205 protein-coding genes, 3 tRNA genes and 3 pseudogenes (2 of these 211 running past the window's edge) are annotated in these 227,743 nt (G+C 70.8%); 115 read left to right on the top strand and 96 right to left on the bottom strand.

All coding sequences use genetic code 11. The annotated features are described in order from the left end of the window. Positions 1–1,787, top strand: partial view of a copper-translocating P-type ATPase gene (locus tag ACZ6NZ_RS01840; protein WP_465854937.1) — the 3' portion only. It extends 298 nt beyond the left edge of the window; 1,787 of the gene's 2,085 nt are visible here — the last part of the coding sequence; its start codon lies beyond the left edge, outside the window; it ends in the stop codon at positions 1,785–1,787. A gap of 6 nt (positions 1,788–1,793) precedes the next feature. On the opposite strand, the gene ACZ6NZ_RS01835 is transcribed toward ACZ6NZ_RS01840, so the two are convergent. Next, positions 1,794–2,090, bottom strand: coding sequence for a metal-sensitive transcriptional regulator (locus ACZ6NZ_RS01835; protein WP_030329541.1), 297 nt, complete (start codon positions 2,088–2,090; stop codon positions 1,794–1,796). A 94-nt stretch (positions 2,091–2,184) separates the two neighbouring features. Here ACZ6NZ_RS01835 and ACZ6NZ_RS01830 point away from each other — a divergent pair, with 94 nt between their 5' ends. From ACZ6NZ_RS01830 to ACZ6NZ_RS01800, 7 genes are all read left to right on the top strand, one after another. Then, positions 2,185–2,394, top strand: a complete 210-nt coding sequence (locus tag ACZ6NZ_RS01830; protein ID WP_366605607.1) for a heavy-metal-associated domain-containing protein — start codon at positions 2,185–2,187, stop codon at positions 2,392–2,394. Positions 2,395–2,407: 13 nt separating this feature from the next. Next, positions 2,408–3,358: a hypothetical protein gene (locus tag ACZ6NZ_RS01825; protein WP_465854934.1), complete on the top strand. Its 951-nt coding sequence runs from the start codon at positions 2,408–2,410 to the stop codon at positions 3,356–3,358. Positions 3,359–3,370: 12 nt separating this feature from the next. Then, positions 3,371–5,617, top strand: coding sequence for a heavy metal translocating P-type ATPase (locus tag ACZ6NZ_RS01820; protein WP_465854932.1), 2,247 nt, complete (start codon positions 3,371–3,373; stop codon positions 5,615–5,617). Positions 5,618–5,691: 74 nt separating this feature from the next. Then, positions 5,692–5,865 (top strand): CsbD family protein, encoded by a 174-nt coding sequence (locus ACZ6NZ_RS01815; protein WP_036410891.1) that lies wholly within the window; start codon positions 5,692–5,694, stop codon positions 5,863–5,865. A 163-nt stretch (positions 5,866–6,028) separates the two neighbouring features. Beyond that, positions 6,029–6,376 (top strand): ArsR/SmtB family transcription factor, encoded by a 348-nt coding sequence (locus ACZ6NZ_RS01810; RefSeq protein ID WP_285792822.1) that lies wholly within the window; start codon positions 6,029–6,031, stop codon positions 6,374–6,376. After that, positions 6,373–6,642: a hypothetical protein gene (locus tag ACZ6NZ_RS01805; RefSeq protein ID WP_112581781.1), complete on the top strand. Its 270-nt coding sequence runs from the start codon at positions 6,373–6,375 to the stop codon at positions 6,640–6,642. The genes ACZ6NZ_RS01810 and ACZ6NZ_RS01805 overlap by 4 nt, the downstream gene beginning before the upstream one ends. A 123-nt stretch (positions 6,643–6,765) precedes the next feature. Beyond that, positions 6,766–8,226 (top strand): alpha/beta hydrolase, encoded by a 1,461-nt coding sequence (locus ACZ6NZ_RS01800; protein ID WP_465854928.1) that lies wholly within the window; start codon positions 6,766–6,768, stop codon positions 8,224–8,226. A gap of 46 nt (positions 8,227–8,272) precedes the next feature. Here the strand turns inward: ACZ6NZ_RS01800 and ACZ6NZ_RS01795 are convergent, their stop codons facing one another. The 4 genes from ACZ6NZ_RS01795 to ACZ6NZ_RS01780 form a co-directional block, all read right to left on the bottom strand. Further along, a complete protein-coding gene (locus tag ACZ6NZ_RS01795; RefSeq protein ID WP_465854926.1) occupies positions 8,273–8,941 on the bottom strand; it encodes a class I SAM-dependent methyltransferase in 669 nt (222 codons plus the stop codon). A gap of 89 nt (positions 8,942–9,030) precedes the next feature. Next, complete coding sequence (locus ACZ6NZ_RS01790; RefSeq protein WP_465854924.1) at positions 9,031–10,284, bottom strand: RNA polymerase sigma factor; 1,254 nt, start codon at positions 10,282–10,284, stop codon at positions 9,031–9,033. Beyond that, a complete protein-coding gene (locus ACZ6NZ_RS01785) occupies positions 10,281–10,637 on the bottom strand; it encodes a YciI family protein (RefSeq protein ID WP_465855900.1) in 357 nt (118 codons plus the stop codon). Before ACZ6NZ_RS01785 ends, ACZ6NZ_RS01790 begins: the two co-directional genes overlap by 4 nt. 148 nt (positions 10,638–10,785) lie before the next feature. Continuing rightward, positions 10,786–12,048, bottom strand: a complete 1,263-nt coding sequence (locus ACZ6NZ_RS01780) for a DUF2786 domain-containing protein (RefSeq protein ID WP_465854922.1) — start codon at positions 12,046–12,048, stop codon at positions 10,786–10,788. A 279-nt stretch (positions 12,049–12,327) separates the two neighbouring features. Between ACZ6NZ_RS01780 and ACZ6NZ_RS01775 the strand changes: the two genes are divergently transcribed. Together ACZ6NZ_RS01775 and ACZ6NZ_RS01770 are read left to right on the top strand one after the other, a co-directional pair. Next, positions 12,328–12,810, top strand: a complete 483-nt coding sequence (locus ACZ6NZ_RS01775) for a DUF2243 domain-containing protein (protein WP_366605595.1) — start codon at positions 12,328–12,330, stop codon at positions 12,808–12,810. Further along, positions 12,807–13,652 carry a cytochrome c oxidase assembly protein gene (locus tag ACZ6NZ_RS01770; RefSeq protein WP_465854920.1) on the top strand — a complete coding sequence of 282 codons (846 nt, stop codon included), beginning with the start codon at positions 12,807–12,809 and terminating at the stop codon, positions 13,650–13,652. Before ACZ6NZ_RS01775 ends, ACZ6NZ_RS01770 begins: the two co-directional genes overlap by 4 nt. On the opposite strand, the gene ACZ6NZ_RS01765 is transcribed toward ACZ6NZ_RS01770, so the two are convergent. The 8 genes from ACZ6NZ_RS01765 to ACZ6NZ_RS01730 form a co-directional block, all read right to left on the bottom strand. Continuing rightward, the gene (locus tag ACZ6NZ_RS01765) at positions 13,653–13,928 is read right to left on the bottom strand and encodes a hypothetical protein (protein WP_465854918.1); all 276 of its coding nucleotides are present in this window, start codon (positions 13,926–13,928) and stop codon (positions 13,653–13,655) included. A gap of 14 nt (positions 13,929–13,942) precedes the next feature. Next, positions 13,943–15,022 carry a WXG100-like domain-containing protein gene (locus tag ACZ6NZ_RS01760; protein ID WP_465854916.1) on the bottom strand — a complete coding sequence of 360 codons (1,080 nt, stop codon included), beginning with the start codon at positions 15,020–15,022 and terminating at the stop codon, positions 13,943–13,945. Next, the gene (locus ACZ6NZ_RS01755) at positions 15,006–15,347 is read right to left on the bottom strand and encodes a hypothetical protein (protein WP_465854914.1); all 342 of its coding nucleotides are present in this window, start codon (positions 15,345–15,347) and stop codon (positions 15,006–15,008) included. The genes ACZ6NZ_RS01760 and ACZ6NZ_RS01755 overlap by 17 nt, the downstream gene beginning before the upstream one ends. Positions 15,348–15,350: 3 nt before the next feature. Next, complete coding sequence (locus ACZ6NZ_RS01750; RefSeq protein WP_465854913.1) at positions 15,351–15,809, bottom strand: YbaB/EbfC family nucleoid-associated protein; 459 nt, start codon at positions 15,807–15,809, stop codon at positions 15,351–15,353. A 113-nt stretch (positions 15,810–15,922) separates the two neighbouring features. Beyond that, complete coding sequence (locus ACZ6NZ_RS01745; protein WP_465854911.1) at positions 15,923–17,041, bottom strand: CaiB/BaiF CoA transferase family protein; 1,119 nt, start codon at positions 17,039–17,041, stop codon at positions 15,923–15,925. Further along, entirely contained in the window at positions 17,041–19,197 is a 2,157-nt protein-coding gene (locus ACZ6NZ_RS01740; protein ID WP_465854909.1) for a 3-hydroxyacyl-CoA dehydrogenase NAD-binding domain-containing protein, read from the bottom strand. Before ACZ6NZ_RS01740 ends, ACZ6NZ_RS01745 begins: the two co-directional genes overlap by 1 nt. A gap of 14 nt (positions 19,198–19,211) precedes the next feature. Continuing rightward, entirely contained in the window at positions 19,212–20,426 is a 1,215-nt protein-coding gene (locus ACZ6NZ_RS01735) for an acetyl-CoA C-acetyltransferase (RefSeq protein ID WP_465854907.1), read from the bottom strand. Next, the gene (locus ACZ6NZ_RS01730; RefSeq protein WP_465854905.1) at positions 20,416–21,576 is read right to left on the bottom strand and encodes an acyl-CoA dehydrogenase family protein; all 1,161 of its coding nucleotides are present in this window, start codon (positions 21,574–21,576) and stop codon (positions 20,416–20,418) included. Before ACZ6NZ_RS01730 ends, ACZ6NZ_RS01735 begins: the two co-directional genes overlap by 11 nt. Before the next feature lie 986 nt (positions 21,577–22,562). Between ACZ6NZ_RS01730 and ACZ6NZ_RS01725 the strand changes: the two genes are divergently transcribed. Continuing rightward, a complete protein-coding gene (locus tag ACZ6NZ_RS01725; RefSeq protein WP_465854903.1) occupies positions 22,563–23,210 on the top strand; it encodes a TetR/AcrR family transcriptional regulator in 648 nt (215 codons plus the stop codon). A gap of 16 nt (positions 23,211–23,226) precedes the next feature. Here the strand turns inward: ACZ6NZ_RS01725 and ACZ6NZ_RS01720 are convergent, their stop codons facing one another. Beyond that, positions 23,227–24,291, bottom strand: a complete 1,065-nt coding sequence (locus ACZ6NZ_RS01720; protein WP_465854901.1) for a zf-HC2 domain-containing protein — start codon at positions 24,289–24,291, stop codon at positions 23,227–23,229. A gap of 72 nt (positions 24,292–24,363) precedes the next feature. Here ACZ6NZ_RS01720 and ACZ6NZ_RS01715 point away from each other — a divergent pair, with 72 nt between their 5' ends. From ACZ6NZ_RS01715 to ACZ6NZ_RS01680, 8 genes are all read left to right on the top strand, one after another. Then, complete coding sequence (locus tag ACZ6NZ_RS01715; protein WP_465854899.1) at positions 24,364–25,404, top strand: TRM11 family SAM-dependent methyltransferase; 1,041 nt, start codon at positions 24,364–24,366, stop codon at positions 25,402–25,404. A 553-nt stretch (positions 25,405–25,957) separates the two neighbouring features. Beyond that, positions 25,958–26,047 (top strand): K(+)-transporting ATPase subunit F, encoded by a 90-nt coding sequence (kdpF, locus tag ACZ6NZ_RS01710; protein WP_036410889.1) that lies wholly within the window; start codon positions 25,958–25,960, stop codon positions 26,045–26,047. Next, a complete protein-coding gene (gene kdpA, locus ACZ6NZ_RS01705; protein ID WP_465854896.1) occupies positions 26,047–27,702 on the top strand; it encodes a potassium-transporting ATPase subunit KdpA in 1,656 nt (551 codons plus the stop codon). Before kdpF ends, kdpA begins: the two co-directional genes overlap by 1 nt. A gap of 20 nt (positions 27,703–27,722) precedes the next feature. After that, complete coding sequence (gene kdpB, locus ACZ6NZ_RS01700; protein WP_465854894.1) at positions 27,723–29,918, top strand: potassium-transporting ATPase subunit KdpB; 2,196 nt, start codon at positions 27,723–27,725, stop codon at positions 29,916–29,918. Then, positions 29,918–30,799, top strand: coding sequence for a potassium-transporting ATPase subunit C (locus tag ACZ6NZ_RS01695; protein ID WP_465854892.1), 882 nt, complete (start codon positions 29,918–29,920; stop codon positions 30,797–30,799). Before kdpB ends, ACZ6NZ_RS01695 begins: the two co-directional genes overlap by 1 nt. Before the next feature lie 71 nt (positions 30,800–30,870). Further along, positions 30,871–33,420, top strand: a complete 2,550-nt coding sequence (locus tag ACZ6NZ_RS01690; protein WP_465854890.1) for a sensor histidine kinase — start codon at positions 30,871–30,873, stop codon at positions 33,418–33,420. Continuing rightward, positions 33,417–34,097 (top strand): response regulator, encoded by a 681-nt coding sequence (locus ACZ6NZ_RS01685; RefSeq protein WP_465854888.1) that lies wholly within the window; start codon positions 33,417–33,419, stop codon positions 34,095–34,097. The genes ACZ6NZ_RS01690 and ACZ6NZ_RS01685 overlap by 4 nt, the downstream gene beginning before the upstream one ends. A gap of 102 nt (positions 34,098–34,199) precedes the next feature. Further along, positions 34,200–36,215 (top strand): FAD-dependent oxidoreductase, encoded by a 2,016-nt coding sequence (locus ACZ6NZ_RS01680; RefSeq protein WP_465854886.1) that lies wholly within the window; start codon positions 34,200–34,202, stop codon positions 36,213–36,215. Here the strand turns inward: ACZ6NZ_RS01680 and ACZ6NZ_RS01675 are convergent. From ACZ6NZ_RS01675 to ACZ6NZ_RS01665, 3 genes are all read right to left on the bottom strand, one after another. After that, positions 36,116–36,502, bottom strand: coding sequence for an SAV_915 family protein (locus ACZ6NZ_RS01675; RefSeq protein WP_465854884.1), 387 nt, complete (start codon positions 36,500–36,502; stop codon positions 36,116–36,118). The genes ACZ6NZ_RS01680 and ACZ6NZ_RS01675 overlap by 100 nt on opposite strands. Before the next feature lie 155 nt (positions 36,503–36,657). Then, a complete protein-coding gene (locus ACZ6NZ_RS01670) occupies positions 36,658–37,158 on the bottom strand; it encodes a universal stress protein (protein ID WP_465854882.1) in 501 nt (166 codons plus the stop codon). After that, complete coding sequence (locus ACZ6NZ_RS01665; RefSeq protein ID WP_465854880.1) at positions 37,155–37,559, bottom strand: hypothetical protein; 405 nt, start codon at positions 37,557–37,559, stop codon at positions 37,155–37,157. Before ACZ6NZ_RS01665 ends, ACZ6NZ_RS01670 begins: the two co-directional genes overlap by 4 nt. Before the next feature lie 163 nt (positions 37,560–37,722). Here ACZ6NZ_RS01665 and ACZ6NZ_RS01660 point away from each other — a divergent pair, with 163 nt between their 5' ends. After that, entirely contained in the window at positions 37,723–38,478 is a 756-nt protein-coding gene (locus tag ACZ6NZ_RS01660) for a dienelactone hydrolase family protein (protein WP_465854878.1), read from the top strand. A 134-nt stretch (positions 38,479–38,612) separates the two neighbouring features. Here ACZ6NZ_RS01660 and ACZ6NZ_RS01655 read toward each other — a convergent pair whose 3' ends face one another. The 8 genes from ACZ6NZ_RS01655 to ACZ6NZ_RS01620 all read right to left on the bottom strand — a co-directional run bounded on the left by ACZ6NZ_RS01655 (position 38,613) and on the right by ACZ6NZ_RS01620 (position 51,150). Continuing rightward, entirely contained in the window at positions 38,613–39,716 is a 1,104-nt protein-coding gene (locus ACZ6NZ_RS01655) for an L-dopachrome tautomerase-related protein (protein ID WP_465854876.1), read from the bottom strand. Positions 39,717–39,908: 192 nt separating this feature from the next. Continuing rightward, positions 39,909–40,790 (bottom strand): SMP-30/gluconolactonase/LRE family protein, encoded by an 882-nt coding sequence (locus ACZ6NZ_RS01650; RefSeq protein WP_465854874.1) that lies wholly within the window; start codon positions 40,788–40,790, stop codon positions 39,909–39,911. Between the two features lie 73 nt (positions 40,791–40,863). Then, the gene (locus ACZ6NZ_RS01645; RefSeq protein WP_465854872.1) at positions 40,864–41,805 is read right to left on the bottom strand and encodes a sugar kinase; all 942 of its coding nucleotides are present in this window, start codon (positions 41,803–41,805) and stop codon (positions 40,864–40,866) included. Then, positions 41,802–42,041: a hypothetical protein gene (locus tag ACZ6NZ_RS01640; protein WP_465854870.1), complete on the bottom strand. Its 240-nt coding sequence runs from the start codon at positions 42,039–42,041 to the stop codon at positions 41,802–41,804. Before ACZ6NZ_RS01640 ends, ACZ6NZ_RS01645 begins: the two co-directional genes overlap by 4 nt. A 40-nt stretch (positions 42,042–42,081) precedes the next feature. Beyond that, complete coding sequence (locus tag ACZ6NZ_RS01635; RefSeq protein ID WP_465854868.1) at positions 42,082–44,640, bottom strand: ATP-binding protein; 2,559 nt, start codon at positions 44,638–44,640, stop codon at positions 42,082–42,084. A 97-nt stretch (positions 44,641–44,737) separates the two neighbouring features. After that, a complete protein-coding gene (locus tag ACZ6NZ_RS01630; protein WP_465854866.1) occupies positions 44,738–47,764 on the bottom strand; it encodes a S8 family serine peptidase in 3,027 nt (1,008 codons plus the stop codon). Between the two features lie 909 nt (positions 47,765–48,673). Then, a complete protein-coding gene (locus ACZ6NZ_RS01625; RefSeq protein ID WP_465854864.1) occupies positions 48,674–49,924 on the bottom strand; it encodes an HNH endonuclease signature motif containing protein in 1,251 nt (416 codons plus the stop codon). A 746-nt stretch (positions 49,925–50,670) separates the two neighbouring features. Beyond that, the gene (locus tag ACZ6NZ_RS01620; protein ID WP_465854862.1) at positions 50,671–51,150 is read right to left on the bottom strand and encodes a winged helix-turn-helix transcriptional regulator; all 480 of its coding nucleotides are present in this window, start codon (positions 51,148–51,150) and stop codon (positions 50,671–50,673) included. Positions 51,151–51,375: 225 nt separating this feature from the next. Here ACZ6NZ_RS01620 and ACZ6NZ_RS01615 point away from each other — a divergent pair, with 225 nt between their 5' ends. Continuing rightward, a complete protein-coding gene (locus tag ACZ6NZ_RS01615) occupies positions 51,376–52,845 on the top strand; it encodes an MFS transporter (RefSeq protein ID WP_465854861.1) in 1,470 nt (489 codons plus the stop codon). A 12-nt stretch (positions 52,846–52,857) separates the two neighbouring features. Here ACZ6NZ_RS01615 and ACZ6NZ_RS01610 read toward each other — a convergent pair whose 3' ends face one another. Then, positions 52,858–53,724 (bottom strand): oxidoreductase, encoded by an 867-nt coding sequence (locus ACZ6NZ_RS01610; protein WP_465854860.1) that lies wholly within the window; start codon positions 53,722–53,724, stop codon positions 52,858–52,860. A 158-nt stretch (positions 53,725–53,882) separates the two neighbouring features. Between ACZ6NZ_RS01610 and ACZ6NZ_RS01605 the strand changes: the two genes are divergently transcribed. From ACZ6NZ_RS01605 to ACZ6NZ_RS01585, 5 genes are all read left to right on the top strand, one after another. Next, the gene (locus tag ACZ6NZ_RS01605) at positions 53,883–54,764 is read left to right on the top strand and encodes a helix-turn-helix domain-containing protein (protein WP_396795318.1); all 882 of its coding nucleotides are present in this window, start codon (positions 53,883–53,885) and stop codon (positions 54,762–54,764) included. Positions 54,765–54,858: 94 nt separating this feature from the next. Next, on the top strand, positions 54,859–55,401 hold the full coding sequence (locus tag ACZ6NZ_RS01600) for a TetR/AcrR family transcriptional regulator (RefSeq protein WP_465854858.1): 543 nt from the start codon (positions 54,859–54,861) through the stop codon (positions 55,399–55,401). An 87-nt stretch (positions 55,402–55,488) separates the two neighbouring features. Then, positions 55,489–56,520 carry a medium chain dehydrogenase/reductase family protein gene (locus ACZ6NZ_RS01595; protein ID WP_465854856.1) on the top strand — a complete coding sequence of 344 codons (1,032 nt, stop codon included), beginning with the start codon at positions 55,489–55,491 and terminating at the stop codon, positions 56,518–56,520. A gap of 169 nt (positions 56,521–56,689) precedes the next feature. Then, a complete protein-coding gene (locus ACZ6NZ_RS01590; protein ID WP_465854854.1) occupies positions 56,690–57,904 on the top strand; it encodes a PP2C family protein-serine/threonine phosphatase in 1,215 nt (404 codons plus the stop codon). 73 nt (positions 57,905–57,977) lie between these two features. Next, on the top strand, positions 57,978–59,045 hold the full coding sequence (locus ACZ6NZ_RS01585; RefSeq protein WP_465854852.1) for a DUF2855 family protein: 1,068 nt from the start codon (positions 57,978–57,980) through the stop codon (positions 59,043–59,045). Positions 59,046–59,051: 6 nt separating this feature from the next. On the opposite strand, the gene ACZ6NZ_RS01580 is transcribed toward ACZ6NZ_RS01585, so the two are convergent. Together ACZ6NZ_RS01580 and ACZ6NZ_RS01575 are read right to left on the bottom strand one after the other, a co-directional pair. Then, positions 59,052–59,882 (bottom strand): RNA polymerase sigma factor SigF, encoded by an 831-nt coding sequence (locus ACZ6NZ_RS01580; protein ID WP_465854850.1) that lies wholly within the window; start codon positions 59,880–59,882, stop codon positions 59,052–59,054. A 244-nt stretch (positions 59,883–60,126) separates the two neighbouring features. Next, complete coding sequence (locus ACZ6NZ_RS01575; protein WP_465854848.1) at positions 60,127–60,312, bottom strand: hypothetical protein; 186 nt, start codon at positions 60,310–60,312, stop codon at positions 60,127–60,129. A gap of 324 nt (positions 60,313–60,636) precedes the next feature. Here ACZ6NZ_RS01575 and ACZ6NZ_RS01570 point away from each other — a divergent pair, with 324 nt between their 5' ends. The 3 genes from ACZ6NZ_RS01570 to ACZ6NZ_RS01560 are packed head-to-tail and all read left to right on the top strand — an operon-like array spanning position 60,637 to position 63,923. Next, complete coding sequence (locus ACZ6NZ_RS01570) at positions 60,637–62,520, top strand: sigma-70 family RNA polymerase sigma factor (RefSeq protein WP_465854847.1); 1,884 nt, start codon at positions 60,637–60,639, stop codon at positions 62,518–62,520. Further along, positions 62,517–63,197, top strand: a complete 681-nt coding sequence (locus ACZ6NZ_RS01565) for a DUF305 domain-containing protein (RefSeq protein WP_465854846.1) — start codon at positions 62,517–62,519, stop codon at positions 63,195–63,197. The genes ACZ6NZ_RS01570 and ACZ6NZ_RS01565 overlap by 4 nt, the downstream gene beginning before the upstream one ends. A gap of 24 nt (positions 63,198–63,221) precedes the next feature. Further along, positions 63,222–63,923: a hypothetical protein gene (locus tag ACZ6NZ_RS01560; RefSeq protein WP_465854844.1), complete on the top strand. Its 702-nt coding sequence runs from the start codon at positions 63,222–63,224 to the stop codon at positions 63,921–63,923. 10 nt (positions 63,924–63,933) lie between these two features. On the opposite strand, the gene ACZ6NZ_RS01555 is transcribed toward ACZ6NZ_RS01560, so the two are convergent. Further along, a complete protein-coding gene (locus ACZ6NZ_RS01555) occupies positions 63,934–64,494 on the bottom strand; it encodes a GNAT family N-acetyltransferase (RefSeq protein WP_465854842.1) in 561 nt (186 codons plus the stop codon). Positions 64,495–64,575: 81 nt separating this feature from the next. Between ACZ6NZ_RS01555 and ACZ6NZ_RS01550 the strand changes: the two genes are divergently transcribed. From ACZ6NZ_RS01550 to ACZ6NZ_RS01495, 12 genes are all read left to right on the top strand, one after another. After that, entirely contained in the window at positions 64,576–65,286 is a 711-nt protein-coding gene (locus tag ACZ6NZ_RS01550; RefSeq protein ID WP_366605524.1) for a siderophore-interacting protein, read from the top strand. Next, complete coding sequence (locus tag ACZ6NZ_RS01545; RefSeq protein WP_465854840.1) at positions 65,283–66,551, top strand: MFS transporter; 1,269 nt, start codon at positions 65,283–65,285, stop codon at positions 66,549–66,551. Before ACZ6NZ_RS01550 ends, ACZ6NZ_RS01545 begins: the two co-directional genes overlap by 4 nt. Beyond that, on the top strand, positions 66,548–68,047 hold the full coding sequence (locus ACZ6NZ_RS01540; protein ID WP_465854838.1) for an MFS transporter: 1,500 nt from the start codon (positions 66,548–66,550) through the stop codon (positions 68,045–68,047). The genes ACZ6NZ_RS01545 and ACZ6NZ_RS01540 overlap by 4 nt, the downstream gene beginning before the upstream one ends. Positions 68,048–68,097: 50 nt before the next feature. Beyond that, complete coding sequence (locus ACZ6NZ_RS01535) at positions 68,098–69,267, top strand: ATP-grasp domain-containing protein (RefSeq protein WP_465854836.1); 1,170 nt, start codon at positions 68,098–68,100, stop codon at positions 69,265–69,267. Continuing rightward, a complete protein-coding gene (locus ACZ6NZ_RS01530; RefSeq protein ID WP_465854834.1) occupies positions 69,264–70,892 on the top strand; it encodes an IucA/IucC family protein in 1,629 nt (542 codons plus the stop codon). The genes ACZ6NZ_RS01535 and ACZ6NZ_RS01530 overlap by 4 nt, the downstream gene beginning before the upstream one ends. Beyond that, complete coding sequence (locus ACZ6NZ_RS01525; RefSeq protein WP_465854832.1) at positions 70,889–72,487, top strand: IucA/IucC family protein; 1,599 nt, start codon at positions 70,889–70,891, stop codon at positions 72,485–72,487. The genes ACZ6NZ_RS01530 and ACZ6NZ_RS01525 overlap by 4 nt, the downstream gene beginning before the upstream one ends. Next, positions 72,484–73,629, top strand: a complete 1,146-nt coding sequence (locus ACZ6NZ_RS01520) for an alanine racemase (RefSeq protein ID WP_465854830.1) — start codon at positions 72,484–72,486, stop codon at positions 73,627–73,629. Before ACZ6NZ_RS01525 ends, ACZ6NZ_RS01520 begins: the two co-directional genes overlap by 4 nt. A gap of 213 nt (positions 73,630–73,842) precedes the next feature. After that, positions 73,843–75,120, top strand: a complete 1,278-nt coding sequence (locus ACZ6NZ_RS01515; RefSeq protein ID WP_465854828.1) for a CE1 family esterase — start codon at positions 73,843–73,845, stop codon at positions 75,118–75,120. A 143-nt stretch (positions 75,121–75,263) separates the two neighbouring features. Next, positions 75,264–76,709 carry an adenosylhomocysteinase gene (ahcY, locus tag ACZ6NZ_RS01510; protein WP_465854826.1) on the top strand — a complete coding sequence of 482 codons (1,446 nt, stop codon included), beginning with the start codon at positions 75,264–75,266 and terminating at the stop codon, positions 76,707–76,709. Positions 76,710–76,723: 14 nt separating this feature from the next. Beyond that, entirely contained in the window at positions 76,724–77,701 is a 978-nt protein-coding gene (locus tag ACZ6NZ_RS01505) for a carbohydrate kinase family protein (RefSeq protein WP_465854824.1), read from the top strand. 147 nt (positions 77,702–77,848) lie between these two features. Then, on the top strand, positions 77,849–80,686 hold the full coding sequence (locus ACZ6NZ_RS01500; protein WP_465854822.1) for an AfsR/SARP family transcriptional regulator: 2,838 nt from the start codon (positions 77,849–77,851) through the stop codon (positions 80,684–80,686). Between the two features lie 160 nt (positions 80,687–80,846). Beyond that, positions 80,847–82,205: a glycoside hydrolase family 6 protein gene (locus ACZ6NZ_RS01495; RefSeq protein ID WP_465854820.1), complete on the top strand. Its 1,359-nt coding sequence runs from the start codon at positions 80,847–80,849 to the stop codon at positions 82,203–82,205. A 105-nt stretch (positions 82,206–82,310) separates the two neighbouring features. On the opposite strand, the gene ACZ6NZ_RS01490 is transcribed toward ACZ6NZ_RS01495, so the two are convergent. Next, the gene (locus ACZ6NZ_RS01490; RefSeq protein ID WP_465854818.1) at positions 82,311–83,543 is read right to left on the bottom strand and encodes an MFS transporter; all 1,233 of its coding nucleotides are present in this window, start codon (positions 83,541–83,543) and stop codon (positions 82,311–82,313) included. 203 nt (positions 83,544–83,746) lie between these two features. Between ACZ6NZ_RS01490 and ACZ6NZ_RS01485 the strand changes: the two genes are divergently transcribed. After that, positions 83,747–84,397 (top strand): CGNR zinc finger domain-containing protein, encoded by a 651-nt coding sequence (locus ACZ6NZ_RS01485; RefSeq protein ID WP_465854816.1) that lies wholly within the window; start codon positions 83,747–83,749, stop codon positions 84,395–84,397. A 155-nt stretch (positions 84,398–84,552) separates the two neighbouring features. On the opposite strand, the gene ACZ6NZ_RS01480 is transcribed toward ACZ6NZ_RS01485, so the two are convergent. Together ACZ6NZ_RS01480 and ACZ6NZ_RS01475 are read right to left on the bottom strand one after the other, a co-directional pair. Further along, positions 84,553–85,119, bottom strand: coding sequence for a hypothetical protein (locus tag ACZ6NZ_RS01480; protein WP_465854814.1), 567 nt, complete (start codon positions 85,117–85,119; stop codon positions 84,553–84,555). 167 nt (positions 85,120–85,286) lie between these two features. Next, positions 85,287–85,820: a hypothetical protein gene (locus tag ACZ6NZ_RS01475; RefSeq protein WP_465854812.1), complete on the bottom strand. Its 534-nt coding sequence runs from the start codon at positions 85,818–85,820 to the stop codon at positions 85,287–85,289. Positions 85,821–86,777: 957 nt separating this feature from the next. On the opposite strand from ACZ6NZ_RS01475, the gene ACZ6NZ_RS01470 reads away from it, so the two are divergent. Beyond that, positions 86,778–87,476, top strand: a complete 699-nt coding sequence (locus tag ACZ6NZ_RS01470) for a hypothetical protein (protein ID WP_465854810.1) — start codon at positions 86,778–86,780, stop codon at positions 87,474–87,476. Between the two features lie 79 nt (positions 87,477–87,555). Here ACZ6NZ_RS01470 and ACZ6NZ_RS01465 read toward each other — a convergent pair whose 3' ends face one another. From ACZ6NZ_RS01465 to ACZ6NZ_RS01445, 5 genes are all read right to left on the bottom strand, one after another. Then, a complete protein-coding gene (locus ACZ6NZ_RS01465) occupies positions 87,556–88,026 on the bottom strand; it encodes a hypothetical protein (RefSeq protein ID WP_465854808.1) in 471 nt (156 codons plus the stop codon). Positions 88,027–88,115: 89 nt separating this feature from the next. Continuing rightward, on the bottom strand, positions 88,116–88,685 hold the full coding sequence (locus ACZ6NZ_RS01460; RefSeq protein ID WP_465854807.1) for an RNA polymerase sigma factor: 570 nt from the start codon (positions 88,683–88,685) through the stop codon (positions 88,116–88,118). 523 nt (positions 88,686–89,208) lie between these two features. Then, complete coding sequence (locus ACZ6NZ_RS01455) at positions 89,209–89,856, bottom strand: nucleotidyl transferase AbiEii/AbiGii toxin family protein (protein WP_465854805.1); 648 nt, start codon at positions 89,854–89,856, stop codon at positions 89,209–89,211. Between the two features lie 2 nt (positions 89,857–89,858). Continuing rightward, the gene (locus ACZ6NZ_RS01450; protein WP_465854803.1) at positions 89,859–90,425 is read right to left on the bottom strand and encodes a hypothetical protein; all 567 of its coding nucleotides are present in this window, start codon (positions 90,423–90,425) and stop codon (positions 89,859–89,861) included. Positions 90,426–90,518: 93 nt separating this feature from the next. Continuing rightward, positions 90,519–92,867, bottom strand: coding sequence for a TOTE conflict system archaeo-eukaryotic primase domain-containing protein (locus ACZ6NZ_RS01445; protein WP_465854801.1), 2,349 nt, complete (start codon positions 92,865–92,867; stop codon positions 90,519–90,521). A 61-nt stretch (positions 92,868–92,928) separates the two neighbouring features. On the opposite strand from ACZ6NZ_RS01445, the gene ACZ6NZ_RS01440 reads away from it, so the two are divergent. The 3 genes and pseudogenes from ACZ6NZ_RS01440 to ACZ6NZ_RS01430 all read left to right on the top strand — a co-directional run bounded on the left by ACZ6NZ_RS01440 (position 92,929) and on the right by ACZ6NZ_RS01430 (position 95,959). Further along, entirely contained in the window at positions 92,929–93,240 is a 312-nt protein-coding gene (locus tag ACZ6NZ_RS01440) for a hypothetical protein (RefSeq protein ID WP_465854799.1), read from the top strand. 5 nt (positions 93,241–93,245) lie between these two features. Continuing rightward, the gene (locus tag ACZ6NZ_RS01435) at positions 93,246–94,397 is read left to right on the top strand and encodes a hypothetical protein (RefSeq protein WP_465854797.1); all 1,152 of its coding nucleotides are present in this window, start codon (positions 93,246–93,248) and stop codon (positions 94,395–94,397) included. Between the two features lie 357 nt (positions 94,398–94,754). Continuing rightward, a pseudogene (locus ACZ6NZ_RS01430) lies at positions 94,755–95,959 on the top strand (IS110 family RNA-guided transposase). A 342-nt stretch (positions 95,960–96,301) separates the two neighbouring features. Here the strand turns inward: ACZ6NZ_RS01430 and ACZ6NZ_RS01425 are convergent. Further along, on the bottom strand, positions 96,302–97,237 hold the full coding sequence (locus ACZ6NZ_RS01425) for a hypothetical protein (RefSeq protein ID WP_465854795.1): 936 nt from the start codon (positions 97,235–97,237) through the stop codon (positions 96,302–96,304). A gap of 1,036 nt (positions 97,238–98,273) precedes the next feature. On the opposite strand from ACZ6NZ_RS01425, the gene ACZ6NZ_RS01420 reads away from it, so the two are divergent. After that, entirely contained in the window at positions 98,274–98,543 is a 270-nt protein-coding gene (locus ACZ6NZ_RS01420; protein ID WP_465854793.1) for a type II toxin-antitoxin system TacA family antitoxin, read from the top strand. Continuing rightward, positions 98,540–99,271 carry a GNAT family N-acetyltransferase gene (locus ACZ6NZ_RS01415; protein WP_465854791.1) on the top strand — a complete coding sequence of 244 codons (732 nt, stop codon included), beginning with the start codon at positions 98,540–98,542 and terminating at the stop codon, positions 99,269–99,271. Before ACZ6NZ_RS01420 ends, ACZ6NZ_RS01415 begins: the two co-directional genes overlap by 4 nt. Before the next feature lie 166 nt (positions 99,272–99,437). Here ACZ6NZ_RS01415 and ACZ6NZ_RS01410 read toward each other — a convergent pair whose 3' ends face one another. The 4 genes from ACZ6NZ_RS01410 to ACZ6NZ_RS01395 are packed head-to-tail and all read right to left on the bottom strand — an operon-like array spanning position 99,438 to position 101,958. After that, positions 99,438–100,907, bottom strand: a complete 1,470-nt coding sequence (locus ACZ6NZ_RS01410) for a HesA/MoeB/ThiF family protein (protein WP_465854789.1) — start codon at positions 100,905–100,907, stop codon at positions 99,438–99,440. 41 nt (positions 100,908–100,948) lie between these two features. Beyond that, the gene (locus ACZ6NZ_RS01405; protein ID WP_119577975.1) at positions 100,949–101,308 is read right to left on the bottom strand and encodes a hypothetical protein; all 360 of its coding nucleotides are present in this window, start codon (positions 101,306–101,308) and stop codon (positions 100,949–100,951) included. After that, on the bottom strand, positions 101,305–101,580 hold the full coding sequence (locus ACZ6NZ_RS01400; protein WP_366605479.1) for a hypothetical protein: 276 nt from the start codon (positions 101,578–101,580) through the stop codon (positions 101,305–101,307). Before ACZ6NZ_RS01400 ends, ACZ6NZ_RS01405 begins: the two co-directional genes overlap by 4 nt. A 54-nt stretch (positions 101,581–101,634) precedes the next feature. Then, a complete protein-coding gene (locus ACZ6NZ_RS01395; protein WP_465854786.1) occupies positions 101,635–101,958 on the bottom strand; it encodes a DUF3892 domain-containing protein in 324 nt (107 codons plus the stop codon). A gap of 122 nt (positions 101,959–102,080) precedes the next feature. On the opposite strand from ACZ6NZ_RS01395, the gene ACZ6NZ_RS01390 reads away from it, so the two are divergent. Continuing rightward, positions 102,081–102,578, top strand: a complete 498-nt coding sequence (locus ACZ6NZ_RS01390) for a helix-turn-helix domain-containing protein (RefSeq protein WP_366605477.1) — start codon at positions 102,081–102,083, stop codon at positions 102,576–102,578. Next, on the top strand, positions 102,575–103,132 hold the full coding sequence (locus ACZ6NZ_RS01385) for an ImmA/IrrE family metallo-endopeptidase (RefSeq protein ID WP_465854784.1): 558 nt from the start codon (positions 102,575–102,577) through the stop codon (positions 103,130–103,132). Before ACZ6NZ_RS01390 ends, ACZ6NZ_RS01385 begins: the two co-directional genes overlap by 4 nt. Positions 103,133–103,170: 38 nt before the next feature. Here ACZ6NZ_RS01385 and ACZ6NZ_RS01380 read toward each other — a convergent pair whose 3' ends face one another. Then, positions 103,171–104,595 carry a DUF2971 domain-containing protein gene (locus ACZ6NZ_RS01380; RefSeq protein ID WP_465854782.1) on the bottom strand — a complete coding sequence of 475 codons (1,425 nt, stop codon included), beginning with the start codon at positions 104,593–104,595 and terminating at the stop codon, positions 103,171–103,173. A gap of 325 nt (positions 104,596–104,920) precedes the next feature. On the opposite strand from ACZ6NZ_RS01380, the gene ACZ6NZ_RS01375 reads away from it, so the two are divergent. After that, on the top strand, positions 104,921–106,012 hold the full coding sequence (locus ACZ6NZ_RS01375; RefSeq protein WP_465854780.1) for a hypothetical protein: 1,092 nt from the start codon (positions 104,921–104,923) through the stop codon (positions 106,010–106,012). On the opposite strand, the gene ACZ6NZ_RS01370 is transcribed toward ACZ6NZ_RS01375, so the two are convergent. After that, positions 106,009–106,641 carry a hypothetical protein gene (locus ACZ6NZ_RS01370; protein ID WP_465854778.1) on the bottom strand — a complete coding sequence of 211 codons (633 nt, stop codon included), beginning with the start codon at positions 106,639–106,641 and terminating at the stop codon, positions 106,009–106,011. The two genes, ACZ6NZ_RS01375 and ACZ6NZ_RS01370, sit on opposite strands and share 4 nt — an antisense overlap. A gap of 859 nt (positions 106,642–107,500) precedes the next feature. Between ACZ6NZ_RS01370 and ACZ6NZ_RS01365 the strand changes: the two genes are divergently transcribed. Further along, complete coding sequence (locus tag ACZ6NZ_RS01365; protein ID WP_465854776.1) at positions 107,501–108,217, top strand: zinc finger domain-containing protein; 717 nt, start codon at positions 107,501–107,503, stop codon at positions 108,215–108,217. Positions 108,218–108,511: 294 nt separating this feature from the next. Here ACZ6NZ_RS01365 and ACZ6NZ_RS01360 read toward each other — a convergent pair whose 3' ends face one another. After that, entirely contained in the window at positions 108,512–109,438 is a 927-nt protein-coding gene (locus ACZ6NZ_RS01360) for a hypothetical protein (RefSeq protein ID WP_465854774.1), read from the bottom strand. A 142-nt stretch (positions 109,439–109,580) separates the two neighbouring features. On the opposite strand from ACZ6NZ_RS01360, the gene ACZ6NZ_RS01355 reads away from it, so the two are divergent. Then, a complete protein-coding gene (locus ACZ6NZ_RS01355) occupies positions 109,581–111,050 on the top strand; it encodes a hypothetical protein (RefSeq protein ID WP_465854773.1) in 1,470 nt (489 codons plus the stop codon). 492 nt (positions 111,051–111,542) lie between these two features. On the opposite strand, the gene ACZ6NZ_RS01350 is transcribed toward ACZ6NZ_RS01355, so the two are convergent. The 4 genes from ACZ6NZ_RS01350 to ACZ6NZ_RS01335 all read right to left on the bottom strand — a co-directional run bounded on the left by ACZ6NZ_RS01350 (position 111,543) and on the right by ACZ6NZ_RS01335 (position 119,613). Then, positions 111,543–114,119, bottom strand: coding sequence for an RNaseH domain-containing protein (locus tag ACZ6NZ_RS01350; protein ID WP_465854771.1), 2,577 nt, complete (start codon positions 114,117–114,119; stop codon positions 111,543–111,545). Between the two features lie 12 nt (positions 114,120–114,131). Continuing rightward, positions 114,132–117,380 carry a hypothetical protein gene (locus ACZ6NZ_RS01345; RefSeq protein WP_465854769.1) on the bottom strand — a complete coding sequence of 1,083 codons (3,249 nt, stop codon included), beginning with the start codon at positions 117,378–117,380 and terminating at the stop codon, positions 114,132–114,134. A 23-nt stretch (positions 117,381–117,403) separates the two neighbouring features. Beyond that, a complete protein-coding gene (locus ACZ6NZ_RS01340; protein WP_465854767.1) occupies positions 117,404–118,564 on the bottom strand; it encodes a restriction endonuclease-related protein in 1,161 nt (386 codons plus the stop codon). 83 nt (positions 118,565–118,647) lie between these two features. Continuing rightward, positions 118,648–119,613 (bottom strand): hypothetical protein, encoded by a 966-nt coding sequence (locus ACZ6NZ_RS01335; RefSeq protein WP_465854765.1) that lies wholly within the window; start codon positions 119,611–119,613, stop codon positions 118,648–118,650. Positions 119,614–120,082: 469 nt separating this feature from the next. Here ACZ6NZ_RS01335 and ACZ6NZ_RS01330 point away from each other — a divergent pair. Both ACZ6NZ_RS01330 and ACZ6NZ_RS01325 read left to right on the top strand, forming a co-directional pair. Then, a pseudogene (locus ACZ6NZ_RS01330) lies at positions 120,083–120,346 on the top strand (PPC domain-containing DNA-binding protein); the annotation flags it as partial. A 403-nt stretch (positions 120,347–120,749) separates the two neighbouring features. Then, a complete protein-coding gene (locus tag ACZ6NZ_RS01325) occupies positions 120,750–121,235 on the top strand; it encodes a hypothetical protein (RefSeq protein WP_465854763.1) in 486 nt (161 codons plus the stop codon). A 231-nt stretch (positions 121,236–121,466) separates the two neighbouring features. On the opposite strand, the gene ACZ6NZ_RS01320 is transcribed toward ACZ6NZ_RS01325, so the two are convergent. Together ACZ6NZ_RS01320 and ACZ6NZ_RS01315 are read right to left on the bottom strand one after the other, a co-directional pair. Continuing rightward, positions 121,467–123,632, bottom strand: a complete 2,166-nt coding sequence (locus ACZ6NZ_RS01320) for a GmrSD restriction endonuclease domain-containing protein (protein WP_465854761.1) — start codon at positions 123,630–123,632, stop codon at positions 121,467–121,469. 11 nt (positions 123,633–123,643) lie between these two features. After that, entirely contained in the window at positions 123,644–124,306 is a 663-nt protein-coding gene (locus ACZ6NZ_RS01315; protein WP_465854759.1) for a hypothetical protein, read from the bottom strand. An 882-nt stretch (positions 124,307–125,188) separates the two neighbouring features. Here ACZ6NZ_RS01315 and ACZ6NZ_RS01310 point away from each other — a divergent pair. From ACZ6NZ_RS01310 to ACZ6NZ_RS01285, 6 genes are all read left to right on the top strand, one after another. Further along, positions 125,189–125,264: transfer RNA gene (locus ACZ6NZ_RS01310), tRNA-Arg, on the top strand. A gap of 373 nt (positions 125,265–125,637) precedes the next feature. Beyond that, positions 125,638–126,825, top strand: coding sequence for an MFS transporter (locus ACZ6NZ_RS01305; RefSeq protein WP_465854757.1), 1,188 nt, complete (start codon positions 125,638–125,640; stop codon positions 126,823–126,825). 218 nt (positions 126,826–127,043) lie between these two features. Continuing rightward, positions 127,044–130,478 (top strand): RHS repeat-associated core domain-containing protein, encoded by a 3,435-nt coding sequence (locus ACZ6NZ_RS01300; RefSeq protein ID WP_465854755.1) that lies wholly within the window; start codon positions 127,044–127,046, stop codon positions 130,476–130,478. Between the two features lie 31 nt (positions 130,479–130,509). Next, positions 130,510–130,638, top strand: coding sequence for a hypothetical protein (locus ACZ6NZ_RS01295; RefSeq protein ID WP_465854753.1), 129 nt, complete (start codon positions 130,510–130,512; stop codon positions 130,636–130,638). Positions 130,639–130,702: 64 nt separating this feature from the next. Beyond that, positions 130,703–131,404 carry a hypothetical protein gene (locus ACZ6NZ_RS01290; RefSeq protein ID WP_465854751.1) on the top strand — a complete coding sequence of 234 codons (702 nt, stop codon included), beginning with the start codon at positions 130,703–130,705 and terminating at the stop codon, positions 131,402–131,404. Between the two features lie 11 nt (positions 131,405–131,415). Further along, positions 131,416–132,642, top strand: coding sequence for a copper amine oxidase (locus ACZ6NZ_RS01285; protein ID WP_465854749.1), 1,227 nt, complete (start codon positions 131,416–131,418; stop codon positions 132,640–132,642). Positions 132,643–132,734: 92 nt separating this feature from the next. Here ACZ6NZ_RS01285 and ACZ6NZ_RS01280 read toward each other — a convergent pair whose 3' ends face one another. The 4 genes from ACZ6NZ_RS01280 to ACZ6NZ_RS01265 form a co-directional block, all read right to left on the bottom strand. Then, positions 132,735–133,334 carry a ClpP family protease gene (locus ACZ6NZ_RS01280; protein ID WP_465854747.1) on the bottom strand — a complete coding sequence of 200 codons (600 nt, stop codon included), beginning with the start codon at positions 133,332–133,334 and terminating at the stop codon, positions 132,735–132,737. A 135-nt stretch (positions 133,335–133,469) separates the two neighbouring features. Continuing rightward, a complete protein-coding gene (locus tag ACZ6NZ_RS01275; RefSeq protein ID WP_366605375.1) occupies positions 133,470–133,967 on the bottom strand; it encodes a helix-turn-helix domain-containing protein in 498 nt (165 codons plus the stop codon). Positions 133,968–134,080: 113 nt separating this feature from the next. Further along, entirely contained in the window at positions 134,081–135,199 is a 1,119-nt protein-coding gene (locus ACZ6NZ_RS01270; RefSeq protein WP_465854745.1) for a hypothetical protein, read from the bottom strand. Between the two features lie 11 nt (positions 135,200–135,210). Continuing rightward, positions 135,211–135,723, bottom strand: coding sequence for a SigE family RNA polymerase sigma factor (locus ACZ6NZ_RS01265; protein WP_465854743.1), 513 nt, complete (start codon positions 135,721–135,723; stop codon positions 135,211–135,213). Positions 135,724–135,891: 168 nt separating this feature from the next. Here ACZ6NZ_RS01265 and ACZ6NZ_RS01260 point away from each other — a divergent pair, with 168 nt between their 5' ends. Next, positions 135,892–136,905, top strand: a complete 1,014-nt coding sequence (locus tag ACZ6NZ_RS01260; RefSeq protein WP_124777438.1) for a potassium channel family protein — start codon at positions 135,892–135,894, stop codon at positions 136,903–136,905. A 124-nt stretch (positions 136,906–137,029) separates the two neighbouring features. On the opposite strand, the gene ACZ6NZ_RS01255 is transcribed toward ACZ6NZ_RS01260, so the two are convergent. After that, positions 137,030–137,509: a MarR family winged helix-turn-helix transcriptional regulator gene (locus ACZ6NZ_RS01255; RefSeq protein ID WP_465854740.1), complete on the bottom strand. Its 480-nt coding sequence runs from the start codon at positions 137,507–137,509 to the stop codon at positions 137,030–137,032. Between the two features lie 82 nt (positions 137,510–137,591). Between ACZ6NZ_RS01255 and ACZ6NZ_RS01250 the strand changes: the two genes are divergently transcribed. Further along, positions 137,592–138,236 carry an FMN-dependent NADH-azoreductase gene (locus ACZ6NZ_RS01250; RefSeq protein ID WP_465854738.1) on the top strand — a complete coding sequence of 215 codons (645 nt, stop codon included), beginning with the start codon at positions 137,592–137,594 and terminating at the stop codon, positions 138,234–138,236. 72 nt (positions 138,237–138,308) lie between these two features. On the opposite strand, the gene ACZ6NZ_RS01245 is transcribed toward ACZ6NZ_RS01250, so the two are convergent. The 3 genes from ACZ6NZ_RS01245 to ACZ6NZ_RS01235 form a co-directional block, all read right to left on the bottom strand. Further along, positions 138,309–139,376, bottom strand: coding sequence for a 2-oxoacid:ferredoxin oxidoreductase subunit beta (locus tag ACZ6NZ_RS01245; RefSeq protein ID WP_465854736.1), 1,068 nt, complete (start codon positions 139,374–139,376; stop codon positions 138,309–138,311). Next, complete coding sequence (locus tag ACZ6NZ_RS01240; RefSeq protein WP_465854734.1) at positions 139,369–141,216, bottom strand: 2-oxoacid:acceptor oxidoreductase subunit alpha; 1,848 nt, start codon at positions 141,214–141,216, stop codon at positions 139,369–139,371. The genes ACZ6NZ_RS01245 and ACZ6NZ_RS01240 overlap by 8 nt, the downstream gene beginning before the upstream one ends. Before the next feature lie 190 nt (positions 141,217–141,406). Beyond that, the gene (locus ACZ6NZ_RS01235) at positions 141,407–142,975 is read right to left on the bottom strand and encodes a hypothetical protein (protein WP_465854732.1); all 1,569 of its coding nucleotides are present in this window, start codon (positions 142,973–142,975) and stop codon (positions 141,407–141,409) included. Positions 142,976–143,104: 129 nt separating this feature from the next. On the opposite strand from ACZ6NZ_RS01235, the gene ndhC reads away from it, so the two are divergent. Beyond that, positions 143,105–143,482, top strand: coding sequence for an NADH-quinone oxidoreductase subunit A (gene ndhC, locus ACZ6NZ_RS01230; protein WP_465854730.1), 378 nt, complete (start codon positions 143,105–143,107; stop codon positions 143,480–143,482). 67 nt (positions 143,483–143,549) lie between these two features. Here ndhC and folP read toward each other — a convergent pair whose 3' ends face one another. Continuing rightward, on the bottom strand, positions 143,550–144,419 hold the full coding sequence (gene folP / locus ACZ6NZ_RS01225) for a dihydropteroate synthase (RefSeq protein WP_465854728.1): 870 nt from the start codon (positions 144,417–144,419) through the stop codon (positions 143,550–143,552). A gap of 156 nt (positions 144,420–144,575) precedes the next feature. Here folP and ACZ6NZ_RS01220 point away from each other — a divergent pair, with 156 nt between their 5' ends. Together ACZ6NZ_RS01220 and ACZ6NZ_RS01215 are read left to right on the top strand one after the other, a co-directional pair. Further along, the gene (locus ACZ6NZ_RS01220; protein WP_465854726.1) at positions 144,576–145,190 is read left to right on the top strand and encodes a DivIVA domain-containing protein; all 615 of its coding nucleotides are present in this window, start codon (positions 144,576–144,578) and stop codon (positions 145,188–145,190) included. Beyond that, positions 145,187–145,684, top strand: a complete 498-nt coding sequence (locus ACZ6NZ_RS01215; RefSeq protein WP_366605359.1) for an SRPBCC family protein — start codon at positions 145,187–145,189, stop codon at positions 145,682–145,684. Before ACZ6NZ_RS01220 ends, ACZ6NZ_RS01215 begins: the two co-directional genes overlap by 4 nt. Here the strand turns inward: ACZ6NZ_RS01215 and ACZ6NZ_RS01210 are convergent. Then, the gene (locus ACZ6NZ_RS01210; protein ID WP_355005088.1) at positions 145,629–146,549 is read right to left on the bottom strand and encodes a sterol desaturase family protein; all 921 of its coding nucleotides are present in this window, start codon (positions 146,547–146,549) and stop codon (positions 145,629–145,631) included. The genes ACZ6NZ_RS01215 and ACZ6NZ_RS01210 overlap by 56 nt on opposite strands. Positions 146,550–146,662: 113 nt before the next feature. Between ACZ6NZ_RS01210 and ACZ6NZ_RS01205 the strand changes: the two genes are divergently transcribed. Next, positions 146,663–147,244, top strand: coding sequence for a DNA-3-methyladenine glycosylase I (locus ACZ6NZ_RS01205; RefSeq protein WP_465854724.1), 582 nt, complete (start codon positions 146,663–146,665; stop codon positions 147,242–147,244). A 13-nt stretch (positions 147,245–147,257) separates the two neighbouring features. After that, positions 147,258–147,881, top strand: a complete 624-nt coding sequence (locus ACZ6NZ_RS01200) for a hypothetical protein (RefSeq protein WP_465854722.1) — start codon at positions 147,258–147,260, stop codon at positions 147,879–147,881. On the opposite strand, the gene ACZ6NZ_RS01195 is transcribed toward ACZ6NZ_RS01200, so the two are convergent. From ACZ6NZ_RS01195 to ACZ6NZ_RS01180, 4 genes are read right to left on the bottom strand one after another with little or no spacing between them, the layout of a single operon-like run. Next, complete coding sequence (locus ACZ6NZ_RS01195) at positions 147,878–149,119, bottom strand: DUF1501 domain-containing protein (RefSeq protein WP_465854720.1); 1,242 nt, start codon at positions 149,117–149,119, stop codon at positions 147,878–147,880. The genes ACZ6NZ_RS01200 and ACZ6NZ_RS01195 overlap by 4 nt on opposite strands. A 14-nt stretch (positions 149,120–149,133) precedes the next feature. Further along, complete coding sequence (locus ACZ6NZ_RS01190) at positions 149,134–150,432, bottom strand: DUF1800 domain-containing protein (RefSeq protein WP_465854718.1); 1,299 nt, start codon at positions 150,430–150,432, stop codon at positions 149,134–149,136. 59 nt (positions 150,433–150,491) lie between these two features. Beyond that, positions 150,492–151,283: an enoyl-CoA hydratase-related protein gene (locus ACZ6NZ_RS01185; protein WP_366605348.1), complete on the bottom strand. Its 792-nt coding sequence runs from the start codon at positions 151,281–151,283 to the stop codon at positions 150,492–150,494. Between the two features lie 4 nt (positions 151,284–151,287). Then, positions 151,288–152,106, bottom strand: coding sequence for a PaaX family transcriptional regulator (locus tag ACZ6NZ_RS01180; protein ID WP_091394799.1), 819 nt, complete (start codon positions 152,104–152,106; stop codon positions 151,288–151,290). 190 nt (positions 152,107–152,296) lie between these two features. On the opposite strand from ACZ6NZ_RS01180, the gene ACZ6NZ_RS01175 reads away from it, so the two are divergent. Beyond that, positions 152,297–152,464 carry a DUF3117 domain-containing protein gene (locus ACZ6NZ_RS01175; protein ID WP_007455245.1) on the top strand — a complete coding sequence of 56 codons (168 nt, stop codon included), beginning with the start codon at positions 152,297–152,299 and terminating at the stop codon, positions 152,462–152,464. A 147-nt stretch (positions 152,465–152,611) separates the two neighbouring features. Continuing rightward, on the top strand, positions 152,612–154,087 hold the full coding sequence (locus ACZ6NZ_RS01170) for a leucyl aminopeptidase family protein (protein WP_465854715.1): 1,476 nt from the start codon (positions 152,612–152,614) through the stop codon (positions 154,085–154,087). 82 nt (positions 154,088–154,169) lie between these two features. On the opposite strand, the gene ACZ6NZ_RS01165 is transcribed toward ACZ6NZ_RS01170, so the two are convergent. Further along, positions 154,170–154,739: an O-methyltransferase gene (locus tag ACZ6NZ_RS01165; protein ID WP_465855898.1), complete on the bottom strand. Its 570-nt coding sequence runs from the start codon at positions 154,737–154,739 to the stop codon at positions 154,170–154,172. Positions 154,740–155,040: 301 nt separating this feature from the next. Here ACZ6NZ_RS01165 and ACZ6NZ_RS01160 point away from each other — a divergent pair, with 301 nt between their 5' ends. Continuing rightward, positions 155,041–156,477, top strand: coding sequence for a S1C family serine protease (locus tag ACZ6NZ_RS01160; protein WP_465855896.1), 1,437 nt, complete (start codon positions 155,041–155,043; stop codon positions 156,475–156,477). Between the two features lie 97 nt (positions 156,478–156,574). Beyond that, positions 156,575–157,006 (top strand): twin-arginine translocase TatA/TatE family subunit, encoded by a 432-nt coding sequence (locus ACZ6NZ_RS01155; RefSeq protein ID WP_465854713.1) that lies wholly within the window; start codon positions 156,575–156,577, stop codon positions 157,004–157,006. 206 nt (positions 157,007–157,212) lie between these two features. On the opposite strand, the gene ACZ6NZ_RS01150 is transcribed toward ACZ6NZ_RS01155, so the two are convergent. The 3 genes from ACZ6NZ_RS01150 to ACZ6NZ_RS01140 all read right to left on the bottom strand — a co-directional run bounded on the left by ACZ6NZ_RS01150 (position 157,213) and on the right by ACZ6NZ_RS01140 (position 160,367). Further along, on the bottom strand, positions 157,213–158,361 hold the full coding sequence (locus ACZ6NZ_RS01150) for an Mrp/NBP35 family ATP-binding protein (protein WP_465854711.1): 1,149 nt from the start codon (positions 158,359–158,361) through the stop codon (positions 157,213–157,215). A 76-nt stretch (positions 158,362–158,437) separates the two neighbouring features. Next, a complete protein-coding gene (locus ACZ6NZ_RS01145) occupies positions 158,438–159,088 on the bottom strand; it encodes a DUF1003 domain-containing protein (RefSeq protein WP_465854709.1) in 651 nt (216 codons plus the stop codon). After that, positions 159,081–160,367 carry a magnesium transporter MgtE N-terminal domain-containing protein gene (locus tag ACZ6NZ_RS01140; RefSeq protein ID WP_366605342.1) on the bottom strand — a complete coding sequence of 429 codons (1,287 nt, stop codon included), beginning with the start codon at positions 160,365–160,367 and terminating at the stop codon, positions 159,081–159,083. Before ACZ6NZ_RS01140 ends, ACZ6NZ_RS01145 begins: the two co-directional genes overlap by 8 nt. A 33-nt stretch (positions 160,368–160,400) precedes the next feature. Here ACZ6NZ_RS01140 and ACZ6NZ_RS01135 point away from each other — a divergent pair, with 33 nt between their 5' ends. Then, positions 160,401–161,270 carry a PhzF family phenazine biosynthesis protein gene (locus tag ACZ6NZ_RS01135; protein ID WP_465854706.1) on the top strand — a complete coding sequence of 290 codons (870 nt, stop codon included), beginning with the start codon at positions 160,401–160,403 and terminating at the stop codon, positions 161,268–161,270. Positions 161,271–161,282: 12 nt separating this feature from the next. Continuing rightward, on the top strand, positions 161,283–161,813 hold the full coding sequence (locus tag ACZ6NZ_RS01130) for a hypothetical protein (protein WP_465854704.1): 531 nt from the start codon (positions 161,283–161,285) through the stop codon (positions 161,811–161,813). Positions 161,814–161,821: 8 nt separating this feature from the next. On the opposite strand, the gene ACZ6NZ_RS01125 is transcribed toward ACZ6NZ_RS01130, so the two are convergent. Then, positions 161,822–162,541 carry an HAD family hydrolase gene (locus ACZ6NZ_RS01125; protein WP_366605337.1) on the bottom strand — a complete coding sequence of 240 codons (720 nt, stop codon included), beginning with the start codon at positions 162,539–162,541 and terminating at the stop codon, positions 161,822–161,824. A 106-nt stretch (positions 162,542–162,647) separates the two neighbouring features. On the opposite strand from ACZ6NZ_RS01125, the gene ACZ6NZ_RS01120 reads away from it, so the two are divergent. From ACZ6NZ_RS01120 to ACZ6NZ_RS01110, 3 genes are all read left to right on the top strand, one after another. Then, positions 162,648–163,622, top strand: coding sequence for a DMT family transporter (locus tag ACZ6NZ_RS01120; protein WP_465854701.1), 975 nt, complete (start codon positions 162,648–162,650; stop codon positions 163,620–163,622). Between the two features lie 69 nt (positions 163,623–163,691). After that, complete coding sequence (locus ACZ6NZ_RS01115; RefSeq protein ID WP_279515046.1) at positions 163,692–164,216, top strand: SigE family RNA polymerase sigma factor; 525 nt, start codon at positions 163,692–163,694, stop codon at positions 164,214–164,216. Continuing rightward, on the top strand, positions 164,213–165,601 hold the full coding sequence (locus ACZ6NZ_RS01110; protein WP_465854699.1) for a WD40 repeat domain-containing protein: 1,389 nt from the start codon (positions 164,213–164,215) through the stop codon (positions 165,599–165,601). Before ACZ6NZ_RS01115 ends, ACZ6NZ_RS01110 begins: the two co-directional genes overlap by 4 nt. Here the strand turns inward: ACZ6NZ_RS01110 and ACZ6NZ_RS01105 are convergent. Together ACZ6NZ_RS01105 and ACZ6NZ_RS01100 are read right to left on the bottom strand one after the other, a co-directional pair. Beyond that, complete coding sequence (locus ACZ6NZ_RS01105; protein ID WP_465854697.1) at positions 165,598–165,891, bottom strand: hypothetical protein; 294 nt, start codon at positions 165,889–165,891, stop codon at positions 165,598–165,600. The genes ACZ6NZ_RS01110 and ACZ6NZ_RS01105 overlap by 4 nt on opposite strands. Beyond that, positions 165,884–166,708, bottom strand: coding sequence for an SDR family NAD(P)-dependent oxidoreductase (locus tag ACZ6NZ_RS01100; RefSeq protein ID WP_465855894.1), 825 nt, complete (start codon positions 166,706–166,708; stop codon positions 165,884–165,886). Before ACZ6NZ_RS01100 ends, ACZ6NZ_RS01105 begins: the two co-directional genes overlap by 8 nt. A 128-nt stretch (positions 166,709–166,836) precedes the next feature. On the opposite strand from ACZ6NZ_RS01100, the gene ACZ6NZ_RS01095 reads away from it, so the two are divergent. Beyond that, positions 166,837–167,793 (top strand): HpcH/HpaI aldolase/citrate lyase family protein, encoded by a 957-nt coding sequence (locus ACZ6NZ_RS01095; protein WP_465854695.1) that lies wholly within the window; start codon positions 166,837–166,839, stop codon positions 167,791–167,793. Between the two features lie 79 nt (positions 167,794–167,872). Here ACZ6NZ_RS01095 and ACZ6NZ_RS01090 read toward each other — a convergent pair whose 3' ends face one another. After that, complete coding sequence (locus ACZ6NZ_RS01090; RefSeq protein WP_465854693.1) at positions 167,873–168,427, bottom strand: DUF4190 domain-containing protein; 555 nt, start codon at positions 168,425–168,427, stop codon at positions 167,873–167,875. Positions 168,428–168,545: 118 nt separating this feature from the next. On the opposite strand from ACZ6NZ_RS01090, the gene ACZ6NZ_RS01085 reads away from it, so the two are divergent. Beyond that, entirely contained in the window at positions 168,546–169,451 is a 906-nt protein-coding gene (locus ACZ6NZ_RS01085) for an SDR family NAD(P)-dependent oxidoreductase (protein ID WP_366605329.1), read from the top strand. A gap of 11 nt (positions 169,452–169,462) precedes the next feature. Here the strand turns inward: ACZ6NZ_RS01085 and ACZ6NZ_RS01080 are convergent, their stop codons facing one another. Further along, positions 169,463–170,002, bottom strand: coding sequence for a DUF4190 domain-containing protein (locus tag ACZ6NZ_RS01080; RefSeq protein WP_465854691.1), 540 nt, complete (start codon positions 170,000–170,002; stop codon positions 169,463–169,465). A 177-nt stretch (positions 170,003–170,179) separates the two neighbouring features. Here ACZ6NZ_RS01080 and ACZ6NZ_RS01075 point away from each other — a divergent pair, with 177 nt between their 5' ends. Further along, the gene (locus tag ACZ6NZ_RS01075) at positions 170,180–171,376 is read left to right on the top strand and encodes an acyl-CoA dehydrogenase family protein (RefSeq protein WP_465854689.1); all 1,197 of its coding nucleotides are present in this window, start codon (positions 170,180–170,182) and stop codon (positions 171,374–171,376) included. Positions 171,377–171,807: 431 nt separating this feature from the next. Here ACZ6NZ_RS01075 and ACZ6NZ_RS01070 read toward each other — a convergent pair whose 3' ends face one another. Both ACZ6NZ_RS01070 and ACZ6NZ_RS01065 read right to left on the bottom strand, forming a co-directional pair. Next, a complete protein-coding gene (locus ACZ6NZ_RS01070) occupies positions 171,808–172,215 on the bottom strand; it encodes a CoA-binding protein (protein WP_357195475.1) in 408 nt (135 codons plus the stop codon). A gap of 19 nt (positions 172,216–172,234) precedes the next feature. Next, positions 172,235–174,298 (bottom strand): intein-containing Rv2578c family radical SAM protein, encoded by a 2,064-nt coding sequence (locus ACZ6NZ_RS01065; protein ID WP_465854686.1) that lies wholly within the window; start codon positions 174,296–174,298, stop codon positions 172,235–172,237. Between the two features lie 93 nt (positions 174,299–174,391). Between ACZ6NZ_RS01065 and ACZ6NZ_RS01060 the strand changes: the two genes are divergently transcribed. Next, entirely contained in the window at positions 174,392–174,811 is a 420-nt protein-coding gene (locus ACZ6NZ_RS01060) for a thiol-disulfide oxidoreductase DCC family protein (RefSeq protein WP_465854684.1), read from the top strand. On the opposite strand, the gene ACZ6NZ_RS01055 is transcribed toward ACZ6NZ_RS01060, so the two are convergent. The 3 genes from ACZ6NZ_RS01055 to trxA form a co-directional block, all read right to left on the bottom strand. Then, positions 174,775–175,749, bottom strand: coding sequence for an MFS transporter permease (locus ACZ6NZ_RS01055; RefSeq protein WP_465854682.1), 975 nt, complete (start codon positions 175,747–175,749; stop codon positions 174,775–174,777). The genes ACZ6NZ_RS01060 and ACZ6NZ_RS01055 overlap by 37 nt on opposite strands. Continuing rightward, positions 175,746–176,186: a hypothetical protein gene (locus tag ACZ6NZ_RS01050; protein WP_112673919.1), complete on the bottom strand. Its 441-nt coding sequence runs from the start codon at positions 176,184–176,186 to the stop codon at positions 175,746–175,748. The genes ACZ6NZ_RS01055 and ACZ6NZ_RS01050 overlap by 4 nt, the downstream gene beginning before the upstream one ends. A 143-nt stretch (positions 176,187–176,329) precedes the next feature. Further along, on the bottom strand, positions 176,330–176,692 hold the full coding sequence (trxA, locus tag ACZ6NZ_RS01045) for a thioredoxin (protein WP_030329190.1): 363 nt from the start codon (positions 176,690–176,692) through the stop codon (positions 176,330–176,332). Between the two features lie 548 nt (positions 176,693–177,240). Here trxA and ACZ6NZ_RS01040 point away from each other — a divergent pair. From ACZ6NZ_RS01040 to ACZ6NZ_RS00990, 11 genes are all read left to right on the top strand, one after another. Continuing rightward, the gene (locus ACZ6NZ_RS01040) at positions 177,241–177,756 is read left to right on the top strand and encodes a MaoC family dehydratase (RefSeq protein WP_030486570.1); all 516 of its coding nucleotides are present in this window, start codon (positions 177,241–177,243) and stop codon (positions 177,754–177,756) included. 114 nt (positions 177,757–177,870) lie between these two features. Next, positions 177,871–178,386, top strand: coding sequence for a hypothetical protein (locus ACZ6NZ_RS01035; RefSeq protein ID WP_465854679.1), 516 nt, complete (start codon positions 177,871–177,873; stop codon positions 178,384–178,386). A 51-nt stretch (positions 178,387–178,437) separates the two neighbouring features. Further along, complete coding sequence (locus ACZ6NZ_RS01030) at positions 178,438–179,061, top strand: TrmH family RNA methyltransferase (protein WP_465854677.1); 624 nt, start codon at positions 178,438–178,440, stop codon at positions 179,059–179,061. 10 nt (positions 179,062–179,071) lie between these two features. After that, entirely contained in the window at positions 179,072–179,818 is a 747-nt protein-coding gene (locus ACZ6NZ_RS01025) for a DUF6758 family protein (protein ID WP_465854675.1), read from the top strand. Positions 179,819–179,934: 116 nt separating this feature from the next. Next, positions 179,935–180,093 carry a hypothetical protein gene (locus ACZ6NZ_RS01020; protein ID WP_007455302.1) on the top strand — a complete coding sequence of 53 codons (159 nt, stop codon included), beginning with the start codon at positions 179,935–179,937 and terminating at the stop codon, positions 180,091–180,093. Positions 180,094–180,099: 6 nt separating this feature from the next. After that, a complete protein-coding gene (locus ACZ6NZ_RS01015) occupies positions 180,100–180,975 on the top strand; it encodes a PH domain-containing protein (protein WP_366605313.1) in 876 nt (291 codons plus the stop codon). A 103-nt stretch (positions 180,976–181,078) separates the two neighbouring features. Further along, on the top strand, positions 181,079–181,849 hold the full coding sequence (locus ACZ6NZ_RS01010; protein ID WP_465854673.1) for a SigE family RNA polymerase sigma factor: 771 nt from the start codon (positions 181,079–181,081) through the stop codon (positions 181,847–181,849). Further along, positions 181,846–183,108 carry a hypothetical protein gene (locus ACZ6NZ_RS01005; protein ID WP_465854671.1) on the top strand — a complete coding sequence of 421 codons (1,263 nt, stop codon included), beginning with the start codon at positions 181,846–181,848 and terminating at the stop codon, positions 183,106–183,108. Before ACZ6NZ_RS01010 ends, ACZ6NZ_RS01005 begins: the two co-directional genes overlap by 4 nt. Positions 183,109–183,160: 52 nt before the next feature. After that, a complete protein-coding gene (locus tag ACZ6NZ_RS01000; protein ID WP_465854669.1) occupies positions 183,161–184,033 on the top strand; it encodes a PHP domain-containing protein in 873 nt (290 codons plus the stop codon). 41 nt (positions 184,034–184,074) lie between these two features. Beyond that, positions 184,075–184,689 (top strand): MarC family protein, encoded by a 615-nt coding sequence (locus tag ACZ6NZ_RS00995; protein ID WP_238646462.1) that lies wholly within the window; start codon positions 184,075–184,077, stop codon positions 184,687–184,689. 13 nt (positions 184,690–184,702) lie between these two features. Further along, the gene (locus tag ACZ6NZ_RS00990; protein WP_465854667.1) at positions 184,703–185,653 is read left to right on the top strand and encodes a RecB family exonuclease; all 951 of its coding nucleotides are present in this window, start codon (positions 184,703–184,705) and stop codon (positions 185,651–185,653) included. 19 nt (positions 185,654–185,672) lie between these two features. Here ACZ6NZ_RS00990 and ACZ6NZ_RS00985 read toward each other — a convergent pair whose 3' ends face one another. Next, complete coding sequence (locus ACZ6NZ_RS00985) at positions 185,673–186,536, bottom strand: oxygenase MpaB family protein (RefSeq protein ID WP_465854665.1); 864 nt, start codon at positions 186,534–186,536, stop codon at positions 185,673–185,675. Between the two features lie 59 nt (positions 186,537–186,595). Continuing rightward, positions 186,596–187,024, bottom strand: coding sequence for a Fur family transcriptional regulator (locus ACZ6NZ_RS00980; protein ID WP_238671193.1), 429 nt, complete (start codon positions 187,022–187,024; stop codon positions 186,596–186,598). Positions 187,025–187,227: 203 nt separating this feature from the next. Between ACZ6NZ_RS00980 and ACZ6NZ_RS00975 the strand changes: the two genes are divergently transcribed. Beyond that, entirely contained in the window at positions 187,228–187,710 is a 483-nt protein-coding gene (locus ACZ6NZ_RS00975) for a DUF2231 domain-containing protein (RefSeq protein ID WP_366606142.1), read from the top strand. Positions 187,711–187,739: 29 nt separating this feature from the next. On the opposite strand, the gene ACZ6NZ_RS00970 is transcribed toward ACZ6NZ_RS00975, so the two are convergent. Then, entirely contained in the window at positions 187,740–188,249 is a 510-nt protein-coding gene (locus tag ACZ6NZ_RS00970; RefSeq protein ID WP_465854663.1) for a hypothetical protein, read from the bottom strand. Between the two features lie 219 nt (positions 188,250–188,468). On the opposite strand from ACZ6NZ_RS00970, the gene ACZ6NZ_RS00965 reads away from it, so the two are divergent. Continuing rightward, positions 188,469–188,651 carry a hypothetical protein gene (locus ACZ6NZ_RS00965; RefSeq protein ID WP_465854661.1) on the top strand — a complete coding sequence of 61 codons (183 nt, stop codon included), beginning with the start codon at positions 188,469–188,471 and terminating at the stop codon, positions 188,649–188,651. A 129-nt stretch (positions 188,652–188,780) separates the two neighbouring features. On the opposite strand, the gene ACZ6NZ_RS00960 is transcribed toward ACZ6NZ_RS00965, so the two are convergent. Further along, positions 188,781–188,978 carry a hypothetical protein gene (locus ACZ6NZ_RS00960; protein WP_465854659.1) on the bottom strand — a complete coding sequence of 66 codons (198 nt, stop codon included), beginning with the start codon at positions 188,976–188,978 and terminating at the stop codon, positions 188,781–188,783. Between the two features lie 281 nt (positions 188,979–189,259). Between ACZ6NZ_RS00960 and ACZ6NZ_RS00955 the strand changes: the two genes are divergently transcribed. Then, the gene (locus tag ACZ6NZ_RS00955; protein WP_366606205.1) at positions 189,260–189,487 is read left to right on the top strand and encodes a hypothetical protein; all 228 of its coding nucleotides are present in this window, start codon (positions 189,260–189,262) and stop codon (positions 189,485–189,487) included. A gap of 14 nt (positions 189,488–189,501) precedes the next feature. Here ACZ6NZ_RS00955 and ACZ6NZ_RS00950 read toward each other — a convergent pair. Continuing rightward, positions 189,502–189,708, bottom strand: a pseudogene (locus ACZ6NZ_RS00950) (FmdB family zinc ribbon protein); the annotation flags it as partial. Continuing rightward, positions 189,705–190,382 (bottom strand): 5-formyltetrahydrofolate cyclo-ligase, encoded by a 678-nt coding sequence (locus ACZ6NZ_RS00945; RefSeq protein WP_465854657.1) that lies wholly within the window; start codon positions 190,380–190,382, stop codon positions 189,705–189,707. The pseudogene ACZ6NZ_RS00950 and the gene ACZ6NZ_RS00945, both read right to left, overlap by 4 nt. A gap of 84 nt (positions 190,383–190,466) precedes the next feature. Between ACZ6NZ_RS00945 and ACZ6NZ_RS00940 the strand changes: the two genes are divergently transcribed. The 7 genes from ACZ6NZ_RS00940 (at position 190,467) to ACZ6NZ_RS00910 (ending at position 200,783) form a co-directional block, all read left to right on the top strand. After that, positions 190,467–192,821: a diguanylate cyclase gene (locus ACZ6NZ_RS00940; RefSeq protein ID WP_465854655.1), complete on the top strand. Its 2,355-nt coding sequence runs from the start codon at positions 190,467–190,469 to the stop codon at positions 192,819–192,821. Positions 192,822–192,830: 9 nt separating this feature from the next. Then, entirely contained in the window at positions 192,831–193,793 is a 963-nt protein-coding gene (locus ACZ6NZ_RS00935) for a UTP--glucose-1-phosphate uridylyltransferase (RefSeq protein WP_366605295.1), read from the top strand. Further along, complete coding sequence (locus tag ACZ6NZ_RS00930) at positions 193,790–195,103, top strand: molybdopterin molybdotransferase MoeA (RefSeq protein ID WP_366605293.1); 1,314 nt, start codon at positions 193,790–193,792, stop codon at positions 195,101–195,103. The genes ACZ6NZ_RS00935 and ACZ6NZ_RS00930 overlap by 4 nt, the downstream gene beginning before the upstream one ends. Positions 195,104–195,214: 111 nt before the next feature. Beyond that, positions 195,215–195,865: a GNAT family N-acetyltransferase gene (locus ACZ6NZ_RS00925; RefSeq protein ID WP_366605291.1), complete on the top strand. Its 651-nt coding sequence runs from the start codon at positions 195,215–195,217 to the stop codon at positions 195,863–195,865. Positions 195,866–196,065: 200 nt separating this feature from the next. Continuing rightward, complete coding sequence (sepX, locus tag ACZ6NZ_RS00920) at positions 196,066–196,848, top strand: divisome protein SepX/GlpR (RefSeq protein WP_181549198.1); 783 nt, start codon at positions 196,066–196,068, stop codon at positions 196,846–196,848. A 241-nt stretch (positions 196,849–197,089) separates the two neighbouring features. Then, a tRNA-Ala gene (locus ACZ6NZ_RS00915) sits at positions 197,090–197,163 on the top strand. Positions 197,164–197,552: 389 nt separating this feature from the next. Continuing rightward, a complete protein-coding gene (locus ACZ6NZ_RS00910) occupies positions 197,553–200,783 on the top strand; it encodes an RHS repeat-associated core domain-containing protein (RefSeq protein ID WP_465854652.1) in 3,231 nt (1,076 codons plus the stop codon). Positions 200,784–200,916: 133 nt separating this feature from the next. Here the strand turns inward: ACZ6NZ_RS00910 and ACZ6NZ_RS00905 are convergent, their stop codons facing one another. Next, the gene (locus tag ACZ6NZ_RS00905) at positions 200,917–201,642 is read right to left on the bottom strand and encodes a hypothetical protein (protein WP_465854650.1); all 726 of its coding nucleotides are present in this window, start codon (positions 201,640–201,642) and stop codon (positions 200,917–200,919) included. A 59-nt stretch (positions 201,643–201,701) separates the two neighbouring features. On the opposite strand from ACZ6NZ_RS00905, the gene ACZ6NZ_RS00900 reads away from it, so the two are divergent. Both ACZ6NZ_RS00900 and ACZ6NZ_RS00895 read left to right on the top strand, forming a co-directional pair. Beyond that, entirely contained in the window at positions 201,702–202,790 is a 1,089-nt protein-coding gene (locus ACZ6NZ_RS00900; protein ID WP_465854648.1) for a Gfo/Idh/MocA family protein, read from the top strand. Between the two features lie 121 nt (positions 202,791–202,911). Next, complete coding sequence (locus ACZ6NZ_RS00895) at positions 202,912–203,928, top strand: hypothetical protein (RefSeq protein ID WP_465854646.1); 1,017 nt, start codon at positions 202,912–202,914, stop codon at positions 203,926–203,928. A gap of 64 nt (positions 203,929–203,992) precedes the next feature. On the opposite strand, the gene ACZ6NZ_RS00890 is transcribed toward ACZ6NZ_RS00895, so the two are convergent. Both ACZ6NZ_RS00890 and ACZ6NZ_RS00885 read right to left on the bottom strand, forming a co-directional pair. Beyond that, the gene (locus ACZ6NZ_RS00890; RefSeq protein WP_465854644.1) at positions 203,993–204,760 is read right to left on the bottom strand and encodes a DUF4352 domain-containing protein; all 768 of its coding nucleotides are present in this window, start codon (positions 204,758–204,760) and stop codon (positions 203,993–203,995) included. A 202-nt stretch (positions 204,761–204,962) separates the two neighbouring features. Then, complete coding sequence (locus tag ACZ6NZ_RS00885; protein WP_465854642.1) at positions 204,963–205,619, bottom strand: 4'-phosphopantetheinyl transferase family protein; 657 nt, start codon at positions 205,617–205,619, stop codon at positions 204,963–204,965. 198 nt (positions 205,620–205,817) lie between these two features. On the opposite strand from ACZ6NZ_RS00885, the gene ACZ6NZ_RS00880 reads away from it, so the two are divergent. Continuing rightward, positions 205,818–206,087: a hypothetical protein gene (locus tag ACZ6NZ_RS00880; protein WP_203122828.1), complete on the top strand. Its 270-nt coding sequence runs from the start codon at positions 205,818–205,820 to the stop codon at positions 206,085–206,087. Between the two features lie 45 nt (positions 206,088–206,132). Here the strand turns inward: ACZ6NZ_RS00880 and ACZ6NZ_RS00875 are convergent, their stop codons facing one another. From ACZ6NZ_RS00875 to ACZ6NZ_RS00865, 3 genes are all read right to left on the bottom strand, one after another. Next, positions 206,133–206,915 carry a peptidase gene (locus ACZ6NZ_RS00875; RefSeq protein ID WP_465854640.1) on the bottom strand — a complete coding sequence of 261 codons (783 nt, stop codon included), beginning with the start codon at positions 206,913–206,915 and terminating at the stop codon, positions 206,133–206,135. Continuing rightward, entirely contained in the window at positions 206,915–208,192 is a 1,278-nt protein-coding gene (locus ACZ6NZ_RS00870; protein ID WP_465854638.1) for a VWA domain-containing protein, read from the bottom strand. Before ACZ6NZ_RS00870 ends, ACZ6NZ_RS00875 begins: the two co-directional genes overlap by 1 nt. A gap of 364 nt (positions 208,193–208,556) precedes the next feature. Continuing rightward, positions 208,557–210,224: a dolichyl-phosphate-mannose--protein mannosyltransferase gene (locus ACZ6NZ_RS00865; protein ID WP_465855892.1), complete on the bottom strand. Its 1,668-nt coding sequence runs from the start codon at positions 210,222–210,224 to the stop codon at positions 208,557–208,559. A gap of 140 nt (positions 210,225–210,364) precedes the next feature. Between ACZ6NZ_RS00865 and rsmI the strand changes: the two genes are divergently transcribed. Continuing rightward, entirely contained in the window at positions 210,365–211,204 is an 840-nt protein-coding gene (gene rsmI, locus ACZ6NZ_RS00860; RefSeq protein ID WP_465855890.1) for a 16S rRNA (cytidine(1402)-2'-O)-methyltransferase, read from the top strand. 31 nt (positions 211,205–211,235) lie between these two features. On the opposite strand, the gene ACZ6NZ_RS00855 is transcribed toward rsmI, so the two are convergent. Continuing rightward, the gene (locus tag ACZ6NZ_RS00855; protein WP_465854636.1) at positions 211,236–212,297 is read right to left on the bottom strand and encodes a hypothetical protein; all 1,062 of its coding nucleotides are present in this window, start codon (positions 212,295–212,297) and stop codon (positions 211,236–211,238) included. A gap of 149 nt (positions 212,298–212,446) precedes the next feature. Between ACZ6NZ_RS00855 and metG the strand changes: the two genes are divergently transcribed. Continuing rightward, positions 212,447–214,249, top strand: coding sequence for a methionine--tRNA ligase (gene metG, locus ACZ6NZ_RS00850; RefSeq protein ID WP_366605270.1), 1,803 nt, complete (start codon positions 212,447–212,449; stop codon positions 214,247–214,249). A gap of 70 nt (positions 214,250–214,319) precedes the next feature. On the opposite strand, the gene ACZ6NZ_RS00845 is transcribed toward metG, so the two are convergent. Both ACZ6NZ_RS00845 and ACZ6NZ_RS00840 read right to left on the bottom strand, forming a co-directional pair. Then, a complete protein-coding gene (locus ACZ6NZ_RS00845; RefSeq protein WP_465854633.1) occupies positions 214,320–217,223 on the bottom strand; it encodes an RHS repeat domain-containing protein in 2,904 nt (967 codons plus the stop codon). Positions 217,224–217,353: 130 nt separating this feature from the next. Further along, positions 217,354–218,601 carry a hypothetical protein gene (locus ACZ6NZ_RS00840; protein WP_465854631.1) on the bottom strand — a complete coding sequence of 416 codons (1,248 nt, stop codon included), beginning with the start codon at positions 218,599–218,601 and terminating at the stop codon, positions 217,354–217,356. A 129-nt stretch (positions 218,602–218,730) separates the two neighbouring features. Here ACZ6NZ_RS00840 and ACZ6NZ_RS00835 point away from each other — a divergent pair, with 129 nt between their 5' ends. The 6 genes from ACZ6NZ_RS00835 (at position 218,731) to ACZ6NZ_RS00810 (ending at position 224,691) form a co-directional block, all read left to right on the top strand. Then, the gene (locus ACZ6NZ_RS00835; RefSeq protein WP_465854629.1) at positions 218,731–219,630 is read left to right on the top strand and encodes a TatD family hydrolase; all 900 of its coding nucleotides are present in this window, start codon (positions 218,731–218,733) and stop codon (positions 219,628–219,630) included. Further along, positions 219,624–220,493 (top strand): 16S rRNA (adenine(1518)-N(6)/adenine(1519)-N(6))-dimethyltransferase RsmA, encoded by an 870-nt coding sequence (gene rsmA / locus ACZ6NZ_RS00830; RefSeq protein ID WP_366605263.1) that lies wholly within the window; start codon positions 219,624–219,626, stop codon positions 220,491–220,493. Before ACZ6NZ_RS00835 ends, rsmA begins: the two co-directional genes overlap by 7 nt. 86 nt (positions 220,494–220,579) lie before the next feature. After that, positions 220,580–221,527, top strand: coding sequence for a 4-(cytidine 5'-diphospho)-2-C-methyl-D-erythritol kinase (locus tag ACZ6NZ_RS00825; RefSeq protein ID WP_465854627.1), 948 nt, complete (start codon positions 220,580–220,582; stop codon positions 221,525–221,527). Between the two features lie 120 nt (positions 221,528–221,647). Then, on the top strand, positions 221,648–223,453 hold the full coding sequence (locus tag ACZ6NZ_RS00820) for an ABC-F family ATP-binding cassette domain-containing protein (protein ID WP_465854625.1): 1,806 nt from the start codon (positions 221,648–221,650) through the stop codon (positions 223,451–223,453). Between the two features lie 100 nt (positions 223,454–223,553). Then, positions 223,554–224,009 carry a DUF4383 domain-containing protein gene (locus ACZ6NZ_RS00815; RefSeq protein ID WP_465854623.1) on the top strand — a complete coding sequence of 152 codons (456 nt, stop codon included), beginning with the start codon at positions 223,554–223,556 and terminating at the stop codon, positions 224,007–224,009. 205 nt (positions 224,010–224,214) lie between these two features. After that, positions 224,215–224,691 (top strand): DUF4383 domain-containing protein, encoded by a 477-nt coding sequence (locus tag ACZ6NZ_RS00810; protein WP_366605256.1) that lies wholly within the window; start codon positions 224,215–224,217, stop codon positions 224,689–224,691. 6 nt (positions 224,692–224,697) lie between these two features. On the opposite strand, the gene ACZ6NZ_RS00805 is transcribed toward ACZ6NZ_RS00810, so the two are convergent. Next, a complete protein-coding gene (locus ACZ6NZ_RS00805) occupies positions 224,698–225,396 on the bottom strand; it encodes a TetR/AcrR family transcriptional regulator (RefSeq protein WP_366605255.1) in 699 nt (232 codons plus the stop codon). A gap of 224 nt (positions 225,397–225,620) precedes the next feature. Beyond that, positions 225,621–226,586, bottom strand: coding sequence for an acyl-CoA desaturase (locus ACZ6NZ_RS00800; protein ID WP_366605253.1), 966 nt, complete (start codon positions 226,584–226,586; stop codon positions 225,621–225,623). Between the two features lie 314 nt (positions 226,587–226,900). Between ACZ6NZ_RS00800 and ACZ6NZ_RS00795 the strand changes: the two genes are divergently transcribed. Both ACZ6NZ_RS00795 and glmU read left to right on the top strand, forming a co-directional pair. Beyond that, positions 226,901–226,972, top strand: a tRNA-Gln gene (locus ACZ6NZ_RS00795). A gap of 110 nt (positions 226,973–227,082) precedes the next feature. After that, positions 227,083–227,743, top strand: partial view of a bifunctional UDP-N-acetylglucosamine diphosphorylase/glucosamine-1-phosphate N-acetyltransferase GlmU gene (gene glmU / locus ACZ6NZ_RS00790; protein WP_465854620.1) — the beginning only. The gene runs 872 nt beyond the window's last position; only the first 661 of its 1,533 coding nucleotides appear in the window; it begins with the start codon at positions 227,083–227,085; the stop codon falls past the right edge of the window.

The following is a 227,743-nucleotide window of genomic DNA, read 5'->3' as shown; positions in this document are numbered from 1 at the left end:
CGGTTCGCGAGGTCCGGGACCGGGCGCCCGGGATGATGCTGCTGGTCGCGATGGCGATCACCGTCGCGTACGCCGCGTCCCTGGCGACCAGCGTCGGCGTCTTCGACCTGGACTTCTGGTGGGAGTTGGCCGCGCTGGTCACCATCATGCTGCTCGGGCACTGGCAGGAGATGAAGGCCATCGGGCAGGCTCGGGGAGCGCTGGCGGCGCTGGCCGCGCTGTTGCCGGACGAGGCCGAACGGGTGACGGCGGACGGCCGGGTCGAGGCCGTGCCGGTGACCGGACTGCGGATCGGCGACATGGTGCTGGTCCGGCCGGGGGGTCGGGTGCCGGCGGACGGCCGGGTCGTCGAGGGCGACGCCGAGCTGGACGAGTCGATGATCACCGGGGAGTCGCGGCCGGTCGCCCGGTCGACCGGCGACCGGGTGGTGGCCGGCACCGTCGCCACCGACTCGCCGATCCGGGTGCGCGTCGAGGCGGTGGGTGAGCAGACCGCCCTCGCCGGCATCCAGCGGATGGTCGCCCAGGCCCAGGCCTCCGGTGGACGGGCCGAACTGTTGGCCGACCGGTTCGCCGCCGCGCTGTTCTACCTGGCCACCGGCACCGCCGTGCTGACCGTGCTGGCCTGGACCGCGCTCGGTCAGCCCGACGAGGCGGTGGTCCGCGCGGTCACCGTCCTGGTGATCGCCTGCCCGCACGCGCTGGGGCTCGCCATCCCGCTGGTCGTCGCGCTCTCCACCGCGCTCGCCGCACGGTCCGGGATCCTGGTCAAGGACCGGTTGGCCCTGGAACGGATGCGGACCGTCGGCGCGGTGCTCTTCGACAAGACCGGCACCCTGACCCGGGGCGAGCACGGGGTGACCGACCTGGCGACGGCGTACGGCGTCGAGCGCGACGAGGTGCTGCGCATCGCGGCCGGTGTCGAGTCGGAGAGCGAACATCCGTTGGCCCGGGCGATAGTGGCGGCGGCCGGCCGCGCCGGCCCGGCCCGGGCAGCCGGCTTCCGGTCGCTGCCGGGCCGCGGTGTGAAGGCGGCAATCGACGGTACGGAGTACGCGGTGGGCGGGCCGGCGTTGCTGCGTGAGCTGGGCCTTTCGCTCCCGGCGGAGCTGGAGGCCGCGACCGGGCGGTGGTCGGCGCGGGGTGCCGCGGTGTTGCACCTGGTGCGGCTGCCCGACGCCGTGCTCGGCGCGTTCGCGCTGACCGACGAGGTGCGTCCGGAGGCCCGGCGCGCTGTCGACGAGTTGCGTGCCGAGGGTGTCCGGACCATCGCCATGATCACCGGTGACGCCCGGCCGGTGGCCGAGGCGGTCGCCGCCGACCTCGGCTTCCGGCCCGGCGTCGACGAGGTCTTCGCCGAGGTGCTGCCGGCTGAGAAGGACGATCGGGTGGCCGAGCTCCAGCGGCGGGGATTGGTGGTGGTGATGGTCGGTGACGGGGTGAACGACGCGCCGGCGCTGGCCCGGGCGGACGTGGGCATCGCGATCGGCGCGGGCACCGATGTGGCCATCGAGTCCGCCGGGGTGGTGCTGGCATCCTCGGACCCGCGTGGGGTGGGGGCCGTGGTCCGGCTGTCGCGGGCGTCGTACCGGAAGATGCGGCAGAACCTGGCCTGGGCGGCCGGCTACAACGTGGTGGCGCTGCCGCTGGCCGCCGGGGCGCTGGCCTGGGCGGGTGTGACGCTGAGCCCGGCGGTGGCCGCGGTGCTGATGTCGGCGTCGACGATCGTGGTGGCGCTCAACGCGCAGTTGCTGCGCCGGGTCCGTCTCGATCCCGCGCCGGACTGAGCGCGGTCAGCCGCGCTTCATGAGCCGGCCGACCGCCGCCATCATCTCGGTGGCCATCTCGTCGGCCCGACCCTCGGCGGCGCCCTCGTGCATGCAGTGCCGGGCGTGCCCGTCGAGCAGCCCGAGGGCCACCTTGTCGAGGGCGGCCTGGATGGCGGAGATCTGGGTCAGCACGTCGATGCAGTAGCGGTCGTCGTCGACCATCTTCTCGATGCCGCGGACCTGCCCCTCGACGCGGCGGAGCCGCGCGAGCAGCTGGTCCTTGCTGGCGGTGTATCCGCGGATCGGGGTGGGTGCGGTCATGCCGACCAGGATAGCGTACCCCCAGGGGGTATGGTACGGTCGATTCTGTTGACATACCCCCACCGGGTACCGGTACCACGAAGGGAACGATCCAATGGTCGACACGACGTACCAGGTGCAGGGCATGACCTGCGGGCACTGCGTCAGCGCGGTGAGCGCCGAGGTCGGTGCCATCGAGGGTGTGCGGGACGTGCAGGTCGACCTCGCCGCTGGCCGGGTCACCGTCAGCAGCGACCAGCCGCTGGACACCGCCGTCGTCCGGGCCGCCGTCGACGAGGCCGGTTACGACCTCGTCGACGCGTGATCGGCGGGCCGGCGTGCGTACCGTGACGAAACTGGCCGGGTTCGCCGTCGGCCTGGCGGCGGTCTTCGGCGCCGCCTACGGGGTCGGCCGGGTCGTCGACCCCGCCCCGGTCGCCGAGAGCCGGCACGACGAGGTCGCCACCACCCCGACGGCAGGCGAGCGGGGCGGGTCGGGCGATCGGCTGCCCGGCGGGTTGCTCGTCTCCGACCGTGGCTACACCCTCGAACCGGTGGACGCCCCGGCCGGCGAGTTCGCCTTCCGGATCGCCGGCCCGGACGGCCGCCCGGTCACCCGGTACGACGTGGCGCACGACAAGCAGATGCACCTGATCGTCGCCCGTCGGGACCTCTCCGGCTTCCGCCACGTCCACCCCGAGTTGGCCCCGGACGGCACCTGGCGGGTCGACACCCCGCTGGCCGGCCCCGGGCAGTGGCGGGCGTTCGCCGACTTCACCCCGACCGGGGGCGAGCCGCTGACCCTGGGCGTGGACGTGACAGTCCCCGGCGAGCTGACCGAGCGGCCGTTGCCCGCCCCGACGACCAGCACCACGGTCGACGGCTACACCGTCACCCTCACCGGTGCGCCGCAGCCCGGCCGGACGTCGTCGCTGACCCTGACCGTCAGCCGGGACGGGCAGCCGGTCACCGGCCTGGAGCCCTACCTGGGCGCGTACGGGCACCTGGTGGCACTGCGGCGGGGTGATCTCGCCTACCTGCACGTGCACCCGGACGGCACACCCGGCGACGGGCGCACCCGGCCCGGTCCGGCCGTCACCTTCCTCGCCGAGGTGCCCTCGGCCGGCAGCTACCGGCTCTACCTCGACTTCCGGCACGGCGGGAAGGTGCACACCGCCGAGTTCACAGTGATCGCCGGCGCCGCCCCGACCGGAGACACCCCCACCCCGAGCGGGCCCGCGCCGACCGGCGGGGCCGACCACGGCACCCCCGGGCACGGACACGACTGACGGGACCAGACGATGACCACCACCAGCAGACCGCTGCCCGAGGCGCCGAACCGGATCGAACTGGCAATCGGCGGGATGACCTGCGCCGCGTGCGCCGCCCGCATCGAGAAGAAGCTCAACCGGATGGACGGGGTGAGCGCCACCGTCAACTACGCCACCGAGAAGGCGACGGTCCGGTACGCCGACGGCGTCACGCCGGACGACCTGATCGGGACCGTGCAGAAGACCGGTTACACTGCGGCGTTGCCGGCCCCGCCCAGCGCGGAACCCCCGGTGGACCCGCTGCGGGGTCCGCGTACCCGGCTCTGGGTGTCGGTGGCCCTGAGCGTGCCGGTGGTCCTGCTGGCGATGGTCCCGGCCTGGCAGTTCGACTACTGGCAGTGGCTGTCGCTGACCCTGGCCGCCCCGGTGGTGGTCTGGGGCGGGCTGCCGTTCCACCGGGCCGCCTGGACCAACCTGCGGCACGGCGCGGCCACCATGGACACACTGGTCTCGCTCGGCACGGTGGCCGCGTTCGGCTGGTCGCTCTGGGCGCTCTTCCTCGGTGACGCGGGGATGCCCGGAATGACGCACCCGTTCCGCTTCGACATCGCCCGCAGCGACGGCGCCGGCAACATCTACCTGGAGGCGGCCGCCGGGGTCACCGTGTTCATCCTGGCCGGTCGCTACTTCGAGGCCCGGTCCAAGCGCACCGCCGGTGCCGCCCTCCGCGCCCTGCTCGATCTCGGCGCCAAGGACGTGACGGTGCTGCGTGACGGCGTGGAGACCCTGATCCCGGTGGACCGGCTCGCCGTCGGTGACCGGTTCGTGGTCCGCCCCGGGGAGAAGATCGCCACCGACGGGGTGGTCGACGAGGGCACCTCCGCCGTCGACGCCAGCATGCTCACCGGTGAGTCGGTGCCGGTCGAGGTCGCCCCGGGTGACGGCGTGGTCGGCGCGACGATCAACGCGGGCGGGCGGCTGATCGTCACCGCCACCCGGGTCGGCGCGGACACCCAGCTCGCCCGGATGGCCGACCTGGTGGAACAGGCGCAGAGCGGCAAGGCGGCGGTGCAGCGGCTGGCGGACCGGATCTCCGGGGTCTTCGTGCCGATCGTCATCACCCTCGCCGTCGGCACGCTCGGCTGGTGGCTCGGCACCGGGGCCGGCCCGACCGCGGCGTTCACCGCCGCCGTGGCCGTGCTGATCATCGCCTGTCCGTGCGCGCTCGGCCTGGCCACCCCGACCGCGCTGCTGGTCGGCACCGGTCGGGGGGCCCAGCTCGGCGTGCTGATCAAGGGCCCGGAGGTGCTGGAGTCGACCCGTCGGGTGGACACCGTGGTGCTCGACAAGACCGGCACCGTGACGACCGGCCGGATGACAGTGCTGGACGTGGTGCCGGCGAGCGGCGTGGACCGGGCCGAACTGCTCCGGCTCGCCGGGGCGGTGGAGGCCGCCTCCGAGCACCCGATCGCCCGTGCGGTCGCGGCCGCTGCCACCGAGGCGGGCGCGTTGCCCCCGGTGACCGCCTTCGGCAACCTCGAAGGGCTGGGGGTGAGCGGCACCGTCGACGGGCGGGCCGTGCTGGTCGGCCGGGTCCGGCTGCTGCGCGAGCGTGAGATCGACGTACCCCCGGAGGTCGAGTGGGCGGTGCGCGACGCCGAGGCCGCCGGCCGTACGCCGATCGTCGCCGGCTGGGACGGCCGGGCCCGGGGCGTGCTCACCGTCGCCGACGTGGTCCGGCCGACCAGCCGGGCGGCGGTGGCCCGGCTGCGCGGGCTGGGGTTGACTCCGATCCTGTTGACCGGGGACAACGCCACTGTGGCTCGCGCGGTCGCCACCGAGGTGGGCATCGACGAGGTGATCTCCGAGGTGCTGCCGGCCGGAAAGATCGACGTGGTCAAGCGGCTCCAGGCCGAGGGGCGGTCGGTGGCGATGGTCGGTGACGGGGTCAACGACGCCCCGGCGCTGGCCCAGGCCGACCTGGGGCTGGCCATGGGCACCGGCGCCGACGTGGCGATCGAGGCGGCCGACCTCACCCTCGTCCGGGGCGACCTGGACGCCGCGGTGGACGCCATCCGGCTGTCCCGCCGCACGCTCGGCATCATCCGGGGCAACCTGTTCTGGGCGTTCGGCTACAACGTGGCGGCCCTGCCGTTGGCCGCCGCCGGGCTGCTCAACCCGATGATCGCCGGTGCCACGATGGCGCTGTCCTCGGTCTTCGTGGTGGCCAACAGCCTGCGCCTGCGTGGCTTCCGGTCGGCCGCCGCCGATCTGTGACGACGGTAATGGTTGGACCGGGGATGGCGGGGGTACCTCTGTTGTCGTAGCGACGCTTGCAATGGAGGTTGGCAATGGGATTCGACGACAAGATCAACAACGCCACCGAGGACGCGACCGGCAAGCTGAAGGAAGGCGCCGGTCGGGCCACCGACAACGAGCAGCTGGAGGCGGAGGGCCGCGCTGACCAGTCCACCGCCAAGCTCAAGCAGGCGGGCGAGAAGATCAAGGACGCCTTCAAGAGCTGACGTACGACGTAACCCGCAGGCCGGGCCGGTGATCATCACCGGCCCGGCGTGCTGTGTCTCCGGCCTCTCTCGCCGACCCTGAGATCCCCCTGATTCCGCTTTCCGTCCGCACCGCAGTGCGGCGACACCTGCTAACTTTCCTTGGCATGTGCAAGGGCTGGTTATGAGCACCGCCTCACCGCCGACCGGCGACGACCTGGTCCGGGTGCTGGCCACCCTGGCCAACCCGCACCGGCTGCGGGTCGTCGCCGCGCTGGCCCGCGAGCGTGCGTACGTCAGCGGGCTGGCCCGGCAACTGGGCATCAGCCGGGCGCTGTTGCAGGTCCACCTACGGAAGCTGGCGGCGGCCGGGCTGGTCACCGCCCGCCTGGAGTTGTCGGAGGACGGGAAGGCCATGAACTACTACGAGGTGGAGCCGTTCGTGCTCACACTCACCCCCGCGGTCATCGCGGCGGCGGTCGAGACGTTGACCGTGCCCGACTCGGGCGAGCAACCGGGAGCGCAGCGATGAGCGAACACGACTGGACCGAGGTGGTCGGCGCGATCGGCATCTTCGCCTTCCTGATCAGCGTGGTCACGGTGACCGTCGTGCAACTCGCCAAGACCCGTCGGGCCCGGTACGAGGCGGACCGGGCGGACGACTACCGCCAACTCGCCGAGACGGCCGCCCAGGCCCAGGCGGAGAACGCCCGACTGCTCGCGGCGATGGACGGCCGGCTGGGTGGGATGGAGACCCGGATGACCACGCTCGAACGCGTCCTGCGCGAGGTCGACTGACCCGGCGGACGAGAGGCCCCGGGCCGTCGAGCGGCTACTCGACGGCCCGGGTGGAAGCAGCATCACCTCGCCCAGTGGGCGAGTTTCACCGGCAACGCCCCTTCGAGGAGAGGACAGCACCTCATGCTGCGCGTACGCAAATCCGCGGTCGGCTGGGCCGTCGCCCTGGCCCTGACTGCCGCCGGCCTGACCACGCCGAGCCCGGCCGCCGCCCGACCACAGCCCGCCCCGGCGATCGACTGGCGGCCCTGCGCCACCGACACCAGCGCCGAGTGCGGCACCCTGTCGCTGCCGGTGGACTGGAACCGACCCGGGGGTGAGCGCTTCGACCTGTCGCTGGCCCGCCGGGTCGCCGACCCGGCGACTCGGAAAGGCGCGCTGGTCTTCGGCCCCGGCGGGCCGGGCGACAGTGGGGTCGACCGGGTGGTGAACGGCAGCTCCCGGTTCAGCGCCGACCTGCGGGCCCGGTTCGACATCGTCAGCTTCGACCCGCGCGGCACCGGCGGCAGTCACCCGGTGGTCTGTGCCCGGGACCTGCTCGCCCGGCAACCGCAACTGATCGCCGACCAGGCACAGTTCGACGCCACACTCGCCAACAACGCGCTGCTGCGCGCCGACTGCCGGGCCCGCACCGGGACGCTCTACGACCACGTCGACACCACCAGCGCCGCCCGCGACCTGGACGCGGTCCGCGCCGCGCTCGGTGAGAAGCAGTTGACCTTCCACGGCAGCTCGTACGGCACCCTGCTCGGGCAGCGGTACGCCGAGCTGTACCCCGATCGGGTTCGGGCCATGGTGCTGGAGGCCACGATGGACCACAGCCTCGGCACCCGCGCCTTCCTGGACACCCAGGCCGCCACCGCGGAGGGGGCGTTCGACGAGTTCGCCGCCTGGTGTGAACGGTCCACGACCTGCGCCCTGCACGGCCGGGACCTCCGGTCGATCTGGGCCGGGCTGCACGTGCGGGCCGAGCGCGGCCTGCTGACCGACCCGAAGCGCCCCGGGGTGGTGCTGACCCCGTTCGAATTGAGCCGGCTCACCCACAGGGAGTTCTACGACACCTGGCGGTGGCCGGGCCTGGCCGAGTGGCTGGGCACGATGGACGCCGCCGCCGCCCGGCGAAGCACCGGCCCGTCGACCGGCGACGCCGTGGCTCCGTACCCCTTCGCGGTCTTCTGTCAGGACTGGAGCCTGCCGGTCCGCGACTACCGGGAGTACGCCGGACATCTGCGCCGCGCGGCCCGGCTCGCGCCGGACCTGCGCTACCCGCCGGCGCTCTTTGCCCTGGTCACCTGCCTGGGCACCCCGACGCCGGTGGCCAACCCGCAGCATCGGCTACGGGTTCACACCGACGTGCCACTGCTGCTCGCCGCCACAGTCCACGACCCGGCCACGGGCTACGACTGGGCGCGCAACGTGGCGCGACAGTTGGGCCGGCACGGTGCGGTGCTCACCTACCAGGGGTGGGGGCACGGCAGCTACAGCAGCAGCCCGTGCGTGCAACGAGCCGTCGACTCGTACCTGACCGATCGGGTGGTGCCCGCCCGGGGTGCCAGCTGCCCGGCCGTCGAACCCGAGGTGTGACCGCTGCTGCCGGCCGCCGGCCGCCCGGCGGCCGGCAGCGCTGCGCTCACCGGCGTCGGGTGGCGCGGACGACCACGTCGTACAGCGGGGCCTCCCGGCCCGGCACCGTGCGGCGGTGCTCCTCGGCGGTGACGATCTCCCAGGTGCTGCCGTCCAGGCCGGCGGTGATGTCGGCGAGGGTGACCGACGCCTCGTCCGGCGGGTGGTGCCCCGGCCCGTGCCCGTGCTCCGGCCCGTGCCCGTGCTCCGGCGCGGCGGCTTCCGAGGTGTGCAGGTGCCCGACGATCAGCAGGGTCCCGCCGGGTGCCACCCATCCGGCGATGCGGTCGTAGAAGGCCAACTGCGGCATCGCGGGGTGCGCGTAGTGCGTCGTGACCAGGTCGAACCGCGCCTCCGGAGCCCAGGCCGTCAGGTCCGCCTCCACCCACCGCACGCGCTCGGACACCCCGCTCTCCGTTGCGCGTTCGGCGGCTCGGGCGAGCGCGAGGGGTGCGATGTCGACGGCGGTGACCTGCCAGCCGTGGGCGGCGAGCGAGATCGCCTCGGCGCCCGCGCCGCACCCGGCGTCCAGCGCCGAGCCCGGCACCAGAGCGCCGAGCTCCCGGGCCAGGTACGGGTGCGCGGGACTCGTGCTCATCGCGCCGGGGCGGTCGTGGTGCGCCTGGCGCCAGTGCCGTTCCCAGTAGTCCTTGTCGAACTCGTGCTGCTCGGTCATCTGTGCCTGCTCCTTCGCGCGTCGCAACGACTGTGACCGGCGACCGGCCGATGCGCAAAGATTGTTGCCAGAACGGCAAGATGTGTGGCTCAGCCCTGCCCGGTCAGGCGGGCCGCCCGCACCTCCAGGTAGCGCTGCTCGGGCCGGCTCGTGGTGCCCCGCGCCGCCACCAGGTACGCCTCCCGCGCCGCACCGACCTCCCCGGCCAGCTCCAACAGGTGAGCCCGGACGGCGGCCAGCCGGTGGTGCCCGGCCGTGCGTTCGTCGGCGTCCAGCGGCGTGAGCAGGGCGAGCCCGGCCCGGGGCCCGTCGACCATGGCCACCGCCACCGCCTGGTTGAGGGTGACCATCGGGTTCGGCGCGACCCGGGCCAGCAGTCGGTAGAGCGCGACGATCTGCCGCCAGTCCGTCTCCGCCGCCGTCGACGCCTCGGCGTGCACAGCGGCGATGGCCGCCTGGAGTTGGTACGGGCCGGGCGGTGACCAGGTCAGCGCCTCGGTGATCAGCGCCACCCCCTCCGCGATGGCGGCGGCGTCCCACCGGGAACGGTCCTGCTCCGCCAGCGGCACCAACTCCCCGTCCGGCCCCACCCGGGCCGCCCGGTGCGCGTCGGTCAGCAGCATCAGCGCCAGCAGCCCGGTCACCTCGCCGTCGTCGGGCAGCAGCCCGCGCAGGATGCGAGTCAGCCGGATCGCCTCGCCGGTCAGCTCGGCCCGGCGCAGGTCCGGGCCGCTGGACGCGGTGTAGCCCTCGTTGAAGATCAGATAGAGCACCCGCAGCACCGTGCCCAGCCGCTCGCCCCGCTCGGCCGGACCGGGCATCGTGAACCGCGCCCCGGCAGCCTCGATCCGCTGCTTGGCCCGTCGAATCCGTTGACTCATCGTCGCCTCGGGCACCAGGTGCGCCCGGGCGATCTGGGCGGTGCTGAGACCGCCGACCGCGCGCAGGGTGAGCGCCACCTGCGCCGAGCCGGGCAGCGCCGGGTGGCAGCACAGGAACAGCAGCGTGAGGGTGTCGTCGTCGGCCGAAACGGTGGGCTCCGCGTCCGCAGCGGGCACCACCCCGGCGTACGCCGGCTCACGCCGCGCCACCGCCACCTCGCGGTCCCGGCGCGCGCTCTCGCTGCGCCACTCGTCGGTGAGCCGGCGGGTGGCGACGGTGAGCAGCCAGGCGCGCGGGTTGTCCGGTACGCCCTGCCCGGGCCACTGCGTCGCGGCGGCCAGCAGCGCCTCCTGGACCGCGTCCTCGCACCTGTCGAACTGTCCGTGCCGACGGACCAGCAGGCCGAGGACCTGCGGCGCGAACGTGCGCAGCAGATCCTCGACCGTCCGGTCCCCGGTCACATCTCCGTCCCGGCCTCATCCATGATCGGGCGGACCTCCATCGCGCCGCCGTACCGGACGTCCGGCCAGCGGGCCGCGATCTCGGCCGCCCGTTGCGGGCTGTCGCAGTCCACGGCCAGGTAGCCGGCGAACTGCTCCTTGCTCTCCATGAACGGGCCGTCGAGCACCTCGGGGCTGCCGTCCACGAGCCGGACCGTCAACGTCTGCGACGGATTGGCCAACGCCTGGCCGCCAATCAGCTCGCCGGTCTCGGTCAGCTCCTTCATGATCTCATCGACCTCGCCGAAGAGGGCGGTGCGCTCCTGCTCGCTCAGATCCTCGGTGAAGCCGGGCCGGTTCCAGATCAGCAGCATGTACTTCACGGCGATTGCTCCTCAGGCTCTGGTCGCACCCCGATCGGGGCGCGACTCACCGGAGGGTCGGAGCCGATCCCCCGATCCCTACCGCGTACCGAAGAAAATCGCAGAAACATCCTCCGGGGGCGTTCCCACGCCGGACGGCTCAGCGCGGATCGGGTCGGCCGGGCACCTGCCGGGGTTTCCGGGCGCCGCCCACGTCCAGCGAGGCCCGGTCGGCGGCCGAGGTGCCGGACGACCAGCCCTCGGCGTCGCGCACGCTGAGCCGGTGCCGGGTGACGCCGGGAAAGAGCGCGTCCAACCGCTCCCGGACCGCCTCGCCCCGCGCCGCGAGCACCGGCAACAGCCGTTCCGCCCCGGCCGTCTCGGCCGCCGCCTGATCCGCCGCGGTGGTCGCCGCCTCGGTGGCCGTGCGCAGCCGCTCGCCGATCCGCAGCGCGAACGCGTTGAGGAAGGACTCGTCCCAGACCTTCGTCCGCCGCCCCGACCCCGACCGGCGCTCGGCACGGCCACGCAGCATCGCCGCCGTGGCCTGGACCAGCAGCGACGTGTAGAGCAACTCGACCGCCACCAGATCGGCGGGCCAGCCCAGCACCGTGGCGAAGCCCAGATCGTCGGACCAGACCGCCTCGCACCGGTTCGCCGCCGCCACCTCCTGCACCAGCAGCGCCTTCGCGCCCGCGTACGGGGTGTCGGTGCTCAGCCGTACCCCGCCGGGCAGGTCCCCGCGCTCGGTCCCGGCCGCCAGCAGCGCCTCGTCGATGCTGTGTCGGGCGATCAGCTCCTGGGCCTTTGCCGTCAGCGCCTCCGCCTCCGCCGGGAAGGTCGTCGACTCGGCCTTCGCCAGCAGCGCCCGTACCCGATCCAGCATCGGCGAACCGCTGCGAGCCGTGCCCGCCGTGCGGGTCGGTGCCGCGCCGTCCGTGCCCGGCGGCGGACGCAGCACCGCGATCGGCGGCAGACTCTCCACCAGCGCGAGAGCGTCCACTGCCGTGCGGAGCGCGTCGGCCCGGTCCAGCCCCTCCCGGCTGGCCCAACCGGCCACCACGCTGCCGTCGGCACCGCCCTCGGCGGCCCCCAGCTCGCGCAACTGGTCGTCCCACCAGGCCGGGACCGGCTCGGCCTGGTCGCGCCGCTGCGCGGCCATGGCGGCACGGACCAGCCGCGCCGCGCGGCCGTCGAGCCGTCGACCGGTGATCCGGTCCACGTCGACCGGTTGCCAACCGCGCGGCCAGAGCCGACCCAGTCCGCGGACCAGGCGACGCAGCAGAGCGGCGTCCACCGCCGTGCTGCCGTCCGCGGCGCCGGTGCCGACCATCAGGTGGTCCAGCTGCCGTTCGGCCTGCCGTACGTCGGTGCCGCGCACCGCCGCGAGCGCGTTGGCGACGAGGTCGTCCGCGTCCGGCACGGGCACCTCCCTCTCAGGATCTGGCTGTCGTTGCCCCTCCAGGCTGCATGATCATGCCGCGCGGGGTCCGGGAGTCGCGAAACGGGGACATCGCCGGCCGCTCGGCTTTGATCAACACGGCTTCCCGGAAGTCGTGGCATCCCCCGTGCCCGGACACCCCGGTTTCCCGAAACTCGTGTCGATCACGTCCCGCGTGGGCGTGCCTCGTCGGCTTCGGTGACGTGGTTCGTCCGTTCCGGAGTAATTTAAGGCCAGCCGAACGCGGAAGTGAGGTGTGTGGTGACCGATCTGCGGCTGCCAGGTCCACGCGCCGCCGACGTTCGTTCCTCGACCCTCGTCGGCGTCCTGATCGGCATCGCGATCATGGCCGCGGTGGACGAGATCGTCTTTCACCAACTCCTCGCCTGGCACCACTTCTACGACCGCTCCACCCCATCGGTGGCGCTGCTCTCGGACGGGCTGCTGCACGCCGCCGAGGTGATCGCCCTGGTCGGCGGGTTCTTCTGGTTCGCCGACCTGCGTCGACGGCGTGCCCTGTCGAGCCGGCTCGCCTGGGGTGGCTTCCTGCTCGGCGCCGGAGGATTCCAGCTCTTCGACGGGCTCGTCGACCACAAGGTGCTGCGGCTGCACCAGATCCGCTACGGCGTACACCTCGTGCCGTACGACGTGGTCTGGAACGTGGCCGGCGCGGTGCTGCTGCTGGCCGGCGTGGCCGTCCTGTGGCGAGCCCGTTCCCGCCGGCCCGACGCCGGCCCCCGATGACGGCGGTCGGGCCGCTGGCGCACGCCGGACACGGTGCGGCCGGGCCGACCTGGTTCCCGCTGGCCCCGGTCGCGTTGTTGGCGGTCGGTTACGTGCTGGCCGCCATCCGGGACCCTCGGGGCTGGGACCACCGGCGCACCGCCTCCTGGCTGGTCGGCTGCACCCTGCTGGCGGTCGCCGTCGGGCCGCTCGCCGAACTTGCCGACAACCCGAGCGGGCACATGGCGCAGCACCTGTTGCTCGGCATGCTGGCCCCGCTGGGGCTGGCGCTCGCCGCCCCGGTGACGCTGCTGCTGCGGGTCGCGCCGCCGCCGGTACGCCGAGCGGTCGGCCGGCTGCTGCGCGCCCGCCTGCTACATCTGCTCGCCCACCCGGCCACCGCCGCGCTGCTGACCACCGGCGGGTTGGCGTTGGTGCTGCTCACCCCGCTGTACGCGGCGGCCGAACGGCAACCGGCCCTGCACCACGCCGTGCACCTGCACTACCTGGCCGCCGGGTACCTCCTCGCCTGGTCGTTGGCCGGACCGGACCCGGCGCCGCGTCGCCCCGGGCTGGTGGTTCGGGTCGTCGCGTTGCTGGTCGCGTCGGCCGGCCACGCCGTGCTGGCCAAGTACCTGTACGCCCAGGCCGAAACCCTCCCGCCCGGCCTCACCGACCGCGACCCGGAAGCGTTCCGCTCGGCCGCCCAACTCATGTACTACGGCGGCGACCTGGCCGAGCTGCTCCTGGCCGTGGCCCTCTTCGCCACCTGGTACCACGCCCGCCGCCCCCACCTGTCCCCACCTCCGTTGATCAAGAAGTTTGCGTCACCGGGAGGCGATTCCCTGACGCAAACCTCTTGATCAGCTCGAAGGCGGGGTTGCCAGTGCGGCGGAGAGCCGGCGGAGGAACGAGCGGATCTCGTCCTCACCGTGGTGCGTCTCCGCCTGGTCGTTCAGCGGGCCCGAGTAGCGCAGCGCCTGGTCCAGCGCGTCACGCGTCTCCACCCGGTCACCCGGGTAGAGCCCGGTGGTCACCCCGTCGACGACCCGGGTCACCACCGAGTCGTCGAGCACCCGATCGAACTGGACCCCGTAGAGGATCCCGTTCACGTGACCCTTCCAACTGTCCGTACCCATGCTCGTCGACTCCCCTAGAAGATCTGGCTGCCGTCCCAGGCAAGGATCGGAACCCCGCCCACGCCGTTTCGCTTGAACTCGGCGTCGAGATTGGCCATGTGGCTCACGTCGGGCTGGTAATGACCGCTGCGCGCCGTGGCGTACTGGACCCTACCGTCCTTGACGACCAGCTCGCCCGCTGCGGCGACCGGCTGCCCGTTGCCCAGTGTGGAGTGGTGGAAATCGCCGACCTTCTGGTAGTTGGACGCGTAGAGGTTGCCGTTCCGGTCCATCACGAAGATCGCCTGACCGTTTCCGCTGAACACGGTCTGGGCGCTCGACGTGTCGAACGGTTCGCCACTTCTGGCGCTGCGCAACATGCCGTTGCTGTCGAAGAAGACCCGGTGCTGTTCGAGCTCCTCTGGACTGAGCCGGCGCACCGCCGTCGAAAAGTGCCCCCCGGGCAGGTGCTCGTTGCGGTACTTGTCGAGCATCGGCTTCGTGTTGTGGTAGCGCGGGGAGGTGTGCGGGCCGGGTACAGCGGGTCGTCCCGGGCCACCCGGCTTCGCGCCCTTGCGGTTGAAACGGCGTAGCAGCGTCTTCGCACGCTTCAACAACCGCGGAACGATCTCCTTGACGACCCGCTCGACGATCTCCTTGATGATCCGCTGGATCGCCATCCGGGCAAGGCCGATCGATACGGGGATCGAGGCCAACGAGGAGCCGAGGCTGGGTGCCGCCGCTGCCAACGCGATCGCTACCTGAACCACCAGAATCGTCAGCTGGACGATGACGAGGATCTTCTGGGTCAGGGTGATGATGGCCATCACCAGCAACGCCATGCCGATCAGCTCGGCAGCCTGCGCGCCGTCCTCCATCCGGCGCGGTGCACCCTCCTCGTCCTGCCACGCCTGCTCGAACGCGCGGACGTCGTCCCCGCTGTTCGTCATCCCGACCTTCGCCGCGCCCGCCTCGGCCTCCCCGACCGCTGTGCGGAGCCGGCCGGCGAACGCGAACCACAGTTGGGACGCCTGGAAAAGCAACTCCTCGTCGGCGGCCGGCCAGGTGAACCCGACCCATCCCAGGGCCTCGGCGAGTTCAGGAGGAAGCTGCATACCCACTGGGCAGCTCCATCCTCGTGAAGAGTTCGGTGTTCGCGATTTCGGTCGCCTCGTGGGCGTCGGCACCGGCGTCGAGGTTCCCGGCGGCCTCCAACAACTGGTCGGCCATCGATCGGTAGACGTCGAGCGCGTGGGTCAGGACTTCCACGTACGCGGCGCCGAAGAGCGAACCCGCCTCGTCGTCGCCCCACGGGTTACCCGCCCCGTTGACAGTCGACTCGAGGCTGGCGATCTCCGCGCCGAGTTGCTGGCCGGTTGTCGCGAGCGCCGCCGCCGCGCCGTGGAGAGCGTCGAGGTCGACCTCGATCCCGTCGGACATGACTCAGCGCTGGCCGGTCCGGCGGGTGACGGCGTCCAGGTCGCCGATCATCTGCTGAAAACCCCGGAACGCGTCTTCCGAGACACGTTCGAGCTGCTTGCCGAGGGCCACGGTGTCGACGTGAGCGGCCGCCGTCAGCTGGGCTCTGCGGGCCCGCTCGTCGGCCTGCGCTGCCTGGACCGCCTCCAGGACGTACTCGGCGATGGCACCGGTGCCACCCCGGGACAGGCTCGGGTCGATCACCAGGGCCTGCAGCGCGCCGAAGGCGGAGACTTCCGCCTCGACGAGACCATTCCCGCCGGTGCCCCGCCCCGTGATCTGGTCGACGGCGGCTGCGGCACTGTCATCCTGCGCGTCGGCGTCGTCCGGCTGCGCCGTGGCTGAACCCGGAACCTGGCTCAGCAGGCGCATGGCCTCTTCGAGTGAGCGGCTGAGGCCGGCCGGGTCGATTCCGCTCGCCATGCTCGTCCCCTTTGGTCTGCCAGTTCACGATCAGGACGACGGTATCAACGTGACACCCGTGGAGGTGCCCCGAGGATTCCTCTGTAGACCGACCCTGCCGCCGACCGCCGGGCTCAGCGCCAGGCGGTGAGGATCTCCTGGATGGGAAGGACGTCCTGCTCCGGATTGGGTGCCGGGGTCGGCCGCGCCGTCGGGGTGCGGTCGAAGCGGGGCGCGGGGGCCGGCTGGATCTCGCCGCCCACCTCGACGAACGTGCCCCGGGCCGCGTTGTGCGGGTGCCGGTGCGCCTCGCCCGGGGCGAGCACCGGGGCGACGCAGGCGTCCAGGTCGGCGAAGATCGCCGTCCACTCGTCCCGGGTGCGCTCGGCGAACCGTTCGGTGAACCGGCGGCGCAGGTCGTCCCAGCCGCTCGGGTCGTACTGGGCGGGCAGGTCCGGGTCGTCGGCGAGGCCGAGGCCGGTGAGCAGTACGGCGTAGAAGGCCGGCTCCATCGCGCCGACCGCCATGAATCCACCGTCGGCGGTGGCGTACGTGTCGTAGAACGGGGCCCCGCCGTCGAACATGTTGCCCCCGCGCGGGGCGGCCCACAGGCCGGCGCCGAGCAGCCCGTGCAGGAACGAGGTGAGCAGCGCCGAGCCGTCCACCATCGCCGCGTCGACCACCTGGCCGAAGCCGGAGCGTTCCCGCTCCAGCAGCGCGGCCAGCACCCCGACGGCGAGCAGCATTCCGCCGCCGCCGAAGTCGCCGAGCAGGTTCATCGGCGCGTACGGGCGTTCGCCGGCCCGCCCGAGCGGCTCCAACGCCCCGGCCACCGCGATGTAGTCGATGTCGTGCCCGGCTCGGGCTGCCAGCGGGCCGTCCTGACCCCAGCCGGTCATCCGCGCGTACACCAGTCGGGGGTTGCGGGCCTGGCACACCTCCGGCCCGATGCCGAGCCGCTCGGCCACCCCCGGCCGGTACGCCTCGACCAGCACGTCCGCGCGATCGGTGAGGCGCAGCAGGTCCGCCACCCCGGCCGGGGACTTCAGGTCCAGCGTGGTGACCCGCCGGCCGCGTTGCAACGGCCCGCTGGTCGGTGCGGCCAGCCGGCCCGCTCCCGGTGCGCCCGGCCGGTCCACCCGCACCACGTCCGCGCCGAGGTCGGCGAGCACCATGCAGCCGAACGGCGCCGGGGCGAGGCTGGCCAGCTCGACCACGCGTACCCCGGCCAGCGGCCCGCCGCGCGCCGCCATCACGCGACGTCAGCCGGTTCGGCCCGCAGGGCGGCGAGCCGGTCGACGAGGTCGGCGGGGGGCGTGAACCGGTCGCCGTAGCTGCCGGCCAGCTCGGTGGCACGGGCCGCGAAGCCGGCCGGACCGCCCGCGTACTGCCGGACGTAGCGGATCACCCCGCCCGTCCACGCCGGGAAGCCGATGCCGAAGATCGAGCCGATGTTGGCGTCCGTCTCGGTGCGCAGCACCCCCTCGTCGAGGCAGCGCAGCGCGTCCAGCGCCTCGGCGAAGAGCATCCGCTCCTGAAGGTCGGTGAACGGCACCGCCCGACCCGCGTCGGTGATCAGGTCGGCCAGCCCGGACCACAGCCGGCCCCGGGCGCCCTCGTCGTAGGAGTAGAAGCCGCGTCCGGCGGCGCGCCCCGGCCGGTCGTACGCGTCGACCAGCTCGTCCACCAGGCGGTGCGCGGGCAGCGGGCGGAACTCCTCGCTGGCCGCCTCGAACTGGCGGCGGATCCGTTGGATCAGCGTGAGACTGACCTCGTCGGCCAGCGCCAGCGGCCCGGTCGGGTAGCCGGCCTGGAGGGCGGCCTGCTCCACCGATGCGGCGGGGACACCCTCGGCGACCATGCCGACCGCCTCGTCGATGAACCTGCCGATCACCCGGCTGGTGAAGAAGCCCCGACCGTCGTTGACCACGATCGGGGTCTTGCCGATCCGCCGGCCTAGGTCGAATGCCCGCGCCAGCGCCACGTCCCCGGTCTGCTCGCCCACCACGATCTCCAGCAGCGGCATCCGGTCCACCGGCGAGAAGAAGTGCATGCCGATGAAGTCCGCCGGCCGGTCCACGCCGCCGGCCAGGCCGGTGATCGGCAGGGTCGAGGTGTTGGAGGCGAGCAACGCGTCGGGTGCCAGGACGGGCAGCACCTCGGCGAAGACCTGCTGCTTCAGCGCCGGGTCCTCGAAGACCGCCTCGATGACCGCATCGCAGCCGGCGAGGGCGTCGACCTGGTCGGTCGTGCTGATCCGGTCCAGGACGGCGCGAGCGTCCGCCTCGGTCGTGCGGCCCTTGCGTACGGCGTGGGCCAGTAGGCGCTCGGCGTGCTGCCGGGCGCGGCCGGCGGCCTCCGGCGTGACGTCCTTGACCACGACGTCCAGCCCGGCGCTGGCGCAGGCGTACGCGATGCCCGCGCCCATCATGCCGGCCCCGAGCACCCCCACCCGGCGTACCGGTGGGGCGTCCACACCGGTCGGTCGGGCCGCGCCACCGTTGACGGCCTTCAGGTCGAAGAAGAACGCACCGATCATGTTCTTGGCGACCTGCCCGGTGAGCAGCCCGATCAGGTGGCGGGTCTCCACGGTCAGGGCGGTCTCCAGGTCGACCTGTGCGCCCTCGACGGCGGCGGCGAGGATCGCCTCGGGCGCGGGTAGCCGGGCACCCTTGAGCTGCTTGCGCAGCGTCGCCGGGAAGGCGGGCAGTTGTGCGGCCAGCGAGCGGCTGGCCGGGGTGCCGCCGGGCATCCGGTAGTCCGGCCGGTCCCACGGCTGCGCCGGGCGCGGGTTCGCCGCGATCCAGGCCCGTGCCCGGTCCAGCAGTTCGGTGGGCGTGGCGACCACCTCGTCGACCAGCCCGACCGACAGCGCCTCGGTCGGGCGCATCCGCCGGCCGGTGAGCAGCACGGTGGTCAGCGCGCCGGCCAGGCCGAGCATCCGCACGGTCCGGGTGACGCCGCCCGCCCCGGGCAGCAGGCCCAGTGTCACCTCGGGCAGCCCGAGCCGGCTGCCAGGCGTGTCCAGCGCGATCCGGTGATGGCAGGCGAGCGCGATCTCCAGGCCACCGCCGAGCGCGGAGCCGTTGACCGCGGCGACCACCGGTCGTCCCAGCGTCTCCAGCCGGCGCAGGTCCCGTTTGATGGTGCCGAGCAGGTCGGCCAGGTCGGGCGCGTCGGCACGGGTCGCCCGGATCATCTCGGGCAGGTCGCCGCCGGCGAAGAAGGTCGACTTCGCGCTGGTCACGATGACGCCGACGAGATCGGGCTCGGCCTCCAGCCGGTCCAGCACCGCGCTCATCGAGGCGGCGTACGCCCGGTTCATGGTGTTGGCGGACTGGGTGGGGTCGTCCAGGGTGAGCGTGACGATGCCGTCGGCGCCGCGGTCGTACCGGATGGTGTGGGTCATTGTCGTCCTCCGGGTCAGCAGCGCTCGAGAACGGTGGCGACGCCCATGCCGCCGCCGATGCACAGGGTCACCACGGCCCGGCGCAGGTCGCGGCGCTCCAGCTCGTCCAACGCCGTACCGAGCAGCATCGCTCCGGTCGCGCCGAGCGGATGGCCGAGCGCGATCGCGCCACCGTTGACGTTCACCCGGTCCGGGTCCAAGCCCAGGTCACGGACGTACTTGAGCACCACGGCGGCGAACGCCTCGTTGATCTCGAACAGGTCGATGTCGTCGAGGGTCAGCCCGGCCACGGCGAGAGCCTTCCGGGTCGCCGGGATCGGGCCGGTCAACATCAGCGTCGGGTCCGCGCCGGTGACCGCCGCGCCGACGATCCGGGCGCGCGGGGTGAGACCGAGATCCCGACCAACCTGCTCCGAACCGATCAGCGCCAGCGCCGCGCCGTCCACGATGCCGGACGAGTTGCCCGCGTGGTGGACGTGCTCGATGGCCTCCAGCCAGTGGAACTTCTGCAACGCGACCGCGTCGAAACCGGCCGCCTCACCCATCGTGGCGAACGACGGGGTGAGCTTGGCCAGCGCCTCCCGGGTGGTCTCCGGGCGCGGGTGCTCGTCGACGGTGAGGATGTCCAGCCCGTTGCCGTCGCGGACCGGCACCACCGAGCGGGCGAAGTATCCGCCGGCCCACGCCTTGGCGGCCCGCTCCTGCGACCGCAGCGCGTAGCCGTCCACGTCGTCGCGGGTGAAGCCCTCCAGGGTGGCGATCAGGTCCGCGCTGACGCCCTGCGGCACGAACGACGTGGCCAGCGCGGTCTGCGGATCGGTGGCCCAGGCCGCCCCGTCGGAGCCCATCGGCACCCGGGACATCGACTCGACCCCGCCGGCGAGCAGCAGATGCTCCCAACCGGAGCGGATTCGCGCGGCTGCGGAGTTGACCGCCTCCAACCCGGAGGCGCAGAACCTGTTGAGCTGCACCCCGCCGACCTGGTCCGGCAAGCCGGCCAGCAGCGCGGCCGCCCGGGCCAGGTCGCCGCCCTGCTCGCCGACCGGGGTCACGATGCCGAGCAGCAGATCCTCCAGCCGGCCCACGTCCAGGCCGGGGTTGCGCTCCCGCAACGCGTCGATCAGGCCGACCACCAGGGAGATCGGCTTGACCCCGTGCAGCGCGCCGCTGTCCCGGCCGCGTCCGCGCGGGGTGCGGACCGCGTCATAGACGTACGCCTCAGAGAGCACGAGCGATCAACTCCTTCATGATCTCGTTGGTGCCGCCGTAGATCTTCTGGACGCGGGCGTCGGCGTACATCCGGGCGATCGGGTACTCCGTCGTGTAGCCGTAGCCGCCGAAGAGCTGGAGGCACCTGTCGACGACCTCGCACTGCCCGTCGGTGAGCCATGACTTCGCCATCGCCGCGGTGGCCACGTCCAGGTCGCCGCGGGTGTGTCGGACGATGCAGTCGTCCAGGAAGACGCGGCTGACCCGGGCCCGGGTGGCGCACTCGGCGAGCACCATCCGGGTGTTCTGGTGACCCATCAGCGGCTTGCCGAAGGCGGTGCGCTCCTTGGCGTACGCGATGGTCAGCGCGACCGCCCGTTCCATGGCGGCGACCGCGCCCACGCCGATGACCAGCCGTTCCTGCGGAAGCTGCTGCATGAGCTGGACGAAGCCCAGCCCTTCGGCACCGCCGAGCAGGTTTTCCGTCGGCACCCGGAACTCGTCGAAGAACAGCTCGGCCGTGTCGTTGGCGTGCAGGCCGATCTTGGACAGCAGCCGGCCTCGCCGGAAGCCCTCCGGGTCGCCGCCCACCTCGCAGACCAGCAGCGAGACGCCGGCCGCCCGCTGCTCGGGGTCGGTCTTCACGGCCATGATGACCAGGTCGGCCAGGCCGCCGTTGGTGATGAACGTCTTCGCACCGGTCACCAGGTAGTCGTCGCCGTCGCGGACCGCCCGGGTGCGCATCGCCTGAAGATCGGAGCCGCCGTCCGGCTCGGTCATCGCGATGGCACCGACCAGTTCGCCGCTGCACAGGCCGGGCAGCCAGCGCCGCTTCTGCTCCTCGCTGCCGTACGCCGCCAGGTAGCCGGTGACGATGCCACTGTGGACGGCCAGGCCGAGACTGCTCTCCCCGGCGTACGCCTGCTCGTGCAGCAGCACCGCCTCGTGGGTGAACCCGCCGCCTCCACCGCCGTACTCCTCCGGGACCGACAGGCCGAGCAGCCCCAGCTCACCGGCGCGCCGGTAGTGCTCGCGGTCCGGGTGGCCCTGCGCGAGGAGGCGCTCGGCGTGCGGCAGCACCTCCCTGGTGAAGAAGGTGCGTGCCAGCTCGGCCAGGTCGTCGTGCTCCGGTTCGCGCCAGGGCGAGGGGGGATGGTCGGGCGTCGACATGTGCACCACCCTCGCGCCCTGTTGGCAGCATGTCAATAAGTCGAGATCAACTGCTGAACCACTGTCGCCACGGCGCGTTCCACGCCGCGCGCCTCAGCCGAGCCCGCCGCCCGCCGCCCGCCGCCCGCCGCCCGCCGCGCGCCGCGCCGCCCGCTGCGCCGCCCGCCGCCCGCCGCCCGCCGCCCGCCGCGCGCCGCGCCGCCCGCTGCGCCGCCCGCCGCCCGCCGCCCGCCGCGCCGCCCGCTGCGCCGCCCGCCGCGCGCCTCAGTCGACCCTGCGGCCCGAGATCCCCAACCGCCCGCCCTCTAGTTCTAGATCTTGGACAGTTTCCGTTAGCCCCTAACAGTTAGCCCCTAACGGAAACTGTCCAAGATCTCCCTGCAGCGACTGAGGCTCCGAAGATCAAGTGATGAAAAGTAGGTCAACACGGTCTTCCGGACCTACTTTTCATCACTTGATCTAGGTGTGAGCGCGTGTGGGCGAGGCGTCGGGCGGATGGCTCCGTCGACTTCGAGAGCCCGTCGACGGTCAGTGGCTGAGGGTGGCTACTCGGCTTCGTCGCCATCGGTGGGACGCGGCGGGCGGTGCTCGGCGATCCACGCCTCCACGTCAGCACGCAGCCATACCGTCGTGCCGTGCAGTCGCTGGAACGGTGCGGGGAAGGTGGATAGCGGATGAGCTGACGCATGCGGGTGCGGCTCACGCCGAGCAGGTCTTGCACCTCGTGCGGACCGACCAGTGGACCCGGGACTTCACCCATCACTCGACGGTAGGGCGATCAGGCATGCCTGATTGCGTCTACCTACTTGCACAGCCCCTTCGAATGGGCGCCCGGGGTGGCCCTCGGGGCGATCAATGCGGCGCTCTACTCCGAGGCGTCCAATCTGCGTCACCTCGGACGACACGTGGTGCGGCGGCGCCGGGGCGTGCGGTGATCAGGGCGAGGATCGGCGGCTGACCACCGCGCTGCCGATAGGGTCGGGCAGATGAGTGTCGAGACGGCTCCGCGCCGACGCCGTCTGGAGCCGGATGCGCGGCGCGGCCAGATCCTGGCCTGTGCGGTCCGGCTGTTCGGCGAGCGCCCGTACGCGGACGTGTCGACAACCGACGTCGCCCGCGAGGCGGGTGTCGCCCGCGGCCTGGTCAACCATTATTTCGGTGCGAAGAAGGACCTCTACCTGGAGGTCGTCCGGGTCATGGTGACCATCCCCGAGGTTGCCCTGGAGCGGCTGCCCAAGGGTGATCTCCGGACCCGGGTCGACGCCAGCGTCACCTGGTTCCTCGACGTGGTGTCCCGGCACAGCACCTCGTGGTTGGCGGCGGTCACCGCCCGGGGGATGGGCGGCGACGCCGACGTGGAGCGGGTGCTCGCCGAGGCCGAGGAGGTCGCCGCGGACCGGATGCTGGTCGCCGTCGGGCTGGCCGGCGAGGCGGAGCACCGCGAGGAGTTGCGCGGGATGGTCCGGGCGTACGGCGGGCTGGCGACCTCGACCGCCCGCGAGTGGCTTCAGCGCGGCGCGCTGACCCGAGCCCAGGTGCACCTGCTGCTCACCACCACCCTGCTGACCATCGTCGAGCAGGTCATCCCGCAGGCCCTCGCCGACAGGGGACCGGCCCGCCCCACAGAGGGCTGAGAGCAGCAGGTCTCGCTCAGGCCGCGCGACGGCCGGTCCGACTCGTCCGTGATGCCGCAGCGGCGTGCCCCGCCCGCGATGCCGGGGCGGCCTGACCGCCCGAAGCGGCCTGATCAACCCGCGCCGCCGGGGCGACTGCACCGAACTGCGCCGCCGGGGCGACTGCACCGAACTGCGCCGCCGGGGCGACTGCACCGAACTGCGCCGCCGGGGCGACTGCACCGATCTGCGCCGCCGGGGCGACTGCACCGATCTGCGCCGCCGGGGCGGCGAACCGGTCGGCCGCCTGCGCCGGATAGGAGCCGGGGGGCACCACCCGCAGCGGCCGGTCCATCTCGTCGGCCCCGAAGCGCCAGCGCGACGGCGTCGGCTGCCGCTGTGGTGCCGGGCCACCGGGGCGCAGCCCGGGCCGGGACAGCAGCACGGTGATCAGGTAGCCGACCACCAGGAAGCCGTGGCTGATCAGCCGTTCCCCGCCCACCGAGCCGGTGGCCAGGTCGTTCACCGACAACAGCAGCAGCGTGCCGACGAACGCGCTGAGCATCGGCAGCAGCCCGGCGGGCGGGCTGCGGCGCAACGCCACGAAGAGGAAGCCCGCGCCAACCGCCACGTTCCACGCCGCCGACTCGTGCCACAGGTGCTGGCCGGTGGGGTGCAGGTGGTCGGCGGTCGCGCCCCGGCCCACCTGGGCCAGGCCGAGCACCAGCTGCACCGCGCCGAGCAACCCGAGCGCCACCCGGAGGCCGGCGACGAGCGGGCCGCGTCCGAACGCCGCTCGCAACCCGGCGGCCAGTTGACCCCGTCCGGGCACCTTTCGCAGGCCGGTGACCAGCGGGCCACGCCGCCACCGTGACCGGCGGGCCGGGTCCGCGCCGGCGGCGGCAAGGATCGCCGCCGTCCGGTCGGGCACATCGACCACCAATCGGGTACGAACCCGACGGGTCACCGCGGCCGCCGCCGTGAACCAGGCCCGGCAATCGGCACACCCGTCGAGGTGCCCCTGCACCGCCGCCAGTTCGGCGGCGGTCTCCTCCCCGTCCAACTGCGCGGACAGGACCTCCCGCCACTGCTCACACCCCATGTACCGGTAGTCGCTCCGGCGGCCGCTCCGGTTCCCGGCGACCGTGACCCGTTGTGGAATACTCGCCGGATCATGACGCGTTACGGCCTGCTGATCCTGCCCGCCACCAACCGGGTGTACGCCCGCGCCGCAGTCGACCTCACCCGGGCCGAGCTGGAGATCTTCGGCCGCTCGGCGCTGGACGGCCGGATCGGCGAGTTGGACACCGAGGTCGTCGGAGGGGCGTCCTACATCACGTTCACCGGTGACGGGCTGACCGAGCGTGACCTGGCCGTCCTGGGCAACCTCTCCGCCGGGTACGCGTTGTTCGAGATCGTCGGTGAGCTGCTGCGGCCGATCGAGTGGAGCCGTCTGGACCGCTACGACGACGATCTGCTCACCATCCAGAAGTACCCGGGCAAGACCAACGAGCAGTTCACCAAGCTGCTGCTCAACGTCACACTGCTCGCCTCGGACTGGGCCGCCGAGATGACCAGCCGCCGGTTCCGGGTGCTCGACCCGCTCTGTGGTCGGGGCACCACTCTCAACCAGGCGCTGATGTACGGCTTCGACGCCGCCGGTATCGAGCGTGACCAGAAGGATGTCGAGGCGTACCGGGCGTTCGTCACCACCTGGCTGAAGCAGAAGCGCGTCAAGCACCGGGTGCTGGAGTCGGGGCCGGTGCGACGGGAGCGCAAGGTGGTCGGCCGGCGGGTACGGATCGAGTTGGCGCCGACCCGTGAGGAGCACAAGGCCGGCCAGACGCAACTGCTGGACGTGGTCAACGCCGACACCGCCCGCTCCGCGGAGTTCTTCCGCCCGGAGACCGTGGACCTGGTCGTCGCCGACGCGCCGTACGGCGTGCAGCACGGCAGCCGTACCGCTGGGCAGGGGTTGACCCGCGACCCGCTGGCGTTGCTGGCGGACGCCGCGCCGGTCTGGGCCCGGTTGTTGCGTCCCGGCGGTGCGCTCGGGATCTCCTGGAACACCCACGTCGCCAGTCGGGACGACGCGGCGGCGGCGTTGGCCGACGCCGGCCTGACCGTGGTCGACGACGAGCCCTACCGCGCGCTGCGGCACCGGGTGGACCAGTCGATCATGCGCGACGTGCTGGTGGCGCGCCGCCCGGCCTGAAGGGCCCCGCACCTGCGCCGCTGCACGCCATGAGCGGTCCCATCCGGGCCACGCTTGGCCCCTCTCCCGCGCGCATTTCTCCCTTTGCTCTGCACCCGCGGAGGCGCCGCCTTTGCTCTGCACCCGCAGGGCACCGCCTTTGCTCTGCACCCGCAGGGGCACCGCCTTTGCTCTGCACCCGCAGGGGCGCCGGCTTTGCTCTGCACCCGCGGAGGCACCGGCTACCGACCGTGAGTGTCGCCTCCGCGGGTGCAGAGCAAAGGGGGGCGACCGGTCGTGAACCTGGCGGACCACCGAGAGGTCTGTGCCGCATTTCACCTGCTCAGTGGGCGGGCGTGAAAACCACGTCAAGAAAAGGTTCGCCCCCGTCATGGTCGCGTTATGACCCCTGCCGTTCGGCGGGTGGTGGGGCTTTGATTGCCCGGCGCGACCGGAAGGCGGTCGCGACGAACCTTTCCGGCTGAGGAGTCAGCGTGTCTGACGTGGTGTTCGTGATCTTGACGGTGGTGCTGTTCGCAGTGCTCGCCCTGGTGGTCCGGGCGGTGGAGAAGCTGTGAACGCGGTCAACGCCGTCGGTCTGGTGCTCGCGGTCGTCCTGGGCGCGTTCCTGGTGTTCGCCCTGCTGTTTCCGGAGCGCTTCTGATGACCATGACAACAGCGGGCGTCATCTTCGTGTTGACGCTGGTGGCGGCCCTGGTCGCCGTCTACAAGCCGTTCGGCGACTACATGTTCCGGGCGGTCTCCGGCACCAAGCAGTCCCGCGTCGAGCGGGGCATCTTCCGACTGGTCGGGGTCAATCCGGCCGCCGAGCAGACTTGGGGCGTGTACGCCCGCAGCGTGCTGGCGTTCTCCGCGGTCTCGATCCTGTTCCTGTACCTGTTCCAGCGGGTGCAGAACCACCTGTGGCTGTCGCTCGGGTTCGACCCGGTGGTGCCGCACGGCGCGTGGAACACGGCCGTGTCGTTCGTGACGAACACGAACTGGCAGTCGTACTCGGGTGAGTCGACGATGGGCCACCTGGTGCAGATGGCCGGCCTGGCCGTGCAGAACTTCGTGTCGGCGGCGGTCGGCATCGCGGTGGCTGTCGCGTTGGTACGCGGCTTCGCCCGCAGCCGCACCGGGCAGCTCGGCAACTTCTGGGTCGACCTGACCCGGATCACACTGCGGATCCTGCTGCCGATCGCGGTGCTCGGCGCCGTCGCGCTGATGATCGGCGGGGTGGTGCAGAACCTGTCCGCCGGCACCGACGTGAGCACGCTGACCGGCGGCACCCAGACCATCACCGGTGGCCCGGTCGCCAGCCAGGAAGTGATCAAGGAGCTGGGCACCAATGGTGGCGGCTTCTACAACGTCAACAGCGCGCACCCGTTCGAGAACCCGACCACCTGGACGAACTGGCTGGAGATCTTCCTGATCTTCCTGATCCCGTTCAGCCTGCCCCGGGTCTTCGGCCGGATGGTCGGGCAGAACCGGCAGGGCTACGCCATCGCCGCGGTGATGGGCATCCTCGCGTTCCTCAGCGTCGCCATCACCAACATCTTCGAGCTGGCCGGCCACGGCACGGTGCCGCAGGCGATCGGCGCGGCGATGGAGGGCAAGGAGGTGCGGTTCGACGTGTCGAACTCGGCAACCTTCGCCGCCGCCACCACGCTCACCTCGACCGGTGCGGTGAACTCGTTCCACGACTCGTTCACCTCCCTCGGCGGCATGATGACGATGGTCAACATGATGCTCGGCGAGGTCGCGCCGGGCGGCACCGGTTCGGGGCTCTACGGCCTGCTCATCCTCGCGGTGATCACGGTCTTCGTGGCCGGGCTGATGGTGGGCCGCACTCCCGAGTACCTGGGTAAGAAGATCGGATCCCGCGAGATCAAGTTCGCCTCGCTCTACTTTCTGATCACGCCGATCCTGGTGCTCGTCGGTACGGCGGCGGCGTTCGGCACCGGCAACAACTCGACGGCGCTCAACGTCGGCCCGCACGGCCTCTCCGAGGTGCTGTACGCGTTCACCTCGGCCAGCAACAACAACGGCTCGGCGTTCGGCGGCATCACGGTCAACACGACCTGGTGGGACACCGCGCTCGGGTTGTGCATGCTGCTGGGCAGGTTCCTGCCGCTCATCTTCGTGCTCGCGTTGGCCGGCTCGCTGGCCCGCCAGGCACCCACCCCCGCGTCCGAGGGCACCCTGCCGACCCACCGACCGCTGTTCATCGGCATGGTCGTCGGCGTCACCGTGGTCCTCGTCGCGCTGACCTTCCTGCCCGCGCTCGCGCTCGGTCCGCTGGCAGAGGGGCTCTGACCATCATGAGGAACGAGGACATGTCCGTCACGTCCGCCCCAACAGAGCAACTCCCCGGTACGCCCGCCACCCAGGGCAACCGGATCGGTGGGGGGCTGCTCGACCCCAAGCAGTTGATCCGGTCCCTGCCGGACGCGGTACGCAAGCTCAACCCCGCCACCATGTGGCGCAACCCGGTGATGTTGATCGTGGAGGTCGGTGCGGCCTTCACCACCGTCCTGGCGGTGGCCGACCCGTCGGTGTTCGCCTGGGCGATCACCATCTGGCTCTGGCTGACTGTCGTCTTCGCCAACCTGGCCGAGGCGGTCGCCGAGGGTCGGGGCAAGGCCCAGGCCGCGACCCTGCGGCAGGCGAAGAAGGACACCATCGCCACCCGGCTGATCGACTGGAAGCCGGGCGCGCGGGCCAACACCTACCGCGACGAGGCGGTGCCGGCGCCGGACCTGCGTCAGGGCGACGTGGTGCTCGTCGAGGCGGGCGGCATCATCCCCGGTGACGGTGACATCGTCGAGGGCATCGCCAGCGTCGACGAGTCGGCCATCACCGGCGAGTCGGCCCCGGTCATCCGGGAGTCCGGTGGGGACCGCAGCGCGGTCACCGGAGGCACCAAGGTGCTCTCCGACCGGATCATCGTGAAGATCACCCAGAAGCCCGGAGAGAGTTTCATCGACCGGATGATCGCCCTGGTGGAAGGGGCCAACCGGCAGAAGACGCCGAACGAGATCGCGCTGAACATCCTGCTCGCCGCGCTCACCGTCATCTTCCTGCTGGCCGTCGTCACCCTCCAGCCGCTGGCCATCTTCTCCAAGGCGTACCAGGCGGCCGCACCGGACAGCGGGGCGATCACCGACTCCGGTGTCACCGGCGTGGTGCTGATCTCGCTGCTGGTCTGCCTGATCCCCACCACCATCGGGGCGCTGCTCTCCGCCATCGGCATCGCCGGCATGGACCGCCTCGTGCAGCGCAACGTCCTGGCCATGAGCGGCCGGGCCGTCGAGGCGGCCGGCGACGTCAACACCCTGTTGCTGGACAAGACCGGCACCATCACGCTGGGCAACCGGCAGGCCGCCGAGTTCGTCCCGGTAGAGGGGGTCGACGCCGCGACGGTGGCCGACGCCGCGCAGATATCCAGCCTGGCCGACGAGACCCCGGAGGGGCGCTCGGTGGTGGTCCTGGCGAAGAACGAGTTCGGGCTGCGCGAGCGCGAGCCCGGCGTGATGCCGCACGCCACCTTCGTACCGTTCACCGCGCAGACCCGGATGAGCGGCGTCGACCTGAGCCCGGACGCCAGCGTCGACGGCGGCGCGTCGGGCACGGCCCGCCGGGTCCGCAAGGGCGCCGCGGCAGCGGTCATGAAGTGGGTACGGGAGAACGGCGGCCACCCGACCGAGCAGGTCGGCGAGATCGTGGACGCGATCAGCGGCACCGGCGGCACCCCGCTCGTCGTCGCCGAGCACGTCGACGGTGCGCCCGCCCGCGCCCTGGGCGTCATCCACCTCAAGGACGTGGTCAAGTCCGGGATGCGGGAGCGGTTCGACGAGATGCGCCGGATGGGCATCCGGACCGTGATGATCACCGGCGACAACCCGCGTACCGCGAAGGCGATCGCCGACGAGGCCGGGGTGGACGACTTCCTGGCCGAGGCGACGCCGGAGGACAAGCTCGCGCTGATCAAGCGGGAGCAGGAGGGCGGTCGGCTGGTCGCGATGACCGGTGACGGCACCAACGACGCGCCGGCGCTCGCCCAGGCCGACGTCGGGGTGGCCATGAACACCGGCACGTCGGCCGCCAAGGAGGCCGGCAACATGGTCGACCTCGACTCCGACCCGACCAAGCTGATCGAGATCGTGGAGATCGGCAAGCAGTTGCTGATCACCCGTGGCGCGCTGACCACGTTCAGCATCTCGAACGACATCGCGAAGTACTTCGCGATCATCCCGGCCATGTTCGCCGGCCTCTACCCGAGCCTGGACGCGCTGAACATCATGCGGCTGGCCAGCCCGGAGTCGGCGATCCTCTCCGCTGTCATCTTCAACGCCCTGGTGATCATCGCGTTGATCCCGCTCGCCCTGCGGGGCGTGCGGTACCGGCCGGCCGCCGCGTCGAAGCTGCTCAGCCGCAACCTGCTGGTCTACGGACTGGGCGGCATCATCGTGCCGTTCATCGGGATCAAGATCATCGACCTGCTCATCCAGTTCTTCCCGGGGATTTCGTGATGCGCCTACCCACCTGGATCGCCCAACACCTCGCCGCGCTGCGCGCCGTACTCGTCTTCACGGTGCTGCTCGGCCTGGTCTACCCGCTGGCCCTGGTAGCGCTCGGTCAGCTACCCGGCCTCAACCACAAGACCGACGGTTCGCTGATCTCCTCGGGCGGGACGATCGTCGGCAGCGCGCTGATCGGCCAGTCCTTCACCGACGCGGACGGCAACCCGATCGCCCGGTACTTCCAGTCCCGCCCCTCCGCCGCCGGCGACGGCTACGACCCGACCTCCACCTCGGCCAGCAACCTGGGCCCGGAGAGCGTCGTCGACACCATCGCCACCGACCCGGAGGAATCCAGCGAGAGCCTGCTCACCCAGGTCTGCGCACGCAGCAAGGCCGTCGGGGAGCTGGACGGCGTCGACGGTCGGCGCCCGTACTGCACCGACGGTGGGGTGGGCGCCGTGCTCGCGGTGTTCCACGCCGACGGCCTGACCGGCCCGGTCACCCGAGTGGTCAGCGTCAACCAGGCCGCCCCGGCCACGCCGTTCGTCAGCGAGTACCAGGGGGTGACGGTGGAGCCGGCGCAGCCCGGCGAGGACTACGTGGCCGCCGGCGGGGTGGTCACCCCGATCCGGGGCGACGCGCCCGCCGACCCGGCGGTGCCCGCCGACGCGGTCACCGCCAGTGCCAGCGGCCTCGACCCGCAGATCAGCCCGGCGTACGCCGAACTGCAGGTGAACCGGGTCGCGCGTGAGCGTGGCGCGGACCCGGCGGCGGTCCGCAAGCTGGTCAAGGAGCACACCGGCGGGCGGGCGTTCGGCTTCATGGGTGAGCCCGGCGTGAACGTGCTGGAGCTCAACCTCGCCCTCGACAAGCAGTTCACCGCTCGCTGAGCACACCGCAGGCGGGGTCGTGTCCACCGGGCACGGCCCCGCCGGCCGATCTGAGCAGGGAGGATGTCCCCGTGCCACGCGGAGAACTGCGCATCTACCTCGGAGCCGCCCCAGGCGTCGGCAAGACGTACGCCATGTTGGAGGAGGCCCGGCGGCGGGCCGCGCGCGGCACCGACGTGGTGATCGGTTTCGTGGAGACCCACGGCCGCCAACACACCGCCGCGATGCTCGGTGACCTGGAACAGGTGCCCCGCCGGACCATCGACTACCGCGGCGCGGAGTTCACCGAGATGGACCTGGACGCGGTGCTGGCCCGCCGGCCGGAGATCGCCGTCGTCGACGAGCTGGCGCACAGCAACGTTCCCGGTTCCCGGCACGACAAGCGCTGGCAGGACGTCCAGGAGCTGCTCGACGCGGGGATCGACGTGCTGTCCACCGTCAACGTGCAGCACCTGGAGTCGGTGAACGACGTCGTCGCGCAGATCACCGGCACCACCCAGCGGGAGACCGTGCCGGACGAGATCGTCCGCGCCGCCGAGCAGGTCGAGCTTGTCGACATGACCCCGGAGGCGCTGCGCCGGCGGATGGCGCACGGCAACATCTACCGACCCGACAAGATCGACGCCGCGTTGGGCAACTACTTCCGGGTCGGCAACCTCACCGCGCTGCGCGAGCTGGCGCTGCTCTGGCTGGCCGACAAGGTCGACGAGCAGCTCGACCGCTACCGCAGCCAGCAGGGCATCGCGGCCACCTGGGAGGCCCGGGAACGGGTGGTGGTGGCGCTGACCGGCGGCCCGGAGGGCGAGACGCTGATCCGCCGCGCCGCCCGGGTCGCGGCCCGCAGCAAGGGTGCCGACCTGCTGGCCGTGCACGTGGCCCGCAGCGACGGCCTGGCCGGGGCCGACCCGGCCCAGTTGGCCCGCCAGCGGGTGCTGGTAGAGAGCCTGGGCGGCACGTACCACCAGGTGCTCGGCACCGACGTGCCGGCCGCGCTGCTCGACTTCGCCCAGGGCGTGAACGCGACCCAGCTGGTGCTGGGGGCCAGCCGGCGGGGTCGCCTCGCGCAGATCTTCGCGAGGGGCGTCGGGGTGACCACCACGGCGCTCTCCGGCTCGATCGACGTGCACCTGGTCACCCACAAACAGGCTGGCAAGGGCCGGAGGGCGGCGGCCGTACCGGCGGCACTGTCCCGACGTCGCCGGCTGCTCGGCTTCGGCCTGGCGGCGCTGGGCATGCCGCTGCTCACGGTGCTGCTGAGGACCCTGCCCGACCTGACGTTGACCAACGACATCCTGCTGTTCCTCGCCGGGGTGGTCGGGGTCGCGCTGGTCGGCGGGGTGTGGCCGGCCCTGGTCGCCGCGCTCGGCGGCTCGCTGCTGCTCAACTGGTTCTTCACCCCGCCCTTCCGCACGCTCACCATCGCCGAGGCGGACAACCTGCTCGCCCTGGCCGTCTTCGTCGGGATGGCCCTGGCCGTGAGCTGGATCGTCGACGTGGCCGCCCGGCGTACCCGGGAGGCCGCGCGGGCCGCCGCCGACGCGCAGACCCTGGCCGCCGTGGCCGGTGGTGTGCTGCGCGGCGAACGTCCGCTGCCCGCCCTGCTCGACCAGCTCCGGGAGACCTTCGGGCTGCGCGCGGTGAGCGTGCTGGAGTTGGCCGAGGAGGCCAGCGGGCGACCGGAGCGGGCCCGCGAGGAGCACGCCTGGTGTGTGGTGGCGAGCGTCGGCGAGCAGCCGGCGTGCACACCGGACGCCGGCGAGACGGCGGTACCGGTCGACGAGCGGATCACGGTCGTGCTCAGCGGTCGGCGGTTGGAGGCGGCCGACCGGCGCATCGTCGAGGCGTTCGCCGCCCAGGCCGCCGTCGCGCTGCGCCAGGAACGGCTCGCCGAGGAGGCCGCCACCGCCCGGCCCCTCGCCGCCGCCGACCGGATGCGCACCGCGCTGCTCGCGGCGGTCAGCCACGATCTGCGTACCCCGTTGGCGTCCGCGAAGGCGGCCGTGACCAGCCTGCGTAGCCACGACATCGAGTTCGACGAGTCCGACCGCGAGGAGTTGCTGGAGACCGCCGAGGAGTCACTGGACCGGCTCGCCCGGCTGGTCGGCAACCTGCTGGACATGAGCCGGCTCCAGGCGGGCGTGCTGGGCATCTCGGCGACCGCGATCGGCCTGGAAGACGCCGTACCCCTGGCGCTCGACGAACTTGGCCCGGTGGCCGCGACGGTCGGCACGGACATCCCGGCCGACCTGCCGGCCGCCACCGCCGATCCGGGCCTGCTGGAACGGGTGCTGGTCAACATCGTCGCGAACGCGCTGCGGTACAGCCCACCCGGTCAGCCGCCCACGATCACCGCGAGCGCCCACGCCGGTCAGGTCGAGCTGCGGGTCATCGACCGCGGGCCGGGCATCCCGGAGGACCAGTGGGAGCACGTCTTCCTGCCGTTCCAACGTCTCGGCGACCGGGACAACCAGACGGGTGTCGGTCTCGGTCTCGCCCTGTCCCGAGGGTTGGCCGAGGCGATGGGTGGCAGCATCACCCCGGAGACCACGCCCGGCGGTGGGCTCACCATGGTGCTGCGGCTGCCGGCCGCGCAGACCAGCTCGGAGGGGCCGCAGGAATGACGCGCATCCTGGTCGTCGACGACGAACCGCAGATCCTGCGTGCCCTGCGCATCAACCTGCGCGCCCGCCGGTACGACGTGGACGTGGCCGGCACCGGGGCCGCCGCGTTGAAGGCCGCCGCCAGCCACCCGCCCGACCTGGTGGTGCTGGACCTCGGCCTGCCCGACATCGACGGCGTGGAGGTGATCCGGGGCCTGCGCGGGTGGACCGCGGTGCCGATCATCGTGCTCTCCGGTCGGGCCGGCAGCGAGGACAAGGTCGCGGCGCTGGACGCGGGCGCGGACGACTACGTCACCAAGCCGTTCGGCGTCGAGGAGCTGCTGGCCCGCATCCGCGCGGTGACCCGCCGCCTCGGCACGCCCAGCGAGGCGGTGCCGGCCCTGCGGATCGGCCAGCACACCGTCGACCTGGCCGACCACAGCGTGCGGCGCGACGACGGCACCGAGGTCAAGCTGACCCCCACCCAGTGGAGCGTGCTGGAGAAGCTGCTGCGTCACCCCGGCAAGCTGGTCAGCCAACGTCAGCTCCTCCAGGACGTGTGGGGGCCGGAGTACCAGAACGAGACCAACTACCTGCGGCAGTACCTGGCCCAGCTGCGGCGCAAGCTGGAGGACGACCCGGCCCGCCCCCGCCACCTCATCACCGAGCCGGGAATGGGTTACCGCTACCGCCCGTGAACCGTTGACACCCGCCGGAAGAGATTGAAGAATTTCGCTCGCAGCGGCAGCGGCGTGCTTCTGTAACCGTCCCCTCCACCGGTTACCCCTCGGGAGCCCGCCGTGTCCGTGCCTCTGCCCCTGTCCCGTCGTCGGCTGCTGGTCGCCGGCGGTGCCGGCCTCGTCCTGGCCGGGTTCACCGACCCGTTCCGGGCCGCCCCCGCCCGAGCCGCCGTCACCACCGCCGACCTTGTCGTCTACGGCGCCACCTCCGGCGGGCTGGCCGCCGCGATCACCATGCGCCGGCTCGGCCGTACCGCGGTGGTGGTGGAGCCCACCGGCCACGTCGGCGGGTTGAGCACCGCCGGGCTGGGCGCGACCGACACCGGCGTCCAGGCGTCCATCGGCGGGCTCGCGGCCGAGTTCTACCGCCGGGTGTACGTGAAGTACCACGGCGGAAGCCTCACGCCGACGTCGCCGCTGCGGATGACCTTCGAACCGCACGTCGCCACCGCCGTCTTCGCCGAGATGCTGGCCGAGGCGGGCGTACCGGTGGTCGTCGACGCCCGGCTGGCCAGCCTGGGTCGCAGCGGGAACCGGATCACCGAGCTGCGCACCGAGGACGGCTCGATCTACCGGGGCGCGATGTTCGTCGACGCCACCTACGAGGGTGATCTGCTGGCCATGGCCGGCGTCGGGTTCACCGTCGGGCGGGAGTCCAACGACACCTACGGCGAGACGATCAACGGGGTGCAGTCGCGCAACACCCACCAGTTCGCCTACCCCGTCGACCCGTACGTGACGGCCGGCTCGCCCGCCAGTGGACTGCTGCCCGGCATCTCCGCCACCCCACTCGCCCCGCAGGGCAGCGGCGACGACAGGATCCAGGCGTACTGCTTCCGGATGTGCCTCACCCAGGCGGCCAACCGGATCCCGTTCGGCAAGCCGTCCGGCTACGACCCGATCCGGTACGAGCTGCTGCTGCGCCACATCCAGGCCGGCTACGCGGGACCGTACTTCACCACCCACTCGATCGGTGGCGGGAAGACCGACTCCAACAACAACGGTGCCGTGTCGACCGACAACATCGGCTTCAACCACGCGTACCCGACGGCGAGCTGGGCGACGCGCGAGAGCATCATCGCCGAGCACCGCACGTACCAGCAGGGGTTGATGTGGTTCCTGGCCAACGACAGCCGACTGCCGGCGTCGGTCCGCGACTCGACGGCCCGGTGGGGGCTGCCGGTGGACGAGTTCACCGGCACGGGCGGCTGGCCGCCGCTGCTCTACATCCGCGAGGCCCGCCGGATGATCTCCGCGTACGTGATGACCGAGGCCGACTGTCGGGGCCGGGTACGCGTCGCCGACTCGGTGGGCCTGGCCAGCTACACGATGGACTCGCACAACTGTCAGCGGGTGGTGGTCAACGGCACGGTGCGCAACGAGGGGGATGTGCAGATCGGCGTGCCGGCGCCGTACCCGGTGAGCTACCGCGCGATCGTGCCGCACCAGGCGCAGTGCGCCAACCTGCTGGTGCCGGTCTGCCTCTCGGCGAGTCACATCGCCTACGGCTCGATCCGGATGGAACCCGTGTTCATGATCCTCGGGCAGGCGGCGGCCACCGCGGCGTCCCTGGCCCTCGCCGGGAACCTCGCCGTGCAGGCCGTTTCCCTGCCGGCCCTGCAGAGCCGGCTGCGCCAGGACGGCGCGGTGCTGGAGTGGGGCTCCACCAGCGAGGTGATCCTGGACAACGCGTCGACCAGCGGGATCACCCGGGCCGGAACGTGGCTGCGCAGCACCAGCATCGGCGGTTACTACGGCGCGGACTACGAGCACGACGGCAACACCGCCAAGGGCGTCAACCGGCTGCGGTTCCGCCCGACGCTACCGGTCTCCGGGTCGTGGACGGTGCAGTTGCGCTGGACCGCCGACCCCAACCGGGCGAGCAACGTGCCGGTGGACATCGCGTACTCCGGGGGGTTGACCACCCGGACCGTCGACCAGCGGCAGTCCGGGGGTCAGTGGGTACCGCTGGGCACCTATCCGTTCACGGCGGGCACCGAGGGGAGCGTGTTGATCCGCACCGAGGACACCGACGGCCACGTGATCGCCGACGCGGTGCGCTTCGTCCGGGCCTGACCGCTCGCGACGGCGGCGGCCTCCGGGCGGCCGACAGCCTCCGGGCGGGCGGCGGTCCTCGGATCCAGCGGCGGTGCCACCAGCAGCGGGTCGACCTGGATCACCTCGATCCCGAGCGGGCGCAGCATGCCCCGCAGTGCCGACTCGCACAGCTCCTCCCAGGGCTGCTCCGGGCCCATGGCGGCGACCAGCAGCTCGGGGCGGGTGAAGGCGATGCCCACCCGATGCCCCTGTGGGGAGCGGCCGGTCCGCACCGTCCGTACCAGCCGTCCCGGCAGGTCACGCACCGGAACGGCGTAGGTTATCGGGCCCTCGTCCATCGTCGGGTTGGTCCTTCCCGTTCGTGCCGCGGTTGCGGCGGTTGCAGCCTGTACCGCGGTTGCGGCGGTTGTTGGCTGTGCCGCGGTTGCGGCGGTTGGAGCCTGTGCCGCGGTTGCGGCGGTCATCGGCTGAATCGTTCGAGGTCGTGGGCGAAGCGGCGGATCGTCGCGGCCCGTGCCCAGGACGGCGCGGGGACCGCCACGACCGGCACGGACGCGCGCGTCACGCAGTACCGGGTGACGTTCCCGCGCGACCTACCGAACCGGCCACGATCCGGGCTGCCGACGACGAGCAGGTCGGACTCCCGATCTGCGTGGTCGACGAGCACCTGCCCGGCGTACCCCTGGGTCGTCACCAGCCGCACCCGCACGTCCCGGGGCAGGCCACCGAGCGCCGCGTCGAAGACGGCGCGCAGGTAGACGACCGCCGCCCGGTCGCACTCGTCCTGCCAACGCCAGGCGAGCGTGCCAGGCCGCCAGGTCGGGGCGAAGACCCACGCGCGGACCGCGTCCATTTGGGCGCCCTCGTGGCGGGCCAGCGAGACGGCGCGGCGTAGCGCCTGCATCCCGGCGAACGAGCGGTCGACCCCCACCACGATCCGTGTTGCGGCGGTGCGGCTCATGCGGCGGACACCGCCCAGGTCGGGACGCCCTGTTCCGCACCTGGGCCCGCAGGCGCGCCCAGGTCGAGCGCGCGCAGGATGTAGTTGGCCTCCGCCACCTCCACCCCGGCGCGAAGGCGCAGGTCGGCCACGGCGCGGTGCAGCACCGTGATGCTCTCGGCGGAGAGGCGGATCACGGCGTCGACGTCGGCGGCGATCCACCACGCGTCGACCGCGCAGGGCTCGTGCCGGAGGTACTCCACCAGATGGCTGCCCGGCGCGGAAGGGCCGAGCCGGACGCTCACCAGCGCCTCGTGCCGCCGCTGCGGCCCGCTCGCCCTGGTCACGGTCTCACCGGGGTCGCCGTCGCTGCCGGGTGGCGGTCCTCCGCGTTCCCAGCGTGTCATCCGCCAAGGACTCATGGACCCATCGTCACCAGCGGACGGCGAACGAGCACCCTTCGATACGGCATTTCGACGGGTCACCGCCATTTCTTGACGCGGCGTTCACGCGGCTGCCGACCGGGCCCGCCGATACGGGGAGTAGCGTTCCCACCGAACCAAGATCGGCGTACGAGGAGGCACAGTGCAGACGACGACGGTGGACATTTCGACCGGTGACGGAGTCGCGGACGCATCCCTGAGCCGGCCCGACGGAGACGGCCCGTTCCCCGCCGTGCTGCTCTTCATGGACGCCTTCGGACCCCGTCCGCGCCTGGTCGAGATGGCCGAGCGGATCGCCGCCCGGGGATACCTGGTGCTGACGCCCCACCTGTTCTACCGGGCCGGCCGGGCACCGATCTTCGACCTGTCCCGGCTCGCCGAGCCGGATCAGCGCGGCGCGCTCTTCGCGCAGATCGTGCCGCTCATCGAGGCGCTGACCCCCGACGTGGTCAGCCGGGACACCGCCGCCTACCTCGACTTCCTGGCCGCCCGCGACGACGTCCGGCCCGGCCCGGTCGCCATCACCGGCTACTGCATGGGCGGCACGAACGCGCTACGGGCCGTCGAGGCGCACCCGGACCGCATCGCCGCTGTCGCCAGCTTCCACGGCGGGCGGATCGTCACCGATGCGCCGGACAGCCCGCACCGGGGCGTCGGCTCGATCACCGGCGAGCTGTACTTCGGTCACGCCGACGCCGACCAGTCGATGACGCCCGAGCAGATCGCCACGCTGGAGAAGGCGCTGGACAGCGCCGGGGTGCGCTACCGCTCCGAGGTGTACGAGGGCGCGCACCACGGCTTCACCATGGCCGACACCCCGATGTACGACGAGCAGGCCACCGAGCGTCACTGGGCCGCGCTGTTCGACCTCCTGGACCGCACCCTGCCCGTCGACTGACGACTGCGGTGCAGTGATCAGGTGATGAAAAGTAGGCCTCCGGATCGTTTCCGACCTACTTTTCATCACCTGATCATGGTGGGAGGGATCGCCAGGGTGGGCACCGTGGGCGCGGTGGGCCGGTCGGCGGGTACTCAGCGGCGCAGCAGCACCGGCCCGGCGTCGATGCGGGTGCGGAACAGCGCGTACGGCTTGCGCCGCAGGTCCTTGCCCCGCTGGTACTGCGCCTGCCGGTGCAGTTGGTTGGCGGTGACGTAGAGGTACCCGTCGGTGGCCACCGACATGGTGTCCGGCCAGAGCAGCCGTGGGTCGTGCACCAGGGTCTCGTACTCGCCGTCGGGCAGTCGACGCAGCACCGCGTTGTGCTCGTACGCGGTGAGGTAGAGCCGCCCCGCGTCGTCGCTCTCCAACCCGTCCGAGGCGGTGCCCCGGTCGCCCTCGTCGACCACTGTGTCGGCGACCGCCTCCTGGGTGACGCCCGGGTCGGCCAACGCCTCGGTGGACACGCTGTGCAGGCGTCGGGACGCCAACGGGCAGTAGTAGAGCCGTTCGCCGTCGGCGGAGATGGCGATGCCGTCGGAACCCATGCTCACCGGCTTCGGCGGGCCGTCGGCCGGCCGTTCGAGGAACGGCCGGCCCTCCACCACCGGCCGGAACGACGTCAGCGGCTCCGCCTTTGTGGACGGGTGGTCGTGCAGCCGCCGCCAGGAGGCCCCGCTGGCCAGGTCCACCACGATGATCCCGTTCGGCCCGGAGTCGGCCGAGTCGGTGATGTACGCGACCCCCGCCTCGCCCCGCTGCAGGTCGAAGCGGACGTCGTTGAGGTACGTCGTCGGCAGCGCCACGTCCGCCGGGAAGGTGATCACTTGGGCGACGGTGTCCGTGTCCAGGTCGATCCGGACCAGCTTGGGGCCGCCCGGCTTGGTGGGCTGGAACATCGGGCTGCCGGTGTCCAGCACCCAGAGCCGGTCGGCCGGGTCCACCACGATGCTCTGCACCGAAACGAACGCGCCCGCGTCGTCGTCGCCGGACGGGTCGTTCCAGGCCTGGTCGGGGTACGGCACCTCCTGACCGTCGCGCAGCTCGACCACGGTGGCCGACACCTCGTCGCCCCACTTCGGGAAGTTGACGAAGATCCGGCCGGAGTGCGAGACGCTCACCCCGGTCGGCATCGGGCCGGTGAAGGTGTGCACCAACTCCAGTTCGCCCACCGGCTCGTCGCCGACCGGCCCGTTCATGACGTCCGCCCCACGGTGCTCATCGCCCGCCCCTTCCGACCCGCCGGATGTCCCGCTCCACCGCTGCTATTCCCGCCCGGACGTCCGGTATGCGTCGCCGGCCAGCGGAGCCGGAAGAGACGGCGGGGCAGTAAGGGACGGCGGGGCAGTAAGGGACGGCGGGGCCGGAAGGCGGGCCGGTCCGGGTTCCGGTCAGGCCACCGGCGCGGCGGCCCGGGCGGCGGGCAGCCCGGGGACGGGAACGTCCACCGCGAGTAGCGCTCCGTCCTCCGGGCCGGGCGTGTCCAGCCCCACCCGGGCGGTGCCGATGAAGAGTCGCCTCAGGTCGGGGCCGCCCAGGCAGATCCCGGCCGGCTGTTTCGCCGGCAGCCGGATCTCCTGCTCCAGGGTCCCGTCCGGCCGGTAGCGGCGGACCGCCGAACCGCCCCACAGCGCTATCCAGAGGTGACCGGCGGCGTCGACGGTCATGCCGTCCGGTCCGCCGTCGCCGGAGGGCAACCGGAGGAACGGCTCCCGCCCGCTCAGGGCCCCGGTCGCGGGGTCGACGATGAACCGGTCGATCTCGCCGCGCGGCGTGTCGGCGAGGTACATGGTGGTGCCGGAGGCGTCGAACGCCGGTCCGTTCGGGATGGTCAGTCCGGTGACCGCGGGCACCGGTGCCGCGCCGGGGGTGAGCCGGAACAGCGTGCCCCCGCCGGGCGTCATCGCGTACGTCATGCTGCCGGCCCAGAAGTGGCCGTGCGGGTCGGCGACCGCGTCGTTCATCCGGGTGGGAACGGGTGCGTCGGCGACCAGGTCGGCGACCGGTCGGGGGTCGCCGGTGGCGGGCAGCACTGTGAGACCGGTTCCGGCGGCGGCCAGCCAGTCACCGGGCCGGCCGGCCACCGGGGCTACCGCGCCGAGCGGGACGTCGAGACGGCGCACCTCCCGTAGCTCTGCGGGGGCGTCGCCGTCGGTCTTCAGCAGCCGTCCGGCCAGCAGATCGACGAGGATCAGGCGGTCGTCGACCCAGCGCAGCCCTTCGCCCAACTCCAACCGGTCGGTGCTCCAGACGGTCGGCTCGGTCAGCTCCATCTCGCTCCTCCAAACGATCTGCGCGGAGGCGGCGGGCGGTCCTGTCGATCCGTGGTGACCGCCCACCACCCGGTCAGCGGACCGTACCGCCCGGCTCGTGGTCCAGCAGCGCCAGCTCCGCCCGGTCGGGCAGGCCCTCCCAGTCCCCCCGGGTGGCGACAGCGAACGCGCCGGTGGTGACGGCCCGGTCCAGTCGGGCCGACGCGTCGACGCCGTCGAGCCAGCCGGAGAGCAGCCCCGCGACGAAGGCGTCGCCCGCGCCGACGGTGTCCACCACCGGCACCGTCCGGGCCGGACGGTGCAGTGTGCCGGTCGCGCGGTGGCTCGTCGCTCCATCGGCACCGTGCTTGACCACGACCTCGGTGACGCCGGCCGTGAGCAGCGCCGAGGCCGGGTCGGTCGCGTCGGTGAGCACCGCCAACTCATCGTCGGAGGCGATCACCAGGTCGATCGAGGCCAGCAGCGGACGCAGCGCGGCGGCGGCGTCGGCCACCGACCAGAGCCGGTTGCGGTGGTTGACGTCCAGGCAAATCGTGCTGCCGGCGGCGTGGGCGCGCCGCACGGCCTCCACCACCGCCTGGTACGGCTCGACGCCGAGCGCGCAGGTGATGCCGGTGACGTGCAGCAGCCGGGGTGGCGACCCCGGCACGTCGAAGGGCCGGGCCACGTCGGCCGGGCCCAGCCGCGACCCGGCCGACCCGGCCCGGTGGTAGGTGACCCGGAAGATGTCGGCGACACGGTTCTCGAAGAGGATCAGGCCGGTGGGGGCGGTCGTGTCGATCCGGGACCAGGTCAGGTCGACACCCTCGGCACGCAGCGTACGGCGGACCAGCTCGCCGGGCTCGTCGGCACCGGTGACACCGATCCAGGCCGCCCGGTGGCCGAGCCGGGCCACGCCGATCGCCACGTTCGACTCCGACCCCGCGACGGAGATGCCGGCGGTGCCGCCGAGTCGCAGCGGACCGGTGGTGCGGAACGCCGCCATCGTCTCGCCGAGCGTGAGCAGGTCGGTCATGGCCGGACCGCTGCGAGGAAGGCGGCGGCGCGCTCGCGCAGCGCCGTCGCGTCGCCGCCTCGGACGGCGTCGCCGAGCAGCGAGGAACCAACACCGACGGCTGTCGCGCCCCGGTCGAGGTAGCGCCGAGCACCGTCCGCGTCGACACCACCGACCGGCACGAACGCGGCGGCCGGGTCCGGGCCGCGCAGGATGGCCAACAGCCGGTGGGTCCGCAGCTCGTCGAGCAGGTTCATCATGGTGTCCTCAGTGGTTGCGGTAGGTCGAGATGGTGAGTCACCAGGGGAGTTTGCCGGTGGCGGGCATGAACTCCCGGCATCGGCGTAGTGCGGCGAGGGCGAGTGGAGCCTCGCGGCCGGCGATCCCGGCTTCCAACTCGGCCACCGCGCTCGCCGCCCGCGCCGGTTCACCGGTCGCGGCTGCCGCTTCGGCCAACACCAGCACAGCCTCGGCTGCCCAGGCCAGGACGCCCTTCCCGCGCACCAGCGACAGCGCCTCGGACGCGTGCCCGACCGCCTCGTCCGGCCTGTCGACCAGCAGCAGCCGGGCCAGCGCCGAGAGTGCCTGCACCAGCGGCCAGATCGCGCCGACCCGCCGAGCGTCGGCCACCACATCCCGCAGCGCCCGTTCGGCGGCCCGCACGTCATCGCGGCGTTCGGCGATGCTGCGCAGATCGTTGCGTTCCTCTGCGGTGCTGCCGGCTCCGTTGCGGCCCTCGGTGGTGCCGCCGGGTCCGGTGCGGCCCTCGGTGGTGCCGCCGGGTCCGGTGCCGGCAACCAGCGCCAGCACCGTGGCCAGTTCGGCCCGCGCGTCCAGCAGGGTGACCGGCATCCGCTCGGCGTTGGCCACCAATTCGCGGAGCCGTTCGGCGAGCCCGTCCAGCCGGCCGGCGGCCCGGTCCAGTGACAGCTCGGTCGCCTCGACCAGGGACGCCAGCCGCTCGTACCCGGTCTCGTCGACAAGCGTCCGACCGGCCGCCAGCAGCGCTTCGGCCTGCTCCGGGTGACCGGCGTGCAGCGCGCCCTGCGCCCAGTTCAGGCAGGCTCGCGCGTGCTCGCGGGGCCGGTCGGCCAAGTCGGCGGACGCGCGCAGCTCGGAGATGATCGCCCACGCCGCCGGATCGCCCAGCTCCAGCAGCAACGAGGCCCGGGCGATACGGACCGCGAGGTGTGCCGCCGGATCCCCGCTGGCCGCGGCGGCGGTCTCCGCCTCCGCGCAGCGGGCCAGGTGGTCGTCGACGTGCCGGCCGACGACGGTGTCGGGGGCCGCCAGCACCGCGAGCGCCGGGGCCTTGCGGCGCGGCGCGCGCAGGTACGGCACGGCACGCTCGATCTCGGTGTACCCGCGCAGCGCCTCGCCCTGCTGTCGCAGCATCCGCCCGAGCACCAGACCCAGCTCACCTCGGGCGCCCGGCGGCAGCCGTCGGTCGGCGAGCAGCCGTTCCAGCACCGGGATGGCCTCGGCCTGGCTCAGTCCGTCGATGGCCGACCGGCCCAGCTTGGCGGCGAGCCGAACCCGTACCGGTCGGGGCAGCTCGGCGATGTCCATCGTCTGGAGCAGGAAACTGGCCGCTGTCGCGTCGTCGCCACGCTCGGTGGCGAGGTCGGCGGCCGCCTCGGCGTTGCGGACGAAGTCGGCCCCGCTGCCGGCTCGACGGTAGTGGTGCGCCAGTTGGGCCACCGGCCTCGGCAGCTCCTGTTCCAACACCCGCGCCACCCGCAGGTGCAGCCACTCCCGGCTCTCCCGGGGCACCAGGTCGTACACCACCTGTCGGGCCAGGTCGTGCCGGAACCGCAGGCCGTCCCCGGCGTCGTGCAGCAGGCCCGCCCGGTGCGCGGCGGTCAACGCGGCTCCGATCGCCACCCGGTCCAGGCTGAGCACCGAGGCGAGGATGCGCTGGTCAGGCGTCATCCCCAGTACGGCCGCCGCGCCGAGCACCTCCCGGGTGGCCTCGTCGAGCGGACGCATCCGCCAGAGCAGCACGTCACGCAGGACGAACGGGACACTGTCGTCGGCCAGCGGGTCGCCGCCCCGCTCGGCGAGCGTGCGCAGCACCTCCTCGACCACGAACGGGATGCCGGCCGTGCGGTCGAGCAGGGTGGTGGTCAGCTGCTGCGGCGGATCGTCGAGGCGCAGGGTGCGGGCCGCCAACCGGTGTACGTCGGCGGCGTCCAGCGGGCCGAGCGCAACGCGCGTGACGCTCCACGGAGGAGTGCGCGCCAGGGCGTCGTGGATCGGCGTGCTGCTCCCCGGCGTCGCCGTACGCGCGGTCAGCACCACTGCCAGCCCCTCCACCGGACGGGTGCTCAGATAGGCGAGGAGCTCGCAGGTCGCCGGGTCCGCCCAGTGCAGATCCTCCAGCAACAGCGTGGCCGGACTGAGCGCGGCGAGCACCGCCGCGACGGCGCGGAGCAGGCGATGCCGCTCGGCCGCCGGGTCGGTCAACGGGGGCGGGGCGTTCGGCAGTACGTCGGCCAGTTCGGGTAGCAGCGGCGCGAGAGCCCCGGCCACCGGGTTGAGCGGACCGAGTCGGTCGGCGCCGCCCCGGATCGCATCCAGCAGCACGCCGAGCGGAAAGGGCTCGGGCACGTCGTCGCACTCGCCGACGAGGTGTCGTCCGGGGAGTTCGGCCAGCAGTTCGGCGACGAGTCGGCTCTTGCCGATTCCAGGCTCGCCCTCGAGCAGGATCAGGCAGGGCGGGGTGGCGACGAGCCGGCGTAACTGCGCCAGCTCCGTCGCGCGGCCGACGAACTCGACGGGCCCGCGCAGACGTTCGGGGCGGACGGGAGTCGGGCTCCCGCCGCCCCGTGTCTTTTCCTCGCCACTGTCGATCACCGTGGGCCGAGCAGATCACCTCTGTCCGGCGCGACAGTGGGCCGGCGGACCGGCGGTGACCTGGGTCACACGCCGATCCGCCGGGTGGGGGGTGCAGTCAGGACTGGATGGTGACGGGCACGGTCTTCAGCGAGCCGTCACCGTTGCGGAACTCCACCACGCCGACGTAGCGCTGACCCGGAGCGAGACCGAACCAGCGCAGAGTCAGGTTCGCCGTCGCGCCCGGCTGCACGCTGCGCTGCTTCGGGTCGATGGTGAACCGGCCGGTCGAGGTGCCCGGCGCGCCCGGCAGGTAGCTGGTGACGGTGTACGCGTTCGCGCCGTCCTTGATGTTCTCGGTGAACTCCTGCTCGACGACCACGATGTAGTCACCGGCACCGTCCGGCAGGGTGACCTTGGCGCCGATCCGGGTGCTGGCCGTGGCGGTGACGAACTTCCCGGACTTGTCGTAGACGTTGAGGCTGAACTCGGTGCACTCCATCACGCCCTCCTCGTCGTCCCAGTCGATGTGGGAGCAGGTGGGCCGCGCCGACGTGACGTGGATCTCCGGACTGCGGGTGCCGGCCGGGACGTGCAGGGTGGTCCTGCTGATCGACGCGGGCAGCGGCACCGGCAGGTTGTTCGACGTGCTCCAGTCCCAACTCGGTCCATCGCCCTTCAGGGTGACCGCGGTGCTGGTACCGGAGGTGAGGCCGGAGAGCTGGGAGACCAGCTGACCCTTGTAGCCCACCTCGGCGGCGATCCGGACGCTGCCGAAGGTGCCCTTGCCGGTAATGGCGTCGGGGGCGACCAGACCGGAATTGTGGACGACGAGCGGGCTGCGTACCGCGTGCTTGAACTGGTCGCGCCAGGTCAGCGAACCGTCGGCCCAGGTGTCGAACGCGCCACCGGTGTTGGTGACCTCGACCGTGAAGCGGGCGCTGTGGCCCGGACGGATCTGCAGCTTCTTCGGGGTGACCTTGACCTTGTACCCCGGCGGGGCCTGCACCGAGGAGGTGTAGGTGCTGGTTTTGTCGCTGACGTTGGTGACAGTCCGGGTCACGGTCTGCTTGCCCACCATCCGGCCCAGCGAGATGGACGGGTAGTTGAGCTGTGCCGTGTCGATCGCGTCGACGGTGTCGCAGCCGTCCAGGTCGCCGAGCCCGTAGTCACCGCCACGGTCGGCGGAAACCCCGCACAGGTACTGGATCCAGTCCTGCTGGTTGGAGTCGTAGACCAGGCCCGGGTCGAAGGCGCTGCCCGGCTCGACCTGGCCGGCGCCGTAGTTCAGCGGAGTCGCGTCGTACGTGCCGATCTTGATGGGGTTGCCCTTGTCGGTCTTGTCCACGGCGCTGGTCATCAGCGCCGAGCGGACCGCCGCCGGCGACCAGCCGGGGTGCTTGGCCAGCAGCAGGGCGGCGATACCGGCGATGTGCGGCGCCGCCATCGAGGTGCCCGACTCCAGGGCGAAGTCGTTGCCGCCGATGGACGGCGAGAACGCGGCGACGATGTCCTGACCGGGCGCGCTGATGTCCGGCTTGAGCAGCTCGCCGGCGTTCAGGTTGGACGGGCCCGCCGAGGAGAACGCGGCGACAGCGGGCGCCTCCACCGTCTCCAGCCGGCTCGGCGAGATGGTCGCCGTGGCGTTGCCCTTGGCGACGTACGCCGTGACGGTGGCCAGGTCGACCTCGTTGATGTGCACCGTCGGCACGGCCTGCACGTCGGCGTTGAGGGAGTTCAGCTCGTCGTTGTAGAGCACCATGCCGACGCCGCCGGCCCGTGCCACCTCGATGCTCTTGTCGGTACGCGGGATCTCACCGCGCAGGCAGAGCACGATCGCGCCCCTGACCTTGGCCGGATCCAACGTGTCGTCGGCGCAAAGACCGGCACCGTAGGCGCCGTCCGGATCGATCGCGCTGTCCTTCGCGAAGACCAGTCGGGCCGGCCCGACGCCGGTCTCGCCCATGCCCACGCCGGCGATCGTGGTGCCGTTGCCGAGGGTGAGCTTCCGGGTGTTCTGCCGGTCGGTCGTGCTCGCGGCCACCGTGGTCAGCCACGGCGTCGAGTTGTCGACCGTGTTGGCGAACGGGCCGGAGTTGCCGGCGGCGGCGGCGACGAACACCCCGGCGGCGGCCGCGTTGAAGAACGTCGCGTCGACCGCCCCGAACTGCTCGGTGTCGTCACCGATCGAGTAGTTGATCACGTCGACGCCGTCCGCGACCGCGTCGTCGATGGCGTGCACGATGTCGATGTCGGTGCCGGTCGCGCCGCCCGCACCGTTGTCGTACAGAGCCTTGTAGATCGCCAACCGTGCGGCCGGCGCCATGCCGGAGATCATGCCCAGGTCCTGGGTGCCCGACGTGGCCCGCACGCCGTGGATGCCGGCCGCGGTGCTGGCGGTGTGGGTGCCGTGGCCGTTGCGGTCGCGCGGCGAGGAGTAGTCGTCCGGAAAGGCATCGGCGATGCCGCTGTCGTTGTACCAGCGTGCCCCGATCACCTTGTTGTTGCAGCTGACCGGCGCTTCGACGCCGACGTCACAGGTGCCCTTCCACTTGGCGTCGATGACGGCCTGGTCGGGGCGGGGGTTGGGCAGCGGCGCGAAGCTCGCGCTCTCCGGCCAGTAACCGCTGTCGATGACCCCGATGATGACGCCCTCACCAGCGCGGGAGTCTCCGCCGAACTCCTTCTTCCACACCCCGCCCTTGCCGGTCAGGCCCAGGTAGTCGGGGGTGTGCGAGGTGACGGCGTGCACCTTCTGGCTCTTGTACACCGCGCGGACACCGGTTGTGGCGCGCAGCCGGGCGGCCTGCGGCCCGGTGAGGTCGGCGGCGAAGCCGTTGAACGCGGTTTCCATGGTGACGCGGGTGCGATCGGCTGGCACGCCGACGTGGTCCAGCACCGACTTACGCTGCCGACGCAGGTGATCCCGGTACGCATTGGCGTTCCCGGAGGTGCGGTTCAGCTTGGCCCCGTCCGCCGGCTTGGTCGCCGCGATCCCGGGAACCCCGCCGGTGTACGTGGCCAGCGGCTCCTCGGTGAGCTGGACGAGGTAACGGGCGGTCGGCCCACTGTCGGCCGGCGCGGCGGTGGCGCTGGCGGGCAGGCTGGTCAGGCCGGCCGCGGTCAGCGCAACGGCGGCCAGCATGCTGACCCCGTACCTGGCCCGTCCGGTCCGATGTGCGTTCGGTTGTGGCACGTCGTTGCCTCCACGTTCGGTGCCGGCCGCCACGACTGATGACGGTGGCCGAAACCTAGGATCGGTACCGATCATCGAGAAGCACCCGTAACCTGCCCGTCATCTTGGAAACAAGCTCGTAACACAACGGGTACTTTGCGCGTCATTTGGAAGCGTCGACCTGAGAGATCTGTGCCATGTGTTCCGGCGCGACGCCGTCGACCGCCCGGCTTCGTTGTCCTGTCCGGATGGTCGGCGACGTGGCTTGTCTGACGCTCGTCCACCTGGTGCGACGGCAGCATCCTGAACCACGCAACGACGTACGCGCGGACCGCAGCGGACTCTCCCGGTTCCAGGACCTGCCGGTCCCGTCGGTCGAGGTCGCACACGATGCGATCCTCGACGCCCACCTCGCCGTCAGCACGGCCGGCCTGGTCCCCGTCGGCCTGGCCCCGGCCGGCCTGGCCCCCGGTCGGTCTGGGCTCTGTCGGTCTGGTCCCGGTCGGTCTGGCCGCGGTCGTTCTCGGGGCAGTTGCTCCTGTACGACTTCGTCGCCAGCCTCGGCCCGCCGACCAACAGGCGGAGCAAACGACAGGGTCGGTGGTTCGGTGGCCGGGCCGCTTTCGTCCGCGCTGTCGAGCAGGCGGAGCCGCGCCCGCGTTCCGTCGAGCAGGCGGGGCCTGGCCTCTGTCTTGTTCAGGCGGAATCGCGCCCGCGTTCCGTCGAGCAAGCGGAGCGGGCCGCTGATCCAGAATCCAGCCACCGGCGGTTGCGCCTTGCCCGAGAGCGCAGGCGGATTGGTGGCCCAGCTTCAGGGGTCGGGCTGATCGAGCAGGTCGGCCGTGCGCCCGCCGGCTGGTCGGCGTTGGCTGGCTGCTCCTATGTGCGTCGGTGGTAGTGGTTGCGGCGGGGGAGTTGTTCGGGGTCGAGCCAGGCGGGTGGGATGAATTCGGGGTGCCCGTCGTTGCCGAGCCGGACGGCCCAGTCGCTGTGGTGCAGGTGTCGGTGGTGGTGGCCGCAGAGTAGTACGGCGTTGGTCAGGCTGGTGGGGCCGCCGTTGGTCCAGTGGTGGATGTGGTGGGCGTCGCACCAGCGGGGTGGTCGGTCGCAGCCGGGGAAGGTGCAGCCGCGGTCGCGCAGGACGAGGGCGCGGCGGAGGGGGCCGGTGATGAGTCGGCGTTGTCGGCCGACGTCGAGGACTTGGCCGGTGCCATTGAGGACGGCGGGCAGGATGGTGGCGTCGCAGGCGAGTCGGCGTACGGCCTCGGGGGTGAGGGTGAGGCCGGTGTCGAGGGTGCCGCTGCTCAGTTGCCGGGTGAGCGCGTCGTAGGTGGTGGTGACGACGATTTGGGCGGGGTCGCCGCCGCTGTCGGGTAGTTCGCCGGTGCGGAGGGTGAGTCGGCAGACGTCGGCGAGGGCGTCGTGGCGTCGTTGACCGGGGGACCGGGAGTCGTCCGGTCCGGATGGGGCGGTCAGTGGGTCGATGGCGGCGCGGAGCAGGCCGGCGGTTTCGGCGTCGAGGGTGCCGGTGAGCCGAAGTCGGCCGTCGGTCTGTTCGGAGAGGGTGAGGTGGCGGTCGCGGGCGGCGCGGGCGGCTTCGGCGTCCAGGGCGGCGCGGGCGGCGGCGTCGGCGAGGTCGGGGGCGACGTGGTCGAGGATGCGGGTGCCGAGCTTGCGCAGGTGGGTGGGGTCGAACTGCCCGGCCCAGTCGGTGAGCAGGCTGACGGCCTTGTCGGCGACGTCGGTGCCGGCGGTGGTGTGCACGGTGGTGGCGGTGTCGGCGATGACCCGGGCCTGGTCGAGGGTGATGGTGCCGTCGGCCAGGGCTTGTCGGATGCCAGGGTTGCTGGTGTCCAAGGCGGTGGCGAGGTCGACGAGGCGGCGGGCAGCGGGGATGGTCAGTCGTAGCCGTTCGCGGAGCCAGACCGCGGTGGAGGAGGCTCCTTGGGTGCGGGCGGTGCCGCGGCCGTCGATCTCGCGGATCAGGGCGAGAGTGACGGCGGCGAGACGTTGTTGAAGGCGGTGTGCGGCGTCGAGCGCGGTGATCAGGTCGGGTTCCGCAAGGGCCCAGGCAGCGGCGTCGACGCAGGCGGCGACCGCGTCGTCTGCCTGCGCCAACTCCTCGACCATGACCCGACACTAGAACAGGTGTACGACACTTTCAGTCGACCATGATCGATCCGTTGTCGGGGCTCGATGCTGATCATGGCAGCTCCGCCACCGAGGCCGACAAGGCTTGATCAGTTGAGAAAGCCGTGCCCGTGCAGTGCCGTGCCGCCTCATGCCCATGCCGCCTCGTGCCCGTGTAGTGCCACGCCGTGCCCATACCCGCGCCCTCCGCCCCTCCGCGCCGCCCGCGCCGCGTCGTGCCGCGCTGCGCCGCGCCGTGCGCCGCGCCGCGCCGTGAGCCGCGCCGCGCCGTGAGCCGCGCCGCGCCGTGCGCCGCGCCGTGTCGCGCCGCGCCGTGTCGCGCCGCGCCGTGTCGCGCCGCGCCGCGCGCCGCGCCGCGCCGTGTCGCGCCGTGCCGTGTCGCGCCGCGCCGCGCGCCGCGCCGCGCCGTGTCGCGCCGCGCCGTGCCGTGTCGCGCCGTGCCGTGTCGCGCCGTGCCGTGTCGCGCCGCGCCGCGCCGTGCCGTGTCGCGCCGCGCCGTGTCGCGCCGCGCCGCGCCGTGTCGCGCCGCGCCGTGTCGCGCCGCGCCGTGTCGCGCCGCGCCGCGCCGCGCCGTGTCGCGCCGCGCCGTGTCGCGCTGCGCCCTGCGCCGTTCCGTCCCAGATCGCGGCTGTCGGCCGGGCCTAGGTGCCGCGACGGGCGCTGGCAAGCGCGGCCAGCGAAAGGAGGATCCCCTAACCGGTTGGCCCAGGCTCGTGGCGCCGTGGTCAGTCGCGCCGGACGAGGCCTGGGCCGGCGATGATGTCGATGTCGCCGTCGGTGATCTCGTGGCCGGCGGCGCAGCGGAGCACCGCGCGGATCGGTTCGCCGCAGTCGTGGTGGGTGGCGACGACGGACGGCCCGGTGTCGGTGGCGGCCCAGGTGTCGCCCCAGTTGCGCAGTGCGGTGATGACGGGCAGGAGGTCGCGGCCCTTGCGGGTGAGTTGGTACTCGTGGCGGGTGCGCTGCCCTGGCTCCCGGTAGGGGATTCGTTCGAGCAGTTCGGCGGCGACCATGTCCTTGAGGCGGGCGGCCATTGCCGGCTCGCCGACGCCGACCCGGCGGACGAAGTCGTCGAAGCGGCGTGTGCCGAGCAGGGCCTCGCGCATGATCAGGACCGTTGATCTGCTGCCCACGATGTCCATCGCCCGGGCTACCGAGCAGTTCTCGCTCGTCCAGGAATCGCGATCGTCTCGTAGGTCCTCCATGCCGACCAGCCTACCTGACTTGCATGAATGCTAGCCAGGTGCTTCACTGGATCGCGCTGACTTCAGCATACGCAAGTCAGACCATCAGCCTGAAGGATCCCAGTGACCACCAGCGCCACGGCCCCGACCCCGCCCGGAGCGACCCCGCGCGGAGCGACCCCGCACGGGAAGATCCCACCTGCATCAGCCACCCCTGCCCGCTCATCCCTGCGTGGCTCCCGCCCGGTGACCCTGATCGCCATGTGCCTGGGCGCGATGATCACGTTCCTGCAGATCACCGCGACCGTCTCCGCGTTGACCACCATCCAGCGGGACCTGCGGGTCGACCCCACCACTCTGGTCTGGATCCCCAGCGCGTACACCTTGATGGTGGCGAGCGTCGTGCTGTCCGCGGCCACCTTGGGCAGCCGCTTTGGCCGTAAGCGCATGTTCGGTGCCGGGGTCGTCGCGATGATCGTCGGCGCAGCGGTCGTGGCTGAGGCTCCGACCGTCGGGTGGGTGATCGTCGGGCAGTTGGTCGCCGGCCTCGGCGGGGCGCTGATCCTGCCGAACAGCCTGGCGATCCTCGGCGCGACGTTCACCGATCCGCACCGACGGACCGAGGTCATCACCGCCTGGTCGGCGGCGTCCGGCATCGGCCTCGCGATCGGCCCACTCATCGCCGGCTTCCTGCTGCGGCACTACCAGTGGCACAGCGTCTACCTGTCGACGATCGTGCTGGGTCTGGTCACCCTCGTCGTCGCCATCGTCGGGGTGGTCGAGTCCCGGCCGAGCGCTGCCCGACTCGACGTGCCCGGCCTGCTGCTGGGTACCGTCGCCATCGCAGCCGCCGTCTACGCGCTGATCCAGGGGGGCAAGGTCGGCTACACCGACCCGGTGGTGTCGACGGCCTGGGTCGTCGCGGTCGTCGCGCTTGTCGCGTTCGTGCTGGTCGAGCTGCGGACCAGCGCGCCGATGCTCGACGTGCGGCTGTTCCGGTCCGCCTCGTTCAGCGCCGTCATGGTCGTCGGCGCGGTGTCGCTGTTCGGCTTCACCGGCGTGGCGATCCTGCTGGTCCTCTTCCACGAACGTGCCCAGGCGCTCAGCCCGCTGGACACCGGTTGGCGAATGCTGGTGCTCTTCGGCGCGTACGTGCTGGTCGCCTTCGGCGCCGGGCGCGCGATCCGCCGTACCGGATTCAAGGCGCCGTTGACCCTCGGTCTGGTCCTCGGTGCGGTGGCCAGTTTCGCGCTGGCCAACCAGGGGCCGACCACGTCGTTCGGTGACCGATGGGCGCTGTTCGCGTTGTTCGGCGCGGCCACCGGACTGGTGGTGGCGCCGGCGACGGCGGCGGCGTTGGCCAGCGTCGCGCCCGCCCAGGCCGGTATGGCCTCCGGTGCGGTGAACGCCGCCCGCCAGGTCGGCTCGGTACTCGGCTCGTCCCTGCTCGGCACGCTCCTGACGACCACGATGGTGGCCGACCTGCCGGACCGGCTCGCCGCGCACCAGATCGACGAACCCACCCGGACCGCCGTGCGAGCGGCGGTGGCCTCCGGCGCCAACGGCAGCCAACCCCTGCCCGACCCGGTCCGGGCGGCGATCGCGGAGGCACTGACCTCCGGTGTCCAGGCCGGGCTGCGGGTCACCGGCATCGTCTTCCTCGTCACCGCGGTGCTGGCGCTCACCCTGATCCGCAACCGGCCGCACCAGCACTGAGCCGCACGAACGCTAGGAGCCGAGCGCGTCCAGTTCCTCGATGACGTCGGTCGGCAGTTTCAGGTCGGCCGCCGCCATGTTCTCCCGCAGGTGCGCCAGGCTGGAGGTGCCGGGGATCAGCACGGTGGTGGGAGAACGCTGAAGCAGCCAGGCGAGGGCGACCTGCTGCGGTGAGGCACCCAGTCGGGCGGCCACGTCGTCGAGCGTGTCGGACTGCAACGGCGTGAACCCGCCGAGCGGGAAGAACGCCGCGAACGCGATGTTCTCCGCCGCGCACCTGTCGACCAGGGCGTCATCCCGGCGGTTGGCGAGGTTGTAGAGGTTCTGCACGGTGACCACCGGCGCGATGGCCTGGGCCTCGTCGAGCTGGTCGAGCGTCACGTTGCTGAGCCCGAGGTGCCGGATCAGGCCCTCCTGCCGCAGCTCCGCCAGGGCGGAGAACTGCGCACCGAGCGGCGCGTCGCCGGTGCCCTCCGCCACGCCCACCCGCAGGTTGACCACGTCGAGGACGTCCAGGCCGAGGTGCTGGAGGTTCTCCCGGACCTGGGCCTTGAGGTCGTCCGGCTCCTGAGCCGGGATCCACGAGCGGTCGGCGCCGCGGCGCGCGCCGACCTTGGTGACCAGATGCAGACCCTGGGGGTACGGGTGGAGCGCCTCGCGGATCAGCTCGTTGACCACGACGGGCCCGTAGAAGTCGCTCGTGTCGATGTGTCGGACGCCCAGGTCGACGGCCTCGCGGAGTACGGCGAGCGCCTGCTCGCGGTCGCGGGGCGGGCCGAAGACACCCGGGCCGGCCAACTGCATCGCCCCGTAGCCCATCCGGCTCAGGGTGAGGCCGTCAGCGGGGGTGAGGGCACCGCCGGGAAGGTTCTCGCTCATCTCGTCCTCTTGTCTCGGTAGTCGTGGTGACATCCGGGGCCGAACGGATCCGACCCCTCAACGACTGTCCGCCGCGAGTGACCTGGGCGGCAGGGCGAGCTGTTCCTGGTAGTGACACAGCCAGTCACCGGGCCGCCCGGCGATCTACCGTCGGTGGCATGGACGCAACGAACCCGCTCGGCGACTTCCTGCGTGCCCGCCGGGAGCAGACCCGGCCCGAGGATGTCGGACTCGGCCCGGGGGTGGGCCTGCGCAGGGTGCCGGGGCTGCGGCGCGAGGAGGTGGCGATGCTGGCCGGCATCAGCGCCGACTACTACCTCCGACTGGAGCAGGGTCGCGAGCGGCATCCCTCGGTGCAGGTCCTCGATGCCCTCGCCGGGGTGTTGCGACTGGATCCGGAAGCCACCGCGTACATGATCGGGTTGAGCCGGGCGCGGTCGCGGCGGGCGGCCCGACCGGCCGCCGAGCGAGTGCCGGCCAGCATCCTGCACCTGCTGCGGCAGCTCTCCATGCCGGCCTTCGTGCAGAATCGCTACCTGGACATCCTGGCCTCCAACCCGATGGCGAGGGCGCTGTCGCCGAATCTCGCCCCGGGTGCCAACCGACTCCGCGCGGTGTTCCTGGACGAGGCCGAGCGGGAGCTGTTCCGCGACTGGCGGCAGGCGATGCAGAGCGTGGTGGGGCAGATGCGTGCCGACTCGGGCGGGGCCACGGACGACCCGCGGTTGACGGCGCTGGTGGGGGAGTTGTCCCTCAAGAGTGACTGTTTTCGGCAGTTGTGGGCGCGCCACGAGGTGCGTCGGCGGGAGGGCATCGTCAGTCGGCTGCACCACCCCGAGGTGGGCGACCTGGACCTCTACTGCGACAAGCTCGCCGTGGCGGGCGCCGACGGGCAGCTGCTGGTGATCTACCACGCCGAGCCCGGTACCGAGTCCGCCCGCTCGTTGGCGCTGCTCGGCTCGATCGCCGCCAGCAGTGCGGACGACGTGCCGGACAGCCTTCGACCCGGCGACCCGGCCCGTCTCTATCCGCTGGAGTGAGCCGGCGGTCCTGGCCGCTGCGGGCCGCCTGGGTAGGCATGTGCGCGTAGAGACAGGCTTGACGACGGTTGTTTGTGAGTGCACACTTACAAACATGCGATCCACCGCCGAGGCCCGCCGGGTCACCGTCCTGAACACCGCGGTGTCGGTGTTCGCGCGCGCCGGCTTCCACGCCACCCCGGTCACCGCCGTGGCCGCCGCCGCCGGCATCTCCGAGGCGTACGTCTTCCGACTCTTCTCCGGCAAGCTCGGCTTGTTCGTGGCGGCGGCCGGGGCGTGTTTCGACCGGATCGCCGAAGCGATCGAGGCGGGCGCGGAGCGCGCCGGGGGTGGCAGCCCGGAGGAGGTCCTCGACGCCATGGGTGGCGCCTACGCGGAGCTGATCGCCGATCGCGACCTGCTGCTCTTCCAGGTGCAGGCGCAGGCCGTCACGGACATCCCGGAGGTCGCCGAGGCGGTGCGGGCCGGCTACCGGCGGGTCGCGACCTTCGTGCAGAGTCGGGCCCGGGCCAGCGACGCGCAGGTGCAGCAGTTCTTCGCGTACGGCCAGTTGTGCCACCTGATCGTGACGGCCGGCCTGGAGCAGGTCCCGGAGCCCTGGGCCCGCGCCCTGACCGCCGGCATCCGCCACCCCTGACCGACCCCGATGCTGGGCCGCCTCGGCGGCCCAATCTTTTGACCAGCTAAGTGTGTGAGTGCGCACTTACAAACAAAGGAGAACCGGATGACCACCGACATGACGATCACCGAAGTGGTACTGCCCGGCGTGGTGGAGCCTGACGGCCTCCTGCTGCACCGACGCGCGATGCCCGTCCCCGCCCGGGGGCAGGCGCTCGTCCAGGTCGAAGCCACCGGCATCTCGTTCGCCGAGCAGCAGATGCGCCACGCGCTCTATCCCGGCCAGCCGAAGTTTCCGTTCGTGCCCGGCTACGACCTGGTCGGCACGGTGCGGGCGGTCGGCCCCGGCGGGGACGACGCGCTTGTCGGCACCCGGGTGGCGGCGGTCACCAAGACCGGCGCCTGGGCCACGCACGCGCTTGTCGACATCGACGCCCTGGCCCCGGTGCCCGCCGGTCTGGACCCTGCTGCGGCCGAGACCGTCGTCGTCAACGGGGTGACCGCCTGGCAGATGCTGCGGAACGCCGACCTGACGGCCGGACAGACGATCCTCGTGCACGGCGCGAACGGCGGCGTCGGGAGTGTGCTCGTCCAACTCGGCCGACACCTCGGCCTGCGGGTCATCGGCACCGCCGCCGAACGGCACCACGCCGGGCTGCGCGAACTCGGTGTCGAACCGCTCGACTACCGCGACCCGGACATGGCCGCGCGGGTCCGCGAGCTGTCGCCGGGCGGGGTCGACGCCGTCTTCGACCCGGTCGCCGGCCCGGGCGTACGCACGTCGTACGCCCTGCTCGCCCCCGGCGGCACGTTGGTCGTCTACGGCAACGCCGCCGCCGTCGGCACCGGGCAGTCGGTCGCGTGGGTCTTCGTGAAGCTGCTGGCCCGCCTCTACACCTGGAACGCGCTGCCCAACGGCCACCGCGCCGGCTTCTACAACTTCTGGGCCGGCCAGCTCACCCGGCGCGCCGCGTTCCGCCGTCGCCTGCGTACCGACCTCGGCATCGTGCTCGACCTGCTGCGCCAGGGCGTGATCGTGCCGCAGATCGCCGCCCGCTACCCGCTCAGCGAGGTCTCCGCGGCGCTGGTGTTCGCCGAGAACCGCAGCCGGGCCGGCAAGGTGGTGCTGGAGCCCTGACCTCCGGCCCCGCCCGGGGCGCTGCCGTCTCGGGCCGGAGGCGGCCCGGTCGTCACGACGCGCCCTGGGGCGTAGGCCACTCGTGGACGCCGGGCGCCCGGCGGGCGAGGTAGCCTCACGCTCGCACTACGTGCTCCTGCTACCGGGGGAGGACAGGGGGAGGTGGAGCGTGGCCGACATCGGCGAGGTGGTCCGTTGGCTGCAGCTCAACGCGCCCCGGGGCGGCCCGGACGAGGTGTCGCAGTTGGTTGCCCGGGCGGCGCCCCAGATCGATGCCAGCGAGATCGTCATCTATCTGGCCGACTACACGCAGACCCTCCTCGTGCCGCTGCTCGGCGCGGGTGCCGACCGGGATCAGTTGTCCATCGAGACGACGCTCGCCGGCCGGGCCTTCACCACCCTCGACATCCAGCGCGCGCCCGACAATCCGGACCGGCTGTGGGTGCCCCTGCTGCTCGGGTGCGAGCGGATGGGCGTACTGGAAGTCGTCTCGCCGGCCGCCGCCGACGAGGCGATGGACGCCCCGGCCTGGGAGGTGGCGGTCAACGTCGCCCAGATCCTGGTGAACCGCCGGCTCTACGGTGACGTGGTCGAGCGGATGCGGCGGCGGATGCCGATGCAGGTCGCTGCCGAGATCGTGTGGGGCCTGCTTCCGCCGCTGACCTTCGCCACCGACGACCTGGTGGTCACCGCCATCCTCGAACCGTGCTACGACGTCGGCGGCGACATCTTCGACTACGCGTTGAACGACGACGTGCTCAGCGTCGGGCTCTTCGATACCTGCGGGCACGGCATCAAGGCGAGCACCCTGGCCTCGCTGGTGGTCAGCGCGTACCGCAATGCCCGTCGGTGTGGCCTCGACCTGGTCGACACGGCGATCAGCATCGACCGGTGGGTACGTGCCGAGCACCCGAACTTCTTCGCGACCGGGTTGCTCATCGAGCTGGACCGCCGGACCGGCCGGCTCAGCATGATCAACGCGGGGCATCCCGGTGCGATGTTGCTGCGCGACGGCAAGGCCGTTCGGGAACTGCCCGGGCCGACCGCGTTGCCGCTCGGCCTGGGCCACATGTCACCCCGTCGACCGCGGGTGCACGTGGAGGATCTGCACCCGGGCGACCGCATCCTCGCCTACACCGACGGCATCACCGACGCCCGGAGCGAGCAGGGGGAGCAGTTCGGGCTGGACCGGCTCGTCGACTTCGTCAACCGCGCCCTGAACGACGGGCTGCCCAGCCCGGAGACGATGCGTCGCCTGGTCCGCGCGGTCGTCGGCTACCAGGACGACCAGCTCGAGGACGACGCCACGGCCCTCTTCGTGGAGTGGCGGCCACCGCACCTGCCGCTCGCGCACCTCCGCGACCTCGCCGCGCTCCGACCCTGACCTCTCGCGCGCAGTGGGATTTTGCACTCGCAGTGCACTTGTCTCCGATTGCGGGGCTGTCTAGCGTCACCTCATGGCTGACTCATGGACCTTCGCCGTGGCGCGTGACGACCTCGGGCAGACCACGCTCGTCGATGGCTCCATCCCCGTCCTGTCCGACGGCGAGGCGCTGCTGCGCGTGGACCGCGTCGGCCTCACCGCCAACAACGTGACCTACGCGGTGCTCGGCGACTCGATGCGGTACTGGCAGTTCTTCCCACCGGCGGCCCACGGTCTCGGGCCGCAGTGGGGTCTGCCGCCGCTCTGGGGCTTCGCCGAGGTGGTCGCCTCGGCGGTGGCCGGTGTCGAGGTGGGGCAACGGGTCTACGGCTACCTCCCGCCCGCCGGTCACCTCGTCGTGCGGCCGGACCGGGTGGACGCGTCCGGGTTCCGCGAGGCGAGCCCGCACCGGGCCGAGCTGCCGTCGCCGTACAACGCGTACCGGTCGACCACCGGCGACCCGGCGTACCGGCGCGACCAGGAGGACCTGCTGATCCTGTTCCGGCCGCTGTTCTTCACCTCGTTCATGCTGGCCGACCAGGTCGCCGACAACGACTTCTACGGTGCCGAGGCGCTGCTGGTGTCGTCGGCGTCGAGCAAGACCGCGTACGCCGCCGCATTCGAGCTGCACCGGCGCGGACCGCGCCTGGTCGGTCTCACCTCACCGGGCAACCTGGCGTTCACCCGGTCGCTCGGCTGCTACGACGAGGTCGTGTCGTACGACGACATCGACGCCCTCGACGTGGTCCCGAGCGGCTACCTCGACCTGTCCGGCGCGCCCTCGACCCGCGCCGCCCTGCGTCGACGTCTCGGCGACCGGCTCGTCCGGGACATCGCGGTCGGGCTCACCAACCAGACGCCGAACGCCGACGCCGCCGAGGAGGTGTTCTTCGCGCCGGTGCAGATGCGTAAGCGCAGCCACGACTGGGGCCGCGACGGGCTCGACCAGCGGTTCACCGAGGCGTGGCAACGGTTCGCCGCCGTCGTGAGCCGGTGGCTCGACGTTCGGGTGGGTGCCGGGCCGGCGGCCCTCCAGCACGCGTGGCTCGACGTCCTCGCCGGTCGTACGCCGCCCCGGGTGGGCCACGTCGTCCAACTGTGAGCCGGCTCAGGTGGTGGTGGTGTCGTCGGCGAGCTTCTGACGGAGCGTGGCCAGTGCGCGGGTGATCAGTCGGGACACGTGCATCTGCGACACGCCGATCCGGTCGGCGATCTCAGCCTGGGTCAGGTTGCCGTGGAAGCGCAGGCTGAGGATCTGGCGCTCGCGTTCCGGCAGCGTCGCGAGAGCCGGGCCGAGGGCGACGCGGATCTCGACGAGATCGATCTCGTGGTCGTCGTCGCCGAGGGTGTCGCCGAGTTCCCGGTTGCCGTCGCTCCCGATCGGGGTGGACAGCGACGTGGCCCGGTAGGCGCGTGCGCCCTCCAGCCCTTCCAGGACGGTCTCCTCGGACACGTCGAGGTAGGAGGCGATGTCGGCCACCGTGGGCAGGCGACCGAGGGTCTGGGTCAGGACGCCGTTGGCGGCGCTGATCGACAGGCGTAGCTCCTGCAGGCGGCGGGGCACCCGCACCGCCCAGGTGCGATCCCGGAAGTATCGCTTGATCTCGCCGATGATGGTGGGGATGGCGTACCCGCTGAAGTCGATCCCCCGGCTGTGGTCGAAGTTGTCGACGGCCTTGATGAGCCCCACCGAGGCGGTCTGGGCCAGGTCGTCGTCGGGGGCGCCGCGTCCGCTGTAGCGGCGCGCCAGGTGCCGGGCGAGCGGCAGCCACGCCTCGATGGTGCGCTCCCGCAGCGCCGGGCGCTGAGGGTCGTGCGGCGAGGTCGCCGCCAGGGCGGCGAGGAGGTCCTCCGGGCTTCGGTCGCTGTCGCGCCGGCCGACCCGGATGCTGGTGGCGTTGGCGGCGGTGCGTGTGGCGTTCTCGACCATGGTGGACATGGGTGGTCCCCCTCCGGCGTTCGCCCGTCGAACGGATCGACCGGAAGGATCTCCGAACCGGCTTGTCGCCGGGGCGCACCTGCGGGCAGGAGCGCGCTGTCGCAAGGCCACGATCACGGGCCTGGCCACCGCGTCATGTCGTTCACGTGCTGAGGTGACCCTACCCGAACGTCCGACTATTTACTAGCCGAAAGTATGACCCGGGGCAGGTCTAGGCCGTTCGGAGAAGGGGTTGCGCTCCAGCTCAGCCGCGCTGGGCGGGGGCGTCGACAGCAGCCGAGGCCGGCTGGGCGGGCTCCACCGCGAACGGGTGGCGCAGTCGCCGCATGGCCTCCTCGCTGCTGTCGAAGGTCACCGCCGGTCCGTCCAGCACGTCACCGTGCGACGTGGCGAGGAACAGTGCGCGGCGAGGGTTGTCGTTCGATGTCATGCAGGAATCCTGTCTGAGCGAAAGGGGTGCGCCGGGGCCTCGGCAACGTCGGCCGTGCGACCTGGTGGCGCTTCGGCGCACACGCTGGCGCCCGAAGTCTGGTGCCCTGTTGCGCGGGCGAGCGAGCGCCCGGCGACACCGACACCCCGCACCATACCCGCCGCCGCCGACACATATGCGCCGCCGACGGAACCGCCTCGCTTGTGGCGAACCGGCCGCCCGGGAATTCTGTAATCCCACCCGCTGCCGCGAGTCTCCGATCTTGAGGGCGGTCAGCACACCAGCGTGGGCGCCGCGCGGATGAGCACCAGAGGAGTGAGACCCATGTCGTCAGCCGGTCGAGCACTGCCCGAAGTCGGGTTGGTCGTCGCGGCCCGGCAGGGCGACCAGCGCGCGCTCGACGACGTCGTCGCGGCCTCGCTCCCGCTGGTCTACAACATCGTCGGGCGTGCGCTGCGCGGCCACGCCGACGTCGACGACGTGGTCCAGGAGACGTTGGTACGGGTGATCCGGTACCTGCCGGCGCTCAACGACCCGGCGGCATACCGGTCCTGGCTGGTGGCGATCACCATCCGCCAGGTGCGGGACTGGGAGACGCGCCGCCGTGTCGCGCTCAACCGCGATGCCGGGCTGGACGCGATCCACAACGTGCCCGACCCCGCCTCCGACTTCGCGGGGATGACCATCCTCCGGCTCGGCCTGACCGACCAACGACGCGAGGTCGCCGAGGCGACCCGCTGGCTCGACCCGGACGACCAGGAACTGCTCTCGCTGTGGTGGCTGGAGGAGACCGGCGAGATCGACCGGAACGAGGTCGCCGACGCGCTCGGGTTGTCGCCCGGGCACGTCGCGGTGCGGATCCACCGGATGAAGGAGCAGATCCAGAGCGCCCGGGGCGTCGTACGCGCGCTCCGCGCCCGCCCCGGCTGCCCAGACCTGGGCGCCGTGACCGCCGAGTGGGACGGCACGCCCAGCTCGCTGTGGCGCAAGCGACTGGCCCGACACGTCCGTGACTGCGCGTTCTGCGGACGGCTGGGAACCACCCTCCTGCCGATCGACCGACTGCTCGCCGGCATGCCGTTGCTGCCGCTGCCGGCGGATCTCGGCGTCCACCTGCCGAGCGCTGCCGCCCCGGCAGCCGCCGCGCAGGCCGTCCCGCCGCCCGGCCCGACCGCCGCGCCCGCCGCGGCACCGACGGCACCCGGCTCGGTGCCCACCGACGCGGGCGGCGGCCCGAGCGTCGTCGACCTCGCGGTGAACCGGCCCCGTGGCCTCGTGCCGTCCCTCGCCGCCGGGGTGGCCGCCGCCGTCCTGGCCATCACCATGGCGGTGGTGATCCAGCCGGACGACCCGTCCGCGCCCTCGTGGGCTGCGCCGCCGTCTGCCGCGCCCACCGCCGTCGACACCCCGAGCGTCGCGCCCTCGCCGAGCGCACGCCCCTCGTCGAAGGCTCCGGTAGCGCCGGCGGTCAGCTCGGCCCGTAAGGGCGTCGGGGTGTGGAACTTCGCCGGGGCGAGTCAGGCGTTGGCGAACTCCAAGGCCGGTTGGTACTACACCTGGGGCACCCAGCACCCGGGGATCAGCACGCCGCGCGGTGCGACGTTCGTGCCGATGATCCGCAGCGCGGAGAACGTCACCGCCGCAGAACTCGCGCGGGCCAGGGCCGCCGGGCCGTACCTGCTCACCTTCAACGAGCCGGACCTGCCCGAGCAGGCGAACATGACCGTCGAGCAGGCGTTGGACCTGTGGCCGCAGCTGATGGCGACGGGCAGCAAACTGGGCAGCCCGGCGGTCGCCTGGGGTGCGCCGGACCCGCAGGGTTGGCTGGACAGGTTCATGACCGGCGCTCAGGCCCGCGGCCACCGGGTGGACTTCATCACGCTGCACTGGTTCGGCGCCGACTTCACGACCGCCGCCGCGGTGGCCCAACTCCGGCAGTATCTCCAGGCCGTCTACCAGCGCTACCGGAAGCCGATCTGGCTGACCGAGTTCGCGCTGATCCGCTTCGCCGGGGGCGGTTCGCAGTTCCCCAGCCAGCAGCAGCAGGCCGCCTTCCTCACCGCCGCCACCGCCATGCTCGGTCAACTCCCCTACCTACAGCGCTACGCCTGGTTCGGGCTGCCCGCCACGGACAAGGATCGGTCCGGGCTGTTCAGCGACGGGGCCCAGGCGACAGTGGTCGGCCGCGCGTTCCAAGCCGCCCGTTGAGCGCCGACGATCGGATGGACGAGCAGAGCATGGCGCAGCGCCGAGGTCTTCGCGTACGGGCCGGGCGGCTGGTCGGCGTCGCCGCGACCCTGGTCGCCACGGCGGTGGCCGTCGGGCTCAGCCAGGGCTGGGGCCGCACCAACCCGGCACCGGAAACGTCGACGGTGGCGGCGTCGTCGGCCACCGCGGTGCCGACCGCCCCGGTGGTGCTCAACGGCACCGACGACGCCTTCATCCAACTGCTGATCCCGATGAACGAGGGCGCGCTCGCGCTGATCGACCAGCTCGACACCCGCCCGGCGGATCCGTCCCTGCGGGCCCTGCTCGGCGAGGTCCGGAAGGCCCATCAGGCGGAGTTGCGGGACCTGCGGGGGCTCCTGGCCGCGGGCAACGTGCCCGAGCTGAACATTCACGAGGGGCATCAGATGCCCGGCATGGTCACCCAGGCCAGCCTCGCCGAGCTGCGTGCCGCGTCCGACACCGAGGTGTCGTCCCGGGCGGCCGGCCTGATCCGGGCGCACCTCGCGCAGACCGTGGTGCTGTGCCGGGGCGAGCAGACCGCCGGGGGCAGCCCGGAGCTGAGGGCGCTCGCCGGCCGGATCCAGCAGGCGCGGGCCGCCGAGCTGAACGCGTTGGACAACCGGCCCGGCGCGCCCACCGCCGCATCGGGCGGCTGAGCATGCGGCCCGGAGGTCCGGCCGATGCGAACGTCTGATCTGCACGTCGACGTCCACCCACAGTTTCGGTCGTCCCGTCCCGCCGCCCACCGTGCCGTCGCGTCGGACGCCGTCCGCCCGGTGCGGCGCGCGACGCACCGGACCCGCAACGCGCCCCTGCCCGAGGCGGTCGCGCCGGCACCGGTTGCCGGCTGGCGCGGTGGTCACCGGCGCGCCGCAGGCCGGGCCACCATCGTCGCCTCGGTCCTGACGGTCGGCCTCGGGTGGCTGATCGCGATCCTGGTCGCGCCGCACGTCACTCTCTCTCCGGGTGCGCGGATGGTCGCCCTCTTCTGCCACCTGACCTGCCTGGTGGTGGGCTTCGGCGCGGTGCTGACGGTGGACTGGTTCAGCCTGCGCTGGCTGCTGCGCCGGGAACCGCTCGGCACCGTGCTGACCGCCGCCCGCGGCGCGCACCTGCTCATCTGGCTGGGTCTGGTGGGTCTGCTCGCCAGCGGGGCCGCCCTCGGACCGGACACGTCGTCCGGGCTGGTCTGGGTCAAGTTGCTGGCGGTGCTGGTGGTCGGCGTCAACGGGCTGTTCCTCGGCCGGGTCCGGGACCGGCTCGTGGCGGTGCAGGGCCGCCCACCCTGGTCCGCCCTGCTACCCGGTGTCGCCGCCGCCACGATCTCGCAGCTCGCCTGGTGGACAGCGACCCTCGTCGGCTTCTGGAACGCCAACGGCTGACGGTCGGTGCTCAGGCCGGCGTCGGGTGCCTCTGCGCGAACCGGGCGCGGGTCAGGAACGCGAGTTGAGCCCGCTTGTCCGGCATGTCGATCTCGGAGTCGAAGGTGAAGCCCTCGATCTCCAGCCGGCGCAGGGCGAGGTGGTTGCGGACGTCCGGCTCCACCACGATGCGCTGCGCGGCCGGGTCGCGGAACAGGAAGCGGGCGATGGCCGGGCCCGCCGCGTTGGTGAGGCTGCGGGCGAGGCGTCGGTCGGGGCTGAGCAGCAGGTGCATCCCCACGTCACCGGGCTGGACGGGGTAGCGCTCGCCGACCGGGTCCGCCTCGGGCTGATAGCTCTGGAAGAGGCCGACCGGCTCCCCGTCGACCGTGATCAGGTACGCGTGGTGCGTCGGCAGACTGTCCACAAAGGCATAGATCTCGCGGACCTCGTCGAGGGTGTGCGAACCCATGCCCCAGAAGGAGTTGCGGGGCATGGTCACCCAACCGTGCAGGAGTGCGGCGTCCCGGTCCGGGTCGACGGTCACCAACGACAGCTCACCGAGACCGGCGATCTTCTCCTGGTACGTCATCGGGCGCTGTCCTCTGTTCCATCCGGGGCGCAACTTAGGTTAACCTCCCCTAACCAAGGATGACCTTACCTGGAGGGGTGCGTGAAACGGAACTGGGAGGCCCTGGTCCTCAAGGCCATGGGCGGGCGGGACTTTCAGTTGACCGTCCTGGGCACCGAGTCAGTCGACGGGCACTACCAGCGACTCCTCCTGGACGGGGGTGGCCTGCTGGAGGCGTGCGGGGTGCACCCCACGATGTGGATCCGGCTGTGGTTCGACAACGACGGGCGAGCCCACCAACGCGCGTACACGCTGGTCGACCCCGACCCGGCCACCGGTCGATTCACCCTCGAATTCGCTCTCCACGACGGCTGCGCGGCCCGCTGGGCCACCACGGCCACCATCGGCGACACCATCAGCGCGACCGTGCAGGGCAGCGCCTTCGAGCTGCCCGACCCCGCGCCCGAGCACCTCTACCTGGTCGGTGACGCGGCCTCGCTGCCCGCGGTGAACAGCCTGCTCGACGCCGGTGCCGACATCCCGGCGACGGTGTGGCTGGAGTACGCCCACGAGGGTGAGAAGGCACTCGCCCTGCGGGCGCGGACGCACCACGACGTCACCTGGGTGCCGCGGCGCGACGCGGGTCAGCACCTCGTCGACACCGTCTGCGCGGCCCTGCCGACCAGCGGTGCGGGCCACTACTGGGTGGCCTGCGAGGCGGCCACCACCCGGGGCATCACCCGACACCTCCGCAAGACGCTGGGCGTCGACAAGGACCGGTTGACCTCCCTCGGTTACTGGAAAGCGGCATGAAGGGCCGACTCGGCACCCTGACCGCGCTGTACGTCACCCAGTACCTCGGCGTCGGCTTCATCACCGTCGGGCTCACCGCCATCCTGCGCGACGGCGGCACCTCGCTGGACACGTTGGCGCTGTTGCAGATCGTCGGTCTGATCTGGCCCATCAAGTTCCTCTGGGCGCCGATCCTCGACCGGTACGGCTCACGGCACCGCGGCCACTACCGCTCCTGGCTGCTCGTGCTCCAGACCGCTCTGGTGCTCGCGCTGCTGGCGTTGCTGCCCTTCGCCAGTCCGGCCGACGCGCTCGGCCCGATCGTCGCGATCTGCGCCGCGTACGTGTTCTTCTCGGCCACCCAGGACATCGCCGTGGACGCCGTCGCGGTCCGGATGCTGGCCGACTCGGCGCGGGGGACGGGTAACGGCATCCAGGTGGCGGCGAGCTACCTCGGCAACCTGCTCGGCGGCGGCGCCTGCGTCCTGGTCTACGACCAGTTCGGCTGGGCGCCGGCGATCGGCCTGCTGGTCGCGATGACGGCGGTCGGCCTGGTGGTGGTGTGGCGGTTCCGGGAGCCACCCCGTACCGATCGGGTGGAACGGGTCGGCGCGGCCTACCGGGCGTTGCTGTCGGTGTTCGGCCAGCCGGGCTGCCGGTGGTGGACCTTCGGCGTGGTGCCACTGGTCTACGTCGGCGCGGGTATGGCGTACGCCCTGGTCACCCCGGCGCTGGTCGACGCCGGGTGGTCGTTGGGTCGGATCGGCGTCGTCACCGGTGTGGTGACCAGCGTCCCGGCCATCGTGGCGGGCCTGGTCGCGGGGCTCGGGATCGGGCGGTTCGGGCGCGGTGGTGTGCTCGTGATCGGCGGCGTGGCGCTGACGGTGTCGACGTTGCTGCTCCTGCCGCTGATGAACGGCCGCGCGCCGCTGGGCGGAACGGTCGCCGCGCTCTGCTGCTTCATGGTCGCCTACACCATCGCCAACGTCGTGCTCTACACGGTCAACATGGACTACTCCCGACCCGACACCGGTGGCACCGACTTCACGGTGCTGTCGTCGTTCGGCCTGGTCTGCTCGTTCGTGGCGGCGTCCATCGGTCTCGCGGCGGCCGACCGGGTCGGCTATCCGGCGGTCGCGGTCGCGGCCATCGTGCTGGTGGCCGCCGGCGTCGCCCTCGGCCTCGTCCACCAGCGGCGGTTCCCGCACCGGCCCGGCCCCGTCGGCCCGGCGGCCGAGCAGCCCTCCGAGCAGCCCGCAGTGGACGGCGTCAAGGCGGTGGCGTGACCACGGTCCAGCCGGCCACCGACACCGCGACATCGGCGCGACTGCCACAGCGATGGCTCATCCTGGCCGTGCTGTGCGTCGCGCAACTGGTCGTGGTGTTGGACAACACCGTGCTGACCGTGGCGGTGCCGGCGCTCACGACCGAGTTGCGCGCCAGCACCGCCGAGGTGCAGTGGATGATCAACGCGTACGCGTTGGTGCTGTCCGGGTTGCTGCTCACCGCCGGTAGCGCCGCCGACCGGTACGGCCGCCGTCGAATGCTGCTCGTCGGGCTGGTCCTGTTCGGGGTCGGCTCGCTGGCCGCCGGTCTGGCCAGCACCAGCGGGCAGTTGATCGCCGCGCGAGCCGGGATGGGCGTCGGTGGCGCGCTGCTGGTCACCGCGACGCTCGCGGTGGCGATGCAGGTCTTCGACGCCACCGAGCGGTCCCGGGCGATCGGCATCTGGGCCGCCACCAGCGCGTTGGGCTTCGCCGTCGGGCCACCGATCGGCGGCACCATCCTCGCGCATCTGCCGTGGGGCGCGATCTTCCTGATGAACGTGCCGATCGTGCTGGTCTGCCTGCTCGTCGCTCGCGCGCTGGTCCCGGAGTCCCGCGGGCCGGCCGGCGGCCGACTCGACGTGCTCGGCGCCGTGCTCTCCACCGCCGGTCTGACCGCTGTCGTCTGGTCCATCATCTCCGGGCCGGAGCGCGGCTGGGCGTCGACCGAGGTGATCGGCGCGGCGGTCGTCGGCGTACTCCTGCTCGGGATCTTCGTGCGGTGGGAGCGGCGGATCGCGCACCCGATGCTGGACATGCGCTTCTTCCGGGACCGGCGCTTCGTCGGTGCGATCTCCGGCGTCGTGCTGATCACGTTCGGCGCCACCGGCGCGCTGTTCCTGCTCACCCAGCACCTCCAGTTCGTCCGGGGTTACCCCGCCTGGGAGGCCGGTCTGCGGATGGCGCCCTTCGCGCTGTCCATCGTGCTGCTCAACGTCAGTGGTGTCGTCGCGAGCGTGATCCGTCGGCTCGGCCTCGCGCTCGCCATCGCCGTCGGCATGACGCTGCTGGCGGCCGGTCTGGCGCTGGTCACCGTCTTTCCGTCCGATGGTTACGGGGTGCTGCTGGTCGGGTTGCTCGTCATGGGTGTCGGCTGCGCACTGGCCAATCCGGCCATCGTCGAGGCGGTGATGAGCGCGATCCCGGCGGCGAAGGCCGGCGCGGGCGCGGGAGTCGACGGCACCATGACCGAGGTCGGCAGCAGCCTCGGCGTCGCGGTGCTGGGTGCCGTGCTGAACGCCCGGTTCGCGGCGCTGCTGCCGGCGGCCCTGGCCGGCGCCGGGTCGTTTCCCGCGGCCCTCGCCGCGGCCCGTGGGGGAGCCGAGCGGGAGGTGGTGACCGTCGCCTTCGCCTCGGCACTGAAGACGGGGCAGTTGGTGGGCGCGGCTGCGGTGTTGATCGGTGGTCTGGTGGCCGCCGGGTTGCTAGACCGGGCAGACCGCAACAAATCCGTCTAATAAGGGTAGGCTACCCTAATAGCGACATCGTGGTAGTCGACGGAGGCGGTATGCAGCTGTACCTGACCGCGCTCAACCCCACCGACGCGCTCCTGGACGGGCTGCTCCCGGCGGCGGCGTCGCTCGGGCTGTCGGCGACCGTACTGACCGACCGGCCCGCCGAATGGCCGTCCGACGTGCGGGTGGCGCGCTGCGCGGTCCGCGACCCGGCCGCTGTGGTAGCGGCGGCGGCACCCGCCCGGCCGGTGGCGCTACTGTCCAACAGCGACCATCTCCAGGAGGCCACCGCGATCGCCGCCCGAAAGCTCGGTCTGCCCGGCAAGGACCCGGACGCCGCCCGTCTCTGCAAGGACAAGGCCGCGGCCCGCCGGGCGATCGCCGCTGCGGGCCTCGATCTGGTACGCACCGTCACCGTCGACCCCGGCACCACGCCGGACGTGCCGACCCTGATGTTCCCGGCGGTGGTCAAACCCCGCGAGGGGGTGGCCAGTGAGGACGCCTACCTGGTGACCGACCACGCCGAGCTGGTCGCCCGGGTCGCCGAGATCCGTGGCCGGCGGCCGGACGTGGCACTGGTGGTCGAGGAGTACCTCGCCGGCGAGCTGCGGACCTTCGAGACCCTCGGCGACGGCACCGAGCTGGCCTCGATCGGCGGATGGCGCACCGGTCTCGGCCCGCCGCCGACCTTCACCGAGCAGAACCTCGCCTGGTCGCCCCCGACCGAGCAGGCACGCACCCGGTTACGGGAGCGGCTCGACGCCCTCGGGGTCGGCTTCGGCGCCTGCCACACCGAGTACGTCGTCTCCGACGGCCGGGTCCGGCTCATCGAGGTGAACTACCGTCTCATCGGTGACCGGATGGACCTGATCCTCGCCGACCTGCTCGGTGTGCCGTTGTTCGAGTACGTCATCCGGCTGCACCTCGGCGAACCGCTGGCCGCCCTCGGTCTCCCCGGCACCGTCGACCGCCACGCCCGGGTCGAGTACGTCTGCGCGGACCGGTCCGGCCGTCTCGTCGCCGCACCGGGCCCCCTCGACACCGTCCACGGCGACGTCCGGCTGGGCTGCCGTCCGCTGCGCGAGGTGGGCCGCACCGCCGAACACACCGGCACGAACCGCGACTACCTCGCCGTGCTGCACGGCATCGGTCCCGACGAGGCCACCGTCCGGCAGTCGCTGACCGCCCTCCGCGAGCGCCTCCAGTGGACCATCGTCGAGTGAGCGACGACTGTGAGCGGGAGGTGATCGCCCGGGTGCTCGACGCCCTGCTGCGCGAGGATCACCTCGGTCTGAGCAGCGCCGGCCGAGCGCACGGCCCCGGCTGGTGGCAGGTGCCGCACTCCGACGGCCTGCTGCGTATTCCGGTCCGGGCGGACGGTTTTCAGCAGGCCCTGCGCAGTGCCGCGCCGACGGTGCTGCTGGTGACCCGCGCCGGCGAGACGCAGCGCACCGAGACGCTGGACGGACTGTTGGCGCTGCTCGCCCCGTACGACAACGCCGAGGCCGAGGCCGGCTGGCGGGACTTCGGCGTCGAGTGCCGCGCCGACCTGCGGGCCCGACGCCTCGCCGCCGGCAACCGCGCGCGGGTGCTCACCGCAGTGGCCGCCGCGCGGGCCACCACCCCGACCGGCCTGCCGGCGGCGCTCCTGGACGACGTGCTCGCCGCCCACCACGGCCATCCCGTCTACCCCACCGACCGGTGCCGGCACGGTCTCAACGACGACGAACTGATCCGGTACGCCCCGGAGCACGCCCCACGGTTCGCCCTGCGCTGGTACGCCGCCCCGGCCGACGACGTCCGACTCGCGGGCGAGCTGCCAACGTGGTGGCCGAGCGCGCCGCGACCGGATCAGCTGCTGCTGCCAGCGCATCCGATCACTGTGACCCGCGACGCGCTCCCGGTGGTCGACCTGCCGGTGACCCCGGTGCGACCCACCCTCTCCATGCGGACGGTGGCGCTCGACCAGGACCCGTACCTGCATCTGAAACTGCCGCTGCCGACCGCGAGTCTCGGCGCGCGTAACCGACGTACGCTGCAACCGGGCTCGCTCGCCGACGGCGCGGCCGTCGCCGGGCTGCTCGACCGGATCGCCACCGCCGAACCCGGCTTCGCCGGCCGGATCCGGCACGCCGACGAGAGCACCTGGGCGCACGTCGACGGCGACGAGCGCCGAGGTTTCCTGCTGCGCCGATTTCCCCGCGACCTGGCCGGCGTCCAGGTGGTGCCGGTCGCCGCCCTCGCCGCCGCCGACCCGGTGGCGGGCACGGTCCTTGAACGGATCAGCCCGCACCAGCCTGTCGCGCTGCTGGAGTCCTACCTGGACCTGCTGCTCGACTGGCACGTCTTTCTCTGGCTGCGCCACGGCATCGCGTTGGAGGCGCACCCGCAGAACATCCACCTGCTGGTGCATCCGGACGGGGCTGTCGGCCTGCTCTACAAGGACAACGACGGCGCCCGGCTCGACCCCCGACACGGCGGCGCGAACGGGCTCGCCCTGCGCGACGACCGGATGTGGGCGCGCGACCCGCACGAGTTGGCCGACGTGTTCGTCACCATCACCCTGCACCTGGCCGCCGCCGCGCCCCTGGTCGCCCTGGCCGCCCGAGGACTGCCGGTGCCGACACCCGCCGAGGCGCTGGTGCCCCGGCTCGCCGCCGCCCGTGACCGGTGGGGCGACGGACCGGCGGTACGGACCTTCACCGAGCGGGTCCTGCACGCCGCCCGGCTGCCCATCAAGGCGATGCTCACCGCCGGCACCCTGCTGCCCAAACAGCGGCTCGGCTGCGCCGACATCAACAAGTACTACCTGCGCACCGGCCCGAACTACCTCCGGGAGACACGATGACGAGCGCCCAGCTGCGCTCCCGGCCGGCCAGCGACACCGGTCGGCGCGCCGACCTGGCCGCCGCCCACGCCCTCTTCGGCTGCCTGCTGCGCGAGCTGGCCCCGCCGGACGGCACCCCGACCGTTGTCGACGGCGTAGTACGGCTGCACCTGCGGCACCTCGACACCACAGTGCGCTGCGAGGTCGCGCGAACCTCGCCGCTCGGCGCGCACCGCTACAGCGGCCCGGTTCAACGCGGCACCGGCGGCGGACGGTGGGAAGACCTGGACGCGGACGGGTTCGCCGCCCTGGTCGCGGCGGAACTCACCACCCGTACCGGCCTGGTCAACGAGGAGTTCGCCGAGCAGGTCAGGGCCAGTCGGGAGACCGTGGCCCGGCTGCTGGCCGACCGACCGGCGAAGGATCCGACCCCCACCGGTGAGGCCGCCATCGACGCGTACGTCGACTCCGAGCAGTCGCTGGTCTTCGGCCACCCGCACCACCCCACCCCGAAGTGGCGCAGCGGTGACCCGGACAGCTGGCGGGCGTACGCGCCGGAGCTGCGCACCGCGTTCCGGCTGCACTGGCTGGCCGTACCGGACGACCTGACCGCCGACGCGGGGCCGTTCGATCCGCTGGTGACCGCGCTCGACCCGCCACGTCCCCCGCGCGGTTACCGCGTCCTACCGGTGCACCCCTGGCAACTGTCGCTGATCCCACCCACCCACCCAGGGCTGCGCGACCTGGGGGCGGCCGGTGTGCCGGTACGACCCACGGCGAGCGTCCGGACCCTCTACGCCCCCGGGGCCGACCTGTTCGTGAAGACCAGCCTGCACGTGCGGATCACCAACTGTCTGCGCAAGAACGCCCGATACGAGCTGACCGGAGCGGTGGCGCTGACCGATCTGCTGGCCCGGGTGCCGCTGCCGGACGGGGTGCGGCTGCTGGCCGAGCCCGCCTACCGCACTGTCGACGTTGCCGGCCCGGACGAGGCGTACGGGACGATCCTGCGCGCCGGTCTGCGTCCGCACCTGCGTCCCGGCGACACCCCGGTGCTGGCCGCGGCTCTGGCCGCGACGCCGCTGGTGACATCGGATCCGGTGGCGTGGTGGCGCGCGTACGTCGGCCTGCTGGTGCCGGCGGTGCTGCGCAGCTGGCTCAGCCACGGCGTCGTGCACGAGGCGCACCTGCAGAACGTGGTCGTCGTGCTCGACCGGGATCACCATCCGGTACGGATGCTGCTGCGCGACCTGGAGGGGGTGAAGCTGGACGCCGACCGGTGGAACACCTGGCCGCACGGCGTCCCGGCGCAGGTCCGCTCCAGTCCCCGGGCCGCTCACCGCCGGATCGTCTACTGCCTGTTCGTCAACCACCTCGGGGGGATCAGCGGGGCCCTCGCCGACGCGCGGCCGGGAATCGAACGGCGGCTGTGGCAGGAGCTGCGCGCCGTCGTCGAGGCGGTGACCGCCGACCTCGGTGAGCCGGCCGAGTTGCGCGCGCTGCTGACCGGGGAACCGTTGCTGGCCAAGGCGAACCTGCTGGTCCGGTGGCGGCGTGACGCCGACCGGGCCGCGCCGTTCGTGCCGGTGCCGAACCCGATGGGTGGGCCACGATGAGCCGGCCGGTCTACGTCCACGACCTCGACGCGCTGGCCGGGGAGGCCCGCGCCATCCGGGCGGCGCTGCCCCGGCCGGTCGAGCTGCTCTACGCGGTCAAGGCCAATCCGGATGCCGGTGTGCTGCGCACCCTCGCGCCGATCGTCGACGGATTCGAGGCCGCCAGCCGGGGCGAGCTGCGCAGGCTGGCGGAGGTGCTGCCCGGACGGGCGCCCGCCGCGTACGCCGGACCGGGCAAGACCGACGCGGACCTCGCCGCCGCTCTCGCCGCCGGGGTGCACCGCATCCACGTCGAGTCTCCCAGCGAGCTGGCGCGACTCGGCGCGCTGGCCACCGCGGCGGGCCGGTCGGCCCAGGTGCTGCTGCGGGTGAACCTGCCGGTCGAAGCGCCGGGCGCGAGCCTGGTGATGGGCGGTGGACCCAGCCCGTTCGGCATGGACCCGGCCGACGCGGTGGCGTGCGCCCGCCGCCCGCCCGCCGGCATCGACGTACGCGGAATCCACGCCCACCTGGCCAGCGGAGTGGACGCACCGCTCGCCGCGACGGTCGCCGCCGCCGTGGTCGACTGGGCGGTGACCGAGGTCGATGCCGCCGAGGTCGACGTCGGCGGCGGCATGACCGTCGACTACACCGACCCGGACGCGCGGTTCGACTGGGCGGGCTACGGCCAGGCCCTGGCCGACGTCCTCGACCGGCACCCGGGCGTGCGGCTGCGCATCGAGCCGGGCCGGTCGGTCACCGCATACTGCGGGGCGTACCTCACCGAGGTCGTCGACGTGAAGCGTTCCTACGGCGAGTGGTTCGTGGTGGTGGCCGGTGGGACGCACCACCTACGGACTCCGGCGGCGAAGGGACACGCGCAGCCGTTCACCGTGCACCCACGGCCGGGTGCCGGTGGCCCCCGCACCGACGGCGGGCCGGTGACCGTGGTCGGGCAGCTCTGCACCCCGAAGGACGTGCTGTCCTTCTCGGCCACCGCGGGGCCGATCGGCGTGGGCGACGTGCTGGCCTTCGCCATGGCCGGGGCGTACGCCTGGAACATCAGCCACCGTGACTTCCTGCTGCACGAACCCCCGCTCTTTCGCACCGGTGACCTGCGTGAAGTGGCTGACGAGTGGGCGGCCCGGCCGCTCGGGACGTGAGCCCGGCAGGCTCGATCGGATCGGTGTGTTATCGATAACATGCTATCTTTCATCCCGGGAGTGAAGGGCACGCTCCCGGTCACCCGAGCCAGCGGCGAAGACGCGCCGAGGGGCCCCGCCCCCTCCCGCCGCCTTCCCGGTCGGTGACCAGTCCGGGCCCCCGTCGATGCCAGACGACCCCGGTTGGTCGTCGAACGGCAAGGAGCCCCAGCAATGCTGAGACGTAGGTTCTTCCTCCCATCCATCGCGGCCGCGGCGCTCGTGCTCGCGGCCACCGGCGGCGCGTTGAGCGGCGGCTTCGGTGCGACGGCCGTGGCCGCCACCAACGGCACCCTCGCGGCGACCGCCGGCTGCGGCAAGGCCCCCACACTCACCAGCGGGACGCGGACGATTCAGAGCAGCGGACAGAGTCGTACGTACAACCTGCGGATCCCGGACGGTTACGACCGCAACCGCCCCTACCGGCTGATCTTCGGCTTCCACTGGTTGAACGGCTCGGCCAACAACGTCACCTCGGCCGGTTACTACGGGCTCCAACCGCTGTCGAACAACAGCGCGATCTTCGTCGCCCCGCAGGGTCTCAACGCCGGCTGGGCCAACACCAACGGTCGGGACCTGACCCTCTTCGACGACATCTCCCGGCAGATCGAGAACGATCTGTGCGTGGACACCAGCCAGCGATTCGCCCTGGGCTGGAGCTACGGCGGAGCGATGAGTTACGCGGTGGCGTGCGCCCGGCCCACGATCATCCGCGCGGTCACCGTCATCTCCGGGGCGAACCTCAGCGGGTGCAACGGGGGCACCCAGCCGGTCGCCTACTTCGGCATCCACGGCATCTACGACAGCGTGCTGAACATCTCCCAGGGTCGGCAACTGCGCGACACGTTCGTCCGAAACAACGGCTGCACCGCGCAGAGCCCACGGGAGCCGAGCCGTGGCAGCCTCACCCACATCACCACGGCGTACGCGGGTTGCCGGGCCGGCTACCCGGTGCAGTGGGCGGCGTTCGACGGGGACCACACCCCGAGCCCGGTGGACGGGTCGGGCAGCCCCAACGACTCGCGGACCTGGACCTCGGGGGAGATCTGGAGGTTCTTCAGCCAGTTCGCGTCGACCACCCCGCCGACGACCGACCCGCCGACGGACCCGCCGACCGATCCGCCGACCGACCCGCCCACCGGGGGGCCCGGCACCTGCGCCGCCACCTACCGGACGACAAACACCTGGCCCGGCGGCTTCCAGGTGGAGGTAACAGTGGCCAACAACTCCACCACGCCCCTGAACGGCTGGACGGTGGGCATGACCCTGGCCAGCGGGCAGGCCATCAGCAGTCTGTGGAGTGGCGTCAACACGGGCACCTCCGGCAGTGTCACCGTCAGGAACGCCGCCTACAACGGCACAGTCGGCCCGAACGCATCGACCACCTTCGGCTTCACCGCCACGGGCAACGGTGCCACCGCGGCCAGCAACGTCACCTGCACCAGCCCCTGAGTTCGGCAGAGGCAGGGCCCGGAGCCAACTGGCTCCGGGCCCCGCTGCTGAGCTGACGGGCCTGTCGAGTCTCCCCCCACCGAGCAAGTGCGCGGTTGAACCGAACTCGATCGGTTCTTGACACTGGTGGGGGAGGTGCGGAAATGACTTTCGACTTCAGCGATTTCAAGGTGGCGGATCTGTCCTTGGCGGCCTTCGGGCGTAAGGAGATCGAGCTGGCCGAGCACGAGATGCCCGGTCTGATGTCGATCCGGAGGGAGTTCGCCTCGCGGCAGCCGTTGACGGGTGCCCGGATCACCGGCTCGCTGCACATGACGATCCAGACGGCCGTGTTGATCGAGACGTTGGTGGCGCTCGGCGCACGGGTCAGGTGGGCGTCCTGCAACATCTTCTCCACCCAGGACCACGCGGCGGCGGCGATCGTGGTCGGCCCGACCGGCACCCCGGACGCCCCGGCGGGTGTCCCGGTCTACGCCTGGAAGGGCGAATCCCTCGACGAGTACTGGTGGTGCACCCAGCAGGCGCTGCTCTGGCCGGACGGGCAGGGCCCGAACATGATCCTCGACGATGGTGGTGACGCCACGCTGCTGGTGCACAAGGGCGCCGAGTTCGAGGCGATCGGCGCGGTCCCGTCGCCGGAGAGCGCGGACTCCGAGGAGTACGAGGTCATCCTCGGTGTGTTGACGCGGTCGTTGCGTGAGGACAACCGTCGCTGGACGCGGATCGCGGCCGGGATCAGGGGGGTGACCGAGGAGACCACCACGGGCGTGCACCGGCTGTACGAGATGCGGCAGGCGGGGAGCCTGCTCTTCCCGGCGATCAACGTGAACGACTCGGTGACCAAGAGCAAGTTCGACAACAAGTACGGCTGTCGGCACTCGTTGATCGACGGGATCAACCGGGCCACCGACGTGCTGATCGGCGGGAAGGTCGCCGTGGTGTTCGGCTACGGCGACGTCGGCAAGGGCTGCGCGGAGAGTTTGCGTGGTCAGGGTGCGCGGGTCATCGTGACCGAGGTGGATCCGATCTGCGCCCTCCAGGCGGCGATGGACGGCTACCAGGTCGCGACCATCGACGACGTGGTCGAGACCGCGGACATCTTCGTGACCGCGACAGGCTGCTTCAGTGTCATCACCAACGAGCACATGGCGCGGATGAAGCACCAGGCGATCGTGGGGAACATCGGCCACTTCGACAACGAGATCGACATGGCGGGGCTCGCGAAACGCGACGATGTCGAGCGGATCACCGTGAAGCCGCAGGTGGACGAGTGGCGGTTCGCGGACGGCCACTCGATCATCGTGCTGTCCGAGGGCCGCTTGTTGAACCTGGGCAACGCCACCGGGCATCCGAGCTTCGTGATGTCGAACAGCTTCGCCAACCAGACCATCGCGCAGATCGAGCTGTTCACCAGGAGCGACCAGTACCCGATCGGTGTCCACACCCTCCCCAAGCACCTGGACGAGAAGGTGGCCCGACTCCATCTCTCCGCGCTGGGCGTCCGCCTCACCGAACTGACCAAGGAGCAGGCCGGCTACCTCGGCGTTCCGGTCGAAGGGCCCTACAAACCCGACCACTACCGCTACTGAGAGGGCCCGTCCGCATGATCGCCGTGTCCGGCTCGATCGCGACCGACCACCTGATGCGCTTCCCGGGGCGGTTCGCCGAGCAACTCATCGCCGGCAGCCTCGACACCGTCTCGCTCTCGTTCCTCGTCGACGACCTGGTCGTCCGGCGCGGCGGGGTCGCCGCCAACATCGCCTTCGGGCTCGCCCAACTCGGGCACCGGCCGGTGTTGCTCGGCGCGGTCGGCGGTGACTTCGGCGACTACCGCGGCTGGCTGGAGCGGCACGGGGTCGACTGCTCGGAGGTGCAGGTCAGCTCCATCGCACACACCGCCCGGTTCATCTGCACCACCGACTCCGACCTCTGCCAGATCGCCTCGTTCTATCCCGGCGCGATGGGCGAGCCCGATCGGATCAGCCTCGACGGCGTCGCCGCCCGGGCCGGCGGGCTCGGGCTCGTCATCGTCGCCGCGGAGAACCCGGACACGATGCTCGACCGTGCCGCAGCCTGCCGTCGGCTGGGCCTGCCCTTCGCCGCCGACCCGTCACAGCAGTTGGCCCGGATGCCGGCGGCCGACATCGAGGCGATGATCGACGGCGCTCGCTATCTGTTGACGAACGAGTACGAGGCGGCGCTGTTGGAGTCGAAGACCGGGCTGAGCGAGGACGACATCCTGCGCCGCGTGGGCGTGCGGGTCGTGACCCTGGGCGCCAACGGGGTACGCGTCACCGGGCCGGAGGGTGACTTTGTGGTCCCGGCGGCGCGGGTGGGTCGCATCGTCGATCCGACCGGCGTCGGTGACGGGTTCCGGGCCGGTTTCTTTGCCGCGCTCGCCGCCGACCTGCCCATCGAGCGCGCGGCGCAGGTGGGCTGCGTCCTGGCGGCGCACGTGCTGGAGGTGGAGGGCCCGCAGGAATACGCGGTCGATGCCGACGCTTTCGAGCGCCGCATCGCCGACTCCTACGGCCTGGACGCCGCGGTCGACGTCCGGGTGCTGGGGTTGGCTCGGGTCTGACCGGGCCAGCCCGGGGCCCCTCCCGGACGGTGCGGCCGGGGTGGCGTCAGCGCGGCCGATTCACGACGATCTGCGAAGCTTGATCTTGACACAGTGAAGCCGGATGACTACCCTTCGGGCCGCTCTGCATAACGGGGGTGTGTCATCGTGGCGGTGCCGATCGACTTCATGGTGCTCGGGCCGCTTGAGGTTCGCGCGGCCGACCAACGCGTTGAGCTGGGCGGCGAGCGGCAGAGAAGACTGCTGGCCGGTCTGCTCCTCCGCCACGGTCAACTGGTGTCCGCCGCGGACCTGATCGCCATCGCCTGGAGCGGCGACCCGCCCGCGACAGCTCGCAACCAGATCCACAGCGGCATCTGGCGGCTGCGTCGCACACTTGATCGCCACGGTGCGGCACACCTGCTGTCCGGTGAGCGCGCCAACTACCGGCTTCGGGTCGACGCGAGTCAGCTGGACCTCGCCCGCTTCAAGGACGCCGTGTCCGACGGGCGACGCCTGGTAGCGCTCGATGACAAGCGTAAGGCCGCCGTCGTGCTGCGTCAGGCGGTGTCGATGTGGCGAGGTCCCGCGCTCGCGGATCTGAACGGGCTCGTGCTGGAGCGCGAGGCGGCGATGTTGGAGGAGATGCGCCTCGCGGTTCTCGAAGAGTGTCTGGAATGCGAGTTGACCGTCGGCGGCGGGGCCGCCGTGGTCGCCGAGCTGTCTGATCTGGTGGCGAAACATCCGCTGCGTGAGCGGCTCGCGGCCATGCTGATGACCGGCCTCTACCAGTCCGGGCGGCAGGCCGAGGCGATCGAGGCGTACCAGCGCGTCGCTTCCACGCTCGCCGACGAGCTGGGCGTCGACCCGGGCGACGAACTGCGTAAGAGGTACGAGGCGATTCTTCGGCAGGACCGGGCCCTCGACCCGTCGGCGCGTCCCGAGGGCGTCGCCATCGCGTCCGGTGCCGGTCCGACACGGGTTCACCCGGCTCAACTCCCTCTGCCAGGGGCCCTGTTCGTCGGACGTTCTGACAGTCTGGCCGAGTTGGACGCGGCTCTGCCGACCGATCCCACCGACCAGGCGTACCCGGCCGTGCTGTCCATCGTGGGCCACGCCGGTGTCGGCAAGACCTCGCTGGCCGTCCGTTGGGCACATCGGGTCCGCGACCGGTTCCCCGACGGACAGCTCTTTGTGAACCTGGACGGGTTCGGCCCGGACGGGACGGAAACCCTCAAACCGACCGACGTCCTCCGAGACTTCCTGGAAGCGCTGCACGTTCCGCCGGACCGGATACCGCCCGGGCTCAACGCCCAGGCGAGTCTCTACCGCAGCGTCCTGGCCGACCGGCGGGTGCTGGTGGTGTTGGACAACGCCCGCGATGCGGCACAGGTACGCCCGCTGCTCCCGGGCAACCCGTCCTGCCTGGTCGTGGTCACCAGTCGAAACCGGCTCACCGGACTCGTCGTGAACGAAGGGGCTCAACCCGTGCCGCTCGGCATGTTGACCGAGGTGGAGGCGCACGAGTTGCTCACCCGCCGCCTCGGCGTCGCCCGGGTCGTGCGGGACGCGGAAGCCGTCGACCAGATCATCCGCCGGTGCGCAGGACTACCCTTGGCGCTGGCCATCGTCGCGGCGCGTGCGGCCACCGACGCCCAGCTCTCGATCGAGGTCCTCGCCAGTCGCCTCGGGAGCGGCAGCGGCCTGGACGTTCTTGCCGGAGACGATCCGCAGTCCGACCTGCGGACGGTTCTCTCCGGCTCCTACCGCGCTCTCGGCCCGGAACACGCCCGACTGTTTCGTCTGCTCGGCCTGCATCACGGCCTGGCGATGGCCGCCTCGACCTGCGCCAGCCTGGCCGGCCTGCCGCTGGACCAGACCAGTCGCCTGCTGGCCGACCTCGTAGCCGTCCACATGGTCGAGCGACGTTCGACCGACCGGTACGCGCTGCACGATCTCCTCCGCGCATACGCGCGCGAACTCGTCGCCGTCCACGAGACCGAGCACGATCTGCGCGCCGCGCGGCATCGGATGCTCGACCACTACCTGCACACCGCCCATGTCGCCGATCGCCTGATCTATCCGCACCGGCGTGACTCGATCGACCTCGCCGCGCCGCAGCCCGGCGTGACCATGGAGATCCTCACCGACAGCGACGCGGCGTTCACCTGGTTCACGCACGAACGGCGGGCACTCGTCACGGCCGTCGACATGGCGGCCTCGAACGGCTTCGACTCGCACGCATGGCAACTCGGCTGGACCCTGACCACCTTCCTCAACCGGTACGGGTGGTGGCACGAGTGGGCTGCGGTCGAGACCACGGGTCTCGTCGCCGCGCAGCGGCTGAAGGACCGCCGGGCCGAGGCCCTTTGTCATCGGGGCCTCGCCAACGCCCACACCCGGCTGGGGCACTACGAGCGGGCCCGCCAGCACCACGGGTCTGCTCTGAAGCTGTCCGTCGCGATCAGGGACCGGGGTGAGCAGGCGCAGGTCCACAGCAACCTGGCCTGGTTGGCCGAGCGTCAGGGGCGCTACCGTGACGCGCTGGCGCACGCCGAACAGATGCTGCACCTTCATCGGCACGCGGGCCCCGAATCCGGTGAGGCCAGCGCACTCAACGCGGTCGGGTGGTATCACAGTCTGCTGGGGGACCATGCCCGCGCGCTGGACTACTGCGGACGCGCCGTTGCTCTCATGCAACGCCTGGGCGACCTCCACGGCGAGGCGTACGTGTGGGACAGCCTGGCGCACGTTCACCACCAACGAGGCGACCACGCCCAGGCGCTCTCCTGCGGGCGGCGCGCGGTCGACCTGTCCGGGCAGGTCGGTGAGACGACGCTCCAGGCGAGCGCGTTGGCCCGCCTCGGCGACACCTACGAGGCCGTGGGTGACCTGGCCGCCGCGTGGAAGGTGTGGCACCAGGCTTTGGACGTCTACAACGGACGCGACGAGGAGCAGGCGGCGGCCATTCGCGAAAAGTTGAAGGTCAGCATCTACGGCTCCTGACTCTCGGCCAGTGGTGACACCCCGACATCGAGCCACAAACACCGGTATCCGAGCCATCGACGGGCGTTCACATCTTGGCAGCGGTGCCCGCCTCCGCTAACGTCCATGGGAACGCTCCCATGAACTTAGATACATCTATGTGATCTGGAGGCAACACGTCGTGGCTATCCTCTCCTCGCTCCGCCGCAGATCGGCGGCTTTCAGCGTGGCGGCCGTCGCGGGCGCCACCGCCGTCGGCGTCTGCCTCGCCGTCAGCAGCGCCTCCGCCGGCACGCTGTCCGGGGCGCTCTACCGTGACCCGAGTTCGGCCGTCGTCCGCTGGGTCGCCGCCAACCCGGGCGACTCGCGTACGGCCGTCATCCGGGACAAGATCGCGAGTCAGCCGCAGGCGCGCTGGTTCGCCAACTTCAACCCCTCGACCGTGCAGTCCGAGGTCTCCGGGTTCATCGGCGCCGCCAACGCGGCGCAGCAGATCCCGGTTCTGGCCGTCTACGAGATCACCAACCGGGACTGCGGCGGTGCCAGCGCCGGTGGCGCGCCGGACCTCAACCAGTACCAGACGTGGGTGTCGAACTTCGCCAGGGGACTGGGCAACCAGACCGTCATCATCATCCTGGAGACCGACTCGCTCGCTCTGCTGACCTGCCTGAGCAGCGCCGAGATCAACGCGCGCAACGCGGCGATCTCGACGGCCACCCGGACCATCAAGTCGGGCAACCCCAACGCCAAGGTGTACCTCGACGGCGGCCACTCCACCTGGAACAGCGCAAACGAGACGGCCAACCGGCTCCGGGCGGCCGGCGTGCAGTACGCCGACGGCTTCTTCACCAACGTCTCGAACTACAACTCCACCTCCAACGAGGCGAACTTCGGTCGGGCGGTCATCTCCGCTCTGAACGGCATGGGAATCTCGGGCAAGCGCCAGGTCATCGACACCAGCCGCAACGGGGGTGCCAGTGGGGACTGGTGCGGCGACGACAACACCGACCGGCGCATCGGGCAGTACCCGACGACCAACACCAATGACGGCAACATCGACGCGTACCTGTGGGTGAAGCCGCCGGGAGAGGCGGACGGCTGCCGTTTCACGGCCGGCTCGTTCCAGCCCGAACTGGCCTTCAGCCTGGCCAACGGCGCGCCGAACCCGCCCACCACCACCCCGCCGACGACCCCGCCCACTACTCCGCCGACCACCCCGCCCACTACTCCGCCGACGACCCCGCCGGCCGGTGACGGCTGCTACGCGTCGATCGCGGTCAACCAGTGGGCTGGCGGTTTCACCGCGAGCGTGACGGTCACCGCCGGCCAGTCGGACATCAACGGCTGGACGGTAACCGTCGCGCTGCCCAACGGCGCTGTCACCAGCGCCTGGAACGCGCAGGTCAGTGGCGTCAGCGGATCCGTCGGGTTCACCAACGTGAGCTACAACGGACGTGTCCTCGGCCGGCAGTCGACCAACTTCGGCTTCCAGGGCACCGGCACCGGCCCGGGTGTGTCGGCCGCCTGTGTGACCAACTGATCTGAATCGGTGCGGCGGCCCGGCGTGGAGGATCCCCTCCGCGCCGGGCCGTTTCTCGCCATCTGAGGTGGCGTTCGTGCCGTGGCTGAGGGGACGCCGCGCCAGCTATGTCCGCACGCTGGTGGCCGGTGGCTTCTCGGCACCCCGACCACGGGTCGGCCGCAGCGACCAACTGCTGTGGCTCCTCAGTCTCTCGCGGGAGATCTCGTGGCCGGCGAGCAACGCGATCGCCACGGCTGTCAGCAGGCCACCGAACAACGGGATGACGCGCACCCCGGCTGTCGCCAGCAGGCCCGCGCCGATCAACGAGCCGGCCGCGAGGCCGAAGTTGAACGCGACGCTGAGGCTGGCCGACGCCATGTCGGTGGTCGACGGGGCCACCTGCATGACGCGGTGCTGGATTCCCGCGATCAGCGAGCTGAACGACATTCCCGCCACGGCCAGCAACGGGATCGTCAGCACCTTGCTCGCGCCAACCAGAGAGAGGCCGAGCATCGCGGCGGTGAGGAGCCCGAGCAGGACCAGCACGACGCCGAGCGGAAACCGGTCCAGGACACGGCCGACCGTCCAGGTCCCGGCGACGCCGAACGAGCCCTGGACGAAGAGCAACAGACCGAGAGATGCTGCGGCGAAGCCGCTGACGTCGAGGAGGAAGACCGTCATGTAGGTGAACGCGCCCATGGCGCCGGTCACCGCGAGGACGGTGGCGAGAAGGAGCACGACGAAGCGTGCCCGGTCCGGCATCGGCCCGATGTCTCCGGCCCTCTGGTGCGGTGCGACGCTCGGCAGGAGCAGGGCGACCGCGACGCAGGTGACGACGCCGAAGATGGCCATCGCGACGAAGGCGGCCCGCCACCCGGCCTGCCCGCCCAGCCAGGTGCCCAGCGGTACGCCGAGGACCGGGCCGAGGGCGTTACCGATCGACAACCGAGCCACGATGCGGCCGCGGATGTTCGCGGGGAACATCGAGATCGCTACCGGGAACACCACAGCCCAGAAGACACCGTTCGTGATGGCGGACACCAGTCGCGCGGCCAGCAACACCTCGTAGGAGGTTGCGAAGGCCGACACCGCCGTCGCCGCGGCGAACACACCGAGGGCGCCGGCGAGCAGCGGACGCCGGGGCACACGCCGAGTGACCCGGGTCAGCGGGAGTGCCACGATCATGACCACCACGGCGTACCCGGTCACCAGCAGGCCCGCCTCGGACCTGGAGCGTCCCAGGTCTGGGGCGATCAGCGTGAGCAACCCGATCGGAAGCACCTCGGTGGTGACGTAACAGAACGTGGCGGCGGACAACGCGGCGAGGGCACAGACCGCGCGTCGGTGGGGTGCCATCGGCTACCTCCCAGATCGCGAACGTCAATGAATGATCCCGGCTAACTGGATTTTGACGGTAGCATAGATGAGCGAGCATCCCTCGATGCTTCGCCTCCCGGCGCTCTGGTCGCGCTGATCTATGGTGTCAAGCGTGAAGCGCCACCTCTCGATCCGGACAGGCATGAACCGCCGTTAACGCTTTAGGTGGTAGCCTTGCTGGCATGCCACTCGACGTGTGCCAGCTACCGATGGTCGGGGGGCACCCCGCGCTGGATCTGGTCAACACCCTGGAGCGCGGGGGCACGTCGCCACACGACTTCCTGTCCGACAGCGCGGCCCTGCTGCGTTGGTCACTCCAGGTTGGCCTGATCAGCGACGCGGAGGCCGACCAGGTTGACCGCGCCTGGCGCGACGAGCCGGCGGCGGGCCACGCGGGCCTGGCCGCCGTGCGCGACATCCGCGAAGGGCTGCATCTCGTGCTGCTGGCGGCGATCACCGACGCGGACGGTGAAACGGCGGGTGACCCCATCGCGGCCGGGGCGGCGCTGGTCGCTCTTCATCAGCGCTGGTCCGGCGCGGCCGCTCGAGCGAGATTCGTGCTCGACTCGTCGCAGGTGCGGCTGGTCTACGGAACGGTACCGGCCATGTTGGTGCCGGACCGGTTCGCCGAGGCCGCCCTGGGCCTCATGGTGGCGGCGGACCTGACCCGGGTGCGCCGCTGCCCGGTGCTCGAAGGCGGCTGCGGCTGGCTGTTCCTCGATCAGACCCGCAACGGGTCCCGCCGCTGGTGTCGCATGGCCGACTGCGGCAACGCGGTGAAGGCGCGACGGCTCACCGAGCGTCGCCGAGCCGCCCGGCCCGCCAACTCGTAGCCAGCCGCCGGTGGTCTTCGACCACCACCACGCGCGGCGGCGGGGTGGTTGGACCGACGACCGGCCCAACCACCCCGCCCACGAGACCGTCACCGGACGGTGCCGCTGTCAGCTGATCGTGTGATCACCTGGTCAGCCGGGCTCTCGCGACAGCGTCACTTGCCACCGAGAAGACGGAGATGGGTGGCGTTGAACGTCTGGTTGTACGGCCGCACGCAGGCGTCGTGTCGGGCGTACGCCGTGTCCGTCAGCTTCTGCCCGGCCTCGTCGCTGAGCACCTCGGCGCGCGTGCCCACGTACTCGTGAATGCCATCGACCGACGTGACGGCGTATCCCTGGGTCGTCATGCAGGCGACGTACGTCCTCTCGGCAGACCGAACCGTGGGGTCGGACTTCGCTTGGGCGAGGATTGCCTCCGCGCGTCGGAGGCCGGCCTCCACGTCGACCCGGGCGGCGGCTTGCAGCGTGCTGTCCATGCAACCGGCGGTGTCGTCCGTGCCCCAGAGAGCGTCCCCCCAGGCCTGCTGCTGCCGTGGCTCCAGCCCGGCCACCAACAGCTCGTTCGGACTGGGCGACGTGCCGCGCACGGCGGCTGCCTGCTTCACTGCAGCCTTGATGTCGCGGCCGTCGGCCTCCGCTGCGGCGCGTGCCTCCTCGATCAGGAGGTCACCGGGAACGGTCACCTCGTATCCGAAGCCCCGCTCCTTCATGCAGTCCGCCACCAGTTGCTCGTGGCGGAGTACCTGATCGCGGATCGAACTGGGCTGTTCGCTGTGGGCCGCTGGTTGAAGGATGACGGAGGCGCCAATTGTGGCCGCGATGAGTGCGACTACCGACAGCAGTGCACGGTTTCGACGATTCGAGTTGTCCATGTCAGAGGTCCGATCTCTCAGCTGACTACTTGGAGGAAGCCGTTGGACTTGTCGTATGCGGCGTTGAACCGGTTGTGCAAATGACTGCGGTCGGTCTGGTTGATCTTGATGCACCCGTTCGACGAGTAGTTGGAGTTCGTCCATCCGGACGTTCCTTGTGAGTGGATGAACAGCTCCGTGCGGGTCGTGGAACCCGAGCACTTCTTCGATCCGAGGTTCCAGACCCAGCCGCGGACGACCTCGTTGCCCCAGGTCTTGTTGATGTGCTCGAAGCGGGTGCTGTCCCTTTCGTCTGCCCAGTAGTAGCCGTTGGGCAGCCACCCCTGGTTGGCCAGGCATTCGTTGGTGCTCCCGTTACCGCTGCCGGCGCGCTGGCTGATGCGATAACGCACACCACCCACGCTGACATACGCCGTGAGCGTGCTGTTCAACGCGCTTGATGGATTCTTGTCGAAGTCGAACCACGGAGCGGAATTGCCAGTGCCCTGAACCGTCTCGGTGTAGGCCAGCGCGGGCGCCGACCCTCCGGTGGCGATCAGGGTAACGGCCACTCCGATGACCAGTAGTGCGTCCAACATTCTTTCGGACAGACTTCTACGATGCGACAAGATGCTTTCCTTTCAACGCCTGAGGTGCATCTGTGCCGTGGAAATGCAGCGCACGACCCCCAATTGCGGGGCGCCCCCGTTCCGCGACTTGGTTGGCCGACGCTATCCCGATCGCGGACAGGGCGGGACCCGCAGTGATCATTACCTGTCAAAAGCCTGAAATTTGGAAAAACCTGCCGTCGATGGGACTCGCGATCTTGTATTAGGTGTTGATCTTCGAGGTCTGGTGACGGCCTGTTCAGGGCATCCATTGCGGGCTGCGCGGAGGGTTGCGCCCCATTTCTACTGGTAAATGTCCTTGTTGCTGTCCGTGAGGCGGGGGGCGTCGACCCCTTGCCCGGATACGACGCGGGCAGCATCGCCATGCAGGTCGGCAATCCGATGGAGTTGGCTCTCCTCGGCGTCCTGGCCTCATCGTCACCGTCGTGGTTCTTCGTTGCCCGGCGAACCGGCGCGTAGGTGGCCGGCTGGCGAGAAGCTCGGCAGGCAGGGTGAAGGCCAGGCGCTGCGACCCACTCACCGTCCATGACGTAGAACGTCGGCCGTCAGGCCCTTCTGCTGGGGCAGGTACGGATCGTCACCTTTCAATCGGACATTTGTTGCATTGGGTTGCTCTGACCCTGCTTGGAACGGGCATCCGGAGTGGACTCGCCTGTGGTAGAAATTGTCAACGCGAGATTGTGGCCGCTTTTCCGGCCATCGTGCCCGCGCAGCCGTGAAACGGGGGAGGTTTCAACGGAACGTCACTGAGAAGAACGCTGCCACGCCTGCTGTCGTATCAGCAGGTGATGATTCATGCTGCGATCAGTCGGTCGCAGGAACTCGGGCCACCTCGCAGAGGTGGCAACCGATGAGCGATTCCTCATGCTGGCACACAATGCTTGGTGAAAGGACTCCACTGTGCGCATTTCCATGGTCCGGACGGGGCTGACCGCTCTGTTGACGACTGCCGCACTCCTCGCGTCGCCCATCGCCGCCTCGGCGGCACCCGGCGCAGAGGCCTCACCGACGCCCGCCGACAAGGTGAACGTGGGCGCCTACGACTGGAACAACGCCAAGGTCGCACCCACCAAGGCCCAGCTGCAGCAGGGCATCGACGACGTTGTCTCGCGGACGGCTGGCGCGCGCCAAATCGATCAGACCACCGTCGAATTGGCCCCCGGTCTGATCATGCGATTCCGCAGCCCGGTCAAGGATGGCGCCAAGCAGGCTGACTCGCCGATCGTTCCTCTGGCCGCCTGTAACATCTACTACGTCTGCGTCTACACCGACCGGCAGTACGGCGGTGAGGAACTGGTTTTCACCGTCTGCGGTCGCGAATGGAACCTGGGTAACTACGCCTACTCTGGCGGCGGCTACTGGAACGACAGGATCTCGTCGATCACGAACCAGCAGTCCTCCGGCACTACCTCGTACTTCTACAACTACAACGGTTCGGGCAACTGGAGCAAGATGGTGACCGTTGGATCGAAGCAGTATCGGTCGAACCTTGCCTTGGACACGAGGGAGGACGGCGTCTCCGGAAACCCGAATGACAAGATCGACGGAATTCACGTCTGCGGCTCGGTCCCCTCGCCTTGGAAGCCGAACTACCCGTGATCATCCCCCGATAGGGCATCGCTGACAGCGAAGTTCCGCTGGCCTTCCCGGTGAACATGCCGGGAAGGCCAGCGGTATCTCAGTTGCCAGTCGGAGCGACAAGCATTTTCACGGAACCGCAGGTTTCAGGCGCATTCTTGAACTGTTGACCGTCGAGAACGTAGACGAGCTTGCCCCACGTCGGAGCCGGGGACTCAACGCCACCCGGTGAAGGGCTCGGGTCGACGCGCTGGACGCAGGCGTACAGGTGGGCGGGTGCCTCGTCGCTGAAAATCCGTTCCCAGGATCGGCGGCAGGCGTCGACCGGACTTTCGCCATCCCGAGCTACGGTCTCACCCATCCGACGCATGCCCGCCGTGCCGCAGACGAACGCGTCACCATTGGCCGGCTGTGCTTCCGGCGGTGCGACGGGCGCGTGGAAGCCACCAACCGCTGCCGTCGCGCCACCTGCGAAGATCGCTCCAACGGCGACCATCGCCGCGATGATCGAGGTCCGCTTCCGCGAGCGCTTCTCCGGCTGCCGAGGCACTTCCAGGATTCGGGCGAGCATTGTCTCTCCCTGTGGGCTCGTCGTGAAGTCGACCCGGGCAACCGGTCGCGCACGAGTGATCAGCTCTTCGGTCTCACTACCCTGCCGCTTCACTGCAATCCCCTCATGTACGCCGTCAGGCTCGAGTCCGGCATCAAGTGCGTATCTATTGGGCGGGCCTCATAGAGTTTCTTGAACCGGCGACGCGCCCGATGCAGCCGCACCGCGAAGGTTGCCGCGCTGCACCCCAGCACCTTCGCCGACTCCCCGCCGCTGAGGTCGTACCAGTACCGCAGGAGCAACGCCTCGCGGTCGGCTTCCGGCAGCTTCGCCAGGGCCGCCACGACCTCGGTCCGCCCCTCCCACAGGGGGCCACCGCCAGGACCGGGGTCGTGCTCGACAGTCGAATTCAGGCGATTCTGCAGTGCCGACTGGTCTGCGCGGTGCCTGTGCTGCTGCAGTAGAAGGCGCCGCGCGACGCCGAACAGCCACGGGCGTTCATCGCCCACTCGGATGGTTTCTAGCCGCCGCCAGGCCACGACGAAGACCTCAGCCACGAGATCTTGGGCATCGTCCCCGCTCAGTCGATCACTGGCGTAGGCGTGGATGGCATTGCCGTGTCGTCGAAACAGGTCGGTAAGGCGTTGGTGGTCCGCGGCGGTCGTGTCGGCGTCCGGCACCATTCCTCCAGGTGGTGGTCTCACACCAGTACTTGTCGTCGAGCGCAGAGTTTCTTACCGCAGACTTGAAAAATCTCGCGCGCCGCCGACCCGTTCGGGCGTCGCGCTCGGTTGGACAGGCGCCTGTGCGCAGCCCGTCGCTTCGTACGCCTGGCTGGCTGGCCAACGTACCGTCCTGGCCGGTCACAAACCCGGGGTCGTGTGCTCGAGCCGTGGCCATGAGCTGGGCGGACGGGGGGCCGGGTGTCGGGGTGAACACCGGCCACTCCCTGCCACCCCTGCTGGACGTCCGGGTCGCTAGACTAGGCCCTCGCGCCCCCGTAGCTCAGGGGATAGAGCATCGGTTACCTAACCCGACGGTCCGCCGGTGTCCGCAGGTCGACGACCTGCGGCTTTCTATTGTCTGCCGCTGCGTGCCGGTCGCTTCGTGGGCTCGCTGCGATCGCTTGCCGAAGATCAGCTGAAACGCTGTGGGTCCTGCGGGTGCAGGCTTAATTAACGCTGCCGCGAGTCGGGAGCCGAGTCATCCGTCCTTGTCGTCGAGCAGGTCGCGGCGCCACTCCGCGAATCGGCTTCGGAGGTCGTCGAGCGCTGGGCCGGTGACGCCGTACTGGGCGAAGTCATCGGGATCGAGCTGGGTGACTTGTCCGAGAGCGTCGGCGAAAATGCGCGGTTCGAATCCACGGTCGGCGCGCTGGGCGAGGGCGAGGAGGGTGTCGGGGGTGTAGCGGCCGGATCGGAGGGTGGCGTCGATGTCGATGAAGTCCCGGGCGAACGCTCGCCCGTAAAGGGCGCTCATCTTGTTCGCAACCGCGTCGTCGGGGTGGAGTACCGGTCCGATCGCCATGAGGATCGGTTCGTTGGCTCGCCAGTCCACGCCGAGTTCGACCTTGGAGATCCGCATGCCGTCGGTGACGGCCAGTCGGGCGAAGGTGTCGTACTGGCGCTCGGTCTCGACGGTGAGGCCGTCGTCTCGGTAGGCGTGCACGACGGCGGTGACCGCGGCGGTGAATTCGTCGCGGCGGTCCCAGGCGGTGAACAGGTCGACGTCCTCGCTGGGTCGCTCCAGGAGTCCGGCGGCCTGGACCGCGTAACCGCCGGCCAGCGCGAAGCCGTATCGATGGGCCGCGCCGAGCCCGGTCCGGGCGAGGCGTTCGTGGAAGGGGTCCACCGCTATGCCGCGTTGCTGCGGGTAGCGGCGAGTTCGGGGAAGGCGTCTTCCCAACGCTGGCGAAGCTGGGGCGGCAGCCAGAGAGTGGGCCAGAGCCGCCGGAGGAGGTCGGCGTCGAGCCAGGTGTTCAGATCCTCGACCGTACTGGCTTCGGTGAGCACCGCCTTGTACATGCTGGCCAGGCGCGCGGGCCGGTTCAGGTCGTACTCGGCGTGCCCGGACCAGTCGAGGTGACGCGGAAGCGTCACCATGCCCTTGGTGGGGCCGTGGAGCGCGGCGAGGCTTTCGGCGATCACATAAGGCTTCCGGTCACCATATGGCCGGTAGTCCGCTGGCGGCTGGGGTGATGTCCTGCGCCGGCTGATGTTGGTCGCCCGCCGGACTTCCGGTCGGAGTGCCTGACGGATCGTCTCCCGGCTGTACCCGGTAACCCGCTGCAGATCCACCGGCCGCCAACCGGCCGCGTGGAACGCCCGCAGTTGCTCATCCCGCTCGGTCAACGCCTGCGCCCGCGTCGCCTCGTACCGGGAGACAACCCCGTGCAGCTCGTCCTCGGAGAACCGGCCCATGGCCGTTAGCCTACCAGGCTAGGCCCAGCACGCTTGGCTTACGTCGTAGCTCTGTAGCCGCAGACCAGTCATAATGATCGCGATGGGATGCGCTCATGTCCTGGTGAAGCCGAGTGCCCGGTATCCGGGCATGCGGCGCGGGAGTGAGGCGGCGAGGATTGGTGTGGCCGGGTCGTGGTAGTCGTGGATCTCGGCGAGGTCCTTGCCGGGCGCGGCGCGGATAACGCGGCCGGCGCATTGGACGAGTAGGCCGTCGTAGGAGATCGGGCCGGCGAGGAAGAGGGTGTCGAGGGCGGGGGCGTCGAAGCCTTCACCAATGAACGGTGTGGTGCCGATGACAAGGAGGCCGTCGCCGGCCTTGGCGCCGTCGAGCCGGTCAACGATGGCCCGCCGTTCGCGGGTGCTCATCGCGCCTTGGAGCACAAGCGCCTGATGTCCGCGTGCGGCGAGCAGCGCGGTGAGTGCCTCCACCTGGACGACCCGGCGGGTCAGCACGAGACAGTTGCGACCGCGGGTCAGGGCCGCGGCGACATCGTCGGCGATCTGGGTGTTGCGGGGCTCGTCGAGGGCCAGCCTTCGGTGCACCTCGGCGAGTGCGCCGGGCGCATCCAGGTCGACGTCGCCGGGTTGAAAAGTGGTCTCGTGGATGAACAGCGCTCGACGGGGTCCGACGTCGGCGTGCATCGCGGCTGCGAGGGTGCCTTGTTCCTCGTGGCTCAGGGTGTGGCGGACGGGTCCGAGTTGCCAGGTGACGAGTTGGCCGAGGCCGTCGCGTCGGGTGGGTGTGGCGGTGAGTCCGAGCCAGAACTGCGCGGCGATCCGTTTGACCGAGTGCTCGTAGGCTGCGGCGCCGAGGTGGTGGCATTCGTCGACGATGACGTGTCCGTACTCCTGGGTCAGGGTGGCGACGTCGTCGCGCCGGGCGAGGGAGGGCAGCAGCGCGATGTCCACGGCGCCGGTGAGCTTGCGTCGGCCGCCGCCGAGTTGACCGGGCTTGATGTCGAGGAACTGTTTGATGCGGGTGCGCCACTGGTCGGCGAGGGCTTTGCGGTCGACGAGGACGAGGGTGGAGGTGTTGCGTTCGGCGATCACGGCGCAGGCCATGACGGTCTTGCCGGAGCCCGGTGGGGCGACCAGGATCCCGTCGTCGTGGGCGAGAAGCGCGCCGACCGCGTCGGCCTGCTTGCCGGTGAGTTCGGCGGTGAACGCGGTGTCGATCTCGGTCCCGGGGTTTCGTGCGTCCGTGACTGCCAGCCGGGATCCGGCGCGCTCGACGATGGCGGCGATGGAGTGCCGCAGGCCCCGCGGGAGGACCAGGCGGTCATCGAGGGTCAGGTCGTAGCCCTGGATGAAGCGCGGGGTGTCCCAGGTGGACTTGCGGAGTCGCTGCAACTCATAAAATTTCGGGTTGGCCATGGCGGCGGCGTGCTTGAACGTCGCCAGCGCGGCGGGCGTGAGCTGCCTGGCATCGATGCTCAGCCCGGCACCGGCCTCCGCGTGGACCACCGCAGGGAGCGGAGGATGGACCCGAGTCGCGGCGGACCGGCTCATGGTGGCGACATCGGCACCGTTGACGGCTTGCTTGGCCTGCTGGGCGACATGTTCGGCGTCGCCGGGGCTGAGGCGGTCCAGCGTCGACAGGAATGCCCACTGGTCGGCGTGCGGCTCGAGGTTGCCGAGGTCGAGGAAGGTGGTCAGTCCGTCCTTGCGACGGCGACCCTGTAGCGGTGCGGCGATGAGGTTGCCGAAGCCACCCTCGGGCAGCACGTCCTGGTTGGGGAACAGCCGGTCGTACGAGCGGAGGTCCATCGACCCGCGCAGCACCATCGCCTCACGCAGAAGGACGGTGCCGACGGCCCGCGCGGTGGCCGCGGGGATAGCGCCGGCGAAGAAGACCCACACGTGGGCGCCACGGCCTGACTGGGAGATCTCCATCGCGGCAGGCACCGCGCCGGCTCGTGCCGCTTTGGCGTAGGCGAGGGCGTCGAGCATCGCCGTCGGCCCGTCGAAGTCGGCCACGACGAAGTGGCAGGTGTTGCCGGGCATCAGCGGGTACAGGCCCATGAACACGTCGCCGACCAGATGCGCCGCCATGACCTCCGTCGTGCGGGGCAGGTAGGCGGCACCCCGCCGGTCCATACCCTTACGCCAACCGCCGGCGACCGCGGGCATCCACCCGGCAGCGCCGGTACGGGCGTTGTCCCACCGCACGGCGTACACGTCGGTCCGGGCCCGGAACCGGTCGGCGAACAACGCCAGCTTGTCCCGAGTCGGCGAAGCCATGGTGACCAGCCCCGGCGGCTCAACCGGCGCGGACAACTGCTCCGGCGCCGCAGTCGTATCCTGACCGCGCAGCTCCAGCAGGCGTCCCAGTCGGGCGTTCTCCGCCCGTAACCGCTCCACCTCCCGCCGAAGTTCGACGAACTCGGCCACCGAACCCATGCCGACCATCCTCGCGCATCGGGCCCCGAACACCCCGGCGCCGGTCCGCTATCCTCCGCCGATGGCATCGAAGGGCAACGCCGCGCTGGAGGCGATGATCGGGGAAGCCACCGTCGACACGGACGGTCACGAGGACGAGCGCACCGGCCTGTTCGCCATGCTCGAGGAGCATCTGGCGGTGCCGTTCACCACCACCGTCCTCGGCGTCGAGGTCACCGTAGGCGAGATCGAGCTGGCAGCGGACAGCATCGTCGCGGTCTGCGCCCGAGGCCGCCACCGGCAACGGGTCGGCCTTCTCGACCTGCCGCTACCCACCCCGGCGCCGGAAGGTGCCGCGTGGATCGACGCCTACCGCCACTGGGCCGGACGGTAGGCGCGGTGAGCGAGTACCAGTACTACGAGTTCAGCGCCGTCGACCGGCCCCTCACCGGCCGGGAGCGGGCCGAGCTGCGGTCGCTGTCGACCCGGGCCAACATTACCGCCACCAGCTTCGTCAACACCTACGAGTGGGGCGACTTCAAGGGCGACCCGCGCACGCTGATGGAGCGGTACTTCGACGCGCACCTGTACCTGGCGAACTGGGGCACCCGTCGGCTCATGCTGCGGCTGCCGAAGCACGTGCTCGACTCCGGCACGGTGGCCCAGTACTGCCAGGGTGACAGCGCGTCCACGTGGACCGCCGGCGAGCTCGTCATCATCGACCTTCACGACGAGGACGAGGACGGCGCCGACGAGTGGGACCTCGACGGCGACGGTCTGCTCACCTCCATCATCCCGGTCCGGGCCGGCCTCGCCGCCGGCGACCAGCGCCTGCTCTATCTGGCCTGGCTGCGCTGCGTACAGTCCGAGGACATCGCCGACGACGAGCCCGAGCCGCCCGTCCCCGCCGGACTGGGTACCCTCGACGCGCCGCTCACCGCCATCGCCGAGTTCTTGCGCATCGACCCCGACCTGATCGCGGCCGCGGCGGCCGGGTCGGCGCCGGCCACCTCCGGCGAACCGACCGCCGCGCAACTACGCACCTGGGTCGTCGGCCTACCCGCCCCGGACAAGGACGCCATCCTGACCGACCTGATCACCGGCGGCGAAAGCCACCTGCGCAGCCGACTGCTGCGCCGCTACCGCGACGCACACCGCACTGACAAGCCCACCCCCGCAGTCGCCCGCACCGCCGGGGAACTGCTCGCCACCGCCGCAGAGATGCGCGCCGTGCGGGAACGACGGGACGCCGAGCAGCGTGAACGCGACCGGATCCGCCGGGAGCGGTCCGCCGCAGCCGCCCGGCAACGACACCTCGGCACCCTCGCAGTTGACCAACCCGCCGCCTGGCAACGGGTCGACGAACTCATCGCCACGAAGAAACCCCGCGAATACGACACCGCCGTTCAACTCCTCGTCGACCTGCACGACCTCAGCGAACGCGACGGGGACAGTCCGTCGTTCCAACACCGGCTGGCCGAGCTACGGGCGGCGCACGCCCGCAAGCCCAGCCTGCTCGAACGCCTCAACCGTGCAGGCCTCGAAACCTGACGGCATGGTTCGCCGCCCGGTGACCATCACCGAGGCGCGCAAGATCGTGGACAGCTCGGCGTTCCGGCGCGACGCCCCTGATAGCAGCGGCTTGGACTGCGGGTGTCCGTCGGGACCGGCAACCGTACATCGAACCGTGTCGTTTGCCGTGTGGACCCGGAGGGTCGGGTGACTGTCTGGGTGTGTGCTGCCGATGTCATGGCTAGCTTGGAGTAGGACGCCCCGGCCCTCGCTGACGACCGCTGTATCAGCACTGGATGGAGACTTGCGACCGATCGCCCTTTCCGAAGTTGTGGCTACTGAATCGCGGCGGGTCCACGCCCCTTGACCAGTACGAGCGAAGAGGGTGATGCCCCGATGGGCAGCCTGTGGGCCGGCGTCGACGTCGGCAAGACCCACCACCACGTGTGCGTTATCGACGACGACGGCACCGTGGTGATGTCCGAGAAGATCCCCAACGACCAGCAGGCCATCTCCGGCATCGCCGGACGGCTCGGCAAACGCCGTAAGCCGATCCGCTGGGCCGTCGACCTGCGCGGCGGACCCGCTTCGCTGTTGCTGGCGGTCCTGTTCGACCGGGGCGTGGACGTGCGCTACGTCAGCGGCACGGTCACCTCGCGGATGGCGGAGGCGTTCCACGGCGAACGCAAGACCGACGCCCACGACGCCTACGTCATCGCCCAGACCCTGCGCATGCGTGGCGATCTACCGGCCCTCACCCTCGCGGACGGGGTGCAGCAGCAACTGAAGCTGCTCGTCTCCCGCCGCCTCGACCTGGTCGCCGACCGGGTCCGCATCACCGCCCGCCTCCAAGACCTCTTGACCATGATCAGCCCCGCCTTGGAGAAACGCTCAACCTGCGCAGCAAGGGCGCGCTCCGGCTCCTCGCGCAGTGGCAGACACCCGCCGGACTGCGCCGCGCCGGCGAGGCCCGGATCCTGGACTATCTACGCCAGCACGGCGTGCGGGCCGCCAGGACACTGGCCGCCAAGGTCCTCACCGCCGCCCGGACGCAGACCGTCGCCGGCGCCGGAGAGGCCACCGCGGCCGGGATCATGGCGCAGATGGCCGCCGATCTCGAAGCGGTCGACGACCGGATCACCGCCACCGAGGAAACCATCGCTGGCATCGTCGCCGACCACGAGTTGGGGGAAATCGTTACGAGTCTTCCGGGTATCGGCACCACCCTCGCCGCCGAGTTCCTCGCCCACGCCGGCACCCTCACCACCTACCCCAGCGCCGCGTCGCTCGCCGCTCACGCCGGGCTCGCGCCGATCTCCCGGGACTCCGGCCGCCGACAGGGCCACCAGATTCGGCCCAACCGCTACCACCGGGGCCTACGCCGGGTGTTCAGCATGTCCAGCTTCACCGCCCTGACCCACTGCCCACGATCACGCGCCTACTACGACAAGAAACGAGCCGAGGGGAAGACCCACCGCCAAGCCACCGCCGCCCTGTCCAGACAACGCCTCAACGTCCTCTGGGCCTGCATCCGCGACAAGACCCCCTACCAGCTCAAACAACCAAGATCAGCAGAGCTGGCACCATGCGAACTCGCGTAGAGACTCCTCCAGCGGATGCCAACCCGGGTGAACCGGTGCCAACGCGGGTCACCGCGACCGACCGCCGGTCGCAAACCGGGGATCGTGTGCTCGGCGTGTAGTCCTGGGCTGGGCGAACGGCGGTCCGGGTGACGTGGGCGAACGTGGGCCACTCCCTGCCACCCCAGGTGAACCCCAAGGTCGCTAGACTGGGCCCTCGCGCCCCCGTAGCTCAGGGGATAGAGCATCGGTTTCCTAACCCGACGCTCCGCCTGTGGCCCCAGCCTGATGACCTGCGCTTCCTTGTTTCCTGCCATTGCGTGCCGGTCGCTGTGCGGCCCTGCTGTGATCGCTTGCTGAAGATCAGCTGGAGCGTTGTGGATCCTGCGTGTGCAAGCTTATCGCTTCTTGCGGCGCCCCTTCCGTAGGGCTGACTCGGCTTCCTGGCGTCGACGGATGGCAGCATCGTCGCGCTGAGGAACAATGGCCCGCGTCCGAGAGGCGGGGGCGGCGGCCTCTGCTGTCGCGGACTCGGCGTGCGCCAGCGGCTCGCCACTGCTGCAGGACGGTGGGCAGGCTTTCGCGGGTACGGAACCACGACACAGCTGCTGCGGTAGAGGGGTCGCTCGCGTCTTCCCACTCGGCCATCTTGTCGGGCTCGAAGAGGAAGTTCGCCGCGAGTTGGAAGTAGAGGTCGTCCTTGGCCTCGGCGAACTTCTTCATCGCCTGCACTTGGCGGATACGTGGGCAGAATGCCGCGCCGATGAACCATGTGGCGCCGGCCATGACCGCGCCTGAGTCCTCGCCCTCCTCCGGCGTTGGCGCGCAGAGGAGGTCCACGATGCGCTGCTCGGCGTCATCGAGCTGGATAGGGACCTCGTCGCGGAGGGCGGTCTCGTACGCCTGGCGGGCGTCGTCGGCACCGGTAAGGCGGTGCGTGCGACGCAGCCCGGCCATGTCGAACATCAGGATGCTCTTGCCAACCTGAATTTCGCTGTCGTGGCCGTACACGGCGGCGGTGCTGTCGAAGCCGGCCAGCACAAGCGTTTCGCAGCGTCGCTGACCCTTGCGCTGTGCGTCGCCCAGCCGGGCGTGGGGCGACGAGACGAACGGGCACACCTGCGCGGCATAGAGCGCGCACACCTCGTGCACCGGCGCCTCGTTGAACGTGGGGGTCTCGCCCATGTGTTGCAACTGGTCGTCGAACGTGACTTGCCAGCGCAACTCGTCGCGAAACGGCATGGCGCACACCGCGCACAGGTCGTAGGCGGCAAGAACAAGCTTGCGCTGCTCGGACAAGGCCCCGTAGTCCTCCTCGCCCGGTTCCTGCGGAATGACCGCGATGATCGGGTACCCACGGGGGTCCAGATGTAGGTGCGAGCAGCGCACGGGCGCCTTTACTTCTGCGGGGCGAGCGCCAACACCTGTTCGGGAGCCAGTGACCACGTGCCCAATTTAGGGCCCAGAACACACATTCTCCTGGCGGCCCAACGTGTCGGCTTGTTCATCCTTTTGCTGGTGGTTGCCCCCGATCTACGGTGTCGGCCAGCGTCACCGCCGGTGGTATCGCAGGTTCGCCTCGCCGCCGTCGTCATCGCCACCGCCCTCAGTCTGACCGGGCTACATGCCGGTAACCCAAGGCAGGATCTTTGGAGCTGGGGCCGGGCTGATCGATGCCGCGGCGGATCGAGTTGATCACTCATGCTTCGGTCAGGAATTCCAGGGCGGGGGAACGTTGGCCTCCGGTCCATTCATCGCCGACCGAACTTCGGCGCTGCCGGGATAGCTGAGTGTGGGCAGGGCGATCGTTCGGTGGGCCTGGACGATGAGGTTAGCGGCGAGCCGACGTGTGATTCGCCGGCCAGACACGCTGGTGGGCGAGCGTCTGGGTCGATGACGACTGGGAAGCTGCCGTGATCGTCTTGCGCGCCAGTAGCGCAGACCACTGGCGTGCATGCGGCGCTTCGGGGGATCGCAGCCAAGAGAGCAGCTCCCAGCCCCGGCGCACGTGGAGCGACGATCAATGCGCTGCCGCGCCTAACCGTACCGGGTGGGGCGCAGGGCGCAGGGGCAGGGGGCAAAGATAGGCAATCCCCCCAGGCGACGCGCTTCCAGCGAAACCACACCTATATCAAGGCGACCGTACGCTCCGCGCAAGGAGTGTCGGAGGGGGCGAAGAAGGCAGGGGCGCCTGCGCAGCTCAGAGGCTGCTTGACCTGAGATGATGATGGGCCTGTCAGGGAGCCACGAGTGGCGGACGCAACGAGGCAGCCGGAGGCATCTGCCTGGAAACTTCCGTACAACTGCCGTACGCTGTTGTCAGAGGTGATGAGAGATGGCACCCAAGACCGAGCGCATCGAGATGCGGACCGACCTTGAAACGAGCGACCTACTCACCCGCGCAGCCCGAACATGTGACGAGTCTGTCTCGTCGTTCGTCCTGAAGGCCGCTCGTACTGAAGCGGACCGAGTGCTAGCGCGGGCGGATCGCACCATCATGTCAGCAGAGCAGTTCGATGAGATGATGGCCGCCTTGGACAAGCCGGATCAGCCGACCAGGCTTGCTGAACTGGCCTCTAAGCCGCGGAGGTTTCGCCGCAAATGACCGAATGGCTGTCCGGGCCTCTAGAGTTAGAGCATGAAGTTGAGGGATTCGACTGTGGCGTCGAATCCCTCAACACCTGGCTCATTGGGCACGCCCGCAGTGCTGCGGCTAGCGGCACTGCCAGGACGTACGTATGGACAGCTTCTAATGCGAACGCCGTCATGGCCTACTACGCGATCACCCCTACCGTGGTCGTCCGGGGCGAGTTGACCAAGAAACAAGCTGGCGGGTCGGGTGACGTTCCTGGCTACCTTCTGTGCAAGCTAGCCCTGCACAGGGCGCTGCATGGACAAAAGCTTGGTGGTGAACTCCTGCTGGATGCCCTGGAGAAAATCGTACACGCTGCTGACGGATTTGGCGGCCGCCTTATTGTCGTCGACGCTATCGAATCGGCAGTTGACTTCTATCAACATTATGGATTCAAGCCAGTCATTGGCGTGCCTAATCGGCTCGTAATGAAAGTGGCGACCGCGAGGAGCGATCTCGGACTCGGGAGCCTTCAGTTGTCAGCCAACCGCGAGGCGGGGCTGGTGTCTATGGTGCTTAACCGCCCAGACGGCTCGTCTACCCCGTTCATTGGGGACATTGCGCAGGCGCGCGCGGTAGCCAGGGAGATGTTGGCCGCCGTTGAAGAACGAGAGCGAGCGGGCGCGACCGATGCGAGAGTTGATCTTCATGCGGTCATGGTGAGGGCCCTCGGCAGAGACCCGTTCGCCGAGGAAGAGTGAGTTGCAAAGTCATCGCTTGCTCCGCCCTTGGCTGTAGTTGCGCAGTTGCCGGACAGGCGGGTTCGGGACAGCGAAGGGTAGGGGATGGTGGCACTACCCCCGCCGCCGTTTGAGGCGGTGCTAACTTTCCGTCGACTATCAGGCTGGCAGGCCCGGTCAGCTGCGATTAGACGCTGCTCCACAGTATGTCGTCGATGCGACGTGCAATCCGCGTTGAGAGCCGTCGCCCCGCCCGTCGGCGAGCGAGCCGGGATGCCTCGGCGATCGAGTGCCGGCCGGTGACGACGAGTCCGTGACTATCAGCGCTTCCGAAGAGTGCACCGCTGTAGAGGCATCCCGGGTTGCAGTCTGCTTCATCGCGGTCGAGGGTCCCGGTAGCGAAGTGATGCAGGTGGGCGCCCACGTCACCGATGCCGTTGGGAGCAATGACTGCGATGAGCAGTTGAAGTGCCTCGTTGGCGGCGGCGGCCATGGAGAAGGCAAAGACGTTTTCGTTGTGGCTTAGCGGATGGTCGCGGTTGAGGCCGGCAATGTAGGACGGATTGTCGAGTTGGCCGGTGCGTTCGAGGGAGACATCGGCCGGATCGTACTGTCCCAGGCATTCCAGGCAGGCGCGGCCGGGCGCTGCCATGTGTGCGCGCCATTCGGCCCCGCGCATCCTCTGGCCGTCGCTGCGGATGAGGATGCCGCCGTCGACGACTGGTATGAGGTGGGCGTAGGCGGCGAGGTTGAGTACGGCTCGTGGCCAGGGCCGGTCGACGCAGCTGAACAGCACGTCACAGTCCAGCGCGTGTGCCAGTCCGTCGGGTTCCACGACAGACAGTTCCAGTGCGGTGATGTCCGGGTTGCCGGCGGTGCCTGACCGGCGTAGCGCCCTGGCGAGGGTCTCAACCTTGGAACGGGCGAGCTCGACGTCGCGCGTGGTCGCGTGTAGGAGTCGGTCGAGGTTGACCGCCTCGACGGCGTCAAAGTCCAGCAGGGTGATGCGCTCGACGCCGGTGCGGGCGAGGGTTTCGGCGACGAGGGCGCCCACGCTGCCCGCGCCGATGATGCCGACGTGCAGCCGCGTGAGGCTGGCCTGCAGGTCGGGTCCCCACGCGGAAACGGTGCGGGTGAGCTGCTCTCGCAGGTCGGGGATCGGACGCAGGGAGTTGTTCCACGAGACTGTGATGCGATCGCCGACGCATCGGACGTTCTCCGCCCACTGCGGCGCGTAGCGCCGGGCGGCCGCTCGATGCCACATGCGGGCGCTATAGGTTTGGTCGCTCACGGCGTAGGTCAGGCCGAGCAATGGCAGACCGGTGAGGGCGACTGCTTGGGCCGCGTGGCCCGACTCGGCAGCGTGGTCGTCATCGCTGAGGTCCTGCCAACCACGGCCCTTGGGGTGGCTGTGCACGAGTGCCAGCCCGGCGCCGGTCTCGGCGGCGAACGCGGCTGCCCGCAGGAAGTAGCCGGAGGTGAACGAGACGTTGCCGTGGAGGAGACGCTCGCCGCGCCCGGGCCAGATCACCTCCCCGATGACGGCGCTGGTGCGGGTTGCGCCGGTGCTCGGCCGCCAGGTCAAGAAACACAGGTCCTCTTGGCCGTCCGAGCGGATGAGGTGTTCGGCAAGCCGGGTCGCGACGGTCGTGGTCATGGCCACCGACAGGCGCCGCCGGGCCGAAATCGGGCCGCTGGTCACGACCGGGCGAAGAGCGTGCGCAGGTGCCTTAGGTAGGCGCGCATGCTCCGATCGGTCACCCAGTTCTGGGCTGGGCGGCTCCAGTACTCCCACTCAGCCCCGAGGGGAGATGCGTGAACCGCGCCGTCTGGGTGCCCCAGCCGAGGGCTGACGTGCGGGCCCGGCGGCGGTGACACCGGCCAGTCGGGTGGGATGGCGAGTGCCAGCTTGATCTCCTCCCCAGCGTGTCTGCCTACTTCGACGCGGTAGGTGAAGACGGCCAGCTCACCCTGTTGGGTGACATCGTCGTGGCCGGTGGCGGCGAGCGCGGCGAGGAAGCCCGCCGCGCCCACCGTCGGCTGCTGCACCGTGGTCATGAGGTCGGAGTCGGGCCAGTCGACACCGACACGAACGTGTCGCCCGCGTGCACGCGGATCGGGGTGTCGCCGCGTCCCTCGTACGACTCCTGGCGCCGTCCCTTGACCTCGACGAGGTACGCCGAGGCCGGGTCGACCCCGGCCAGGCTGAGGATCTGGTTCGGCGTCAGGTCCTTCTCGGCGGTCGTGACCGGTTCGTCATCGACCTTGAAGGTGATGGTCTTCGCAGGCTTGGCCTGTTCCGCTGAGGCGTGCGTGGATGGCGCTGTCATCGCTGTGCTCCTTGATGTCAGGTTTCTGTGTGGTTCTGCCGGCTGGCTCGCTCGTCACGGCACTTGTGTCGTTCGGTGTCGAGCGACCGCCCGGACGGTCAGCGGCGAGGGGGACAGGAGGTTGTTAGTCCAGACGCCGTCGGCATGCGTGCGCAGGTACTTCGCCCCGCGCGACGGGGTCACCACGGCCACGTGCGCGCGGTTGCCCCGGCCGTCTTCGGTGCACGCCTTGCCGCCCTGGTTCTCGATCGACGAGACGAGCTGCTCGCGCGTGCTGCTGTCCTCCTGGTTCGTGGAGTCGGACAACCACCACAGGTGGGTGATGTGTTCGTGGTCCGACCCACCCTCGAGCCGGACCGCGGTGATCTGGATGGCCACGACCCCTCCGCGTGCATCATCAAAGCTTCAGTACCACTTCGGTGGCACCCTAGCAGAGGTTGTTGCAGCGAAGCGGCAGTGCCGCACTAAGGTTGGGGTATGCGAACCTTGAGGACGCGATGATGGCCGAGCTCCCGCTTCAGGAAACTGAGCGGCTCGACCTCGCCGAGTTCGGGCGGATGCTGCGGGAACGCCGCGGAACGCTGTCCATTCGGCAGGCAGCCGCCGATGCTGGTGTGAGCTTCAGCACGTTCTCGCGGGTTGAAGCCGGTGCGCACCCTGACCTCGCGACGTTCACACGTCTCTGTTCATGGCTGCGGGTACCAGCGGCGAGGTTTTTCAACCCGGTGACCGAGCGACGGATGACACCCCTCGACGAGGCCGTCACTCACCTCCGGACCGACCCACGGCTGACGCCCGAAGCGGCATCGACGCTCACGTCCGTGCTCACTGACATGTACAACACACTCGCCCGGGACCTGCCACAACCACGAACGGCAATCGCCTGCCATCTGCGTGCAGCATCGGTAATGAGACCAGGAGTCCCGCACCGCCTGGCGTCCCTCCTGACCGACATGCGCGATGAACTTGAACGACAGGTGGAGGCAGGGGAACTGTGACACTGCCCCGCGGATTCAAGGCCGCCGCAGAGCGGCGCGCGCTCGAGCTGCGAGCCCAACTCGGCCTCACCCCCACCGACCCGCTCGACATGGCGGCTGTTGCTGACCACCTTGAGATGAAGATCGTCAGCGCCGCCGCCCTCGTGGACGTCGCGAGACTCGAGGAACTCGAGCGCCTCCAAGCATTCGCGTTCTCCGCCGTCACCTTCGAGATCAAGGGACGTCCGTTCATCGTCACGAACCCACTACGTCCCCCAGCGCGCATCGTCAGCGACCTCGCACACGAGATCTCTCACATCCTGCTCGAACATGATTTGTCTGAAATCAGCGAGTTCGACGGGGTGCCGTTCCGGACGTGCCGCCCTGACGAAGAGGAGCAAGCAACTGCCTTGGGCGGAACATTGCTGCTCCCGCGCCCCCTCCTGATCCGGGCCGCTGCGAAAGGAATGGGCCCCGACGAAATCGCCAGCCGGTTCGCAGTCAGTATCGAGATGGCCCGATTCCGCTACAACACAACAGGGGTTGGCAAACAAGTCCGGGCCGGCCGACGCTGACGGGCCAGCGACTCGCAGCTAACCCGGCCGAGAGGCCGCTACAGGCTGCGGCCCCGATCAAAGGCTTGCCTCGTGGTCTCGAGCGCGCTGTGCAGCTTCGCCAGAACCGAATCGAGCGCCGTCGCGGCATCGACCAGCGGCGTTACGCAGCACTCACGCCAGTGTTCCGCGTGTTCGTTACCATTGGGTTTCCACCGTTCCGTGGCGATAAGCGCGTGGACTCTCACCTGGTCGTCGTCGAGTACCTGTATCGCGCCTGCGGCCACCAGCGTGTGCGTGTACTTCGGTAGGTTCTCGACAACGCACATGTAGCCGCTCTCGAAGTGGATGCGCTCGCCGGGGACGCCTGGTGCACGAGATCGTTGGTGTTCGGGTATCGCAGCGACACTAGTGTGCTCGCCGACCTCGACGTTCGGCCAAGACCTCATTGCCATGCCGATCTCGCCTACCGCACTCTTCACTTGATCAAGCAGAGGTGAGCAGATCGTGACGGCTCGCGCTCGCTCCTCCTCAGCCGACCGAACACTTTCCTTCAGCTCGTTCAGCCGTTCGCTCAAAGATCCGGACCGACGTGGGGGGTTCGCGAAGGACGGTGCTGTCGACGCTTCAACGGCGGCCACCGCATCAAAGGGCATGCAGGCGAGGTGACGGTTATGGTAGACAAGCTTCAATACCTCGACGTCGGGGTATTTTTTCAGGGTGGCCATCAGGGCGGGAAGCCTGCTGTCAGGAAAGGCATCACCGAGGAACACGCCGGTCAGTGCCGCGCGGACGGGAACTTCGACGGGAAGCACGGACTGATCTACGAGGACGAGCCGGTACTCGCTCTCGTTCGCCCAGTCCGCGTGCTTGCGGAAGAAGATCTGATCTCGGTGCACGTCCGCGTAGTTGATTGCCACAGCGTCGAGACCGAACTCGAGAATCTGCCCGAGGTCGACTCCATGCGGGCCTGCCCCGATCGATGCTCTACGATACTCAACAGGGCCGTGGAAGCGAAGAAGCGCGTCGGGTACCGCCACCTGGCTGAACGCGGCGATCAGCTTGTCACGATCGAACCGCAGACAGATTCCCGCGTGGCCGGCTCCGTAATGCGCCCAAGTGGCAAGATGGTTCCACCCCCGAAAGGCATCTCGGTTCGCGACGGTGTCGGGCAGGCTCCAGTCCTGGGTCAAACAGACGACCTTCGCGTGTTTCCGAATCACTTTGTCGAGGTCGTTCCATACCTTCAAACCAGAGCCGGGATCGAGGTCGTCGCGGTGCGAGCTGAGGTTCGGGTGCAGTGGACGGGACTCCCAGAGGTCGTTGGTCGACTCGAAGGGCGACAACCGGAGCGTCCCGCTGCGCAGGATGCCGAAAATCGCCGCCTCAGCAGTCGTGTAGTGGAACAGATGATTGGTCAACGTCCTTGCGGCGCTGAACAGCTCCGCCTCTAGGAACGCTTCGTGAGTGAGCATGTCCCACATCCAAGCACGAGATCGAAGGTGCCACGGTCGCCATGGCCGCCCAAGCAGGGTGCTGGGACGGCGGCCAACTTTCGGTCGCTCGCGGCATCGCCGAGCAGGTGTGGCAGAGGCGTCATGAACCTGCGATCCCTGCTCAAGTCGTAGCCGGTCATCCTCTCCGGCAGGTGTAACGAGGAACTTAGACGCAAGGGTGCTGAGCGTCCAAGAGCCCAGATCCGGCAAGCGGCCTGCGGCTGAGGTCCGGCACCGCAACCACAACCGGTGGGAGAATCGACGCAGCAAGAACGCTGGCCCGAGCACCGAGATCGATCGCTAGGAGTTGGCCGTGGAGGTGACACCGGAACTGGTTCTCGACCGTGTACGTGCTGCGGGCGGCCGGCTCGAGTTGACGGGATTGGACGAGGCGACCCTTGAGGCGTGGCGGCACGCGGCGAAGACAGCCAAGCTGCGGCTCCTACGAGCAGGTCCGCACCGGCTGCGCACGTCGTCGTCGCCGGGTGCGATGTCGCTGCTGCTGGTCCAGGTCGACCGACACGGCGTGGAAGCGCCCGCGAAGCCGCAGCCGGTTCAGCCAACCCGGGTTGCTCCGCCGCGTCCCCGGCCCCGCACGCAGGAGTTCCTGGGCCGAATCGTCCCGGCTCCCTCGACAGTGCGCCGCCCGCACCAGATCTTGGAGGACTTGACCGAGGCGTTGGACCACCCCGAGCGGATGATCTACGAGAATCGGCCGTACCTGATGCCGAACACGCGCCGGCCGTTGCAGCGGATGCGGCAGATCTGGCAGGCCATCATCACCGAGGCCGAGTTCCGCGGCTACGAGACGCAGTTCCAACACAACCAGCGGGACCGCTACGACAGCGGACAGCTGGTTCTGCGCATCGACCGAGACGAGTTCCCGATCCAGGTCTACGGCGAGCGCGGCCAGCCACTGCGGCTGACGATCACGGAGACGCACCCGGCACGGCGCCGCGGCTACGACACCTGGACCGACACGCCCGACAAGCCCCTGCACAAGCAACTCGGTGAGGTGTTCACCCATATCGAACGGTGGGCCGACCTACTGATCGAGCGTCGCGAGACCGAGCAGCGCCGCGAGCAGCAGCGCATGCGTGAGCGCGACCGGCGTGGAGCCGAGGCCCGGCGCCAATTCACCGAGGACCACCGCCGTACGACCATCCAGGCGCGTATTGGTGAGCGGCAGTTAGCCGACGACGCCCGCGCCTACGCCGCCGCGCTGCTTGCCGTCGCCGCTGACCTGCGACCGGCCCGCGCCGAGAAGGTGCGGGCCTGGGCGGAATGGATCCTGTCGCACGCCGACCAGGTGGATCCCCGCCTCAACCGAGAGGGCATGCCGACAACCCCGAAACCCGAGCGCGACGACCTACGGTCGTACCTGCCGGCGGGGCACTGGCTCTAGTCGTGGTACCAGCGGCGGTTTGGATGCCACGGCCGCTGCGGTAGCGGCGGGCTGATTCTCTCGTCGTGCCGCCGCCGGGGGGCGGTCGCTGTTGGCGGTGGATCGTCGGGGACGCCGGGTTGGTCGGCCAGCGGATCCAGACCGTCCGCGTAGGTGTGAGCCCACGACAGCCACGGGTCCTCGGGCGGCATCCCAGCGGCGACGAGGTCGCCGCAGTAGGAGCGGATGTCCCCGGCCAGCAGCCACGCGCCGACCTGATCCCGCAGGACCTGGTCACGGTGCGACGTGACCACCCGGTCGCGTTCCTGCTGCAGTCGCCGCTGCTCCGCCCGCACGGCCGCCTCCCGGCGGTCGTGCAGCCGCCGGCCCCGCTGGCGCAGGTCTGACAGGACGGCGGGCAACTCGTGCTCGAGGCGTTTGCGGGCGTAGTCCTTCCACTCGGCGACTCCACCGTCCGTGTCGGTGACGGTCAGCACGAGGCGCAGCGTCCAGCGGGATCCGCTCTCCTCTCGCATCCGCACCTCGATCGGCTGGTCATTCACGACCACGCTCAGCAGCGCCTCCTTGCCGACGCGGACGACCCACCCCCACGACTCCGCGTCCTTGCAGATCGATTGCAGGAGCAGCAATGCCCTGGACCGGTTTTCGTCAGAGGCCGGCAAGCGGTTCGGCTGATCGCGCAACCCGTCAACGACCGGGTGCGGATTCACCAGCGAATCGGCGATCGGGGCCGACGATCGGGCTTTGGGCTGGTAGTGCTTGCTCGGGTGACGGCCTCGCCGTAACTCGATGACCAGATCTCCGGCGTCACGGCCCCGGTGAACCAGATGCCAGCCCTTCGGCACCTTCCCACCGGAGCGCATCGCGTGGATAAGTCGACGCCACGCCGCCCGCACCTGCTCGGGCGGATCAAGAACCTGCAGAGATCCACCCGCCTTCTCCAGCAGGTCCAGTAACCCCTGTACGGAAGCGGGTGGCTTCGTGGAGCCGGGCAGGGCATCCATAAGAGCATGCTCGCATACCCGTCGTTCAAGCCGTGCGTGCGACGTGCGCGCCTAGTGCACCGACAACAACGCTGACTCGGTTCTCGCGCCGCGCGCCCTGACTGGACTGAATCAAGGCCGAGTTCACCGCCGCGAGGCATTTCCTACTGGTCTGCGTCCATGCCGTCGGCCCTGTAGTCGGGTCGGTGAGGTCGACGCGGGTTGCCAGAGGCAGTGACATGGGAGCGGCGTGGCGGTCGTCCCAGGTGATGATGTGGCTGCACGGGCAGGCCGGCAGACGGTGCGTACGAGTGGACCAGCAGCGGTCACCGCAGTAGGAGCGCGTAGGAGGAGCATCCCTCGATGGGGTACCCCCTGATGCGCCCGCGCGGTCGCCTTCATAACGTGCGAGATCGTCGGATTATCGACGAGCTTCTCGCGAAGCGCTGCGCGCTAGACTCCTGCGTCAGCGATCTGAGTTGATCGTTGGATAGGGGGTTCCGGCGTGGTGGAAGATGACGGATCGCGGCTGCGCCGAGAGGGCCGACCTGTGGCCTGGGATGGATACTGCGGCGAGCCTGTCGCCTGGCTGACGGTTGGCGAACCCGTCGCCGGCACCTTGTACGGTGGCTCAGGCCCGATCGCCTACACCCACCTCCTGACCGTCGAGGAGGCCATCGAGGTCTACGGACCGATCAGCGAGTGGGTCGTCGGCCCGCAAGGCGGATTCCGCCGGGTGTGTTTCGGAGAAACAGTGTTCTCCAGCGTCGAACTCGGTCGCGGTCTCGAAGCCCGCACGCTGCCTGAGGGCATTGTCACGGTCGAGGATCCGGACTTGGACTGGCCGTGCCCGCAGTGCGGCGCCGCACCGGGCGAACGCTGCAACGGAGCGTCCAAGCACCGGGTCCGTCGCGCCCGCGGCGAGGAGTACCAGCGCCTCCAGCACGAGATGAGCCAGCTTCGGGACACCGTTGCGAAGCTCCGCAGGCAGAACGAACTGCTCGACGAGCAGGTGCATGCCCTGCGGCGCGAGCAACGCAAACGAGTACCGATCTGTGGCAGGCCTACTCGAGCCGGGCGACCGTGCCAGGCCGACGCGATCACCTACCCGACACCGATCGAGTCGTGCCGTATCCACCTCACGCCCGAGGAGAAGACGATGATCGCCGCCGCAGAGGCGCAGCGGCGGGCCGAGTTCGCGGCCCGCCCGACCGGGAACTGATCTGCCAGCCCGAACTGGTCAGACGCACCGCCCTCCGGTGAGAGCAGACCAACTCATCTCGTGGCGTTGTGATGGGCTCCTTGCAAGATCGCCCACGACACAACCGGCCGCAACTGGTGCCCCGCCCCCGGAACCTTCCCACACCGAGCACGAGCCCTGCGCCGCCGGCACTGGGGCCCTCCTGTCACCCGGCCGGCACGGCACGGCACCGGACAGGAGGTTCCGCCGGGCCTTGGGGATTCGCTCCGCAGCGGCCTATTGAGGTGTCGTGTAGCGACTGCGGTGGACGGCGGTCTACCAGCGGCGACGCCGGTAAACGGGGACTTCGCGTACGGGCATTTCGGACCAGTGCAGTGGGCGGTCAACGACAGGGCGGGCCAGGTAGGGGGTGATCCGGTCGCGTTCGTGCTCTTCGGCGAACTGTTCGGCTCGCGCGGTTTCACCAGCAAGGTCAAGCGCTTTGATGAGCTCTACGACGAGTAGGTCGAGGCGATGGTTCTCCGCCTCAGCGGCCGTGAGGCGTTCGTGGGCGACGACCGCGCGGTGGCCGCACCATTGCCGCAGAAGCTCGTGCTCGGGTCGGACATGCTTGCGGTACCGCCGATACTCCCATTCCGGACTGGACAATTCGCCCTTGCGGATGGGGTGCGGGCCGCCGTGTTTGCACTTGTGCCGGGCCTCGACCTCCTCCTCGATCACATGCTCCAGGATGCTCTGCGAGTGAACGCGGCAGGCGACCTCCGCGATCATGACTGTGCCGGCGGGCGAGACAACTGCGCCTTCACCGGTGGTGAACCACTGCACCTTCGCGAGGACCTCCTCGACGGGCACTCGGAGAATTTCCGTCAGCCTCGTGCGGTCCTTGATGACTGTCGCGTTCTCGACCGGACGCCAGTCCAGCTCCGCCACATCTTCTGGGATGAGGGCAGAGAAGACGGTGTAAACCGCGCTTCGTTCGACGGGGTCGAGTTCGAAGTCGTCGATGCGCTGCCAGCCCGCCTGTTGGGCATCATAGGCCTCGACATCCGACCAGCGGACTTTCAGCCGAGTCGACGGCACGGTTTGCGCAGGGCGACCGCTGTCGAGGAACTCCACCTCGATGCTCGCCGTGAGCTTCTTCGGTGTGACAGCCTTGATGCGCACGTGTTCCGACGGTGCGTTGTCTCGAAGGCGGTACGCCCATTCGTCACCGACGACGTACTGCGATGCATCGAACGCCACCTGAACCGCCCCTCGGATGCCGATCCTGCCCTGAGACAGTAGAGCTCGCGTGCGCAGTACGACTCTGACGTCGACTGATGGCCGACGACTGCAGAATGTTGAGAGCCTATGCCGAGGGGGAAGTCGTTGATATAACTGGCCGATGGTCGACATCGCCGCCCCGCTGAAATCGCACCAAGTCGAGGTGCTGCGCTGGGTAGAGGCTGGATGTCCCGACGCCGACATGCCCGGCGACGGCGCGAAACACACCGCGAGGGCGTTGCAGGGGCGCCGTCTGGTCACCGTGTCGCGTCGGGACGGCCGGTGGTCCGCCGCCCTGACCGAGCGGGGCCGCTACTACCTAAACAACGGCCGGTACCCGGCCGTGACCGGCACGGCGATCGCGGCGGCCCGCACCCTTCCGGAAAGCTGTTCCACGCAGCCGGCCTCTGGCGGAAAGGGCCGCCAGTCGACGACGCGGCCGTCCGTGATTCAAGAAGCGACCGCCCTGATCGAGCGGCTCCAGACCAATGGCGGCACCTTGGTGGTGTCGGACCCGGACACCGACAAGCGTGCGAGCTATCGGCGTGCCGTCCATGCCGCTAAGCAGCACAAACTTGTGCCAGTCGGCTACGATCTCCGGCACACTGGCCGCAACACCGGCGACCTCGTCATTCGCCTCTACTCGGCAGCGCATCCCTACGACACCGACTGGAACCGGCTACGGCTCAACCAAGGCGACATCCGCACCCCGCCGCCGGTCGACTACAGCGCTCTCGAACAGGACCCCACCACCCTGCAGGTAGCAGCGGAATCGATGCCCCGGGTGATTGGTCTGCTTCACACGCTTGACCATGCCGGGGCGGACCGCAAGTGCCGCGTCGGTGTCGACCGCACCACGAAAAACCCGAAACCGTTCCTCAAGTTCGGCAACGCGCGGCGGTCGCTCGATATCTTCGAAGAGTACGACCAAGTGCCCCACCTGCTTACCGCCGACGAACGGCGAACGAAGCGACTCCGTCCCTGGGCAGACATCCCGGAGTTCGACAAGGTAGCCACCGGCCGCCTCCGGCTCGAAGTCAGGAAGTCCCAATCCGGCCAGCGCCTCACCTGGAGCGACACCGCGACCAGGAGCTTGGAACAGCAGGCCGTCCACATCGTCGCCGACATCATCAAGGCCATCGAAGAGCAGGAGCAGATCTCCGCAGCCTTCCGGCAGCGCGAGAAGGAGCGGCAAACAGCGGCGAGACTCGCCGAGCAACAGGCAGCCGAAGAGCGTCGCCGCTGTGACATCGAACGCAGGACAAGGTGGGAGCACGCCATCACAAAAGCCCGCCGCCTCGCCGTGGAGGAGCACCGCAGGACGACAGTCAACACCGCGATGCAACAGTGGCGGAACGCGGCAGAGATGCGAACGTTCTGCGACGCCCTCGAACACGCCTCCGCCCGTCAATCAGCCAGCAACAGCGAACTCACCGCTTGGTTGGGCTGGGCGCGCGCCCGTGCCGACGAGATCGACCCTACTGTCGGCCACTCCGCGCTCACAACCGTCGACTTCACCATCGAACCGAGCCCGGAAGATCTACGCCCACACCTGAACGGATGGAGTCCGCACCGTCCTGTGAAGGAATAGGAGACGACGCCGAGCGATACAGCCGACACCCACGACTGCGCCGGCCTACCCGGTCCTGCTGCACGTCCTGCGGCATGGCGCCGCCTCTCTCGCCCGCGACGCGGCACGGGCCGGAAGACGCCGCAGAACCTGCTCGGATAACTCCGACCTCGTCACCGCCACCGCCTGGGACGACTGTCTCCTCACCTGGAGAACGGGCCGTCACAGACCACACCCCCTGGCAAACAGGTCAACGTCAGCTACCCCGGCCAGGCCAGACCGCCCGGGAGCGCGAGCAACAGGCGGTCACCCATCTCAGCCGAGTGCTTCTCGCCGCCGAGACCGCCGGCTTGATCACCTGCTGGTGGTTCATTCGCAAAGGCGCCTGGCGCATCCCCTACCTCCTCACAACAGCCCAGACAGCGGAGGCCATGCCTGCTACGAAGCCCTGCCCGACCACTCGGCCAGCATGATCCGCACCGCGATGTCCACAACCTCACCAGACGAACATGCCTACCGGTCCGAGTCCTCGTCGTCAGACCTGTAGTCCGGATGAGTGAGGTCGACGCGGGTTGCCAGGTGCAGTGGCATGGGGGCGAGGGTGCGGTCGTCCCAGGTGATGGTGTGGTCGCACAGGCGGGCCGTGAGCATGACGAGTTCTTGTTCGCTCCACGCACCGCTTCGGGCGACGGCGATCTCGGTGCCGGTGTAGGAGTGCCAGTCATCCTTGAGTAGGAAGCGGATCTCCTCGGGCAGGGTCCAGGGACTGTATCGCGCGCCGATGCTGCCGCCCTTCGATCGGTAGATCCTTGAGGACTTGGGAAGTAGCCAGACGTTGCTGTCGGCGAGTCGATACACGTGGCGGTCTGGGGCAGCGGGTTGGCGGGGATCATTTCGGGGCTGGCGGCCGCCGTAGCGGTGAGCCGGTCGGGGTACCTCGCGGCTGGTGTTGGTTCGGACAATCGCCACGTCACGTTGGGCGGTGAGGCTGAGTGCGGGCAGCGCGCCGACGCCGAAGTGCTGGTTTTGCAGGCCAGCGTAGATCGAGCGAAATGCCACGGCATCCAGCATGATCACTACGGGACCTGGTGGGAGTGCGTCGAGCATCGACTCAACGTGCAGGCGTGTCTGGACTCCCTTGGCGCCGCGGCGGCCGAGTTGCGTGGAGCCGATGGGTCGGGCGTGGAAGTGCGCGATGCCGGTAGGTTGTGGAACCCACCGTGACGAGGCCTCACTCCACATCCAGACCGGCCAGTGCCGCAGTGGGTCTTGCTGGGCATGGATGGCGGTCGCAGCAAGAACGAGCTTCGGCGGCACCCCGTCGGTGCTGGAGTGCTGCAGGCGGGAGTGCAGCCCGACCAGGTGCACCGACTGGTGAACTGTGTCGTTGAGGAAATTTTGCAGGATGTCGCCGGTCAGGTCTGGGTGGAGAATGCCGGCGCTGCGTAGCAGCAGATCGGCGGCAGCGGCCATGGCCGGGTGGTCGACCTTGGCGGTGGCTTGTTTGTCGGCTTTGCGCTGGCGCTGGCGCTGGCGTGGCACGTCGGCAGAGGTCGGGGGCGGCGGAGGCGTAGCCAGGAACTGGGTGGTGATACCCAGTTGCGCTAGCAGACGGCGTACCGGGTATTTGGCGTCGTCAGTTGCTTTGCCGGTCGCGGCGTCGTACTCGGTTTCGGCCCAGGCAACCAGGGTTCCGGTCTCTCGCTTGGTGATCGCCTCGACACTCGCGGCGAGCGCTGAACGATCGTGGCTGCCGTGTTGAAGTAGTTCGGGGACGCGGTGAAAAGAGACGGCGAGACCGGGCTGGACCTCGACGGTGTGGTCGTCGAGGGCTGGTGCCGCCGCGGGATTGATGGCACTTAGCTGCATGGCCATGCGGTGTCGTGCTGCGGAGGTCGCGTACAGGCAGAGCAACCGGAGCCGCACGGAGCCGGCGGCTGACATGGAGCCTGCGATGACGTCCGGGGTCACCAGCAGGATCTTCTCGGTGCCCTTGTCCTTGGGGTTGGTCAGGACCTGACGCCGGGGCGTCCTGACCCTGGTGTCCGCACTCTTGGTCCACTCGAGCGGCAGCAGTTGCGGGCAGCTCCGGGCGATGTGCTCGGCCAATCGGAGCATGACCCGCGCGCCAGGGCCCTTGCCGACCGGGTGGATCCGGGGCCCGGGCACCAGTGGCCGGACTCGCTGTGGACGTGGCGGGAGGTCCTGGTCGAGATCGAGCCGTTCCATGCCGCACGCCTGAGCGATCACGGCGGCATGGTTGGCGACCTCGGTGCTCCACCGACCGTCGTCGGTGGTGGGCGGCACATTCCTGACAGGTACCCGCAGGATCGGCAGGTCAGGCTTGTCACGGTCGATCCAGGTGTTCTTGGAGCCGCGCCACTGGTTGTTGATCCGGGACAGATGGGCGTCGAAGACGACAGCGAGATCCGGGACGCGGGGCAGCGTGATGATCCGTGCGCTGACCCGGAGCATCGCGTAGGCAACGTATTCGGTGCTCCACTCGTTGGAGACGAGGTCATCCCAGGCAAGCAAGGAACCGTCGGTGTCCATCCGGAGCGTCAGTTGCGGACCGCTGTCGTCGAGGCGGAGGTTGTTCGAGCTGAGTCGTTTCATGATCGCCCAGGTGGCGGAGTCGAACAGCCAGCCGGGAGCCGTAGCTGTGCCGGAGTCAGCGAGGGTGATGTGGTCACCGAATGCTCGGCTGGTGTCGGCCCCCGGGAGCGCCGCGGCGAGGCTGTCGAGGTCCTCTCCCTTGCGGAGCTGTCGCTCGAAGGTTCTGAGGCAGGTGGCGAGGTGGAACGGTTCGATCGGTTCGGTGGTGAGGATCAGACCCTTGATGCCGGCGGCTTTGTCATCGTCGGACAGCTGCCAGTCGTCGATGATGCGTACCGGCCGTCCGTGCACGGCGGTCAGACCGGTAAGCAATTGCCGGTAAGCAGGGGTGGTGGGCGCGCCGCCCCGGCGCGGAGTTCGGGGAAGGCGCTGCCAGGCGGTGGAGAAGTCCTCACCCCACGGGTAGACCGTCGCCTGTCCGAGTAGATCAGCGACGTGCTCCGCTGGGATCCGGTAGCCCAGGGTGGCGAGCATGGTATCCCTCCGTCAGGTGAGGAGTGTGGCTTCGTCGTCGGCGTAGCGGAAGAACTCGGTCAGGGTCGTGCCGTAAAGCTGCTGCATCCGTGCCAGTTGGCCGGTCTGGTCCCAGTGGTTGCGCAGCCTACGAACCAGAGTGCCGAAGGTGGGGCCGCTGGAGGGGTCTAGCAGCGCGCCGTCGGCGAGGTAAATCGTGGCCGGTGTGCCGCCACGGCGGGCGCGTCCAACGAGCTGCACAATGCCGTTCATGATCTCGGCGGTGATCGAGAGCTGTACTCCGCGGGGCATTGTGCGGAAGTAGGGCAGGCTGGTGACGATCTGTTCGAAGTAGTGTCCGGCCGCCTGCTTGCGAGCGTCAAGGATGTCCGCTGGCCGGCGTGTGAGGCCAGCAAGGGCCTTGTCGTTGGCGTCTGGGGCCAGCGGATGGGCGTTGACGTGGGCTACCAGCTCAGTGGGCTCGTCAATGATCGGTACCGGACGTACCAGCAGCCAGATCGAGCCCAGCGCCGACCGGTCGCCGGTACCGATGATGTTGACACCGCGCTGGACGCGGGCCAGCGGCGCGATGAGGATTTCCACGCCGAGGCTGGGGGCCTCCTCAAGCCGGTCTGCGGGCAGTTCCCGCCAGATGGCCTGGTCGGGTTGATCCTCGCCGTTGTCACCGATGTTCGGCGTGGCCTGCGGACGGACTGCCAGGCAGATGCGCTGAGCATCGACGCCGGCGCGTAGCAGCCCCTCGGCGGCGGCTCGCGCGCCGTCGTAGGAGGTGGTGGCGAGCAGCACGAGGCGACGGTCCGGGTCTTCGACGGCGAGGCGTTGTAGCTCCTGCTCCAGACGGCTTCGCCACAGTAGTTCCGCGAGGAGACGTAGCGCTTCCTGGCGCCGGGCACCCTCCGTACCCGATACCCGGACCAGCCGGCTCTCACCCGCGACCTGCTCTCTGATGTAGGCGGGCAGGATCCGTACTCCCCGCGGGTCATCGTCGGTGACCCACCAGTGCGGTTCCAGGTGAACATGATGGTGGGGTGCCTGCGGAAAGAACGCCGTAGCCGACAGTCCCAGCACCGCCCTCCGCGTCCCGGCCCGGCACAGCGCGGTGATGTCGGCGAGGGTGGTGGTATAGATGTGGGGGTCGCCGCCGAAGGCTGCCGCGTTCAGTCGGATGGGTAGTCGTCCGCCTGGGTCAACATGTTGACTGAACGCGAACAACAGACGCCCAAGCGGGCCGTTGGGCAGTGCCCTCCACCGGCTGTAGGGACCGAACGTCTCGGCGATTTCCCGGGCGGCGGGCACACCAGCGGCGGCCAGATGCGGCGCGTCGAAGACGAACTGGCGCAGGTGCTGGCGCAGCCGATCCAGGATCGCGCGTTGCAGTAGTCGATCGATGGCCTTTGCTCGGGCCTTCTCGTCAGTGATGGGCTCAGCGAGCAACTCGTCGAGACGCTCCCGGCTGTCCTGCAGTCTGGTGGCACCGCTACCGACCTCAGTCACGGTGCCCAAGACCTGCCGTACGGCGGCGAATGCCACCGGCTCACCAGCCTGCGGAAGCTCCTCGCCGGGAAAGAGGGACCTGAATCCGGAGACCATCTCCGGGGTCAGCGGTTCGTGCTCGGCCAATCCGTACAACTGTGCGGTCAGGGCGCCGTCCCAGCGGCGGGGCACCAGCCAGTACCTGCCGGTCGCCGCGCCAGCGTTGCCATCGACGCCAATCGTGCCGAAGTACAGGGCGGCGGTGTACAGCGAGGCCAGGAATTTGGAGTGGTGGACCATGTCGCGGACGCTGGACTCGACCTCGCGGTTGATCCGCCCCGCGGCACGCACATACTCGTCCTCGAGTCCGTGCAGCGGGGTGTTGGTACTTCCACGGCGGTCCAGCAGCAGGCCGCGGGCGGCCTGTGACACCACGTTGTTCTGGAACGCGTCGATCTCGTCGATCACGACGAGATGACTGCGGCGGAATACCAGCTCTTCGACGGTCATCCGGTCGGTCAGGCCCCGCTCGTCGCGCACCGGAAGGTGCAGACGGCCGATGTGGAAGTTGGCGTGACTGGTCACGATCACTGATGCCTCGACCGCGGCGCGGGCGAGGCGGAACTTCCCGCACGTGGTCCGCCACGGGCACCCCCGCCGCACCCCGGCATCCTCATCCGTCGGTTGGAGGGTGCCGCATGGCTCCTCGCCGGGGGCCCATCCGTCGACCGACTCCTCGGTCTCTGCAGCCGCGGCCAGTGCACACCCGTAGCCGAGCCGGTCCATCGTCCACTCACCGTCGGGGTCCCAGGCCGGTCTCGTGCGCACCACCTTGCGTGCGACATTGAAAGTCGCCGACGGCGACATCAGGGCGGTGGCCGCCGCATCCAACCCCAGGGCGTCCAGGTCCTGCTCCACTGCCCGAGCAAGCTTGAGGACGTCAGCATTGGTTGGCACCACGATGGTGACGACCAACCCGCGAGTAGCCATCCAGCAGGCGATTACCTCCATGATCACACTCTTGCCGAGGCCGGTCGGCGCGTTGAGTAACCTCGTCTCACCGGCCGGAAGGCCGAGGATGCCATCCAGGGACACCATCCCGTCGACAGTGCAGAGGCGTCGACCCAGGGTGGTCACCCATTTGGCCCGGTAGCCGGCACCACCGCGGGCGGAATCGATCTTCTCGGCCAGCTCAACAAGCTCGCGCAGGGCGATGACGATCTCACCAGCCGGCGCGGAGGTGTGCAGGAGGGGAACGTCTTCCTCCACTTCGGTGGTGGGATAGACGGGCAGGAGGTACCGCTGATCCACCACCTTCGTCCGCCCGTCGCTCGTCGCGGCGCGAACCGTCGTGTGGTAACGCCCCGGCCCGGCAACCTGCGTTCTCCCACGGCCGACGCTGCTACGGCGCTCAAGTGCTTCCAACGCTTCGTCGGCGAAATCGCGTGCCGGCATGCCCGGTGCGCAGGCAATGGTCAGACCGTCGTCGGCGTCGGCCACGAGCCGGCAGCCGGGCAGCGCGTCTTGGCCGAGCCCCTGCAGGAGCGCGCGACGTACCCACTCGCCGTCGGCGTACTCGGCCCGCCGCAGGCGCAACAGCCGCACGATCCGCTGCGTGTCCTCGTCGGCGAGTGAACGCCACGCCGGCCATACGTCGACGTGTCCGTCAAGCAGGAACGCCACATCACGGCTGGACACCAGAACCGTGCCAGCCTCCGCCCCCAGCGGAAAGTGCACCGCAGCCATACCGACCGCCGCCCGGAGCAGCGACAGCGTGTTCTGGTCCAAGCCCTCCTCCCGCCGAGGTCGGCTCACGGCGCACTCCCCTTCCGACGCCGCAACGCCCCTTTGACCTGGCTCAGCAACTGCCGCTCCGTGAGCACGGCGTACCTCGGCAGGGCTTCCCGTACCGCGTGGGCCTGGCCCGCGTGGGTGTCAGGCAGCACGACGTAGCGGGCCGCGGGTGGGTTCGTCCGGATGTGCCGCAGTAGGCTTTCCACCGTGGCGTGCTCCTTCACGTCGATGTCCCAACGTCGGTCGCCCACGACGACGTCCAAGTCGTAGCGGTCGCAGCCCGGATACAACTCCACTCCGGCGCCGTCGTCGCGAAGGAGCCGTGCCAGCCGCAGCTCGGTTGCCCCAGGCACCACGATGAAGCGCCACACCGGCTCTTCCACCTGCACTGCTCCCTCGGCGTCGCGCCGCTCCGGCAACCTGCGAGCCACGCCCGCCGGTAAACGCTGGTCGACGCGGATCAGGCTCGGACCGGCACCCTTGGGCCGCTCGGTGACCTGGTAGGTCGCCATGTGGTAGCGGTACCGGCAGCGCACGATCCGGCCCTGCACGTCCAGCGGCCACCCACACACACGACACGGCCACCAATAGCGGCGCTCGCCACAGCGGTACGCCTGCCCGTCGGCAATCGGCACATAACGGGCGACCCGTACCGCTTGGCGCCCGTTGCACTCCTCCGCCAACCGCTGCTCCGCGTCGGCGGGACATTCGACGACGAACTGCCTCGCCGTCCGGTACGCAGCCTCGTCTCCGGCCGCTACGAGCTTCGCGAACAGCTCGTTCTCGACGTCGTTGGCCTGCATCCACGACCACGAGGGCAACCAGTCCTGGCTCGGGTCCAGCCCGTTGACTACCTCCCGGATGTAGTCCGAGCCGACGTCGTAGGCGGCCTCGGCCAACACGTCGCCGTCGCCAAGCAACACCACCTCGTCAACGCCGGTGCCGTAGCAGCCGCCGTCCTCGTCGGGGAGCCGAGGTAGCAGCTCGCCCAGCGGCCGACGCAGGCACCGGACCAAATCCAGTGGTGTCACGGGGCCGCTGCCGGGACCCAGCTCGAACATCACCACACCGGCCATCCGAGCGACCTCCTCGAACGCCCGCCGTTCCCGATCCCGCACCGACCAGGCGTAGGCAGCGCGTACGGACGCCGACGTGATCCGAGCTCGTCGGTCGAGCACGCTCGCATCGGATCCACCTCGCGTGGTCATTTCAACCTCAACCTCTCCCGATGATCGGACATAGCAGGATTCACCTTCGGCCGTCAGGCGTGACGCACACCGTGTCCGTCGGCAGTGGCGCTGCTCCTCGGCAACGATCGGCACTCCTTGGCGAAGTCGGCCCGCAGACGCGGTAGTGGCACGCGAGAGCCCAACAGTCGGAAGAACTCCTCGGTCGGCCAAGTGGCCAGCCACCCGATTCGAGACATGTAGAACCCCACCTCGTCGAGGTGATACGCATCGTCGTAATCGAGGAGCACATAGCCCGCGAGCTGCCAGATGACCTTGTCAGTCAACAGCTCCGGACGGGAGATCGACTTGATCTCGACCAAGCGGCGACCGACTATCAGGTCAGCATCCGCACCGCCCACGTCTGGACTACCCGCGAAGGTCGGCGCCGCCAGACAGGCTGCCTCGTCCGTCGCGTCTCGCAGCGGCCCGAGGGCACTCTCGGCGAGTCTGACCTGTACCTGCAGGTCCATGACCGCGTAATCGGGGACCCTAGCCACTAGGTGTTCAACACCGTCACTGCTCCCCACGGTGACCAACGGTGTTCCGGGTGCGACCACGCCATCCCGGTAGACCCGGTCGAACCAGGCCAAGGCAAAGCAGAACGCGTCCAACCGGAACTCCGCGTCATCGTCGAGCAACCAATCGGAACCCCGTCGCTGTGGCGCGGTCCGGCGCAGGTGGTCTTCGAAGGCATCCACGAGCGCGCCTCCGACACGTTGTAGCGCGGGCCCGCAGTGAAGGCCCGCAAGGGCCACACCTGCAACAGCCGACGGCGGCGCTTGCGGTGTGACGAAGGCGCAGCGGATGCGGAAGTCGACTGCCGTGCCCAGCAGGTCCCAACGCACGACCGTCCGCCCCGCTGCGATCGGCCGCTGCACTCGCCGCACCGGCAGGGTGGCCGTATAGGCGGCGCGAACCGCATGAGTGCGCCGCAGCCGACTACCCATCCAGCGCGTTACGGCATGCCCGTCATCGGAGATGGCCGAGGTCAAGCTCACAGTCGCACGATACGGGCGCGCAGCGACATTTCCTTGCAGCCATAACGTCGGTGGCTCCGCCCTCGTCGCCGAGGGCCGTCAGTGTTACGACACGCTCCAAGTCGCAGTGATCTGGAGACAAGCTGACGCCTGGGCGACCTGCATCGCTTGTCGGACCAGTCCGGCAGCGCACGAGACCAGCGATTCGGCTGTCGTCGGACCCTCGTGACCCTGGCTCGTTGCGCCGCCACGGCCGGCCATCAACAATGTCGCATCGAGTGCTCACGCAACTCGCAATAATGGATTTACTACCGACAACTCGAACCGTCCCGAGTCTGGTGGAGTCCCAGACCGTGACCACCTTCGGCTGGGTCGGCCTGTTGGCGGGCGTGAAACAGGAGTCCGGATCCGGGGGCGGACCGGCGCTAGTGTGAGCGGCTGCCCGGCCGAGCGACCGACAGCTGAGCCATTGTGCCCCGCTGACCAGTAGAACCGGGTGCACCTGACCGACGTTGAAGCGCTCGGCGGCGGCACCATCGCCTACGACGACGCCCACGACCGAATCGCGCCGCACATCCACGTCAGCGTCGGGCTCAAGGAGCACAGCGCGGCCGGCCACACCAGTCACCTGCTCGCCGCCACGGTCCAGTTCCTCACCGAGATGCTGATCATCGAGGTCGCTGCGCCCATCATGTGCCGTATCCCCGAGGCGAGCCTCTACGACGTACCGCTGTTGGGCATCGGCGACAACTGACAGGCAAGTGGCATCCACGCCCGCCACGCCGACCGAAACGCTGCCCTACGCCACGGCGTCTCGGTAGCTACCGGGCCGCGACGCCTCTACCGCCAGCGGCGTTTCGCCGCCCGGGATCCCGGCTGACACTCCCGGCCATGAAGCCGCCGACCAACGCGACACCGATGCCGCAGCCATACCGACCGATCGGCCGGGAGGACCGCCGCCACGAACGATCTGCCCTACCTGCAGCCCCGACACCATTCGGATCTGCATCCGGTGAAGCACGGTCGGCGGCAGATCTGTGCATCCGATCTTGGCCCCTCAACGACTCGGGCTGCAGTTCGCGGTGCTGCCAGACCATCTCGGTTTGCACCAGCGTCTCGTTCCCGCAGCAGCACATCACCGGGTAGGCTGCAGCGCCGTGAACGCCACCGTCGTTGTCTCGATCGCCGGACTCATCGCCACCACCACCGTAGGGGTCCTTTCCCCAGTTCTACAGGGCCGATTGGCAGCACGGAACGCGGCACAAGCCAGGCGTTATGACCAGCAACTGAGCGTCTACGCCGACGCGATGCAGTTCACCTACGCGCGCAAGCAGCAGATGGAAATGTCAGGCGACCCGGATGATCCGTACGAGACGAACCGAGCGAGCCCGGACTGGACGACAGCGGCAACGATCGGCGGTCGACTCCACTTGCTCGGCACGGCCGACCTCATCAAGAAGTGGGATGCGTTCCAAGATGCGGACTCGGCGCTACGCTGGCACGCGCTTGAGGAATCCCCAGTAGACGAGCATGGCCAGCCGGAAGTGGCACCCGACGACCCATATTTGGTCACATTCAACACCGCTCTTGAAAATCTGATTGTCGCGCTACGGAAGGCCGCGGGCGTGGGGGGCGCTGCCTGATGTCTCGTGCATTTGCCCGGTCAGACCATCCAGTACCTCGGAAGCACGTAGCTACCGGATCGCGACAAGAGAGCACACGGGATCAAAGTGAGTCCAAGGACTATGCTCGGATTCCCCGTCGCGGGCCGTCGGGCACCCACACGTCACCCGCCAAGTTCAAGCGGACGACGAGGGTGCCTGGATCGAGGCTAGGCCAACTGGCGAGCAGGTGCCGCGTGGTATCGGGAGGCACTAACGGCCTACCTGTTCGAGGTAGCGCTGCCGGACTGTGTCTAGCCGCTCCTTGGTTCGTTCGACCTCCCAAAAGGCCCAGCCGTTGCTGGCTACGCCGACAGCGTCCTCCATCGCTTTAGTGGGCGCGCTTGCGACTCCGGAAGCGGTCTCGATGCTTCCTCCTGGGCGGACTCGTGCGTAGTACAGTTCGCCACGTCTGCGGCCGACGAGCCGGTCTCCCACACTTACCAAGCCTGCCTCAACCAAGTCCTGGAACCGGACTCCGTAGCGAGTGCGCTTCCCGGGCCCGAGGGGGCCGGGCGCTGGCAGCGGGGCCAGTCCGAGCGCGTCCAGGCTCCATATCTTCTTGGCGATCTCGCAGTAGAAGCGACCGCGCGCTTCGATAAACGGCTCCAGCGGGGTGCTTGCGTCATAGGTAGCGATCATGCCGTACAGGCCTTCGCCGGTGAGGAATTTCCGGAGCCGGACGTTGCCTCGTTGGAAGAAGTCCGGGTTGAGCATCCCGGCCAGCAGAGTGTCCTTCCGGTACGACGCGAGCTTTTTCTCTAAGAGCATCCCGCCGTAGCTACCGTTGTCCAGGCCGTCCAAGAGCAGGAGCGCCCCAATCCGATTCCGCAGGAAGCCGTAGTAGCGGGCGTCGGGTGCCTTGTGCGCATACCTCGAAGCCGTGCTGGTGAAGAGGTGTTCGATCTCGAAGTTGCGGTCACGGTCTCGGTGCAGGAGGAAGCGGTCGGTGGGATCTGCCTCGCCATTGGTCGCGCCCATTTCGACCCATGCGGTCAGGCGAGTCAACACGTAGTGCACGAATCTGCGTTTGGTGTCGTAGCGCAGGTCCGGGATGAGCTGCAGCCGGACTGGCCAGTCTGCGGCGTGCTCCCCGAGGGCGCGGCTGAGCTCCTGAACCGACTCGGACAGTCGTACGGCAGGCATGACCGCGGAGACGAGCTCATCGATGTGTCGCTGCTCGACCGGTTCGTCGCCAAGCGTCTGCGTCACGTAGAAGAGATCGAGAAATTTGGCCACCAAGCCGGCCTTCTGCGCCCGCTCCGTCTCCGAGTCACCGGACCGCAGGGCGGCGAGGGTGAGGTCGAACTGCTCGGCTATGCCGTTGAATGTGTTGTACCGCACGGCCCGCAGATGCGGGTTGATCCGGAATCGTGCTTGCAGCAGAGTGGCGTATGTGGTGTGGAAGGGGTAGAGCACCTCGGTGATAAGGCGGACCCGGTCGCCGTTCTTGCGGTTGGGCCAGATCTCTGCCTCGTGCGCCCGCACCCACTCGTGTGTTGCGTCGTTCAGGCTCGGCCCCGGCTTGTGTGCGGCCTCAGGAAACCTTGCCCGGAAGACGGTCCGAAGGTAGGCGAACGCGGCGCCCCTCTCAACGTCTTCCAGAGCCGACACCATCGTGGTCCATGCGCCTTCTATCTCACGTGGATCCGCTTCGGCATCACTGAGCAGGAAACGCTTGAGGTGGTCCATCGGCGAGAGCCGCACGCCGCAGTCGTTGATCGACTGGAACATCTCCTCTGCCCGGTCGCGGTCGCCTGCGTCCATCACGACCAGGGAGACCCGGTAGAGCAGCCAGTCGATGAACATGACCAGAACATCGCCGCGCAACTGTGCAGGGTAGTGGATGTCGATGTACTGGTACGCCTGCCAGATGCGGCGGATAGAAGGCCGCGAGGTTGCGACGTCGAATCCACGTTCGTTCAGCAGAGCGTTGAAGCAGGCACCGTACTCGTCGACGTCTACACGGAACGTCCGCCTGCCGAACCGTTCGGACATGATCAAGGTCAAGAGTTTGCCGGCCCTGCTGCTCGCTTTCGGAGTCGCCGCTGCCTGCCGGTGCAGATAGATCAACAGTAGTAGAAGCGTGATGATGCGCTGCTGGCCGTCGACCAGCGAGGTCCGCCCGTCCGCGGTGCAGATAATGTATGGGCCGAGGAAGTACGGGTCGTACGATTTCACGTCGGCCAGTGAGTGCTCGTCGCTCCACTGATCGAGAAACTTTCGGGAGAGATCGTTCATCAGCCGCGCGACCTGCGGTTCGTCCCAGACGTATTCGCGCTGGTAGTAGTCGAGAGCGAACGACTCTGTGCTGAACAACGCGTCGATCGATTGCTCGCGGGCACTGACCAGCTTCTTGGTGCTGCGTTTCCTGGCCATGGCGGCCCGACCTAAAGGACCACGATCGCTTTGGCGGCCACGATAGGTTCACCCCTTCCGCGCCAGATATAGCCGGAGCGCACGACCCGAACGACGGCTCCGGTGTCCGGTGCACCCGACTCGGCCTCGTGGGAGTCCGGGTCGAATGGGAGACTCTCGCCGGGCCGGCCGAGCGGCCACAGCCGCTTGCGCCGCGTCTCATCCGTGAGGAGCTTCACGACTTCTGTGATCGTGTCGCCGCGAGACTGCAGGACCTCGACTGCCACGGCAAGATCGGCAACCAGCCTGGCCTCCTCGAACTCGTGGTCCCATCCAGAGGCGGTCGTCCCGCTGGCGTCGAGCGCAGCAGCCACGTTCTGCACCAGATGTTGGGCGACCCAAGGCGGCAACTTCTTGAGCAGATAACCAGCCAGCACGTCGAGTGAGATCCGAGCAGACTGCCGTTCGGACGACCATCCGTACTTCTTGTTCACGGCAGTAATCTGTGGATGCCACTTAACCCCGCGTTGGAAAAGCCTCCAGCGGTGATCGGCGTCTACCTTCTTGACACCTGCCTCAATCACCCTGGCCTTGATTGCTTGCGCGCTGATCGGCTTGGACGCGGTCCGGATCACGTCAAGAAAGACTGATCCTGGGTCTTCCGAAAACTGCTTAGCGACGGTCCCTGCGCCCACGCGTACCGCCTCCAGGCCGGGGCTGAATGTAGCTTGCATGCTATGCGATTAGGTCGCTATGCATCTATGTCTGATGCGCGACAGTCGCTCTATGTTCCGTCAGGCCCGACTTCTTGCTATGGACCCGGAAAGTTGACGTCCGTTCTGGCCGAACCACCGTGCCCAGTTCAGTAAGACTGTTCTTCACCTGGCACCTGCGGTGAAGCTCGTAAAAGCCGGTTGACCTCCCTCTTCGTGTCGACGACGTCAGCGCGAAGGAGGGACGGTTTGTCAAGCTCGGCGTGCCTGAATCGCGTGGGTCGATGGCTGGATCACTCTGGCGATCCGATGAAGGTAAGGAGTTCGGGGGTGTTACGCATGAAATGAATTGCTCAGCGTGACGGCCACCGGATTTCACCGGCCGAAGCCGATCAAGCCAGGGAGGTGGTGAACGTCCGTTGGCGACACCCGCCCATCGGCTATGAGCGGACACCTGGTGGGGCTGTCGCCGTAGGCGCCAGGGTGGTGCGTCGTCTTCACAGGCCGGCGCACCAACCCCATGAACCAAGCGTGCGCCGACGTACTCGGCGGGCCTCGCCTTCGGCGGGGGTGAGGCCGAGGGCTGACACCGCCGTCCGGCGCCCGGCCGACGGGTCCCGCGCCGAGGGAGCACACGTCATGATCTTCCATGATGTGCGCGGTGTGTGCTCTCCAGCGGATGCCAACCCGGGTGAACCGGTGCCAACGCGGGTCACCGCGACCGACCGCCGGTCGCAAACCGGGGATCGTGTGCTCGGCGTGTGGTCCTGGGCTGGGCGAACGGCGGTCCGGGTGACGGGGGTGAACGTGGGCTACTCCCTGCCACCCCAGGTGAACCCGCAGGTCGCTAGACTGTGCCCTCGCGCCCCCGTAGCTCAGGGGATAGAGCATCGGTTTCCTAAACCGTGTGTCGCAGGTTCGAATCCTGCCGGGGGCACCAGGCGAAACGCGGATCACCTCGATGATCTGGCACTTCGCGTGGCCCCGCCGCTTCCGCAGGAAGCGACTTCCTCCGCGGCTTCTCCGTGAGTTGGCAGGGGCTCTGGTGTGCCGTGCGCGCCGGCAAAGTCAGCGGGCGACGACTGAGCCAGCCTGATCAACCGAGCCCTCGCGATCGGTCAGCCGCCTCGCCGCGAGCGCTGAGAAACGGCGACTGAGGTCCTACCGGTGTCGCGACGTAGACGACCGACGGTCCGGCGACGACGTTGCCGGGCGCTCATCGAAACGTGATGATCACGATCCCGCCTGAAGCATTAGGGTAAGGGATGCCTTCGGTCAAACCCCTTACCTCTTGGGCGGGGCGCGGGGCCGCGTTGCTGGGCATCGTGCTTGTGGCGCTCACCCTGCGCCAGACGGTTGCGGTGATGTCACCGATCCTCGACGACATCCGGGCGGACATCCCGATATCGAACATCGGAGTCGGGCTGCTCGGCACGTTGCCACCGATCCTGCTGGCGGTATCGGGTTTCGTCGCGCCGCGCGTGGCCCGCGGCATCGGCCTCGCCGGCGGCATCGTGCTGGCGCTGCTGTTCATGACCGTCGGCCATCTCGTGCGCGCAGTCGCCCCGGGCTACGCGGTGCTGCTCATCGGTAGTGTCGTCGCGCTCGCCGGCACGGGCATCGGCAATGTGCTGCTGCCGCCGATCGTGCGGCGCTACTTCCCCGACCGTGTAGCGCTGCTGACCGCCGTCTACGTCTGCATCCTGGGCGTGAGCACAGCCCTGCCCGCCGCGGTCGCCGCTCCGGTCGCCGAGCAGGTCGGATGGCGGTTCTCGCTCGGCATATGGGCGGTGACCGCGGTGGTCGCGCTCGTCCCGTGGCTCGTCATCATCGCGCGGGAGCGCCGCGCGCGACTCTCGGACGCCGACGCCGACGAGTCTGCGCCCACCACCCTCGTCACGCGACTGTGGCGTTCACGCGTGGCCCTGTCGATCACCGTCTTGTTCTCGACCAGCACGATCCTCACCTACGCGTGTTTCGCGTGGCTGCCCGAGATTCTCGGCGACATCGCCAGCTCGACGCCGACCGAGGCCGGAGTGCTGCTCGCCGTCACCGGCATCATCAGCGCGCCCATCGCGCTCGTAGCGCCCCTGCTCGTCGCGCGGCTGGGCGCTGTCAGCCGGCTGATCGCCGCCGGTGCCGCCAGCTTCGTGCTCGGCTACCTCGGCCTGCTGCTCGCGCCCGCGACACTCACCCTGCTCTGGGTGCTGCTCATCGGCTCGGGGTCGATCCTCTTCCCGATCAGCCTCGTACTCATCAACGATTGCACCCGAACCCAGCGCGGCACTGTCGCGCTGAGCGGCTTCGCGCAGGGGGTCGCGTACGCGCTCGGCGCGCTCGGTCCGCTGCTCGTCGGGCTGCTGCACGATGTGAGCGGCGGATGGACCCTGCCGCTGCTGTTTCTGCTCGCCGTCGCGCTCGTGGCGGCCATCCCGGCGGTCACGCTGGCCAAGCCCGCATTCGTCGAGGACGAGCTTGCCCGCTCCAGCCGAGAGTCGTGATCACGGTTCGGTGGGCGTCTCTTCGCCTTCTCCAGGCGCGCCCTCCGGCACCCCGCTCGATCACCGCACGTGATCTAATACCACGACATCGGTTAGTTGCCTAACAGCAATCGTCCTCAATGGAGGATGCTGCGCATTCGACGCCGACGGGGCAGACCATCCAGTGATCTCGATGGGAGCCTTCCCGTGCTTTGCCATGACTACGGGGAGGTTCGGTAGTGCGCGTTCTCAGAGTGTTCACGGTCGTGGCGGTTTCCGCCGCGACCGTTCTCATGCCGGTGACCGGGCCGGCGCTCGCCGCTCCGGAGAAGGCCCCCAAGGCCACCCCGGTGCAGCCCGGCTCGCCGGGCTCCGGCCGTCTCGCGCTCGGCCCCAGCAACGGGACGCTCGCGATGGTCCCCGGCGCGGTGGAGGTGCCCAAGGGGACGGGTGCCGGTACGAACGCGACGTTCACCACCTTCGACCTGTCCGACCGGGTGGTGCTCCAGGTCCACGCCGGCTCCGGCAACCTCCTCCTGCGTACCACCGACCTGGTGCTGCCGGGCATCAGCACCAACGTGGTGCTGGGTGCGGCGTTCAACAGCCTGCTGGTCGGCAGCGACATCGAGACCGGCGCACACGGGCGCGGCTGGCGGTCGCGTACCGGCCCGGACGTCAAGCTCATCAAGAACGACGACAACTCGGTGACGTACGCGGCAGCGGACGGGCTGGTCGGCACGTTCACGCCGGTCAGCGGCGGCTACGACACGCCCAAGGAGTTCAAGGGCACCCTGAAGCAGGACGGCTCGGGCTGGAAGTTCACCGAGAACAGCGGTGGACGCGACATGTACTTCACCTCGTCCGGGCTGCTCGACAAGGTCGAGGACCGCAACGACAACGTCATCGACTACCAGTACAACAGCTCCGGCGAGCTGACCAAGGTGGTCACCGACCGGGGTGCCACCGGCGCGCGCACCGCTGTGGTGACGTACAAGAACGGTCGGATCCAGCGACTCCAGCAGGCGGTCGACGCCTCCAACTCGCGCCAGGTCATCTACTCGTACAACAACGCGGGCAACCTGACGCAGATCATGCCCACCTCCGGGCGCGCGGTGAAGTTCGCCTACGACTCGTCCCAGCGGGTGAAGCGGATCAGCACCGGGTTCTCCTCGGAGCCGGGCACCGAGACCCGGGTCGAGTACGACAGCCTGCACCGCGTCGCCGCGGTCGTCCGCGTGCTGGAGAACGAGTCGGTGGACAACCCGGACGGCCGGCTCGCGATCACCCGGTGGGGGTACACGTCATCCACCGAGGTGCAGGTGGCCGACCCGAACACCGACATCACCAAGCGGGTGTCGGATGTCGCGCACACCACCTACACCACCGACAGTGACAAGCGGATCACCAAGGCCGTCGACCCGGACGGCAACGAGCGCAGCCGCTCCTACACCCCGTACCACGACGTGGCGACCTCGACCGACGCGATGGGGCAGAGCGTCGGCAACAAGTACGACGCCAACAACGGTCAGTCGCTGACCTCCACCACCACGCCGACCGGCGCGTCGAGTTCGGCGGCGTACAACAACGCGGCCACGTCGTCCAACCCGACCGCCGGCTACCAGCCCTCCAGCGGCGGGGACGCGCAGAAGAACCAGAGCTCGTACTCGTACAACGGCGCCGGCAACAAGATGTCGGCCAAGAACGCCGAGGCGGCCGAGGCCAAGGTCGACTACAACAGTGACGGCACTGTGAAGACCGCCACCGACCCGGCGAACACCGGCAACCCGACGAACTACGCGTACAACAGCGACAAGCAGCTCATCACGATCACCCCGCCCACCGGCAACAGCCTGGCCAAGCGGGAGTTCACCTACGACGCGTTCGGCCGGGTGCGTACCGCCAGCGACGGCGGCGGACGGGTCACCACCAACGAGTACGACACCGACGACCGCCTCGTTCGGACGACGTACTCCGACGACACGGAGTCGATGGAGTACGAGTACGACGGCTCCGGCAACCTGGTCGAGCGCACCCGCGGCAAGAGCGAGACGTTCGTCTTCGACCGGCTCAACCGACTCGTCCAGCGGGGGCCGGACTACTACCTGACGCAGTACACGTACGACCCGGCCGGCAACCTGACCAAGCTGCACGGCGACTACCGGGGCGACACCGTCTACTCGTACGACAAGCGCAACCTGCTCAAGAAGATGGAGGTCGATGGCGCGACCTACACCTTCGAGTACGACAAGGAGGGTCGACGCACCGACACGAAGCTCAGCGTCGAGGACGCCGGACCGACCACCACCGCGCACACCAAGCTGACCTACGACAAGTCGGGCCGCATCACCCGGACCACGAGCAAGCGGTGGGAGCGGGTGAACAACGCCGACCAGGAGTTCGTCACGTACGACGTCTCGTACTGCTACAGCAAGCGGGTCGGCACCGCCGCGTGCAACACCACCGACACGACCCAGGACAGTTCGCTGCGCCAGTGGCAGATCGAGCACCACCGTGGTGGTGTCGTGCAGGTCTACACGTACGACAAGGCGAACCGGCTGACCAAGGCCACCAACCTGGCGCCGGGTACGTTCGACTACACCTATGACGCGAACGGCAACCGCACCACCGTCAAGGTCAACGGCACCGAGACGCAGCGGCTGACATTCAACTCCGCCAACCAGATCACCTCCAGCGGCTACTCGTACGACGGCGCGGGCAACCAGCTCAACGGCTCGGCCACCCGGAGCACCGACTACAACGCGGCCGGACAGACGATCGGCAACCGGACCAGTGGCAACAAGGACGCCTACTTCCACTACCTGACCGGCGACCAGTCCGAGCTGGAGTCCGTCTGGGTGGACGAGGACGACAACGACCAGATGTACTTCGCCTGGGGTCGTGGCTCGCAGGGCGGCACCTCGCTGGAGGACTACCAGGCCGTCGACGGTGACACCCACTACCTGGAGCGGGACGGCACCGGCGCGCTGGTGGGTGTGCGGGTCGCCGAGAAGAAGACCGGCAAGTGGGTGCACTACTTCCCGACGATCGACGGCAACGGTTCGGTGGTCGGCCTGACCAACCAGAACGGCACCTACGCCGGCCACTGGACCTACGACCCGTACGGCCGCACCACGAACACCACTGCCAACCAGCCGGTGGTCAACTCGTTTGCGATCGGCTACGCCGGCGGGCTCCGGCACGCCAGCACCGGGCTGACGAAGTTCGGCAAGCGGTGGTACGACCCGGAGACCGGCCGGTTCACCCAGCAGGACAGCCTCAACACCATCGGCGACCCGACGGTGGGCAACCGCTACGCGTTCGCCGGGGCCGACCCGATCAACAACTCGGACCCGACGGGTCTGGTGGTGGCCAGCATCGGCTTCGAGGTCTGCTACGTCATCTGCGCCGGTCTGAACTACGAGATCGACGACCAGGGCAACCAGGGCGTCACCGGCACCATCGGGGTCGGCGCCGGTGGTGGCTTCAACAGCGAGATCGGTGGCGGCACCGTCGAGGAGGGCGTCAGCGGGTACGGACAGTGTCACGCCGGGCCGTTCAACGCCAACGTCGAGGAGTCCGCGGCGACCGGTGAGGACGAGTACAGCGCCTCGGTCAGTCCGGGCAGCACCGGAGCGGGTTGTTCGCTGGGCATTTCGGGAACACAGAAGTTCTGACCCGCACCCTCCTCATCGGACGGAGATGGACATGCTCGAAAACCTCGCCGTGGTTGGCGGACCGAAGTCACCAGTCGCCGCACCTGTGCTGGTCGGTTTCTTCGTCCTCGTGGCGGTCGCCATCGTGGTGATCCTGTTCCTGCGTTCGCGTAACAAGTAGCACGCACGATCCGGGCCGGCCGGTCACGACCGGCCGGCCCGGCACACTCACGGGGGGCCGGCACATGCAGAAGAGAACAGCCGCGGCCATGGTCGCGGCGGTGGTCGCGATGTGGTCACTGGGCTGGGTGCTCGGCTCGTCGGCCGGCGCGGAGAATCCCGGCGCCGCGCTCGTCGTCCCCCGGATAACCGACCCGCCCGAGGTTCCGGTGCCGGCCACCGGCACCGGGCGGGACCCGCTCACCCCGGCCGAGACCGACCGGGCCCGCGAGCTGGCACTGGCCGGGCTGGCGACCGCTGGGCCGGCTGGGCCCACCGACGTCACCGGAGCGGCCGGGCCGGAGTTGTTGACCGTCCGCCGCGCGGACGGCGACGGCAGCGCACGCCGAGCCGACGTGCTCGCCTATGACTACCGTGGCGACAAGCTGGTCAAGGTCGTCGTCGACCTCACCGCCGGGCGGGTCACCGGCACGTTCGCCGCCAGCGGCATGCAACCGCCGGCCACCCCGAGGGAGGTGGCGACGGCGGTGGACCTGCTCTGGCGGCACGACCTCGGCGAGCTGATGCGCGAGCGGTTCCGGCAGGCCACCGGCACCGCACCGGCGTCGGCGGCGGAGCTTGAGCCGGGCGCGCAGACCTACACCGATAAGCCGTGCGCGGTGCACCGCTGCGTCCTGCTGCTCCTGCACCGGCCGGGTGAGCCCTACGTGGATCTCACCGACCTGGTCGTCGACCTGTCCGCCGGCACCGTCGTCCGTCTGCCCTGAGGAGCCCCGCGATGACCAAGCGCACCCTGGCCCTCGCCCTGTCCGCCGCGCTGTCGGTGATCCTGGCCTCCGGGCTGGCCGGTGCCAGCGCCGGCCACGCCGAGGAACCCGCCACGTCGGCCTGCGGCCCGGCGGCCACCGTCCGGGAGACGTTGCCCGGCGGCGCCCGCTGGCAGATGTGCTGGCACGTCGACCCGCAGACCGGGCTGGTGTTGGAGGACGTCCGGCTGAGCTTCCGCGGCGGCCCGGTCACCACAGTGCTGGAGTCGGTGACGCTCGGCCAGCTCAACGTGCCGTACGACACCGGGACCACCGAGTGGAACGACATCACCTCGTACGGCTTCGGCGGCGACGCGATGCAGCGTCTGCCCGAGCGCGAGTGCCCCGGCGGGTCGCGGCGGGCGGCGTACGACAGCGGCAAGGTCCTCTGTGTCGTCGCCGAGCCCACCGGCCCGGCGCAACGGGTCGCCGACGACGGCTACCTCTACTCCCGCCAGGGAATCGACCTGGTGCTGCGGACCATCTCCAAGGTCGGCTGGTACGAGTACGTCACCGAGTACCGGTTCGGCGACGACGGCCGGTTCACCGCCCGGCTCGGCGCCACCGGTGATCTGTCCCCGACCGACTACACCTCCGCGCGGTACGGCCAGCCGATCGGCCCGGGCGCCTCCGACCACGCGGCGGCGCATCACCACAACGCGGTCTGGCGGGTCGATCCCGGCCTGGGCAGCGAACGCGTCGAGCAGTTCGACACCGCGCCCACCGGGCAGCAGGGCCGCCGCTCGGCGATCCTCGCCACCACCCGCACCGCCATTCCCACCGAACGGGCGCTGACCGGCGCGAACCGCAGGTGGTGGCGCGTCGTCAGCGACGCCGCACCGAACGCAGACGGGCACCCGCGCTCCTACCAACTCGTGACCGGTGCGAACGACGACTACGAGAGCCGGCCCGAGATGGCACCCGACCTGACCGTCACCGAGGCGCGGGCCTGCGAGAAGTTCGCCTCGTTCAACCTGGACCCGGAGTGCGCGGCCCGGTCCGTGGTGGACTACGTGAACGGCGAGACGCTCACCGATCCGGTGCTCTGGGTTCGGATCGGTTTCCACCACCTGCCGCGCGACGAGGACCAGAGCCCGATGCGCGTGCACTGGCAGGGCTTCGACCTGCTGCCCCGGGACCTGACCGCCACCAACCCGCTGGCACCGAGCGCGCGAGCGAGCATCAACGGCCGCCCCTGACCGGGGCGGTGGGCGACTCAGGCGGCGTAGGTGAGCCAGACGCCGCCCCGCCCCGGGGCGGCGGCCCGGGTTCCCCGGCCACCAGACGTCGATCAGAGCGTCGGCAGCTGTTCGGCTCGGGTGACCACCTGGTCGATGAGGCCGTACTCCCGGGCCTGCTCGGCCGTGAACCACCGGTCCCGGTCCCAGTCGCGCTGGATCTCGTCGAGGGTACGTCCACTGTGCTGGGCGATGAGCTCCTGCATCGTCCGCTTCACGTGCAGCATGTTCTCCGCCTGGATGGTGATGTCGGCGGCGGTTCCGCCCATCCCCCCGGACGGCTGGTGCATCATGATCCGCGAGTGCGGCAGCGCGTACCGCTTGCCGGCCGCACCCGCGCAGAGCAGGAACTGCCCCATCGAGCCGGCGAAGCCGAGCGCCAGCGTCGCCACGTCGTTGCGGACGTACCGCATCGTGTCGTAGACCGCCATCCCCGCGCTCACCGAACCGCCCGGCGAGTTGATGTAGAGGTAGATGTCCCGGTCGTCGTCCTCGGCGGCCAGCAGCAGGATCTGCGCGCAGATCTGGTTGGCCGACTCCTCCGTCACCTCGGTGCCGAGGAAGACGATCCGCTCCCGCAGCAGCCGCTCGAACACCTGGTCACCGAAGGTCGGCTGCCCGCCGTTGAGCATCTGCACCCCGTACCCCATCATGTGCCGCCGCCTTCCGCCGTGCCGGCGGGCGGTGGGACCACCCGGTGGACCGGCCCCTCCAGCGTGCCGGCGGTCGCGACGGCCAGCCCACGGATTCTGCCGCCGGCAGATCCGCCGACGGCAGAACGGCGCGGCCTACGCGGCGGTCAACCGCCGCCCGCCGACCGGGGCCGACTCCCGGCCAGCCAGGCAAGGGGTACGCGGGCCGGGGCGCGAGCCACCAGCGGAGACCGCCACGCCGACCCGCATGGTCGGCTCGCCGGCCTTGGGCACCCGCTGCAGGGGCAGCCCGCCGCCGAGCGGACCCACCAGAAGGGTGGCATTGCCGATCTCACGTCGGACCGCCTCGACGGGCTCCAGGTGGGTCAGCGCGGCGCGGGGTGCCGCCGGGAGACGGGGTTCGACCCGGCGCATGTCGTCGCGGGCCTCCCCGAGCAGGTCGGCGAGGCTGATGCCGAGCGCCCGGCAGATCGCCGCGAGCACCTCGGACGAGGCCTCCTTGCGGCCCCGCTCCACCTCCGACAGGTAGGGCACCGACACGTCGGCCGACTCGGCCACCTCGCGCAGTGTGCGGCCCTGACGCTGGCGGTGGCGACGCAGCACCCCGCCGATGACTCGTCGCAGCAACGACATGCCGGCCTCACTTTCGCGGTCGTCGTCGGGAACACCCTCATCATGCCCGTCCCCGGCCGTCCGGGCCGACCCGTCCGGGTCCGCGCCGCTCCGACGGCGCGGACCCGGGGCGCTCACCGGCTCAGGTGGGTGTGCCAGGTGGCCGGCTCGGGCACCAGCGTGACCGCCGGGAACAGGGCCCGGGTGCCACCGGCCGGGAGCAGGGCGCTGTCGTCGATCGACACGTTCGCCCCGTTGACGTCGTACACGGTCAGCGACTCGTTGCCGTTCTCTCCCCCGAACCGCGCCGGGTGCCCATCCAGGGTGGTGTTCGGGTCGACGTACGCCCGGTCGGCGGGGTCGGTCACGTTGCGATAGCGGGACACGCCGACGCTCAACGTCCGGGCCCGCTGCTGGCCGGGGTCGGCGGTGGCCGGTTTCGGAGTCCAGGTCCACCCCGCGTACCAGGTCCTGGGCTCGTCAAGTGACTCGGACACGTCGACGTTGATCAACCGCAGGTTGGCGGGCACGCCCGCCACGGTCGCCGGCATCGGAACGGCTGTGTCGCCGAAGCGCAGCGAGCCGGCCACCCGTGCCGCCGCGTCCCGCACGTCCGATGTCAGACCGAACACCCGAACCTGTGCCCAACCGTCCGGGGCGTACCGCCAGCGCAGGATCGCCTCCGATCTCTCGGCCCCCGAGTAGCTGACGAAGACGCTGTCCCCGCCGTTGAGCTGTGGCCCGGCGGCGGGCTTACCGGCCACCGCGGGTTCAGCGCTGTCCCGCTGCGGTGCCGGTGGCTCCACGCCCCTGGGCAGGAGTGCGACAGCCACGAACTGGCGCATGTCGTCGTTGCGGCCGTTGGTGGCGCTCAGGTACACACCGGGACCGGAGAGCAGCAGCCCGGCCTGGTAATGAAGATCGCGCATCCCGTCCGGCAGCCAGCCGAACCGGACGTACACCCGCTGTGGGTCGACAGTGGTAAGCGCGGCCGGAAGGCCGGTCTCACCGGAAACGGGCGCCGGGCCGGCCGGACCTGCGGCGGGCGTGCGGTCCGGGGTCAGCAGGTCGGGGACGGTGAGCCCGCCGACGGTCAGCGCCACCGCAAGCAGAGCGGCGCCGGCTCCCCGGGTGAGGCGGCGCTGCCGCCGCGCGGTGGTCATCGCCCGGTCCACGTCCAGCACGGCGGAGGGCCGCTCGGCGGACTCGATCTCGGTCAGCATCAGGTCGCCGATCTGGCGTTCGTCAAGCATCGTCGCTCCTCTCAGTTGCCGGTCAGGGTGGGGGTGAGCAGGCTGCGCAGGGTGGCCAGACCCTTGGCGGTCTGGCTCTTCACCGTCCCCGTCGAGCAGCCCATGGCTCGGGCGGTCTCCTCGACGCTGAGGTCCTCGAAGTAACGCAGCACCAGCACCGCCCGTTGGCGCGCAGGCACCTGCCGCAGCGCGCCCACCAGGGTGATCCGGTCGGTCGGGTCGGCGAAGGCCCGGGACACGTCGGGCAGCGCGGTGCCGAGGCGGACCCGCGTCCACCGCAACCGCCGCTCGTCGATCAGTCGCCGCAGCAGCATCGTGCGAACCAGAGCGTCCAGGTGATCGGCCTGCCGCGCCCGGGCCCACGAGCGGTACAGCTCGGTGAGCACCCGTTGCAGGATGTCGTCGCCCCGGTCCCAGTCCCCGCACATCAGGTAGGCGGTGCGCCGCCACTGCGCCATCCGGGACCTGACGTACTCGGTGTATTCGTGGTCGGCCTCGGCCCGCTGTCTGCCGCTTGTCGTCACGAGGGTCGCGCCCCCTCCGTCTGCCGGCCTGCACCGGTTCGTCGTTGTCGTCAGGTAGTCGGGTGCGAGAGTGGCGCGGGTTGTCCGGTGTGCAACCCGGACGTGCGATCGATGCCGTACCCGCTATGTTGTGGGCGTGCAGGCGACGGCGGGGGAGCAGGTTCGACGGTGATCCATTTTCCCGCGCAGCGTCGGGGGCCGCTGAGCGCGCTGAGCCTTCGGCTCGCCGCCGCCCTGGGCCTGGTCTTCGCGGTGGTCGCCGCGGTCTACCTCGGCCGGGACGGCTACCGCGATGTGAATGAGGACGGTCTCACCCTCCTCGACTGCTTCTACTACGCGGTCGTGTCGCTCTCGACCACCGGTTACGGGGACATCACCCCGGCCGCGCCGTCGGCCCGGCTGGTCAACGTCCTCTTCATCACCCCGGCCCGGGTGATCTTCCTTATCATCCTGGTCGGCACCACCCTGGAAGTTCTGACCGAGCAGTACCGGACCGGCCGTCGCCTGTCGCGGTGGAGGAGAGCCGTGAAGGACCACGTCATCATCTGCGGCTACGGCACCAAGGGGCGTAGCGCTGTCTCCGCCCTGATGGAGAACGGTCTGGACCGTTCGCGGATCGTGGTGGTGGAGCGCAGCGCCGCCGCCCTGCGGCAGGCCACCTCTGCCGGGCTGGTGGCGATCGAGGGCTCGGCGACCCGCTCGTCGGTGCTGAACGAGGCGCACGTCAAGAACGCGAAGGCCGTGATCATCGCGACCGACAGCGACGACGCGTCGGTGCTGGTCGCGCTGACGGTACGGCAGCTCACCGCCGGTCAGGTCCGCATCATCGCGGCGGCCCGGGAGGCGGAGAACGCCCCGCTGCTCAAGCAGAGCGGCGCACACCATGTGATCGTCTCCTCGGCCACGGCGGGCCGGCTGCTCGGCCTCTCCACTTCGGCACCGCCGCTCATCGACGTGGTGGAGGACCTGCTCACCCCCGGCCAGGGCATGGCGCTGGCGATGCGTTCGGCGGAGCGGGACGAGGTGGGTCGCTCGCCGCGCGAGCTGGACTCGCTGGTGATCGCCCTGGTGCGGCGGGGCAAGGTGGTCACCCTGGCCGACCGGGCCGGCGCGGTGATCGAGACCGGCGACATGCTGGTGCACGTACGCGACGACCGTCCCCAGTCGGCGACCACCGCCTGACCCTCCGCCCCCGTCGGCGGCCGGGCGCGTCCGCTCGGGCCGCTGGCGTGGTGTGCCCGCCGCGCTGTCGGCAATGTGACGGCTCTGCCGCCGCCTGACGGCTCCGCCGCTGGGTGAGGCGGCGTCAGCAGGTGTCGTCGGTGGCGCAGATCGCCTCGGTGCAGGTGACCGCCGTGCCGGTGGAGGCCCGGCTGAGCAGCTCGTAGAGCGTCTCCCGCTCGGTCCGATCCAGCGCGCCCAGCACCTCGTCCTCGGCGCTGGCCAGCGCGCATTCCGCCTCGTTGAGGCGTTTCGCACCGTCTTCGGTGAGTTCGACGACGTGTCGGCGACGGTCCTCGGGTGAGCGCCGGCGCTCGATCAGCTGCTTTGACTCCAAATCGTTGAGCAGCCCGACGATGTTGGTGCTGTCCATTTCCAGGATGGTGGCGAGCGCCTGTTGACCGGTGCCGCCGCCGGCGCGCAGCACGGTGAGCGCGACCAGATGCCGGGGGCGTAGTCCCAGCGGCGCCAGCACCGACTCCGACCGCAGTCGCATCCGCCGGGCCAGATGGTCCAGGAGTGCGCCCGAGCGGTGCTCGGAGGAATCGAGCGGCTGCGCGGACATGTGACCCAGTCTACCGAGTCTGCGGAACATCGGCCTGCTATAAATAGTTGATGCTTCACAGACGATTCCTAGAGGAGGAATAATGCATCTGCTGCATATCGACTCGAGCATCCGCGGTGACTGGTCGGTCAGCCGGCGGCTCACCGCCCGCGCGGTCGACGCATGGCGTGCGGCTCACCCGGACGGCACGGTGACCTACCGGGACCTGGGCGCGGAGCCGCTGCCGCACCTGGACTCGGAGGGCGGCCTCGCCCGGATGACGCCACCGGAGCAGCACACCCCGGCGCAGCGCGAGTCATGGGAGCGCAGCCTGCAGGTCGTCGACGAGGTCAAGCGGGCCGACGTGGTGCTGCTCGGGCTGCCGCTCTACAACTACGGCGTGCCCAGCAGCGTGAAGTCCTGGGTCGACCACCTGATCGTCGCCGGTCTCACCTACGACCCGACGACCCAGGAGGGCCTGCTCGGCGGCCGCGAGTTCGTGGTGCTGGCCACCCGTGGCGGTGGCTACGGCGAGGGCACCCCTCGCCATGGCTGGGACCACGCCGAGCAGTGGCTCCCGCACGGTCTGTCGATGACCGGCCTGGACCCGCGTTTCATCGGTACCGAACTGACCCTGGCGCCGTCGGTGCCGGCGATGGCCGAGCTGATCCCGCTGCACGAGGCGAGTCTCGCGGCCACCGAGAAGGAGATCGACAACCTCTGGACGCCGGCCTCCGCCCAGCGCTGAGCCATCGTCCGTACGACGAGAGAGCGGCCGCCCCCCGGATCGGGGACGGCCGCTCTCGTCAGTGTGGACCGGTCAGATGATCGTCCAGGTGTCGCCGCTGCCCAGCAGGCCGGCGAGCTGCTGCTCGGGAGTCTCGGTGACAGTCGCCTTGGCGGCTGCGAGCTGAGCCTGCACCACGCTGTCGTAGGACGGTCGGTCCACCGAGCGGAACACCCCGATCGGGGTGTTGCGCAGGTCCAGGCCGGGCAGTCGGGACAGCGCGAACGCGTACGCCGGGTCGGTCACCGTCGCGTCGTGCACGACGATCTCCTCCGGGCGGACGGAGCTGGTCTCCCGGACCTCCAGGCCGAAGCCACCCGGCGGGTGTACCACACAGAACTGCCCGTCCGCGCCGCCGGGCTGGCCGTTCGGCTCGCGAGCAGCGCCGAAGGTGATCGGCTGCCCGTGCTCCAGGCGGATCAGGTAGTCGTCCCGGGTCGACGGGTCCTTGAGCTGTTCGAACGCCCCATCGTTGAAGATGTTGCAGTTCTGGTAGATCTCCACGAAGGCCGAGCCCTCGTGCTCCGCGGCGGCCCGCAGCACCGACTGGAGGTGCTTGCGGTCCGAGTCGATGGTGCGGCCGACGAAGCTGGCCTCCGCCCCGAGGGCGAGCGAGAGCGGGTTGAACGGGGCGTCCGCCGAGCCGGCCGGTGTCGACTTGGTGACCTTGCCGACCTCGGACGTCGGAGAATACTGGCCCTTGGTCAGACCGTAGATCCGGTTGTTGAACAGCAGGATCTTGAGATTGACGTTGCGACGCAGCGCGTGGATCAGGTGGTTGCCACCGATGGAGAGCGCGTCGCCGTCGCCGGTGACCACCCAGACCGACAGGTCCGGCCGGGACACCGACAGGCCGGTCGCGATCGCCGGGGCCCGACCGTGGATCGAGTGCATCCCGTACGTGTTCATGTAGTACGGGAAGCGGGACGAGCAGCCGATCCCGGAGACGAAGACGGTGCGCTCCCGGGGGATGTTCAGCTCCGGCATGAACTGCTGGATCGCTGCCAGGATCGCGTAGTCACCGCAGCCGGGGCACCAGCGCACCTCCTGGTCGGACTTGAAGTCCTTCGCGGTGAGCTTGACGGCGACGGGCTCAGACATTCTTCAGCACCTCTTCCAGCGTCGTCTCCAGCTCGGCGGCCGTGAACGGCAGGCCGCGGACCTGGTTGTAGCTGATCGCGTCGACCAGGTAGCGGGCCCGGATGACGTGTGCCAGCTGGCCCAGGTTCATCTCCGGGATGACCACCTTGTCGTACGAGCGGAGCACCTCACCGAGGTTGGCCGGCATCGGCGCCAGGTGCCGCAGGTGCGCCTGGGCGATGGAGAGGCCACGCTGGCGGACCCCGCGGCACGCCGCGCCGATCGGCCCGTACGTCGAGCCCCAACCGAGGACCAGCACCCGGGCGTCGCCGTCCGGGTCCTCCACCTCGATGTCCGGCACTCCGATGGTCTCGATCCGCGCGGCCCGGGTGCGCACCATGAAGTCGTGGTTGGCCGGGTCGTAGGAGATGTCCCCGGTCTTGTCGGCCTTCTCCAGACCGCCGATCCGGTGCTCCAGGCCCGCGGTGCCGGGGATCGCCCACGGCCGGGCCAGGGTCTCCGGGTCACGCAGGTAGGGCAGGAAGGTGGTGCCGTCCTCGCCGTTGGGCTTGGTGGCGAACTCGACCCGCAGGTCGGGCAGCGACTCCACGTCGGGCAGCAGCCATGGCTCGGAGCCGTTGGCGACGTAGTTGTCGGACAGCAGGATCACCGGGGTGCGGTAGGTGAGCGCGATCCGGGCCGCCTCCAGCGCCGCGAAAAAGCAGTCCGACGGCGACCGGGGCGCGATCACCGCGACCGGCGCCTCGCCGTGCCGACCGTAGAGCGCCATGTTGAGGTCGGCCTGTTCGGTCTTGGTCGGCATGCCGGTCGACGGGCCGGCGCGCTGCACGTCCACGATCACCAGCGGCAGCTCCAGCGCCACCGCGAGCGAGATCGTCTCGCTCTTGAGCGCCACGCCGGGGCCGCTGGTGGTGGTCACCCCGAGCGACCCGCCGTAGGAGGCGCCCAGGGCAGCGCCGACGGCGGCGATCTCGTCCTCGGCCTGCACTGTGAGAACGCCGAAGCGCTTGTGCTTGCTCAGCTCGTGCAGGATGTCCGACGCGGGCGTGATCGGGTACGCGCCGAGGAAGACCGGAAGCCCGGAGCGGACCCCGGCGGCGACCAGCCCCAGCGAGAGAGCCGCGTTGCCGGTGATGTTGCGGTAGGTGCCCGGCTTCATCTTGGCCGGCTTGACCTCGTAGCGGACCGCGAAGTCCTCGGTGGTCTCGCCGAAGTTCCAGCCGGCCTTGAAGGCGGCGACGTTCGCGGCGACCAGCTCCGGACGGGCCGCGAACTTGCGCTCCAGGAAGCGCAGCGTCGACTCGTAGGGCCGGGAGTACATCCAGGAGAGCAGGCCGAGCGCGAACATGTTCTTCGACCGCTCGGCGTCCTTCTTGGACACCTGGTGGGCCGCGAGCGCGCCGACGGTCATCGAGGTCAGCGCCACCGGGTGCACCACGTAACCGGCCAGCGAGTCGTCGTCCAGCGGGCTGCTCTGGTAGCCGACCTTGGCGAGGTTGCGCTTGGTGAACTCGTCGGTGTTGACGATGATGTCCGCGCCGCGCGGCAGATCGGCCAGGTTGGCCTTGAGCGCCGCCGGGTTCATCGCCACCAGCACGTTGGGCGCGTCGCCCGGGGTGAGGATGTCGTAGTCGGCGAAGTGCACCTGGAAGCTCGACACGCCGGGCAGGGTGCCGGCGGGAGCACGGATCTCGGCGGGGAAGTTTGGCAGTGTGGAGATGTCGTTGCCGAGCTGCGCCGTCTCCGAGGTGAACCGGTCGCCGGTCAGCTGCATGCCGTCGCCGGAGTCACCGGCGAACCGGATGACCACGCGGTCGAGTTGACGGATCTGCTTGGTCACTGTGCCACCTTCGTTCGCGACTGCGGGGCTTGCCCGGCCACGGAACCTCCTCGACGCAACGCTTCACCGCACCGCCCCAGGCTGGTCCGGCCGCTGGCGTTCCTCTCCTGAGAGCCTACGTCTAAGGGAGCCCTAACCATCCCCGGAGGTCCGCCGACTGGGACCGGATCTGTATGTGAAATGCCCGCCTTTACGGGCTTACGCACCGCCCGCCGTAATTCAGATCACCACCCGGTCGCGCTGACGACCCCGGTCGCGCGGTGCCGGGGTCGTCGATCGATCGGTCGGCGGGGTTGGGCGCGGGCTCGGGAGGTGGACCGCCGAACCGGCGGCGCAGCGAGGTCGTGGCCAGCGTGAGGGCCAGCACCACCAGCAGCGTGGAGACCACGATCAGGATGAACGCGGTGCGCTGAACCGAGGTCAACCCGCCGTCTCCGCTCGTGGCACCGGCGGGGAGTACGCCCTGCGAGCCGGTCGGCGCAGGTGGGGAGACCACCGGCGTCGCCAGTGCGGCTGCCGCGGTGATCCGGAAGCTCATCTGCACCCGCCGGGTCGGGCCGCTGCGTGGATCGAGTTGCCCGATCACGGCACCGGACAGCGGCGCTTCCCGCTGCGCCTGCGGCGTCGCCTCCACCGGCAGCTGCACCTCGGCGGTCGTGCCCGCCAGCACCAGGCCGGCGTCGCAGCGGGTACGCGTCGGGTCGACAGCGACGCAACCGAGCGGTGGGGTCGAGACTGTCACCCCGGCCGGCAGGACGACCTCGACCCGACCGGCGGCGTCCACCGCGCCGGTGTTGCCCAGCCGGAGCGTGAGGGTGCTGGGGCCGCCGCTGATGTCGAAGGCCACCTCGTCGGCGGCGAGCGCGATCCCGGGCACCGGCGGGCCCGCCGGGAAGAGCACCGCGAAGCCCTGGTCGTCGGTCGCCTCCCCTGCCGCTTCCGGCGCGTCCGCGATGACCTGGACCGAGCCGCTCAGTGGCATCTGCTTCCACGCCGTGCCAGCGACCCGCAGCCGCAGCACGGTGCTGAACCGGACGCCCGCTTGGGCGGTCCAGGCACCGCACCGGTACGTCCCACCACCGGCGGCCGCGCAGCCCTTCGTGCCGGCGTCGGTCAGCCCGACGGGCAGCGTGTACGAGAGTCGGATCTGTTCGGTCGTAGTGCCGGTGTTGTGCACGGTGACCTGGAGGGTGGCCGCCGTGCTCGGCGTGTTCCAGTACTCCTCGGTGAGGCTGACGTCGCCGGTGGTGACCTGCACGCCCAGCGGGCTCTGCGGCGGCGGCGCCGAACCCGGGGCGGGCGGGCGGACCGTCGGCCCCGGCGGTGTCGGCGGGGCGGGGGGCGCCGTCGGCGGCACCGGGGGAGCCGGGGTGGGCGGTCGGGTGGTGCCGCCCGGCGCGGGCGCGGTGGTGGTCGGCGCCGGCGGGATCTCCGGGGCGGTGGTCACCGGTGCCGGTGGTGTCGTCTCCGGTGGTGGCGCGGAGGTCTCGGGTGCCGGCGCGGTCGGCTCCGGTTCACCGCCCGGGTCCTCGGTCGGGGTGGGCTCCTCCGCCGGTGTGGTCGGCGGCTCCTCGCCTCCCGGCTCGTTCACCGGCTCGGCCGAGGTCGTCACCGGCTCCGTGTCCGGTGCGGCCGCGCTGGCCCAGGCCGGCCCCACGGCGAGCGCCGTGAGCAGGCCGAGCGCGAGCGCGGTCGCCAGCAGGGGCGTGGAACGCCGCCCCTCCGCCCGGTTACCGGGCGATGCCTTCACGCGGGCCATCTGTCCTCCGGTGACATGGGTGAGGGTCCAGTATTCGGTAACAGTTGCCCTGGAGCACTAGTCCCATCTGGAAACAAATCCGTAACGTGTTTGGGACGGCCCGTCCGGGCGGACGGTAGGCTGCCGACTGTGAACGGATACCTGGGCTCGTACGCGACGCTCGGGCTCCTGCTGCTCGCCAGCGTTCTCTTCTTCGTTACGGCGTTCTCGGCCAACCGGGTGTTACGCCCGGCGCGTCCGGCCGACCCGCTCGGCAAGCGGGCCAACTACGAGTGCGGGCTCGACCCGGTCGGTGCCGACTGGGCGCAGATGCAGATCCGCTACTACGTGTACGCCTACCTTTACGTGCTGTTCGCGGTCGAGGCGGTGTTCCTCTTCCCCTGGGCGGTGGTCTTCGACCGGCCGGGCTTCGGTCTGGTGACGGTGGTGGAGATGGCGGTCTTCGTGGCCGTGCTCGCACTCGGCATTCTCTACGCCTGGCGTAGGAACATCCTCCGCTGGACCTGAGCGCCACTGCTTCCGGCGATCGTGTCGGTCCCGCGGACCGTTCGCTGTCAGTCGCGGCGACGACCGGTCAGGCGAGCCCTCGGCGGGTGGCGGTGGGCGGGCGGTCGCCTCGGATCGAGGCCACCATGTCCAGCACCCGGCGGGTGGGGCCGACCTGGTGCGCCCGGAACACCCGGGCACCCAACCAGGCCGAGACGGCCGTCGTGGCCAGCGTCCCCTCCAGCCGTTCGGCCACCGGCAGGCCCAACGTCTCCCCGATGAAGTCCTTGTTGGAGAGCGCCACCAGCACCGGCCAGTCGGTCGCGGTCAGCTCGTCCAGTCGGCGGGTGATCTCCAGAGAGTGCCGGGTGTTCTTCCCGAAGTCGTGCGCCGGGTCGATGAGGATGCCGTCGGGGCGTACCCCTGCCGCCACCGCGCGCTCGGCGAGCCCGGTCACCGTCGCGACCACGTCGGCGACCACGTCGGGGAAGGCGGCCCGGTGCGGCCTGGTCCGTGGCGTCAGCCCGCCGGCGTGCGAACAGACCAGGCCGGCACCGGTCCGCGCGGCCACCCGGACCAACGCCGGGTCGGGGCCCGACCAGGTGTCGTTGAGGAGGTCGGCGCCGGCCGCCACGGCCTCCGTCGCCACCTCGGCCCGCCAGGTGTCGATGGAGATCACCACGTCCGGAAACGCGGCCCGGACGGCGGCGATGGTGTCCACCGTGCGCCGGATCTCCTCGGCGACGTCCACGTCCGCGCCGGGGCCGGCCTTGACGCCGCCGATGTCGATGATGGCCGCGCCCTCGTCCACCGCCCGCTCCACCGCGCGCAGGGCGCTGTCGGCGGCGTAGGTGGCCCCGCGGTCGAAGAACGAGTCCGGCGTGCGGTTGATGATCGCCATCACCACCAGCTCGCCGGGGGCGAACGTGTGCCCACCCAGCCGAAGCGCCCCGGCCATGCCCGCCTCCTGCAAGTTCGCGCCGCCGCCGCCGCGTCAGCCGGTCCCGACGCTAGTCGGTCGCCCGCCCATCGTCCCGGGCGGGCGTCGGCACCGATCGTGATCGAGGCGGGTGGCGGGGTCGCTCCCGGCCGGCTGCCATGCCACGATCAGTACATGGGTCAGCTTCTGCTCCTCCTGGTCGTGGCGTTGACAGTCGCGGCGGTGATATTCGGCGTGACGGTGCTGGTCAGCGGGCGTGATCCCGGCCTGGTGCCGGCCGAGCCGGATTCGCAGGCCGTGGCGTTGCCGGGCACCCGGCCGTTGCGCGAATCCGACGTGGGGGCGGTCCGTTTCGACACCGGGTTGCGCGGGTACCGGATGGACCAGGTCGATAAGGCGTTGCGCCGTGCCGCCTACGACATCGGTTACAAGTCCGAGCTGATCGGCGTACTGGAGTCGGAGGTCATCGCCTTGCGTGAGGGGCGCACCGACGACGCAGACGTGCTGCGGCAGGCCCGCGAGCAGTCCGCCAGCAAGGTGACTCCCGCGGACGCGGGCGAGTCGGCCGAGCCGGTGGAGTCGGGCACGGACGTGCCGCTGACCGGCGAGGCGGGTTCGGCCCCGGTCGGCTCGACGACTCCCGGCCCGTTGCCCGCCGCCAGCTCGTCCCCGGCGGATTCCGACGGGGTGGCACCCGCCGCCGCACCCGCCGACGACGAGTCGGCCGATCGTGCGCGAACCGCCGGCACCGACCAGCACGACGCGGTGGTTCGGTCGGAGTCGGCGTGACCGAGCCGGAGGGCGCTGACGATCTTCGCGAGGCGGCCCGACCCGGCGCGGGAGAGGTGACCGCCACAGTGATCGTCGAGGCCCCGGCGGATCGGGTGTTCGCCGCGCTGCTCGCCTGGGAACGTCAGTCCGACTGGATCCCGTTCACCCGCGTCCGGGTGGTCGAGGGCGATGGCCGTGAGGGCAGCCGGATCGAGGCGGTGACCGCGCTCGGCCGGGCGACGCTGCGCGACGAGATGCTGGTGGTGCGGGTCGACGAGCCGTACGAGATCGGCGTCGTGCACCACGGTCAGCTGCTGCGCGGCCCGGGGGTGCTGCGCTGCACCCAGCTGGACCGGAACCGCACCCAGGTCGTCTGGCACGAGTGGTTCCACCTGCCGGGCGGTCGGGCCGGCCGACTGGCGTGGCCGGTGCTCTGGCCCGGCTCCAAGCTCGGCCTCACCCAGGCGCTGAAGAGGTTTGCCCGTCTGGTCGAGCAGGGCCGGCTGCCCTGACCGGGGAGCCCGGTGCGGGCTGCCAGCCCGGTGCGCGGAAGAGATGCCCGACCCGGTGCCGCCAGGTCACCGCGGCGCGCAGGTCCCGGGCGATCGAGGCGTACTCGTGGAAGGCCACCCGGACCGGGTTGTAGCTGCCGACGTTCTTGGTCAGGCCGTACACGCAACGTTCCCCTTCCGGCGCAAACGACCCGAAGAGCCGGTCCCAGACGATCAGGATGCCGCCGAAGTTGCGGTCCAGGTAGCTGCCCTGCGACGCGTGGTGCACCCGGTGGTGCGACGGGGTGTTGAACACCGCCTCGTACCAGCGCGGCATCTTCTCGATCCGCTCGGTGTGGATCCAGAACTGGTAGAGCAGGTTGACCGAGCCGCAGAACGCGACAACGGCCGGGTGGACGCCGGCCAGGATCAGCGGGATGTAGAACACCCAACTGGTCAGGCCGGTCCACGGCTGGCGCAGCGCGGTGGAGAGGTTGAACCGCTGCGACGAGTGGTGCACCACGTGCGAGGCCCAGAGGATGCGGATCACGTGGTGGCCGCGGTGCGACCAGTAGTAGCAGAAGTCCTGCGCGAGCAGGATCAGCGGCCAGGTCCACCAGAGCTCGGCGACCCGCAGCGGGGTGAGCGCGTAGAGCAGCGCGTACGCGGCGGCGATCGGCACCTTCCAGAGCAGGTCGGCGAAGATGCTGCCCAGCCCCATCGTCAGGCTGGTCGCGGTGTCGGCGCCGCCGTAGCCGACCTCGTCGTCGTCGCGGTGCAGCAGGTAGGAGATTCGCTCCAACACGATGAGAAGCACGAAGGCCGGGATCGACCAGGCGATGACGTCCGGGAACTCCTTCACCGCGCGGCCTCCGCTCGCCGTCACCGGTCGGGGCGCACCCTTGGGTGACCTCGACCTACCGGTCGGTAACAAGCACCATAGGCAGCCGGGCGGCCGGTGGCAATGGGCTGTCGGACGGATGCCCTAGCGTGTACGGGGTGACTGACCTGGTGATCGGCCCCGACGGGCTGGCCCGCTGCGCCTGGGGGTCGAGCACCCCCGACTACGCCGTCTACCACGACACCGAGTGGGGGCGACCGCTGCGCGGAGACGACGCGCTCTACGAGCGGATGACGCTGGAGGCGTTCCAGTCCGGGTTGTCCTGGCTGACCATCCTGCGCAAGCGTCCGGCGTTCCGACTGGCCTTCGACGACTTCCACATCCCGACCGTCGCCCGCTACGACGACGCCGACGTCAGCCGGCTGCTCGCCGACGCCGGGATCGTCCGCAACCGGGCCAAGATCGAGGCGGCTGTCGCCAACGCCCGCGCCGCACTGGAGCTGCCGGAGGGCCTGTCCGCGCTGCTCTGGTCCTTCGCGCCGGAGCCCCGGCCGACGCGCCCCGCCTCGTTCGCCGAGCTGGCGCCGATCACCCCGGAGTCGACGGCAATGGCCAAGGCGCTCAAGAAGCGCGGCTTCCGGTTCGTCGGCCCGACCACCGCGTACGCGCTGATGCAGGCCACCGGGATGGTCGACGATCACATCGTCGGCTGTCACGTCACCCTTCCACAGCCGGCGTGATGAGATGGCAGGCATGACGACCGAGACCGCGCACCGAACCGGTGCGGCCGGCAACGCCGACGGGACGGGCACCTGGGCCGTGCTGCTGCCCGCCGAACGGTACGAGGCCGAGCGGCTCGTGCACCACGACACGCTGGAGCTGACCGGGCTGACCGACGTCACCCGGCCAGGGCCGGGCGATCAGGTGGCGGTGCTGGTCGACGCGCCGCCACGGCTGGTGGCCCTCGGCCGGGTCACCGAGCCGGGACGACGCCACCGCGAGGACCCGGACGACCCGCAGTCCCCGGTCGAGCCGGGCACGCTCGTGGTCGCGTACACCCGGCGGGCCTTCGACGAGCCGGTGCCGGCCGACCTGCTGACGCTCGACGGGCCGGTCACCGCCGTGCAGCCGGCGGCCTTCCGGGCGCTGGCCGACCAGCTCGGCCCGCCCCCGGCGCGCCGCACCTGGCTGGTCAGCCTCGACCTGCCGATCGAGGCCGACACGCCGGCCGAGGCGGTGCGGCTGTTCTGGTCCTACGTGCAGGAGCTGGGCCCGCGTGAGCTGCCCGCCTTCGTCTCGCCGGCCGGCGACGAGCTGGCCATGCAGGCGTTCGTGCTGGGCGAGCAGGCCAACCAGGACCCGGAAGAGGACGACTAGAAGAGCTTGTCGACCCGTCCCCGCCAGTCGGCGAGGACCGGGCCCGGGTCGGTGTCCAGCACCCGCTCCAGCAGCGTGGCGTAGACGTCCCGGAAGTCCGTCGTGTATTTCAGGTCGCCGTCGTCGAGGTCGGTGAGGCTCGGCGGTGCGCCGTGCCAGCCGCCCCGGACGCCCGCCCCGAGCAGCAGCACGTCCGAGGCGGTGCCGTGGTCGGTGCCGTCGGAGGCGTTGGCGCGTACCCGACGGCCGAACTCGGAGTAGACCGCCACCACCACCTTCCGGCCCGCCTCGGTGCGACTCATCCGGTCGGCGAACCCGGTCAACGCCCGGTCCAGCTGACCCAGCAGCACCGCCTGCAACTGCTTCTCGTCCGCGTGCGTGTCGAAGCCGCCCAGCGACACCGAGAAGACCCGGGTGGACACTCCCGCCTCGACGCACTGCGCGACCAGGTCCAGTTGCGCGTCCAGCGGAGTCTTCGCCCCGCCGGTGGCGGTGGCCGGGGCCTGCTCGCCGTCCGGGTCCGCTGTGTCCGGGTTGTCGGAGTCGCGTACCTGGCGGATCATCTCGTCCACCGACCGCAGGTCGGCGAAGCAGGCGGCGACCCGGGCTCGCGCGGCGGACTCACCCGGCTCGGCGGCTTCGAACGCGGTCAGCGTCTGCGCCGGCAGGCCCTTGGCGGCCTTGCGGTCGGTCACCGGCACTGCCGCACCGGCGCTCCGCGCCCCGGCCAGCAGCGGCGGCAGCGCCGGCTCGAAGGAGACCGCCAGCCGGGGGTCGCCGCCGGTGCCGTCCAGCCACCGCCCCAGCCAGCCGGTGTTGCCGGGCCGGTCCGGTTGTGCCGTGTGCCAGATGTCCATCGAACGGAAGTGGCTGCGGTCCGGCTTCGGGTAGCCGACCCCACGCACGATCGCCAGCCCACCGTCGGACCAGCGCTGGTGCAGGCCGGCCAGCGCCGGGTTGAGGCCGAAGTCGTCGTCCAACCGCCGCACCTCCCCGTCCGGGTACGCCAGCTCCGGGCGAGCCGCCCGGTAGGCCGGGTCGCCGTACGGAATGACCGTGTTGAGGCCGTCATTGCCGCCGTAGAGGGTCACCAGCACCAGCGTGCGGGACTGCGGGTCGCGGTCCCCGCTGGTGTCGAGCAGGTCCCGCAGGCTGTACGCGCCGGCCCCGGCGGCCAACGCGCCAGCGCCGACCACCCCACTGGTGAGCAGGAACCTGCGTCGGGTCAGGGTGTCCATGTCGACTCCTCCGCTCAGCTGACTGTGTATTCGGGGCTGACCAGGCCGGCGGCCAGCAACTTGCGGGGCTCACCGGCCAGCGGGGTGAGAGCGGCGCGGGTGCGCGCGCCCCAGCCGTCGACCACGAGCAGTCGGGCCAGCGCGTCCGGGCGCCCGGAAGTGGGCGCGGCGGTCAACCGGGCCAGCACCGCCGGTGCCGTGGCGGCGGCGAGCACCCCGGCCGTCCGCAGCCGGGCCTGTAACGACGAGGTGGTCAGCCAGGCGGACCCGGCCGGCCAACCGCCCACGCTGGGTGGACGCAGCGGCACCTGGTCGAGCGCGTTCAGCCCGGCCAGCAGTTGCCTGCGTTGCTGCTCGGGCAGCGCGGACGGTCGGATACCGAGTTGCCGCAGCGCGCCGACCAACCACTCCACCGGCTGCTTCACCAGCGTGCCCCGGGTCTGCGCGAAGGCGGGCGCGGAGAAGAGCGCGCGTAGGGTCGCGACGGTGTCCGCGCCGGCCAGACCGTCCGGTGCCGGGGTGTCGCTGCCCGCGTAGCGGAACCAGAGCCGACCGGCCACGAAGGTCGCCGCCGCCGGTTGGGCGGCCAGCAGGCCGGCGTACGTCTCGGCGTCGAACCGGCCGCTCTGCCCGAGGATGGTCTTCTCGCCACTGTCGTGCCGGCGGGCCTCGAAGCGGGCCACACCGGTACGCCGGTCGACCACCCAACCGGTCAGGGCCCGCGCACCGGCCTTCACGTCGGCCTCGCCGTAGGCGCCGATGCCGAGGGTGAACAGCTCCATCAGCTCGCGGGCCAGGTTCTCGTTCGGCGCCTTGCGGGTGTTCTTCTGCCCGTCCAGCCAGACGATCAGGGCGGGGTCGCGCACCATCGCGGCGACCAGCGGGCCCAGCGGCCCACGACCGTGCCGGCGCAGCGTCTCCAACTGGCCCACCATCAGCCGCGCCGACTTGACCTTCTGGGCGCTGGTCGCCCAGTGCCCGTGCCAGAAGAAGAGCAACTTCTCGGTCAGCCCGTCCTCGGCGGTCACCATCCGGTCCAGCCACCATTCGGTGACCTGCTGGAGTTGCCTGCGGCGCTCCGCGTTGGCCTGCTGCCGTTGCTCGCGGGTGGAGTCCTTGGTCAGCCCGGCGGACGGATCCGGGGGCAGCGTCGGGACCGGCGTGGCCGCCGCTCCCCGGTCCGTCGCGGGCGGGGAGAGCAGCCGGTCCAGCGTCGCCGCCGTTCCGGCCCGCTCGGCCACGTCCACCTCGTCGGCGGTCGGCCCGAAGGTGGCCCGGCGCAGCAGATGCGCCACCGCTTCACGATCGCTCATGCTCCACGACGCTAGGCGGCCCGTGTTCGAGGACGGTAAGGGCGGCGTCCGGATCGCGTTCAGCGTCCCTCGAAGACCGGTTTCTGCTTTCCGACGAAGGCGAGAGTGGCCGCCCGGTGGTCGGCGGTGGCGCCGCAGATCGACTGGGCCTGCGCCTCGGCGGCGAGGGCGTCGGCGAGGGTGCCGGCGTCGGCGATGGAGAGCTGTCGCTTGATCGCCCCGTACGCGACGGTCGGGCCGGCGGCGAGGCGGGCGGCCAACTCCTGGGCGACGGGCAGGACCTGCTCGTCGTCGTCCGTCAACCGGTTGAGCAGGCCCAACCGGCAGGCCTCCTCGGCGCGGACCGGCTCGGCCAGCATCAGCAGCTCCACCGCCTTGGCGTGCCCGACCAGTCGGGGCAGCGTCCAGGAGGCGCCGGTGTCGGCGGCGAGTCCGACCTTGGCGAAGGCCATCAGGAAACTGGTGGTCGGACCGCCGATGCGGATGTCGGCCAGGAACGCCAGCGACGCACCGGCCCCGGCGGCCATCCCGCGAACCGCGGCGATCACCGGCTTGGGCAGGTTGGCGAGCCGGGCGGCGATCGGGTTGTAGTGCGCCCGCACCGTGCCCAGCGGATCATTGCCGGAGTTGCCCAGGGTGGCCACGTGCTCGCGCAGGTCCTGCCCGGCGCTGAACGACCCGCCCGCCCCGGCCAGGACGACCGCGCGGCAAGACCGGTCGGTCTCCAGCTCCGCGAGGGCGTCGCGCAGCGCCTCCTTGAGCGCCACGTCGAGCGCGTTCATCGCTTTCGGCCGGTTCAGCGTGAGGGTGACGACGGCATCGGTCCGGTCGACCAGCAGCGGCTCGGTCACGTGTCTAACGACCCTTCTGTCGGACGATGCGGTTGCCGGCGTCGAGGCACTGTTCGACGTACCGGTCGGCGGCCGGACGCAGGCGGGCTGCGTGCCGGTCGAAGAAACTGGCCGCGGCGGTGCCGGGCCACCGCTCGGGCAGCAGCGCCGGGGGCAACTGCGGATCCTGGAAGAGGAACGTACGCCAGGCGTGCACGAGGCGGAACCGCGTCGCGTACGCCTCCTCGTCGCTGCTGCGTACGGTGACCGCGGCCAGCAGCGGGCGCTGGTCGGCGACGAACCGCTCGTAGGCGCGGCCGATCTCGGCCAGGTTCCAGGCGCGTCGGACCACGCCCATCGCCCCGGGGGTGCCGGAGAAGTGTGAGGCGGTGAACCGCTCGAACCGGATGCCGGTCTCGGCGAGGAGCAGGTCGACGTCCTCGGCGGGGCGGGTGGCGACCCAGGTCTGCTCGTCGAGCGTCCCGTAGCCGAGGAAGCTCAGGTTGGCGGCGAGCCGCTGGCGGTCCCGCCGGGAGCCCGGGGCCTCCAACACCAGCAGATCGAACCGGCCGTCCCAGGTGACCCGGCCGGTCCGGTAGATCCGGGCCGCTGCCTCGTCGAGTCGGCGGGCGGCTTTCGGTGTGATCGAATATCCGGGTCCGGAGACCAGCCGGAGGGGTTCGAGCCAGCCCTGACGCACCATCCGGGAGACGGCGGTGCGAACTGCCGGCGGTGCGATTCCCAGCGGCGCCAGTAGCTTGACCAGGGCAGCAACCGGTGCCCGGCCACCCCTCGGACGGAGGTGGTCGCCGTACAGGTCGAAGAGTGCCGACCGTGCCTGCATGACCGCACATTGTGACAGGCCTTCTCAAGATAAGCTAGATGCTGTTACATCAATGCTGCTCCGGTTTGGGTCCGGCGGTGTTCATCAGGGAAAATCGTTTGTTGACACCCCCGCGACCGTTGCGGGTGGTCGTGACGAAGTGGCTGTGGGGCAACCCACCGACCCTGGTGTAGGTCTGAGGGGAGACAACATGGCGGCGATGAAGCCGCGGACGGGCGACGGTCCGCTGGAAGTCACCAAGGAGGGGCGGGGCATCGTCATGCGGGTCCCGCTGGAGGGCGGTGGCCGGCTCGTCGTCGAGATGACTCCCGACGAGGCCAACGCGCTCGGTGACGCACTGAAGGCCGCGGCCGGCTGAGTAAGGAGTGCTCCGGGCGGCTCCGGCCGCCCGGAACGTTCTGTGGACCCTGAGCCACCGGAACCACCGGTGGCTCAGGGTCTTCAATGCTGCGGGCAGGCGGGTTGGCTGCCGACCCGCGACACTTTCCTGGAGGTGCGGTTCCGCGTGCTCGCCATTCGTCTGATCGCCGAGCCCGACCGGCTCGACGTCCTCGTCCTGCCCGTCCGCTCCGCCGATCCGACGGCGGAAGGCGACACCTCGGCCGAGCCGGTACCGACCGCCGTGGCGGGCCCGGACGGCACGGCTGACGAGGCGGCCGCGCTGGTGTCGGCGGCCCGGCTGACCGGCCGAACCGGCGAGATCCACACCCAGCTGCGCCCCGGGCGTACCCCCGGCCGGCTGCTGCTGCTCGGCATCGGCGACGGCGACGAGGCGGCCTGGCGGACGGCGGGCGCGGCCCTGGCCCGCTCAGCCTCGGCTGAGACGCATATCACCATCGCGCTGCCGGCCGACGTGACCCGGGCCGCGGTCCGCGGGTTGACCGAGGGGCTGCTGCTCGCCCCGTACCGGTTCCGACTCACCGAGGCCGGCGACCGACCGGCGCTCACCGGCGTCGACCTGCTGCTCGACGACCCCACCGGGTACGAGGACACCGTCGCCACGGCCCGAACCACGGCCGCGATGACGCATCTCGCCCGGGACCTGACCAACACCCCCTCCTCGGTGAAGAACCCGCAGTGGTTCGCCGATCAGGTGGCCTCGGCCGCAGCCGACCTGCCGGACCTGCGGCTGCGGGTCCGGGGCCCGGCCGAGCTGACCGCCGAGGGCTTCGGCGGGATCCTCGCCGTGGGCGGTGGCTCCGCCAGCGGACCGCGGCTGGTCGAACTGGACTGGCACCCCGCCGACGCGCGCACCCATGTGGTGCTGATCGGCAAGGGCATCACCTTCGACACCGGCGGCATCTCGATCAAGCCGGTGGCGTCGATGAAGCTGATGCGTAAGGACATGGCCGGCGCGGCCGCGGTCGTCGCCGCCACCCTGGGCGCCGCCGCGCTGCGGCTGCCGGTCCGGATCACCACGTTGGCCCCGCTGGCCGAGAACATGGTCAGCGGCTCGGCGTTCCGCCCCGGCGACGTGATCCGGCACTACGGCGGTACGACGAGCGAGACGACCAACTCCGACGCCGAGGGTCGCCTGGTCCTCGCCGACGCGCTGGCGTACGCGGCGCGGCAGCTCAAACCCGACCTGCTGCTCGACCTGGCCACGCTCACCGGCGCGAACTCGGTGGCGCTGGGCAAGCGCACCGCCGCCCTCTACAGCGAGAACGACGAACTGGCCGCCAGCGTGCTGGCGGCGGTCGAGGCGGCTGGTGAGTCGGCGTGGCGGATGCCGCTGCACACCGACTACGTGGAATACCTCGGCAGCGAGATCGCCGACCTCTACAGCGCACCCACGCAGGGTGCCGGCTCGGTGCTGGCCGCGCTCTACCTGCGCGAGTTCACCGGTGAACTACGAGACCGCTGGCTGCACCTGGACATGTCCGCCCCGTCCTGGGCCGACGGGGACCAGGCCGAGGTCAGCCGCGGCGCCACCGGTTGGGGCGTCCGCTCGTTGCTGCGCTGGCTCGCCGACGTCGACTAGCGCGAGGGTCCTCGCCGACGTCGACTAGCGCGCGGGTCGGAGCCTCGGGGCGACCCGGGCTCTGACCCGTCCTGGGCGCGAATCAGCACTTCACCGCGGCCAGCAGCCCGTGCCCGACCGGAAGAAGCGCGGGGATCCAGTGCTCCGACTCCCGGACCGCTTTGATCGTCTCGCGAACCGTCACCGTCTCCGCGTCCCGGGCGGAGGGGTCGCCGATCCGGTCGCTGGCCAGCACGCCGTTGAGCGCCAGCACGCCCCCGGGGCGCAACAGCCGCAGCGCCGCCTCCACACAGGCGTGGAAGCCGGTCGCCTCCGCGTCCACGAATACCAGGTCGTACGCGCCATCGGCGAGCCGGGGCAGCACGTCGAGTGCCCGACCGGTGATGATCCGGGTACGCCCGGCCGCGAAACCGGCCTCGGCGAAGATCCGCCGGGCGATCCGCTGGTGCTCCACCTCCACGTCGATGGTGGTGAGCACGCCGTCGGCGCGCATGCCGCGCAGCAACCAGACACCGCTGACCCCGGTGCCGGTGCCGATCTCCACCACCGCACGGGCGTTACCGGCGGCGGCCAGCAGCCGCAGCGCCGCGCCCGCGCCGGGCGTGACCGCGTCGAGGCCGACCTCCCGGGCCAGGCTGCGGGCGGTACGCAGGACGAGATCCTCGGTGACGTACGACTCGGCGAAGTGCTGGGCCTGTGTCGTCGAACTGCCGGAACCGGCGACCGTGGCGATGGGGCACCTCCGGGGGCGGTGCGTGGTGCGGGGGCGGGTTGGCACTGTGAGCGTAGAGGCGACGGTCGTGGGGCGCGCAGCCGCGCCTCCGCCGGAAGCGATCACCGGGGCAACCGCTGACTGTGCCGCGTCCATCCGTGCAATCCTGGAGGCGGTATCCCGTCAGCCGCGACCGGATCGGCCCGTGGCCGGGCGACGCGGCGCGGGATCCGGGGACGGACTGGGAGGCACCGACGTGACCGACGGCTGGGACTGGCGCCGGGGCGGTGAGACTCCGGCTCCGGCGCGACCGCCCGGGGCAGGAGCCCCGTCGGTGGGGCCGCCGACCATGCCGGGGGCTGACCGCCCACCCCTTGCCCCGCCAGGCAGCGGGCCGGCACCGGGCTGGCCGGCGTCGTCCGGCGGACCGGCACCGGCCTGGCCGGCGCCGGCTTCGGGCGGGCCCGGTTCGGCCGATGCGTCGGCCTGGTGGTCGGACGCGCTCGCCGACCCCTGGCGCGACCCGGCGGCCCCGACCGCTGTGGTGGTGCCCGGCGTGGTGGCTCCCGGCGCCGAGCCCGAGCCGGTCACCGACCCCGATGCGCCCGGCCGGCCGACACTGCGCCACCTGTTGCTCATTCCCGTGATCACCGCGCTGTTGGCCGGCACCCTCGGCGGTGCGTTGGGCTACGCGTTCGCGGTGCGCGGTGGCGCTGGTGCCGCGGTCCTCGGCGCTGCGCCCGCGGAGGTGCCGGCGCTGGCGCAGCGCAAACCGGAGTCGCTGGCCGGGGTCGCCGAACGGGTCCTGCCCAGCGTGGTCACCGTACGGGTGAGCAGCCTCGGCGGGACCAGTGAGGGCTCGGGTTTCATCGCCACCACCGACGGCCATGTGATCACCAATGACCATGTGGTGGCCGGCGGCACCGGCAAGGCCTCGGTCGTCTTCAACGACGGCAGCACCGCGCCGGCGACCATCGTGGGCCAGGACGCGGAGTCGGACATCGCGGTGATCAAGGTGAGTCGTCCCGGGTTGCGACCCGTGGAGTTCGGCGATTCCGACGCGCTGGCGGTCGGCGACCCCGTGCTCGCCATCGGCTCGCCGTTGTCGCTGGCCAACACGGTCACCGCCGGCATCGTGAGTGCCCTGGACCGGACGATGCAGGCCGGCGAGCCGGGCGGCCCGGTGCGTTACTACGCGGCCATCCAGACCGACGCCGCCGTCAATCACGGCAACTCGGGCGGCCCTCTCGTCGACGGCGCCGGCCGGGTGGTCGGCGTGAACTCCACCATCAAGTCGCTGGTCGCCGAGGGCCAGGAGGCGGGCAACATCGGGCTCGCCTTCGCCATTCCGATCAACCAGGCCAAGCGGGTGACCCAGGACATCATCGGCACCGGCAAGGCCCGGCGTACGGTGATCGGCGCGCGGGCGGACGGCCCGACCGGGGTCGTCGGGGGCGGCCTGCGGCTGGCCGAGGTGGAGCCGTCCGGCCCCGCGGACGGCGCGGGGCTCAAGGTCGGTGACGTGATCCTCAAGATCAACGGGCGGCCGATGACCGAGCCGACGGATCTGACGGCGTTGGTCCGCAAGTACGCGCCGGGTTCGGTCGTGACCGTCGAGTATCGGCGGGGCTCCGCCCGGCAGAACACCTCGGTAACTCTCGCCGCGGACGCGAAGTGACTCACCGCCCAAGCGCAGTGAACAGCGGCGCACCCCTTGCCCGAAAGCCCTCCGCCGTGCGTAGTCTTGCTGCTGACGCCGAGAGGAGGCCCGCGGGATGCTCGACAACCTGAACTGGTGGGAGATCGGTGCGCTGCTGCTCCTGGCGCTGTTGATCTTCGGTGACCGGCTCCCCGCCGTGATCACCGACGGCCTGCGGTTGGTGCGGAACCTGCGCAACATGGCCCGCAACGCCACCGGTGACCTGAGCCGTGAGCTGGGCACCGACATTCAGCTGGAAGACCTGCACCCGAAGGCGTTCATCCGCAAGCACCTCCTCAGCGAGGAGGACGAGGCGGCGATCCGCAAGCCGTTGCAGGGCGTCTACGACAACCTGCGCGCGGACGTCAGCGGCGTGCACAACGACCTGAAGGACGTGGCCAACGCCGCCGACCTGCGGTCGAACGGGAATTCGCCCGCCAGCACGGCCACCAGCAGCCCTTCGGCTCCGGCTCCGGCCCCCCGCGTCAGCTACGACGACGCCACCTGAACGACCCGCCCCCGGCACCCGCGCTTGTCTCGATCAACTCGGTTTTCAGGAAGTCGTCGCGTCAATCGGCGCCGGATGCCCCGGTTTTCAGAAATCCGAGTTGACCACGGCGGCCAGCGCTCGGCCAGCGCCTGGCGGACCTCGCACCGACACGACTCAGCCCGCCGACCGACAGGGGTCGACGGGCTGACGGGTGTCGCGGCTGGTCAGCGACCGGCGGGCTTGAGACCGAGTGGCTTGCCGAGCAGTGATTCGCGGCGCAGGGCGAGCCGGTCGGCGACCGTGCCGAGCGCCTGAGCGGCCGGGGACTCCGGCTCGGCCAGCACGATCGGGTTGCCGGCGTCGCCGGCTTCGCGGACCCGGGTGTCCAGGGGGATCTGACCGAGCAGCGGCACCTGCGCGCCGATGGTCCGGCTCAGCGACTCGGCCACCGCCGCACCACCGCCAGCGCCGAAGATCTCCATCCGCGAGCCGTCCGGCAGCTCCAGCCAGGACATGTTCTCGATGACGCCGACCATCCGCTGGTGGGTCTGCAGGGCGATCGCCCCGGCCCGCTCCGCGACCTCGGCGGCGGCGGTCTGCGGGGTGGTGACGATCAGGATCTCCGAGTTGGGCAGCAACTGGGCCAGCGAGATGGCCACGTCACCGGTGCCCGGGGGCAGGTCGAGCAGGAGCACGTCCAGGTCGCCCCAGTAGACGTCGGCCAGGAACTGCTGCAACGCCCGGTGCAGCATCGGGCCGCGCCACACGACCGCGGCGTTGCCGGACGTGAACATGCCGATGGAGATCACCTTCACGCCGTGCGACTGCGGCGGCATGATCATGTCTTCGACGCGGGTGGGCCGCGCCTCCGTGCCGAGCATCCGCGGCACCGAGTGGCCGTAGATGTCGGCGTCGACCACCCCGACGGAGAGCCCACGGGCGGCGAGCGCCGCCGCCAGGTTGACGGTGACGCTGGACTTGCCGACGCCACCCTTGCCGCTGGCCACCGCGTACACGCGGGTGCGCGAGCCGGGCTGGGCGAACGGGATGACGGGCTCCTCGGTGGCGCCGCCGCCGCGCAGCTGCGACTGCAACGACTGCCGCTGCTCGGGGGTCATCACCCCGAAGTCGATCTCAACGCCGGTGACGCCGGGCACCGCGGCCACGGCGGCGGTGATGTCCGTACGCAGCTTGTCCTTCAGCGGGCAGCCGGCGACGGTGAGCAGCAGCTCGACGCGGACCACACCGCTGGCACCGATCGTGGCGGAGCGGACCATGCCCAGCTCGGTGATGGGCCGGCGGATCTCCGGGTCGTTGACGGTGGCCAGGGCGGCCTGGATCGCGTCCTCGACGGTGCTCACGGGTGCTGACATGCCCGCAATGTTACGTCGCGGGGCATCCGTTGCCGCCGCTGCCCGGGGCGGTGTGAGCCAATCGATGACCCGCCGGTCAACCCTCCGACCGGCGCGGGCCGGTGCCGTCCGGCCGGGCGTTGCGGGTGAAGTCGCCGTCCAGGTCGTCGCGGGGTTCTTCCAGGCCGACGCCGTCGGCCGGCCGCGGGCCGTGGCGCTCCTGCCGGTTGTCCTTCTCCTGCTGGCGGCGCTCCAGTCGCTGCCGGCGTTGCCCCACCTCGTCCAGTTCCTCGGCCAACCGGGCCAGCTCGGAGCGGAGGAAGTCGCGGGTGGCGACCTCACCGAGCGCGATCCGCAGGGCCGCGATCTCCCGGGCCAGATACTCGGTGTCCGCCTTCTGCGCGGTGGCTCGTCGCCGGTCCTCCTCCAGGGCCACCCGGTCCCGGTCGGCCTGCCGGTTCTGGGCCAGCAGGATCAGCGGGGCGGCGTAGCTGGCCTGCAACGACAGCACCAGGGTCAAGAACGTGAAGGTGTACGGGTCGAAGCGCAGATTCGCCGGGGCCAACGTGTTCCAGACGAACCAGATCGTGATCACCACCGTCATGACGACGATGAAGTTGGCGGTGCCCATGCCCCGGGCGATGCCCTCGGACCAGCGACCGAACGCCTCCGCGTCAAACCGGGGCAGCTTGACGCCCCGGGGCTCGCGTGGCTGGTCGAGGCGTTCCATCCGACGCTGGTCAGCCATCCGTGCCGTCCAGCGCGGGGTCGGTGGTGCCCGGGGCGACGAGGGCGTCGCGGTCCCGCCAGTCCCGGGGCAGCGAGTGGTCCAGCACGTCGTCCACCGTCACCGCACCGACCAGCCGGTTGTTGCGGTCGATCACCGGCATGGCGACCAGGTCGTAGGTGGCCATCCGGCGGGTGATCTCCGGCAGCGGCGTGGTGGGGCGCAGCGGGTCGATGTCGTTGACCACCACCTTGCCCAGCAGGTCGGCCGGGGGTTCACGCAGCAGCGCCTGGAAGTGCACCATGCCCAGGTAGCGGCCGGTCGGCGTGTTCTGCGGCGCCCGGGTCACGAAGACCTGCGCGGCCACGGCGGGGGAGAGCTGTGGCTCCCGGATCCGGGCCAGCGCCTCGGCGACCGTGGCGTCCGGCGGCAGGATGACCGGCTCCGAGGTCATCACACTGCCCGCCGTGCCGGGGGTGTACTTGAGCAGTTGGCGGACCGGGTCGGCCTCGTCCGGCTCCATCAGGTCCAGCAGCACGTCCTGCTCGGGTGGGGGCAGTTCGTTGAGCAGGTCGGCGGCGTCGTCCGGGTCCATCTCCTCCAGGACGTCGGCGGCCCGCTCCCGGTCGAGGGCGGCGAGGATCTCCACCTGGTCGTGCTCCGGCAGCTCGCTGAGCACGTCGGCCAGTCGCTCGTCGTTCAAAGCGGCGGCGACCTCGTTGCGGCGCGCGTCGGGCAGGTCCTGCAACGCGTTCGCCAGGTCGGCGGGGCGCATGTCCTCCAGGACGGCCAGCAGGTTCGCCGTACCCCGGTTGTCGGCGATGCCGCTGAGCCCGCGCACCCGGTCCCACTCGACCTGGTGCAGGTGGCCACGCCGGCTGAGCCGACCGGTCTGTTCACGGACGGCGACACGGGTCAGCGACCACTCGCCACCCCGGGTGCACTCCATCGCGACGTCCACGACGGCGCCGGGCTGGCCGCCGGGGTCGAGTTGCACCCGCCGGTCGAGCAGTTCCTGGAGCACCAGCAGCTCGTTCGGGCGCTTCTCGAACCGGCGCAGGTTGAGGGTGCCGGAGCCGAGTACGACGGCGTCCGCGTCGATGGAGGTGATCCGGTTGATGGACAGGAAGATCCGGCGACGCATCGGCATCTCGGCGACGAGGCCCACCACCTCCGGCGGGCGCTTCGTCGCCCGCAGCCGTGCCACGGCGTCACGAACCCGGCCCACCTGGTCACCGTTCGGGTCGAAGACGGCGACTCCGGCGAGACGGGCGATGTAGACCCGGGTCGGCGTACTCACGGGCACCAGCCTAAGCGCCTAGTGTTTATCAACATGTCGACCTTGGCCTACGAGATCGTGGACGTCTTCACCGACCGCCCCTTCGCCGGTAACCCGCTGGCTGTGGTGTTCGGTGCGGAAGCGCTGGCCACCGAACAGATGCAGGCGCTCGCGTTGGAGTTCAACCTGTCCGAGACGGTGTTCGTGCTGCCGCCGACCCAGGTGGGCGTCACCTACCGGGCCAGGATCTTCACCCCGGTGGAGGAGTTGCCGTTCGCCGGGCACCCCAGCGTCGGCGCGGCGGTCACCGCCTGCCGGCGCGGCATGTTCGGTGTGGGGCAGGTCACCCAGGAGTGCCGGGCCGGTGTGCTGCCGATCGAGGTGAGGGCGTCCGGGGCGACGCTGACCGGTGGTGCTCCGACGCTCGGGCCCGAGCTGGACCCGGAGCCGTTGCTGGAGATCGCCGGCCTGGTCGCCGAGGACCACATCGGGCCCGCCCCACGGGTCGCCGGCTGCGGGCTGGAGTTCCCGTACCTGCCGGTGCGTCCGGAGTCGGTGGCCCGCGCCCGGGTGGACCCGGCGGCGGCGCAGCGGTACGGGGTTTCGCACGTCAGCGTCTTCTCCTGGGACGCGGCCGCGCAAACCGCGCACGCCCGGGTCTTCGTGCCGGGGATCGGCGTTCCGGAGGACCCGGCGACCGGTTCGGCGGCTCTCGGCCTCGGTGTCTGGCTGGTCGCGAGCGGTCTGCTACCCGGTGAGGGTCGGTCGGAGTACGCGGTCCGTCAGGGTGTGGAGATGAACCGTCCGTCCGCGTTGACCTGCACGGTCACCGCGGCGAACGGGGTGGCGGTCGGCGCGACCGTCGCCGGCCAGGTGGTGCCGGTGGCCCGTGGCGAGATCGCCGTGCCGCCGTTCGTGGGCTGAGCGGAGGCGCCGATGCGGGAGGATGCGGATGTGACGGAAGAGACCGCCCCCGGGGGCACCCCACTGGTCGACGAGGCGATGAAGAAGGCCGCCGTGGCCTGGGTCAGCGTTGCGGGTGGGCCGGCGCTCGCGCTCTGGTGCGCCCCGCTGGAGGGCGCGCTGCTGGTGGTCAGTGGGCCGGGCGAGCAGGCCGCACCGGGTCTGGCTGACGCGACCGAGGCCCAGGTCACCCTGCGCGGCGACCACGGCGGCCGGATCGTCACCTGGCCGGCCCGGGTGAGCCGGTTGCAGCCGGGCACCGAGGCGTGGGACGTCACCGCGCCGCTGGTGGCGGCGAAGCGCCTCAACGCGCCCGGTCCGACCGCTGACCTGGTGGCCCGGTGGGCCGCCGACGGATGCGCGGTGAACCGCCTCGCCCCGGCCGGTACGCCGCTGGCCGGCGCGGAGTTGCCGGATGACGCGCAGGCAGAGCCGCCCCGGGCGACTCCGGTGGTCCGGGCCACCCGCAAGCCGTTCCGCCTGCACCGGGTCCGCCGCCGCTGATTGGTCGATCAGCCCGTTCGACCGCCGACGCCCGCCACCGCGGCGTCGGCGTCGACGAGGGCGAGCACCTCGCCCAGGGTGCCGAGGGTGGGGCCGCGCCAGTCCCGGTCGGCGTTGAAGACCATGTGCGTGGCGAGATCCGGTGCCGCGAGCCGGACGGCGGTCATCCCGGCCCGCTCGGCGCCGGTCAACTCCTGGCTGCCGCCGTCACCGACGTAGAGGCAGTCGCCCGGCGCGAGCCCGAGCCGCTGGCAGGCCGTCAGGTAGAGCGTCGGATCCGGCTTGCACCGCCCGACCTGCACCGAGAAGACCCGTACGTCGAGCAGGGGGGCGATCGCGAGCTGCGGCAGGAAGGCCGGCAGTTCGTGCGTACAGTCGCTGATCACGCCGGTGCGCAGGCCGCGTTGACGCAGCGCCGCCAGCACCGGAACCGCGTCGGCCCGCAGCCAGGTGTCGGCGCGGACCGCCCGGTGCCGGGACGCCACCGCTGCCCGTACCGCATTGTCGCTGGGATCCACGCCGGCCTGGGCGCAGACCCAGCGCAGTGTCGCCTCCGCGTCGCCGAGCCGGCCGCTGGCCCGCTCGTAGTAGGTGCGGTTCAACACCTCGGTCAGCACCTCGGTGGGACATCCGAGCAGCTCGGCGGTGCCGAGGTGGGCGACACCGCGTTGTACCGAACGGGTCAGGGTGCCGAAGAAATCGAACAGCACCGCCTGGTAGCTGGGCATGGGAGAGCGCCTCCGGGCGGTCGAGGGTCGCTGGCGCGGAACCGCGTGATCGTAACGGAGTGATGACTCTCCGTGCTGACCGTCATACGTGTGAGGATTACGTCCCGTGCACCCACCTTCACCCCGGCCGTTTGACCCGCTCACCACCGGCGCGGTCGGGCTGGCCGTGGTCGCCGTGTCGTCGTCCGCGCCGCTGATCGCGTACGCCGCCGCTCCGGCGCTGGCCATCGCGTTCTGGCGCAACCTGCTCGCGGTGGCCGTCCTGAGCCCTTTCGCGCTGGTCCGACGCCGCGCCGAGTTCCGCAGACTGACAGTGGGCGCGGGGCGGCGGGAGGGCCTGTTCTGCGTCCTGTCCGGGGTCGCCCTCGCCGGGCACTTCGCGACCTGGGTGCCGAGCGCCCAGCTCACCTCGGTCGCCACCTCCACCGCCCTGGTCGCCACCCAGCCGGTCTGGCAGGGGCTGATCGCCCGCGCCCAGGGGCGTCCGCTGCCCCGGGTGGTGTGGACCGGCATCGCGGTTGCCGTCGGCGGCGCGGCGGTCGCCACCGGAGTGGACGTCGGCGTCTCCGGCCGGGCCGTCCTCGGTGACGTGCTGGCGCTGATCGGCGCCATGTTCGCCGCCGTCTACACCGCCTTCGGGGAACGGGCCCGGGTCAGCATCAGCACCACCACCTACACCACCATCTGCTACGGGATCTGCGCGCTGATCCTGCTGGCCCTGTGCCTGGTCGGCGGCGTGCGGCTGACCGGCTTCGACGGGCGTACCTGGCTGGCCATCCTGGCCCTGGTGGCCGGTGCCCAACTGCTCGGGCACTCGATGTTCAACTACGCCCTGCGGAAGATCCCGGCGACCACGGTGAGCGTGCTGATCCTGCTGGAGGCGCCCGGCGCGGCCCTGCTCGGCTGGGCCTGGCTGGGGCAGGTGCCCCGCCCGTACGCGTTGCTCGGCATGGCGATGCTGCTGGCCGGCGTGGCGGTGGTGGTGCTGGGCGGTGCCCGCGCCGGCCGCCGTGCGGCCGAACCCACAGCCCTGCCCGCCGACCCGACGCCACTGTCCGACCGATCGACCGACACGACGTGAGGAACCCCGACGCTGGTTCCCTCCGCGGCGGGCCCGCCCGGCGTCTGTCCGGGTGAGGAGGGCGATCCGTTGACGACTGAGGACCGCACCCGGGACGGCTTCGCCGACTTCGTCCGGGCCGAGACCGCCGGGCTGACCCGGCTCGCGTACCTGCTGACCGGTGACCGGCATCATGCCGAGGACCTGGTCCAGGTGGCACTCGCTCGGGTCGCGGTGCGGTGGGAGCGGATCGCCGACCCGCGCGCCTACCTGCGCCGGGTGCTCTGCACGCAGGCGGCCAGTTGGTGGCGCTGGCGGCGGGCCCGCCCACCGGAGCGGCTGGACGGGGCGCTGCCGGAACGCCCCGGGCCGGGTGACGACACCGATCTGCGGCTGGTGCTGTCGGCGGCGCTGGCCCGGCTGACGGCGCGGCAGCGCGCGGTCCTCGTGCTGCGCTACTACGAGGACCGCACCGAGACGGAGACGGCGGAACTGCTCGGCTGCCGGGTCGGCACCGTGAAGAGTCAGACCCGCCACGCCCTCGGCCGGCTCCGTGTCCTCGCCCCGGAGTTGGCCGAACTTGTCGGCCGTGACCCGCAGGAGGTGGCCCGGTGACCGCTCGGCTCTCCGAAACGTTGCGTCGCCTCGCGGACGACGTGCCGCCCGCGCGCGTACCGGAAGGGCTCTTCGACGCGGCGCGGACCCGGCACCGTCGTCGCCGGGCCGTCGTCGCCGGCGCGCTCGCCGTCCTGGTCCTGCTCCTGGGCACCGGGTACGCGCTGCACCCGGTCGCCCTGCCGATGCCCGCCAGCCCCCGGCACGACGCCCCGGGCCTGCCCACCCGACTCGCCGACCCGCCGCTTCGGACCGCCTCGGTGCGGGCGTCCGCGCCGGGTGCCGCGGCGATGCTCTTCGGCGGCCCCGCCGTGCGCACCAACTGGCTCGAGACCCGGATGGCTGTGGTGGCCGCCGACGACGACCGCTACCGCGTGCTGGACGGCGACCCGGTCGTCGCGGGCTTCGAGGCGATGCTCTCCCCGGACGGCCGGTATGTCTGGATGGGCACGTCGCTGCTCGATCTGAAGTCCGGAAAGACCACCAAGGATCGCCCGGACGGCTATCCACTCGCCTTCGCGCCCAACGGGAAACGCCTGGTCTACGCCGACGACGACACCACGTTCACGTCCCCGAACACCTACTCCACCCCGTACGTGGGGGTCTACGACCGGGATCGCGGAGCGGACGTGCTGCGGGTGCGGGTCGGCACCACCTGGGTTCCGCCGGGGCGCACCGCCGCGCTGTCGCCGGACGGCGGCGACCTCGCCCTCCAGTTGCGCGACGAGGTCTGGCTGGCCCGGGTGGACGACGCGGGCGCGGATCGGGTCGCCGAGCCGTACCGGAAGATGCCGTTGGCGGGCGGACGGCTCGCCGGGGCGGGGTCCTGGCTGCCGGACGGCCGTTCGGTTGCTGTCCTCGGCCGGTCCACCTGCACCGACTGCCCGGTGCCGTCCTACCGACGCACCTGGACGCTGGTTCCGCGGTCCACAGTCGACGGCACCCCGCTGGCCGGCGCGGCGTTCCCGCCGCTGCGCTCCCGCTCGTTCGTGCAACTGCTCGGCTGGCGCTCGGCGGACGAGGCGGTCGCGTTGGTCGGCGTACCGGGCCCGGCGGCGGTGGACAGCCCGGAGGAGCACGACGTCGCCTGGGGGCCCTATCACGAGGTCGGCACGGAGGCGGTGGAACTCGTGGTGCTACGTCGGGGCTCGACCGCGCCGGAGGTGCTCTTCCGGACGCCGGAGGGCATCACCGACCTGTCGGTCGCCGCCGACCTCGCGATCGACGGGGCGGTACGCGAATCCGGCCGTCCCCACTACGGGCCGCCGCCGTTCTGGGCGCTCGCGGCGGGGTTCGTCCTGGCGGTCCTGGTCGCGCTGCCCGTGCTGTCGTGGCTGCGTCGCCGGCGCGCTCGACGGTCAGACCGACTCCTGCGCGGCGGCTAACCCTCGTGCACCTCGATGACCCGGGTGGTCGGGGCGGCCTCGCCGAGGGCGGCACGCAGGGCCGCCCGGTCCGGGTCGGCGAGGAACGACTCGTAGCCGGCCCGTCCGGCGAACCGGATCACGTGCACCTCGGTCTGCCCGTCGGTGCCGTGCAGGCGCTGTTCCAACCGGCCGCCGTGCCGTTCCAGCAGGGCCAGCACGGCGTCCTCGTAGCGCCGTCCGGCGGCCTCCGCCCCGACGGCGAACTCGACGATCGCGACGAGTGTCAGCTCATCGGCCCGGTCAGTCATCGAGACCGACCGCCTTGGCGCTCGCCGCCCAGAGCCGGGCGGCGAGCTGCGGATCGGCCGCCTTCCGGAGCGGTCGACGCGGGCGCCGGTCGACGTAGTACCCGCCGTTGATCAGTCGGGAACGCTCCTGGTTGGCCAACCACACCAGGGTCTCGGCGCCCTTCTCCGGGCTGCGGAACGGCATGAAACGCATGCCGAACGCGACGATCCTGCTGTCGTTGGCGAACCGGGTCCGGACCACACCGGGGTGGAAGCTGTACGAGGCAACGTCCGGCCAGCGCCGGGCCGCCTCGGCGGCGAACAGGACGTTCGCCTGCTTGCTGGTGCCGTACGCGCCCATCGGCCGGTAGGCGCGCAGCGACTTGTTCAGGTCGTCCGGGTCGAGTGCGCCGAAGCGGTGCGCGCCGGAGGCGGTCACCACGACCCGGCCCAGCCGGTCGGCCAGCAGGTTCGTCAGCAGGAACGGGGCCAGGTGGTTGGCCTGAATCGACATCTCGAAACCGTCGACGGTTCTCAGTGGTTGCAACGCGATCGCGCCGGCGTTGTTGGCGAGCACGTCGATCCGGTCGTACGTCGCCCGCAGCCGCTCGGCCAGTCGGCGTACGTCGTCGAGGATGGCGAAGTCGGCCCGGAACAGCTCCGGACGTTCGCCGGAGTTCTCCCGTACCCGTTCGGCTGCGGCCTGCAGGCGCGCCGGGTCCCGCCCGACCAGCACCACCTGGTCGCCACGGCAGGCCAGCTGCACGGCGGCGGCCAGCCCGATGCCGGAGCTGGCCCCGGTCACCACCACCAGTCGGCGCCCAGTGAGATCTTCCACAGGTCCATTCACCCCGGTCATGGCGCGAGGTTACCGTGGCGTCACAACGCCCTTTGGGATCGTTAAGGTCCCGGATCCGTCGTCAGGTGGCGTCGGCATGCCCGCCGGACGCTGGAAGGAGCGCATCCATGGCCGCAGTCGGTCGCCCCCGCAGGTCCTGCCTCGCCGTGCCGGGCTCCAGCGTGAAGATGCTCGGCAAGGCCCAGGGCCTCCCGGCCGACCAGGTCTTCCTCGACCTGGAGGACGCCGTCGCACCACTGGCCAAGCCGGACGCGCGCAAGAACATCGTGGCCGCCCTCAACGAGGGCGACTGGGGAGGCAAGACCCGGGTGGTCCGGGTCAACGACCTGACCACCCCGTGGACCTACCGGGACGTCATCGAGGTCGTCGAGGGCGCCGGCGCCAACCTGGACTGCATCATGCTGCCGAAGGTGCAGACCGCCGACCAGGTGCGGTGGCTGGACCTGACGCTCACCCAGATCGAGAAGACGATCGGCCTGGAGGTTGGTCGAATCGGCATCGAGGCGCAGATCGAGAACGCCGCCGGTCTGGTCAACGTGGACGCGATCGCCGCCGCCTCGCCGCGCGTGGAGACCATCATCTTCGGCCCCGCCGACTTCATGGCGTCGATCAACATGAAGTCGATGGTGGTCGGCGGCCTGATCCCGGACTACCCGGGCGACCCGTACCACTACATCCTCATGCGGATCCTGATGGCCGCGCGGATGCACGACAAGCAGGCCATCGACGGCCCGTTCCTGCAGATCCGCGACGTCGACGCGTTCCGCGAGGTGGCCAAGCGCTCGGCCGCGCTGGGCTTCGACGGCAAGTGGGTGCTGCACCCGGGCCAGATCGACGCCGCCAACGAGGTCTACCAGCCGGCGCAGGCCGACTACGACCACGCCGAGTTGATCCTCGACGCGTACGAGCACTACACCTCGGAGGCCGGCGGCCGGCTCGGCGCCGTGATGCTCGGCGACGAGATGATCGACGAAGCGTCCCGCAAGATGGCGCTGGTGGTCGCCGCGAAGGGCCGGGCCGCCGGGATGAGCCGTACCTCGTCGTTCACCCCACCGGAGCAGTGACCGGCCGGGCCGGGACGACCGCCGCCGGCTGCCGATCCGGCCCGACAATCGCCGGTACGCCGGCCGGCCCGCCCGCCGGTCAGTAGCTGCCGCTGCTGTTGTCGCTCGTCGCGATCGCGTAGACGATCGCGGCAACGTAGAAGAGGATGATCAGCACCAGGAACCCGGTGAGGATCCAGCCGACGATGATGGCGGCCTTCGCCATCCCCGCCCCGCTCTCGCCGCTCTGCCGGATCTGCTTCTGCGCCACGTGCCCGAGGATCGCGCCGATCGGCGCGGTGATGCAGGACGTGAAGCCGATCAGGGCCAGCACGAACGCCGCGATCGCCAGCCCGTTGGTCTTCGGCTGCTGCGGGTAGCCGTAGCCGGGGTACTGCGGCGGATAACCGGGCTGGGCATATCCGGGCGGCGCATACCCGGGCATCGGCTGGGTCGCCGGCTGCTTCGCGCCGGCGTACGGGTCGACCGGGGCGTACGGGTCCGGGGCGTACGGGGCGGGGGCGTAGGGGTCGACCGGGCCAGGTTGCGCGGGCACCGGCTGACCGGCCACCAGGGTCGGATCCGGTGCGGGGCTCGACGGCTGGGCCGACCACGTGGGATCGCTCCAGTTGCCGGGCGGCGGGGGATTGGTCATACGAACTCTCCGTCAGGTTGGGGTGCGGAGACAGGGTAGCCAGCGCTGCCCAAACCCGACGCCCCCGCTTCCGGGTGCCGCGTTGCTCGGGCCGGTCGTAACGGGCAGGATCCCTGACATGGCATACGACGCGCGCGCCGCGGACCGCTCCGGCAGTCGACCCCGACGGGACGTCAGCCGCCCGGGCGCGGGCCGGCGCGCCCGGACCGCCGCCCCGGCGGGCAGCCCCGGCCCCGACGAGCCGGTCGCGCTCACCGACCCGGTCACCATGCGCCTCGACGGGCGGGTCGCCCTGGTCACCGGGGCGGGCAGCCCGGACGGCATCGGGTACGCCACCGCCCGTCGACTCGCCGACCTGGGCGCGCGGGTGGCCATCGTCTCCACCACCCGACGCATCCACGAGCGGGCGACCGAGCTGGGAGTCACCGGTTTCGTCGCCGACCTGACCGACGAGTCCGAGGTCGGCGCGTTGGCTGATGCCGTCGCCGAGCAGTTGGGCGATGTCGAGGTGCTGGTCAACAACGCCGGCCTGGCCAGTCGCGCCAGCCAGGGGGTGCTGCGGCCGGTAGCGCAGCTGACCTACGACGAGTGGCGCGGCGAGATCGACCGCAACCTCTCCACCGCGTTCCTGTGCAGCCGCGCCTTCATCGGGGGGATGGCCGAGCGGGGTTGGGGCCGGATCGTCAACCTGGCGGCCACGGCCGGCCCGGTCAACGCCCTGCCCACCGAGGCCGCGTACGCCGCGGCGAAGGCCGGGGTCGTCGGCCTGACCCGAGCGCTGGCCATGGAGATGATCGCCGACGGGGTGACCGTCAACGCGGTGGCGCCCGGCACCATCTACACCGCGGCATCCACCATGGCCGAGATCAAGCAGGGGTTGGGCACCCCGGTGGGGCGACCGGGCACCCCGGACGAGGTCGCCGCGGCGATCAGCTTCCTCTGCTCGCCGGCCGCCTCGTACATCACCGGGCAGATGCTGGTGGTGGACGGCGGCAACAGCGTCCGCGAGGCCCGCTTCCGCTGACCGCCCGTTCGTCAGTAGCCGTTGCTGTCGCCGGAGTTGCCGAAGGCCACCAGCGCCAGCCAGCCGCAGCAGGCCAGCACGGTGAGCCCGGTGAAGACGTAGCCCAGGATCAGCCCCCAGGTCGCGAGCTGGTCGCCCTCCTCACCACTGGTACGGATCTGCCGCTTGGCCAGGTGACCGAGGACGGCACCGGCCGGCGGAAAGACGAAGGCGAACACCAGCGACAGGATCGCCAGCACGTTCGTGCCCCGACCCGGGCCGGCCGGCGGTGGGCCGTACTGGCCGTAGGGGCCCTGCGGGGGGTACGGCGGCTGCTGGCTCCAGTGCGCCGACTGCTGGGGGCCCTGGTGGCCGTACGGCGACGGTTCGCCCGCCGGCGGCCCGTACGGTGAGCGTTCCGCTGGCAGCTCGTACGCCGGCTGGTCCGGCTGCGGCGCGTACGGTGGCTGGCCGGCCGACGGTGGCGCGTACGGCGACTGGTCCTTCGGTGGCTCGTAGGGTGACGGCGGCGGCTCGTCCTCGGGTGGCCCCGACGGCGGTGGGTAGCTCACAGCTGTCCTCCTCCTGCCGGTGCCGGAAAAGTCCCTCTTGCCGGACGCTACCCGCAGCGGTGAACCTTTTCACAGCGGTTGTGTGGACTGGTCACCTTGGCCTGCTCGACCCGAGGGGCCGATACTGACCCAGCGTTCAGTTACCCATGAGTAGTGCGCGGATCCCCGGAGGCTGAGATGGCCAGACTCGCCCAGACGCCCGGCCTGACCGATGTGCAACAGTCGATCCTGGAGACCGTTCGGGACTTCGCCGACAAGGAGATCATCCCGCACGCGCAGCGGCTGGAGCACGCCGACGAGTACCCCACCGACATCCTCGACGGCATGCGCGAGATGGGGCTGTTCGGCCTCACCATCGACGCGGAGTACGGCGGCCTCGGCGAATCACTGCTCACCTACGCGCTGGTGGTGGAGCAGTTGTCCCGGGGCTGGATGTCGATCTCCGGCATCGTCAACACCCACTTCATCGTGGCGTACCTGATCTCCCAGCACGGCTCCGCCGAGCAGAAGGCCCGGCTGCTGCCGAAGATGGCCACCGGCGAGGTGCGGGGCGCGTTCTCCATGTCCGAGCCCGAGACCGGCTCCGACGTCTCGGCGATCAAGTCCCGGGCCGTTCGCGACGGCGACCGCTACGTGCTCAACGGGCAGAAGATGTGGCTCACCAACGGGGCCTACTCCTCGGTGGTGGCCACCCTGGTCAAGACCGACACCGGCGCGGAGTCCGTCTACGGCAACATGAGCACGTTCCTGCTGGAGAAGGAGCCCGGCTTCGGCGAGACCGCCCCCGGCCTCACCATCCCCGGCAAGATCGAAAAGATGGGCTACAAGGGCGTCGAAACCACCGAGATGGTGCTCGACGGCGTGACGGTGCCCGACTCCGCGATCCTCGGCGGTGCCGACCAGGTCGGCCGTGGCTTCTACCAGATGATGGACGGCATCGAGGTGGGCCGGGTCAACGTGGCCGCCCGCGCCTGCGGCATCTCCATCCGCGCCTTCGAGCTGGCGGTGAGCTACGCCCAGCAGCGCAAGACCTTCGGCCAGCCGCTCGCCAAGCACCAGGCGATCGCCTTCAAGCTCGCCGAGATGGGCACGAAGATCGAGGCCGCGCACGCCCTCATGGTCAACGCCGCCCGGCTCAAGGACGCCGGCCAGCGCAACGACGTGGAGGCCGGGATGGCCAAGCTGCTCGCCTCGGAATACTGCGCCGAGGTCGTCCAGGAGGCGTTCCGCATCCACGGCGGCTACGGCTACTCCAAGGAGTACGAGATCGAGCGGCTGATGCGGGAGGCCCCGTTCCTGCTCATCGGCGAGGGCACCTCAGAGATCCAGAAGACCATCATCTCCCGAGGCCTCCTCAAGCAATACAAGCTCTAACCCCCACCCAGCCCTCCACGGCCCCCACCCTCCACGCCCCACCCCGCGCGGCCCCCACCCTCCACGCCCCGCCCCGCGCGGCCCCCGCCCCACCCGGCCCCGACCCCCTCGCCCCGCCCCGTCGATCATGGAGTTGTGGTGGGGGACAGATGCGGCAAAAGACCGTGAATCTGGCACCACAACTCCATGATCGACGGCGAGGCAGGGGTCACGCCCGTGATCGACGCAAGGCCAGGCCGGCTGGCCGCCCGCCCCTCCGTCGATCTTGCACTTGCTGTTGCCTTATTGACCCTTATGCCGGTCTTGTCGCGACAGTAAGTGCAAGATCGACGAGAGCTGGAGCGAGAGCGGGGCAGGGCAGGGCAGCGCGAGGGCAGGGCAGCGCGAGGGCAGGGCAGCGCGAGGGCAGGGCCGGGCGAGGGCGGGGTGGGTCAGGGTAGGCGGGTCAGGTTGGCGGCGGCGCGTTCGACGATGAGGCAGCGGTCCTCGACGTAGTCCATGCCGGCCTCCTCGGCGATACGCCGGGCCTCGGCCGAGACGATGCCCAGTTGCAGCCAGACCGCGGGGGCGCCGATCGCCGCTGCGTCCCGCACCACCTGCACGGCGTCGGCCGCCGGCCGGAACACGTCCACCAGGTCGACGGGGTGCGGAATGTCGGCGAGGGTCTTGTAGGCCCGTTCCCCGAACAGTTCGTCGACCGTCGGGTTGACCGGGATGATGCGCCAGCCGTACTGCTGCATCTGCAACGGCACGCCGTGCGCGGCCTTGAACGGATCGCGGGACGCGCCCACGACGGCGATCACGGCGGATTCGGCGAGGATCTGCTGAGCGGTACGCACCCGCCGACTGTAGCTCCGATCAGAGCAGCGTCAGCTGCTCGGCTGAGGGTGGCGGCGACTCGGGCAGGTTGCGGTTGTCGCCCCGCTCCCCGCGGTGCAACCCGTGCCGCCGGGCGGCGATCCGCACCCGAGCGGTCAACTCCCGCTGGTACGCCTGCGGCGCGTACGCGCCGGCCCGGTACAGCTCGCGGTAGCGGGGCACGAGGTGCGGGTGCTCGCTGGCGAGCCAACGTGCGTACCACTCCCGGGCGCCGGGGCGCAGGTGCAGGGGCAGTGCGGTCACGCTCGTCGCGCCGGCCGCGGCGATCGCCGAGACGGTGGTGTCGATCGACTCGTCGCTGTCGCTGAGGCCGGGCAGGATCGGGGCCATCAGCACCCCGACGGAGAAGCCGGCGTCGGTGAGCGCCCGGACGGCGTCCAGTCGGCGGCGCGGGTGTGGGGTGCCGGGCTCGACGGTGCGCCAGAGGTGCTCGTCGACGAACCCCACCGAGAAGGAGATGCCTACCGTGGTCACCTCGGCGGCCTCGCGCAGCAGCGGCAGGTCGCGCAGGATCAGCGTGCCCTTGGTGAGGATCGAGAACGGGTTGGCGAAGTCGCGTAGGGCGCCGATGATCTGCGGCATCAGTCGGTAACGACCCTCGGCCCGCTGGTAGCAGTCCACGTTGGTGCCCATCGCCACGTGCGCGCCCCGCCAGCGCGGCGCGGCCAGCTCCCGCCGGACCAGCTCGCCGGCGTTGACCTTGACGATCACCTTCCGGTCGAAGTCCGCGCCGGCGTCGAGATCGAGATAGGTGTGCGTGTTGCGGGCGAAGCAGTTGTGGCTGACCACTCCGTTGGCAATGAAGTCTCCGGTGCCAGTGGTGATGTCCCAGAGCGGCAACTCCAGCCCGAGTGCCTCGATGCCGACAACCTTGAGGGCGCCCTGATGTTTCAGTGCTCCACCCTCGATCGACCGCTTCCGAGTGATGGCAGGGTCGGTCAGGTGAAAGAACCGGAGCCGGGCGGCAAGGCCCCCGGTCAGCCTGATCTCCCGCACCCGGTTGGGTCGGCCGCGGTCTTCTCGGACGCAGGCGAAACTGAAATGGCGCAGCGCTGCCGTCGTCTGGTCGAGGATGGCGTCGCCGCTGTTGCTGATGCGCAGGACGCCTTTGCTGCAACTGCCCTCGGCGTCAAAGATTCCGGCCAGGAAGCCAAGCCGCCAGTCGTCGCTGGGCTCGACCGGCCAGCGGATCAGGTCAGCGATGGTCTCGATGTCCCGCTGCTTCGAGGTGCGGATGGCGGTTATCGCACGTCGCGTGGCGCTGACCTGCGCGAAAGCGAAACGCTGCGTCTTGATCCCTTCGAGGGTGAGGTACCGCTCACTGCGGTTCAATGCCTCATCATCGGCCAACGCCAGCCGGAACCGGTGCACCGTCCCGTACGAGTGGGAGAACGTGCCCAGGTGCGCGTCTCCGCGCACCATGCCGCACAGGTAGCCCCGGCGGTAGTCGAGTGACTCCTTGGGCCCAGGGGCGAACCGACCGGTACCGATCAGGCGGTTGTTGGTGGTCAGGTAGGGGCGTCGGGCGTGGCCTTGCATGGCGCCGGTGACGTACTTCCAGCCACGGTCAGAGAGGAACCGGTGGTCTCCGCTGGCGATGAGGGTCGTTCCGTCCTCCAGTGTGACCCGGTAGGCCGGCTTCACGGTGGACCACTTGTCGAGGACAGTGGTGATCACGTATCGGCGGTAGGTGCCCCGTCGCTCGGTCCCGTAGATGCGGTCACCCGACTCAAGTTCGCTGATCGGCTTCGTGCGGCCGTCCGCCATCAGAATCGGGGTGTCCGCGCCCAGGCAGTAGCGACATGCATGAGTGCATCCTCGGTACGGGTTGATCGTCCACTCGAACGGGACGCGGGACTGCCCGGGCACCCGGTTGAGGATGGACTTGGCCTGCACCTCGTAGAAGGTCATCCCGGCGAACTCCGGGGTGTCGAAGGTGCGGGCGACGGCGCCGGGCAGCGCCAGCGGCAGGGGTGGCGTCGCTGGCGCTGCCCGCTCGGGGTCTCCCTCGACCGGGGGAGCGGTGAGGTTGTCCCAGCGCATGGCCACTATTCGAACACGCGTACGAGACGGGCGCAAGTGACCCGCCGTACACCGGTGGGCGTCCGGGTGGTCGGAGAGGGGAGGATGGACGTTATGGAGACGTCGACCTTCGTCTACGACGGGGACTGCGCGTTCTGCACGAGCTGTGCGGAGTTCATCGAGCGCCGCATCCCCACCGCCGCACGTGTGGTGCCCTGGCAGTTCGCCGACCTGGACGCGCTCGGTCTCACGGTGGCCGAGTGCGAGGAGGCCGTGCAGTGGGTCGGCGCCGACGGCTCGCGCGCGGCCGGTCCGGACGCCATCGCGAAGCTGCTGGCCGCGAGTGGCCCGCTCTGGCGGGTCGCCGGCGCCGGCCTGCGGATTCCTCCGGTACGCGTCGCGGCCTGGCCCTTGTACCGCTGGGTGGCGCGCAACCGGCACCGACTTCCCGGCGGCACGGCGGCCTGCTCCCTGCCACAGGAGGCTCGGGAGCGGCTCTACGGCCCGAGCGGTCGCCCCAGCGCCGGAGCCTGACCGTCGAGCGCCGGCTCCGCGCCGGCGCCTGCCGAGCCCTGGCCGGTCGGCACCGGGTCGGCGTCCGTCGGGTCGGCTGGAGGAGCGTCGGCTGGAGGAGCGTCGTCGGGAGTGTCGCGGCCGACGAGCCGGCGTGCCCAGACCAGCGGACGTACCCGCTCCAGCGGCAGGAAGCTGGTCATCGCGGCCAGGTGCGGCGCGAACGAGATCGTGATGGTCGCGATGGTGACCGCGTGGAACGAGTAGAAGAAGCCGACCATGGCGAGTCGCCAGCGGGGTGGCAGGAAGAAGACCACCGGGCTCAGCAGCTCGAACGCCACGATGCCGAACTGGGCGACGATCAGCAGGTACGGCACCTGGGCGATGAGGTCGGCCAGGTCGGTGCCGCGCCGGATGATCGCGCGGGCCAGGACCGAGCCGGTCAGCCAGTCCAGGCCGCCGAAGCGCAGCTTGGCGAAGGCGGCCAGGAAGTACGTGCAGATCACCGCGATCTGGGTGACGCGTAGGGCCCAGCCGCCGGCCTCGGTGCGGGTGGTGTCGCCGTGTCGGGCGCGGCCTGCGGTGGGCAGCACGGCCAGTGCGACGAGCAGCCCGAAGCGGTCGTGGTCGACCTTCCCGTAGCTCATCGCGATGATCATCCACTCCAGGTACAGCGCGCAGACCGCCCAGCCGAGCAGCCGGGGCGCTCGTCCGGTGGCGGCGAGGAGAGCGAGCAGCAGCAACGCCCAGAAGATCACCGTCACCAGCGTCTCGGTCGGCGTCGGCAGTGGGAGCAGGCGGCCGATCAGGAGTGGTTGGTACAGGTCGCCGGGCACGCTGACCCGGGTGCGTACCCAGGGGGTGAAGATCACCAGGTCGGCGGCGACGAACAGGTAGATCAGGGTGCGGAAGGCGGCCACCCGGCCCCGGGGAACGGCCTCGGTCAGCCAGCGGTTCATCGGGTGGCCTGCCAGCGGACGACGGTCTGGTCGGTGTGCTGGCCGGTGGGTCGGCCGGCGCGGATGCCGTGCCAGCGGATGACGATGCGGACCTCGACCAGCGCGGGGGCATCCGGGTGGCGTTCGGCGTACGCGTCGGCGACCTCGGTGAGCAGCGTCGGGTCGGCGGCGTACCGGGCCTGCTGACCCTCGATCTCGGCCCGGCGGATGCCTGTCGCGTTCTGGTCGAGGTCGATCACCGCCCCGGAGCTGTTCACCCCCTCGACGCGCGTGTCGGGGGCGGGTGCGTTCGGCGGGTTGGAGGTGGAGTACATCCGGAACGGGCCGAACGGGAAGTCGTCGTCGCTGCCCCAGAAGGTGCCGACGACGAGCAGGACGAGGCCCAGTGCGGTCGCGCCCAGCCGGGTCACGCGCCCGCGGGTGGTCAGGTTCTCCATCGGGTCGTGACGATACGGGATGTACCGACGGCCTCGGGTCCCTCCGCCGGCCAGTTCGGCCTGACCAGGCAGGTGATCATGCGAGTCGGCGGGGTACGACGAAGGCCGGGCCCGCACCGGGCCCGGCCTCGCGTGTCGTCGACTCAGTGGTTGTGCTCGGCCAGCTGCTTGCGGACGTCGTCCATGTCCAGCGCCTCGACCTGCTCGATCAGGTTCTCCAGCGCGGACTCGGGGAGGGCGCCCGGCTGGGCGAAGACGATGACGCCGTCGCGGATCGCCATGATCGTCGGGATCGAGCGAATGTCGAACTTGGCGCCCAGCTCCTGCTGAGCCTCCGTGTCGACCTTGCCGAAGACGATGTTCTGGTGCTTCTCCGAGGAGCGCTCGTAGACCGGGGCGAACCGCTTGCACGGACCACACCAGTCGGCCCAGAAGTCGACCAGGACGATGCCGTCGTTGCCGGTCACCTCGTCGAAGTTCGCCGAGGTCAGCTCAACGGTTGCCATTGCACTCTCCGATCACCGCGGTTTATCTACGTCCCGTAGAACCAGGGCTGACCGTATCGAATTCCCGGGGGGTGGGGCACGAAACGTGCCCGGGGCTGCCGGGGGGTGCCGACGGTCATCGACAGGCATCTGTTCACACCCGACCTGCGGAACGCAAGTGCATGACGCACTTGCGTGACCTGCGGTAATGGGAGCGTTTCCAGGGAGATCCGCGCGATTGAGCACTACGAATCGGTAACTTGGGCCCTGACAAGGAGGTATCCGGCCTGCGGAGATCGCTGATCAACCTTCACTTCGTCACGGACAGTAGTGTTACAAAAAGATAAATGTGACCGCGATCTCTGTTGAAGCTACGCACCCGTAGGGCAGAATTCCTCACATCAGAGCGTGGGCGGCGGGTGCCGGGGAGGGCCCCGCCGCTCATTGCGTCTCCCCCCAGGCGTGTGACCGGTGTGACATTTCCGCCGTCGCCGCGCCCCGCCGGTCGCCTTAACCATCGGTAAGGCATGCTGTGCCGAACTTCATCGCCGCCCGTCGAAGGGACCAGCATGCAGTTCGGTCGCTACTACGAGGAGTTCGAGGTCGGCGCGGTCTACCGGCACTGGCCGGGCAAGACCGTCACCGAGTACGACGACCACCTCTTCTGCCTGCTCACGATGAACCACCATCCGCTGCACATGGACGCGCACTACGCCGCGACGGCCAGCCAGTTCAAGCGCAACGTCGTGGTCGGCAACTACATCTACTCACTGCTGCTCGGCATGTCGGTGCCCGACGTGAGTGGCAAGGCGATCGCCAACCTGGAGGTCGAGTCGCTGCGGCACGTCGCGCCGACCTTCCACGGTGACACGATCTACGGCGAGACCACGGTGCTGGACAAGCGGGAGTCCGGCTCGAAGCCCGACCGGGGTGTGGTGTCGGTGGAGACCCGCGGCTACAACCAGGACGGCACGATGGTCTGCGTCTTCCGGCGCAAGGTCATGGTCCCCAAGCGGGAGTACGCGGCCGCCGCGGTGCCCGACGGCGTGGACCCGGAGCGGCCCAGCTTCCCCGAACCGCGCTGACGGGACGCGGCGGGCTCGACCGTCGACGAACACACCGGGCTTCTTCCCCCGTGGGTCTGCCGAGGAAGGGGCCCGGTGCCCGTCGCTGGGCATATGCTGACGCCGGAGGTTCCGATGAGCCACTCCGTCGCGGGAGAGCCGTCCTCTGCCGGCCGCCGAGCCGCGCCCTTGACCACTGCTGTCTACTCCGCCGTCGAGTGGGATCTGCTCACCAGCCTGCCCGGTCGGGTTCTCGTGGCCGCCGCGGCACCCGGTCCTGGGCGGACGGAGCGTCCAGTGACGGCCGGCCTGGCCGGTCTGGACGCCGTGGCCGCGGGCCGAGCCTCCGACAGTGACCTGGTCCGAGCGGTGGTCGCCACGATCTACGCCCGCCACGACGGCACCCCACAATCCGCCGAGCGGCTCACCGACCTGGTGGACCTGCTGGCCGCCTGCCGTGCGGCGAGCCGGGTCCTCCGCCGGCTGGCCGACCCCGCCGACTCGGCCGCGTACCGCCAGTGGGTGCAGTCGGTCGCGGCCCGGGTCTGTCGCGCGGTGCCCGGCACCGGCGCGCGCCGGGTGGACCCATCGGCCAGCCCGGCGGACCGACGTTTCCTGGACCGGCTCGGTGCCGCCCTCGACCTGGGCTGACCGGCAGGTCGGCGCGGCCGACGCCGACGCGGTCCGTACCCTCTGATGACCGTGACCGACGACCAGCTTGAGGTGGGCGTGGGCCCCTGGCCGGGGGACCCGCCGGACGACAGCCGCTACGACCCGCAACTGCTCGCGGAGGGGGACCGGCGCAACGTCGTCGACCGCTACCGCTACTGGCGGCACGAGGCGATCGTCGCCGACCTGGACCGGCACCGGCACGGCTTCCACGTCGCGATCGAGAACTGGCAGCACGACTTCAACATCGGCACCGTGGTGCGTAACGCCAACGCGTTCAACGCCGCCGAGGTGCACATCGTCGGACGGCGGCGGTGGAACCGGCGCGGCGCGATGGTGACCGACAGGTACCAGCACGTACGGCACCACGAGACGATCGAGGAGTTCGTCGCCTGGGCGGCCGAGCGGCGCCTGCCGGTGTTCGGCATCGACAACCTGCCCGGGTCGCGTCCGCTGGAGACCGGCACCCTGCCGCGCGACTGCGTGCTGCTGTTCGGCCAGGAGGGCCCCGGCCTCTCCGCGCCCGCCCGCGCCGCCTGCGACCAGCTCTACTCCATCGCCCAGTACGGCTCGACGAGGTCGATCAACGCGGGCGTGGCCAGCGGAATCGCCATGCACGCCTGGATCCGCGCGCACGCCGGCACGCCGCCGGACTGACCCACGTACGGTGCCGAATCGGACGTTCCGGCTTGACGTGCCGGCGGTCCGGGGAGACGGTGGGGATGTGAGTGTCGCGGTGAGTTGTCCGAGATGCGGGGGCCCGGTACGGGCGCCGGATCTGATGAACACCGACTCGAGATGCGTGCGCTGCGGCCCGGTGCCGCCGCTGCACGTGCCCGAGCACATCGGAGCGGACATCGTGGCGAGCGTGGTGGAACGGATCACCGCGACCGGCGATCCACCGGTGACACCGCTGTGGTGCCCCTGGCCGCTGCCGCCCGGTTGGACACTCACCGGCGTGGCGTACGCCGGGGACGACCGCACGGGTGTGCGGGCGACGGTGGTGGCCTGCGCCGGCCCCGCGCCCCTCGGTGGTGGTCCGGCCGATCTGGTCTTCGTGGCCGAGGAGCCCGGTGTCGGCCTGGGCACCCGGCTCGCCGGTCTGGCCGGCCCGGATCCGGGGCCGGAGTTGGTGGACGCGTTGACCGACCCGGGGTCGGGTCATCCTGACCACGTCGGACAGGCGAAGATCAAGGTCGGCGGGCACCCCACTCCACTGTGGTTGGTGAATTCTCCAACGGATCGAAGCGCGTACGCCGGCGAAGCTCGGGGAATGTGGCTCCATGCGATAGCCTGGCCGGCGAGTGCGGGTCACCTGCTCGCGGAAGACGTCGTGCTACACGACCTGACCGAGTGGACTCCGCCCGAGCTCGTGTACGGCGCACCGTCCCCGTATCTACCCGGGAGACCTTGACAAGTCTCCCGGTTTGACGGAGAACGGACGCAGATATTCACTGTACGACACCACACTGATACTCTGGGTGCCGCTGCGGTAATGGGACCCGGCGCCGCGCGAGAGGATGGCCCGCCATGGTCAAGAAGGTCCTCACCTGGGCCGGAATCGCATTCTTGATCTTCTTCGTCGCCTACCGACCAAACTCGGCGGCGGACGTGTTCAAGTCGCTCGGCGGCGGGATCATGGATATCGCCCAGGGTTTCGGCGACTTCTTCACCAGCCTCGTCGCCTAGCCGCCGATGGGCAGCCCCTCCGGTCCACCCTTCGACCCGGACGACCCCGACCGGGCACGCCGCGAGCGCGACACCGAGCCGATCCCGCGGATCGGGCCCGATGACGGCCCGGGCTACGGGGCCGGTCCCGGCCTGTCCGACGGTCCGTCCCTTTCGGACGACGTCGGCTATGGCGACGGGCCCGGCTATGCCGGCCAGGGTCGTTCCGGTCGGGGTTGGATCCGTGATCCGGAGGCCAGCTACCAGCCGCCCCAGATCTCCGAGGACGAGCTGGCCGGGTTGCGTGCCGACGCGACCGGCTCGACCCCTCGGCGGGTGCTGCCGCTGGAAGACGAACCCAGTTCGCTGGTGGCTCGCTACCTCTTCCCCACCGAGCGCTACCGGGGCGAGTGGAAGCGGCACTGGATCCACCTCAGCAACCCGCTGTTGATCGGCGTCGCGGCGACCTTCGTGCTCGGCTATCTCTCCGGGTTCCTCGCCGGTCAGGACGTCGGCGCGTTGACCACCATCGCCGTGCTGCTGTGGTTCGCGGTGATGGGTTGGGTGGCGTGGAAGGTCGCCGACTGGTGGTATGACCGGTTCATCCTGACCAACAAGCGGGTCATGGTGGTCAACGGCATCGTCACCCGCAAGGTGGCGATGATGCCGCTGGTCCGGGTCACCGACATGAAGTACGAGCAGACTCCGACCGGCCGGGCGCTCAACTACGGCACCTTCGTGCTGGAGTCCGCCGGTCAGGAGCAGGCGCTTCGCGAGGTCAAGAATCTGCCCAACCCGAACGAGCTCTACCTGCGCGTCGTCGAGGAGATGTACGAGCCGCAGGCCGTCGAGGCGCGGCTCGGCAAGGAGGCCGACGAAGCCAAGGCCGACGACGGGGCGTGAAGGTTTTCGACCGAACATCGGAGCAAGTGCGCACCTTTCGTCATGGACCAGACCGCCCCTGACGTGGCACTCTGCCAGGACGGCAGGGGTTCGGAGGTGGGCGGTGGCGAGCAAGGACTCGTTGGAGGAGCAGTTCCGCGAGTTCGTCGCGGCCCGCTCCGCCGCGCTCCTGCGCACCGCTTATCTGCTCACCGGCGACTGGGCCACGGCCGAAGACCTGCTCCAGACGGCGCTGACCAAGACCTACCTGGCGTGGAAGCGGCTCGGCGGGATCGAGGCGGTCGAGCCGTACGCCCGGCGTGTGATGGTCAACACGTCCACCAGCTGGTGGCGGCGTCGCTGGCACGGCGAACGCCCGACCGAGGTGCTGCCCGAGCGGGCCGGCGTCGACGAGATCGAGCAGCAACTTGACCGTGACCTGCTCTGGCGGCATCTCCGGGAGTTGCCCAACCGGCAGCGGGCAGTGCTGGTGCTGCGCTACTACGAGGACATGTCGGAGGCGCAGACCGCCGCGATGCTCGACATTTCACCCGGCACCGTGAAGAGCCAGACGTCCCGGGCGCTCGCCACGCTGCGTCGGCGGCTGGGCGCGGACGCACCGGATCTGGCAGCCGCCGCCGGCATCGCCGGCCGGTCTGGTGCTGCCGACACTGCCGCGGGCGCGATCGGCGCCGCCGGCCGGACGACGGGCTCGGGCTCCCGGACCGGGCGAGTCCCGGCGGCCGGCGCCGCCGCCTCACCCCGTCCCGGACGGGAGGCTGGCCGACGGGTGCCCCGCCCCACCGCTGCACCGCGTGTGATCAATCCGCAGGTGGTCCTGCCCACCGCCCCGGCGGCCGTGCCCGTCGGCACGGGCTCCGGGGAACAGCAGTGAGTCAGTTCCCCGGCCGACCCGACAACCTGACGGACGGCCCGCAGCGTTCCTACCAGGTGCGGCCTGACGAGTTGGAAGGTGCGGTGCGGGAGACCCTCTCGCACCGGGTCGCCCTTGCCCGCCCGCTGAGCGTCGACCCGGCCGGCCAGGCCATCCGTCGCGCGAACCGGATCCGTCGCCGACGCACCGCCGCCGGCCTCGCCCTCGCGGCGGTCGCCACGGTCCTGCTCAGCGCCGGCATGGCCCAGCTCGGTGCCGAGACCAGGCGGGACGGCCCACCCATCGTCGTTATCGGCGACCCCGACCCGACCAGCCGACCGGTCCCGACAGCCAGCATTCCCGGCCCCGCCCCCACGCCCACGGCGTCGACCCTGCTCCTCGTCAGCGAGACGCTGGTCAGCGCCGACGGGCGGCGGCTGGTGTTGTCCGACGTCGGGCCGGCCGAACGGGTCCAGCCGCTGCCCAGCGGACACGGTTGGCTGGTGGTGGGCGCACCGAGCATCGCCGGGCGCTTCCTGTGGGTGGTGCAGGACGACGGTCTGGTGCAGGTGCTGTTGGCCGGTGCCGGAGCGATCGTCCTGGCTCCCGACAGCAGCCAGGTCGCCTGGCGCGACGGAGACGATCTCCTGATGGCGGGCGTGGTCGGCACCCAACTCATCGGGTCGGTGCGCACCCCGGTGCCGGCTGCGGCAGAGCCCGTCCGGTTCGTCGGTGACAGCGTGCTGGTCCGACTCGACCCGGCCAGCGCCGGTCACACGCTCTGGCGGCCCGGTGCCGGGCCGCTGCCCGACGCCCTCGACCGCAAGAGCCTCAACGTCTACGGGCGACTGCCCGACGGGCGGCTCGTCGGTCAGGTCAGCACGACCGATCCGGACCGGACCTGCCTCGCCGTCCTCACCCCGACACGTCAGCTGGACCCGGTACGCACGGGCTGCGGCCCGGACCTGAGCCAGGACGGCGTCGGCGGGGTTTCACCGGACGGGCGGTGGCTGTTGGTCAACGAGAACAACAGCTCGGCCGGTCGGTCCCTGCTGGTCGACCTGTTGCGGCTGGGGCCGGATGCGACAGCCGTCCCGGCCGGGCCGCCGATGACCGGGGCGATCGTCTGGAGCGACAAGTCCCAGGCCTCCTACCTCGACGGCGACGGCAAGCTCGTCCGGGTCGACGTCGGTCAGGTGCGGGCGGGAAAGCCCGCCAGCCCCGCTGCGGTGCCCGGTGTGCCAGCCGGAGAGCGGCCGATCCTGGTGCAGGGCTTCTGACCCCGCTGGCCCATGTGAGCCAGGCTCACCGTTTCCTCGGTAACGTCGGGCGGTGACCTCGCGTACCGGCCCCGCCCCCCGGATCGACCTGCACGCCCACTCGACGGCCAGCGACGGCACGCTGACCCCGGCCGAGCTGGTCGGCGCGGCCTCCGACGCCGGGCTGGACGTGCTGGCGATCACCGACCACGACACCACGGCCGGCTGGGCGCCGGCAGTGGCCGCGCTGCCGCCGGGTCTGCGCCTGATCCGGGGTGCGGAGCTGTCGTGTCGCTGGTCCGGTCCGCAGCCGGCGGTGCCGCTGCACCTGCTCGCGTACCTGTTCGACCCGGACCACCCGGAGCTGGTGGCCGAGCTGACGCGGGTCCGGGCCGCCCGGGAGGAGCGTGGTGAACGGATCGTCGCCCTCCTGCGGGACGACGGCATCGACGTGAGCTGGCCGGCCATCCTGGCCGGCGCGGGTGGCGGCACCGTAGGGCGTCCGCACATCGCGCAGGCGCTCATCCGCGCCGGTCTGGTCGGCAGCGTCCGGGAGGCGTTCGGCCCGGACTGGCTGGGCGAGCGGTACCGGCTGCCCAAGGAGGACATCGACGTGTTCCGGGCCGTTCGTCTGGTCCGCGCGGCTGGAGGCGTGCCGGTCTTCGCCCACCCGCGAGCCACCCGACGCGGCCGGGTGGTGCCCGACGAGCTGATCGCCGAGCTGGCCGCCGCCGGGCTCGCCGGGCTCGAAGCCGACCACGAGGACCACAGCCCGGCCGAGCGGGAACACGTGCGGGGGCTCGCCGCCGAGTTGGGCCTGCTCGTCACCGGCTCCTCGGATTTTCACGGTACCCACAAGACCGTTCAACTCGGCGCGTTCAGCACCGGCGTCGAGGCGTACGAGCGGATCGTCGCCGACGGGGTGACCGAGGTCGCTTCGGGTTGATCCGGGTATTTCGCCCATCGCCGCGCGGCTAGGTTGATCACGTGGATCTGAAGCTGTTCGGCGAGGTTTTCGTGACCCTGCTGGTGATCACTGACCCGCCGGGCATGATGCCGATCTTCCTGGCGCTGACCGGCCCACTGCCCGCCCGTGACCGCAACCGGGCCGCCTGGCAGGCCGTCACGCTGGCGTTGGGCGTCATCGTGGTGTTCGCGGTGGCGGGGCAGACCCTGCTGGACTACCTGCACGTCGACCTCCCGGCGTTGCAGGCGGCCGGCGGGCTGCTGCTCGTGCTCGTCGCACTGGAACTGCTCACCGGCAAGACCGACGGCCCCAGCTCGGACGCCACCTCGAACATCGCACTGGTGCCGCTGGGCACCCCACTGCTGGCCGGACCGGGCGCCATCGTGGCCACCATGCTCTTCGTCCAGCAGGCCGACGGGCTGGCGGACTTCACCGCCATCGCCGTGGCGATCCTCGCCGTGATGCTCGCCGTCTGGATCGTCCTGCGTTTCTCCGGCGGCATCGTCAAGATCCTGCGACCCGGTGGCATCGAGGTTCTGACCAGGATCGCCGGCCTGCTGCTGGCCGCGATCGCCGTGCAGCTCATCGCCGACGCGGTGTTCGCCTTCGTCACGCAGTACGTCAACATGACCTGACGGCACGCGCGCGATGTCGGGGGCGGATGGCAGGATCGCAGGCGTGCGACGATCCTCATCAGCGGGGCGGCCCGCCGCCGGCGGCCGGGCTCCGCGGCAGCGCGCCGGCGACGCCGAGCAGCTCGGCTTCGAGGGCATGCCCGAGCGGCTCTTCGTCTGCACCCCCAGCAAGCTCGGCGCGTACGCGGACTGCCCGCGTCGCTACCGCTACTCCTACGTCGACCGGCCCGCCCCGCCCAAGGGCCCGCCGTGGGCGCACAACTCGCTCGGCGCCAGCGTGCACACCGCCCTGAAGAACTGGTATGCGCTGCCCGCCGACCGAAGGCGTCCCGAGGTGCTGGCCACGCTACTCAAGGGCACCTGGGTCCGCGAGGGCTACCGCGACGACGAGCAGGAGCGGGCCGCCTACCGGCGGGCGCTGGGGTGGCTGGAGTCGTACGTCGACACGCTGGAGCCGGATTCCGACCCGCTCGGCGTCGAGCGGGTGGTGGCGGTCAAGACCGCGGTGTTGGCGTTCAACGGTCGTGCCGACCGGATCGACTCCCGGCCCGGCCCGGAGGGGCCGGAGCTGGTCATCGTCGACTACAAGACCGGTCGCACCGGGCTGGACACGGACGACGCCCGGGGCTCGCAGGCGCTGGCGCTCTACGCGTACGCCGCCGAGCGGGTGTTTCGTCGGCCGTGCCGCCGGGTGGAGCTGCACCACCTGCCGACCGGCACGGTCGCCGGCCACGACCACACGGTCGAGTCGCTGGCCCGACAACTGACCCGCGCCGAAGAGACGGCCCGCGACATCATGGCCGCCGAGCGGTCGGTCGCCGACGGCGCCGACGCGGACGAGGCTTTCCCGGTGGCACCCGGCCCGCGCTGTGGCTGGTGCGACTTCCGACGGCACTGCCCGACGGGCGCGCAGGTCCCGGGCAAGGAGCCGTGGGCGGCCATGGACCGGCCCGCCGACGGGTGATCCCCTACCGAGGGGCAGGTCAGCCGGCCGGCGTGGCGGCCGCGTGGCGCGCGGCCCGCTCCTTGGCCGCCTGGATCAACGGCCCCTCCAGATAACGCCGGGGGACGGTGGCGAAGGCGAGCCGCAGCGCCCGCACGCTCAGGTCCGCCGACAGTGCGGTGGTCGGCAGGCCGATACCCCCGTACATCCGGTGTGCCCAGGCCGGCAGCAGCGCGAACGCGGTGCCCGCGATCCCCAGGTACGCCCAGCGCGGCGGGCCCAGCGTGAGCCCCAACCGGACCGGCAGGCTGAGCTTCCACGGCAGCGGCGGGGCGGTGAGGAACACCGCCGTCTCGGCGGCCTCCCGGGTCATCCGCAACTGTGGCCGTACACCCTCGTAGTAGTCGGCGACCTCGGCGGCGGTCCCCGGGACGGTGGCCGGGTCCAGGCCGACCAGGGCGGCGGCACGGCGCTGCTCGGTGTAGTAGCCGTCCACCTCGTCGTCGCTCAGCGGCAGCCCGGCGCGTCGGGCCGTGCTGAGGAACGACTCGACCTCGGTCACGTGCACCCAGCGCAGCAGGTCCGGTTCGTCGATCCGGAACTGCTCACCGGTGAGCGTGTCGGTGGCCCGCAGGCGGTCGTGCAGGCGACGCAGCCGGGCCCCGGCGGCCTGCGCCTCGGCGGTGGTCCCGTAGACGGTGGTCGCCACGTAGGTGGCGGTGCGAACCAGCCGACCCCAGGCGTCGGTGCGGTAGTTGCTGTTCTGCGCGACCCCGGCCATGGCCCGGGGGTGCAACGCCTGGAGGTAGAGCGAGCGCAGGCCGGCGACGATCAGGATCGGCTCCTCGTGCACCTTCCACGTGACCGAACCCGGACCGAAAAGGCCGAGGTCATCGGAGTCCACCGCACAAGAGTGCCACGGTCGGGCCGACCGCGCCGGTCACGTGCCGCCGGTGCCGGTGGTCAGACGTCGGCGGAGCGGCGGGCCCGGCAGCCCGGGCAGAGGCCCCAGAAGGTCACCTCGGCCTCGTCGACCTCGAACCCGTGCGCGCTGTTCGGCTCCAGGCACGGTGCGCTGCCCACCGCGCAGTCGATGTCGGCGATCTCGCCGCAGCCCCGGCAGACCACGTGGTGGTGGTTGTCGCCCACCCGCGCCTCGTAGCGGGCGGGACTGCCCGCCGGCTCGATCCGGCGGGACAGCCCGGCCCGGGACAGCGCGCCCAGCACGTCGTAGACAGCCTGGGTGGAGACCGAGTCGAGGCGTTCGCGCACCCGCCGGGTGATCTCGTCGACCTCCAGGTGGCCGCCGTCGGCGAGCACGTCGAGCACCGCGAGGCGGGGGCGCGTGACACGCAGGCCCCTCGACCGCAGCAACTCCTCGGCACCGGACATTGGCCAATGACAGCACGCCCGACCCGCATCGACAACCGTCGCCCGCTCCGGGTGGCCACCGACACAGCCACGCAAAGATCGGGGGTACGGCCCGAGCGGGTGAACCCGATCGACGCGGCGCGCGTGTCATCCGTCGAGAGCCTGGGGACGATCGGCGGACCATAGGCTGAACAACCCTGACCATGATCCACCTGGAGGGTTCGATGTTCGAGGAGATCCTGGGTCTACCGGTGCACGTCCTGGTAATCCACGCGGTCGTCGTGTTCGTGCCGCTGCTGGCGGTACTGGCCATCGCGTACGTGGGGCTACCGCGATGGCGGCACCGGCTGGACTGGGCCCTGGGCCTCCTCGCCGTGGCCGCGCCGGTGACCGCCTACGTCGCGGTCAAGTCGGGTGAGGCGCTCACCGACGCGCTGGTGGCCCGGGGCTTCCAGGGGCCGATCCTCGATCAGATCTTCGAGCACTCCCGCTACGGTGACATCCTGCTGCGCGTCGTGGTGCCGCTCGGGATCGTGGCCATCCTGCTGCTCGTGGCGACCAGTGGGCACCCCCGGGTGCCGCAGCTGCCCGCGCTGGTCACCCCCGTGCTGGCGGTAGCGACGGTGGGGCTCTCCATCGCCGCCCTGATCTACGTCTACCTGACCGGGCACTCCGGTGCCGAGACGGTGTGGGGCACCACGCTCTGAGCTGTTGCTCGCCGCTGCCGCCGGGGGCCTCAGAAGATGACCCGTGAGCAGAGCAGGCAGAGCAGTACCAGCAGCACCACGCCGGCCGCCGCCCCGAAGCCGTAGGTGACCCGCTGCGACCGCTGCTCGGCCGCGTCCAGGTCGGCCATGTCCTGCGGCGGCAGCCGTCGCGGCGGCGCCGGCTGCAGATGTACGGGTGGACGCCAACCCGTCGGCGGCGGCACGCTCGGCGGCGGGCCGGAGTACCCGCTGGTTGCGGCTCCCGTCGGCGCCGGCGCGATTGGTGCGGGCGGCGGGCCCGCGTTCCCGCTGACGGGGCCTCCTGCCGGTGCCGGTGCGGGCGGCGGCGGGCCCGCGTTCCCGTTGGGAGGCTGGCCCGTCGATGCCGGGCTGGCCTGCTCGTTCTGCTGCGCGTTGGTCGGCCCGGCCGGTGGTGTGGTCGCGGGTGCGGCGGGAGGTTGGTCCGCCACCGCGTCGTCACCGGTGTCGGGCCGTCGCCAGTAGTCGTCCGGGTCGCTGCCACCGCTGGGGGTCGTCACGCCGTCCGACGCTACCAACGCCGCCGACAGCGCGGTCGCTTCTGGCCGGCGTGCCCACTGTCGGCGGTTCTGCCGGCTCCGGGCCGGCGTGCCCAGTGCCGGCGGCCCGGCTGGCTCCGGCCGGCGTGCCCAGTGCCGGCGGTCCGGCCGGGCTCTGGCCGGCGTGCCCAGTGCCGGCGGTCCGGTTCGCCGCCGTCGGCTGAGCTAGTCTTGCCGCTCGTGAGCACCGAGGACCCTGGCACGCGCGGCGCGCGGGGAGACGATGACCGCGCCGTCGACCTGAGCGAAGACTTCGTGGTGCTGCCCGAGCAGACCACCGACGACACCGACCGTGGTTGGGGTGAGCGGTCGGGCGGCAACGACGACTGGCTGCTCGCCGAACGGCCCCCGCACTGGGACTGACCCCCGCAGGCTCGGCCAGACCCTTGACGACCTCGATCCGCCAGCGGACCTGCGGTGGATGGTGGCCGGTGCTCGACCGGGTGCCGGTGCGCCTGTCTTGCTGCGCTCGCCCGACCGACCTTGGTCGGCCTACCGGGTCGGGTCGACCGCCACCGATGGCGCGTCGGAGGGCACGGCGGTCGGAGGGCATCCGGTCGGGGTGTGCAGGACCGCGGCGGCCAGGCCGAGCAGCGCGGCGACCAGACCGGCCCGGAGCAGGGTGCGCCCGCCGGGCAGAGTGAGCTGGCGCAGCGGGCGCAACGCCCGCGCGGAATCCGGATCGACCATCGCCTCTGCCGCCTCCCGTCCCCGAGCGCCGCAGTGGCACCCGTGTACGGGAGGCTAGGCAGTTTCCGCCGCCTCGGCCGACCCGCGGCCGCCGCCTGTGGACAACCGCCCGGCCTGTGGAAAACGGGCACCCCTCGGCGCGATCTGCTAGGAGAACCGCTGTGATCGACTCGAGATCAGGGAAAGCGGGCGGTCAGAGCGACGGGGACCGGCCGACTTCCCGGAACCCGGGTGGATCGAGGCCCGACCCGTGGTGGGGTCGGGCCACGCGCGATCAGGACGTGGAGCTGGTCGCCGCCGCCTTGCCGCCGCCGGACGCGCCCGAGGACGAGCCGGAAGACGACCCCGAGGAGGACGACGACCCCGAGGACGAGGACGACCCGGACGAGGACGAGGACCCCGAAGAGGACGACGAGCTGTCAGTCGAGGACGACTCGGACTTCGCCGGCTTGGTGGTCGTGCCGCCGGCGGTCGTCTCGGAACCGGACGCCCGGGAGTCGGTGCGGTAGAAGCCCGAACCCTTGAAGACGATGCCGACCGAGTTGAAGACCTTGCGCAGCCGCCCCTGACACGCCGGGCACTCGGTCAGCGGCTCGTCAGAGAAGGACTGCACCGCCTCGAGCTGCTCACCGCACGTGGTGCAGGCGTACTGGTACGTGGGCACGTTCTCCTCCGGATCTGGGCTCAGCCAGTTGGCACTCGACGTATTCGAGTGCCAATGGTGCGTCATTCGCCCCGGGTTCGTCCAGCAGACGTGTGGGGCGCGACACCGTGCGCCGTACCCGGGCCGCCGTCAAGCGTACGCACCCCGTCGGCGGGAGTGACGACCGCGCGCACCCGACGGTCGTGGGGCTCCGCCGGCAGCGCCTCGACCAGCTCACCGTCGTGCAGCGGCACCACGGTGAGGGCCGTCGCGGGCACCCGGGCGAGGGCGCGGTCGTACGAACCGCCACCACGCCCGAGCCGCCGGCCGTGGTGGTCGACCGCGAGAGCCGGAACGACCACGAGTTCCGCCTGCGCCACGGCGGCCACCCCGAGACGGGCACCGAGCGGTTCTCGGATACCCCGCCCCGCCGCGATCAACGCGTCGGGCCCGGTATACGCCGCCCAGTCCAGATCCAGGTCGGCAAGGAGCACCGGCAGCAGCAACTCGGCGTCCGGCGGGAGCGCCGCCCGCAGCACCTCGGGCAGGTCACCGCCGCCCGGTTCGGAGCCGACCGGCACGTACGCCGTCATTCGGTGTGGGCGCAGTCGGCGTACCAGGGCGACCAGCTCGGCCTGCACGCGCCCGGCGGCGGCTGCCCGGCTCTGAGCGGGCAGCGACCGGCGGCGAGCGAGCAGCTCGACGCGGGTGTTCCGCTTCGCCACCCGGGTCACTTCCGCTTCATCAGAAAATTCCGGCACGCAACACTCCTGACGCAACGCCTCTCCCACGGTTGCACTGTGTCAGCATCGCAAGCAACGGAGGCGGAACTTCCGGGGGGACGAGTGACGCTACGCGGGCGGTTGACGGCAGCCTTCCTCGTGGTGGTGCTCGGGCCCGTCCTGCTCGGCGCGCTCTTCGTCGCCTCCACCGTCGCGGCGGTGGACCGCAGCCGCTCCACCGAGCGCCTGGCGGTGGCTGCTTCCACGGTTCGTACCTCGGTCGACGCGCTCTGCCAGCAGCTACGCGCCACCGCCGACGCGGTGGCGCTCACCGCCGATCCGGCCGTCGCCGCCGCGCAACTGGTCGGTCGGGGTCTGGCCGCCGCGGTGCTGGTCAGCGACGTGACCGGCCAGGTCACCTACCTCTCGCCCGGTGCCCCGTCGACCCCGTGGCAGGACTGCGACGGCTCGGCCGAGGCCACGAACGGGGGCTCGAACCCAGGCTCGGACGGCCCGGTCCGGGCGTTGGCCGCCCAGGTCGACCTGCACGATCGCGCCGGCGCCCGGCTGGGCACCGTGACCGCCGCGCAACTGGTCGACCCGGCCTTCGTGGCCCGACTGGCGGCGGTGACCGGGGTGGCGGTCACCCTCCTCGACAGTGGGGCGAGCGCTGCGCGGGTCACCCACACGACCGAGTCCCGCGACGTCCGCGACGCGGTGCTGGCCGCCGCCGTCGACGTACGGGGCGAGCAGGTCACCGAGACCAACGAGGGTCGGTACGTGCGCAGGCTCGGGCCCTCCGACGCGCAGCCGCTGCCGCTGGTGCTCTCCGTGCCCAGTGAACGGCCACCGGGGTTGCACGCCACGCTGCTCGGGGTGGTCGTGCTGGCCGGGCTGCTCGCGGTGCTGGCCGCGTGGCGACTGGCCCGGGTGACCACCCGGCCGCTGGCGGAGCTGGCCGGTGCCGTCGACCGGGTGGCCCAGGGCGACCTGACCGCCCGGGTGCCGGTGCGCAGTCGTGACGAGTTGGGTCGGCTGGCCGCCGCCTTCAACCGGATGACCCGGGAGACCGGCTCCTACGTCGCGGCGTTGACCAGCAACCGCGACCAGCTGCGCGGGCACCTCGCGGTGCTCGGCGACACCCTGGCCAGCACACACGACCTGCAACGCATCCTGCGGGTGATCCTGCGCAGTGCCATCGGCGCCACCGGCGCGCGTGCCGGTGCCGTCCTGCTGGTGGAGACCGGCGGGGTGCTCGTCGCGCAGTGCACCGAGGGTTTGGACGGGCGCTGGCCGGCGGAGGAGGCGGACGGGTCGCCGACGCTCCGGGTGCCGGTCGGCGTCGGCGTGGTCGGTGAGGTCGCCGCGACCGGGGAACCACAGCGGGGGAGGGCGGAGCCGACCGGGGCGCCGACGGGTGAGCCACGCTGTCGCACCTACGTCGCGGTTCCGTTCGCCGCCCCGCCCGGCGGTGCCACGGCCACCCTCGGCGGATCCTCGGGGCCGGTCGACGAGGCGGGCGCGGCGGCCGCCCTCGGCGTGCTGGCCCTCTACGACCGGCTGGGCGTCGACGAGTTCGACGACGACGACCTGGCCACCCTGCGCACCTTCGCCGGCCACGCGGCGGTGGCGGTGGACAACGTCCGGGTGCACGAGGAGGCGCAGCGGCTCTCCCTCACCGACCCGCTCACCGGGCTGTGGAACTACCGCTACCTGCGCGAGTCGATCCGGCGGGAGGTGGAACGGGCCAGCCGCTTCGGGCGGATGCTCAGCGTCCTCGCGTTGGACCTGGACCGGTTCAAGGACGTCAACGACACCTACGGGCACGCCGCGGGGGACACCGTGCTGGCCGAGTTCGCCAGGCGGGTGCGCGGGGAGATCCGGGAGGTCGACCTCGCCTTCCGCCAGGGTGGCGAGGAGTTCGTGCTGCTGCTGCCGGAGACCGACGCGCGGGGCGCGGCGATCGTGGCCGAGCGGCTCGGCGCGGCGGTGCGCGACACGCCCATCGCCGTCGAGGGGTACGCCGGGCCGGTCCTGGTGACCGTATCGGTGGGCATCGCCGTCTTCCCGGACCACGGCAGCACCGGGCGGGAGGTGCTGGAGGCCGCCGACGACGCCCTCTACGCGGCCAAGGCGGCGGGCCGCGACACGTACCGCGTCGGCGAGGTTCGCTCGGATCTGCCGACCCGGGAGATCCCGGTGCTCGCGTGTGCGGCGAGCCCACCCGACGGGCTGCCACGCGCCGGCCAGCCCGTGCAGGCCACCCGGGAGCCGGGCGGGCCCGCCCGGTCCGACCCGGCGGCGGGCGTACCTGAATCATCGGTGGCGGGCCCGGCGCACGCCCGGCCGGATTCGGCCGACGACACGCCGGAAAGCGCGACGGGCGGCACGCGGGCCGGCCCGGACGCGGCCCGGCCGGGGTCGGGTGGCGGCGCGTCTTCTGGGCCACACCCGCCGCGGCAGAGCCGTGGCCGATAGTCTCGCGGCATGTCGGAGCACTCAGCGAACCCCTCATCGACGGTCGCCGCAAACGGCCGTCCCCTGGCGGTCAAGGCCGTCATCCCGGCCGCCGGACTGGCCACCCGGTTCCTGCCGGCCACCAAGGCGGTGCCCAAGGAATTGCTGCCGGTGGTGGATCGGCCGGTGTTGCAGTACATCGTCGAGGAGGCCACGCAGGCCGGCATCGGTGACGTGTTGCTGATCACCGGTCGGGGTAAGACGTCGATGGTGGACCACTTCGACCGTCGCCCGGACCTGGAGACCAGGTTGGAGGAGAAGGGCGACGCCGAGCGGCTCGCCGCCGTGCGTCGGCCCAGCGAGCTGGCCGAGATCTACACCGTGCGGCAGCCCGAGCAGCTCGGGCTCGGCCACGCCATCGGGTACGCCGAGTCGCACGTCGGCGACGACGCCTTCGCGGTGCTGCTCGGCGACGAGTTCGTCAAGCCGTCGGAGCCGTTGCTGCCGGCGATGCTGGAGTTGCAGGCCCGCACCGGCGGTGTGGTGCTCGCCTTCTTCGAGGTCGACCCGTCCGAGACCAAGCGGTACGGGATCGCCTCCGTCGAGCCGGCCGAGTCGGAGCTGACCGACATCGGCGAGGTCGTCAAGGTGACCGGCATGGTGGAGAAGCCGCAGCCGGAGGACGCTCCGAGCAACCTCGCGGTGCTCGGCCGCTACGTGCTGCCGGGCAAGATCTTCGACGCGATCCGGCGGACCAAGCCGGGCAGCGGCGGCGAGATCCAGCTGACCGACGCGATGGAGCTGCTGCGCAGCGAGGGCACCCCGGTGCACGCGATCGTCTACCGGGGCACCCGCTACGACACCGGCATGCCGCTGGGGTACCTCCAGACGGTGGTGCAGATCGCCGCCGAACGCGAGGACCTGGGCACCGAGTTCCGGTCCTGGCTGGCCGACTTCGTCAAGGCCGACGCGGCAGGCGGATCTGGTACATGACAGCGACGGCCGACGCCGAGGCGGCCGCGAACGAGTTGACGCCGCTCGCCGACTACCTGGGCAGCGTGCTGCGCAGGTTGCGCGCGCTGCCGCCACTCGACCTCGACCTCACCCAGGCGCACGGCAACGTCCTCGCCGAGGACGTCGTCGCGCCGCACGCCTTCCCGGCCTTCGACCAGGCGGCCGTGGACGGCTACGCCGCGCGCTGGGAGGACATCTCGGGAGGGGGCCGGGGGCCGAGTTACGTCCCGGCCCCTTCCGGCACGCGCGGCGGTCGCACCATCCGGCTCAACGTGGTCGGCGATCTCGGTGCCGCCAGCTGGCGGCCGGTCCGGCTCACCCCCGGCTCGTGCTTCTCGGTGGCCGCCGGGGCTCCGCTGCCGGTCGCCGCTGACGTCGTGGTCCCGGTGGAGTGGACCGACCAGGGCATGGCCGCCGTGGAGATCTTCCGTACCCCCAAACGGGGGTACGGGGTACGCCGGGCGGGTGAGGAGCTGCCCGCCGGCACGTTGCTCGCTCGGGCCGGCACCTACGTGTCCCCGGCCCTGGTCGCCGTCTTCGCGGCGACCGGCATCGGGCACGTGGTGGTGCGGCCCAGTCCACGGGTGGTCATCGTGGCCACCGGTGACGAACTCGTCGACGTGGGCCGGGGCAGTCAGCCCGGTCAGGTGGTGGACGCGAACTCGCACGCGCTGACCGCCGCGGCGGCCGAGGTGGGCGCGTTGGCGTACCGGGTGGGAATCTGCGACGACGACCCGGAGGGGCTGCGCGGGCTGCTGGAGGACCAGACGCTGCGCGCCGACCTGATCATCACGACCGGGGGCACCGGCACCGGCCCCGGAGACATGGTGCGTCGGATCCTCTCCCGCCGTGAGGGCGGTCGCGCCGGGCCGGTCACCTTCACCGACGTGGCGCTCTACCCCGGCACCGCGCTCGGGTTCGGCACTGTCGGCGCCGAGGAGGTGCCGGTCGTCTGCCTGCCCGGCGACCCGGGTGCCGCGTTGATCGGCTTCGAGGTGTTGGCCCGCCCCGCCATCCAACTGCTCGCCGGCGCCGAACCGGTGTTCCGACCCAGTGTGCGGGCACACCTGCTGGAGACCGTGTCGTCGCCGACCGGGCTGCGCGAGTTCCGGCCGGCGCACGTCGCCGAGCGACGCGGCGGCGGGTACACGGTCCAGCCGCTCAGCGGCGGACCGTTCACCCTCTCCGGGTTGGCCGAGGCCAATGGGCTGCTGGTGCTCGGCGAGCGGGTCACCACGGCCGCAGCCGGTTCCACAGTGGATGTCCTGCTGCTGGACCGCCGCCGGTGACACGTCCCGGCCGGCCCGCTCGCGGCCCGCGTCGGGTGATCGTCGGATCTGTGCGGTCGACGCGGTGAGGCCACTTGCGCGCGACACGGTCCCGCGCGGGAGACTGTCCAGGTGAGTCTCTTCGGACCCGCGCGGGCACCGGGCTGGCCGGTGGAGCTGGCCGACGGCCCAGTGCTGCTGCGGCCCTACCGGCGCTCCGACGCGGCGGCATGGTCGGAGGTGCGGCGGGCCAACCGGGCCTGGCTGGCACCCTGGGAGTCGTCACTGCCCGGCGGCTGGGACGAGATGAACTCGCCGGCCGCGTTCCGCTGGGTGCACCGTGACCAGCGGCGATCGGCCCGCGAGGGTGAGGGCATGCCGTTCGCGGTCTGCCTGCGTGAGGCCGACCGGGACCGGCTGGTCGGGCACATCAACGTGGGCAGCATCGTGCGACGGGCGCTCTGCTCCGGCTACGTCGGCTACTGGGTGGACGCCCGGGTCGCCGGCCAGGGTGTCATCCCGACCGCGCTGGCGCTCGCCGTGGACCACGCGTTCGGCCCGGGCGGGCTGCACCGGGTGGAAGTGAACATCCGTCCGGAGAACCAGCCTTCCCGGCGGGTGGTGGAGAAGTTGGGCTTCCGCGAGGAGTCGTACCACGTGCGCTACATGCACATCGACGGCGCGTGGCGGGACCACATCGGGTACGCGATGACGAGTGAGGAGATCGCCGCCGAGGGTGGCCTGCTGGCCCGCTGGCACCGGGTTCGCGCCAACGCGCGGTAGGAGGATTTCCGGACATTCGCCCACTCGTCCCACGGACGGGATCGGCGCGGCGCGGTGGCAACCCGGTCGGTGCGCCGTAACCTCAAGTAACTGCAAGCTGCGGCAAGCGCTCCCCGGCCGGACGATCCACGCGCCCAGGCGTGATCGATGGAAGATCCTGCGGTCGGGTGGCGGTTGCTTCGAATTCGGTGACGGGAGGGGTGAGGGTGCCGACCTCGGTGCTCCTCGCCGTCCTCGCCGCCGCCGGCCTGCTCGCCCTGGCCCCGGCGTTGGTTCGCCGGTACGACGCCACCGAGCGGCTGGTGGCGGAGCGGGCGCAGTCGACGGCGCGGGTGCTCCAGCGCCGCCGACGGCGCCGCACTGTGCCGGGACGGCGACCCGTCCATCCTCCGCGCTCACTGGTTGTGACGCTCAGTGAGGATGCGACTACCGGCGCGTTGAGCGCGCCGGTCTCCGCGCCGCCGGCCGTCCGCCGCTCCGGCCGACTGCGCGCCGTGCCCGCCGCGCCGAAGCGGTCCCGTCGCCGCCCGCCGCCGCGCCGACAGCACACCCCCGCCGTGTACCGGCGTCGCCGGGTGCTCGCCGCCCTGCTGCTCCTCAACGTCGTCGAGTTGATCGGTGTGCTGTTCGTCAGCCCCGGCTTCTGGGTCGGCTTCGGGGTCACCTTCCTGCTCCTGGCCCTCTACGTCGTGCACCTGCGGGGTCAGGCCCTGGCCGGGCGTCGCCGCCGCCGCGCCCGAGCCCGGGAGGCCGCCTGGTTGGCCGCCCGGCAGGCCGAGGTGCGCCGGGAGCAGGCCCGCCGGGCCGCGGCCCGCCGGGAGGCGCAGCGCCGCCTCGCCGCCCAACGCGAAGGGGTACGCCGAGCCGCCATGGGCCTGGACCGGCCGGGGGACCTGCCGGCGGCGGTCAACGGTGGATCGGTCTCGTACCGGCGGTCGGGCGGCCTGCGTGGTCGCCCCTACGAGGCCGGCCGAGGCGCCTGACCCGGCCCGCGGCCGTGCCTCGGTCCGGGCCGTGCCTGGCTGGCTTGATCGACTCGGGTTCCTGGAAGTCGGGGGGTTGCGGCGTCCGGGATGCCCCGATTTCCAGGAACCCGAGTCGATCTTCGGGCGGGCCGGAGCGCCGGGCCGGGGGCGGATTCGCGGTGGAGGCCGACGACCTGTTAGCCTTGCTGCCGGCCCGCCCGGTGTAAGCCGGGTGGGACCGAAGCCGGTTCGCCGGCGGGGGGCTGTGGCGCAGACTGGTAGCGCACCTCGTTCGCATCGAGGGGGTCAGGGGTTCAAATCCCCTCAGCTCCACCCCAGGTAAGAAGGCCGTCTCCCGTATGGGAGGCGGCCTTTTTCGATCTTGTGTAGCGGCAGGCGCCGCGCGTCCCGAACGGACCCGAACGGGCCCGAACAGTCCCGAACAGCCCATCTGTCCCAAACGGCGATCATCGGTGCTCTACTCGATCTCGCGGCGGGTCGTCCCGGTCCTGATCGGACGGTAGGGGAGTACGGCCGACGCCATGCGCCTGGGTCCTTGACCTGTGCCGACCACCGCAGCTCATACGGATGGGCCGCGTACCAGCGCGTCCGCGGAGCCCTTCCTATCTCGAGGATCGTCAAGGGGGAGTTGCATGCTCAGGTTCCTACCAAGGGCGGGTGGCCGACGACGTGCCACCGGAGTCGCGCTGGGTGTCCTACTGGTGTCCACGTCCGGTGTGGTGGTCGTGCCAGCGCACGCCGCGCCGCAGCAGGCGGCGGCGAAGCCCGCCTTGGCCCCGCCGTCCCAGCCCGCGTCGCCCGGCTCGCCAGAACAGCGAGCGCTCGGACCGTCGAACGCTCCGGTCAGCCAGCTCGCCGGGCCGATCCCGGTCCCGATCGGCACCGGGCCGGTCCGCAACGGAACGTTCAGCACGTTCCAACTCACTGACCGGTTGACCGCCCAGGTCAACACCGGCTCGGGAAACCTGCTCATCCGCAGCACCGACCTGGCCCTTCCGGGCATCGCGGACAGCCTCGTGCTGGGCGCGGCGTACAACAGCCTGCTCACTGGCAGCGAGGTGCCGACCGGCTCGCTCGGCTACAGCTGGCGTACGAGGGCCGGGGTGGACGTCAGGCTGATCAAGGCGGACGACAACTCGGTCACGTACGTCGCGGCCGACGGCGTCATCGGGCGGTTCACCCCGAGCGGGTCCGGTTACACCGCCGCCAAGGAGTTCAAGGCGACGCTCACCGCCGACGGCACCGGCTGGAAGCTGGTCGAGCACGACAGCGGGCGGCAACTCTTCTTCACCTCCGCCGGGCAGCTGGACCGCAGCCAGGACCGCAACGAAGGCCTCACCGACTACAGCTACGACGGCAGCGGCCGGTTGACCGCGGTGACCACCAACCGAGGCGCTGCGGGCGTCCGCACCGCGAAGGTGCTCTACGGCTCGAACGGCTACCTCTCGGCGATCGAGCAGACCGTCGCCGGTGGGCAGTACCGCAGCGTCAGGTACAGCTACGCCAGCAACGGCAACCTGACCCAGATCCGCTCCGCCAGCGGAAGGGACACCCGTTTCGAGTACGACTCGTCGCGGCGGGTCACCAGGATCTCGGGCGGCATCCAGGGTTCCAATCTCGGGAACGCCACCTCGATCACCTATGACTCGGCACACCGGGTGACCTCGTTGACCCGGGCCTTCCAGCCGCAGAACCCGACGGTGGGCGCCACCATCCGTTGGGCGTATCCGTCGGCCACCCAGACGCTCGTCGCCGACGCCAACACCAACCAGTCGCAGCCGGTCACCTCGGTGCCGCGCAGCACGTACACGGTCAACGCCGACAAGCGGGTGACCAGCCTGGTCGACCCCGACGGCAAGGTCCGCAACTTCTCCTACACCCCGAACCTGGACCTGGCGTCGACGCAGAGCGGCACCGGTGCGACCACCACGACCTCGTACGAGGCGAACGGTGGTCTGTCGCCGACCCAGGTCGTCACGCCGACCGGGGCGAAGGCCTCCCTCGCCTACGTGAACGTGGCGACGCCCACCAACCCGACGGCGAACTTCCAGCCGTCGTCCGGCTCGGACAGCCAGGGCAACAGCACGTCGTACACGTACAACGGCGCGGGCAACCAGTTGGCCACGACGGACGCCCTGGCCGCCGAGGCCAAGGTCGAGTACAACACCGACGGCACGATCGCCTCGTCGACCGACCCCGGCAACGGCACGAACAGGACCACCTACCAGTACGACGCCAACAAGCAGTTGGCCTCGATCACCCCACCGGCGGGGACGACGCTCGGGGGTCGTCAGTTCAGCTACGACGAGTTCGGCCGGGTGCGCACGGCGACGGACGGCACCGGGCGGACCCAGGAGTACGAGTACGACCTGGACGACCGGGTCACCCGGATCACGTACCCGGACATCCCCGACGTCGCCTACGAGTACGACGGCGGCGGCAACGTCTACGCCCGCATCGACGGCAACGCGTACCAGAACTTCTTCTACGACCGGCTGAACCGGCTCACCGGCCGGCGGGCCGGCAGCGTCGGCGGACTCTGGTACGTCTACGACCCGGTCGGCAACCTCATCGAGCAGCAGGACGAGCGCGGCAGCTCGTTCCACACCTACAACGCCCGCAACCTGCTCACCAAGCTGGTGGCCGCCAACGGCACCTACACCTTCACCTACGACGACGAGGGACGCCGCACCTCCACCACGTTGACCGTCTCCTCGGTGAAGGTGGCCGAGACCGTCAACACCCTCGACCAGTCCGGTCGGATCAGCCGGACCACCAGCAAGCGCTGGCAGGGCGGCACGGCCAGCACCGTCTTCGACGTCTCCTACTGCTACGCCAAGCGGGTCGGCACCTCGCCCTGCTCGACCGTCAAGGCCGACGACACCGGCCTACGGCAGTGGCAGACCGACCACCACCGCGCCGGCGCGGTCAGCCTCTACACCTACGACAAGGGCAACCGGCTCACCAAGGCCACCAACATCGACGGCAAGACCTACGACTACGCGTACGACAGCAACGGCAACCGCACCTCGGAGAAGGTGGACGGCGTCACCACGCAGACGCTGACGTACAACGCCGGCAACCAGATCACCAGCTCCGGTTACTCCCACGATGGAGCAGGCAACCAGCTCGGCGGTTCGGCGCTGCGCGACTTCGAGTACAACACCGCCGGGCAGCTGATGCGCGGCTTCACCGCCGGTGGCGCCGAGCTCGGTTGGGCGTACAACGGGGCCGACCAGATCGAGCTGGGCTGGAAGGGCACGCCCCGGTTCGAGTACGAGTACTTCTTCGGCCGCAACGACCAGAACGGTCAGAGCGTGGTGCAGAGCTACACAGTGCCGGGCACCTACGGCCGGCACTACGTCGAGCGCGACCAGCTCGGCACGCCGCTCGGCTTCCGGGGCAAGACCGGGAACACCTTCGACCACTACTTCTACGTGTTTGACGGGCTGGGCTCGGTGGTCGCCCTCATCAAGTACGACGGATCGCTGTCCGGCTCCTACACCTACGACCCGTACGGCAAGGTGGTCAAGACGGTCGGCAGCAACAACGAGATCATCGACAACGCGATCGGTTTTGCCAGCGGCACCCGTCACGACGACCTGACCAAGTTCGGTCGGCGCTGGTACGACCCGAACACCGGCCGCTTCACCCAACAGGACAGCCTGAGCTTCCTCGCGGACCCGGCCAACGGCAACCGGTACGCGTACGCCGCCGGCAACCCGGTGAACTACGTCGACCCGACCGGCCTCGCAATCGACTACGGGGAGGCTTGTGCCGGCGGCGCTGCAGGCGGCGCCCTCACCGGAGCCGTCAGCGGGGCTCCCGGCGGACCCGCCACCGCGGCGCTCGGTGGGGTTCTCGGTGCGGTGGGTGGGTGCGCTGGCGGCATCCTCACCAAGGCCCTGATGGACGAGGCCGACAAGGACTGAGAGCACGAGATTGTCCGGACCTGCCAAGCAGGCAGAGTCAGACCTGAACGCGGTGGGGGCGATGGACGTCCATCGCCCCCTCCCTGCGGTCGGCAGCGGAGCGACATCCGCAAAATTTCGGCCAGGAGCGCAGCTAGGAGAAGAGTTCGGTCGTCACCGGTATCAGACCGTGCTCGTGCAGACGTTCGTCAGGTCGGTCAGGGTCGAGCCCACCGCCTCGGCCACATCGGTGCTCAGCAGGACTGTCACGTCTAGACCCCAGCCCAGGCTGCCGCCGAACCGTCGCGGGTCCTAGGTGATCTGGTCCGCACCCCTGTCGAGACGACCGCTCGCAGCGGCCGTACTCGTGCCGCCCGCCGGCGTCCGCCAGGCTCGCCACCTGCTCGGCGCGGAGATCCTTGGCGAAGAGGACGCGGTACATCCGTCGCTCGTGAAACCCGGCCGGTGCCTGCGCGGGGCCGAGCCGCAGCGGCGGGGCGGTGGCGATCGGTTGATGGTCGAGGAAGTGCGTACGGAGCACCGCCTCGGCCGGCAGTTGCCCGCCACCGAGCGCGCGGTGGACGTCCTCGGCCTCCCGGCGGGAGGTGGGGAGCACCCGCGTCAGCACCTCGGGGTCGGTGCGCATGGCGCGGCTCAGCGCGGCGGAACTGCACCAGCCGGTTTCCGGGGTCCAGGCGGCGCTGTCCAGCCCCGTCGTGGTGAAGTCGTGGTGGCGGGTGAACTCCTCGACGACGATCCCATCCACAGTGGTGACCGGGCCGCTGTCGTCGGGCCGAGGTAGGACCAGGTAGTAGTCCAGGGGCGGCGGTCCCGCGTCGGGCACCAGCACGGGTACGGCCCGCATCGGCTCGGTGTTCATCAGCGCAACCGTAGCGAAGGAGAGCGGCTAGCATCCGGATCTCTACGTGAGGAGCCCAGATGACTTCGGTGGCCCAGACCCGGTTCGGCATCATCGGCAGCGGCTGGCGAGGTGAGTTCTTCCTACGCCTGGCCCGGCTGCTCCCCGAGAGTTTCCGGGTGACCGGGGTGGTGACGCGTACCGGATCACGGGGAGCCGCCGTGACGGCCGACTGGGGTGTGCCGACCTTCCGTACCGGTGCGGAGATGCTCGCCCACGAGCGGCCGGACTTCGTCCTCGTGTCGGTGCCCTGGTCGGTGACGCCCGAGGCGACCCGGGAACTGGTCGCGGCCGGCGTACCGGTGCTCGCCGAGACGCCGCCCGCCCCCGACCTGGCGGGTCTGCGCTCGCTCTGGGCCGACGTCGGAGACAGCGGCCTGGTGCAGGTCGCCGAGCAGTACCTGCTGATGCCCGGGCACGCGGCGCGGCTGGCGTTGGTCCGCGCCGGGGTGCTCGGTGAGCCGACCTCGGTCCAGATCTCGTCGACCCACCTGTACCACGCGGTCTCACTGATCCGGGGTCTGCTCGGCGTGGGTCACGAGAGCGCCGAGGTGAGCGGGCGGGCCTTCGTCGCGCCGCTGGCCAACCCGCTATCGCCGGCCGGCTGGAGCGGCGACGACACCCCGCAGCAGCTCTCCACCACCCTCGCGACCATCGACTTCGGTGGGCGGATGGGGTTGTACGACTTCACCGACAACCAGTGGTGGAACCCGCTGCGCACCCGCCGGTTGGTGATCCGGGGCTCGCGCGGTGAGTTGGTGGACGACCGGGTGGTCCGCCTGATCGACCCGAGCACGCCGGTGGAGTCGTTCCTGACCCGACGGCAGACCGGTCTCGACCTCAACCTCGAAGGGCTCGACCTCAAGCACATCAGCTTCGACGGCGACGTGGTCTACCGCAACCCGTTCGTCGGCAGCGGGATGTCCGACGACGACATCGCGGTGGCTGACATCGTCGCCCGCGCCGGGGCGTGGGCGCGGGAGGAGGGCCCGGCTCCGTACCCGCTGGCCGAAGCCTGCCAGGACCACCTGATCAGCCTCGCCGTCGACGAGTCGGTACGCACCGGCCGCCCGGTCGTCACCGCCACCGAGGCATGGGGGCGGCGGTAGCTCCGGCTGTTCGGCTGCTGTCTCTTGGCTGACAGTGCGCAACCGTGCGGCCGGCTCGCCTGTGGAGCCAGGTATCAACCAGATGCCTGGGAGCACCCGGGCCCCACACGGGGGAGCAACGATGAACCGAAGCACTCGACGCCGGATGCTGGCAGCCACCGCGACCGGTCTGCTGGCCACCTCTCTCGGGGTCGCCGTCTCCGCTACGGCGACCGCCGCGCCCAGCGGGGCGACCCCCCGCACCTGCAAGATCAGCACGTTGCCGTACCCTGCCGACACCTATCGGGCCGACGCGAACGCGGTCGACCCGACGGGGCGTTACGTCGCGGGCACCGCGCTGCGGGTCGGCGCGACCGACAACCAGTACCTGCTGCTGTTCTGGGACGGGCAGCGGGTCACCGAACTGGAGTCGAAGAGCACGGACACCCCCGTCGACATCAACGCCGACGGCGTTGTGATCGGCAACGGATCGGCGGAGAGCGGTTACGGGCAGCCGTGGAGGTACCGCGACGGCAAGCTCGAGCAGTTGCCGGTGCTGCCGTCCACCGGCATCTTCGTCAGCGCCATCAACGACGCCGGCGACATCGTCGGTTACGGCTCGGACATCGTCCCCGGGCAACTGGTGGCGTTGCGTTGGCCGGCCGCCCGTCCGGGCACTGTGGAGGTGCTCGACGCCCCGCTGGACGCGCAGGCGGGTGGGATCACCGACAACGGGACCATCGTCGGTAGCGCCGGACCCTTCGGGGACTGGAACAGCTGGGTCCGCCGGCCGAACGGGAGGATCGACGCGCTCACATTCCCGGGTGCCGAGTGGAGCACGGCCGGCGAGGCGGCGGGCCGTTGGGCGATCGGCCAGGCGTGGCTGGGCGGCACCACCTCGGCCAGGGTGCGGTGGGACCTGCGCAACGGCTCGCACACGGTGCTCGACCAGGACATGCCGGCCCTGACCGGTGTCAACGCCAAGGGCGTCGTGGTGGGTGGTGACCGCGTTGCCCGGGGCGCCACCTCCCGGGTCCTGCCGGGCGGCGGCACCGGGGTGGTTGTCGGTGCGCGGTCCATCTCCGACTCGGGCACCATCGTCGGGTTCCGCAACGTTCTCGCCGACCGGCTGACCCCGGTGCGCTGGACGGGCTGCTGACTCGCTGACTCGCCCACCGCGTGGGGCCGGCCCGGACGGGTCGGCCCCACGTCGCGTCGACGCGTCACGGCTTCCAGGAACCGGCGGTCTGGAACTGGTCGTGGTATTCCAGCGCGCCCGAGGTGTCGTGCACGTCGAACACCACGCTGCCGGTGCTTCTGGCGCCGGCGGTCAGGTCGTCGACGGCCGGCATCGGTTTGCCACAGCCGGAGAAGGCCCCACCGATCGCGGTGGTCTTGGTGCCGTCGGCGGCGACCCACTGGAAGTAGAGCGGGTTCGTCGACGCGGTGCCCTTGGTGACGGCCACCGTCACGTCGGCTATCACGTACATGCCCTCGCCGGGCTTCAGTCCGTGGGACTTGCAGGGTTTGGTGGCGCTGCTGAACTTCGTCACGGTGATCTCGACGGTGCCGGTCTCGCGGTTGACGACCAGGGTGTCGCCCGGCGACATCCCGCGGGTATCGCCGTTCGCCGACGGTGCCGGCGGGGTGGCCCGTGCCTCGCTCACCGTGGTCGAGGTGCCCTTGGTGCCGATGACGACCGCCACGATGCCGCCGGCGCAGGTGAGCAGGGTGAGGACGGCCGCGGTGACCGCGACGACAACGACGGACTTCTTGGCGCGGTCCGTCTGCGCCGGTGGTGGTGCGATGAGTGGGTAGCCGGAGCCGCCGGGTGCCCGGTATCCGCCGCCATCGCCCGTGTTCCCGCCGGCCGCCGGGTACGCAGCCCCCGAGAACGGCGGCTGCGGTGTCGCCGCGAACGGGCGGGTCGGCGGCTGCGGGTTCGGCTGTCGGGGCTCGTGCGGCGTGACGCGAGGCTGGGGGTGGGTCACCGTACTCCTTGGCGCTTCGGTACGTGCGGTGCGGGAACTCTTCGACGTTACCGTGGGTGGCGGAGCAACTGATCGCCCCGCCGGAGGGCTTCCCACGGCGAGGACGCAGAACGTGTCTGGCCAGCGTGGACGGTGTTCAAGCGGTCACCAGACGCCAATGTGGATCGGTGATCCATTCATTGCTTTGAGTAACCCGGCGAGGTCAACGTGCCGGAAGTACGGCGGCGGTACGGACCAGCCCGTCGGCGATCACGAATCGGCCGCTGATCGATGCCGGTGGGTCGTCGACCCCCGCCGCGTCCACCCGGGCCGGTGCGATCCGGGCGGTGAACGTGCCAGCGTCCGGATCGATGTCGAGGCGGGCGTCGTGGAAGTCCAACCAGCCGCGGACGACCGGATGCCACACCTTGTAGACGGTCTCCTTCGCGCTGAACAGCACGATCGGCCAGTAGGTGCCGCTGGGCAGCCGGGCGCAGACGGCCTCCTCCTCGGGCAGCAGCACGAGTCGGCGTACTCCCGGATTGACCTCGCGGTGCTGCTCGGCATCCATGCCGACGGACCGGATGTCGGTGGTGTGCGCCGCCGCCGCGGCGCAGTAGCCGGCGGTGTGGGTGATGCTGCCGACGATCCCGGCCGGCCAGACCGGCGCGCGGTCGGCGGCAGCCGGCACGGCGGTCGACGGCAGGCCGAGGTCGCGCATTGCTCTGCGGGCGCAAATCCTGCCCGCGACAAAGTCCCGCCGACGGGTCTGTACCGCCCGCTCGCCGAGGCATGCCTGCTCGGCGGGGAGCAATTCGCCCGTCCAGTCCTCCGGCCCGGCGACGGCGACGGCGACCGTCGATGGCAGCAGGTCACGCATTTCGGTGACCTACTGGTCGGTAGGAATGACGCATCGAGTTAACCGTCAAATTTCCGACTCCCACGACCGACGAAGGTACCGCAAAGATGTAACACCGGAGGGACGCGCAGCGCTCTCCCTGATGGCTCCGGGGGGACCACCATCAATGCTGGCCGGCACGGCAGCCGCCAGTCCCGTGGACATCTGGAAGGACGTGCGATGACCGATGGTCTGGAACGGCCGGGGGTGCGGGCCGACGAACACGCCCCGAAGACCCCCTGCTGGAGCTGCGGCTCCTGCGGTGACGAGTGGCCGTGCGCGACGAAGCGCACCCGGCTGCTGGCGGAATACGGGGGTGACCGCGCCATGCTCAGCGTCTATCTGGGCTCCTGCCTCGCCGCCGCCACCGAGGATCTGCGCGCGGCCCCGGTGATGTCGCTCCAGGACAGGTTCATCGGCTGGTTACCGCGCGGCTCCCGGCGTAGCTGACCCTCTGGTGGCCCCGCCGCTGGGCGGGGCCACCAGAGGAGCGTGTCAGCGACGTCGAGGGCGTCGGGTCAGCGCGAAGCCGAACACGCCGGCCACCGCGGCGAGCGCGCCGCCGATGCCGGTCCAGACCCAGCGCGAGCCGAGATCCGGCAACCAGTCCGTCAGCGAGCCGCTCTCGTCGTCGGCCTCCGCGTCCACCGGGGGTACGGCGTTGAGCACCGTGCCGGCCTTGGTGTTCGGCACCAGCGGGGCGGCCAACTCGCCGTCGTCGGCCGAGGCGCCCCGGTCGGCGATGGTGCCCACCAGCAGGTCGACGTCGATCGGCGCACCCAGATCCGGCTCCGGCAGATCGATCACCGAGAGTCGGACGACGTACGTGCCGGGCAGCGGGTCGGCCGACCAGGGCTCCGCCCACGGCCGCACCTCGCGCAGCGTGCAACCCAACACCAGGTTCGACGCCTTCGCGTCCGCTGTCGGGGTCTGGGCCCCCGCCGTGCACGCCTGGCGTCGGCGCAGCCCGTCGAAGACGTCCACCGTCCAGGTGGAAGCGCCGCTGCGTCCCTTGGGGAAGGTGACGGTGGCGTTGATCTCGTGCACCTGGCCGGCAGTCGCCGGGAACGACCAGTAGAGGTGATCGCCGATCGAGGCATCCACCCGTACCGGCTGTCCGGCGGTGATCGGGGTGGCGGTGAGGAACGACGTGCCGGCACGGTTCACCGGCGTGGCGCCCGGGGAGGGGGTTGGTGCGGCGGCGGCCGCAGCGGGGAGCAGGGCGGCCACGCCGGCGGCGAGCAGCGCCGCCATCGGCCGCAACGGTGCGGTACGCATCAGTTCTCCCTCCAGGTGGCGACCCACCAGCGGGTGAGCAGGCCGGCCAGCAGACCGGTGAGCAGACCGGCGATGGTGAGCAGTGCCAGCAGCACCCAGCCCCGGCCGAGGTCCGGTCCGTCCGGTGCGGGTGCGGCGGCGACCACGTCGATGGTCAACTCCACCGGCATTCCCGGGGTGGCCGCGGTGCCGGGACGCGGGGCGAACGAGTTGCTGACCACCAGGCAGACGGTGGTGGGTTCGATGATCGGCGCGGCGCTCTGCCCGGTCTCGGCGGCGTCCTCGTCATCGGCGCTGGCCGACCAGCGCAGCCCGGCGGAGAGCACGTCGGTCCGCCCGCTGCCGGCGTCCGCGCCGCGGACGAGTTCCCGGCCGTCGGCAGCGGTGGCCCGCAGCAGCACCCCGTAGTCCCGGTTGACGGCCCGGTCCAACGCCATGCTCACCGAGGCCCGCAGCTCCTGCCCGGGGCGGATCGGCACCCGGTAGTAGCGATGCTCGGAGAACGCCTCCCGGTCGGCGTAGACGCCGGGGGCGAGCAGGGGCGCCGAGTCGCACGCGCTCGTGCCGCCGACAACTGTCGGGGCCCGGGTGTGGGTGTCCCCGGCCCGCTCGACGAGCTGCTTGATCCGGTCGGTCAGCTCCTCGGCGCTCTGCGCGGCGGTGTAGGTCCCGCCGGTGGCGTTGGCGATGCAGAGCAGTTGGCGGCGAACCTTGTCGTCGGGGGCCAGGCCGAGGGTGTCGACGACCAGGCTGGTGCCCTGGGCGGCCAGTTCCCGGGCCACCTCGCACGGGTCCGGCGGCGCGCAGGTGTCCTCGCCGTCGGTGATCAGCACGATCCGCCGGGTGGTGGCCCCGGCGCCCAGGTCCTGCGCGGCCGAGCGCAGCGCCAGGCCGACCGGAGTGAACCCGGTCGGCCGAAGTGTCGCCACCGCGGCCTTGGCGGCGGAGCGGTCAACCGGCGCGACCGGCACGATCTGCTGGGTGTCCTGGCAACCGACCTTCTTGTCCTTGCCGCGGTAGGTCGCGCCGAGCACCCGGATGCCGAGCTGTGTCTCCTCGGGCAGCGCGTCGACCACCTCGTTGAACGCCTGCTGGGCGACCGAGATCCGGGTGCGTCCGTCGATGTCGGCGGCGCGCATCGACCCGCTGACGTCGAGTACCAGCTCGACCCGGGGCGGCTCGGGCACCGGCTCCTCGTCGGCCTGCGCCGGGCCGGCCAGCGCGGTGGTCGCCAACAGTCCGAGAAGGACCGCCGTCGATCGTCTGAAGTTGATCACGACCCGCAGTGTAGTGAGATCCACTTTGGATGATCGTTTGGGTGCGGGCGAGCGGAATCGGCGACGCCGCCCACGTCGGGTTCGGCTCGGATCGGCAGCACCCGCGCTCAGGGTCCATGGCGGGTCACCCTCGGTCAACTGTGAGAGGCAAGGTGTCGGCTCGGCCAGCCTCCGTCGGAAATCTGACCCAAGTCGACCCGTTGTGCCGGTGGTGCGCGGTGGTTAAGCTCTTCATGCGCGCCCCAATCGCCCGCTTCCCCCGTGGCAGGCGATCGGGGCGCGCGTCTTTGTCAAGAAGGGCCCGCACGCTTCGGCGTGCGGGCCCTTCTTCCGTCGCGCTGTGCGGCGCGCCGCCTGTCGATGCTTATATCCACCGACCGTCGAGCCACATCCGGGACAACCAGTCCGAGTACGGAATCACCCGACCGACGAAGATCGGATAGAAGTACGCGAAGCAGAGCGCCACCAGCAGGACGTACGCCCCCGCCGCGATGCTGCCCACCAGTCGACGCTCGTAACTCGGGTCACCGGGCACCAGCGGCGTCACCGTACCCACGTCACCCCCGGCCGGCGCGATCAGCGCGCCCAGCACATACACCACGGCCAGCACCAGGAACGGCACCGCCGGCGCGGCGTAGAACGAGAACATCGTCCGGCCTTCGAGGGCGAACCAGAACCACGGCAGCAGCCCGGCGGCCACGGTGAGCAGGATCGCGCCGGCCCGCCAGTCCCGACGGGCCACACCCAGCCAGGCCAGCGCCACCAGAGCCGGCAGGAACGACCACCAGAGCAGCGGGGTGCCGAGCAGCAGAATCTCCGAGGCGCAGCTCGCCGCGCCGCAGACGCCGTCGCCGGCGTAGTGGAACGCCACCGGCCGGCCCAACAGCAGCCACTGCCACGGCCAGGACTGGTACTTGTGCGCGTCGTCAAGCTGGGCGTGGAAGCCGTACGCCGCGCGGTGGTATTCGTAGAGGTTGATCAGCGGGCCGATCACGGGGCGGTCGCTCAGCTTGTCGGACGCGTACTGGTTCGACGACGCGAGCCGGTAGTAGCCGTCGTCGGTGAGCAGCCAGCCCGACCAGGTGGCGAGGTAGGTGCCCACCATCAGCACGCCGGCGAGCACCAGCCAGGGCAGCTCGTCGACGAGCGTGTCCCGCCAGGGCCGACGGACCCCCGCCGAGCGGCGGACGCCGACCTCCCAGAAGAGCACCAGCAGAGCGAAGGCCGGCACGAAGTACAGGGCGCTCCACTTCACCGCGCAGGCGCAGCCGATCAGCACCCCGGCCGCCAGCCGCCACCACGGCCAGGTGCGCCAACCGGTCGGCGGACGCCCGGCCCGGCCCGGCTGGCTCGGATCGAGCCCGTCGTCCAGGGCCCGAGCCCAGCGGCGACGGCGGGCGTCCCGATCGAGGACCAGCGCGCCGAACGCCGCCAGCACGAAGAAGAGCAGGAAGATGTCGAGCAGGGCCGCCCGGGACAGCACCAGGTGGAAGCCGTCCAGGGCGAGCAGCAGGCCGGCCGCGCAACCGAGCACCGTCGAGCGGAACATCCGCCGACCGATGCGGACCAGCAGCAGCACCGACAGGGTGCCGATCACCGCGGCCGAGAATCGCCAGCCGAACTCCGGTGCGGTGGTCATCAGGTGACCGGGAACGGAGACCTTCGAATCCGCGTCCTGGTAGCCGAAGGCCCACTCGCCGACGCCGATCAACCACTTGCCCAGCGGGGGGTGCACCACGTACGACGGGACGTTGTCCCGGTAGTTCCACTCCACGCCACGGGAGATCAGGCCGTAGGCGTCCTTGGCGTAGTACGTCTCGTCGAAGATCTTGCCCTTCGGGCTGGACAACCCGACGAAGCGCACGATCGCCGCGATGGCCACCACCACTGCCGTGGCCAGCCAGGAGAACCTGTCCACCTGGGTGTCGACGGTGGCGAACCGTCGCCGGACCACGGCGACCACCCCGCCGCCCTCGGCGCTCGGTGCCGTCGGCTCCTGGGTGGCACTGGGCTCGCCTGTCGCCGGGATCATCTTGTCCGGATCGGCGCTCGGGGTCTGCGCTGTCGACGCACTCGTCACCCGGCGATCGTAGGCTGCCAAGGTGTCCGGTGGCGTCCGTCGTCCCTGATACCGGTATTCCCAGCAGTGAAGGAGACGAATTCGTGGGTGAAATGTCCGAAGTTGGGCGCCTGATTCTGCTCGGTGCCCCGCTCGGCAACCCCGCCGACGCCTCGGCCCGACTCCGGGAGGTGCTGATCAGCGCCGACGTGGTCGCCGCCGAGGACACCCGACGGCTCACCCGGCTGGCCCGCGATCTCGACCTCACCGTCGGCGGTCGGATCGTCTCCTACTTCGAGGGCAACGAGGAGCGGCGCACCCCCGAGCTGGTCGAGGCCATCCTCGGCGGGTACGTGGTGGCGCTGGTCACCGACGGCGGGATGCCCAGCGTCTCCGACCCCGGCTACCGGCTCGTCCGTGCCACGTTGGACGTCGGCGCGCCGGTCACCGTCGCCCCCGGGCCGAGCGCGGTCACCACCGCGCTGGCCGTCTCCGGGCTGCCCTGCGACAGGTTCTGCTTCGAGGGCTTCCTGCCGCGTTCCCCCGGTGGCCGTCGGTCCCGGTTGCGGGCCCTCGCCGCCGAGGAGCGCACCCTGGTCTTCTTCGAGGCCCCGCACCGGATCGCGGCGACGCTCACCGACCTGGCCGACACGTTCGGGGCGGACCGGCCGGCCGCGCTCTGCCGCGAACTCACCAAGACCTACGAGGAGGTGCTCCGCCGCCCCCTCGGCGAGCTGGCCACGTGGGCCACCGAGGGGGACCCGCGTGGAGAGATCACCCTGGTGGTGGCCGGAGCCCCGGTGACCGCGGCCGAACGCCCGGACGACGACACCCTCCGCGCCGCCGTCGCCGAGCGGGAGGCCGCCGGCCGGTCTCGCCGGGACGCCATCACCGATGTCGCCACCGAGTACGCGCTGCGCCGCCGCGACGTCTACACGATCGTGCACAGCTGATCGAGGTGGTCCGGCTCGCTGGACGACCGGGTCACCACGCGGCGACCAGGAACCCGACGGTGATCAGTGTGGGGCCGGCTACGGCGGCGGCCACGGCCCAGCGGCGGTGCCGGCGACCGGGCAGCCGGGCCGACCCGGTCCACCGGACGATCCCGGCGGCGCAGGCCAGCACCACCAGCAGACCGGGCAGCCACCGCAGGTGCCGGCCCGCGCCGACGTCCGCGTACGCGGTACCGCTGTCCGGGCCGGTCATCCGTGCCGACAGCGCGGTGCCGGCCGTGCTCCCCCCGACGGGCACGCCGGTGACCCGGACACCATGGCTGATGAACCGGCCGTCCTCGGCCGTGAACGTCCCCCGGCAGCGCAGGGTGAGCCCGTCGCCGGAGCAGTTGTCGATCACCACGGTGCCGGTCCGGGCGTGCCCGACCGCGAGCCAGAACGGGCCGGCGCTGACCCAGGCGAAGAAGGCCGCGACCAGGCTCAGCAGCACCAGCGCGGCGAGCCCGGGCAGCGGGTCCGGCGGCAGGGGCGTGCGGTGCGGCGGCCGACGCCGCGCCAGTCGGAAGCCCCGGAACCGCGCCGGTGCCGCGTCCGTGCGAACCGGGGTGCCGTCCCAGTGCACCTGCTCGATCGGCGCCCAGAAGGCGCCACCGTCGTCCTCCGGCGGGTCGCCGTCGGGCCCATGGTCGCGCTGCCGGCGGCCCTGCTGCCGGACCGGCACCCGACGCGGCACCGCGTCCACCGGCGCCCCGGTCGTCGGCTCCACCTCGATCGGCTCCGCGCCGGCCGGTGCCGAGTCGGCCGGCGGGCCCGACGAGCCGGGCCGGGCCGGGCTGGGTACGGGTGCCCCCGGGGTCGGACGAGTCGGTGTGGGTGGCGGCGCCGCCGGTGCGGGGCGGGCCGGGGCCGCGGACCTCCCCGCCGGGGTGGGCCGCTGCGCACCCGGCTCGGCGCTGGACTCGAACCGGGGCTGCGGCGCGACCCCGGCGACCCGGGACGCGGCGGGCCCGGGCCCCGGGTCGTCGCCGACCGCCGACCCGGTGGGACGGTCCTCGTGGTCCCGCGCCGCTCCTCTGCCCGTCACGACGTTCATTGCACACCGCGCCAGGAGGTGAAACGGGCAGGTGAGCCGCGTGTCGACGACAAATCGGACCAACGGGCGAGGTTGCCGGCCCGGTCCGCCGGTCGGGCACCCCCTATTGGTTCGCGAACGCCCCGGACAGGTCACTAGGCTCACTGCTCATGAGTCACGTTCTCGCGGCAGTGGCCTGGCCGTACGCCAACGGCCCCCGCCACATCGGCCACGTCTCCGGTTTCGGCGTTCCCTCCGACGTCTTCGCCCGGTACATGCGGATGGCCGGCCACGACGTGCTCATGGTCTCCGGCACCGACGAGCACGGCACCCCGATCCAGGTGCAGGCCGACGCCGACGGGGTCACCCCGCGCGAACTGGCCGACCGGTACAACAGGGTGATCGTCGAGGACCTGCACGGCCTCGGTCTCTCGTACGACCTGTTCACCCGCACCACCACCCGCAACCACTACGCGGTGGTGCAGGAGTTGTTCGAGGGGATGTACCGCAACGGCTACATCGTGCCGAAGACCACCATGGGCGCGATCTCCCCGTCCACCGGACGCACCCTGCCCGACCGCTACATCGAGGGCACCTGCCCGATCTGCGGGTACGACAGCGCCCGCGGTGACCAGTGCGACAACTGCGGCAACCAACTCGACCCGATCGACCTGATCAACCCGAAGTCGCGGATCAACGGGGAGACTCCGAAGTTCGTCGAGACCGAGCACTTCTTCCTGGACCTGCCGGCCCTGGCCGAGGTGCTGCGGCAGTGGCTGGACACCCGCGAGGGGTGGCGGCCCAACGTGCTGCGGTTCTCCCGCAACCTGCTCGACGACCTCCAGCCCCGGGCGATCACCCGTGACCTGGAGTGGGGCGTACCGATTCCGCTCGACGGCTGGCGCGACCGGTCGGACAAGCGGATCTACGTGTGGTTCGACGCGGTGATCGGCTACCTGTCCGCCTCGATTGAGTGGGCCCGTCGCTCCGGCGACCCGGACGCGTGGCGGAAGTACTGGTCCGCCGACGGCGCGGGCAAGGACGCCCGGTCCTACTACTTCATGGGCAAGGACAACATCGTCTTCCACTCGGTGATCTGGCCGGCGCTGCTCTCCGGCTACTCCGGGGAGGGCTCCCGCGACGGTGAGCCGGGCGAGCTGGGTCGGCTCAACCTGCCCACCGAGGTGGTCTCCAGCGAGTACCTGACCATGGAGGGGCGCAAGTTCTCCTCGTCCCGCAAGGTGGTCATCTACGTTCGCGACTTCCTGGAGCGCTACGACGCCGACGCGCTGCGCTACTTCATCGCCGCCGCCGGCCCGGAGAGCAACGACACCGACTTCACCTGGGCCGAGTTCCTGCGCCGCAACAACGACGAGTTGGTCGCCGGTTGGGGCAACCTGGTCAACCGGTGCGTCTCGATGGCCGCGAAGAACTTCGGGACGATCCCGCCGGTCGACCCGGCCGGGCTCACCGAGGCCGACGAGGCGCTGCTCGCCGTCGCGCGGGCCGGGTTCGACACGGTCGGCGACCTGATCGGCCGGCACCGGCAGAAGCAGGCGATCGGTGAGGCCATGAAGGTGGTCGCCGAGGCGAACAGGTACCTCTCCGAGCAGGCGCCCTGGAAGCTCAAGGACGAGGCGGACAAGCCCCGGATGGGCACCATCCTGCACGTCGCGCTTCAGGTGATCAGCGATGCCAACACCCTGCTCACCCCGTTCCTGCCGCACTCCGCCCAGCAGGTGCACGAGCTGCTCGGGGGCACCGGCGTGCACGCGCCGATGCCGGTGATCGAGCAGGTCGACGACCTGGACGGCGGCCCGGCGTACCCGGTGCTCACCGGGGACTACACCGTCGGCGCGCGCTGGGAGTCGGTGTCGATCGAGGCGGGCCGACCGCTGGCCGCGCCGAAGCCGGTGTTCCGCAAGCTCGACCCGTCGATCGTCGACGAGGAACTGGCCCGGCTCGCCGACTGAACACCCTGCCCTGAACGGACCGCGGCCCCGGGTGAACCCCGGGGCCGCGGTTTCGTACGGGTGGGCCGTGTTACGGCTGCACGAGGATGTTGTAGGACGAACTGTCGGTCCACGTGCCGTTGGCCAGTCGGCCCCGCACCGTCATCGTGTAGCTGGTCCAGTAAGGCGGAGTCCAGCTGACCGTGGCCGCGCCGTCGACGGCCGGGACGACCCGGGCGTCGTCCTCACCGACCTGGTACTCGAACTCGACGATGCCGGTGGTGCCTCCGCTGAAGGTGAAGTTACCGGCCTGACCGGCGCCACCGCTCCACTGCCCGGCCGGGTACTCCGCCGAGGTGACCAGTGGCGCGGTGCCAACCCTGAAGCGGTATTCGGTCGCCGGGGACAGCTCCCCGCCGCGCAGCAGCTGACGGACCGACAGGGTGTTCGCGCCGTTGCGGTCCGGGGTGAGGAGGAAGCCGGTGCCGGTGCCGTCCGGGTCCGCGGCCACCGTCTGCTCGGGGCCGTCGTTGAGTCGGTACCGGTACTCGGCGACGTCCGGGAACAGGTCGGTCCAGAACGTCATCGAACCCGGCACACCGATGCCACCGGTGACGCCCCAGTCGCTGTAGTAACCGGCCACGCCCACCCGGTCGCTCTTCACCGAGAACTCGTACGTCCGGGTCTGCGACCTGGTGCCGTCCGCGCCGTGGCTGGTGACCTCGATCGTCTGGTAGCCGGATTCGCTCGGGGTGTACGTCACGCTGGCCGTGCCGTCAGCGCCAGCGTCGACGGTTCGCTCCTGACCCCAGTTCAGCTGGTAGCTGTACCGCACCACACCGGGCAGGGCCGGCTGGAAGGTGAACGTGGCCTCCTTGCCCACCCGCCCGTCGGAGCTGCCCGAGTCATAGGCGGCCGAACGGACGACCGGCCCGGTCCAGACCGCGAACGGCCACACCGCCGGGGGAGACAGCTCGCCGGAGGTGTACCGGGACCGGACCGTCACCTCGCGGTCACCGGCCCGATCCGGGGTCCAGGTCACGCGGGCCGACCCGTACTCCGCCGGCACCGTCCGCTCGGCCTCGCCGTCGAACTGGTAGACGAACTCCGCCACGTCGGGCATCGACGTGCTGAGATGGAACGACATCGGGAGCCCGAGGCCGTCCCGACGCGGCGAGGAGTCGATATCCGAGGAGTAGACGGTGGGCTTGTTGTCGACCACCGAGAACTCGTACCTCGTGTCCTGCGAGATCGTTCCGTCGGCGCGCTCGGAACGGACGTGGAGCTGGTAGTAGTCGGGCGCCTGCGGGGTCCACGCCAGCGACGCCGTCCCGTCCGCCGCCGCGGCAATTCGCGTTTCCTCGTCGTATTCGAACGCGTAGCGGTATGCCACCACGTCGGTGGTGCGGGGTCGGAAGGTGAACGTTCCCCCCACGCCGACGACGCCGTTGTGATTCCAGGCGAAGTCCGCGGACTCGATCTTCGGCGCGTCGTTGACGGACACCGACTGGTGCCGTGAGCCGGAGAGCGTGTCACCGATGTAGGCCGAGACCACGAGCTGGTACAGGCGGGATTCGGTGAAGGTGACAGTGGCCGTCGACGCAGCCTCCGCCGCCGGCACCCGCACCTCCTCGCCGCTGTCGATCCGGTAGCCGAAGGAGGTCACCTCGGCGACGGGGGAGCGCATGGTGAGCGTGCTGGGCAGATGGGTGCCGGCCACGTCGACCTGCACGCTGGGCTCGGTGTGCCGTACCCAGAACTCGTACTCGCGGGGCGGGGAGGCGTTGCCCACGGCGTCCAGCGACCGCACGCGCATGGTCATCGGTCCGCTGCGCTGGGGCGTCCAGCTGAAGGTTGCGGCGGCGCCCGGTGCCGGTGCGTTGACCACGACGGTCGTCCCCTGGTTGGGGTCGTCGTAGCGGTAGCGGGTCACGTCGGTGTCGCCGCCCGCGTCGAAGCGGAACGTGCCCGGCACGCCGACGCCTCCCGAACCCGGAGCCCCGTTGGCGGGGTATTCGGCGGAGCTCACCTGCGGAGCCACGGCGGGGGCCTGCCCGTCCACCCGCACGTAGCAGAGGGGAGCCCACCCGGAGTCGCCGTCCCCGTCCGTCGCCCGCGCCGTCCAGGCCAGGACGGTGCCGTGCGAATAGCTCGACATCTCCCACTCGGTCCGGTGCTCCTGGCCGCCGCCGTAGCTGCTGCCGCCCCGCTCGCGGCGCTGGTCCGGGTGGTCCACCGGCCAGGCCGCGAAGTAGACGTCGGCCCAGTCGTTGGGGTCCGGGTCGGTGGCCTTCGCCGAGAACGTGATCCAGCCGCCTCCGACGGTGACCGGGTGGGTGGCGTCACCGCAGCCCTTGTTCGGGTAGAGGGAGAGGTCGCCGATGGTCGGCAGCCCGTTGTGCTGCACGCTGAGCGTGGGCCGGTAGTACAGCCAGCGGCCCTGACGCTCGTCCCGCTCGGCTTCCGCGTTCAGCCGAAGCTCCAGGTGCAGCCGCGTCTCCCCCCGCGCGAGGGCGGCCTGGACGGTGCCGGTGAGGTCCTGGACGAGCGGACCGGGACACTCGGCTCCGGCGCCGCCGGCGCTCATCGTCGCAAGCTTCTCCTGCTCGGCCGGAGGCTTCTTCCAGGAGTTGGTGTTGGCAAACCCGGCGGTACGCCACAACTCGACCGAGGTCGCCTTGCCGCAGTCGGTGACCTTCCTCTCCCGCACGATCAGGTCCGCGTCGGACAGCTGCCTACCGGCCAGCTCGGCCAGGCTGATGGAGAAGTAGAAGCGGGAGGTGTGGGCTTTCCCCTCGGCGTCCAGCCAGCGCCCGATGGGCGCGTCGGTCTGGGCGTTGACGGTGGCGCGAGTGGGCGTGGCGGAATCGGTGTGGGCCCAGCTCGACGCCGGGATCTGGGTGTTGGTGTAGGCGAGCGCTGGGCTGGGCGCGACGAGCGCGCCGGCAGCGACGGCCACCACCACGGCGGCGGCTGACAGCCTTCGACGAAACACTATGGGAAACCTCCGGAGAGACGCCGGCGCGCAGCACGCCGGAAGCCCCGACCCTAATGATCATCTAAGTGTCGTGGTGTCCCGTTTCCAGACCGAACGGCTCGCTCTCCCGACCCGGGAGGGGGAGTCGTCACATCAGGTACCGGGTGTCCATCACCTGGTCGTCGGTCACCTCGGCGCCCGGCGCCCAGGCCTCGTAGACGCCGCGTTCCTGGCACTGTGCGCCGGTCGTGACCACGCTGTCCGGGTTCGGGTAGCGCAGGCGCAGCCGCAGCCAGCCGGCCTCCTCTCGCAGCACCAGGCACGGCACCCCCCGCCACTGGGCGAACCGGAGCCGGCGGGCCACCGCGTCGACCGGGTAGCGGGCCGCCCGGGTCATCGCCAGCACCCGGAACCCACCGGGCAGGTCGGCGACCGCCTCGTACTCGCTGTCGCCGTACGTGCCGACCAGCTGGGTCGAGCGGGGGGCGTCGGCGTTCGGCACGTACTCCTGGTCCGGGGAGAGCCCCGGCACCGCGGCCAGCAGGTGCCGCCACTGCGGGCCCACCATCCGCAGCCACCCGCGCTGCTCGGCCTGGTAGGTGTAGAGCACCACCTCCACCCCCTCCGCCGGGTACGCGATCAGGGCGGCGTTCGCCGGCATCGGCAGGTCGGCGAAGTCCCGGGTGACGAACTCCGGGATGAGCTGACCGTTGCTGGGCACGAAGCCGGTGCCGAGCACCGGGGCGCCGAGCCGGTCCCGGGCGGCCAGCGCGGTCAGGCCGCGGTGTGCCGGGCCCGCCGGCACGTCGTAGTCGCCCGGGTCGGACGCGCGCCAGCGCAGGGCGTACGCCACGTCCGAGCCGTCCCGGCCGGCGTCACCGTCGGTCCGCAGCACCGTCGTCGTCGCCGGCGTACGCAGGTGCGCCACGTCGTGCTCCCGGTAGCAGAAGCCGTGCGGCAGCCAGCCCCGTACGTAGCCGGCGACCTGCTGAGCCGAGAGCACCTTCACCATCCGGGTGCCCCGCCGGACCACCGCCGACGCGCGCGCGGCCGTCAACATCGGGTCGCCCGCCGCCGCCGGCTGTTGGCTGAGCTGGTGCAGGTACGCCCAACCCCGCTCGCGGTGAGCGGGCATCAGCAGCGGCGTCTCCGGCTCGTCGGTCGGCTCCGTCGCCCCGTGCACACCGGTCACCTCGGTGACGTGCACGAACCGGCGCCACGGCAGGGCGTTTCCCGGGCGGGGCGCCCACTCGAAGCCGGCCACCTCGTCGGCGCTGAACAACTCGTACGCGGCGCCTCGGGCGATCTCCTCCGCCGGGTACACGCCGCCGCCGAACGCCACGTTCAGTCCGGTCCGTTCGCCGGCGCTGCCACCGGCCTGGGGAGTGACGCTCATGCCGTCGCCTCGCTGCTCGGTGGGATGAGGTCCGCACGCTGTCGCGTCCGCTCGTGAGCGACCGTAGAGTCGCGCGGCGTAGTCGGGGTGAACGTCGGGTGGCGGGCAGATGGACAGGCCCGGTGTGTGATGCTGTCGCTGATGAGCGAGCCCACTGAATCCCGCCGTGAGCGTGCCGCCCGGCGGGCCGGAGAGTTTCCGCCCGCCCCCGAGCCGTTGCCCCGGGCGGTGCTGGACAGCCACACCCACCTGGACATCACGGTCAGCGAGGCCGGTGTGCCCGGCGGCGGGCCGGCCGACGACCCGGTCGCCGTGGCCATCGCGTTGGCCACCACGGTCGGCGTGGACCGGCTGGTCCAGGTGGGCGTGGACGTCGCCTCGTCCCGGTGGGGCGCGGACACCGCCGACGAGTACCCGGCGGTGCTGGCCACCGTGGCGCTGCACCCCAACGAGGCACCCCGGCTCGGCGACCTCGACGAGGCGTTGCGGGAGATCGAGTCACTCGCCGCCCGCGACCGGGTCCGGGGGATCGGCGAGACCGGAATGGACTTCTTCCGGACCGGCGACGAGGGGCGTGCCGCGCAGGAGCACAGTTTCCGGGCGCACATCGCCATCGCCAAGCGGTACGACAAGACGCTTGTCATCCACGACCGTGACGCGCACACCGACGTGCTGCGCATCCTCGACGACGAGGGCGCCCCCGACCGGGTGGTGCTGCACTGCTTCTCCGGCGACGCCGACTTCGCCAGCGAGTGCGTCCGCCGCGGCTACCTGCTGAGCTTCGCCGGCACCGTCACCTTCGGCAGCGCGACGGCGCTACGCGAGGCCGCCGCGCTCACCCCGGTGGATCAGATGATGGTGGAGACCGACGCCCCGTACCTCACCCCGATGCCGTACCGCGGCCGGCCGAACGCGTCGTACCTCATTCCGCTCACCGTCCGCGCGCTCGCCGCGACCACCGGCAGCGACCTGGACGAGCTGTGCGCGGCCATCTCCGCCACCGGCGAGCGGGCCTTCGGCCCGTGGTGAGCCTGCTCGGTCCGGCGGAGATCCGGGAACTCGCCGCCCGGTTGGGCGTCGCGCCCACCAAGAAGCTGGGCCAGAACTTCGTGCACGACCCGAACACGGTGCGCCGGATCGTGACCGCCGCCGGCCTCACCCCCGACGACGTGGCCCTGGAGGTGGGCCCCGGGCTCGGCTCGCTGACCCTGGGGCTGCTGCCGGTCGCCGGGCACGTGCACGCCGTGGAGATCGACCCGGTGCTCGCCGGGGCGCTGCCGGAGACCGTCGCCCGGCACGCCGGGGACGATGCCGCCCGGCTCACCGTGCACCGCGCGGACGCGTTGCGTGTCGCCGCCACCGAGCTGGCCGACCCGGCGCCGACGGCGCTGGTGGCGAACCTGCCCTACAACGTCGCCGTGCCCGTCGTGCTGCACCTGCTCGCCGTGCTGCCCACCCTGCGCCACGGCCTGGTGATGGTGCAGAAAGAGGTCGCCGACCGGCTCGTCGCCGGTCCCGGTTCCAAGGTGTACGGCATCCCGTCGGTGAAGCTCGCCTGGTACGCCCAGGCCCGGAGCGCCGGCAAGGTGCCGCCGAACGTGTTCTGGCCGGTGCCCAACGTCGACTCCGGCCTGGTCGCCTTCACCTGCCACGAGCCGCCCCGCGTCGACGTACCGCGGGAGCGGGTCTTCGCCGTGGTGGACGCGGCGTTCGCGCAGCGGCGTAAGACACTGCGCGCCGCGTTGGCCGGCTGGGCCGGTGGTGCGGACCGGGCCGCCGCGGCGCTCACCGCCGCCGGCGTCGACCCCGGTGCCCGTGGGGAGTCACTGACCGTCGAGCAGTTCGCCGCCATCGCCGCGTCGGCTCCGGCCGGTACGCCGGCCGGGAAGTAGGCTGACGCCGTGCCCGCCCAGGACGCTGAGGAGCTGATCGTGGCCAAGCCGTTCGACATCCGCCTGCGCGTGCGGGACATCACCCCGTGACCGAGGCCTGGCGACCGGACGACGACGAGCGACGCGGAGCCATCGGCCCGGTGCGGGTGCGGGTGCCCGCGAAGGTCAACCTGCACCTGGGGGTGGGCCCACTGCGCCGGGACGGCTACCACGAGCTGAACACCGTCTACCACGCGATCTCGATCTACGACGAGCTGACGGCCCGCCGCGGTGACACCCTCGCCCTGACCATGGAGGGTGAGGGGACCGGCGAGCTGGCCCTGGACGACACCAACCTGGTGATCCGCGCCGCGCACGCTCTCGCCGGGTACGCGGGGGTGCTGCCGCACGCCCGGTTGCACCTACGCAAGCAGATCCCGCTCGCCGGTGGGTTGGCCGGCGGCAGCGCCGACGCGGCCGCCACGCTGGTGGCCTGCGACGCGCTCTGGGGCACCGGGCTGTCCCGCGACGAGCTGGCGGGCATCGCCGCCGACCTCGGCTCCGACGTGCCGTTCCTGATCTACGGTGGCACCGCGCTGGGCACCGGCCGGGGCGAGACGGTCAGCCCCGTGCTGGCCCGCGCCACCTCCTGGCACTGGGTGGTGGCGATCGCCGACGCCGGCCTCTCCACCCCGGCCGCCTACCGGGAGCTGGATCGGCTCCGCGACTCCGGTGCCGCCGGCACCCCGCTGGGCAGCACCGACGCGCTGCTGGGCGCGCTGCGCCAGCGTGACCCGAGGGTGCTCGCCCGTACGCTCGGCAACGACCTCCAGGACGCCGCGCTGGCCATGCGCCCGGCGCTGGCCGACACGCTGAAGGCCGGCGAGGCGGCCGGCGCGCTCACCGGCATCGTCTCCGGCTCCGGCCCGACCTGCGTGTTTCTCGCCGCCACCGCGGCCGACGCGGAGCGGATCGCCGCTGAGCTGACCGCCGCAGGTGTGTGCCGGGAGGCGCGGGTGGCCCACGGTCCGGTAGCCGGGGCCCGCGTCGGCTGACGACCCGTTCCACCGGAGCTGCCGGCGCGCGGCGCGGGCGTTCGAGGCTTCCGCGTACCCTTGGGAGAGGCGTCCAGGTGCCCGCCGGCACCGGGGCGCTTTGATCATGAAGGGTGGAACGTGGCGAACATCGTCAATCTGGACCGGGTGTCCAAGGGGTACGGCGCCGCCGGGCGGCTGCTCACGGACGTCTCGCTCGGCCTGGACGACGCCGACCGGATCGGCGTGGTCGGCCTCAACGGCGCCGGAAAGTCCACCCTGCTGCGGCTGCTCACCAAGCAGGAGGAGCCCGACGACGGTCGGGTGACCCACCGCCGTGACGTGCGGGTGCTCTGGCTGCCGCAGCAACTCACCCTCGCTCCCGAGGCGACCGTCCGGGACGTGGTGCTCGGCACCGCCTGGCTCGCCGAGGGCATGGGCGCCGAGCACGAGTGGGCCGGCGACTCCGGGGTGCGGGCCATCCTCGACGGCCTCGGCATGGCGCACCTCGGCCTCGACCAGCCGGTCGGCCCGATGTCCGGTGGCGAACGCCGCCGGGTGGCGCTCGCCGCGCTGCTCGTACGCGACTCCGACCTGCTCATCCTCGACGAGCCCACCAACCACCTGGACGTCGGCGGGGTCGACTGGCTGGCCCGGCACCTGGTCGGCCGCAAGGGCGCCCTCGTCGTGGTCACCCACGACCGGTGGTTCCTGGACGCGGTCTGCACCACGACCTGGGAGGTCGCCGACCAGACCGTCCGCGCCTACGAGGGTGGCTTCGCCGCCTGGACCCTCGCCCGCGCGGAGCGCGAGCGGGTGGCCGCCGCCACCGAGGCCCGCCGGCAGAACCTGCTCCGCAAGGAGATCGCCTGGCTGCGCCGCGGCCCGCCCGCCCGGACCTCCAAGCCGCAGTTCCGCATCGACGCCGCGAACGCGTTGATCGCCGACGTGCCGCCGGCGCGCGACACCATGTCGTTGCAGCGGATGGCGGTTTCCCGCCTGGGCAAGCAGGTGTACGAGCTGGAGAACGTCGAGCTGCACGCCGGCCCGAAGGAGATCCTGCGCGACACCTCCTGGCTCGTCGGCCCCGGCGACCGGATCGCCATCCTCGGTGCCAACGGCGCCGGCAAGACCACGCTGCTGCGGATGCTCGCCGGCGTCACCCGCCCCGACGGCGGTCGTCTCGGCACCGGCTCCACGGTGCGGCCCGCCTTCCTCTCCCAGGAGCTCACCGAGCTGCCCGGACACCTGCGGGTGCTGGAGGCGGTGGAGGAGGTCGCCCGCCGGGTTCAGCTCGGCGACCGGGAGGTCTCCGCCTCGCAGCTCGCCGAGGTGTTCGGCTTCGACGACCGCCGGCTCTGGACCCCGGTCAGTGATCTCTCCGGTGGGGAGCGCCGCCGGTTGCAGATGCTGCGGCTGCTGGCCGGCGAGCCCAACGTGCTGCTCTTCGACGAGCCCACCAACGACCTGGACACGGACACCCTCGCCTCGCTGGAGGACCTGCTCGACTCGTGGCCCGGCACGATCATCGTGGCCAGCCACGACCGTTACCTGATCGAGCGGGTCACCGACACGGCGTACGGGATGTTCGGCGACGGTCGACTGGTGCACCTGCCGGGCGGTGTTGACGAATACCTCGCGCGGACCGCCGAGCGGGCCGGCTCTCCCCGGGCGGGCGCGACCTCGGCCTCCGCGCCCGGCGCTCCCTCTTCAGGCGGCATGACCGCCGCCGAGGTCCGGCAGGCCCGCAAGGAACTGACCCGGCTGGAGCGGCAGCTCAGCAAGCTCGACCAGCGCGAGACGACGCTGCTCGATCAGCTCGCGGCGGACGCCACCGACTACGCCCGGGTCGCCGAGTTGGACACCCAGCTCAAGGATCTGCGCGCCGAACGGGAGCGGATCGAGGAGAGCTGGATGACCCTCGCCGAGGACCTGCCCGAGAGCTGACCGGCCGGGCGCGCCGGCCCGGCCCCCGTGTGCGGCGTCACACCACCACGTGCGAGACAATCGTCGGCGACACCTACCCCACGGCGTTGGAGACACAGACATGGCACACACCCCCGTCAACCACCCCGCGCGGCCGATCTACCGGGCGATCGGCGGGCTGACCGGTCTGTACCTGGTGGTCTTCGGTGTGCTCGGCATCATCGCCAGCACCGGCAACGAGATCCTCGCTCAGGACGACACCCGGGTTCTCGGTCAGGGCACCAACCTCGGCTTCTCGCTGTTCAGCGTGCTGGTCGGGGTCGTCGTGCTGGTCGGCACCGCGCTCGGCCGCAACATCGACGTGGCGATCAACCAGTGGCTGGCGTACGGCCTCATGGTGGTCAGCCTGGCCGGTCTCGCGTTCATCCGGACCGACGCCAACATCTTCAACTTCAGCATCACCACGGTGATCGTGGTGATGACGGCCGCTCTGGTGCTGCTCATGGTCGGCATGTACGGCAAGGTCGGCACGGACGATGAGGCGGAGGCGTTTCAGAAGGCTCGGCTGGTGCTCTGATCTTCTGGGTTGCGGTCGTGGGTTTTCCGCCGGAGCCCGAGCTGCTCCGGGCGGTCAGGCTTGATCCCTGCGCAGCTCGGGCTCCGGCGGAAAACTGACCTGGTCCAGCCAATCGGCGGATGTTTCCGGCATTGGTGTTCTTCGGACAGTCGGGTCTGGCCTGGGCGACAATCCTCCTGAAACGGTCACATCAGGGGGTCTGGGTATGCCGCATTTTCCGGTCAACCATCCGGCACGGCCGCTCTACCGGGTCCTCTCCGGGCTGATCGGCGTCTACATCCTGGTCTTCGGCGTGTGGGGTGTCGCCGAGACGATCGGGGATCCGCTCTTCGCCCGCAACAGCACCTGGGCCCTCGGGCTCCGGACCAACCTGGCCTTCTCACTCGCCTCGGTGATCTTCGGGGTCGTCCTGATCATCGGGGCGTCGCGGCGTACCAACCTCGGCCACTACATGAACCTCACAGCGGGCGTGGTGTTCCTGGTGACCAGCATCCTGACGATGTCGGTGCTGCAGACCGAGGCGAACATTCTCAACTTCTCGATGTCGACAGTGATCGTGTCGATGCTGTTCGGCCTGATCCTGCTCGGCACCGGCCTCTACGACAAGGTCGGCCCACCGGAATCCGCCGAGGCGGAGTTGGAGCACCGCAAGCACCCGGTGGCCGACGTGCACCGCCGCTGATCGGGGTCAGTTACGCCGCGCGGTGATCAGCGTGGGCTTGGCCTCCAGGTGCGACAACCCGTTCCAGGCCAGGTTGACGAGGTGAGCCGCCACCGTCTCCTTGCGCGGCTTACGCACCTCCAACCACCAGCGACCGGTCAACGCCACCATGCCGACCAGCGCCTGTGAGTACAGTTCGGCGAGCTTCGGGTCGTACCCGCGACTCTTGTACTCGGCGCCCAGGATGTGCTCGACCTGGTGCGCCACGTCGTTCATGACGCTGCTGAAGTTGGCCGTGCCGGACATCAGCGGCGACTCGCGGACCAGCACCCGGAAACCGCTGGTCTCCTCCTCGATGTAGGTCAGCAGGGCGAGCGCCGCCTGTTCCAGGAGCTCCCGCGGATGCCCGGCGGTCAACGCCGTGGTGATCCGGTCCAGCAGGGCCCGGACCTCCCGGTCCACCACCACCGCGTAGAGCCCTTCCTTGCCACCGAAGTGCTCGTACACCACCGGCTTGGAGACCTTGGCGCGGGCCGCCACCTCCTCGATGGAGGTGGCGTCGAAACCGCGTTCCGCGAAGAGTTGCCGGCCGGTCGCGATCAACTGCTCCCGGCGTTGGGCCGCCGACATGCGGACCCGGGAGGGAGCTTTGGCTTTCGGTGCCGCCGTCGGCGTCGCCCGTCGGCCGCCGACAGCTGCCGCCGTGTCGTCGCTGACCTCAGGCATGTCGCCGCCTCGCTGGCGCTCGGTGACGCCCTGCCGTGGAATGGTTCCTCCGCTGTGCCCGTTCACGTCGTCGCCTAACTGTCGGGCGGTTCGACCGCCCTGACGCGCCGTTCGACCGTACCCGGATCGGGCTCGGCTCCCCGTCCGCCGAGCCGCCTGGTCCCCCCGCATGGCTCGGTCACCCGGCCATCCTGCCAGGCGGCTTCGTCGTGCACCGCCCGGTTTCAGCGGGGTGCGACCGGCTTCACCAGCTTGGCGGCCAGGCGCTCGGGCTTTGGCCAGCGCACCTGCGTCGCCGCGCCGGTCTTCTCGAACAACCAGATCACCCGGGCGGAGATGTCCACCTGACCGCGCAACACACCGTGCCGGGCGCTGGTCGGGTCGGCGTGGTGCAGGTTGTGCCAGCTCTCGCCGAACGACAGGATCGCCAGCGGCCAGAAGTTCGACGCGCGGTCACCCTGGCGCATCGCGAACGGACGCTCGCCGTAGACGTGGCACACCGAGTTGATCGCCCAGGTGACGTGGTGCAGGAGGCCGATCCGGACCAGCCCGGCCCAGAAGAACGCGGTCAGCGCGCCCTGCCAGGACCAGGTCACCAGACCGCCGATCAGCGCCGGGCCGAGCAGCGAGATGGCCACCAGCGCGGGGAAGAGCCGGTCGACCCGGCTGATGTCCCGGTCGGCGACGAGGTCCGGTGCGAAACGCCCCCGGTTGGACAGCTCCCGGCGGAAGAGCCAGCCCACGTGTGCGTGGAACAGGCCCCGGGTCAACGCCCAGAAGCTGGTGCCGAAGCGCCACGGCGAGTGCGGGTCACCCTCCAGGTCGGAGAACGCGTGGTGGCGACGGTGGTCGGCGACCCACTGAATGATCTCGCCCTGTACCGCCAGTGAACCCGCGACCGCCAGAGTCACCCGCAGCCACCGCTTGGCCTTGAACGAGCCGTGTGTGAAGTAGCGGTGGAAGCCGACGGTGATGCCGAGCCCGGAGACGACGTACCAGACGAGTCCGATGATCACGTCGGTCCAGCCGAGCCAGCCGCCCCACGCCACCGGAACGGCGACCAGCAGAGCGACGAAGGGGATCACCACGAACGCCCAGAGGGCGGCCAGGATGCCAGGGGACTGGCTGCCGTCGGTGAGCGGTTTGGGGCCGGGGGCGGCGGTGTTGGGATCGAGAACAGCAGTGGACATGGGACCTCGCAGGGGGATGGAGACGATCACTAAGTTACGCCTACGTCACCGTAACTTACGGGACAGTAGATCGCACGGGGAAGTTTGGAATCGCCTTCGCGTAGCCGCTCGAAGTCGCAGGTCAAACGGCTCTGTGGCGGGAACCCGGTCGATCCGGTGAGGGGGTGGCCAAGGTGCGGACCGAGCGCCCCTGGAACGGTTCACGGCATCGACCGCTCGCCGTGCGGTGGGATGAGCGCTGGCGTCCGACGGCCGGGGCGCTAAGGTGTAGCGGCGGGGTGTCCATCCCTCGTGCGACGTGCTCGCGTCGCAGATCGGCCGTGGTGTAATTGGCAACACCCGGGTCTTTGGTACCCGTATTTCAGGTTCGAACCCTGGCGGCCGAGCTGCCCACCTGCGTCCGTTTTAGGGCCCGGTGGGGGTAAGAGGGGAACGTGCCGGGCCTCGCGGCTAGCATGGCCGCGAGAGTGTCCGCCGTCCCGACGGGAGCCACGTCGTGCCCCAGCCCCACCTCCGTACCGTCGTCGTGCTTGCCGCCGGTGAGGGCAAGCGGATGAAGTCGACACTGCCCAAGGTGCTGCACCCCCTGCTCGGCCGGACGCTTGTCGGTCACGTGCTGAGCGCCGCCACCCCGTTGGGCGCGGACCGCACCGTCGTCGTGGTGGGGCACGGCGCCGACCAGGTGCGGGCGCACCTGTCCGAGATCGCCCCGGACGCCACCCCGGTGCTCCAGGCCGAGCAGCTCGGCACCGGACATGCCGTACGGATCGCGCTGGAGGCCGTACCGGAAGGGCCCGGCACCGTGGTGGTGATCAACGGTGACGTGCCCCTGCTGCGCCCGGAGACGGTGGGCGCGCTGGTGACCGCGCACGAGGAGGCCGCCGCGGCGGCCACGGTGCTGGCCGCCGAGGTGCCCGACCCGACCGGCCTCGGGCGGATCGTCCGGGACGCCGACGGGCGCCTGGAGCAGATCGTCGAGGAGCGCGACGCCGACCCGACGCAGCGCGCGATCCGGGAGATCAACGCCGGTATCTACGCGTTCGACGCGGTGCGGCTGCGCGAGGCGCTGGGCAAGCTCTCCACCGACAACGACCAGGGCGAGGAGTACCTGACCGACGTCTTCGGTCTGCTTCGTTCCGCCGGCGAGCCGGTGGCGG

Source organism: Micromonospora sp. NPDC047756, from assembly GCF_055587245.1.
The sequence above is the reverse complement of the archived record's forward strand: the minus strand, read 5'-3'. Positions and strand labels throughout refer to the sequence as shown.

Coding starts and splice junctions, on each gene's coding strand:
- ACZ6NZ_RS01620 (WP_465854862.1), bottom strand. CDS start 51,150: ATGGAGGACCTACGAGACGATCGCGATTCCTGGACGAGCGAGAACTGC.
- ACZ6NZ_RS01035 (WP_465854679.1), top strand. CDS start 177,871: ATGAGCCACTCCGTCGCGGGAGAGCCGTCCTCTGCCGGCCGCCGAGCC.
- ACZ6NZ_RS01050 (WP_112673919.1), bottom strand. CDS start 176,186: ATGGAGAACCTGACCACCCGCGGGCGCGTGACCCGGCTGGGCGCGACC.
- ACZ6NZ_RS01130 (WP_465854704.1), top strand. CDS start 161,283: ATGCGGGAGGATGCGGATGTGACGGAAGAGACCGCCCCCGGGGGCACC.
- ACZ6NZ_RS01640 (WP_465854870.1), bottom strand. CDS start 42,041: ATGAACCTGCTCGACGAGCTGCGGACCCACCGGCTGTTGGCCATCCTG.
- ACZ6NZ_RS00900 (WP_465854648.1), top strand. CDS start 201,702: ATGACTTCGGTGGCCCAGACCCGGTTCGGCATCATCGGCAGCGGCTGG.
- ACZ6NZ_RS01670 (WP_465854882.1), bottom strand. CDS start 37,158: ATGAGCCGCACCGCCGCAACACGGATCGTGGTGGGGGTCGACCGCTCG.
- ACZ6NZ_RS01745 (WP_465854911.1), bottom strand. CDS start 17,041: ATGGCGGCGCGCGGCGGGCCGCTGGCCGGGGTACGCGTGGTCGAGCTG.
- ACZ6NZ_RS01650 (WP_465854874.1), bottom strand. CDS start 40,790: ATGGAGCTGACCGAGCCGACCGTCTGGAGCACCGACCGGTTGGAGTTG.
- ACZ6NZ_RS00815 (WP_465854623.1), top strand. CDS start 223,554: ATGGCACACACCCCCGTCAACCACCCCGCGCGGCCGATCTACCGGGCG.
- ACZ6NZ_RS01445 (WP_465854801.1), bottom strand. CDS start 92,867: ATGGGTTCGGTGGCCGAGTTCGTCGAACTTCGGCGGGAGGTGGAGCGG.
- ACZ6NZ_RS01785 (WP_465855900.1), bottom strand. CDS start 10,637: ATGCTGCTGATCTGGAACCGGCCCGGCTTCACCGAGGATCTGAGCGAG.
- ACZ6NZ_RS01525 (WP_465854832.1), top strand. CDS start 70,889: ATGACGAGCGCCCAGCTGCGCTCCCGGCCGGCCAGCGACACCGGTCGG.
- ACZ6NZ_RS01155 (WP_465854713.1), top strand. CDS start 156,575: ATGCTCGACAACCTGAACTGGTGGGAGATCGGTGCGCTGCTGCTCCTG.
- ACZ6NZ_RS01250 (WP_465854738.1), top strand. CDS start 137,592: ATGCATCTGCTGCATATCGACTCGAGCATCCGCGGTGACTGGTCGGTC.
- ACZ6NZ_RS01805 (WP_112581781.1), top strand. CDS start 6,373: ATGAGCGAACACGACTGGACCGAGGTGGTCGGCGCGATCGGCATCTTC.
- ACZ6NZ_RS01795 (WP_465854926.1), bottom strand. CDS start 8,941: ATGACCGAGCAGCACGAGTTCGACAAGGACTACTGGGAACGGCACTGG.
- ACZ6NZ_RS01290 (WP_465854751.1), top strand. CDS start 130,703: ATGCAGAAGAGAACAGCCGCGGCCATGGTCGCGGCGGTGGTCGCGATG.
- ACZ6NZ_RS00855 (WP_465854636.1), bottom strand. CDS start 212,297: ATGAACGTCGTGACGGGCAGAGGAGCGGCGCGGGACCACGAGGACCGT.
- ACZ6NZ_RS01645 (WP_465854872.1), bottom strand. CDS start 41,805: ATGACCGACCTGCTCACGCTCGGCGAGACGATGGCGGCGTTCCGCACC.
- ACZ6NZ_RS01720 (WP_465854901.1), bottom strand. CDS start 24,291: ATGGGGTGTGAGCAGTGGCGGGAGGTCCTGTCCGCGCAGTTGGACGGG.
- ACZ6NZ_RS01715 (WP_465854899.1), top strand. CDS start 24,364: ATGACGCGTTACGGCCTGCTGATCCTGCCCGCCACCAACCGGGTGTAC.
- ACZ6NZ_RS01085 (WP_366605329.1), top strand. CDS start 168,546: ATGGCATACGACGCGCGCGCCGCGGACCGCTCCGGCAGTCGACCCCGA.
- ACZ6NZ_RS00980 (WP_238671193.1), bottom strand. CDS start 187,024: ATGTCCGGTGCCGAGGAGTTGCTGCGGTCGAGGGGCCTGCGTGTCACG.
- ACZ6NZ_RS01570 (WP_465854847.1), top strand. CDS start 60,637: ATGTCGTCAGCCGGTCGAGCACTGCCCGAAGTCGGGTTGGTCGTCGCG.
- ACZ6NZ_RS00875 (WP_465854640.1), bottom strand. CDS start 206,915: ATGCGTACCGCACCGTTGCGGCCGATGGCGGCGCTGCTCGCCGCCGGC.
- ACZ6NZ_RS01465 (WP_465854808.1), bottom strand. CDS start 88,026: ATGCTCGCCCGAATCCTGGAAGTGCCTCGGCAGCCGGAGAAGCGCTCG.
- ACZ6NZ_RS00975 (WP_366606142.1), top strand. CDS start 187,228: ATGTTCGAGGAGATCCTGGGTCTACCGGTGCACGTCCTGGTAATCCAC.
- ACZ6NZ_RS01665 (WP_465854880.1), bottom strand. CDS start 37,559: ATGAGTCCTTGGCGGATGACACGCTGGGAACGCGGAGGACCGCCACCC.
- ACZ6NZ_RS01040 (WP_030486570.1), top strand. CDS start 177,241: ATGCAGTTCGGTCGCTACTACGAGGAGTTCGAGGTCGGCGCGGTCTAC.
- ACZ6NZ_RS01255 (WP_465854740.1), bottom strand. CDS start 137,509: ATGTCCGCGCAGCCGCTCGATTCCTCCGAGCACCGCTCGGGCGCACTC.
- ACZ6NZ_RS01560 (WP_465854844.1), top strand. CDS start 63,222: ATGCGAACGTCTGATCTGCACGTCGACGTCCACCCACAGTTTCGGTCG.
- ACZ6NZ_RS01095 (WP_465854695.1), top strand. CDS start 166,837: ATGGCCGCAGTCGGTCGCCCCCGCAGGTCCTGCCTCGCCGTGCCGGGC.
- ACZ6NZ_RS01065 (WP_465854686.1), bottom strand. CDS start 174,298: ATGCGCTGGGACAACCTCACCGCTCCCCCGGTCGAGGGAGACCCCGAG.
- ACZ6NZ_RS01750 (WP_465854913.1), bottom strand. CDS start 15,809: ATGGCGAGCGGAATCGACCCGGCCGGCCTCAGCCGCTCACTCGAAGAG.
- ACZ6NZ_RS00800 (WP_366605253.1), bottom strand. CDS start 226,586: ATGTCCACTGCTGTTCTCGATCCCAACACCGCCGCCCCCGGCCCCAAA.
- ACZ6NZ_RS01285 (WP_465854749.1), top strand. CDS start 131,416: ATGACCAAGCGCACCCTGGCCCTCGCCCTGTCCGCCGCGCTGTCGGTG.
- ACZ6NZ_RS01150 (WP_465854711.1), bottom strand. CDS start 158,361: ATGTCAGCACCCGTGAGCACCGTCGAGGACGCGATCCAGGCCGCCCTG.
- ACZ6NZ_RS01055 (WP_465854682.1), bottom strand. CDS start 175,749: ATGAACCGCTGGCTGACCGAGGCCGTTCCCCGGGGCCGGGTGGCCGCC.
- ACZ6NZ_RS01280 (WP_465854747.1), bottom strand. CDS start 133,334: ATGATGGGGTACGGGGTGCAGATGCTCAACGGCGGGCAGCCGACCTTC.
- rsmI (WP_465855890.1), top strand. CDS start 210,365: ATGTCCGAAGTTGGGCGCCTGATTCTGCTCGGTGCCCCGCTCGGCAAC.
- ACZ6NZ_RS01520 (WP_465854830.1), top strand. CDS start 72,484: ATGAGCCGGCCGGTCTACGTCCACGACCTCGACGCGCTGGCCGGGGAG.
- ACZ6NZ_RS01490 (WP_465854818.1), bottom strand. CDS start 83,543: ATGGCACCCCACCGACGCGCGGTCTGTGCCCTCGCCGCGTTGTCCGCC.
- ACZ6NZ_RS01020 (WP_007455302.1), top strand. CDS start 179,935: ATGGTCAAGAAGGTCCTCACCTGGGCCGGAATCGCATTCTTGATCTTC.
- ACZ6NZ_RS00805 (WP_366605255.1), bottom strand. CDS start 225,396: ATGCCTGAGGTCAGCGACGACACGGCGGCAGCTGTCGGCGGCCGACGG.
- ACZ6NZ_RS01190 (WP_465854718.1), bottom strand. CDS start 150,432: ATGAGCGATCGTGAAGCGGTGGCGCATCTGCTGCGCCGGGCCACCTTC.
- ACZ6NZ_RS01505 (WP_465854824.1), top strand. CDS start 76,724: ATGATCGCCGTGTCCGGCTCGATCGCGACCGACCACCTGATGCGCTTC.
- ACZ6NZ_RS01740 (WP_465854909.1), bottom strand. CDS start 19,197: ATGACCCACACCATCCGGTACGACCGCGGCGCCGACGGCATCGTCACG.
- ACZ6NZ_RS01195 (WP_465854720.1), bottom strand. CDS start 149,119: ATGGACACCCTGACCCGACGCAGGTTCCTGCTCACCAGTGGGGTGGTC.
- ACZ6NZ_RS01655 (WP_465854876.1), bottom strand. CDS start 39,716: ATGAACGGGCCGGTCGGCGACGAGCCGGTGGGCGAACTGGAGTTGGTG.
- ACZ6NZ_RS01355 (WP_465854773.1), top strand. CDS start 109,581: ATGGTCGACATCGCCGCCCCGCTGAAATCGCACCAAGTCGAGGTGCTG.
- ACZ6NZ_RS01420 (WP_465854793.1), top strand. CDS start 98,274: ATGGCACCCAAGACCGAGCGCATCGAGATGCGGACCGACCTTGAAACG.
- ACZ6NZ_RS01760 (WP_465854916.1), bottom strand. CDS start 15,022: ATGCAGCTTCCTCCTGAACTCGCCGAGGCCCTGGGATGGGTCGGGTTC.
- ACZ6NZ_RS01810 (WP_285792822.1), top strand. CDS start 6,029: ATGAGCACCGCCTCACCGCCGACCGGCGACGACCTGGTCCGGGTGCTG.
- ACZ6NZ_RS01765 (WP_465854918.1), bottom strand. CDS start 13,928: ATGGGTACGGACAGTTGGAAGGGTCACGTGAACGGGATCCTCTACGGG.
- ACZ6NZ_RS00835 (WP_465854629.1), top strand. CDS start 218,731: ATGCTGTCGCTGATGAGCGAGCCCACTGAATCCCGCCGTGAGCGTGCC.
- ACZ6NZ_RS01180 (WP_091394799.1), bottom strand. CDS start 152,106: ATGCAGGCACGGTCGGCACTCTTCGACCTGTACGGCGACCACCTCCGT.
- ACZ6NZ_RS01380 (WP_465854782.1), bottom strand. CDS start 104,595: ATGTGGGACATGCTCACTCACGAAGCGTTCCTAGAGGCGGAGCTGTTC.
- ACZ6NZ_RS01755 (WP_465854914.1), bottom strand. CDS start 15,347: ATGTCCGACGGGATCGAGGTCGACCTCGACGCTCTCCACGGCGCGGCG.
- ahcY (WP_465854826.1), top strand. CDS start 75,264: ATGACTTTCGACTTCAGCGATTTCAAGGTGGCGGATCTGTCCTTGGCG.
- ACZ6NZ_RS01105 (WP_465854697.1), bottom strand. CDS start 165,891: ATGACTGACCGGGCCGATGAGCTGACACTCGTCGCGATCGTCGAGTTC.
- ACZ6NZ_RS01515 (WP_465854828.1), top strand. CDS start 73,843: ATGCTGAGACGTAGGTTCTTCCTCCCATCCATCGCGGCCGCGGCGCTC.
- ACZ6NZ_RS00885 (WP_465854642.1), bottom strand. CDS start 205,619: ATGCGTGACCTGCTGCCATCGACGGTCGCCGTCGCCGTCGCCGGGCCG.
- ACZ6NZ_RS01685 (WP_465854888.1), top strand. CDS start 33,417: ATGACGCGCATCCTGGTCGTCGACGACGAACCGCAGATCCTGCGTGCC.
- ACZ6NZ_RS01175 (WP_007455245.1), top strand. CDS start 152,297: ATGGCGGCGATGAAGCCGCGGACGGGCGACGGTCCGCTGGAAGTCACC.
- ACZ6NZ_RS01800 (WP_465854928.1), top strand. CDS start 6,766: ATGCTGCGCGTACGCAAATCCGCGGTCGGCTGGGCCGTCGCCCTGGCC.
- ACZ6NZ_RS01600 (WP_465854858.1), top strand. CDS start 54,859: ATGCGATCCACCGCCGAGGCCCGCCGGGTCACCGTCCTGAACACCGCG.
- ACZ6NZ_RS01820 (WP_465854932.1), top strand. CDS start 3,371: ATGACCACCACCAGCAGACCGCTGCCCGAGGCGCCGAACCGGATCGAA.
- ACZ6NZ_RS01350 (WP_465854771.1), bottom strand. CDS start 114,119: ATGCTCGCCACCCTGGGCTACCGGATCCCAGCGGAGCACGTCGCTGAT.
- kdpB (WP_465854894.1), top strand. CDS start 27,723: ATGTCCGTCACGTCCGCCCCAACAGAGCAACTCCCCGGTACGCCCGCC.
- ACZ6NZ_RS01145 (WP_465854709.1), bottom strand. CDS start 159,088: ATGGCTGACCAGCGTCGGATGGAACGCCTCGACCAGCCACGCGAGCCC.
- ACZ6NZ_RS01075 (WP_465854689.1), top strand. CDS start 170,180: ATGGCCAGACTCGCCCAGACGCCCGGCCTGACCGATGTGCAACAGTCG.
- kdpA (WP_465854896.1), top strand. CDS start 26,047: ATGACCATGACAACAGCGGGCGTCATCTTCGTGTTGACGCTGGTGGCG.
- trxA (WP_030329190.1), bottom strand. CDS start 176,692: ATGGCAACCGTTGAGCTGACCTCGGCGAACTTCGACGAGGTGACCGGC.
- ACZ6NZ_RS01555 (WP_465854842.1), bottom strand. CDS start 64,494: ATGACGTACCAGGAGAAGATCGCCGGTCTCGGTGAGCTGTCGTTGGTG.
- ACZ6NZ_RS00990 (WP_465854667.1), top strand. CDS start 184,703: ATGTCGGGGGCGGATGGCAGGATCGCAGGCGTGCGACGATCCTCATCA.
- ACZ6NZ_RS00880 (WP_203122828.1), top strand. CDS start 205,818: ATGACCGATGGTCTGGAACGGCCGGGGGTGCGGGCCGACGAACACGCC.
- ACZ6NZ_RS01580 (WP_465854850.1), bottom strand. CDS start 59,882: ATGTCCACCATGGTCGAGAACGCCACACGCACCGCCGCCAACGCCACC.
- ACZ6NZ_RS00960 (WP_465854659.1), bottom strand. CDS start 188,978: ATGGTCGATCCGGATTCCGCGCGGGCGTTGCGCCCGCTGCGCCAGCTC.
- ACZ6NZ_RS01610 (WP_465854860.1), bottom strand. CDS start 53,724: ATGAGCGAGAACCTTCCCGGCGGTGCCCTCACCCCCGCTGACGGCCTC.
- ACZ6NZ_RS01830 (WP_366605607.1), top strand. CDS start 2,185: ATGGTCGACACGACGTACCAGGTGCAGGGCATGACCTGCGGGCACTGC.
- ACZ6NZ_RS01400 (WP_366605479.1), bottom strand. CDS start 101,580: ATGACAGCGCCATCCACGCACGCCTCAGCGGAACAGGCCAAGCCTGCG.
- ACZ6NZ_RS01545 (WP_465854840.1), top strand. CDS start 65,283: ATGAAGGGCCGACTCGGCACCCTGACCGCGCTGTACGTCACCCAGTAC.
- ACZ6NZ_RS01135 (WP_465854706.1), top strand. CDS start 160,401: ATGTCGACCTTGGCCTACGAGATCGTGGACGTCTTCACCGACCGCCCC.
- ACZ6NZ_RS01440 (WP_465854799.1), top strand. CDS start 92,929: ATGGCATCGAAGGGCAACGCCGCGCTGGAGGCGATGATCGGGGAAGCC.
- ACZ6NZ_RS01295 (WP_465854753.1), top strand. CDS start 130,510: ATGCTCGAAAACCTCGCCGTGGTTGGCGGACCGAAGTCACCAGTCGCC.
- ACZ6NZ_RS01060 (WP_465854684.1), top strand. CDS start 174,392: ATGGAGACGTCGACCTTCGTCTACGACGGGGACTGCGCGTTCTGCACG.
- ACZ6NZ_RS00930 (WP_366605293.1), top strand. CDS start 193,790: ATGACAGCGACGGCCGACGCCGAGGCGGCCGCGAACGAGTTGACGCCG.
- ACZ6NZ_RS00905 (WP_465854650.1), bottom strand. CDS start 201,642: ATGAACACCGAGCCGATGCGGGCCGTACCCGTGCTGGTGCCCGACGCG.
- ACZ6NZ_RS01605 (WP_396795318.1), top strand. CDS start 53,883: ATGGACGCAACGAACCCGCTCGGCGACTTCCTGCGTGCCCGCCGGGAG.
- ACZ6NZ_RS01630 (WP_465854866.1), bottom strand. CDS start 47,764: ATGCTGGCCGCCGTTGCGCTGACCGCGGCCGGCCTGACCAGCCTGCCC.
- ACZ6NZ_RS01405 (WP_119577975.1), bottom strand. CDS start 101,308: ATGACCACGGTGCAGCAGCCGACGGTGGGCGCGGCGGGCTTCCTCGCC.
- ACZ6NZ_RS01200 (WP_465854722.1), top strand. CDS start 147,258: ATGACGACCGAGACCGCGCACCGAACCGGTGCGGCCGGCAACGCCGAC.
- ACZ6NZ_RS01235 (WP_465854732.1), bottom strand. CDS start 142,975: ATGGCCCGCGTGAAGGCATCGCCCGGTAACCGGGCGGAGGGGCGGCGT.
- ACZ6NZ_RS01270 (WP_465854745.1), bottom strand. CDS start 135,199: ATGCTTGACGAACGCCAGATCGGCGACCTGATGCTGACCGAGATCGAG.
- ACZ6NZ_RS01090 (WP_465854693.1), bottom strand. CDS start 168,427: ATGACCAATCCCCCGCCGCCCGGCAACTGGAGCGATCCCACGTGGTCG.
- metG (WP_366605270.1), top strand. CDS start 212,447: ATGAGTCACGTTCTCGCGGCAGTGGCCTGGCCGTACGCCAACGGCCCC.
- ACZ6NZ_RS00935 (WP_366605295.1), top strand. CDS start 192,831: ATGTCGGAGCACTCAGCGAACCCCTCATCGACGGTCGCCGCAAACGGC.
- ACZ6NZ_RS01320 (WP_465854761.1), bottom strand. CDS start 123,632: ATGGCCAGGAAACGCAGCACCAAGAAGCTGGTCAGTGCCCGCGAGCAA.
- ACZ6NZ_RS01485 (WP_465854816.1), top strand. CDS start 83,747: ATGCCACTCGACGTGTGCCAGCTACCGATGGTCGGGGGGCACCCCGCG.
- ACZ6NZ_RS01770 (WP_465854920.1), top strand. CDS start 12,807: ATGACGGCGGTCGGGCCGCTGGCGCACGCCGGACACGGTGCGGCCGGG.
- ACZ6NZ_RS01725 (WP_465854903.1), top strand. CDS start 22,563: ATGAGTGTCGAGACGGCTCCGCGCCGACGCCGTCTGGAGCCGGATGCG.
- ACZ6NZ_RS01415 (WP_465854791.1), top strand. CDS start 98,540: ATGACCGAATGGCTGTCCGGGCCTCTAGAGTTAGAGCATGAAGTTGAG.
- ACZ6NZ_RS01625 (WP_465854864.1), bottom strand. CDS start 49,924: ATGGTCGAGGAGTTGGCGCAGGCAGACGACGCGGTCGCCGCCTGCGTC.
- folP (WP_465854728.1), bottom strand. CDS start 144,419: ATGGCCGGGGCGCTTCGGCTGGGTGGGCACACGTTCGCCCCCGGCGAG.
- ACZ6NZ_RS01245 (WP_465854736.1), bottom strand. CDS start 139,376: ATGTCTGAGCCCGTCGCCGTCAAGCTCACCGCGAAGGACTTCAAGTCC.
- ACZ6NZ_RS01450 (WP_465854803.1), bottom strand. CDS start 90,425: ATGGGCCGGTTCTCCGAGGACGAGCTGCACGGGGTTGTCTCCCGGTAC.
- ACZ6NZ_RS01410 (WP_465854789.1), bottom strand. CDS start 100,907: ATGACCACGACCGTCGCGACCCGGCTTGCCGAACACCTCATCCGCTCG.
- ACZ6NZ_RS01595 (WP_465854856.1), top strand. CDS start 55,489: ATGACCACCGACATGACGATCACCGAAGTGGTACTGCCCGGCGTGGTG.
- ACZ6NZ_RS01730 (WP_465854905.1), bottom strand. CDS start 21,576: ATGTCGACGCCCGACCATCCCCCCTCGCCCTGGCGCGAACCGGAGCAC.
- ACZ6NZ_RS00865 (WP_465855892.1), bottom strand. CDS start 210,224: ATGATCCCGGCGACAGGCGAGCCCAGTGCCACCCAGGAGCCGACGGCA.
- ACZ6NZ_RS01585 (WP_465854852.1), top strand. CDS start 57,978: ATGGCTGACTCATGGACCTTCGCCGTGGCGCGTGACGACCTCGGGCAG.
- ACZ6NZ_RS01220 (WP_465854726.1), top strand. CDS start 144,576: ATGGGTCAGCTTCTGCTCCTCCTGGTCGTGGCGTTGACAGTCGCGGCG.
- ACZ6NZ_RS01695 (WP_465854892.1), top strand. CDS start 29,918: ATGCGCCTACCCACCTGGATCGCCCAACACCTCGCCGCGCTGCGCGCC.
- ACZ6NZ_RS00840 (WP_465854631.1), bottom strand. CDS start 218,601: ATGAGCGTCACTCCCCAGGCCGGTGGCAGCGCCGGCGAACGGACCGGA.
- ACZ6NZ_RS00810 (WP_366605256.1), top strand. CDS start 224,215: ATGCCGCATTTTCCGGTCAACCATCCGGCACGGCCGCTCTACCGGGTC.
- ACZ6NZ_RS01390 (WP_366605477.1), top strand. CDS start 102,081: ATGGCCGAGCTCCCGCTTCAGGAAACTGAGCGGCTCGACCTCGCCGAG.
- ACZ6NZ_RS01575 (WP_465854848.1), bottom strand. CDS start 60,312: ATGACATCGAACGACAACCCTCGCCGCGCACTGTTCCTCGCCACGTCG.
- ACZ6NZ_RS01835 (WP_030329541.1), bottom strand. CDS start 2,090: ATGACCGCACCCACCCCGATCCGCGGATACACCGCCAGCAAGGACCAG.
- ACZ6NZ_RS01125 (WP_366605337.1), bottom strand. CDS start 162,541: ATGCCCAGCTACCAGGCGGTGCTGTTCGATTTCTTCGGCACCCTGACC.
- ACZ6NZ_RS01535 (WP_465854836.1), top strand. CDS start 68,098: ATGCAGCTGTACCTGACCGCGCTCAACCCCACCGACGCGCTCCTGGAC.
- ACZ6NZ_RS01015 (WP_366605313.1), top strand. CDS start 180,100: ATGGGCAGCCCCTCCGGTCCACCCTTCGACCCGGACGACCCCGACCGG.
- ACZ6NZ_RS00895 (WP_465854646.1), top strand. CDS start 202,912: ATGAACCGAAGCACTCGACGCCGGATGCTGGCAGCCACCGCGACCGGT.
- ACZ6NZ_RS01275 (WP_366605375.1), bottom strand. CDS start 133,967: ATGTCGTTGCTGCGACGAGTCATCGGCGGGGTGCTGCGTCGCCACCGC.
- ACZ6NZ_RS01815 (WP_036410891.1), top strand. CDS start 5,692: ATGGGATTCGACGACAAGATCAACAACGCCACCGAGGACGCGACCGGC.